This is a genomic window from Hymenobacter swuensis DY53 (genome assembly GCF_000576555.1).
Lineage (GTDB): Bacteria > Bacteroidota > Bacteroidia > Cytophagales > Hymenobacteraceae > Hymenobacter > Hymenobacter swuensis.
In genome coordinates, this window is the sequence record NZ_CP007145.1 from 1950641 (window position 1) to 2181326 (window position 230686).

Annotated in this window: 179 protein-coding genes, 2 tRNA genes and 1 pseudogene (1 of these 182 only partly in view); 73 read left to right on the top strand and 109 right to left on the bottom strand. The window is 60.9% G+C overall.

Annotated elements, in window-relative coordinates; all coding sequences use genetic code 11:
- Positions 1–183: 183 nt before the first annotated feature.
- From HSW_RS09715 to HSW_RS09725, 3 genes are read left to right on the top strand one after another with little or no spacing between them, the layout of a single operon-like run.
- Positions 184–717: a (2Fe-2S)-binding protein gene (locus tag HSW_RS09715; RefSeq protein WP_044001775.1), complete on the top strand. Its 534-nt coding sequence runs from the start codon at positions 184–186 to the stop codon at positions 715–717.
- Positions 717–1739: an FAD binding domain-containing protein gene (locus HSW_RS09720; RefSeq protein ID WP_044001776.1), complete on the top strand. Its 1023-nt coding sequence runs from the start codon at positions 717–719 to the stop codon at positions 1737–1739. Before HSW_RS09715 ends, HSW_RS09720 begins: the two co-directional genes overlap by 1 nt.
- Positions 1736–3970, top strand: a complete 2235-nt coding sequence (locus tag HSW_RS09725; protein WP_044001777.1) for a xanthine dehydrogenase family protein molybdopterin-binding subunit — start codon at positions 1736–1738, stop codon at positions 3968–3970. Before HSW_RS09720 ends, HSW_RS09725 begins: the two co-directional genes overlap by 4 nt.
- Before the next feature lie 74 nt (positions 3971–4044).
- Here the strand turns inward: HSW_RS09725 and HSW_RS23475 are convergent, their stop codons facing one another.
- Both HSW_RS23475 and HSW_RS09730 read right to left on the bottom strand, forming a co-directional pair.
- The gene (locus tag HSW_RS23475) at positions 4045–5214 is read right to left on the bottom strand and encodes a DUF3800 domain-containing protein (RefSeq protein ID WP_071883090.1); all 1170 of its coding nucleotides are present in this window, start codon (positions 5212–5214) and stop codon (positions 4045–4047) included.
- 62 nt (positions 5215–5276) lie between these two features.
- Positions 5277–6458 carry an MFS transporter gene (locus HSW_RS09730; protein ID WP_044001778.1) on the bottom strand — a complete coding sequence of 394 codons (1182 nt, stop codon included), beginning with the start codon at positions 6456–6458 and terminating at the stop codon, positions 5277–5279.
- A gap of 135 nt (positions 6459–6593) precedes the next feature.
- On the opposite strand from HSW_RS09730, the gene HSW_RS09735 reads away from it, so the two are divergent.
- Positions 6594–6893 carry a putative quinol monooxygenase gene (locus HSW_RS09735; protein WP_044001779.1) on the top strand — a complete coding sequence of 100 codons (300 nt, stop codon included), beginning with the start codon at positions 6594–6596 and terminating at the stop codon, positions 6891–6893.
- 310 nt (positions 6894–7203) lie between these two features.
- Here the strand turns inward: HSW_RS09735 and HSW_RS09740 are convergent, their stop codons facing one another.
- The 7 genes from HSW_RS09740 to HSW_RS09770 form a co-directional block, all read right to left on the bottom strand.
- On the bottom strand, positions 7204–8133 hold the full coding sequence (locus tag HSW_RS09740) for a carbohydrate kinase family protein (RefSeq protein WP_052346304.1): 930 nt from the start codon (positions 8131–8133) through the stop codon (positions 7204–7206).
- Positions 8134–8397: 264 nt separating this feature from the next.
- Positions 8398–9597: a glycoside hydrolase 100 family protein gene (locus HSW_RS09745; protein WP_052346305.1), complete on the bottom strand. Its 1200-nt coding sequence runs from the start codon at positions 9595–9597 to the stop codon at positions 8398–8400.
- A gap of 164 nt (positions 9598–9761) precedes the next feature.
- Complete coding sequence (locus HSW_RS09750) at positions 9762–11141, bottom strand: MFS transporter (RefSeq protein ID WP_052346306.1); 1380 nt, start codon at positions 11139–11141, stop codon at positions 9762–9764.
- A gap of 230 nt (positions 11142–11371) precedes the next feature.
- Positions 11372–13414 carry a glycoside hydrolase family 65 protein gene (locus HSW_RS09755; protein ID WP_044001780.1) on the bottom strand — a complete coding sequence of 681 codons (2043 nt, stop codon included), beginning with the start codon at positions 13412–13414 and terminating at the stop codon, positions 11372–11374.
- Positions 13415–13474: 60 nt separating this feature from the next.
- Positions 13475–15229, bottom strand: a complete 1755-nt coding sequence (locus HSW_RS09760; protein WP_044001781.1) for a glycoside hydrolase family 13 protein — start codon at positions 15227–15229, stop codon at positions 13475–13477.
- Between the two features lie 103 nt (positions 15230–15332).
- The gene (locus HSW_RS09765) at positions 15333–16892 is read right to left on the bottom strand and encodes a RagB/SusD family nutrient uptake outer membrane protein (RefSeq protein ID WP_044001782.1); all 1560 of its coding nucleotides are present in this window, start codon (positions 16890–16892) and stop codon (positions 15333–15335) included.
- Positions 16893–16909: 17 nt separating this feature from the next.
- On the bottom strand, positions 16910–19897 hold the full coding sequence (locus tag HSW_RS09770) for a SusC/RagA family TonB-linked outer membrane protein (RefSeq protein WP_081768348.1): 2988 nt from the start codon (positions 19895–19897) through the stop codon (positions 16910–16912).
- Positions 19898–20175: 278 nt separating this feature from the next.
- On the opposite strand from HSW_RS09770, the gene HSW_RS09775 reads away from it, so the two are divergent.
- The 3 genes from HSW_RS09775 to HSW_RS09785 all read left to right on the top strand — a co-directional run bounded on the left by HSW_RS09775 (position 20176) and on the right by HSW_RS09785 (position 24807).
- Entirely contained in the window at positions 20176–21210 is a 1035-nt protein-coding gene (locus tag HSW_RS09775) for a LacI family DNA-binding transcriptional regulator (protein WP_044001783.1), read from the top strand.
- A 115-nt stretch (positions 21211–21325) separates the two neighbouring features.
- On the top strand, positions 21326–22159 hold the full coding sequence (gene ygiD, locus HSW_RS09780; protein ID WP_044001784.1) for a 4,5-DOPA-extradiol-dioxygenase: 834 nt from the start codon (positions 21326–21328) through the stop codon (positions 22157–22159).
- Between the two features lie 176 nt (positions 22160–22335).
- A complete protein-coding gene (locus HSW_RS09785) occupies positions 22336–24807 on the top strand; it encodes a M1 family metallopeptidase (protein ID WP_071883092.1) in 2472 nt (823 codons plus the stop codon).
- Between the two features lie 13 nt (positions 24808–24820).
- On the opposite strand, the gene HSW_RS09790 is transcribed toward HSW_RS09785, so the two are convergent.
- On the bottom strand, positions 24821–25285 hold the full coding sequence (locus tag HSW_RS09790) for a hypothetical protein (RefSeq protein WP_044001785.1): 465 nt from the start codon (positions 25283–25285) through the stop codon (positions 24821–24823).
- A complete protein-coding gene (locus HSW_RS09795; protein ID WP_155832906.1) occupies positions 25285–25992 on the bottom strand; it encodes a hypothetical protein in 708 nt (235 codons plus the stop codon). The genes HSW_RS09790 and HSW_RS09795 overlap by 1 nt, the downstream gene beginning before the upstream one ends.
- Before the next feature lie 201 nt (positions 25993–26193).
- Between HSW_RS09795 and HSW_RS09800 the strand changes: the two genes are divergently transcribed.
- Positions 26194–28884: an MGH1-like glycoside hydrolase domain-containing protein gene (locus tag HSW_RS09800; RefSeq protein ID WP_044001787.1), complete on the top strand. Its 2691-nt coding sequence runs from the start codon at positions 26194–26196 to the stop codon at positions 28882–28884.
- Here the strand turns inward: HSW_RS09800 and HSW_RS24225 are convergent.
- The 14 genes from HSW_RS24225 to HSW_RS09865 all read right to left on the bottom strand — a co-directional run bounded on the left by HSW_RS24225 (position 28850) and on the right by HSW_RS09865 (position 41858).
- Positions 28850–29089, bottom strand: coding sequence for a hypothetical protein (locus HSW_RS24225; RefSeq protein ID WP_155832907.1), 240 nt, complete (start codon positions 29087–29089; stop codon positions 28850–28852). The genes HSW_RS09800 and HSW_RS24225 overlap by 35 nt on opposite strands.
- Positions 29090–29398: 309 nt before the next feature.
- Positions 29399–29851 carry an ankyrin repeat domain-containing protein gene (locus HSW_RS09805; protein ID WP_052346307.1) on the bottom strand — a complete coding sequence of 151 codons (453 nt, stop codon included), beginning with the start codon at positions 29849–29851 and terminating at the stop codon, positions 29399–29401.
- A gap of 65 nt (positions 29852–29916) precedes the next feature.
- Positions 29917–30993 carry a bile acid:sodium symporter family protein gene (locus tag HSW_RS09810; RefSeq protein WP_052346308.1) on the bottom strand — a complete coding sequence of 359 codons (1077 nt, stop codon included), beginning with the start codon at positions 30991–30993 and terminating at the stop codon, positions 29917–29919.
- 93 nt (positions 30994–31086) lie between these two features.
- On the bottom strand, positions 31087–32379 hold the full coding sequence (locus HSW_RS09815) for a PepSY-associated TM helix domain-containing protein (RefSeq protein WP_052346309.1): 1293 nt from the start codon (positions 32377–32379) through the stop codon (positions 31087–31089).
- A 123-nt stretch (positions 32380–32502) separates the two neighbouring features.
- Positions 32503–34938: a TonB-dependent receptor gene (locus HSW_RS09820; RefSeq protein ID WP_231501383.1), complete on the bottom strand. Its 2436-nt coding sequence runs from the start codon at positions 34936–34938 to the stop codon at positions 32503–32505.
- Positions 34939–35211: 273 nt separating this feature from the next.
- Positions 35212–36273: an LLM class flavin-dependent oxidoreductase gene (locus tag HSW_RS09825; RefSeq protein WP_044001789.1), complete on the bottom strand. Its 1062-nt coding sequence runs from the start codon at positions 36271–36273 to the stop codon at positions 35212–35214.
- A 138-nt stretch (positions 36274–36411) separates the two neighbouring features.
- Positions 36412–37053, bottom strand: coding sequence for a CatB-related O-acetyltransferase (locus HSW_RS09830; RefSeq protein WP_044001790.1), 642 nt, complete (start codon positions 37051–37053; stop codon positions 36412–36414).
- A 48-nt stretch (positions 37054–37101) separates the two neighbouring features.
- Positions 37102–37512 (bottom strand): DUF6691 family protein, encoded by a 411-nt coding sequence (locus HSW_RS09835; protein WP_044001791.1) that lies wholly within the window; start codon positions 37510–37512, stop codon positions 37102–37104.
- 15 nt (positions 37513–37527) lie between these two features.
- Entirely contained in the window at positions 37528–38088 is a 561-nt protein-coding gene (locus tag HSW_RS09840; RefSeq protein WP_044001792.1) for a YeeE/YedE family protein, read from the bottom strand.
- A gap of 30 nt (positions 38089–38118) precedes the next feature.
- On the bottom strand, positions 38119–38757 hold the full coding sequence (locus HSW_RS09845) for a class I SAM-dependent methyltransferase (RefSeq protein WP_044001793.1): 639 nt from the start codon (positions 38755–38757) through the stop codon (positions 38119–38121).
- A gap of 147 nt (positions 38758–38904) precedes the next feature.
- Positions 38905–39243, bottom strand: a complete 339-nt coding sequence (locus tag HSW_RS09850; protein ID WP_044001794.1) for a rhodanese-like domain-containing protein — start codon at positions 39241–39243, stop codon at positions 38905–38907.
- Between the two features lie 24 nt (positions 39244–39267).
- Positions 39268–40605 (bottom strand): MBL fold metallo-hydrolase, encoded by a 1338-nt coding sequence (locus HSW_RS09855; RefSeq protein ID WP_044001795.1) that lies wholly within the window; start codon positions 40603–40605, stop codon positions 39268–39270.
- 65 nt (positions 40606–40670) lie between these two features.
- Positions 40671–41474: a sulfite exporter TauE/SafE family protein gene (locus HSW_RS09860; protein ID WP_044001796.1), complete on the bottom strand. Its 804-nt coding sequence runs from the start codon at positions 41472–41474 to the stop codon at positions 40671–40673.
- A 66-nt stretch (positions 41475–41540) separates the two neighbouring features.
- Positions 41541–41858, bottom strand: coding sequence for an ArsR/SmtB family transcription factor (locus HSW_RS09865; RefSeq protein WP_231501384.1), 318 nt, complete (start codon positions 41856–41858; stop codon positions 41541–41543).
- 191 nt (positions 41859–42049) lie between these two features.
- Here HSW_RS09865 and HSW_RS09870 point away from each other — a divergent pair, with 191 nt between their 5' ends.
- Together HSW_RS09870 and HSW_RS09875 are read left to right on the top strand one after the other, a co-directional pair.
- On the top strand, positions 42050–43336 hold the full coding sequence (locus tag HSW_RS09870) for a cation:proton antiporter domain-containing protein (RefSeq protein WP_044001798.1): 1287 nt from the start codon (positions 42050–42052) through the stop codon (positions 43334–43336).
- Between the two features lie 92 nt (positions 43337–43428).
- On the top strand, positions 43429–44199 hold the full coding sequence (locus tag HSW_RS09875) for a sulfite exporter TauE/SafE family protein (RefSeq protein WP_044001799.1): 771 nt from the start codon (positions 43429–43431) through the stop codon (positions 44197–44199).
- 229 nt (positions 44200–44428) lie between these two features.
- Here HSW_RS09875 and HSW_RS09880 read toward each other — a convergent pair whose 3' ends face one another.
- A complete protein-coding gene (locus tag HSW_RS09880; protein ID WP_052346310.1) occupies positions 44429–44899 on the bottom strand; it encodes a hypothetical protein in 471 nt (156 codons plus the stop codon).
- A gap of 221 nt (positions 44900–45120) precedes the next feature.
- On the opposite strand from HSW_RS09880, the gene HSW_RS09885 reads away from it, so the two are divergent.
- The 6 genes from HSW_RS09885 to HSW_RS09905 all read left to right on the top strand — a co-directional run bounded on the left by HSW_RS09885 (position 45121) and on the right by HSW_RS09905 (position 49709).
- Positions 45121–46146, top strand: coding sequence for an SDR family NAD(P)-dependent oxidoreductase (locus tag HSW_RS09885; protein ID WP_044001800.1), 1026 nt, complete (start codon positions 45121–45123; stop codon positions 46144–46146).
- Positions 46147–46390: 244 nt separating this feature from the next.
- A complete protein-coding gene (locus HSW_RS09890) occupies positions 46391–47164 on the top strand; it encodes a prolipoprotein diacylglyceryl transferase family protein (RefSeq protein WP_044001801.1) in 774 nt (257 codons plus the stop codon).
- Between the two features lie 8 nt (positions 47165–47172).
- Positions 47173–47700, top strand: coding sequence for a hypothetical protein (locus HSW_RS24230; RefSeq protein ID WP_155832909.1), 528 nt, complete (start codon positions 47173–47175; stop codon positions 47698–47700).
- Between the two features lie 29 nt (positions 47701–47729).
- A complete protein-coding gene (locus HSW_RS09895) occupies positions 47730–49130 on the top strand; it encodes a radical SAM protein (protein ID WP_044001802.1) in 1401 nt (466 codons plus the stop codon).
- Entirely contained in the window at positions 49131–49415 is a 285-nt protein-coding gene (locus HSW_RS09900; protein ID WP_044001803.1) for a hypothetical protein, read from the top strand. It begins immediately after the preceding gene.
- A gap of 12 nt (positions 49416–49427) precedes the next feature.
- Positions 49428–49709: a hypothetical protein gene (locus tag HSW_RS09905; protein WP_044001804.1), complete on the top strand. Its 282-nt coding sequence runs from the start codon at positions 49428–49430 to the stop codon at positions 49707–49709.
- A 259-nt stretch (positions 49710–49968) separates the two neighbouring features.
- Here HSW_RS09905 and HSW_RS09910 read toward each other — a convergent pair whose 3' ends face one another.
- The 6 genes from HSW_RS09910 to HSW_RS09935 all read right to left on the bottom strand — a co-directional run bounded on the left by HSW_RS09910 (position 49969) and on the right by HSW_RS09935 (position 56936).
- Positions 49969–51006, bottom strand: coding sequence for a hemin-degrading factor (locus HSW_RS09910; protein WP_044001805.1), 1038 nt, complete (start codon positions 51004–51006; stop codon positions 49969–49971).
- Between the two features lie 42 nt (positions 51007–51048).
- Entirely contained in the window at positions 51049–51888 is an 840-nt protein-coding gene (locus HSW_RS09915) for a heme ABC transporter ATP-binding protein (protein ID WP_449404339.1), read from the bottom strand.
- Between the two features lie 41 nt (positions 51889–51929).
- Positions 51930–53075: a FecCD family ABC transporter permease gene (locus HSW_RS09920; protein WP_231501385.1), complete on the bottom strand. Its 1146-nt coding sequence runs from the start codon at positions 53073–53075 to the stop codon at positions 51930–51932.
- A 12-nt stretch (positions 53076–53087) separates the two neighbouring features.
- The gene (locus HSW_RS09925; protein WP_044001808.1) at positions 53088–53921 is read right to left on the bottom strand and encodes a heme/hemin ABC transporter substrate-binding protein; all 834 of its coding nucleotides are present in this window, start codon (positions 53919–53921) and stop codon (positions 53088–53090) included.
- Positions 53922–54101: 180 nt separating this feature from the next.
- A complete protein-coding gene (locus HSW_RS09930; RefSeq protein ID WP_081768349.1) occupies positions 54102–54743 on the bottom strand; it encodes an HmuY family protein in 642 nt (213 codons plus the stop codon).
- A gap of 60 nt (positions 54744–54803) precedes the next feature.
- Positions 54804–56936 (bottom strand): TonB-dependent receptor plug domain-containing protein, encoded by a 2133-nt coding sequence (locus HSW_RS09935; RefSeq protein ID WP_081768350.1) that lies wholly within the window; start codon positions 56934–56936, stop codon positions 54804–54806.
- Between the two features lie 246 nt (positions 56937–57182).
- On the opposite strand from HSW_RS09935, the gene HSW_RS09940 reads away from it, so the two are divergent.
- Entirely contained in the window at positions 57183–57722 is a 540-nt protein-coding gene (locus HSW_RS09940; protein ID WP_052346311.1) for a hypothetical protein, read from the top strand.
- A 73-nt stretch (positions 57723–57795) separates the two neighbouring features.
- Here the strand turns inward: HSW_RS09940 and HSW_RS09945 are convergent, their stop codons facing one another.
- The 4 genes from HSW_RS09945 to HSW_RS09960 form a co-directional block, all read right to left on the bottom strand.
- Positions 57796–58296: a DUF5004 domain-containing protein gene (locus HSW_RS09945; protein ID WP_044001809.1), complete on the bottom strand. Its 501-nt coding sequence runs from the start codon at positions 58294–58296 to the stop codon at positions 57796–57798.
- Positions 58297–58612: 316 nt separating this feature from the next.
- Entirely contained in the window at positions 58613–59431 is an 819-nt protein-coding gene (gene mutM, locus HSW_RS09950; RefSeq protein WP_044001810.1) for a DNA-formamidopyrimidine glycosylase, read from the bottom strand.
- A gap of 70 nt (positions 59432–59501) precedes the next feature.
- Entirely contained in the window at positions 59502–60404 is a 903-nt protein-coding gene (locus HSW_RS09955; protein ID WP_044001811.1) for a PhzF family phenazine biosynthesis protein, read from the bottom strand.
- A 163-nt stretch (positions 60405–60567) separates the two neighbouring features.
- Positions 60568–61458 carry a M48 family metalloprotease gene (locus HSW_RS09960; protein WP_052346312.1) on the bottom strand — a complete coding sequence of 297 codons (891 nt, stop codon included), beginning with the start codon at positions 61456–61458 and terminating at the stop codon, positions 60568–60570.
- Positions 61459–61761: 303 nt separating this feature from the next.
- Here HSW_RS09960 and HSW_RS09965 point away from each other — a divergent pair, with 303 nt between their 5' ends.
- Positions 61762–63720, top strand: a complete 1959-nt coding sequence (locus HSW_RS09965) for a T9SS type A sorting domain-containing protein (RefSeq protein WP_044001812.1) — start codon at positions 61762–61764, stop codon at positions 63718–63720.
- Between the two features lie 119 nt (positions 63721–63839).
- Here the strand turns inward: HSW_RS09965 and HSW_RS09970 are convergent, their stop codons facing one another.
- Positions 63840–65630 carry an ABC transporter ATP-binding protein gene (locus HSW_RS09970; RefSeq protein ID WP_044001813.1) on the bottom strand — a complete coding sequence of 597 codons (1791 nt, stop codon included), beginning with the start codon at positions 65628–65630 and terminating at the stop codon, positions 63840–63842.
- Between the two features lie 348 nt (positions 65631–65978).
- Between HSW_RS09970 and HSW_RS09975 the strand changes: the two genes are divergently transcribed.
- From HSW_RS09975 to HSW_RS09995, 5 genes are all read left to right on the top strand, one after another.
- Complete coding sequence (locus HSW_RS09975) at positions 65979–66338, top strand: hypothetical protein (RefSeq protein WP_052346313.1); 360 nt, start codon at positions 65979–65981, stop codon at positions 66336–66338.
- Positions 66339–66634: 296 nt separating this feature from the next.
- Positions 66635–69064, top strand: coding sequence for a TonB-dependent receptor (locus HSW_RS09980; protein WP_044001814.1), 2430 nt, complete (start codon positions 66635–66637; stop codon positions 69062–69064).
- Positions 69065–69225: 161 nt separating this feature from the next.
- A complete protein-coding gene (locus HSW_RS09985; RefSeq protein ID WP_044001815.1) occupies positions 69226–69933 on the top strand; it encodes an ABC transporter ATP-binding protein in 708 nt (235 codons plus the stop codon).
- Positions 69934–69937: 4 nt separating this feature from the next.
- Positions 69938–71356 carry an ABC transporter permease gene (locus tag HSW_RS09990; RefSeq protein ID WP_044001816.1) on the top strand — a complete coding sequence of 473 codons (1419 nt, stop codon included), beginning with the start codon at positions 69938–69940 and terminating at the stop codon, positions 71354–71356.
- Positions 71357–71360: 4 nt separating this feature from the next.
- A complete protein-coding gene (locus HSW_RS09995) occupies positions 71361–72743 on the top strand; it encodes an ABC transporter permease (RefSeq protein WP_052346314.1) in 1383 nt (460 codons plus the stop codon).
- A 263-nt stretch (positions 72744–73006) separates the two neighbouring features.
- On the opposite strand, the gene HSW_RS10000 is transcribed toward HSW_RS09995, so the two are convergent.
- From HSW_RS10000 to HSW_RS10030, 7 genes are all read right to left on the bottom strand, one after another.
- Positions 73007–74704, bottom strand: a complete 1698-nt coding sequence (locus HSW_RS10000) for an MFS transporter (protein WP_071883093.1) — start codon at positions 74702–74704, stop codon at positions 73007–73009.
- A gap of 269 nt (positions 74705–74973) precedes the next feature.
- On the bottom strand, positions 74974–77133 hold the full coding sequence (locus HSW_RS10005) for a hypothetical protein (protein WP_155832911.1): 2160 nt from the start codon (positions 77131–77133) through the stop codon (positions 74974–74976).
- Positions 77134–77390: 257 nt separating this feature from the next.
- Positions 77391–78434, bottom strand: coding sequence for a 2-hydroxyacid dehydrogenase (locus HSW_RS10010; protein ID WP_052346316.1), 1044 nt, complete (start codon positions 78432–78434; stop codon positions 77391–77393).
- Positions 78435–79098: 664 nt separating this feature from the next.
- The gene (locus tag HSW_RS23480) at positions 79099–79320 is read right to left on the bottom strand and encodes a BON domain-containing protein (protein ID WP_081768353.1); all 222 of its coding nucleotides are present in this window, start codon (positions 79318–79320) and stop codon (positions 79099–79101) included.
- Positions 79227–80528: a BON domain-containing protein gene (locus HSW_RS10020; RefSeq protein WP_155832912.1), complete on the bottom strand. Its 1302-nt coding sequence runs from the start codon at positions 80526–80528 to the stop codon at positions 79227–79229. The genes HSW_RS23480 and HSW_RS10020 overlap by 94 nt, the downstream gene beginning before the upstream one ends.
- A gap of 321 nt (positions 80529–80849) precedes the next feature.
- Positions 80850–80921, bottom strand: a tRNA-Glu gene (locus HSW_RS10025).
- Positions 80922–81045: 124 nt separating this feature from the next.
- The gene (locus HSW_RS10030; protein WP_044001819.1) at positions 81046–81762 is read right to left on the bottom strand and encodes a TVP38/TMEM64 family protein; all 717 of its coding nucleotides are present in this window, start codon (positions 81760–81762) and stop codon (positions 81046–81048) included.
- Positions 81763–81939: 177 nt separating this feature from the next.
- On the opposite strand from HSW_RS10030, the gene HSW_RS10035 reads away from it, so the two are divergent.
- Positions 81940–83727: a glycoside hydrolase family 15 protein gene (locus HSW_RS10035; RefSeq protein ID WP_044001820.1), complete on the top strand. Its 1788-nt coding sequence runs from the start codon at positions 81940–81942 to the stop codon at positions 83725–83727.
- Positions 83728–83929: 202 nt separating this feature from the next.
- Here HSW_RS10035 and HSW_RS10040 read toward each other — a convergent pair whose 3' ends face one another.
- The 5 genes from HSW_RS10040 to HSW_RS10060 all read right to left on the bottom strand — a co-directional run bounded on the left by HSW_RS10040 (position 83930) and on the right by HSW_RS10060 (position 90462).
- Entirely contained in the window at positions 83930–86104 is a 2175-nt protein-coding gene (locus HSW_RS10040) for a bifunctional alpha,alpha-trehalose-phosphate synthase (UDP-forming)/trehalose-phosphatase (protein WP_044001821.1), read from the bottom strand.
- Positions 86105–86243: 139 nt separating this feature from the next.
- Entirely contained in the window at positions 86244–86609 is a 366-nt protein-coding gene (locus HSW_RS10045) for a DUF4260 domain-containing protein (RefSeq protein WP_044001822.1), read from the bottom strand.
- A gap of 109 nt (positions 86610–86718) precedes the next feature.
- On the bottom strand, positions 86719–87321 hold the full coding sequence (locus tag HSW_RS10050) for a Crp/Fnr family transcriptional regulator (protein WP_044001823.1): 603 nt from the start codon (positions 87319–87321) through the stop codon (positions 86719–86721).
- A 224-nt stretch (positions 87322–87545) separates the two neighbouring features.
- Positions 87546–90188: an alpha-L-rhamnosidase-related protein gene (locus HSW_RS10055; protein ID WP_231501386.1), complete on the bottom strand. Its 2643-nt coding sequence runs from the start codon at positions 90186–90188 to the stop codon at positions 87546–87548.
- A gap of 202 nt (positions 90189–90390) precedes the next feature.
- Positions 90391–90462, bottom strand: a tRNA-Glu gene (locus HSW_RS10060).
- Positions 90463–90762: 300 nt separating this feature from the next.
- On the opposite strand from HSW_RS10060, the gene gap reads away from it, so the two are divergent.
- The 3 genes from gap (at position 90763) to HSW_RS10075 (ending at position 93361) form a co-directional block, all read left to right on the top strand.
- On the top strand, positions 90763–91770 hold the full coding sequence (gene gap, locus HSW_RS10065) for a type I glyceraldehyde-3-phosphate dehydrogenase (RefSeq protein ID WP_044001825.1): 1008 nt from the start codon (positions 90763–90765) through the stop codon (positions 91768–91770).
- A gap of 233 nt (positions 91771–92003) precedes the next feature.
- Positions 92004–92912 (top strand): diacylglycerol/lipid kinase family protein, encoded by a 909-nt coding sequence (locus tag HSW_RS10070; protein ID WP_231501387.1) that lies wholly within the window; start codon positions 92004–92006, stop codon positions 92910–92912.
- Positions 92913–93016: 104 nt separating this feature from the next.
- Positions 93017–93361: a translation initiation factor gene (locus HSW_RS10075; RefSeq protein ID WP_044001826.1), complete on the top strand. Its 345-nt coding sequence runs from the start codon at positions 93017–93019 to the stop codon at positions 93359–93361.
- A 172-nt stretch (positions 93362–93533) separates the two neighbouring features.
- Here the strand turns inward: HSW_RS10075 and HSW_RS10080 are convergent, their stop codons facing one another.
- The 5 genes and pseudogenes from HSW_RS10080 to HSW_RS10100 form a co-directional block, all read right to left on the bottom strand.
- Positions 93534–94970 (bottom strand): TolC family protein, encoded by a 1437-nt coding sequence (locus HSW_RS10080; RefSeq protein ID WP_044001827.1) that lies wholly within the window; start codon positions 94968–94970, stop codon positions 93534–93536.
- A complete protein-coding gene (locus HSW_RS10085) occupies positions 94963–98160 on the bottom strand; it encodes an efflux RND transporter permease subunit (RefSeq protein ID WP_044001828.1) in 3198 nt (1065 codons plus the stop codon). Before HSW_RS10085 ends, HSW_RS10080 begins: the two co-directional genes overlap by 8 nt.
- Positions 98161–98394: 234 nt before the next feature.
- A complete protein-coding gene (locus tag HSW_RS10090; RefSeq protein ID WP_044001829.1) occupies positions 98395–99483 on the bottom strand; it encodes an efflux RND transporter periplasmic adaptor subunit in 1089 nt (362 codons plus the stop codon).
- An 88-nt stretch (positions 99484–99571) separates the two neighbouring features.
- Positions 99572–100463, bottom strand: a pseudogene (locus HSW_RS10095) (ADP-ribosylglycohydrolase family protein).
- 55 nt (positions 100464–100518) lie between these two features.
- Positions 100519–100947: a putative quinol monooxygenase gene (locus HSW_RS10100; RefSeq protein WP_231501388.1), complete on the bottom strand. Its 429-nt coding sequence runs from the start codon at positions 100945–100947 to the stop codon at positions 100519–100521.
- A gap of 242 nt (positions 100948–101189) precedes the next feature.
- Between HSW_RS10100 and HSW_RS10105 the strand changes: the two genes are divergently transcribed.
- On the top strand, positions 101190–103325 hold the full coding sequence (locus HSW_RS10105; RefSeq protein WP_052346317.1) for a glycoside hydrolase family 97 protein: 2136 nt from the start codon (positions 101190–101192) through the stop codon (positions 103323–103325).
- Positions 103326–103679: 354 nt separating this feature from the next.
- Here HSW_RS10105 and kdsB read toward each other — a convergent pair whose 3' ends face one another.
- Positions 103680–104429, bottom strand: coding sequence for a 3-deoxy-manno-octulosonate cytidylyltransferase (gene kdsB, locus HSW_RS10110; protein ID WP_044001831.1), 750 nt, complete (start codon positions 104427–104429; stop codon positions 103680–103682).
- 214 nt (positions 104430–104643) lie between these two features.
- Here kdsB and HSW_RS22755 point away from each other — a divergent pair, with 214 nt between their 5' ends.
- From HSW_RS22755 to HSW_RS22760, 6 genes are all read left to right on the top strand, one after another.
- On the top strand, positions 104644–105666 hold the full coding sequence (locus tag HSW_RS22755; RefSeq protein ID WP_081768356.1) for a LysM peptidoglycan-binding domain-containing protein: 1023 nt from the start codon (positions 104644–104646) through the stop codon (positions 105664–105666).
- A gap of 107 nt (positions 105667–105773) precedes the next feature.
- Complete coding sequence (locus tag HSW_RS10120) at positions 105774–106532, top strand: TIGR02757 family protein (RefSeq protein ID WP_044001832.1); 759 nt, start codon at positions 105774–105776, stop codon at positions 106530–106532.
- Positions 106533–106740: 208 nt separating this feature from the next.
- Positions 106741–109158: an endonuclease MutS2 gene (locus HSW_RS10125; protein WP_044001833.1), complete on the top strand. Its 2418-nt coding sequence runs from the start codon at positions 106741–106743 to the stop codon at positions 109156–109158.
- Positions 109159–109286: 128 nt separating this feature from the next.
- Positions 109287–109931, top strand: coding sequence for a Pr6Pr family membrane protein (locus HSW_RS10130; RefSeq protein ID WP_044001834.1), 645 nt, complete (start codon positions 109287–109289; stop codon positions 109929–109931).
- A gap of 31 nt (positions 109932–109962) precedes the next feature.
- Positions 109963–110886 carry a 23S rRNA (adenine(1618)-N(6))-methyltransferase RlmF gene (gene rlmF / locus HSW_RS10135; protein WP_044001835.1) on the top strand — a complete coding sequence of 308 codons (924 nt, stop codon included), beginning with the start codon at positions 109963–109965 and terminating at the stop codon, positions 110884–110886.
- 19 nt (positions 110887–110905) lie between these two features.
- Complete coding sequence (locus HSW_RS22760) at positions 110906–111361, top strand: thioredoxin family protein (protein WP_052346319.1); 456 nt, start codon at positions 110906–110908, stop codon at positions 111359–111361.
- 91 nt (positions 111362–111452) lie between these two features.
- Here the strand turns inward: HSW_RS22760 and HSW_RS10145 are convergent, their stop codons facing one another.
- From HSW_RS10145 to HSW_RS24545, 6 genes are all read right to left on the bottom strand, one after another.
- Entirely contained in the window at positions 111453–113753 is a 2301-nt protein-coding gene (locus HSW_RS10145; protein WP_044001836.1) for a phospholipase D-like domain-containing protein, read from the bottom strand.
- A gap of 273 nt (positions 113754–114026) precedes the next feature.
- Positions 114027–115040: a hypothetical protein gene (locus HSW_RS10150; RefSeq protein ID WP_155832913.1), complete on the bottom strand. Its 1014-nt coding sequence runs from the start codon at positions 115038–115040 to the stop codon at positions 114027–114029.
- Between the two features lie 201 nt (positions 115041–115241).
- Positions 115242–116270: a UDP-N-acetylmuramate dehydrogenase gene (gene murB, locus HSW_RS10155; protein ID WP_044001838.1), complete on the bottom strand. Its 1029-nt coding sequence runs from the start codon at positions 116268–116270 to the stop codon at positions 115242–115244.
- A 146-nt stretch (positions 116271–116416) separates the two neighbouring features.
- Complete coding sequence (locus HSW_RS10160; RefSeq protein WP_044001839.1) at positions 116417–117820, bottom strand: sugar MFS transporter; 1404 nt, start codon at positions 117818–117820, stop codon at positions 116417–116419.
- Between the two features lie 96 nt (positions 117821–117916).
- Positions 117917–118471 carry a hypothetical protein gene (locus HSW_RS24540; protein WP_052346320.1) on the bottom strand — a complete coding sequence of 185 codons (555 nt, stop codon included), beginning with the start codon at positions 118469–118471 and terminating at the stop codon, positions 117917–117919.
- Between the two features lie 73 nt (positions 118472–118544).
- The gene (locus HSW_RS24545) at positions 118545–119591 is read right to left on the bottom strand and encodes a hypothetical protein (RefSeq protein WP_044001840.1); all 1047 of its coding nucleotides are present in this window, start codon (positions 119589–119591) and stop codon (positions 118545–118547) included.
- Positions 119592–119724: 133 nt separating this feature from the next.
- Between HSW_RS24545 and HSW_RS10175 the strand changes: the two genes are divergently transcribed.
- A complete protein-coding gene (locus tag HSW_RS10175) occupies positions 119725–120912 on the top strand; it encodes a THUMP domain-containing class I SAM-dependent RNA methyltransferase (RefSeq protein WP_044001841.1) in 1188 nt (395 codons plus the stop codon).
- Positions 120913–121076: 164 nt separating this feature from the next.
- The gene (locus HSW_RS10180) at positions 121077–122960 is read left to right on the top strand and encodes a glycoside hydrolase family 13 protein (protein WP_044001842.1); all 1884 of its coding nucleotides are present in this window, start codon (positions 121077–121079) and stop codon (positions 122958–122960) included.
- A 304-nt stretch (positions 122961–123264) separates the two neighbouring features.
- Here HSW_RS10180 and HSW_RS10185 read toward each other — a convergent pair whose 3' ends face one another.
- Positions 123265–123609, bottom strand: coding sequence for a four-helix bundle copper-binding protein (locus HSW_RS10185; protein WP_044001843.1), 345 nt, complete (start codon positions 123607–123609; stop codon positions 123265–123267).
- A gap of 157 nt (positions 123610–123766) precedes the next feature.
- Here HSW_RS10185 and recQ point away from each other — a divergent pair, with 157 nt between their 5' ends.
- From recQ to HSW_RS10220, 7 genes are all read left to right on the top strand, one after another.
- Entirely contained in the window at positions 123767–126016 is a 2250-nt protein-coding gene (gene recQ, locus HSW_RS10190) for a DNA helicase RecQ (protein WP_044001844.1), read from the top strand.
- A gap of 132 nt (positions 126017–126148) precedes the next feature.
- Complete coding sequence (locus HSW_RS10195) at positions 126149–126859, top strand: DUF2306 domain-containing protein (protein WP_071883094.1); 711 nt, start codon at positions 126149–126151, stop codon at positions 126857–126859.
- Between the two features lie 52 nt (positions 126860–126911).
- Entirely contained in the window at positions 126912–127817 is a 906-nt protein-coding gene (locus tag HSW_RS10200; RefSeq protein WP_044001845.1) for a hypothetical protein, read from the top strand.
- 4 nt (positions 127818–127821) lie between these two features.
- Entirely contained in the window at positions 127822–128718 is an 897-nt protein-coding gene (locus HSW_RS10205; protein WP_044001846.1) for a hypothetical protein, read from the top strand.
- Positions 128719–128862: 144 nt separating this feature from the next.
- Positions 128863–129678, top strand: a complete 816-nt coding sequence (locus HSW_RS10210) for a LexA family transcriptional regulator (protein ID WP_044001847.1) — start codon at positions 128863–128865, stop codon at positions 129676–129678.
- Positions 129679–129823: 145 nt separating this feature from the next.
- Positions 129824–130543, top strand: a complete 720-nt coding sequence (locus HSW_RS10215; protein WP_044001848.1) for a pirin family protein — start codon at positions 129824–129826, stop codon at positions 130541–130543.
- A gap of 9 nt (positions 130544–130552) precedes the next feature.
- Positions 130553–131272, top strand: coding sequence for a GAF domain-containing protein (locus tag HSW_RS10220; RefSeq protein ID WP_044001849.1), 720 nt, complete (start codon positions 130553–130555; stop codon positions 131270–131272).
- 12 nt (positions 131273–131284) lie between these two features.
- Here the strand turns inward: HSW_RS10220 and HSW_RS10225 are convergent, their stop codons facing one another.
- The 3 genes from HSW_RS10225 to HSW_RS10230 form a co-directional block, all read right to left on the bottom strand.
- Entirely contained in the window at positions 131285–132073 is a 789-nt protein-coding gene (locus HSW_RS10225; RefSeq protein ID WP_231501389.1) for an alpha/beta hydrolase, read from the bottom strand.
- 67 nt (positions 132074–132140) lie between these two features.
- Complete coding sequence (locus tag HSW_RS24235; RefSeq protein WP_155832914.1) at positions 132141–132446, bottom strand: hypothetical protein; 306 nt, start codon at positions 132444–132446, stop codon at positions 132141–132143.
- Complete coding sequence (locus HSW_RS10230) at positions 132446–134302, bottom strand: M2 family metallopeptidase (RefSeq protein ID WP_044001851.1); 1857 nt, start codon at positions 134300–134302, stop codon at positions 132446–132448. The genes HSW_RS24235 and HSW_RS10230 overlap by 1 nt, the downstream gene beginning before the upstream one ends.
- A gap of 273 nt (positions 134303–134575) precedes the next feature.
- Between HSW_RS10230 and lgt the strand changes: the two genes are divergently transcribed.
- The 3 genes from lgt (at position 134576) to HSW_RS10245 (ending at position 136496) form a co-directional block, all read left to right on the top strand.
- Positions 134576–135589 (top strand): prolipoprotein diacylglyceryl transferase, encoded by a 1014-nt coding sequence (gene lgt, locus HSW_RS22765; RefSeq protein ID WP_052346321.1) that lies wholly within the window; start codon positions 134576–134578, stop codon positions 135587–135589.
- Positions 135590–135671: 82 nt separating this feature from the next.
- Positions 135672–136247, top strand: a complete 576-nt coding sequence (locus HSW_RS10240) for an RNA polymerase sigma factor (RefSeq protein WP_044001852.1) — start codon at positions 135672–135674, stop codon at positions 136245–136247.
- Positions 136248–136253: 6 nt separating this feature from the next.
- Positions 136254–136496 carry a hypothetical protein gene (locus tag HSW_RS10245; RefSeq protein ID WP_044004478.1) on the top strand — a complete coding sequence of 81 codons (243 nt, stop codon included), beginning with the start codon at positions 136254–136256 and terminating at the stop codon, positions 136494–136496.
- A gap of 40 nt (positions 136497–136536) precedes the next feature.
- On the opposite strand, the gene HSW_RS10250 is transcribed toward HSW_RS10245, so the two are convergent.
- Both HSW_RS10250 and HSW_RS10255 read right to left on the bottom strand, forming a co-directional pair.
- A complete protein-coding gene (locus tag HSW_RS10250; RefSeq protein ID WP_044001853.1) occupies positions 136537–137481 on the bottom strand; it encodes a M90 family metallopeptidase in 945 nt (314 codons plus the stop codon).
- 43 nt (positions 137482–137524) lie between these two features.
- Positions 137525–137872 carry a low molecular weight protein tyrosine phosphatase family protein gene (locus HSW_RS10255; RefSeq protein ID WP_044004479.1) on the bottom strand — a complete coding sequence of 116 codons (348 nt, stop codon included), beginning with the start codon at positions 137870–137872 and terminating at the stop codon, positions 137525–137527.
- A gap of 136 nt (positions 137873–138008) precedes the next feature.
- Between HSW_RS10255 and HSW_RS10260 the strand changes: the two genes are divergently transcribed.
- The 6 genes from HSW_RS10260 to bglX all read left to right on the top strand — a co-directional run bounded on the left by HSW_RS10260 (position 138009) and on the right by bglX (position 149422).
- Positions 138009–138623 carry an RNA polymerase sigma factor gene (locus HSW_RS10260; RefSeq protein WP_052346322.1) on the top strand — a complete coding sequence of 205 codons (615 nt, stop codon included), beginning with the start codon at positions 138009–138011 and terminating at the stop codon, positions 138621–138623.
- 289 nt (positions 138624–138912) lie between these two features.
- Positions 138913–139938, top strand: a complete 1026-nt coding sequence (locus HSW_RS22770) for a FecR family protein (protein ID WP_197031985.1) — start codon at positions 138913–138915, stop codon at positions 139936–139938.
- A 205-nt stretch (positions 139939–140143) separates the two neighbouring features.
- On the top strand, positions 140144–143434 hold the full coding sequence (locus HSW_RS10270; protein WP_052346324.1) for a SusC/RagA family TonB-linked outer membrane protein: 3291 nt from the start codon (positions 140144–140146) through the stop codon (positions 143432–143434).
- A 12-nt stretch (positions 143435–143446) separates the two neighbouring features.
- Complete coding sequence (locus tag HSW_RS10275) at positions 143447–145003, top strand: RagB/SusD family nutrient uptake outer membrane protein (protein ID WP_052346325.1); 1557 nt, start codon at positions 143447–143449, stop codon at positions 145001–145003.
- Positions 145004–145171: 168 nt separating this feature from the next.
- A complete protein-coding gene (locus tag HSW_RS10280; protein WP_044001854.1) occupies positions 145172–146548 on the top strand; it encodes a glucoamylase family protein in 1377 nt (458 codons plus the stop codon).
- Positions 146549–147100: 552 nt separating this feature from the next.
- Positions 147101–149422, top strand: coding sequence for a beta-glucosidase BglX (bglX, locus tag HSW_RS10285; protein ID WP_044001855.1), 2322 nt, complete (start codon positions 147101–147103; stop codon positions 149420–149422).
- A gap of 229 nt (positions 149423–149651) precedes the next feature.
- On the opposite strand, the gene HSW_RS10290 is transcribed toward bglX, so the two are convergent.
- From HSW_RS10290 to HSW_RS10355, 14 genes are all read right to left on the bottom strand, one after another.
- The gene (locus HSW_RS10290) at positions 149652–150704 is read right to left on the bottom strand and encodes an alpha/beta hydrolase (protein ID WP_044001856.1); all 1053 of its coding nucleotides are present in this window, start codon (positions 150702–150704) and stop codon (positions 149652–149654) included.
- A 156-nt stretch (positions 150705–150860) separates the two neighbouring features.
- Positions 150861–152324, bottom strand: a complete 1464-nt coding sequence (locus HSW_RS10295) for a glycoside hydrolase family 30 protein (RefSeq protein WP_044001857.1) — start codon at positions 152322–152324, stop codon at positions 150861–150863.
- Positions 152325–152538: 214 nt separating this feature from the next.
- Complete coding sequence (locus HSW_RS10300) at positions 152539–153990, bottom strand: glycoside hydrolase family 30 protein (protein ID WP_044001858.1); 1452 nt, start codon at positions 153988–153990, stop codon at positions 152539–152541.
- 46 nt (positions 153991–154036) lie between these two features.
- Positions 154037–155998 (bottom strand): sialate O-acetylesterase, encoded by a 1962-nt coding sequence (locus HSW_RS10305; protein ID WP_044001859.1) that lies wholly within the window; start codon positions 155996–155998, stop codon positions 154037–154039.
- A 311-nt stretch (positions 155999–156309) separates the two neighbouring features.
- The gene (locus tag HSW_RS22775) at positions 156310–158430 is read right to left on the bottom strand and encodes an RICIN domain-containing protein (protein ID WP_052346327.1); all 2121 of its coding nucleotides are present in this window, start codon (positions 158428–158430) and stop codon (positions 156310–156312) included.
- Positions 158431–158629: 199 nt separating this feature from the next.
- The gene (locus HSW_RS10315; RefSeq protein ID WP_052346328.1) at positions 158630–160285 is read right to left on the bottom strand and encodes a glycoside hydrolase family 5 protein; all 1656 of its coding nucleotides are present in this window, start codon (positions 160283–160285) and stop codon (positions 158630–158632) included.
- A gap of 98 nt (positions 160286–160383) precedes the next feature.
- Positions 160384–161811, bottom strand: a complete 1428-nt coding sequence (locus HSW_RS10320; RefSeq protein ID WP_052346329.1) for a glycoside hydrolase family 30 protein — start codon at positions 161809–161811, stop codon at positions 160384–160386.
- 108 nt (positions 161812–161919) lie between these two features.
- Positions 161920–163185: a sugar MFS transporter gene (locus HSW_RS10325; RefSeq protein ID WP_044001860.1), complete on the bottom strand. Its 1266-nt coding sequence runs from the start codon at positions 163183–163185 to the stop codon at positions 161920–161922.
- A 570-nt stretch (positions 163186–163755) separates the two neighbouring features.
- On the bottom strand, positions 163756–165270 hold the full coding sequence (locus HSW_RS10330; RefSeq protein WP_044001861.1) for a RagB/SusD family nutrient uptake outer membrane protein: 1515 nt from the start codon (positions 165268–165270) through the stop codon (positions 163756–163758).
- A gap of 20 nt (positions 165271–165290) precedes the next feature.
- On the bottom strand, positions 165291–168713 hold the full coding sequence (locus HSW_RS10335) for a SusC/RagA family TonB-linked outer membrane protein (protein WP_052346330.1): 3423 nt from the start codon (positions 168711–168713) through the stop codon (positions 165291–165293).
- Positions 168714–168778: 65 nt separating this feature from the next.
- On the bottom strand, positions 168779–169801 hold the full coding sequence (locus HSW_RS10340; protein ID WP_044001862.1) for a FecR family protein: 1023 nt from the start codon (positions 169799–169801) through the stop codon (positions 168779–168781).
- Positions 169802–170004: 203 nt separating this feature from the next.
- Positions 170005–170589, bottom strand: a complete 585-nt coding sequence (locus HSW_RS10345; RefSeq protein ID WP_197031986.1) for an RNA polymerase sigma-70 factor — start codon at positions 170587–170589, stop codon at positions 170005–170007.
- 194 nt (positions 170590–170783) lie between these two features.
- Positions 170784–172178, bottom strand: a complete 1395-nt coding sequence (locus tag HSW_RS10350) for a DEAD/DEAH box helicase (protein WP_044001863.1) — start codon at positions 172176–172178, stop codon at positions 170784–170786.
- 235 nt (positions 172179–172413) lie between these two features.
- A complete protein-coding gene (locus HSW_RS10355; RefSeq protein ID WP_052346332.1) occupies positions 172414–173349 on the bottom strand; it encodes a YihY/virulence factor BrkB family protein in 936 nt (311 codons plus the stop codon).
- Positions 173350–173455: 106 nt separating this feature from the next.
- Between HSW_RS10355 and HSW_RS10360 the strand changes: the two genes are divergently transcribed.
- Positions 173456–173992 (top strand): DUF2062 domain-containing protein, encoded by a 537-nt coding sequence (locus HSW_RS10360; protein WP_081768360.1) that lies wholly within the window; start codon positions 173456–173458, stop codon positions 173990–173992.
- 76 nt (positions 173993–174068) lie between these two features.
- Here the strand turns inward: HSW_RS10360 and HSW_RS10365 are convergent, their stop codons facing one another.
- From HSW_RS10365 to HSW_RS10400, 8 genes are all read right to left on the bottom strand, one after another.
- On the bottom strand, positions 174069–175085 hold the full coding sequence (locus HSW_RS10365; RefSeq protein WP_155832915.1) for an enhanced serine sensitivity protein SseB: 1017 nt from the start codon (positions 175083–175085) through the stop codon (positions 174069–174071).
- A 119-nt stretch (positions 175086–175204) separates the two neighbouring features.
- Positions 175205–175639 carry a c-type cytochrome gene (locus tag HSW_RS10370; RefSeq protein ID WP_052346334.1) on the bottom strand — a complete coding sequence of 145 codons (435 nt, stop codon included), beginning with the start codon at positions 175637–175639 and terminating at the stop codon, positions 175205–175207.
- Positions 175636–176337 carry an SCO family protein gene (locus HSW_RS10375; protein ID WP_044001865.1) on the bottom strand — a complete coding sequence of 234 codons (702 nt, stop codon included), beginning with the start codon at positions 176335–176337 and terminating at the stop codon, positions 175636–175638. The genes HSW_RS10370 and HSW_RS10375 overlap by 4 nt, the downstream gene beginning before the upstream one ends.
- Complete coding sequence (locus HSW_RS10380; RefSeq protein WP_155832916.1) at positions 176337–176753, bottom strand: hypothetical protein; 417 nt, start codon at positions 176751–176753, stop codon at positions 176337–176339. Before HSW_RS10380 ends, HSW_RS10375 begins: the two co-directional genes overlap by 1 nt.
- Positions 176754–177090: 337 nt before the next feature.
- Positions 177091–177579 carry a DUF4112 domain-containing protein gene (locus HSW_RS10385; protein WP_044001867.1) on the bottom strand — a complete coding sequence of 163 codons (489 nt, stop codon included), beginning with the start codon at positions 177577–177579 and terminating at the stop codon, positions 177091–177093.
- A gap of 24 nt (positions 177580–177603) precedes the next feature.
- The gene (locus HSW_RS10390) at positions 177604–180009 is read right to left on the bottom strand and encodes a hypothetical protein (RefSeq protein ID WP_052346335.1); all 2406 of its coding nucleotides are present in this window, start codon (positions 180007–180009) and stop codon (positions 177604–177606) included.
- A 129-nt stretch (positions 180010–180138) separates the two neighbouring features.
- Positions 180139–182916 carry a TonB-dependent receptor gene (locus HSW_RS10395; protein ID WP_044001868.1) on the bottom strand — a complete coding sequence of 926 codons (2778 nt, stop codon included), beginning with the start codon at positions 182914–182916 and terminating at the stop codon, positions 180139–180141.
- Between the two features lie 25 nt (positions 182917–182941).
- Positions 182942–183682 (bottom strand): hypothetical protein, encoded by a 741-nt coding sequence (locus tag HSW_RS10400; RefSeq protein ID WP_155832917.1) that lies wholly within the window; start codon positions 183680–183682, stop codon positions 182942–182944.
- Between the two features lie 311 nt (positions 183683–183993).
- Between HSW_RS10400 and HSW_RS10405 the strand changes: the two genes are divergently transcribed.
- Complete coding sequence (locus tag HSW_RS10405; RefSeq protein ID WP_044001870.1) at positions 183994–184983, top strand: aldo/keto reductase; 990 nt, start codon at positions 183994–183996, stop codon at positions 184981–184983.
- A 101-nt stretch (positions 184984–185084) separates the two neighbouring features.
- Here the strand turns inward: HSW_RS10405 and HSW_RS10410 are convergent, their stop codons facing one another.
- Positions 185085–186536: a diadenylate cyclase gene (locus HSW_RS10410; RefSeq protein WP_044001871.1), complete on the bottom strand. Its 1452-nt coding sequence runs from the start codon at positions 186534–186536 to the stop codon at positions 185085–185087.
- A gap of 210 nt (positions 186537–186746) precedes the next feature.
- On the opposite strand from HSW_RS10410, the gene HSW_RS10415 reads away from it, so the two are divergent.
- Complete coding sequence (locus tag HSW_RS10415; protein ID WP_044001872.1) at positions 186747–187010, top strand: hypothetical protein; 264 nt, start codon at positions 186747–186749, stop codon at positions 187008–187010.
- Positions 187011–187207: 197 nt separating this feature from the next.
- Here HSW_RS10415 and HSW_RS10420 read toward each other — a convergent pair whose 3' ends face one another.
- Positions 187208–188437 carry a BaiN/RdsA family NAD(P)/FAD-dependent oxidoreductase gene (locus HSW_RS10420; protein ID WP_044001873.1) on the bottom strand — a complete coding sequence of 410 codons (1230 nt, stop codon included), beginning with the start codon at positions 188435–188437 and terminating at the stop codon, positions 187208–187210.
- A gap of 130 nt (positions 188438–188567) precedes the next feature.
- Between HSW_RS10420 and HSW_RS10425 the strand changes: the two genes are divergently transcribed.
- Positions 188568–189755 (top strand): cation:proton antiporter, encoded by a 1188-nt coding sequence (locus HSW_RS10425; RefSeq protein WP_044001874.1) that lies wholly within the window; start codon positions 188568–188570, stop codon positions 189753–189755.
- 71 nt (positions 189756–189826) lie between these two features.
- Here HSW_RS10425 and HSW_RS10430 read toward each other — a convergent pair whose 3' ends face one another.
- From HSW_RS10430 to aroQ, 3 genes are all read right to left on the bottom strand, one after another.
- Entirely contained in the window at positions 189827–190387 is a 561-nt protein-coding gene (locus HSW_RS10430; RefSeq protein WP_044001875.1) for a MarC family protein, read from the bottom strand.
- 97 nt (positions 190388–190484) lie between these two features.
- Complete coding sequence (locus HSW_RS10435; protein WP_044001876.1) at positions 190485–191552, bottom strand: aminotransferase class V-fold PLP-dependent enzyme; 1068 nt, start codon at positions 191550–191552, stop codon at positions 190485–190487.
- 130 nt (positions 191553–191682) lie between these two features.
- The gene (gene aroQ / locus HSW_RS10440) at positions 191683–192129 is read right to left on the bottom strand and encodes a type II 3-dehydroquinate dehydratase (protein WP_044001877.1); all 447 of its coding nucleotides are present in this window, start codon (positions 192127–192129) and stop codon (positions 191683–191685) included.
- Between the two features lie 195 nt (positions 192130–192324).
- Between aroQ and xerD the strand changes: the two genes are divergently transcribed.
- A complete protein-coding gene (gene xerD / locus HSW_RS10445; RefSeq protein WP_044001878.1) occupies positions 192325–193227 on the top strand; it encodes a site-specific tyrosine recombinase XerD in 903 nt (300 codons plus the stop codon).
- A 19-nt stretch (positions 193228–193246) separates the two neighbouring features.
- On the opposite strand, the gene HSW_RS10450 is transcribed toward xerD, so the two are convergent.
- The gene (locus tag HSW_RS10450; RefSeq protein WP_044001879.1) at positions 193247–193669 is read right to left on the bottom strand and encodes a hypothetical protein; all 423 of its coding nucleotides are present in this window, start codon (positions 193667–193669) and stop codon (positions 193247–193249) included.
- A gap of 111 nt (positions 193670–193780) precedes the next feature.
- On the opposite strand from HSW_RS10450, the gene HSW_RS10455 reads away from it, so the two are divergent.
- The 3 genes from HSW_RS10455 (at position 193781) to HSW_RS10465 (ending at position 199481) form a co-directional block, all read left to right on the top strand.
- Positions 193781–195514: a DUF6044 family protein gene (locus tag HSW_RS10455; RefSeq protein ID WP_044001880.1), complete on the top strand. Its 1734-nt coding sequence runs from the start codon at positions 193781–193783 to the stop codon at positions 195512–195514.
- A gap of 205 nt (positions 195515–195719) precedes the next feature.
- Positions 195720–198707, top strand: coding sequence for an FtsK/SpoIIIE family DNA translocase (locus HSW_RS23800; protein WP_081768361.1), 2988 nt, complete (start codon positions 195720–195722; stop codon positions 198705–198707).
- Between the two features lie 129 nt (positions 198708–198836).
- Positions 198837–199481 carry a LolA family protein gene (locus tag HSW_RS10465; RefSeq protein ID WP_044001881.1) on the top strand — a complete coding sequence of 215 codons (645 nt, stop codon included), beginning with the start codon at positions 198837–198839 and terminating at the stop codon, positions 199479–199481.
- An 84-nt stretch (positions 199482–199565) separates the two neighbouring features.
- Here the strand turns inward: HSW_RS10465 and HSW_RS10470 are convergent, their stop codons facing one another.
- On the bottom strand, positions 199566–200402 hold the full coding sequence (locus HSW_RS10470; RefSeq protein WP_155832918.1) for a tetratricopeptide repeat protein: 837 nt from the start codon (positions 200400–200402) through the stop codon (positions 199566–199568).
- Between the two features lie 95 nt (positions 200403–200497).
- Here HSW_RS10470 and HSW_RS10475 point away from each other — a divergent pair, with 95 nt between their 5' ends.
- The 5 genes from HSW_RS10475 (at position 200498) to HSW_RS10495 (ending at position 205935) form a co-directional block, all read left to right on the top strand.
- Positions 200498–201796 (top strand): DUF2851 family protein, encoded by a 1299-nt coding sequence (locus HSW_RS10475; RefSeq protein WP_155832919.1) that lies wholly within the window; start codon positions 200498–200500, stop codon positions 201794–201796.
- A gap of 55 nt (positions 201797–201851) precedes the next feature.
- A complete protein-coding gene (locus tag HSW_RS10480; RefSeq protein WP_155832920.1) occupies positions 201852–203123 on the top strand; it encodes a hypothetical protein in 1272 nt (423 codons plus the stop codon).
- A 112-nt stretch (positions 203124–203235) separates the two neighbouring features.
- Positions 203236–203868, top strand: a complete 633-nt coding sequence (locus HSW_RS10485) for a NeuD/PglB/VioB family sugar acetyltransferase (protein ID WP_044001885.1) — start codon at positions 203236–203238, stop codon at positions 203866–203868.
- A 92-nt stretch (positions 203869–203960) separates the two neighbouring features.
- Entirely contained in the window at positions 203961–204923 is a 963-nt protein-coding gene (gene trhO / locus HSW_RS10490; RefSeq protein ID WP_044001886.1) for an oxygen-dependent tRNA uridine(34) hydroxylase TrhO, read from the top strand.
- A 139-nt stretch (positions 204924–205062) separates the two neighbouring features.
- Entirely contained in the window at positions 205063–205935 is an 873-nt protein-coding gene (locus tag HSW_RS10495; protein ID WP_044001887.1) for a nucleoside phosphorylase, read from the top strand.
- Positions 205936–206073: 138 nt separating this feature from the next.
- Here the strand turns inward: HSW_RS10495 and HSW_RS10500 are convergent, their stop codons facing one another.
- Positions 206074–206385 (bottom strand): hypothetical protein, encoded by a 312-nt coding sequence (locus tag HSW_RS10500; protein ID WP_044001888.1) that lies wholly within the window; start codon positions 206383–206385, stop codon positions 206074–206076.
- 248 nt (positions 206386–206633) lie between these two features.
- Positions 206634–207659: an acyl-CoA reductase gene (locus HSW_RS10505; protein WP_044001889.1), complete on the bottom strand. Its 1026-nt coding sequence runs from the start codon at positions 207657–207659 to the stop codon at positions 206634–206636.
- 168 nt (positions 207660–207827) lie between these two features.
- On the opposite strand from HSW_RS10505, the gene HSW_RS10510 reads away from it, so the two are divergent.
- Positions 207828–208178, top strand: a complete 351-nt coding sequence (locus HSW_RS10510) for a 4Fe-4S dicluster domain-containing protein (RefSeq protein ID WP_044001890.1) — start codon at positions 207828–207830, stop codon at positions 208176–208178.
- Positions 208179–208321: 143 nt separating this feature from the next.
- On the opposite strand, the gene aat is transcribed toward HSW_RS10510, so the two are convergent.
- The 3 genes from aat to HSW_RS10525 all read right to left on the bottom strand — a co-directional run bounded on the left by aat (position 208322) and on the right by HSW_RS10525 (position 211180).
- The gene (gene aat / locus HSW_RS10515; protein WP_044001891.1) at positions 208322–208993 is read right to left on the bottom strand and encodes a leucyl/phenylalanyl-tRNA--protein transferase; all 672 of its coding nucleotides are present in this window, start codon (positions 208991–208993) and stop codon (positions 208322–208324) included.
- Positions 208993–210156 (bottom strand): N-acetyl sugar amidotransferase, encoded by a 1164-nt coding sequence (locus tag HSW_RS10520; protein WP_044001892.1) that lies wholly within the window; start codon positions 210154–210156, stop codon positions 208993–208995. Before HSW_RS10520 ends, aat begins: the two co-directional genes overlap by 1 nt.
- An 88-nt stretch (positions 210157–210244) precedes the next feature.
- Complete coding sequence (locus HSW_RS10525) at positions 210245–211180, bottom strand: carbon-nitrogen hydrolase family protein (RefSeq protein ID WP_081768362.1); 936 nt, start codon at positions 211178–211180, stop codon at positions 210245–210247.
- A gap of 387 nt (positions 211181–211567) precedes the next feature.
- On the opposite strand from HSW_RS10525, the gene HSW_RS10530 reads away from it, so the two are divergent.
- From HSW_RS10530 to HSW_RS10550, 5 genes are all read left to right on the top strand, one after another.
- Positions 211568–214198 (top strand): valine--tRNA ligase, encoded by a 2631-nt coding sequence (locus HSW_RS10530; RefSeq protein ID WP_044001893.1) that lies wholly within the window; start codon positions 211568–211570, stop codon positions 214196–214198.
- A 311-nt stretch (positions 214199–214509) separates the two neighbouring features.
- Positions 214510–216555 (top strand): S9 family peptidase, encoded by a 2046-nt coding sequence (locus HSW_RS10535; protein ID WP_044004513.1) that lies wholly within the window; start codon positions 214510–214512, stop codon positions 216553–216555.
- Between the two features lie 325 nt (positions 216556–216880).
- Positions 216881–219454, top strand: a complete 2574-nt coding sequence (locus HSW_RS10540; protein WP_052346811.1) for a TonB-dependent receptor domain-containing protein — start codon at positions 216881–216883, stop codon at positions 219452–219454.
- A gap of 102 nt (positions 219455–219556) precedes the next feature.
- The gene (locus HSW_RS10545; RefSeq protein ID WP_052346337.1) at positions 219557–220165 is read left to right on the top strand and encodes a nitroreductase family protein; all 609 of its coding nucleotides are present in this window, start codon (positions 219557–219559) and stop codon (positions 220163–220165) included.
- 132 nt (positions 220166–220297) lie between these two features.
- Positions 220298–220708: a DoxX family protein gene (locus tag HSW_RS10550; protein ID WP_044001894.1), complete on the top strand. Its 411-nt coding sequence runs from the start codon at positions 220298–220300 to the stop codon at positions 220706–220708.
- A gap of 87 nt (positions 220709–220795) precedes the next feature.
- Here the strand turns inward: HSW_RS10550 and HSW_RS10555 are convergent, their stop codons facing one another.
- The 3 genes from HSW_RS10555 to HSW_RS10565 form a co-directional block, all read right to left on the bottom strand.
- Positions 220796–221008 carry a hypothetical protein gene (locus HSW_RS10555; RefSeq protein ID WP_044001895.1) on the bottom strand — a complete coding sequence of 71 codons (213 nt, stop codon included), beginning with the start codon at positions 221006–221008 and terminating at the stop codon, positions 220796–220798.
- 210 nt (positions 221009–221218) lie between these two features.
- A complete protein-coding gene (locus HSW_RS10560; RefSeq protein WP_044001896.1) occupies positions 221219–222625 on the bottom strand; it encodes a dihydrolipoamide acetyltransferase family protein in 1407 nt (468 codons plus the stop codon).
- Between the two features lie 327 nt (positions 222626–222952).
- Positions 222953–224206, bottom strand: a complete 1254-nt coding sequence (locus HSW_RS10565) for a competence/damage-inducible protein A (protein WP_044001897.1) — start codon at positions 224204–224206, stop codon at positions 222953–222955.
- Between the two features lie 98 nt (positions 224207–224304).
- On the opposite strand from HSW_RS10565, the gene HSW_RS10570 reads away from it, so the two are divergent.
- Complete coding sequence (locus tag HSW_RS10570; protein WP_052346338.1) at positions 224305–225120, top strand: DUF4197 domain-containing protein; 816 nt, start codon at positions 224305–224307, stop codon at positions 225118–225120.
- A gap of 154 nt (positions 225121–225274) precedes the next feature.
- Positions 225275–226039, top strand: coding sequence for a DUF4197 domain-containing protein (locus HSW_RS10575; RefSeq protein ID WP_044001898.1), 765 nt, complete (start codon positions 225275–225277; stop codon positions 226037–226039).
- A gap of 180 nt (positions 226040–226219) precedes the next feature.
- Here the strand turns inward: HSW_RS10575 and HSW_RS10580 are convergent, their stop codons facing one another.
- From HSW_RS10580 to lpxD, 5 genes are all read right to left on the bottom strand, one after another.
- Positions 226220–226579: a hypothetical protein gene (locus HSW_RS10580; protein ID WP_044001899.1), complete on the bottom strand. Its 360-nt coding sequence runs from the start codon at positions 226577–226579 to the stop codon at positions 226220–226222.
- Positions 226580–226791: 212 nt separating this feature from the next.
- Positions 226792–227424: an ABC transporter ATP-binding protein gene (locus HSW_RS10585; protein WP_044001900.1), complete on the bottom strand. Its 633-nt coding sequence runs from the start codon at positions 227422–227424 to the stop codon at positions 226792–226794.
- 105 nt (positions 227425–227529) lie between these two features.
- Complete coding sequence (lpxA, locus tag HSW_RS10590) at positions 227530–228330, bottom strand: acyl-ACP--UDP-N-acetylglucosamine O-acyltransferase (RefSeq protein WP_044001901.1); 801 nt, start codon at positions 228328–228330, stop codon at positions 227530–227532.
- A gap of 126 nt (positions 228331–228456) precedes the next feature.
- Positions 228457–229851, bottom strand: a complete 1395-nt coding sequence (locus tag HSW_RS10595; protein ID WP_044001902.1) for a bifunctional UDP-3-O-[3-hydroxymyristoyl] N-acetylglucosamine deacetylase/3-hydroxyacyl-ACP dehydratase — start codon at positions 229849–229851, stop codon at positions 228457–228459.
- Between the two features lie 110 nt (positions 229852–229961).
- A protein-coding gene (gene lpxD / locus HSW_RS10600) for a UDP-3-O-(3-hydroxymyristoyl)glucosamine N-acyltransferase (RefSeq protein WP_044001903.1) crosses the window boundary here: on the bottom strand, positions 229962–230686 show its 3' portion. Its footprint extends 316 nt past the window's final position; the window shows 725 of its 1041 coding nt (coding positions 317–1041); its start codon lies off the right edge, out of view; the stop codon is at positions 229962–229964.

Below are 230686 nucleotides of genomic sequence, written 5' to 3' on the forward strand. Positions count from 1 at the left end.
TTGATAAATAAGGGGCCGGCAGGTGAGAAGCGTAAGGATAGGATTTTGTACAGGAGAAATACGGCGGAAAGCATAACGCTAACCCGGCAGCTAGCGTAAGTCATTCAAGCTCTATCAGGGCTCAGGGCCTAAGCCTGAGTTAGAGCCTCTGCGTATCTACTCCATCACCCCAACCTTCTTTCTATGACCCAGCAACCGACCAACTCCGCAGCTCCCGCTGACGGGGTGGCCGCGCCGCCGCCTACCGGCCCGGTTCGCCTCACCATCAACGGTCAGCAGCACACCCTCCAGATTGCCCCCTGGACCACCCTGCTTGACGCCCTGCGCGAGTACCTTAACTTGACCGGCACCAAAAAAGGCTGCGACCATGGCCAGTGCGGGGCCTGCACGGTGCTGGTCGATGGCAAGCGCATCAACAGCTGCCTTTCCCTGGCCGTGATGCACGAGGGTGACGAAATCACCACCATCGAAGGGCTGGGCACGCAGGAAAACCTGCACCCGCTGCAGCAGGCCTTCGTCGACCACGACGCTTTCCAGTGCGGCTACTGCACGCCCGGCCAGATCTGCTCTGCCCAGGGCCTCATCAATGAGGGGCGTGCCCACACCGAGGATGAAATCCGGGAGCATATGAGCGGCAATGTGTGCCGTTGCGGTGCCTACGTAGGCATTCTGAATGCTGTGAAGGAAGTAGTAGACGCTCAACCCGCCAAGCACTAATGAACAGTTTTACCTACCACCGCGCTACGGCCGTCGAGGACGCCGTGCGCGACAAAGCGGGGCACACCGACTCAGCCTACATTGGGGGCGGCACCAACCTCATCGATTTGATGAAGGAAAACGTGGAGCGCCCCGCCCACCTGGTAAGCGTGGGCAAGCTGCCCCTCGCCGACATTGAAAACCTGCCCGACGGCGGCCTGCGCCTCGGTGCTACCGCCACCAACGCCGACACGGCTTGGCACGACGACGTGAAAAGCCGCTACCCGCTGCTCAACCAGGCTATTCTGGCCGGAGCCTCGCCGCAGCTGCGCAACATGGCCACCAACGGCGGCAACCTCATGCAGCGCACCCGCTGCTACTATTTCTACGACCTGGCCACGCCCTGCAACAAGCGGGAACCGGGCTCGGGCTGCTCGGCCATTGGCGGCTACAACCGCGTGTGCGGCATTCTGGGCACCAGTGAGTCGTGCATTGCCACGCACCCGAGTGATATGTGCGTGGCGCTGGCGGCGCTGGCCCCCACGGTGCGCGTGAGCGGGCCCAATGGGGAGCGGAGCATTGCCTTTGACGACTTCCACCGCCTGCCCGGCAACCAGCCCGAAAAAGACAACACCTTGGAGCCCGGCGAGCTGATTGTCAGCCTCGATTTGCCGGCCAAGGGCTTCGAGAAGAACTTTAGCTACCTGAAGCTGCGCGACCGGAGTAGCTACGCCTTCGCCCTGATTTCGGTGGCGGCGGGTCTGGAGCTCGACGGCAACACCATCACGGATGCGCGCCTGGCCCTCGGCGGCGTGGCCCACAAGCCCTGGCGCGACCAGGAGGCCGAAAACCTGCTTAAAGGGCAGCCGGCCACCGTGGAAACCTTTGCCCGCGTAGCGGCCAAAGTAGTGGAAAACGCTCAGGGCTATGGCTCCAACGACTTCAAGATTGAGCTGGCCAAGCGCGCCATTGTGCGGGCCCTCAAGCAGGCCGCCGAAGGCTCGCAAACCGCATCCGACGTCTTTCTAAACTCGAATCCATGAGCACGACCAACCATATAGGCAAGCCCACCAGTCGCGTTGATGGTCCGGCGAAAGTAACCGGCGCGGCCAAGTACTCGGCTGAGTTCAACGTGCCCGACCTAACCTACGGCTGGGTGATCAGCAGCCCTATTGCCAAGGGCAAAATCACCAAAATTCACGCCGATGAGGTGCTGGCGCTGCCCGGCGTGCTCAAGATATTCTCGCACGAGAACGTACCGTCACTGGCCTGGTTTGACCGCAGCTACAAAGACCAGGTAGCCCCCGGCGGCTCACCTTTCCGGCCCCTGCACGACAACGAAATCAAGTTCAGCCAGCAGCCGGTGGCGCTGATTATAGCCGAGAACTTCGAGGTGGCCCGCTACGCGGCATCGTTGCTGCGCATCGAATACCAGGAAGAAAAGCACGAAACCAGCCTCGAAACCAAGCGCGAAGAGGGGTACGAGCCCGGCTCGGGTAAAACCGGCTACATGCCGCCGCCGCCCCCCCGCGGCAACCCCGACAAAGCCTGGGAAGAGGCCCCACACCGCATGGAGGCTGAGTACGTGCACGGGGCCCAGCACCACAACCCCATGGAGCTGTTCTCCACTACGGCGCAGTTCCACTCCGATGGCAAAATCACAGCCTACGACAAAACCCAGGGTGTATACAACGTGCAGGCCTACCTTACAAAAATCTTCGGGTTGAAGAAGGACGACTGCCGCGTGGTAAACGAGTACATGGGTGGTGGTTTTGGGGCCGGTTTGCGGCCGCAGTACCAGGTGTTTCTGGCCGTAATGGCGGCGCTGGAGTTGAAACGCTCGGTGCGCGTGACGCTTACGCGCCAGCAGATGTTCTCGTTCGGCCACCGGCCGCACACGCTGCAGTACCTCAAGCTGGCTACCAACGCCGATGGCACCTTGGCCGCCGTGCAGCACCACGCCCTCCACGAAACCTCCCAGTTTGAGGACTACACCGAAAACGTGGTGAACTGGAGCGGCATGCTCTACCAGTGCGACAACGTGAAGCTGGGCTACCAGTTAGCCAAGCTCGACGTGTATACGCCCCTGGACATGCGTGCCCCCGGGGCCGCTACCGGCTCCATCGGGCTGGAAATTGCCATGGACGAAATGGCCTACGAGGCCGGCCTCGACCCGCTGGAGTTCCGCCTGCGCAACTACGCGGAGATGGACCAGAACATGAAAAAGCCCTTCTCCAGCAAGAAGCTGCGCGACTGCTACCACCAGGGCGCGGCCAAGTTCGGTTGGGAGAAGAGGACCCAGGCCCCGGGCTCCATGCGCGACAAAGATGGCAAGCTGATTGGCTGGGGCATTGGCGGCGGCGTGTGGGATGCTTCCCAGATGAAGTCGGCTGCCAAGGCCAGCATCACCGCCGACGGGCACCTGACGGTATCCAGCGCGGCCGGCGAAAACGGCACCGGCACCTACACCATCATGACGCAGATTGCGGCCGAAACGCTGGGTCTGCCCATCGAGGCCGTCACCTTCAAGCTCGGCGACACCGACCTGCCCGAGGCCCCGCTGCAGGGCGGCTCCTGGACGGCCGCTTCGGTGGGCACGGCCGTGAAGAACACCTGCGAGGCCCTGGGTGAAAAGCTGCTCAAGCTGGCCCAGAAGATGGACGACTCGCCCCTGAAAGGCGCCAAGCTGGAAGACGTGGAGTTCGTGAGCGGCCAGATCCGGCTGCGCACCGATGCCAGCCAGTCGGTGGTGTTGCGCGACGTGCTGCAGGCCAGCGGCGAAACCAAGGTAGAAGCCGACAGCTCGGCCATGCCCAACATGCTCAAGCAGCAGCCCTACTCCATGCACTCCCACAACATCGTGTTTGCGGAGGTGAAGGTGGACGAGGAACTGGGCACCGTGCACGTTACGCGCGTGGTGAATGCCGTGGCCGCCGGCCGCATCCTCAACCTCAAAACCGCCCGCTCCCAGGTGCTGGGCTCGGTGGTGTGGGGCATCAGCATGGCGCTGATGGAGGAAACGGTGATGGACCACAAATTCGGCCGCTACATGAACCACAACTTCTCGGAGTACCACGTGCCCGTCAACGCCGACATCCACGACATCGACGTGCTGTTTGTGGAGGAGGAAGACGACATCGTGAACCCGCTGGGCGTGAAAGGCATCGGCGAGGTAGGCATGCTGGGCGTGGCCGCCGCCATCACCAACGCCGTGTTCCACGCCACCGGCAAGCGCGTCCGCGACTTACCCGTGATGATTGACAAGCTGCTGTAACCGCCGCCGCTTGCCGTAACGCAAACCGCCCCGTAACCGTGAGGTTGCGGGGCGGTTTTGTGTGTGGTAATTTCTTATGGCAAAGCCATTAGTAGCTCTCGTAGCCTCTTTAATGTTTCATCCTTTTCGATAGGATTTATCTTGTTAAATGAATAGGATGAAAGAGAGTCATTGATGATTTTAACTTTGTTAAGCATAGGCACGACGTATTTTAAAAAGTGATTAAAATGTTCTCTAATATCATTGTATGAATTTGCTAGCTTGTATCCGGGTTTTCCAGAATGGCTTATTATGAATATGCCTTCAAATCTTAAATCTCTTATTAACGTCCTAAGCTTTTCTACTGAAAAACCTGAAACGAATTGTTCGATATAGTTTGATAGCTCATGTGTAGGGGTTAATCTGCTTGGATTTATTTCATTTTGTAATCTGAGATAATTTAGTAGTAAGTGTTTCTCTCTGCTTGTGTTTTTTGAATTGAGGTGCTCGGATATAGATTGTAAATTTATTTTTCTGATTTCACTATCAATAGTTTGGTTATGATCGAGGGAGTATATTATTGGAGTTGAGTCAAAGGGGAAATATTCAACAGATGTTCTTGGCTGGATTACTTGAAATAGTTCTCTGGCTTTTTCGTGTGCATGGCTTGCGCAGAATATTTTGCCGACACAGCCTGAGATAAAATCTGCAACTTGTACTAACTTCTCTCCAGAAATATCGTCTGTCAATTCAAAAAATCTATCTGGGTAAAACAGGTCTCTTTGAATGGCGTTAGTTTGGATGTAATTATTCAGTTCACTTCTAAAATCTGTTCCTATAGAATCAGACCATATGTGATATCTAGTGAACTTTTGATTGTATTTTGCGACAAATAGGCTTTCGAAGTATTTATAAAATACTTTTTTGTTCTTCAATCCTTCACTCGTTATTGCAGATTTGTCTACAATAAGCGAATTTATAGTAAAATCTAAATTTTCTACTAGATACTTGAGTATGTTGACTCTTTTGTCAAATTGCTTTTCTTTAATATTAGATGATTTGATATTGGGTCCTAATCTGAATACATGACAAATATCCTCTCTGATCTTTTTTGCTTTATCATAGTCCTTGCTATCGATGACTACAGCTGTGTATATAAAATGAGAGAATGTTCCATTCTTGGAGAGGTCTGTGTGTGAATTGCCAAACTCATCAATAAATATATTGGCAAATCTATCATCGTTGTTGCTGTCGAAACTTGTCATTGAGGTTATACTAGAACGTTGGCTATTCTGCTACTGCAAGATATGAACATGATCTTGTTGATCTAATGTGTTTTAACTGCTTCTACCCGCTTTCCCCGCCACAACGCCCACAGCCCCAGCGCCGGGCCGAGGGCCAGGGGCAGCAGCAGCAGCTGAGGCGGCAGGCGCGGGGCCAGCCAGCCGGTGAGCTGCACGCTGCCGATGGTGAGGGCAAACCCCAGGCAGTTGACGATGGTCAGGGCCGCACCGCGCGATTCGGCGGGGGCGTGCCGGGCCACCAAGGTGGAAAACATGGGCGAGTCGGCCACCACCACCAGCCCCCAGAACGCCAGAAACGCCACCAGCCCCACCGCCGAGCCGCCGCCCAGCACCAGCCCCGAAACCAAACAGCACCCGCCCGATAGCGCCAGCGCCGTGGTGGCTACCCGGGTCGGGCCAAGTCGGCGGGCCAGCAGCCCCGCGCCCACGCAGGCCAAACTGCCCCCGCCAAGTATGCCGAACGAGAGCAGCGGCACCGGCAGCGCCGCCGCCGGGTGCCGCGCCTGAAAGGCAGCCAGCACCATCGGCACAAACGCCCAGAACGCGTACAATTCCCACATGTGCCCGAAGTAGCCCAGCGCCGCCGCCCGAAACTGCGGCTGCCGCAACCCCGCCAGAAACGCCATGAGGCGGGGCCGCTGGCCGGGGCGGCGGTGCGGGCCGTCGGGCACCAGCAGCAGCATGGCTACCCCGCCCAGCACCGTTAGCGCGGAGGTAGCCCCCGTGACATAGTACCACGGCAGGGCCGCCGTGAGGCTGCGCAGCAGGTGCGGAAACGCCGTGCCCAGCACCAGCGCCCCCACCAGCCACCCCAACGAGCGGCCCAGGCCTTCCTGGTAGTAGTCGGCCGCTATTTTCATGCCCACCGGATAGATGCCGGCCAGGAAAAAGCCCGTCAGGAAGCGGCAGGCCAGCAGCCCCTCAGCCCCGAGGCCACTCAGGTGCACGCCCAGGTTGGCGGTGGCCGCCGCCAGCGCACTCACAAAAAACACCCGCGAGGGCGAAAATCGGTCGGCGAGGGCCAGCAGCGCAAACAGCAGCGTGCCACTGATGAAGCCCAGCTGCACGGCGCTGGTGAGGGAGGCCACGGAGCCGGGCGGCAGCCGGAACCGCGCCGCCAGCTCGGGGGCAACGGCATTGCCGGCAAACCACAGCGAGGTGCAGCAAAACTGCGCCCCCACAATGGTGGGAAGAATACGAGACACGAGAGCGGGTGGGAGAGAGAGGGCAGGCGAGAGAGAGGCGCGAAACTACCCAAATTCGTCGGTAAAGGCCCCACCGCAAACAATAGGATGGTGGGGCGGTAGTTAGGGCGTTCCAATCATTAACCCCCTTCCATCATGGCAAAAGTAGGATTGTTCGTGCGTCTCGAAGCGAAGCCCGGCAAAGAGCAGGCCGTGGCCGATTTCCTGCGCGGCGGTCTGGCCCTGGTAGAGCAGGAGCCCGAAACCACCACCTGGTACGGCATTCAGCTGGGCCCATCCACGTTCGGCATTTTCGACACCTTCCCCGACGAGGCTGGCCGCAAGGCCCATCTGGGCGGCAAAGTAGCCGAAGCCCTGTTCGCCCACGCCCCCGACCTGCTGGCCGCCGAGCCCACCATCGAAATGGTAGACGTGCTGGCCTCGAAAGGCGCATAATTCCGCCCCAACACCACCACAGGGCCGCCCCGAAACACCGGTTTCGGGGCGGCCCTGTGCGTAACAAGCAGCAAGGCGTGCAACCATGAGACGCCAACGGCTGCCTGCTTTATGCTGACGGTTGTATGCTGAGCTGTGTCTGAAAACTCCCGAACGGTCATGCTGAGCTTGCCGAAGCATCTCTCCCGCTTCGCCTGAGTACTACTGCAACGAAGCGGGAGAGATGCTTCGGCAAGCTCAGCATGACGGTTCAGGTAGTTTCAAATGACTTTGGCAAACAGAATCGTTAGCAGAGGGGCTTTGAGTTGCGCTACGCCAATTGCCCCTGCAGCCGCCGCGCCGCCGTGCTGATGCCCGCCTGCACGCATTCGGCCACGGTAGCCTGCCGCATCCAGCTTGTCAGGAAGCCGGCCCAGAAGGCGTCGCCAGCCCCGGTAGCGTCCAACACCTGTACGGGGGGCGCGGCCTGGTGCTGCCAGTCGCCGCCCCGGCTGCGGTACCACACCCCATCGGAGCCGCAGGTGAGGCAGAGCACCCGGGCGGGCGTATCGCGCAGAAATTCCCGGGCGGCTTCGGCCGTGGCCGGCACCTTGCCGAAGCGGGCCACATCGTCGAGGCTGACTTTGAGCAGGGGCTCGTAGGCCAAAAGGCGCTGCCACACGTCGGGAGCATTGTCGGCGCGTCGCCAGATGGGGGCGGCGTAGTTCCAGTCTACCGATACCGAGCGGCCCTGGTCGTAGGCGGTAGCCAGGGCCTCCAGAATGTGGTCCTGGGCCGGCTGGCGACTGAGGGCAAAAGCGGTGGTGTGCACCAGTGTAGCCTCTGCAATCAGGGTCGGGTCGATGGGGGGCAAGTACCGGTCGGCGCTGCGGTAGGGGATGAAGGCCGGCGTATCGCGGCTGCGGCCCACTACGATGATGCTGGTGGCGCGGTCGGGCAACTGGTGGACGTGCCGGGTACTGAGGCCGGCGGCCGTCAGGTTGCGCAGCAGAATCTCACCCAGCCCATCCTGCCCCACGGCCGCTACCAGGCAAGCCGTACCGCCGCATCGCTGCACAAACCGACACAGATTGGCCGGACTACCGCCCGCCACCGCCTGTAGAGTCGTTACCTGGGACAAGTCGCCCACAAAATCAGTGGTCAGAATATCCACCAGCGCCTCGCCAATGGCAAGCAGGCGGCCACTGACGGGCTCCGGAGCAGTGACCGGAGCAGCAACGGAAGCAGGAGAAGGGCGCATCGGCAGAAGAAATGAGGTGCGGGTTGGGATTTTGCTAAAATCAGGTTTGAAATGCCAGGCGGAGCGGTTGAGCATCCTGCGGAACGCTTGGACATCCTGCGGGGTGTGTACACGTCACGCGGAGCGTGTGACCGTCATGCTGAGCGGAGCCGAAGCATCTCTACCGCTTCGCCTGCACTGCTTCAACGAAGCGGGAGAGATGCTTCGACAAGCTCAGCATGACGTTCGGTTAAACGCCCAGACTCGTGACTTGACAGTGCGGGCTCATGAGGAAGGAAAAAACAGCCGGCCGCCCCCGGCGTAGGCTTCGGCCAGCAGCTGCCCGGCGGCGCTCCAGGTGCAGTAGGGCACCCCAATGGGGGCGTGGGTGAGGCCGTGGAAGTTTTCGTAGAAGCCCCAGGCCGGACCGGCGGGATTTTGCTGGTTGGCGGTGTGCAGCAACCCGGTGAGCTGATCGGCCAGCGCCGGCTGGCCATGCTGGTGCAGCGCCGCCGCCAGCCACCCGTTCCAGACGGGCCAAAGGCCACCGTTGTGGAACTCGTGCGGGCGGTTGCGGAACTCATAGGCGTAGTTGTCGGTCAGCTCGGCCATGAGGCCGTCCTCGGGCGTGAGGGCCGGGGCGAAGGCCGGCAGCAGAAACTGCCGCTGCTGTAGCTGCTCGTGCAGGTAGGCTAGGAGGGTGGCCTGCTGCGGGGCCGGGCCCAGGTTGAGCAGTAGGGCCAGGGCATTGGCGGCCAGATCAAACTGCCCATACACGCGGGCCGGGTTGAAGCCCATTAGCCAGAACGTGCGCGGCGCGGCTTGGCGTTGGTGCACGAGGTTGGGCGCGTAGAGCGGCTCGGCATCGGGGGCGGCGTCCTCGTTCCAGTAGTTGCGCTCCAGCACCTGCCGGATGGTGGCGGCCTTGGTTAGCCACTCGGGGCGCTGGTAGTGGTGGCCGGCCAGCTCCAGGGTCCACACCCGCAGCAGCTGGTCGTAGAGCACGTAGCCGTGCTGCACGTATTCATCAGCCCAGTCGCCGCTCTGGGGCACGTACACCAGGTGCTTGCCGTTGAACTCCCAGGCCTCCAGCACAGTCAGCCCCCGCTCCACCTGGGGCTGGTAGGTGTCGGCCAGGGTTGTGCTGCCCGTGAGGTGGGCGTGCTGCAGCAGCCCGATGATGGCCCAGCTCACGTTATCGACGCGGCCGCAGTTGCCGCCGTAGCTGGCCTGGCCGGTGCGCGGGTCCACGTTCGAGGCAAAAAAGCCCACCGGGTGCTGGGCCCCAAAAATGGTGCGCAGCGTGGCTTCGGTGGCGGCCAGCAGGTGGTCGTCGCCGGAAAGCAGGGCAGCCAGGCCGGTAATCACGCCGTCGCGCGTCCAGATGCGCTGGTAGTTGCTCACGTCCTGCACGCTGGCCACAAAACCGTACGGCGTGGCGGCGCGGCGCAGAAGCTCAAGGGCGGGTTCGGACTGAAAGGTCATGAAGGAGAAAGTGAGAGTGGGGCCGCGCGAGGGCAAAAGGGGACAGTGGCCTGTAGAGACGCGTACTCGCGTCTCTCGCCAGAACGACCGAAACCGCGCACCGGTAAACACCATCAGCAGGCCCCGAGATGCAAATCCGCGTCTCTACGGGCCGCTGGTTCGGCTCAGGTAGCAGCCGGCTTCTCAAACTGTAGGTTCGGATTGGTACGCGGAATGAACAGCACACAGACCGCCCCAGCCAGCAGCAGAGCTCCGGCCAAGTGAATCACGTTTTCGGGGCGGGAGCCGAGCAGGTGGCGGTACACCCAGGAAAACGACACCGTCTGGAGCAGCATGGGCAGCACAATGAACATGTTGAAGATGCCCATATACACGCCGGTGCGTTCCTTCGGAATGGCCCCGGCCAGCATCACGTAGGTGGTGCCCATCATGCTGGCCCACCCGATGCCCAGCCCAATCATGGGGGCCAGCAGCAGGTTGGGGTCGGCAATCAGGGGCAGGGCCAGCAGCCCCAGCCCGGCCAGACTCAGGCTCAGCATGTGCACCGCCCGCGGCCCCCACTGCCGGGCCAGCCACGCCAGCCCGAACGCCGCGCAGAACGTGACGATGTTGTAGGTGCCGTTCACGCGCCCGGTCAGCAGCTGCGCCTTGGCAAACTCCGGGGCGGCCGAGCTGCTGACCCCATACACGGTGCTGGCCAGACTCAGGGTGATGTACTGCCAGTAGCAGAACATAGCGTACCAAGTGCACAGCATCATAGGGCCCATGCGGCGCATGGTCGGGGGCATGTCGCGGATGGCGCTGCCGATTTCGGCCAGGGTGTGGCCCAGGCCTTTGGGCTGGGCCCGGATGGCGGCCACTTCCGCGTCGCTGAGCGGGTGCTCCTTGGTGGTGAATACCGAGTACAGAATGGCCCCGATGCTCACGGCCGCCCCAATCAGGAAGGCCGCGTAGGTGGTGTGCGGGATGTTGTTCTGGCTGCGGGCCGTGGCGCTGACCAGTCCCAAATACACCAGCACCGAGGGCGTGAAGTTGGCCAGCGTGATGCCCAGGCCCGTGAAGAAGCTCTGCGTGAGGAAGCCCACGCTGTGCTGCGGGGGCGGCAGCTTGTCGCTCACGAAGGCCCGGTACGGCTCCATGGTGATGTTGTTGGCCGCATCCAGAATCCAGAGCAGGCTGGCGGCCATCCATACGGCCCGGCTGAAGGGCATGGCCAGCAGGCACAGGCTGCACAGCACCGCGCCCAGCAGGAAATACGGTGTGCGCCGGCCCCAGCGGCTCAGGGTTTTGTCGCTCAGCGCCCCGATGATGGGCTGCACCAGCAGGCCCGTCATGGGCCCGGCCAGCCACAGAAACGGCAGCTTCTCGGGGTCGGCCCCGAGGTAGCTGTAAATGGGGCTCATGTTGGTCTGCTGCAAGCCGAAGCTGTACTGAATCCCGAAAAAGCCCACGTTCATGTTCAGAATCTGCCAGAAAGCCAGCCGCGGCTTGGGTACCGACGCCACCGCCGAGGCCGCGCGTGAAACAGTAGAGCTGAGCGCCATATGAGAGTGGTATAGTAGGGTGGGAGGGTGTGGGGTAGAACATAGAGGATGGGGGAAGTGCCGCCCGCCTTGCGGCGGGCGGCGGGCAAGGGGCCCTTCCCACAAGGCCTCCTGCCACTCCCCATCCCGGCAGCGCCGCACGGCCGGTTGCAGCCAGCTCGGGCGTTGCGGAGGTGTTTTCGTCATGTCGCCACGCCTTCTGCCTGATTCGCGGAAGGGCGCAACAACCGTCAGCGCGTGACGGAGTAGGTTTTGCGTTGCGGCCCGACGCCCGTAATGCGCACCGACTGCCAGCCCGTGGGCAAAGTGGTTTTGCGTTGCGAAATGCCGGCCGGCGTGATGTCGAGGCCGCCGAATCCCATCAGCACGGCCTGCAGCACGCCGCCCGCGCCGGTGGCGAAGTAGGGGTTGGTGCCGCCCTTGGTTTCGGCCACCACCCGGAAGGGCGGCAGCAGGTTGGGCACGTAGGCATCCTGAAAGAAGTGGGCCGCCTTGTCGGCGTTGCCGAGGCGAGCGTACAGCAGCGCGAAGATGGCCTGCGTCATGGCGGGCGTGCCTTCGGTGGGGACGCGCGTTTCGTAGTAGGCCAAATCCTTCCGGATTTGCGCGGGGTCAGTGATGACGCCCAGCGGGTAGGCCAGCAGGTTCACGTCGCCCTGCTTGATGCCTTCCCCTTTGTACGTAGCGTGTTCCTGGGTCACGCCGTCGGCCATCTTCAAAATCGGAATGTTCTGGGCCACGTGCGCCCAGTCGGGGTTGGCTTTGAGGCCCAGCAGCCGGGCGGCGGCCGTGGCGTTGCGCAGGTTTACCTGGGCGGCGGCGTTGGTGAAGGCGTTGTTGTCCACGTTTTCGGCCCACTCATCGGCTGCCACCACGTTCTTGATGTCGTAGTGGCCGGGGCCGTTGCGCTCCACCCGGCTGGCCCAGAAATCAGCCGTAGCCGACAGGATGGGGTAGCCTTTCTCGCGCAGCCAGTCCTTGTCCTGGGTCACGCAGTAGTACTGCCACGCTGCCAGGGCCACACAGGCCGAAATGTGGTGCTCGAACGGCCCGCTCAGGGCCCACACCGGGGTTTCCTCCACGCCCGTATCGGCGCTTTCCCAGGGGTACTGCGCGCCCTGGTAGCCGTGGCCGAAGGCGTTCCGCCGGGCCGCTTCCAGCCGCCGGAAGCGGTATTCAATCATGGATTTGGCCATGTCCGGGTGCAGCACCAGCAGGGCCGGGAACATCCACACGTCGGTGTCCCAGAACACGTGGCCGTTGTAGCCCAGCCCCGAGAGGCCCATGGGCGAGGGCGAGAAGTCGGTGCCGGCGCGGGTGAAGCTGTAGAGGTGGTAGAGCATGCTGTGCACGTCCTGCTGGGCCTGGGCGTCGCCGGTAATCTGAATGTCGCTCTGCCACAGCTCCTGCCAGGCTTTGGCGTGGTAGGCCAGCAGGCGGTCCTTACCTTCGAGGCGGGCGAAGATGGTCAGGCGCTCGGCCTCGTTGAGCGGATCGGGGTGGTGGCTGGAGGTGATGCTGGAGCCCGCCACGGCGTAGGAGTAGGTCTGCCCGGCCTTCAGGGCCTTCCCGAACTTCATCAGGTGCATGTTGTTATCCCACATTTCATGAATCACCTTGGGCTCCTGGCCGTGGCCTTCCCCAAACAAAAACGTGTTGGAAGCGCACAGCTGCATCTTGCCGGTGGGGCTGCGGGCCGACGACGTGAGCAGGCTCAGCGTCACGTGCGGCCGGTCGATTTCGTTGTAGTAGTTCTGGGCGTCGCGCAGGGCATCGGGAGTTTCCATCACGCTGGCGGCCCCCAGCTGCAGGTCCTTTTTGGCCGTGATGCTCACATCCAGGAGCACCGTGAAGGGCAGGTGGCGCAGGGCGTAGTAGGTGTAGCGGATGGTGGCCTTGTCAGCATACTCGAAGGAGGTGGTGAGGCTGGCGCGCTGCATGTCCAGCTCCTGGCGGAAGTTGCTGGCGTCCTTGCCTGAAAGCCGGCGGCCGTCCACTTCCAGGTACATGTTCAGCAGGTTGAAGCTGTTGAGGAAGTTGCTCACCCGGCCCCGGCCGTACTGGTCGTAGGCCCCGGCCAGCACCACGCTCTTCACCTGAAACGGCTCCGGCGACGACACAATGCCCAGCATCCCGTTGGCCACCGTCACGCCGTGATAGTTTTTGGGGTCGATGGCGGCAGCCGTCAGGCGCCACGGGTCGGGTGCACCGGGTTGGGCCACGGCCGAAGTAGCCAGCAGCAGCAGCAAGAGAAAACGGAAGTAGGTGGACATATGGGGTGGGTGGGAGTGGAGCGCGGAAGAAAGGAATTTGCCGGACCGGGCGGGGCTGGGTTAGCGCAGCGGTACCACCACGGCCTGCCAGGGCTGCAGCGCCAGCGTCGGGCCCGCCGTGAAGCTAGGGTAGTTGTTGAGCCAGGGCTGCCCGCTGGGTGTCAGGCCGGTAGGCAGCGGCCAGCGGCGCTGCTCGGAAGTGAAGTTGAGGACTACTAGTACCTTCTCCGAGCCCAGCGTGCGGGTGTAGGCGTACACGTGCGGATTGGCCGCGTCGAGCAGCTGATACTGTCCGTACACCAGCACTTTGTGTTGTTTGCGGGTGGCGGTAGCCCGGCGGAAGTAGTTGAGTACGGAGTTCGGGTTCTGGTCTTGGGCAGCCTGGTTGAGGATAGAGTAATTGGGGTTGACTTTCAGCCAGGGCGTGCCGGTGGTGAAGCCCGCATTGGCCGTGGCATCCCACTGAAACGGGGTGCGGCAGTTGTCGCGGGCCTGGCGCTTGGCGGTGGTCAGAAACGCCTGCAGGTTGCCGCCCTGGTTTTTCACCTGCTGGTAGCCGTTGAGCGTGGCCACGTCGCGGTAGTCCTCAATCCGCTCGAAGCGGATGTTGGTCATGCCCAGCTCGTCGCCGTTGAAGTAGTAGGGCGTACCGCGCATGGTCAGGATAAACGTCGTCAGCAGCTTGGAGGAAGCATCCCGGAACGCGGGCCGGTCGTCCCCGAACTTGCTCACCATGCGCGGTACGTCGTGGTTGGCCAGGAAGATGGCCAGCCAGCCGCGCTGCGCAAAGGCGCTGTCCCAGCGGGAGTACACCCGCTTAAAATCGGTGAGTGTATAGTCGTTGGGGCCGGTGCCCAGGTCCACGCCCTCGAAGTGGTAGGCCATGTCCAGCTCCCGGCGGGCGGGGTCCACGAACAGCATAGCGTCGGTGGGCCCGGTGCCGGCGCCTTCGGCCACGGTCATGATGGGGTAGTTGCGGAGCACTTCCCGGTTCATTTCCTGCAGGTACTCGTGCAGGTGCGGGCCGCCGCCGTAGTATCGGATGATGTCCTTCTCGTAGCCGGCCGGCAGCACCGGGAAGCGGGTATCCTTCGAGACGTACTGGAAGGCATCCATGCGCAGGCCATCCACGCCCTTATCCAGCCAGAAGCGCATCATACTGTACACCTCCTGGCGCAGCTTGGGGTTTTCCCAATTTAGGTCGGGCTGCTTGCGCGAGAAGTAGTGCAGGTAGTAGCTGTTGGTGAGCGAGTCGTACTTCCAGGCGTCACTGTTTACATCGAAAAAGCTGTAGCGCGGGGCCGGCTTGCCCTTTTCGGCGGGCCACCAGTGGTAATAGTTGCGGTAGGGAGAGGTGCGGGAACTGCGGGCCTGCTGAAACCAGGGGTGCTCGTCGCTGCTGTGGTTCACCACCATGTCCATCACCAGCCGGATGCCGCGCTGGTGCAGCCCCCGCAGCAGGGCGTCGAAGTCCTGCATGGTGCCAAACTCCGGCTGAATCCGGCGGTAGTCGGATATGTCGTAGCCGTTGTCGTCGTTGGGCGAGGCGTAGATGGGATTCAGCCACACGGCCCCCACGCCCAGGCTTTTCAGGTAGTCGAGCCGGCTGATGATGCCCTGCAAATCCCCCACGCCGTCGCCGTTGCTGTCCTGGAAGCTGCGCGGGTAAATCTGGTACACCACGGTTTCCTTCCACCAGGTTTCGGCCTGATTGGTATTTGTAGGCTTCGTTGCGGTCGTTGGTTGCGCCCAAACTCTACCCGGCAGGCCCGCCAGCAGCAGGGTCGCTAGTAGTAGTTTCGTAAGGATTCTCATGCCGGAAAATAGAAGGATAGACCCGACGCAAACAGGCCGTTGACCACTGCCGGGCAGCAGCAGCCAACGGCCTGCCTATGCGCCACTTCGTACGGTGTAAAAGCTAGTAGCCGGGGTTTTGGGTAATGTTGCGGTTCACGTCTACCTGGGTTTGGGGAATGGGGTAGATGAGACGGAAGGCGGGCGTAACCGGCTTATCCTTGCGGGCCTGCAGAAACTTGCCGAACCGGATCATATCCTGCCGCCGCCACGACTCACCGTACAGCTCCCGGCCCCGCTCGTCCAGCAGTGCATCCAGCGTGAGGGTGCTGAAGGCGCTGGCCCCGCGGTCGGTGCGGATGGTATTCACGATGGCCAGGGCCGTACCGCCGTAGGAGCCGGCGCTGGTGGGTGTAGCCCCGCGCAGAATGGCCTCGGCCTTCATCAGCAGCACGTCGGCTAGCCGGAAGGTCACGTGGTCATTTTCGCAGCCGTTACCACCTTTAGCCTCACTAGGGTAATCCACCGGGTACTTAATGGGCCGGATACCTTTGGCCTCCAGGTCGGCTCCCGTTTCCAGGAGGCTGACATCCTGGGTGAAAATCAGCGGGGCCCCGCCCCGGGTAGTCAGCGGGGCATCGGTCGTAAAGTTGTATTGCTGGCCCACCAGGAAGCCCACGTTAATGCGCTTACCGGGGTTAGCCGGGCCGCCAGCCGTTACGTAGGCCGTACCCCGGCGTATGTCGCCGGGCTCAAACAGGGCGTAAAACGCACCGGTTGTAGCTGGCCCGTTGTAGCCGTCCACGGGCCGCATGTTGTAGTGCGACACGAACTTCCAGAAGTCACGTGTAGGGCCGGCGTTGCCGAAGGTGTTTTCCTGGGTAAAGATGTTCTCCCGGCCGATGGCCGTGTTGTTCGGCGCGAAGTTGTCGAACACGTTGGGGGCGAAGGAGTATTTACCGCTGTTGATTACCTCGTCGGCCAGCTTCACCACTTGGTTCATGTCGGCCGCGTCGAACGTGGGGGCTGCCCGGTTGGCGTACACGCCCTTATTGAGGTAGCACTTCATCAGCAGCACCCGGGCCGCATCCTTGTTGGCCCGGCCGGCGGGCCCGTCGGGCAGGTCCTTCTGCACGGCATTAATTTCGCTCACGATGTAGTTGAGCGCCTCCGTGCCCTTGCGCAGGCGGGCCGGGTCCGACACGTTTTCGCCCGGGTCGCGGTACAGCACCTGGTCGTAGAGGTCGAGCACCAGATACGAGGCCCAGGCCCGCAGGAACCGGGACTCGGCCTGCTGCTGCACCGTGGGGTCGAAGCGCAGCAGGTCGGTGGTGGCGAAAATGATGCCGTTGAGCTGGGTGAACGTGTCGCGCACCCGCTCGTTGTTGGGCGTCCAGGTGTGGTTGAATAGCTCCCGCCATTTGCCGTTATCGTCCCAGTCCGGCCCGCGGGTAGGCATGATGCGTGCGTCGGTGGAGGCTTCCTGCAAGGCAAATACGCTCACGCAGCCCTGAATCGGGTCGCGCTGCGAGTTGTAGGCCCCGCGCAGCAGGGCGGCGGGGTCGCCGCGGGGAATCTGTTCTTCGGTAAGCTGCCCTTCCAGCCTTTCCTGTATGTCGCAGCCGCTGGTAACCTGCAGCAGGGCCAGCACGGTGGCCGTGCCAATAATTTTTGCGTGGTTCATGGTGGGGTGGGTAGAGGTTACAGAGAGAAGTTGACGCCGAACGTGAAGGTGCGGGCGCTGGGGTAGGGCAGGTAGTCGATGCCCACCGAGGGTACCTGGTTCGCGCCCTTCTTCACCGTGTTGACTTCCGGATCGAAGCCGTCGTATTTGGTAATCACGAACAGGTTCTGGCCCGTAGCGTACACGCGCAGACCTTTGAATGCCTGGCCTAGGTCGCCGACGGTGTAGGAAAGCGTGACGTTGGACATTTTCAGGAAGTTACCCTTCTCCAGGTAGCGGGTAGAAGCTGCCGAGGCGTTGCCCAACGACTCTTTGACGGGATTCTCGAAGGTGGACAGCGCAATGTTTTTGCCCGCCCCGATCTGGCCCACGTTCCCGAAGGCGTTAACGGTGTTGTTGTAGATGTACTGCCCGAAAGCCCCGGTCATGTTGGCCACCAGCGAGAGTTTGCCGAAGCGGGCATTGGCGCCCAGGCCCAGCAGCGTGCGGGGGTTAGGGCTGCCGCTATACACGGGCGTAGTGCCGATGTCGGCCAGTCCATTGTCAAGGATGCCGTTGTACTGGTTCAGGAAAAAGGCGTTGATCGGGTAGCCGTTGGTGATGAGCTGCGAAGTAGCCCCCGACAGGCCCTGGCCGTTGATGGCCCCAGTAATGATGGCCGCTCCCACCAGATCCTTCACCTCGTTGCGGATGAACGTGGCGTTGGCATTGAAGCCCACATCCACCTTCTCATTGGCTACGATAACCGTGGCCAGCGCCATTTCCACGCCCTTGTTGATAATCTGTCCGTCCAGGTTTCGCCACCGGATGGGGGCGTTGGAAGGCCGGGGCTCAATGGGCACCGAGGGGAACAGAATGTCGGTGGTTTTCTTGTAGAAGTAGTCGGCCGTCAGGGTCAGGCGGTTGTTGAGCACGCCCACGTCGATGCCGGCGTTGTACTGGGCATCGGCCTGCCACTTCAGGTCATCGTTGCGGGCGTTGAGTGGCGACTGGTCGCCATTGTTGTCGAGCGAGTAGCGGGGCTGGGCCGAGCCGGCCGGAAACTCCTGGTTGCCGGTGCGGCCAAAGCCGGCGCGCAGCTTCAGCTGGCTGAGCTTTTCGGCGGGAAAGAAAGCCTCCCGGCTCAGGTCCCAGGCCACGGCGAAGGACGGGAAATAGCCCACGCTCTTGTTGGGCCCGAACTTGCTGCTCTCGTCGCGCCGCAGCGTGCCGGTAAAGACGTACTTGTCTTTGAAGTTCAGAATGGCCCGCCCGAAATACGACTGCAGCTCCGATGATGGGTCGATAAAGGACGACACGTTGCGGTTACCCGAGCCCGAGGTCTGGATGTAGTTGGTGTAATCGAGGCCGTACACCCCGAAGCCGCCCCGGTCAGGGTTGCCGTAGGCGTTGATATTGGAACCCTGGTTGGCAAACTCAGTGTACTCGTAGCCTATCACGGCGTTGAGGTTCAGGTCGCTGGCCACCTGCTTGTTGAAGCTCAGCGTGTGGGCCATCTGTTGAGTGGTCAGCTCGTTATTGCTGATGCTGGCGTAGCCCTGGTTTTCGATGCCGGGGTAGTTGATCAGGCGCTGGTCGATGGAGGTGCGCCGCTCCCCGATATTGTAGTTCACGCTGATCAGGGCCCGGTACTGAAGCCAATCGGTAAACTTATAGTAGGGTGAGGCGCTGGCCAGAATGGTGGTCACGCGGGCGTTGTCGTTGAAGTACTCCTGGGCCGCCAGCGGGTTCACCACGCTGCCCTGCTCAATAAAGAGCGAGCCATCGGGGTTGCGCAGGGGCTGGGTGGGGTTCCACTGCAGGGCCTGCCCAATGAGCGAGCCCCGGAAGCCGGCGTCGGTGGTGATGTTGGCCAACTCCTCGCGGAACTGGCTGGCGGCAATGTTCACGTCGAAACCCAGCTTCTTGCTTTCCAGAAACTGTAGGTTGGTATTGAGGTTAGCGCTGTACTTCTTGAAGCCGGTTTTTCTCACAATGCCTTCCTGGTCGAGGTAGCCCAGTGAGAGGCGGTAGCGGCCGGTTTCGCTGCCCCCGCTGATGCCTACGTTGTAGTTCTGCAGGTAGCCCGTGCGCAGAATTTCCTTGAGTGCGTCCACGTCGCCGCCCTTGTCGTTGGCGGCTGGGGCGCCGTAGTAGGTTAGGGCCTGTCGGTACTGGCCGGCGTCGAGGAAGCCGGGCCGGCGCAACAGGCTCGAGAAGCCGTTGGAGATGCCCACGTTCAGTTGCGGCGCGCCGGAAACCCCTTTCTTGGTGGTAATGAGCACTACGCCATAAGCGGCCCGGGAGCCGTAGATGGCCGTGGCCGAGGCGTCCTTAAGCACCGTCACCGACTCCACGTCGTCGGGATTGAGGAAGTTGAGCGGGTTACTGTCGGCCCCGGCGCCCACGTCAACGGAGCCCACCAGCCCCGGGCGGGCCGTGCGGCCGTCGAGCGGTACGCCATCCACCACGTACAGCGGCTGGCCCGAGCCCGTCACGGCCGAGTTGCCGCGGATGCGGATGGTGGAGGGCCCGCCCGGCTGGCCGCTGTTGTTGCTCACCTGCACCCCCGATACGCGGCCCTGAATGAGCTGGTCGGGGGAGGTGAAGGTACCCTTGTTGAACTCCTTGGGCGTGAGCGTGGTGACGGCCCCGGTCAGGTCACTTTTCTTGGCCGTACCGTAGCCCACTACCACCACTTCGCTCAGGGCCTGGGCATCCTCGGAGATGGTGATGTTGAGGGCCACGGGCTCCGCTCCAACCGTAACAGCCCGAGTCTGGGACTTGTAGCCCACCGAGGAAACCAGCAGCTCGTAGCTGCCCGGGGCAATGCGCAACTCGTACCTGCCGGTTGCATCGGTAGGGGCGGCCACGGTGGTGCCTTTCACAAGCACCGTGGCCCCGATAACGGGGGAGCCGTTGGGCTCCGCCACAGTACCTCGGATGATACCTTGCCCCATGGCAGCACCAGTTAGCGCCACGAAGCCAGTTATCAGTCCGGCTCGAATCTGTAAGAATGCCGACATAAGCAGTGGGATTTTGAAGTGGGAATGCGGCTAAAGGTGCAGTATTAACTGCAACAAAATCAAGCAGTAACACAATAGAAAATACGAATTTTCTTCCGAAATCGGTAACGTAATCGATTTCGGAAGACTATTCTTTTTTTGTGATTTTGGCTATGTCCCGGCTTTTTTGTCGATTGTAGCCAAATCGGTGTGTGTTTGCTTACTTACTGGGTGCCGCTGGACGGTATCTGTGCCGGCTTTTTCCTCTCCTCTGTTCTGCTTTCTTACCTCCTCCTCACATGAAAAGAGCTACGTTGCGCGACATTGCCCAGGCCTTAGGGGTTACCGTGGCTACCGTGTCGCGGGCCTTGAAAAATTATCCCGACATCAGTACTGCCACCAAGCAAACTGTGCTGGCTGCCGCCGAACGGCTCCATTACGCCCCGCACCCGATGGCCGTGAAGCTGCGTCAGCAAGCCTATAAAGTGGTGGGGGTAGTAGTGCCCGATATTGTGCATCCGTTTTTTTCGGATGTTATCAGCGGCATCGTAGACGTGATGGAAGCCCTGGGCTACCACATCATTCTCAGTCAAAGCAACGAGAGTTACGAGAAGGAAATCCGGGTGACGCAGATGCTGCAGGCTACCGGGGTCGATGGGCTGCTGGTGTGCCTTTCCAATGAAACGGTAAGCATCGACCACCTGCGCGCTTTGCAGGAATATGACCTGCCAGTGGTGCTGTTCGACAAAATAAGCCCGTTGCTGGATGCCAGCAGCGTGGTAACCAACGATTTTCAGGGGGCTTACGATGCTGTGGCGCACCTGCTCGACCAGGGATACACCCGCGTGGCCCACCTCAAAGGGCCGCCGCACCCCGAAAATACCCGGCAACGCTTCCTGGGCTACCAGGCGGCGCTGGCGGCGTATGGGCTGCCTTTCCGGCCCGAGTATGTGGCGGAATGCCACACCGTCACGCACGACGAGGGGGCGACTTTTGCGCGCCGTTTCATGGCCCTGCCCGAGCCGCCCCAGGCCCTGTTTGCCGTTTCCGATTCAGTGGCTATCGGGGCCATTACGGCCCTGAAGGAAGCTGGCTGGCGGGTGCCCCAGGACATGGCCGTTATCGGCTTCAGCGACTGGTCGGTGTGCCGGATGCTGGAGCCAAGCGTCAGCTCCGTTTCCCAGCCCGGTTACGATATCGGCCGGCGCGCCAGTGAACTGCTGTTACGCGAGATTCAGCAGTTGCGCGAGGAGCTGCTGCCGGAGCACAGCCGCGTGGTGCTCGATGCCACGGTGCAGGTGCGGCAGTCGTCGCAACGGCCAGTTGGCGGTTGATTTCTTATCCCAGATCAAGGCCTTAGCTGTATCGTAACGGTACCTTTGCCCCTGTTGCTGTCCGGATGTAAGCTAGTGCCTGCCGCCGGCTGCTCAGCATTTTACCGCTTCCGTTATGAACTCCCTGCAAGACCTCCACAAAACCGCCCGCAGCTTCCAGACGACCGCCAAAATGCCGGTGCTTTTCGTCGGGCACGGCTCGCCGATGAACGCGCTGGCCGATAACGCCTTCACCCGTACGCTGCACCAACTGGGCCTCGACATCCGCAACCGGCAGCCGCCGCGGGCGGTGCTGGTGGTGTCGGCGCACTGGCTCACACGCGGCACCTTCGTGGCCGTGAACGAGCGGCCCGAAACCATCCACGATTTTGGCGGCTTTCCGCAGGAGCTGTTTGCCATGCAGTACCCCGCGCCCGGCGCGCCCGACGTGGCCCAGGAGGTACTGAAGGCTCTGCCCGACGCCCACCCCACCGACGAGTGGGGCCTCGACCACGGGACATGGACGGTGCTACACCACGTTTTCCCTGAGGCCGATATTCCGGTGTTCCAGCTCAGCATCGACTATCACCAGCCGATGACCTACCACGCCGAGCTGGCCCGGCAGCTGCAGTTTCTGCGCCGCCGGGGCGTGCTGATTCTGGGCAGCGGCAACATCGTGCACAACCTGCGCCAGAGCATGCCCAAGCTTATGGCCGATGATGCCACGCCCTATGCCTGGGCTTCGGAGTTCGACGAGTGGGCCAAGCGCAAAATCGACCAGCGCGACCTGCTGGCGCTGGCCCATTACCAGCAGGCCGGCGCCAGCGGCCCCCTCGCCGTGCCCACCCCCGACCACTACATCCCGCTGCTCTATAGCCTAGCCTTGGCTGAACCCGACGACGACATCCGCCACGCCTACGAAGCTGTGGAATACGGCGGCTTGAGCATGCGCACGTTTGTGGTGGGATAGGAAGAGAGGTCAGTATGTGACATAGGACGTCATGCTGAGCATGTGGCGCATCAAGCCAGGGTCCGGAGGCGAAGTCGAAGCATGACGTGCTTTCGTTGACGTTCTATAGGCCCCAGGCAACGCCTGCGCCACGGGCGGCATCTGGCGAAGCACAGGTTTTCTACCTTGTGCCCTCTATGCGCCAACTCCTCCCGCTGCTGCTCAGCGCCGCCACGGCCACCTCGACGGTAGCCCAGTCACCCGCCACTACCTACCGCGCTACCGAGCGTAAAGTCAACGACTTGGTGCACACCAAGCTGGACCTGCGCTTCGACTACGCCAAGCGCTACGCCTACGGGCAGGAATGGGTCACGCTGAAACCCCACGGTTACGCCACCGACTCGCTTCGGCTGGATGCCAAAGGCATGGATATCAAAGCCGTGAGTCTGGTGCGGAACGACGTGCCTACGCCACTCAAGTACACCTACAACCAGCGGAAGCTGCTGATTGGATTGGGGCGCATGGTGCCAGCAGGGGAGGCCTACACCATCTACATTGAATACACGGCCAAGCCCGACGAACTGGATATAAAAGGCAGCGAGGCCATCGGTGGGGCCAAGGGCCTGTACTTCATCAACCCCGATAGCGCCGTGGCGGGCAAGCCGGTACAGATCTGGACCCAGGGCGAAACGGAGTCTAACTCGGCTTGGTTTCCCACCATCGACAAGCCCAACCAGAAATCCACTTCCGAAATCAGCCTGACGGTGCCCAGCAAGTACGTCACGCTCAGCAACGGCGCCCTCGTCAGCCAGACGCCCGCTGGCCTTGGCCTGCGCCGCGACACCTGGAAGATGGACCAGCCGCACGCGCCCTACCTGTTCATGCTGGCCGTCGGTGACTTCCGCAAAACTACCGACACCTGGCGCGGCAAGGAAGTCAGCTACTACCTGGAGCCGCAGTACGCCGGGCAGGCCCGCGCTGTTTTCGGCAAGACGCCGCGCATGCTAGAGTTCTTTTCGGAGCGGCTCGGGGTGGCGTACCCGTGGAAAAAGTACGCCCAGGTGGTGGTACGCGACTACGTGGCCGGGGCCATGGAAAACACGTCTGCCTCCCTGTTCGGGCCCCACGCCCAGGGCTCGGCCCGCGAAGTGGCCGACTGGGACTACACGCTGGTGGAGCGGGAAATTGCGCACGAACTGTTTCACCACTGGTTCGGCGACTACGTGACGGCCGAAAGCTGGAGCAACCTGACCGTAAACGAGAGCTTCTCCAATTTCTCGGAGGTGCTCTGGGCCGAGCATGAGTATGGCCCCGATGCTGGCGCGGCCCAAGCCTACCGCAGTCGGCAAAACTACCTCGGTAACCCCGCCAACCACTCCCGGCTGCTGGCCCGCTACCAGTATGCCGACAAGGAGGACCTGTTCGATGCCGTAAGCTACCAGAAGGGTGGCAGCATCCTGAACATGCTGCGCACCTACCTGGGCGAGGCGGTTTTCTTCAGTGGCCTGAAAACTTACCTGACGCAGAATGCCTTCGGGACCGGCGAGCCGCACCAACTGCGGCTGACCCTGGAGCAGGCTTCGGGCCAGGATCTGAACTGGTTTTTCAACCAGTGGTACTACCGCCCCGGCCACCCCGTGGTCAGCATAGACTACGCCTATGACGCCGCCCGACGGGAGCAAACCGTAACCATCAAGCAAACCCAACCCGGCCCCATCTACCAATTGCCAATGGCGGTGGATGTGTACCTGAACGGCCGGCCCCAGCGCCACCAGATTACCGTGCGCCAAGTCACCGAAACCTTCCACTTCCCGGCTGCCAGCCGGCCCGAGTTGGTGAACGTGGACGCCGATAAGGTGCTGCTCTGGCAGAAAACCGATAACAAGTCCCTCACCGAATACGCCGCCCAGCTCCGCCTCGCCTCGCGTTACCTCGACCGGCGCGAAGCCCTGGCCGCTGCCCAGACCCAACTCAAAGCCCAGCCCGCCGACGCGCTGGCCCGCCAGCTGCTGACGGCTGGCCTCACCGATAAGTCGCCGGTACTGCGCCAGTTCGCCATCGAAGCCTTCGACCTGCAGATTGTCGCCCAGCGCAAAGCCGCCGCGCCGGCCCTGGCCCGGCTGGCCGCCACCGACGCCTCGGTACAGGTGCGGGCTGCCGCCCTCACGGCTTTGGGCTCCCTAAAGGACAAGCAGTATCTGCCACTATTCACAAATGCCCTGGCCAATCCCTCGTACCGGGTGCAGGGCGCGGCGCTGCTGGGGCTGCTGGGGTTGCGGCCGGAGCAGGCGTTGGCCCGCGCCGCCACCTTCGAGGCCGACAACAAAGGCTCCCTCACCGTGGCGTTGGTGCAGGTATACGGCCAGGCCGGCAGCCCTGCTCAATGGCCCCTGATGCGCACCAAATACGACGCTGCTGACCCACCCACCCGCTTCAGTCTGCTAGGCAGCGTCGGCAGCATGATGGGCCGCACCGACGATGCCATGGCCCTCACCGAAGGCATCACCCGTATTAAGGACCTGACCGTGCGCTACAAGCCCTACCTCGATGCCTCCCGCCTCATTGGCCTGCTCCGCCAGATTGAGCAGCAGCAAGCCACCCGCCCCAATGCCGCCCTGGTAGCTCAGATGGTCACGGCCGCCGTAGCCGAAATTGAAGCCGCCAAATAGCCCGCATGGGCATTCAGGGTCTTGAACGCATCAAAAGGCCATTCTCCGGATGCACGTAAAACTCGGTTGATTCTTCAGTTATGGATTGTCTCAGCCGTTCCGAACTGATGCACCGCTGCGTGCGCTTATTCCAGATTTTTCCGTCGAGAAATTCTACCTGATCGGCCACGTACCAGTGAATCATTTCCCGGTAGCGCAACAGACGCGTGGGAATCCGAGCGAGAATTTCTGATTGGACTACGTTCCAGTGCTGGCCTACCTGTCCGCGCAGAAAGCGTCGGAGTAAGTCGTAGTTGATTTTGCCATTGTAGAATTGGGATGGGCGCTGGAACGGCTCTTTTTGGGGTAGCTCCTCGAAAGAAAAAGGTCGTTTCTCGTGACGGTGGTTGGAGTAGTCGCCACTAACTACGTAGCGCCGTTTGCTGCCGGACGTCTTCATTCGGCTGATGAGCCAGCGTTTTGGGGCTTTTTTCATCATTAGGCCTGAGTTCTGTCAGTTTGAGGCGTGGTGTGCAATGACAGGCTAATCAGGCCCCCTACCACCAGAATAGCACCTGCCACGAACGGAAAACCGGCTCCAATCAGATCAGCCGCGTTGGCGGACCAGAGAAAGGGCAGGCAGAATAGCATGGCAGCCACGCCCACAAGCATAAGGCTGTAACTGCCCAAGTAGCTGATGCGGCGGTGAAGACTAGTTGGTTTCATGGTGGGCGTAATTTCGGTGTAGCGGCTGGAAAGACGGACTCGGAACTCGGTTAATGGTTCCCCTTGGCAGTGGGAAATTTCCAGGGTGGCAAGGGAAACGCAGTGCCGGCCCGACCGAAAATCCTGCCGAAACGTGCGCCAGTGACAAGGCAACAGTAGTAAACCGAATAAGAAGATGATAAGGCTGGGCAGCGTCCAGTTGCCATTACCCAGCATAAAGGCCTGTAGTCGGATTTCCCCTAGCGGCTCCAATTCATAATTCAGCACTACGTGCTTTAAATCGTGGCTTTCGAAGCCCGGAATCAGCGTAAGCTGCCGGGCCAGCAGGCAATCGGCTAGTTCCTTGCCCACGGTTCCGGCGGGTAGTTGGCCTAGTGCCGCCACCTTGCGGTGATAAGGCGCCATATCGTGGAATCGTTCTATGCCCCAGACTGATAAAAAGAAAGCTTGCCGGATAATCTGCTCTGCGAAAGAATACATAGGGCTATATAAAGGTAGCCGCTGCCCAGCGAAAAGTCGCCGGATACAAGGGATGATTCGCGAAAGTAGCAGGTTCGTATGGTTGGGATTTGACTGGTTTTCGAGTGAAATACGCTGCATGCAGGCAAACCCACAACCGGCCGACCCAACTCTGCGCGCCGAAGCGCGTACCTTTGCGCTGGGAGTATTACCCCCAATGGTATGACGCAGGAACAGGCACGCTTAGCCCAACACCAGAATGGTGCGGCTCTCTGGAAGAAATTTGGCCCCTACCTCACCGAACGGCAGTGGGGCACGGTGCGCGAGGATTACAGCCCCGACGGCAATGCCTGGAACTACCTCACCCACGACATGGCCCGCAGCGTGGCCTACCGCTGGGGCGAGGAGGGCTTGGGCGGCCTCTCCGACGATCAGCAGCACCTGTGCTTGGCCGTGGGCCTCTGGAACGGGCAAGATGAGTTGCTGAAGGAGCGGCTGTTTGGCCTCACCAACGGCGAGGGCAACCACGGCGAGGACGTAAAGGAGCAGTATTACTACCTCGATAGCACCCCGTCGCACTCCTATATGAAGATGCTGTATAAGTATCCGCAGCGGGAGTTTCCGTACGAGGAGTTGCGTCAGGAGAATGCCCGGCGCACCCGTCAGGACCCCGAGTTTGAACTGCTGGATACCGGTATCTTCGCCGAGAACCGCTACTTCGACGTGTTCATTGAGTACGCCAAAGCAGGCTCCGAGGACATTCTGCTCCAGATAACGGTGCATAACCGGGGCCCCGAGGCGGCCCCGCTGCACGTGCTTCCCCAGCTTTGGTTCCGCAATACCTGGGCCTGGGGCTACGAGAACAAGTCGGCGGTGCCGTTGCTGCGGGCTACCGGCCCGGCTACCGCGCAGGCCGAGCACCCGGCTCTGGGCCGCTACCACGTCTACTCGGATCAGCCAGCCGCGCTGCTGTTCTGCGACAACGACACCAATTTCCACCGCACCGGTGGCCCGTCGGGCACAGCCAAAAACGGCCGCTATTTCAAGGATGGCATCAACGATTATCTGGTAGGAGGCGACTACACAGCCGTGAACCCTAACCGCCAAGGCACCAAGATGGCCGCCCATCACAGCCTAGAAATCGGGCCGGGAGAGGCGCGGGTGGTACGGTTCCGGCTGAGCCCTCAGGAACTGGCCGCGCCGTTTGCCGATTTCGATACGATTGTGGCCGAGCGGCTGCGCGAGGCCGACGACTTCTATAGCTGCATGCAGCAGGAGGTAGCCGATAATGCCGATGCCCGCAATATTCAGCGGCAGGCCTTCGCCGGCATGCTCTGGAGCAAGCAGTTCTATTATTACGATGTCACGCAGTGGCTGGATGGCGACCCGGCCCTGCCTCGCCTGCCTGCCCGCCGCCGCAAAGGCCGCAACAGCAACTGGCGGCACCTGCACAACCAGGACATCATCTCAATGCCGGACAAGTGGGAGTACCCGTGGTATGCGGCCTGGGACCTGGCGTTTCACTGTATCCCGCTGGCCATGGTGGACGCCGACTTTGCCAAGAACCAGCTTCGGCTGCTGTGCCGCGACTGGTACCTGCACCCGAGCGGGCAACTGCCGGCGTACGAGTGGAACCTGAACGACGTGAACCCGCCGGTGCATGCCTGGGCTACGTGGCGGGTGTATCAGATGGACAAAAAGCTCCATGATGGTGAAGGCGACACAGCCTTTCTGGAAGCGGTTTTTCATAAGCTGACGCTGAACTTCACCTGGTGGGTGAATCGGAAAGACAAAAGCGAGCGGAACATCTTCGAGGGTGGCTTTCTGGGGCTGGATAACATCGGCGTGTTTGATAGGAGCGCGCCGCTGCCCACCGGCGGTTACATCGAGCAGAGCGACGGCACAAGCTGGATGGCTATGTTCGCTCTGAACATGATGCGCATGGCCATGGAGCTGGCCCGCACCAACCCCGTATATCAGGAAATTGCCGGCAAATTCTTCGAGCACTTCCTTTACATTGCCGACGCCATGACGCGCGGCGGCGACGGGCAGTTCAACCTCTGGGACGAGGAAGACCAGTTCTACTACGATGTGCTGCACACCCCCGACGACGCCCGCACCAAGCTGCGCGTGCGCTCCATCGTGGGCCTGATCCCGCTGTTTGCCGTGGAAGTCATCGACGACGAGCTGCTCAGCTCCCTGCCCGAATTTACGGAGCGGGCCCGCTGGCTGATTGAGAACCGACCGCACCTGGCCCAGCTGGTAGCGCGTTGGCACGAGCAGGGCAAAGGGGCCCGCCACCTGCTGAGTCTGCTGCGCCGCAGCCGCCTGCGCAACCTGCTCCGGCGCATGCTCGATGAACAGGAGTTTCTATCCGATTTCGGCATCCGGGCCATGTCGCGCTACCACCTGGAAACCCCTTACGTGTACAGTACCCCGGAAACCGACTTCACGGTGCAGTACGTGCCGGGCGAGGCCGAAAGCAGTATGTTCGGGGGCAACAGCAACTGGCGCGGCCCCATCTGGTTTCCCATCAACTACCTTATCATCGAGTCGCTGCAACGCTTCCACGCTTACTACGGTGATGCATTCCAAGTGGAATATCCCACGGGCTCGGGCCGGCAGCACACGCTTCAGGAAATTGCCGATGCGTTGTCGGGCCGCCTCACCAAGCTGTTTCTCCAAGATGAAAACGGCCGCCGCCCCGCCTTCGCCGACGATGAACTGATGCAGACGGACCCGCACTTCAAGGACTACTTGCTCTTCCACGAATACTTCCACGGCGACAATGGCCGGGGCCTGGGTGCCAGCCACCAAACCGGCTGGACGGGCCTGATTGTGCGCCTGCTGCGCCACCGCGAGCCTGAGACCGTGACGGCTAGTTGGGTTGCGGGCTCAGCCACGGAAGAGTAAGCGCCTGCTCCACCGGCCCCCGAAACACTAGCCGTCCCGTCCGTAGCGGGCCGGCGTACACTTCCACTTCGGCGGCTCCGGCCGGTACAAATACCCGCACCACCTCAGCCGCTCGGGGCCGCACGTAAGTAGTGCCAGTCTGATGCGGCTCCACAGAGCCGGATATTTCGAAGAAGCCTGCAGTAGTAAGGTGTAAATCAAGCATGTAGTGGGTAAAGGTTGTTTTCCGCCACAAAGCCTGATAGACCTATATATAGTTCCAGTTTTTCTAAATTTTTGGCAATTATATATAGGTTTAATTCTGTTAAGGTTGAGCTTGTGGTACAGTTGCCCTAGTTACCCAGCAGCTAACCGAGGCACAATCCGGTCACTTTTAGCGGAGGTTGTTATGATTGTCAAGTAAACTGTCGCCGCCGGGCTAGAATCAGTTTGTGGAGTGACTACTGATAAAATGCAAAACGCCAACGGCCGGGCAACATGCCCGGCCGTTGGCGTTTTGTGAGTAGAGGAGGACCTATTTTAGCTTACTCTGGATGTATTTTACTACCTCGGCACTGCCACCTTCTTTGGCCGTTGCCAGCACGTCCTTGCCTTCCTTATCCTTGGCTTTGGGGTTGGCCCCGCTGCTGAGCAGAAACTGCGTCACCTCTAGACTACCTTGAGCAGCAGCGGCCATAAGTGGCGTCACACCGAAGGAATCTGGTTTATCTACCTGGGCTTTGTTTTTGAGGAGAGCTTGCACCACTTCCAGATGTCCGTTGCCGGCCGCAATGACCAGAAACGTGGTGGGGAAACCCGGCATCATTTCCACGGGGGCATTGGCATCAGCCCCGGCGGCCAGTAGCTTCTCCACGTCGGCCGGCTGGTTTTTCATCACGGCTGCATACACTCTTTGCGTGGCCGTCTGGGCCAGCAGGCAGGTAGAGGCAGCCAGAAATAGCGCAAAAACGAGAAGAAGTTTTTTCATGGCGGGAAATGTGGCCGGTGGGTAGGAACCAAAGTCAAATATAGCCTCCCCTTACCGGAATATCCCTATTTCAGCCGGGTGGTCGAAACGAAATTTGCAACGTCTTGGGCCTGGGGCTGGCGGCCCAGGTGCTGGGCCATCATACTGGCCAGAATGATCTGTAGGGCATGATAGAGCATGAGCGGTAGCAGCAGCAGCCCCGTACCGGCCATACCCGGGAACAGCAGACTGGCCATCACGCTACCATGTACTAACGACTTCTTGGAGCCGCAGAACAAAGCTGTAATCCGGTCTTCGCGGGAGAAGCCCAGTAGTCGGCTCAGGCCCCACACCACCCCGAAAATAGCCAAGTACAGGCCCACCATCCCCAGACCCAACAGGGCTACATCGGCGGGGGCATAGCTGCGGAAAATGCCCTCGGCAAACGACTCACAGAAGGCGGTAAACACAATCAGCAGAATCACTATTTGGTCGGAGATGCGCAGGCGGCCCTTGTGGCGCTCGGCAAACGCCCCGAAGCGCTGGTTGAGTAGTACGCCCGCCACCACCGGCAGAATTACTTGCCAGGTCAGGCTCAGGGCTAAGCCCCAGAGGTGGCCGCCATCGGCGGAAGTGTGTAGGAACAGGCTAGTCCAGAGCGGAGTAAGCAGGATACCCAGCAGGCTGCTGATGCTGGCGTTGAAGATGGCCGCCGGCAGGTTGCCCCGGGCAATGCTCACCATCACCACCGACGTGGAGACCGTGCTGGGCAGCGTACACAGAAAGAAGATACTCTGCCAGAGCTGCACACCTTTCTGTCCCTCAAACAACGGCCGGAACAGTAAAGCCAGCACCGGAAACGCCACGAACGTAATCAACTGCACCACTACGTGCAGCCGCCAATTGCGCAGACCGGCCTGCAATTTATCGAGGCTCAAGCGCAGGCCGTAAAAGAAAAAAATCAGGGCCACGCCGGCCGTGGTAATGGCTTTCCAGGGAATCGGGCTGCTTTTGCTGCCGAAATCCGGAATCAGGTACGCCAAAGCTACTGCCCCCACCAGACCCAGCAGAAACCAATCAAGCAGGCCGGCGCGGCGCAACAGGGCCAGTAAACGGTTTTCGGTGGGGGGCAGGGGAGCGGGAGGAGAAGCAGGCTGGATCATATCGGGACAAAATAAAAGCGTCGGGCTAACAAGTAGCCCGACGCCCGAGAAACGTACGGCAGCGGCAGCCGGAAGGTTAAACACCGCACGGGGTTAGGCCACCGCCACGCGCCGTTTCTGTTTGCGGCCCTTTTTGAGCCGGTTTAGCCACATGATGATGCCAGTAATGGGAAAGGTAAAGCCCAGCAGACACACCACCAAGCTGATAATTTTGGACGGCCAGCCGAAAATGGCCCCGGTATGTACCGGCTTGAACAGGCCCCGCACGCGCTGGCCTAGGTTGCGCTGCTCGTAGGTTTGAGTGCGCAATACCTGGCCGCTGTACTGGTCGAGGTACACTTCGTCGGTGGCATTTTCGTAGGTGGCATTGGGGCGCAGGGTAGCTACCCGAATGCTGGCAGTAGGCTCTTTGGGAAGCTGTAGGGCGTAGTACACGGCCGTGGGGGCCAACTGCCGGGCGCGAGTCAGGGCCGCATCGGCGGTCAGGCCCTGGGGCGCGCCCGGAGCGGCAGCAACCTCCGGAGCCGCGGCAACCGGGGCGGCCGAAACTGGCGGCTCGGGGCGCTCCATAGGCGAGTTAGTCAGGGTGAAGATGCCCTTATTGAACCACTCAAACGACCACGCCAGCCCCGTGAAGGCAAACACGAACAGGAACAGGGCTGAGTAAAACCCCAGCACGATGTGCAAATCGTGGTTGAGGCGCTTCCAGCCACCGCTCCATTTCACTTGCAGCCGCTGCTTCACGGCTTTGCGCGTGGCCGGCCACCATAGCACAATACCCGTCCCAATGATGAACAGAAACATGACGGTGCTCACGCCCACGATAAGTTTACCGATGGCACCACCCACCATGCCCCGGTGCAACGCCATCATAGTGAAAAACACGGTTTCACGATAGTTCAGCTCTCCGATGACGGCGGCCGTGTAGGGGTTCACGAAAACAGTTGGGCCGCGGCCTCCTTCGCCGCCACCCTTACCGCCTTTCTCGCCCTTACCACCTTTACCTTCGGGGCCTTTTTCGCCCCGGTTCTCGCTGCGCGGGCCTTCGGGGCGCGTCTCTGTGCGGGCCTCGCCGGGCTTGCCTCCTTTCTCGCTGCCAGGGCCACCGGGCGCGCCGGCCAAGCTGAACTCCACGGTGCGGGCCGGGTCGGCATACACTTTCACGCCCGTGATTTTGGCGTCGGCTTTGTAGGCTGTTACGGCTTGCTGCAGGCGAGCTAGGGGCAATGCGGCCGTGGTGGGCTGCACGAAGTACCGCTCGGGGTGCCAGGCCTGCTCCAGCTCTTTCTCAAAAACCAGCACGCCCCCAGTCAGGCACACCACGGCAATAATCAGCCCCGAAACCAGGCTGAGGTATAGGTGAATATTGCGGAAAAAGACTTTCATAACTCAGAAAAACACAGGTCGAAAAATTGGTTGGAAACCCCGGGAACAACTGGTTGCAGCCAGCAGCTTCCGGGGTTTCTTGCTCACCAATGTACTATCTCACTCACTTACTCACTCTCTCCCTTACAGCCGGTAGCCCACGGTGGCCGCGAACAGGCGGGGGGCAATGGGGTTCACGCTGTTGTCATCGTGCACGTTGTAGCTGAGCTTGTTGAGCACGTTCGAGAGCTTCAGGCGCAGGCTCAGCCGGTCGTAGGTGTAGCCCACGGAGGCATCGAGCTGGGTGTAGGAAGGCAGCGGAATCAGGCGAAAGTTGTCGCCCTGCACGTTGCCTCGGGTGCTGCGGCCGGCCTGCCGTTCCCCGATGTACAACGTAGTCAGGCCCAGGTTCAGACCCTGAAGCAAACCGTTCTCGAAGGTGTAGAACACGCTGGCGTTGGCCGTGTGGTTGGGGTTGTAGCGCAGCAGGCTACCGATGGTGTAGATGTTGCTCTCGGTGTAGGCGGTGCGGTTGTAGCTGTACCCGCCAATCACCGACCAGCCCTGCACGGGCTTGCTCTGCACGTCCAGTTCCACGCCCTTGCTGGTTACCTCCCCGGCCAACTCCTGAGCCGTGGGGATGTTGATGTTGTAGTTGGGCGTACCCACCAGAATTGTCTGGGCCAGGTTGCTGTTCACAATGCGGTAGGCCGTCACGTTAGCCGACAGCAACCCGTTGAATAACTCGTTCTTCACGCCCACTTCGTACTGGTCGATGATGGACGGCGGCAGGGCCGCGCCGGTGTTATCCATGCCGCCGTTGGTGTTGAAGGAGTTGGCGTAGGAAGCAAAAACCGACAGGGTTTTCAGCGGCTGATACACCAGGCCCAGCCGGGGCGAGAAGGCGTCATCGTAACGTTTGGGGCGCTCATCTGTCTTACTATCCTTGTAAGTGTGCACGATACTGCCGGTTTCCTGGTAGCTGTACCGCACGCCGGCCAGCAGCTTCAGCTTCTCGGTAATTTCGATGAGGTCCTGCACGTAGGCCCCCACGCGCCGGATGGGCGAATAGGTGCGGGTGTTGCGCGTGAAGTTGGGTACGGCGCTGTTCTCAGCGTAACGCTCCGCGTTAAAGACGTTGATGGAGTCGTAACGGCCGATGGCGTTGTAGGCAATGGCCAGCGTGTTGTACTTGTCGGCGTCCATACCTACCAGCACGGTGTGTTTTAGGAAGCCGGTGCGCACCTTGCCCGTCACGTCCAGTTGGCCCAGGAAATAGTCCTCGTCGGTATTGCTGGCCTGTAGGCTGCGCACCTGGTTGCCGTAGAGTGCCGGGCTGCCGGTCAGGATTTTGATGGGTTTACCGTTCTTATCCACGCCGCTGAACACGTCCACCGAGTCACGCACGTTGCTGGGGCGGGAGGCCGAGCGTAGGTTGTTACTGAAGCCCTGGTAAGCTGCCACGCCGCGCACCTGCCAGGTGTCGTTGAGGTGGTGGGTGAGGGTGGCAGTGGCCGATTTCTGCTCCGTGCCGATGTTGGCCCAGCTGGTGTTCAGAAAGCGGCTGCGCGGCACATCCGGAATGCGGTAATTAATGGCCCCGATGCCGAAATCGGGCGTGCGGTTGTCCTTCAGGTAGTCGCCTTCCAGCAGGAAATCGGTCTTGCTGCCGATTTTAAAGAGCAAAGATGGGTTCACGTAAAACCGCTCGCCCTTTACCTCGCTGCGGAAGCTGCGGCTGTTTTCGTAGGTGGTGTTCACCCGGAAGGCCACATGCTCACTGCCGTTCACGGCCCCGTACAAGTCCAGCGTAGGCTTGTAGAAATCATAGCTGCCCACGCGCAGCCCCACCGAACCGCCCTGCTCGAAGCGGGGCTTTTTGGTCACTAGGTTCAGGACGCCGCCAGCCGCCACGTTGCCGTAGAGGATGGCATTGCTGCCCTTTAGCACCTCAAACCGCTCTAATGAGCTGGTTTCGGGCAGAATGCTGTTGTTGTAACGCACCCCGTTCTTGAAGGTGTTGCTGCTTCCGAACGCAAAGCCCCGGCCCGAAATTTCTTCCTGATAGCCGCCCGTATTGCCGCTCACGTACACGCCGCTCACGTTGGCCAGCACGTCGCTCACGCGCAGTACCTGCTGCTGCTCCAGCGTCTGGCGCTCCACGGTGAAGGTGCTCTGAGGCAGATCCAGCGGGGCAATGGGCAGCTTGCCGATGGCCACCGGCCGCTCGTTGAGGCTGCGGTTGCCGGTTACGGTTACTTCATTGAGCTGCTGCTGGCTCCGAATAACCGCAAAGGCCGGCACCGTGATAGTTTCGCCCGCCACAACGGTAGCGGTTACTTCCTGCGTAGCAAAACCCAGGCTGCTCACTACCAGTTGATACGAACCGGCCGGAGCCGAGAGGCGAAACTGCCCATCGGAACCCGTGGTAGTGCCGAACGAAGTGCCTTTCAGTGCCACCATCACTCCTTCCACCGGCTCCCCTTTTTCATCCAGTACCCGGCCAGTTAGCCGGCCCCGCTGTGCGGTATCATCGTCGCCGTTGTGGCGGTCGGATGCAGGGGCTGCAGTTGTAGCCACAACAGGAGCAGCAGCAGTCAGGGAAAGGAGCAGAAGGAGGGGTAGTGAACGGGACATCAGAGCGGAGCCTTGTTTAGACTGATTTAAAACAATGCAAAGCTCAGGTCTATTTAGATAGATTCAAAACAGTTCCTTAGAAAAAATCTATATATGAACTCATTTAGTTGAATAATAGAAGATTGTGAAAGTTATTTTGAGGAAATACCCTGCTGTATAACGACTCAAGCCCGACACTATGCCGGGCTTGAGTGGATTTTCTACGATAGAAGTAGGTTAAATAGCCAGCGCCGGCTGCAATGCTGGGCGGGTTTGCAAGGCAAAGGTATCGGCCAGCAATTCATAGGAACGGAGCCGGTCGTCGTAGTCATGGGTGATGGTGACGGCTACCACTTCCTCCACGCCGTAGGACGCGGCCAGGGCTTCCAGTTCGGCTTTTACCTTATCCGGAGTGCCGCTCACGATGCGGGTGTGGTGGTAGGCCAGGCGGGCCTGCAAATCGGCGGAGAGGTGGCGCACGTTCACTGTTTCCACGGCTTCAATGGGGGTAAACTGGCCGGTTTCCAGCTTCAGCATCTGCAACGCCAAGTTATCTGCCAAAGCCTGGGCGTGGCCGGCCGTGTCGGCGCAGGCTACGAAGGTGGCCACGTTGGCCTGCGGGGCCGCCAACTCGGGCGAGGGCCGGAACCGCTCCCGGTAGGTCTGCACCATACGGGGGCCGCCGTTGGGGTTGATGAAGTGTGCGAAGCTGAAGGCCGCCCCCACGTGGGCCGCAAACAGCCCGCTTTGCCCGCTGGAGCTGAGCAGCCATAGTTCCGGCACGGTGTCCACGAAGGGCGCCGCCTTCACGCGGGCATGAATGGTATCCTCCACCACCTCATCCCGTAGAAACGCCCGCAGGTCCATCAGCTGCTCGGCAAAGTCTTCGTCGCGGAACTGGTTGTGGGGGTTGAGAGCGTGGGCCGTAATCCGGTCGGTGCCCGGGGCGCGCCCGATGCCCAAATCAATGCGGCCGGGGTAGAGGGCTTCGAGCAGGCGGAAGTTCTCGGCCACCTTCAGCGGAGCGTAGTGGGGCAGCATCACGCCGCCCGAACCCAGCCGGATGCGCTGGGTTTCGGCACCGAGGCGGGCCAGCAGCACCTCCGGCGAGGAACCGGCCAACGTGCGTGTATTGTGGTGTTCCGAAACCCAGAAGCGGGTGAAGCCCAGCCGGTCGGAGAGGCGGGCCAGCTCTACGGTGTGCTGCAAAGCCTCGCGCGGAGTGCGCCCCAGCGGCACCGGCGACTGGTCGAGCACGCTGAGTTGTATAGCCGGGGAAGTATGGTCAGTGGAATTCATAGAGGGCGTAACAGCCGGTTAAGCCGATAAGTTTACTGTGTCGGCTTCAGACCGAGGCTGGAAACTCTGGCGCGTCATGCTTCCGTGAAGCGTACGCTCTTGGATAACGCTTAACCGGCTGACATTTCCGAGCTGCACTTATTCGGCTTGTTCCAGCGCCGCTACATCGGCGGCCATGAGCAGGCCCAGATGGTGCGTGATTTTCTCGGCGGACCAGTGCCACCAGGCCAGCTTTTCCAGGCGGGCAATGGTGTCCTCATCAAAGCGGAAACGCACTAGCCGGGCCGGATTACCAGCCACAATGGCGTAGGCCGGCACGTTTCTCGTTACCACGGCCTTGGTCGCCACCACGGCCCCATTACCAATATGTACGCCGGGCATGATGGTGGCTTCATGGCCGATCCAGACGTCATTGCCCACTACCGTGTCGCCTTTCGAAGGGTATTTCTCCGTCACTGACTGTCCCTGCATAGCCGCTTCCCAGCCACCGCCGAAAATAGCAAACGGATACGTGGAAACGGGCGTGGTTTCATGGTTGCCGCCGTTCATAATGAACTTCACACCGGAAGCCAGGGCGCAGAAGTTACCGATGATGAGCCGGTCCCCGATGAAGTCGAAGTGATACAGCACGTTTCGCTCGAAATTGGCGGGGTCATCCAAGTCGTCGTAGTAGGTGTAGTCGCCCACGAGAATAGTGGGGCGGGTGACCAGGTTTTTCAGGAACACCAGTTTGCGGTGGTGCGGTAACGGGTGCAGTACAGTAGGATCGGGGCCGAGCATGGCAGACGGGAAAAAGAGGGGCAAAATACGCGGCAGCAACCACCTAGACTACATCGGCAGCTTGTCGCGCAGGGCGCTGTAGGTCCAGGTGCCGGCCAGGGCCGCCAGAATCATGACGGCGGCGGCGGGTGCGCCGCTGCCCAGCTGCGCAAACAAAGGGCCCGGGCAGGCGCCCGTAATGGCCCAGCCCAGCCCGAAAATCAGGCCGCCCAGCCAAGTGCCGTGGCTGTATTGCTTGTCGGCCAGCCGGATTTCCTCACCGCTGATGGTGCGCAGGCGGTTGCGCTTGATGAGTTGAATGGACAGGATGCCGACGATAATGGCCGAGCCGATAACGCCGTACATGTGGAAGCTCTGAAACCGGAACATTTCCTGAATCCGAAACCAGCTCACCACTTCACTTTTGGTCAGGATAACGCCGAAGAGCGTGCCCATCACCAGGTATTTGAGGTTTTTCATGGAAATCAGGCCGGATTAAAACAACAGCGGATACACGACCCAGGTCATGAGCAGGCCGCCCGCGAAAAAGCCGATGACGGCCACCAACGACACCCATTGCAGGTTGGACAGGCCTGAAATGGCGTGGCCCGAGGTGCAGCCGCCGGCGTAGCGCGTGCCGAAGCCCACCAGAAAGCCGCCCAGCACCATAAATACCCAGCCGCGCCAGCTGCTCAGGTTTTCCAGGGCGAACAGCTCCCGGGGCAGCAAGCCGGAAAAATCGGTGAGGTGCAGCTCGGCCCGCAGGTCGCGCACGGTGGCGGCCGAAATGGCAATGACCTCGGGGTGGCCCAGCACCCGGTAACCCAGCAGGCCGCCCAACGCAATGCCCAGCACAAACCACAGGTTCCAGGCTTCCTTGCGCCAGTTGTAGGTGAGAAACGGCAGCCCGGCGGGCACGCAGGCGGCGCAGATGTGGCGCAGCGAGCTACTGATGCCCAGGGCCTTGTTGCCGAGCAACAGTAAAACCGGCACCGTCAGGCCGATAAGCGGCCCGGCCACGTACCAGGGCCAGGGCTGGCGAAGAAAATCAAGCATAATCAACAGGGAAACAAAGCAAACAGAAGATCAGGCCGCCGGAGCAGTCTGGCGCTGGAAGGAGCAGAACAGGAAGTTCTGGGTGGTCTGGAAGGGCGTCTGGTGGTCCTCGGTGAGGCAGCGCAGCTTCCGGAACCCGGTGTGCAGCTCGGCCGTGAGGCTGGCCTCGCTGTACTGGCGGATGGGCAGGCCGCTACACTTAGTCGGGCCGGCCGGCGAGAACGTGCCCAGCGTCAGGTAGCCCCCGGGGTCCACGGCCGTGCGGGCCAGGTGCAGATAGTGGGCTATTTCGGGGGCGGTGGTGAGGAAGTGAAACGCGGCCCGGTCGTGCCAGAGGGCATAGCGGGTGGGCGGCACAAAGGCGCGCACATCGGCCTCCACCCACTGCACATGCCGGGCCGCTGCGCCCAGCCGCTGCCGCGCCCGGGCCAAAGCCACCCCGGAAATATCCAGCACCGTGAGGTTACGGTAGCCGGCCGCCAGCAGATGATCAACTAGCCGACTGTCGCCACCGCCCACGTCAATAATCGGGGCTTCCCGGGGCAGGTTGAAGGCTTCGATAAACAGCAAGGAGGTGGCCGGCACCGGCTGCGTCCAGCTCAGCTCCTGGGGCTGTTTGTGGGCGTATATCTTTTCCCAGTGCGCCTTATCGGCCGCGGAAGAATCCATCTTGGAAAGGAAATTGGAGGAGAAAAATCGGCCTGAACAATGTAGAGACGCGACACTTCGCGTCTACCCGTTGAACGACTCGGAACCGCACTCAGTAAACAACATCAGCACGCGCCGAGACGCGAAGGGTCGCGTCGCTACTCCGGTCTACCGCACCAGCGGTCCGGGCCAGTCGAGGACACCGCCGACCAGATGGGCCACGGCTGGGAAGCCGGCCCCGCTGAGCTGCCGGGCGGCCGAAGCTGAGCGCGCCCCGCTGCGGCAGTACACGTACACCGGCCGGCTGTGGTCGAGGGCCGCCACGCGTTGGGCGAAATCGGGGGCGGTAACCTCCACGTTGAGGGCGCCGGGCAGGTGGCCGCTGGCAAACTCCTCGGGCCGCCGCACATCCAGCAGCAGTGCTTCGGGCTGGCGCAAGGCCACCGCAAACTGCTCAGGACTCAGGTTCTGGTACGCGGCGGGCTTGGGCTTCAGAAAATCAAACATCAGGCAAGGAAAAACGAGGGCTTATTAGAAAAACGACTTCACCGCTTCGCCCAGATCGAAAACGGTGGCCTCGGGCAAGGCAGCGGCCACAATGCTGCTGCCCGCCGCCGAGCGGTAGCCGCCGGCGCAATGCATCACTACGGGCTTACCAGCCGGAATTTCCGGGGCCCGCTCGCGCAATTCGGGCAGCGGAATGTTGAGCGAACCGGCAAATAGCGGCTCGTCGCGGTGCTCGGTGGCCGAGCGGATATCCACGATGGTGTACTGCGCCGGGTGCTGGCGGAACTGTGTCACCTCCAGCAGCGGCAGCGTGGCCGTCGTATCCGGCGTGCCCACCAGCGCCCCCAGCGCCAGGGCTTCGTACCCGATTTTGGCGGTTTTGCGGATCAGGTCTTCCCGCGTGGCCTCGTCGGGGGCTATCAGGTAAAACTGCTCCTCGGGCCCCACAATCGAGCCCAGCCAGGTTTCGAATTTGCCGCCCTGCTGAATGTTGAGCGCCCCTGCGGCGTGGCCTTGTTTGAACTCCGCTTCGGGCCGGGCATCTACCAGCACCGCGCCGGGCTGCAAATCGGCTCCGGCTGCCAGACGCTGCACCTGCTGCACGCCGGGGGCGTAGGCCGGGGCACCGGCTTTGTTCAGGGCCACGTCGTAGCCGAAATACTTCGGGATAAACGGCTGGTCCTGGAGCAACTCCCGCACGAAGTCTGCCTCGCTCATGTCCCGCAGCATGGGGTTGCCGAATTTCTCGTCGCCGATGCTGCTGCTGCTGGCCCCGCTCAGGGCCTTGCCGCAGAGGCTGCCCGCGCCGTGGGCCGGGTACACCAGCACGGCATCGGCCAGGGGCAGGAGCTTGTCGCGCAGGGAGTGGTACATCTGCCGGGCCAGCTCCTCGCGCTGGGCCATGAGGTTGCCGGCCTTCTCGCGCAGGTCGGGCCGGCCCACGTCGCCGATAAACAGCGTGTCGCCGGTGAAAACGGCCACGTCCTGTCCCGCGCGGCTGAGCACGATGCTGATGGAATCGGGCGAGTGGCCGGGCGTGTTCAGGGCCCGGAAAGTGAGCTTGCCGCTGGTGAAGGAGTCGCCCTCATCAAAGCTTTGGTGCGGATAATCGGCCCCCAGCAGCCGGCTGACGCGGATAACGGCCCCCGTAGTCTGGGCAATTTCCAGGTGGCTGCTCACGAAGTCGGCATGCGGGTGCGTCTCGATAACGGTCACGATGCGGGCCTCGTGGGCCCGGGCAAAATCGTAGTACGGCTGCGGGTCGCGGGCCGGGTCGATGAGCACGATTTCGCGGGCGCACTCGCTCAGGATGGCGTAGGAAAAGTGGGCCAGGCCCTTGTCTTCAAACTGCTCGATTTTCATGGCAAAAAGCAACTAGAGAAAGAAATGAATGCATAACTGGCCCGTTGGAGCCGGCTCGTAGAACGTTAGAAAACCAGCTCCCGCAGCAGGATAAATGTGCCCATGGCCAGCGTAAACCACCCGAAAGCCGGCCGGAGCCTCTCGCCGGGGATGAAGCGGGCCAGGTAGGTGCCCGCCACGATGCCCGCCAGCGCAAATGCCAGAAACCCCAGCAGAAACGGCCAGGCAATGGGCGTGCCCGCGCTCAGGTCGCCACTGAACCCAATCAGTGAGTTCAGGGCAATGATGACCAGGGACGTGCCCACGGCCAGCTTCATGGGCAGACGCGCGCCCAGCACCAGGGCCGGGATAATCAGGAAGCCGCCGCCTGCTCCCACAAAGCCCGTGAGCGTGCCCACCACCAGCCCGATGCCCAGCACCAGCGGGTAGTTGAACGGCGGTTGCCCACCAGTTGCCAGCGGCGCTTCCGGCCCCCGGCTCCGGATCATGGACGCGGCGGCCACCACCATCAGCCCGGCAAAGGCCACCAGCACCAGCAAATCTTTGGTAACCACTAGCCCGCCCACCGCAAACAGCTCCGCCGGAATGGCCGGCATTACCAGCCGCCGCACCGCAAACACCGCCGCCAACGACGGTCCCAGAAACACCAGTGCCGTTTTCAGCGACACCAGCCCCTTGCGGAAGTAGCCCGAAGCGCCCACCACCGAAGTCGAGCCCACCACAAACAGCGAGTAGGCCGTGCTCAGGACCGGACTCACGCCCATCAGATACACCAGCACGGGCACCGTGAGGATGGAGCCGCCCCCGCCCATAATGCCCAGCGAAAGCCCGATAAAAATGGCAGCAACGTATCCGGCGGCGTGTAACATGAAAAGCTGAACGTATGTATTTATGAATGATTGTTCATATATTGCGGTAAAAAAAAGCCGCGTCCGCTACAGGAATGTACACGCGGCAATGCACTGGATAACATCCACCACTTCGCGCATTTTCAGGGAGTAGAACACGTTTTTGCCGTCGCGGGAGCTGCTCAGGATGCCCTTCAGCTTCATGCCCGAGAGGTGGTGGGAGGCCAGGCTCTGCTCAATGTTCAGCCGCTCGCTGATGTCGTTTACCGACAGGCTTTCCTGGGCCGCCAGCAGCTGCACAATGGCAATGCGGGTGGGGTGGGCCGTGGTTTTAAGAATGAAGGCCACCTTTTCCATCTTTTCGATGGACAGGTTCATTTCGACGGGAGCGGAGGTTGGTGCCATACGGTATGCAAATGTATGATCATTTGTTCATGTATACAAGTCGGCCAGGTATTCTGGTTCCACTGTCCGGATAATTTGTTGCCGATGGGGCCGGCCTGGCCGCTATATTGGGCCGCCGCCGGGTTGGGCGGCGGGTTTTGCCGTACAGGGCAAACCCGCGCCACTGCACCTGCCACCGGTTTTTTGCTCGCATGACGACTCCCTTACTGATCATTCTTATTGGCTTTCTGATTTTTCTGGGGCATTACCTGGCCCAGCTGTTCCAGCGCACCAAAGTGCCCGATGTGGTGGGCCTGCTGCTGGTGGGGATGCTGCTGGGGCCGGTATTTCACCTGATTGACCCCGCCGCTTTCGGGCGGGCGGGGCGGGTATTTACCAACCTGGTGCTGGTGTTTATCCTGTTTGAAAGCGGGCTGGAGGTGCGCTTCAACCAGTTGCGCTCGGCCCTGCGCGGCACGGTGGCGCTTACCACCCTCAACTTTATCGTGACGGCGCTGGTGGTGTCGGCGCTGGCCCAGTGGCTAACCAACCTGGACTTTCTCAGCTCCCTGATTCTGGGCACCATTCTGGGCGGCACCTCGTCGGCGGTAGTTACCACACTGGCCCGGGAGGTACACATTCTACCCCAAACTTCTACCACGCTGGTCATGGAATCGGCCTTCAGCGACGTGTACACGCTGGGCATTCCCATTGCGCTCATCAGCTTTTCCACGGGCGCTACCCTGAACGTGGCCGGTTTGTTTAGTCAGCTGCTGGTGGCGCTGGTGGGGGCATTGCTGGCCGGGGCCGGTGGCGGCTACGTGTGGCTGATGCTGCTGAGCAAGGTGCCCACGCTACTGAAAACCCGGTTTTCGACGCCGGCCTTCGCCTTTATTCTGTACGGGGTGGTGGAACTGCTGCAGTTCAGTGGCCCCATTGCGGTACTGTTTTTCAGCATCACGCTGGGCAACCTGCCGCTGCTGCGCCGGGGCTGGCTACGCCCGGTACTGCCCAACCAAACGGTGGAGCTGACCACCGTGGAGAAGGATTTCTTCGCCGAAATCGTGTTTCTGCTGCGCACGTTTTTCTTCGTGTACGTGGGCCTGTCCATCGTGCTCGATGATCCGGGGCTGATTGCGCTGGGCATAGGTATGGCCCTGGTGCTGTTTGTGGTGCGCATCCCGGTGGTGCTGGCCGCCGCCGACAAAACCACCCCGCAGTTCGATATGGCCCTGATGAGCATCATGATTCCGAAGGGCCTGGGGGCCGCAGTGCTGGCCACACTGCCGGCCCAGCGCGGAATGCCCGGCGGAGCCACCATCCAGACCATCACCTTTGCCGTGATTGTGGCCACCACGGTGCTGTGTACGGGGCTGTTCTTCCTGCTGGAGAAGCGCCGGATTCTGGGGTTTTACCAGCTGTTTTTCGGTCCGCCCCGGCCCCTGGAAGCTCCCGGCGTTCCGGTAGCCGACCGTTCCGGGGCCGTCCCGGGCAAGTAAGCACGAGGCGGGCCGCAGGACGTACCCGGTAGAGAAAGAAAAGCCCCGGAACTGCCGGGCCGGGTGCGTCACGGCGCTATCTTCGCGGCCGTATGATTTCGACTTTGACGCTGGGTTTGTTGTGTGGGGCGGCTTTTCTGGCCGGTTTAATTGATGCCATTGTGGGCGGCGGCGGCCTGATTCAGCTGCCCGCCATGCTGCTACTGCTGAAAGGCACGCCCACACCTACCATTCTGGGTACTGGCAAAGTATCCTCGCTGCTGGGAACGGCGGCGGCCTTCCGGCGCTACGCCGGGCAAGTGCCCATTCAGTGGCGGGCGGTGGGGCCGGCGGCGGTAGTGGCGGGCGTATTCTCGTTTCTGGGGGCGCGGGTGGTAAGCCAGCTGCCCCAGGAGCTGCTGCCGAAACTGGTGCTGGGTCTGCTGGTGATAATTGCCGTGTACACCTTCTGGCGCAAGGATTTTGGCTCGTTGCACGCCCCCAAGCTACCACCGCGGCGGGAGCCGCTGTACGGCGCACTGGTGGGCATGGTTATCGGGTTCTACGACGGGTTTTTCGGGCCGGGCACGGGCTCGTTTCTGTTGTTTGCCTTTGTGGGGCTGTTTGGCTTCGACTTCATCACGTCCTCGGCCTCGGCCAAGCTGGTGAACATTGCCACCAACCTAGCGGCCCTGGCTTACTTCGCCTACACCGGTCAGATTCTGTGGGCCGTGGCCCTGCCGATGGCCGTCAGCAACATTGCGGGCTCCACGCTGGGCGCGCACCTGGCCCTGCGCCACGGCACCGGCTTCGTGCGGGGCTTGTTTCTGGTAGTCGTCACAGCCTTTATTCTGAAGCTGGGCTGGCAGATGGTGAGCGAGTGAGGTTGTCATTGCGAGGAGGTACGACATTCCGCGAATAGAGCGGCGTCAATCCGTCCTTTACGCAGGCAAAAGCCCTAGCAAACAAAAAGCCCCTGACATACGCAATGCCAGGGGCTTTCTGCTTTTAGAAGCTTGGAATACAGACAAGGACGGATTGCTTCGGACACTGGCTTGATGCGTCACATGCCTCGCACTGACACTACATTCCTTCGTCCTCGCAATGAATACTTTACTCGCCGCCCGGCAGGCCGGGCACGGGGTTGCCTTGTACACCTTGCGAACTGGGGACGCCCATCTTCTCCTCGCGCTTACGCTGATACTTATCAAACTGGGCGGGGGAGAGGGTTTCCTTGAGCATGGCGAGGCGCGCCTGGCCGATGTCGTCGACCACGCCGGCCATTTTGCGCACGTTGCGGGCGTATTTCTGGCGGGCCGATTCCACTCCTCGTACGCTGATCAGGTTGATCTGACGCACTTTTTCCACTTGCTGTGGTGTCAGGCCCAGGGCCTTTTGCATGTTGTCGGTAAGGGCGTTGGCGCGGGCTTCTACCTGCTGCTCGTTGAGAACTGGGGCAGGACGGGCAGCGGCCGTAGTCGTAACAGGTTTAGCCTGGGGTTTGGAGCGGGCCGGCGTGGTCTGGGCCAACAGGGCCGGGGCCGTGGTGAGGGTCAGCAGAGCGGCCAGCAAATGAGTTTTCATGTAATCCGAAAGTAGGTAGTAGCGAAGCCGACGGGAAGTGCCGCTTCGGAATTGAGGCAGTAAAGATGATGCCAGTTTTGCAAACCGGACTGCCAGAACGCCGCAACGGACCGGGGTATTCCATTTCGGGCGGAAAAATATTCGGGCACCTGCATGCACGGCGCAACCTTTCCCTTTCGATTCGCTTACAACGGCTGTCCACCTCCCCAACCCTCCCGCCTATGAAACCTGATACCCGCAACTCTTTGCTGGTGGCCGCTGCCAGCGCCATCGGTCTGTTCGCTGCCACGCTCTACGCCAACCGCCGGGGCGACTACGACCTGCGCGGCCGGGTGGTGCTCATCACGGGCGGCTCGCGCGGACTGGGCCTGATTCTGGCCCGGCAGGCGGTAGCCGAGGGTGCCCGCGTCGCCATCTGCGCCCGCGACGCCGACGAGCTGGAGCGGGCCCGCCAGGAACTGGCCGCCGGTGGGGCCGACGTACTGGCCCTGGCCCGCGACCTGTCGGAACCCACCGAGGTGCGCACATTGGTGGCCGAAGTAGAGCAGCGTTTCGGGCCGGTGGAGGTGCTCATCAACAACGCCGGCCTCATCAGCGTCGGGGCGCTCGACCACATGGAGGTGCGGGATTACGAGGATTCGCTGAAAGTGCATTTCTGGGCTCCGCTGCATGCCATGCAGGCCGTGCTGCCAGCCATGCGCCGCCGGGGCGAGGGCCGCATTGTGAATATTGCCTCCGTGGGCGGCAAGGTGGCAGTACCGCACTTAGTGCCGTACAGCGCCGGCAAGTTCGCGCTGGTGGGCCTCTCGGAAGGCTTCCGGGCCGAGCTGCTGCAATACGGCATTGAGGTAACCACCGTGTGCCCCGGCCTGATGCGCACCGGCAGCCCCCGCAACGCCACGCTCAAGGGCCAGCACGAGAAGGAGTACGCCTGGTTCAGTATTGCCGATTCGCTGCCGGCCATTTCGATGGATGCGGAGCGGGCCGGCCGCGAAATCTGGAACGCCTGCCGCCGCGGCGACGCCGAGGTGATTCTGGGGTTGCCGGCCAAGCTGCTTTCCCTCTTTCACGGCCTGCTGCCCGGCACCACCGCCAACCTGCTCAGCTGGGCCAACCGCAGCCTGCCCGGCCCCGCCGACGTGGTCGGCAACGAGCGGCGCTTCGGCTACGAGGCCGAATCGGAGGTAACCAAATCCTGGCTCACTACCCTCACCCGCAAGGCCGAAGCGGAGAATAACGAGCGGTGATTTGGTTGTGCGATAAAAATAGCCAGTACAACAAGGAATGTCATGCGGAGCGTAGTTGAAGCATCTCGCGTGCTGATGTTGCAATAGTATTCCTACTGTCAGCACGCGAGATGCTTCGACTACGGCTCCGCCTGCGCTCAGCATAACGTTCCGGGTTCGGAATGACATTCTAAGTCTGGAACATCGTTCTACTGGGATGGAATAGGGTTCTTCGTATAATTGCTGCCAACAACCGGCAACCGACTTGACCTATCCCGTTCACCTTTCCTTGGGGCCGCTGGTGCTGCCGGTGCATCTGCTGCTGGAGGTGCTGGCGTATTCCGGCGGCTACCGGCTCTACCAGCACCTGCGCCGCCGCACCCTCGACCCGATTTCAGAGGAAAACCGCCTCTGGATATTCGTGGGCTGCGCGGCCGGGGCGCTGTTGGGCTCCCGGCTGCTGGGTCTGCTGGAGCACCCGGGCCTACTGGCGAATCCGCCCGGGGGCTGGCTGTACTACTTCACCAACAAAACCATCGTGGGTGGCCTGTTGGGCGGTTTGGTAGGGGTGGAGCTGACCAAAAAGCGCCTCGGCGTCACCACGTCCAGCGGTGATTTAATGGTGTACCCAGTTATCCTGGGCATGGGCATCGGGCGGCTAGGCTGCCACTTCTCGGGTCTCGAAGATGGCACCTTCGGCACGGCTACTATGCTGCCCTGGGCCATCAACTTCGGCGACGGCGTGCCGCGCCACCCCACCAACCTCTACGAAATCCTGTGGCTGCTGCTGCTGGGGGCGTTGCTCTGGCTGCGGGAGCGGCGCGGGCCGCTGCCGGATGGCTGGCGGTTCCGGTTTTTTATGGTAGGTTACCTGCTGTTCCGGCTGCTGGTGGAGTTCCTCAAACCCACGCCCGCCCCGGCCGGCTGGGGCCTCACCGCCATCCAATGGGCCTGCGTGGCGGGGTTGGGATATTATGCGTGGTTGTTTGGACGGGAAGAAGTTAAATACCAGTCAAGCGTCAATACGGTGAATCAGTAACTTGCATTATGCATTACTTTCTAATTTCAGCAGTAGTTCTTATTATGCTTTATTTTTTGAATAAAGCCAGTGGGAAAAGAGTAGAGCCTTATGAGCAGGGAAGGTATTCTCTTTACATGAGTAGAATATATCAATGTATCGGTCTTCTGGGTATTGGAATGAGTATAGTTGTTTTGTTTATGCCAGTATTAGCGGAAGAATACACAGCTGAAATATTTGTAGCAACTGGTGTTCTTTTCCTGTTAACGATGGGTTTGTCACTGCCATGTTTTCTTTGGTACAAGAACCACCGTTTGCAATTTGACTCATCAGAAGTAATATCCAGGAATTTCAAGGGCAAAGAGCAGATAATCAAATGGGAAGACGTTGCACAGGTTCGTTTCAGTGCTTTGTCAGGTTTATTAACTCTAATTGATAAGCGAGGAAATACTGCAAAAGCTCATCAGCATCTGGTGGGATTTTCCACTTTTGTTCATGAACTGAAAAGTCAGAAGAATAAGTGCAATTTCAGTAGCGAGTTACCTCCTGGAATCTGATAAGTTGATAGAAAAATCACAACCTCACCATGCCCGAACGGCCCTATACCTACTACGACTTCACCCTGAGCCTGTGCCCGCATTGCCTGCGGCGGGTGGAAGCCAAGATTGTGTTTGAAGATGGCGGCGTGTACATGCTCAAGCGCTGTCCCGAGCACGGCCGGCAGCGCGTGCTCATTGCCACCGACATTGAGTACTACAAGAGCATCCGCAACTACGTGAAGCCCAGCGAAACGCCCCGCCGCTTCAACACCGCCACTCACTACGGCTGCCCTTACGACTGTGGCCTCTGCACCGACCACGAGCAGCACAGCTGCCTCACCGTCATCGAAATAACGGACCGCTGCAACCTCACCTGCCCCACCTGCTACGCCGAAAGCAGCCCCCTGCACGGCCGGCACCGCACCCTGGCCGAGGTGGAGGCGATGGTAGACGTGCTGGTGGAAAACGAAGGGGAGCCCGACGTGGTGCAGATTTCCGGCGGGGAGCCTACGTTGCACCCGCAGTTCTGGGAAATTCTGGATATGTGCAAGCGCAAGCCCATCAAGCACCTGATGGTGAACACCAACGGCGTGCGCCTGGCCAAGGACGAGGAATTTGTGGCCCGGCTGGCTACCTACGCCGGGGCCTTCGAGGTGTACCTGCAGTTCGACTCGTTCCGGAAGGAGGTGCTGGAGAGTCTGCGCGGGCGGGATTTGCGCGAGGTGCGGATGCAGGCCTTGGAGCACCTCAACAAGTACAACCTCAGCACCACACTGGTCGTCACGCTGCAGAAGGGCCTCAACGACGACGAAATGGGCGAAATCATCGATTTCGCCCTGAAGCAGAAGTGCGTGCGCGGCGTCACGTTCCAGCCCACCCAGGCCGCCGGGCGCCTAGAGCATTTCGACCCCGCCACCGACCGGCTCAGCCTCACCGAGGTGCGCCAGGGCATCATCGACCAGAGCCCGGTATTCACGGCCGAGGACCTGCTGCCGGTACCCTGCAACCCCGACGCGCTGGCCATGGCCTACGCCCTCAAGCTCGATGGCGAAGTATTCCCGCTGACCCGCTACATCGACCCCGCCGACCTGTTGCAGAGCGGCGGCAACACCATCGTGTACGAGCGGGACCCGCGCCTGCGCCAACACCTACTCAAGCTGTTCAGCACCGCCAATACCGTGGACACCGTGCTGCCCGAAATGAACCAGCTGCTGTGCTGCCTCCCGCAGGTGCAGGCCCCCAACCTGGGCTACGACAATCTGTTCCGTATCATCATTCTGCAGTTTATGGATGCCTGGAATTTCGACGTGCGCGCCATCAAGAAGTCCTGCGTGCACATCGTAAGCAAGGACCTCAAGATTATCCCCTTCGAAACCATGAATATGCTCTACCGCGACGAGGAGAAACTGGCCCGCCTGCAGGTACTGCGCGATATTCCAGTACTGTAGATGGAACCGACTCCCGCACCCAAACACCATATCGGCCGGATTCTGCTCATCAACCTGGGCGTGGTATTGGTATTGCACATCGGGCGGCAGCTGCTCACCGGCGGCGGCGAAGGGATTTTCGTGCTGCTCTTCGCCATGGCTTTCGTGAACGGTATACTATTCCTGGGCTGTCTGGTCAGCGGCCGGGGCAAAACCAGTATCGGGTTTCTGCTGGCGGCGTTGCTGGTGTTTATGATTGGCTTCGGCGACTGTGCCACGCATTTGAAACTGGGAAACATGCACTAACTACTGCCTGCCATGTCGGAGCCAACACCTGCCTCTCGTATTCTGCGCAACAATCTGTTGGCCGTGCTGGGCGCAGCCGTACTGCTGGGCCTGCTGGCCAAACCCACCGATGGTACTACCGTGGTGCTGTTTGTAGTGGTGTATCTGGGGCTGGCGCTGGTGAATATAGTGCTGGGCATCGTGCATTTTCGGCGCGGCCCGGCAGCATATTTCCTGAGTGCGCTGCTGGTATTTCTGATTGGGTTCGGCTCCTGCGCGGCCATGTTTATGCTGGGCGGGCTAGGAAAACTGTAACGGCCACAATTACCCAGTCGCTAAAATCAACAACCCCGTTCTGCTGGTGCCAGCGGAACGGGGTTGTTGGTAAACGGTGGTTGGGAAGCAGGGAGGCGTTTAGCGCGAGAATACGGAGGCATAAGTAGTGGTACCCTACTCACCTTTTTGCGTGAGTTTCACGCGCAGGGTGGTCGTGTTCAGTTTCTCCACAAAAAAAGTGACAGTTGACATTGGGCAGGATAACCGGCTTTTGGCATGCAACCGTGGCAGGGTACAGCTACAACGCCGCCACCAACTCGCGCCAGGAATCCTGCTCCGGAATGCCAGGCTTGCGCTTCCCGAACAGCAGCAGCAGATTGTGGCCGGCCGCATCAAACAGCTCTATTGAGGTAACGATGCCGTCGGCGGTGGGCTTTTGCACGGCCCAGGCCTGCGCCACGTCGCCGAGCTTGAGGTGGAGGTTAAAATCGGGGTCGAGGACGTTAAGCCAGGGGCCGGTGGGTACAATGCGCTCCGTGAGGCCGGTATGAATCTGGATGCAGCCCCGGCTGGCCACGAACAGCATAACCGGCAACTGCTGCTCAGAAGCGGCGCGCAATGCTCGGTCAATGGCCGCTGCATCGAGCTGGCGCAGCAGCTCCGGCGGACCCAGCCGCAGGGCCTGGGTGCGACTCACCCCAAACGTACGCAGCAGCCCAAAAAACTCGTGGGTATCCTGCAAGCTGCGCCAGGCAGTCCGGAAGCCTGCCACGTCGATGGCCGCATCGTCGGCCTCCAGATCGGGAGCGGGGGCCGGCTGTGTGGTCAGGCTACTGGGCTGCTCGCCGGCGCGGAATTGCGCCACCAGCACCTCGTAGGCCGCCGCGTCGCTTTCTTCGAGTAGGTAGATTTTGTGGACGGCCTCGCCATCGGCCGCGAAAAACTGTAGGCTGCGGCGGCCGTTTTCATCCACGGCAAACCCAAACTGCCAGTGGCTGATAAATAGGCGCAGGTCAATGTCCTCGCCCAGCACCAGCCCCACGTGCCCGTTGAAGGAGACGTTTTCGTACCGGCCCTTACGCTCGTGTACCACGCTGTCGTTGCGGGTGAGGGCCATTACGCGGCCCAGCGTGGGCACCTGTTTGAGCAACTCCCGAAAGTCGCCGCGCAGAAACGTGACGGGAGAATCAGCCTGGCCGGTGCAGCGCGTGGCCAACAAGGCGGCCTCACTAGTGCCCAAGGTCCGGGCAGCGTCGCGGATGCGGCTTTGCGGGTTTTCCTGTTGGTACGTGAGCCAGCGTGTGGCCAGCGAAGGAGAATCGGTGAGAATTTCCATGAGGGAAAAAGAAGATGAACTACGTGGAAAGAAAAGATGAGCCTAGTGTCTTACGCGCGGGCAGGGCACAATGAGCGGACAGCTGAGGCTAGGGTGCGGCAGCAACTGTACCTCCAGCTGAAACGCGTGGTGAATGTTCTCACAGGTCAATACCTGATCCGGAGCCCCGTAGGCCACGGGCCGGCTCTGGTGTAGTAGCAGCAGGCGGTCGGCGTACTGGGCGGCTAGGTTCAGGTCGTGGAGCACGGCTACCACCCCGAATCCCCGTGCCACTAGGCCACGGGCAATATCGAGGGTGTGGTGCTGATGGTGGAGGTCGAGGCCGGTGAGGGGCTCATCGAGCAGTAAAAAGCCGTTGGTTGCCTCCCATACCTGGGCCAGCACTCGCGCCAGCTGGGCCCGCTGCTGCTCCCCGCCCGAAAGCGTGGGGTAGCAGCGGGCCGCCAGCTCCGAGAGGCCCACCGTACTCAGGGCCGCCTCCACAATCCAGTGGTCGAGGGCGGAAGGTGACCCCTGGAAGTGCGGGTAGCGGCCCATCATCACCAGCTCGGCCACCGGGAAGGCCAAGGCCAGCGTGTGCTGCTGGGTAAGGATGGCTCGCTGCCGGGCCAGGGCGGCGGGGGAGTGCTGGGCCAGTGCCTGCCCTTCAAACCGGACGTGGCCGTCGGTCGGGAGCAGGTCGCCGCTGAGCAGGCGTAGCAGCGTGGACTTACCTGCCCCGTTGGCGCCTACCACGGCCAGCAGCTCGCCCGGCCGGGCCCGGAAGGAAACCTCTTGCAGCAGGGTTTTTCGTCCGGTCTGGTACGTCAGATCTTCAACGTCGAACATATAAGGAAAGGAATAGGGCAAAGAATGTTCAGCCTCAGCCTGGAAGCGTGACAAGCGGACGGGAGCAGGAGAAAAAGGAGCAAAGCCGGACGCTGTCAGCCCGGCCGGAGCTGTCGTTGGCGCAGCAGAATCCAGAGGAAGACCGGGGCCCCGAGCAGGGCGGTGAGGATGCCGATGGGTAGCTCGGCCGGAGCCACCACGGTGCGAGCCAACGTATCGGCCAACACCAGCACCGAGGCCCCACCCAACGCCGAGCCGGGCAGCACCCGGCGGTTATCGGGGCCGGCCACCAGGCGGATCAGGTGGGGCACCAGCAGCCCGATAAAGCCGATGATTCCTACCACGGCCACGCTCGCGCCCACAGCCAGAGTCGCCAGCCCAATCAACTGGCGCTTGAGGCGGGCCACGGGCAGGCCGAGGTGGCTGGCCTGCTCTTCGCCCAGGGCCAGCAGATTCAGCGGTTTACCCAGGCGCGGCAGCCACAGCAGCGGCAGCCCCAGAAACGGCAGCAGCCGCAACACCGTGGGCCAGGAAGCCCCGCCCAGGCTACCCAGTTCCCAGAACGTAATGCTCCGCAGCTGTTCATCGGTAGCCACGTAGGTAAGCAGGCCCGTTAAGGCCCCAGTGAGGGCATTGATGGCCATGCCAACCAGCAGCATCGTGGCTATTACCGTGCGCCCGGTCTCCCGCGAAATGCGGTACACCAGCAGCGTAGTGCCGCAGGCCCCGGCAAAGGCTACTGTGGGCAGCAGGTAGAACCCCAGGGCCTCGCGCACCACCGCCAGACCCGCAAACAAAGCCACTAGCTTCACTTCCAGAACAATCGTGCCCACGGCCGCCAGGGAAGCTCCCGACGAAATGCCAATCAGGCCGGCATCGGCCAGGGGGTTGCGGAACAGGCCCTGCATGCTGGCACCGGCCAGGCCCAGGGCCGCGCCCACCAGCACCCCCAGGCACACCCGGGGCAGCCGGATGGCCCAGAGCACGGCCTCCTGCTGGGGCTCGAATGCAAAGCCGGTACTCAGGCCTAGCTTGTGCAGCAGAATACCCAGTAGGGCCGACACTGGAATCGGTACGGCGCCGGCTTCCGTACCCGCTACCACCGCCACCAGCAGCAGCACCAGCAGCGCGGGCAGCAGCAGGCGTTGCCGCCGGGGCATGGGAGTAGTGTGCCGCGCCGGTTGGGGAGGTAGTGTAGTTGGCGCGGCGGCAATGGGCAGAGGTTGGGTTAGGGTTGTCATGCGAAAGGAAAGCTAGTGCAGCTTGCGGGCCAGCTCGGCCGTGGCCTGGCCCAGGCGCGGCCCGAAACCGGTGAGCAGCTGCCCGTCCATTTCCACCACGCGGCCGGTGCGGCCCGCCGTGGTCTGGGCTACGCCCGGAATCTGGAGCAGGCCTGTTTTGCCGCCCAGGCTGGCCAGGCCGCTGTCGAAAAGCAGCAGCACATCGGGGTTGGCGGCCACCAGAGCTTCAGCGGTCAGGGGCTTGAAGTCGGAGAAGCCCACGGCGGCATTGCGGGCTCCGGCCAGCTGCATGATTTTCTCCACCGAAGTGCCCTGGCCCGCCACCATCAGCGTGCCCGCACCCCGGGCATAGATGAACAGCACTTTGGGAGCCGCCGCCGGTTTCTGCACCTTCGCCAGCTCAGCATCCAGCCGGGCCGTGACGGCGGGCACCCGAGCTGACGCCCCGAACGTGGCGGCTACGTCCTGAATCAGCTGCCGGGTACCGGCGGCGGAACAGTCTTGCCGGAACAGATGCACCGGTACGCCGGCTGCCCTAAGCTGGGCGGCCACTTCCGGCTTCAGCGACTCAGTAGTGCCCACTACCAGCGTGGGGCTCAGGGCCAGTACGCCCTCGGCGGAAATGTTGCGGGTGTGGCCCACCTTCGGCAGTTTGGCCAAAGCCTCCGGGTATGTACTGGTAACATCCACGCCCACCAGCTGCGGCTGACGGCCCAACGCACAGATAATTTCGCTGATGGTGCCGTTGAGCGACACGATGCGGGGTGTGGTAGCCCCTACGGCCCGGCTACTCACCAGGAGGGACAGCAGCAGGCCAGAAAGCAGGAAAGAACGAAAGTAGTACATGTGTCAGGAAGGATGAGTTGCCGTTTTTGCGTTGCAGTAAGTTGATTTTGAGCGCGCCTGAAACGGCTGGCTGCTTAATCTGCAACCGGTGACCCGTAACGGCTAAGTTGTGCCGACAGCAAACGGCCCGACGGGCAACCATGCTCCGTTGCCGCGTGGCGCGGGCCGTTTGCGCCGGACTTATTTCAGGTTTGTGGAGCCGTCGGGCTGGTACACGTAGCGGAAGGTGTAGTAGCCGCTGGGCTCGGTGCCGACGGGCGTGGCGGGGGCATCCTTGTAGTAGCTCACGATTTCCAGCCGGGCGTATTTGCCGGTGGCCGTGCGCAGCAGCAGCACCCGGCCGGCAATGGGCGCCACAACGTGGGTGGTGGAGTTGTAGGAATACCAGCCGTTGCCGGAGCCGGTTTTGATGGCTTTTTCCGTGGCCGTATCTACCCGATAGCCAGTGGTTGGGGCCGTGGTTTGCTCCGCGAATAGGCCTTCCTTCACAATGGCCCCGCCCTGGCCCGGGCCGCTGCTGCCGCCGTTCACGAGGATGGTAGTGCCGCGCACGGCAATATCCCATTTGGTGGTGGCGGAATCGGTGTAGGCAACCTCACTTTTGGTGGCCAGGCTGTAGAAGGCATAGTGGCGGGGTGTGCCGGGCTGACCAGTGGTGGGGTTGACCGCGCCGGCAGCCGGAGTCAGATTCTTCGCGGTTTCAATTGATAGGTCGGCGGCGGGCTGCACGGCGGTGTCGTTGTCATCTTTCGAGCAGGCGCCGAGGCTGAGAGCGGCTCCGATCAGGGTTAGGAGTGGAAGGCGGGAGAACAGGTTAATCATGATGAAAAAGGGAAAAGAGGTAAATGAAGAAGGCGTAGGGAGGGGAGTAGCGAATATGTCCTACTGCCGGCCCAGGGCCACGCTGAGGCTGGTGTAGTAGAGGCGGCCGGGCACAGTGCTGAGATTGGCCGGATCGGTGTAATTCAGCACGTTATCGAGGCCGGCCTGCAGGATGTAGCGCTGACGCAGGGTTTTGGCGGCCGCCACGTTCCAGAGCCAGTAGCCCCGCACGTACTCGTTGGCGGCGTCCAGAATCTGGTTGCCGTTGCGGTCCTGCAGGCCGTAGCGGCCCCGGTACACGCCCCGCACGCTCCCCGACCAGCCCCGGGCCGTATTGTCATAGAAGAGCTTCAGGTTGGCCGTGTGGCGGGAGCGGTTGAAAAGCCCCCCGTAATCGGCCCGGCTGAGGCGCACCGTTTCCAGCGTTTCCGGGTCGCGGCGGTAGAGGGAGCCGGCCGCCAGCCGGGCCAGCACGTCCCGGTCCTTCGCCAGCAGGTACTGGTAGCCACCGCTGAGCGTGAGGCCGGGCCGCAGCCGGTAGCGGGCTTCGGCCTCCATACCCTGGGTGTAAGCCCGGCTCACGTTGCGGTAAGAGTACACCGCCTGCCCGTTGGTTTTCTGCGCCACGGCGGCCGTTTCAATCAGGTCGCGCAGGTCGTTGTGGAAGAAGTTGACCGTCAGACGCAGCTTCTCGTTGGGGTCAGCCTGCAGCCCTATGTTGTAGGCCCGGGAGCTTTCGGCAGTCAGTTGGCTGGCCTGCTCCAACAGGGCCTCATTCACGAGCGGCTGCCCGGTAGCCGGGTCCAGGGCCAATTGGCCCTGGGCCGCCAGCTGGGCCACTTTCTCCCGCACCTGGTGGGTGCCGAACACGCTGTAGCCCACGGCCGGGTTCGAGAAATTGAGGTAGAGCTGGCGGAAATCCGGGGCCCGGAAACCTCGGCCTGCCGTGGCCCGCACCGCCAGCCACGGCCGCACCTGGTAGCGCCCCGAGAGCTTGGGACTGAGCTGGCTCTGGTACTGGCTGTGTCCATCGAACCGGGCCCCGGCCACCAGGTTCAGGCCCGGCAGCGGCGTCCAGTCGTCCTGCACGTAGCCGTAGCCGGAACGCATCTGCTGGCGCTGGTCGTAGCGGGTAGCTTCCACGGCTTCCAGCAGGTAGCCGCCGCCCACCGTGAGGGTATGATTGGGGTGTAGCCGCCAGTCGAGCTGGGCTTCGGGCCGCGTGAAGGTCTGGTGGAAGTAGCTCGCGTCGTAGGGCGCACCGTCGGCCGCGTAGGTGTAATTTTCCCGAGTACGGTAGCTGGCATGGTAGAAGCGCAGCGTGCCCAACAGCTTATCCGAAAAACTGCGCGTGAGTGAAGGGTTCAGACTGAAATCCTGCTGCCGGGCCGCCAGCCGGACTTGCGCCTTCTGGCCATTTCCCCCACTGATAGTAAGGGTATTGGTCTGTTTTTCAACAAAATGCCGTCCCGATGTACTCAGCGTCGTTTTGTCATCCAGGCGGTACGTCACCCGGCTCTGACCGGTGTAGCTGGCGAAGGGCGGCACGGTGGCCTCGCCGGTGGCCGGCTGTAGCGAGTAGCCTGCCGAGCTGTACCGATTGCCGAAGAACGTCAGGCCTAGCCGGTTGTGCTGGTAGTTGAAAGTGCCGCCCGCATCGGTGGTGCGGTTAGTGCCGTAGCGCAGGCGTACCTCACCCCGGGTGCCAGCCTGGGGCTTCTGGGTGATGATGTTGACCACGCCCGCTAGCGCCTCCGAGCCCCACAGCGCCGAGGCCGGTCCCTTCACCACTTCTACCCGCTCAATGTTGCCTACTGCCACCCGCGAGAGTTCCAGCGTGCCTGCCGTGCGGCCAATCAGCGGCTCCCCGTCCACCAGAATCAGGGTGTATTCGGGGTTGAGGCCCTGTAGCTGCACGCCGCGCCCGTGGTCGGCTACGATGGTGAGGCCAGTTTGCTCGCCCAGCACATCGGTCAGGCGCACGGCTCCCATCGTCCGGATCTGCGCCTTGCTCACCACCGTCACCGGAATGGGCACCTCCGTCAGCGCCTTCTCGGTGCGGGTAGCCGTCACGACTACTTCTCGCAGCTGGAGCCGGTAGGCACTGGTATCGGCCGCAGCTTGCTGAGCCTGGCCCGGCAGGGCCGCATACAGCAGCGTAATTCCGAAAGTGGTGAACAGAAGCAGACGCATTTGCCAGTGGAATGCTGCCCAGTGCTGATAGTCAGCGACCCTGAGCAGATGATTTATTGTTTAGATATATTCTAAACAGTGGCAAATGTATCGACCCAACTTGATGACGCAACCTTTATTTAGAATAATTTTAAATAAACTTGCTTTTACTGGATTATGTCTTCTACTTTCACCAATAATAGACCGGATCAGGTCCGCTTCGTGATTCGCAAATCGTGAAGGAATGCTTCTAAACCGTGTTTTTGTATGCGTAAGCACAACGGCATGCGCCCCCAGGATATCGTAGTGCTCCTCCGAATTCTGACGCTCCCTTCTGCTCCCTGGCAGGGTAAAGACTTGGCTGCCGCGCTGCTGATAAGCCCCGCCGAAATTTCCGATGCGCTGCGCCGCTGCCAGTATGCCCGCTTGCTCCAGCCCGATGGCCGTACGGTACAGCGGCAGGCGGTGCTGCGCTTTTTACGCTATGGCTTGCCCTACGTATTTCCGGCGCACCCGGCGGGTTTCGTGCAGGGCCTGCCCACGGCCTGGAGCCAACTGCCGCAATTGCCGCCGCCGCCCGGGAGCCCGCCGCCCACCTACGTGTGGCCCGATGCGGCCGGTACCACCTGGGGCCTGGCTGTGAGCCCGCTTTACGCCACCCTGCCCGAATCTGCCCGCCAGAATGCTGCCTGGCACCAGCTGCTGGCCTCAGTGGACGTGCTTCGGCTGGGGACAGGCCCGCAACGCCAAGCGGCGCATCAGTTCCTCTGCGAAGAACTACGCCGCGTAAGTGAGTTGCAGGTATAACCCGATTAACAACAAAACGCCCAACCGGTGCCGGTTGGGCGTTTTGTTTGAACAGTGGGAACGTCGGGGCGGATTATCGCGAGAAAACCGACGTGTAGGTAGTGGTGCCCTGGGCACCGGCCTGGGTAAGTTTCACCCGCAGCGTAGTGGTGTTAAGCTCTTCCACGAAGAAATGACGCGTTACGTTGGGCTGGCTCACGGTAAGGGAGTCACCGTTCAGCTTCCAGGAACCGGTGAGCTGCTGGGGAGCTTCGGCGTAGGCTTTCTCGGCGGCTTCGTCCAGCACGTAGCTGCCATCGGCCTTGAAGGTGTGCTGATTGTCGCGCTGGGCGGCTTTCATACGGGGTAATATATCGACGGCCGGAGCGGCGGCGGTGCCGGGAGTAGCACTGGCCAGCGTGAGGCTGGTCAGGTGCCAAGGGCCGGCGGCCAGCAACTCAGGTTTCGATTGGGCATTTGCAGCGGCAGCTGCCACTTCCTGGGCGGGGTCCTTTATCTCCTCAATCTCTTTCTCGCAGGAGGCAAACACAAGGGTGCTAGCCAACAGGCTCAGGAATACGGGCAGTTTCTTCATGAAAACGGTTTTTGGTGAATGTGCAACAACACGCTTTTCGGCGTAGTACTTCTGCGGCATGTGCCTCACAGTTAAACGTCCAACTTCTCTACTACTCAGGCTGCCTGATGACTGCCGTTGTGCAAATCTAACTAATTATAAATCGTACTGGTTCAGGTGGTTGCAAAATTTGGTCGTTTCTTCCAACGATGTATCTGAGAAGTACTATAAATGATGTATTTTCTTGATTATTTGACAGTTAAATCCTTTTAAAACAAAATACCCCGACTATTTACCAAGTCGGGGCAGTAGTTTAGCTAATAGGACTATTCTTCTGTCAAACTTCAGGCTGGCACCTCGGGCAGGTGTAGGTGGCCCGACCGCCAACGTAGGTTTTTGCTATTAGCGTACGGGGGTGGCGGGGACAGTGCAGATGGGCATCGGTGCCGGGAGTAGCGGAATCATCCCATTCGCGGGCGTGAATAAGGAAGCTGGCCGGAAACCGGCGGTAGTTGGCTTCGTGCGCAATAGCCGTACGTAACACCAATAGAATAGACGCATGCAGCCGCCTGAATTCGGCCTCAGATAATGTATTGGCAATACGCTCCGGATGTATTTTGGCCTGAAACAGTACTTCATCTACAATCCAGTTACCCAATCCGGCCGTGAGGCTTTGGTCGAGTAGTAGAGGCTTGAGGATGGTTTTGCGCCGGCTGAGCTTAGTTTGCAGTTCCTCAACCGTAATATCCAAAGCATCTGGCCCCAGCTTTTTGGTCTGCCGGTAGGCGTCCACGCTGTCGGCCAGCCGGATGCGGCCGAATTTGCGGGCATCCACGAAGGCCACACGCAGCCCGGAATCAAGGTGAAGAGCTACGCGGGTGAAGCGCGGGGCGTCGGCTTCGTCGCGGTAGGCGCCCACGTCGCCGGTCATGCCGAAATGTAGCACCAGCACCCGGCCGTCGTCCAGCAGCAGGAAGCAGTTTTTGCCCAGGCGACTGGTACCCGTGACGGTACGGCCTACTACGGCGCGGCGCAGGGTGTCTTCATCGACTCCCAGTACGTGGGTGTCTTTGACTTCGAAAGCAGTAATGGTCTGGTGCGTGACCAGCTCATCGAGAAAGCGGCGGTAGGTTTCGACTTCGGGTAGTTCGGGCATGGAAATAGGGCAGGGGATAGGGTACCCGCTAGTAACTGCCGACCTCCGGTTTCGGTTGCGCCAAGGGCTGCTACAACGTCAGGAGGCCCTGCACTACCACCACGGCCGTGCCGCTGATGCGCACAGCCTCAATGGCGTGGGGCGGCCCCAACACCTGCACCTGCACGGTGCCTGCCCGGCCCAGCCAATGGCCCTGCTCAGCCACAAACGTAGGGGAAGTCAGCAGTCCGTAATGCCACAGGTAAGCGGCCATGCCGCCCGTCGCCGAGCCCGTTACGGGGTCTTCCAGCACGTCGGGTGGGGTGCAGATATGGCGGGCAAAAGTCTGGCCGGCCGGCGTAGCGCCCTGCAGACAGAACAGGTGGGAGCTAAAGAAACCACTGGCTTGTCGGTAGGCTTCCAGGGCCGCCGGCTGGGGCAGGCCGGCGCGCCGCAACGCGTCCATGTCGCGCAGAGGCACCATCAGCTGCGGCGTGCCGGTACTCACGGTCTGAATGACGGCTCCCGGCAGCAGGTCGCCGGGGGTGAGGCCGAACATCGGCAGCACCTCGGCGGCATCATGCACGGGGCCGAAAACGGGGCGGCGCTGCGTCATATGAATCCGGCAGGGCTGCCCGGGCTCAGCCGCTTCCACGGCCACGGCAATGGGGCCGTGGAGGAGTTCCAGCGTGAGAGCCAGTTCGGTGGGGCCGGTAGGGCGGGCCAGGCGGCCGGTGTGCAGCAAAGCCGTGAGGGTGGCAATGGTAGGGTGCCCGGCCAGCGGAATCTCCTCGGCCGGGGTGAAGTACCGCACGGCGAAATCAGCAGAAGCAGAACGTCGCACAAAGGCCGTTTCGGGCTGGTTGAACTCGCGGGCCAGTTGCTGCATCCGCTCAGGCGGGAGGTCGTCGGCATCGAGCACCACAGCGCAGGAATTGCCGCCTAGCGCGGTTTCGGTAAATGCGTCAACCAATAAAAACGGATATGCAGCCATTGGCTTCAGGCAACTCAAAAGGTGAAAAGTGCCCCAAATGTAACGGCCGGCCTCCCAATTTCCGGGAAGCCGGCCGCGTACGGTGCCGGTGCTGTTTCAGCGGTACATAAGAACGTCATGCTTCGCCATATGCTCTGCATGGCGCTCTATGCATGTTTTCGAACTACGACGGGTCTGAGAGCAGGGCTACCTGCCGGCCGCTGGTATCCACGATGCTGCCCGAGCGACTGATGTACAGTCGGCGCTGCTGCTCATCCACCAGCACGTACGGGTAGTTCACGCTTTCGGAACGGGTTAGGCGGCCTACTACCTGCGCCGTGCGTTCATCCCGGTCGAGGCGGACAACGCTCAGGCGGTTGGTGATGTAATAATCCTGTTCTGGATTGTTGCGGAAGACGATTTTCCCCAGCACGCTTACCGGCGAGGCGGTGTTGGCTGCCACCGTGCGTACCGGTGCGGTGTTGCGGTTAGCCAGTACTGCCGGTGCCGCCGAAGGAGCCGCCACGCGGTTGCTGGCTATAATCTGCTGACTGGCCCGTTGCCAGCCTTCCCCAATGGAAGCCAAGCGGGAACCCCGGCCGGGGTGCGTGGGCGAAGCTTCCTCATCAGAAACCACAGCCATGCCGGCCTGGGCCTGGGCCAGACTGGCTCCCATTTTCCGCAGTACGAAGCCCGAAAACTCGTCGGCCTCCAGCTCGTCGGCGGGGTTGGAGCCACCGGGGCGGAGTGTGTGCCCATTGAGGTGGTGGCCCATTTCGTGAGCCAGAATGCTAATGCCGGCCCAGTCGGTGCGGCCGGCGCGGTTCACGGCGGCCACAAACTGCGGGTTATACAGTAAGTAGCGTTGGCCGCCGTATACCACGGCGGCGGCGTTCTGTACTTCTGTGGTAGCCCGCAGCTGGAACCGGGGTTTCAGGCCCACCACATCAGTGATTTCGCGCAGTACGTCGCGCTGGCCGGTAGTGGCCGATTGGGCTTCGGCTGAGCCGGTTATAACAAGCCACCCGGCAAGTACCAGACCTGCGAAGCGGCGGAAAAAGCGTGGGTGGTTCATGGAAAAGTGCTTTTTGTGTGAAAATGTAGTTGGCAATTACCTTGCCGGAAAAGTTGAGCAAGGCTTTGTGGAATTTTACCGATTGACGGCACGTTGTGCAATTTCCTTGTATATTCGCCGCTGCAGATATATGCTGCAATGATGGGCGAGAAGATACAGGCGGGAGCGAGAAAATTTCTGAGCTACATGAAAAAAACACAATTACCACGGAAAGGGTTCCTGCGTGCAGGGCTTGGTGTATGCGGTTTGGTACTGGCACTGGCGGGCCCCGCGCGGGCCCAGGAAGCGTGTCTATTGCAGCCCTTGTCGTGGGCGCAGCGGCTACAGGAGGCCCCGCTGGTCGTGGAGGCGCGGGTGCAGGCCGTGCGCAGCCAGGACACCGGCCCGCACATTCTCACCTTCAACGAGCTGGAGGTATTTAAAGTATTCCGGGGTGCGTTGCCGGCCGGAAAACTGACGCTGGTAACCGAAGGTGGCACTGTGGGCATGCGCCGTGAGGAAGTGTCTAACGCGCCCACACTGGCAACGGGGGAGCAGGCCATTTTCCTGCTCCAACCCGACCCCACCCAGTCCGGTAGCTACCGGCTGGCGGCCGGCCCTCAGGGCCTAATCCGCCTGGACTTAACCACGGCTACCGCCGCCGACCCGTTCCGGCGCTATACATCCATTACCGAGGAGCTTTATCCTACGTTGCAGGCCCAAACCGGACAGGCCTACCGCGAAATCCAACCGAACGAAGCTCTGCTGGCCCGTCTGAGCCGGGTTGCGCGCCCGGCCGCTGCACCGGTTATTGCCGATTTCAGCCCCACAACCGTCACGGCCGGCACCCGAACGGTACTGACCATCACCGGCTCGGGGTTTGGGGCCACGCGCGGTATCGGGACGGTGGGATTCAGCAACGCCAACAATGGCGGGACTTCGTTTGTGTCGCCGCTAGCGGGGGAATATTTGAGCTGGTCAGACACTGAGATACAGGTGCGGGTGCCTTCCGTGACGGTGGGCGGGGCAGGCCCGGCCGGTACGGGCCGGCTGCTGATTACCAACGGCACTTCAGAAAGCAGTCTGAGCGGCACCAATCTGACGGTAGATTACTCCCTGACCAACATTGAATCAAACGAGGCACCGGCGCCGGTGGCGCTGGTGAGCCGCGACGGCACTGGCGGCTACACGCTCACGTACAACCAGAATTTTGCGGCCAATACCGCTGCTACGGCTTCCTTCGAGCGGGCCCTTACCACCTGGCGTAACGGGGTGGGAGCCAACCGCAAAATAGCGGCCGGCACGACTACCATCAACTCCAACGTAGCCAACGACAACGTGAACGTGGTGAGCTTTGATGATGCCACCGAACTGCCGGCCGGCGTGCTGGGGGTGACGTATTCTTACTTCTCCGGCTGCTCCAATGGCGCGGGCGGCTTCAACTGGGTGCTGGCGGGTACCGACTATATTTTTGACGGGGAGCGGAACTGGCAGTATGGCCCGGCGGCGCCCACCGGCGGGCAGACAGACTTTGAAACCGTGTCGTTGCACGAGCAGGGCCACGGGATTCAGCTGGGCCACATCATTAAACCCGGCGCGGTGATGCACTACGCCATTGCGGCCAACACCCAGAACCGGGTGCTCAACCCCACCAACGATGTGGCTGGCGGCAACGCCGAAATCAACTTCAGCCTGAGTGCCCTGCGCTGCGGCAACCCCAGCTACGTGCGCCTGACGTCCACGCTGCCCGTGACGCTGGTCAGCTTCGGGGCCGAGCCGGTGAGTGGGGGAGTGCGGCTGCGCTGGCAGACAGCGGCGGAAGTAAACAGTGCCTTCTTTGCAGTAGAAACCACCCAGAACCCGGCCGGCGAGTGGCAGGAACTACAGCGTCAACCCGCCGCCGGCAACTCCACCACGGCGCGCAACTACGAGTACCTCGATACCCGGGCCGTGGCCGGACCGCGCTACTACCGCCTGCGCCAGCAGGATGAGGATGGCACCGTGTACTATTCTTCTGTGGTAATGGTGACTGTAGCCGGATCCGGCGAGCTGGTAGCGTATCCGAACCCCTTCAGCGCGGAGCTGCGGGTAGCGTTGCCCGCCGCCGAAGCCGCTACCCTGCGCCTCTACGACTTGGCGGGTCATCTGGTGCGGGAGCAGCTAGTGCCGGCCGGGCAAACGGCCGTAGAGGTACCGGATACGGCCCTGCGTCCGGGCCTGTATATCCTGGAATGGCGTACTGTCGGCGGCCAACTAGCGCGTACCCGGGTGGTGAAGCAGTAAGCTTCACTTTCGTCTCTATGTAAAAAGCCGCCGGTCCGAAATGCTTCGGGCCGGCGGCTTTTTTGCTGCTGTTTAAGGAAAGCGGACAATAGCGCGAACTGCAAAGTTCGCGCTACTGCTTAAGCGGGCTGAGGCTGGGGGCGAATAGAGGCCTGGGGCCGCTCGCCAATCTGCTGGCGCCACATGGCGTAGTAGAGGCCGCGCTGGGCCAGCAGTTCCTCGTGGCGGCCGGCTTCGGCCACATGGCCGCGCTCCAGCACGAAGATGCGGTCGGCGTGCAAAATGGTGCTCAGGCGGTGGGCAATGAGGATGGTGATGTGCTGGCGCGAACCCGACAACTCGCGCACGGTCTGGCTGATTTCCTCTTCCGTGAGCGAGTCGAGAGCCGACGTGGCTTCGTCGAAGACCAGCAGGGTGGGATGGCGCAACAGGGCCCGGGCAATGCTGAGGCGCTGCTTTTCGCCGCCCGATACTTTCACGCCGCCTTCGCCGATTACCGTATCCAGGCCCAGAGGGGCGCGGGCCAGCAGGGTATCGGCGGCGGCCTGGTGCAGGGCGTGCAGGCACTGCTCGTCGGTGGCGTGGGGAGCCACGAAACGTAGATTCTCGCGGATGGTGCCCGCAAACAGTTGGGTATCCTGGGTCACGAAGCCGATTTGCTCGCGCAGGGTGTCGAGGTCCAGTTCGGGGCCGGGGATGCCGTTGTAGAGAATCCGGCCCTGGGCTGGTGGGTAGAGGCCCACCAGCAGCTTCACCAGGGTAGTTTTGCCGGAGCCTGAGGGTCCCACGAAGGCAATGGTTTCGCCTAGCTTGGTCTGAAAGCTGATGCCGTCGAGGGCAGGGGCGCTGGCCGTTAGGTGCTGGAAATGCACGTCGTCGAAGGCCAGGGTTTCGATCTGCTCAATGGTTTTGGGGTGGGCCGGCTTGACTTCCTTAGGCGTGTCGAGAATCTGCTGGTAGTTGGCCAGGGACGCCTCGGTTTCGCGGTAGATGTTGATGAGGGTGCCCATTTCCTGCAGCGGCCCGAAAATGGCGAAGGAGTAGAAGAAGAACGTGATGAACTTGCCCGGCTGAATCACGCCCTGTACCACCAGAAACACCAGCATCAGCAGAATCACGTTGCGCATCAGGTTCACGAACGTGCCCTGCACAAAGGACAGGGAGCGGAGGTAGCGCACCTTTTTCAGCTCCAGCTTCAGGATTTTTTCGGTGGTGGCGTTCAGGCGCTGGGTTTCCTGCTGGGCCAGCCCCAGGCTCTTGATCAGCTCAATGTTGCGCAAACTCTCGGTGGTGGAGCCGGCCAGGGCCGTGGTTTCGGCCACAATGGTTTTCTGAATCACCTTGATGCGCTTGCTCAGAAAAAAGCTCAGCGTCGCCAGCAGCGGAATGGTGAGAAAATACACCAGCGCAATGGGCCAGTACACGCTGAGGGCGTACCACGTCACGAAAATGATGCCCACCAGGGAGATGAACAGGATGTTGATGAAGCTCTGGATGAGCTTTTCCACGTCGGTGCGCACCTTCTGGAGCTTGCCCAGCGTCTCGCCCGAACGTTGGTCCTCGAACACCTGGTAGGGCAGCTCCAGGGAGTGGCGCAGGCCGTCGGAGTACAGCTCGGCCCCCAGTCGCTGGGTGATGACGTTGGTGTAGTAGTCCTGGAAATTCTTGGCGATGCGCGACACCATGGCCACGCCCAGCGCCTTGAGCACGAGCAGGCCGGCCCCACCCGTGACGAATACCCAGAACGTAGGTTTCTGGAAGATTTTCAGGGCCGGCGACACGTACCGGTCAATAATCTGCCCCAGAATGTAAGGGTCGAGTAAAGAGAAGACCTGGTTGATAGCAGCCAGCAGCAAAGCCAGCGCCAGCAGACCCTTATAGTGGCGCAGGTAGCGGTAGAGGAGTTTCATGCAGATTGAAAGAGGGGAGAAAGGCTACAAGCCCCGGGCCGGGTGAAATGTTCCGCCCCGGCAAAGGTCGCACGGATTTGCGCAGGTTCCTCGAGGCCGAAGACCAGGGCGGGACAGTGGACGATTGAAGCGGGACAGCGAAAACGTGAGGCGAGGCAGCGGATGACTGGGGCGGGACGGCGGAGAGTCGAGGCGGGACAGCGGATGACTGAGGCGAGGCAGCGGACTGTTGGGGCGGGGCAGCGGATGACTGGGGCAGGGCAATGGACTTTTTTGGTGGCCGGCTGCTGTTAGTCCGGGCAGCCAACTATACCTTTGCCCGAGATGGTCGGGAAATCCGGAGTACGTATGCGTTGCAAATGGGCCGCCTGGGGGCTGCTGCTGCTGTTCATGCGCGTGCTCACGCCCGATGCGGCCGTGCTGCGTCTGCACCTGCACCAGCACACCGACCACTCCCAGACCGATGCGGCCGTACGACTGGCCGGCCTGAAAGGACCGGTGGCCAAACACGTATTTTCGGACAAGCACCAGCACTGCTCCGTGGAGCACCTGTTCGATGCCCCGTTCCAGCCGGCCCTGCCGCTGACCCTGGCCGCGCCCTTCCGGCTGCCGGTTTACCCCGCGTACCGCCCGCAGGCGCCCGTTTGCCGGGCCTTGCACCTGCTGGACGGGGCCTGCCTGCGCGGCCCCCCGGCGGCCCGCGCCTAACGCGGGCCTGCGCCGCTGCCTAACGACGCCGATTCGCGTCGGGAGCGGCGGGCTACTTCCTTTTTTTGGTTGATTTAACCGGAGCGTTTGAGCGCCCCGGCTCTGCCGTGGCCGGTCCGCGCGCGGAGAAATCAGCCGTAGGCCGGCCGCGTGAGGTGATTTTACTGCCGGGCGCAACGCAGCCGTTGCCCCGGGTTCTGGCAGTGCCTGCTTGGCAGCGCACGCCTATTCTTCTTTTCTGACTTCAACCCACCCGGCGGCTTTGCGGCCCTGGGCCTGGGTATGCGCCTTCTTTCATGTCACGACTTTTCCTGTTTTTACTGGTGCTGGGGCCGTTCCTGGCGCTGGGCCAATCCTCCACGGGCCACATTGATGGCCACGTAAATGGTCCGAACGGCCACGGTCTGGAAGGTATTTCCGTCCTGGAAACTTCCGGCCGCTTTTCCGCCCTGAGCGGGGCCGACGGGCACTTTTCTCTGACCCTGCCGCTGGGCGAATACACGCTCATCACCCGTAGTCTGGGCTACCAGGAACAGCGTCGCACGGTGGTCCTCAGCCCCGAAACGACCACGCTCACGGTGGATTTTACGTTGCAGCCCGCCGCCACGGCTTTGCAGGAAGTGGAGGTGCTGGGCCGCCAGGAAACCACCTACAAGAGCGACTACAGCCTGGTGGGCACTAAAACCGCCACCCGCCCCATCGACGTGCCGCAGTCCATTTCCACCGTGACCAAGGAGCTGATGGCCGACCGCCAAGCCCTGCGCCTGACCGACGTGGTGAAGAACGTGGCCGGCGTCACGCAGTATTCGCACTACGACGACCTCACCATCCGGGGCTTCCGCAACGGCTACGAGAGCGGCTTTCGGCTGCTGAACGGGCTGCGCTCGGGCTTCAGCTACGGCAACTCGTTTACCCAGGCCCCGCTGACGGTGAACCTGGAGCGGGTGGAAATCCTGAAAGGCCCCGGCGCGGCGCTCTACGGCGACATCAATCCCGGCGGCACGGTGAACATGGTCACCAAAAAGCCGCTCGATGTGGCCCGGCAGGCCGTCACCTTTTCCACCGGCAGCTTCAATACCATGCGGGCCACGGCCGACCTGACGGGGCCGCTGAACGAGCAGAAAAACGTGCTCTACCGCTTCAACGCGGGCTTTGAGAAGTCGAACACGTTTCGCAGTGTGAACGATACCCGCTCGTTGATGATGGCGCCCACCGTCACGTTCCGGCCCACCGACAACACCACGCTCAACGCCGAGCTGGTGTACACTCACATCGACGGCTACCTCGACCGGGGCATCACCATCCGGGGCGGGGATTTGTACGCGCTGCCCCGCTCGTTCACGCTCAGCCAGCCCAGCGACTATTTCCGCACCAGCACCTACTACCTCAACGCCTCGCTCAGCCACCGCTTCACCGACTGGCTGTCGTTCAACGCCTCCTACCTCGATTTCACTTACAACGAGAATCTGAGCGAGCACCGCACCCTGAACTCCTACGCCGACGCGCCCGCCAATACGGTGATGAACCTGCGCTACTTCGACCGGCGGGCCGAGGAGTACACCAAGAACCTGGCTTCTTACTTCGTGCTGAACGTGGCCACCGGCCCGGTGCAGCACAAAGTGGTAACGGGCGCCGACTACATCCGCTTCACCACCGACCCGCAAAGCACCATGTTTGAGGCCCGGCAGAAGCTGGTCAACGGGGTAGCCACGCCGCTGACCCTGGATCTGAAGAAGCCACTCTACGAAATCCAGGACCCCACTAAGTACGTGCGCCGGCCGCTGCCGCAGTTCTTCGTCGATTATATCAACTCGGTCTACCACACCACCGGCCTCTACGTGCAGGACCAGCTGGCCGTGACGCCCCGCCTGAACGTGCTGCTGGGAGCACGCTACGAGCTGTTCAATGATGAGCGGGACTACGGCAACGGCGAGGAAACCATTCCGCAGCGCCGTCTGCTGCCCCGCGCCGGCCTCACCTACGCGCTGCGCGACAACCTGAACTACTTTGCCAGCTACAGCGCCGGCTTCCGGCCGCTGAAGCCGGAGTTTCTGCGGTTTCCGGAGCGCTACGGCCGCCGCACGCCCTTCGATACCGAGACCAGCTACCAGCTGGAAACCGGTCTCAAGGGTGAATTCTTCAACAAGGGCCTGCTGGCCACGGTGGCGGCCTACCAGATTGAGAAGCGCAACCAGCTGGTGCCCACCAACGACCTGATGCCCGACGGCACCACCGTGTACCGGCAGAACGATTTGGTCCGCTCCCGCGGGGCCGAGCTGGAGCTGACCGGCAACTTGCTGCCCAACCTCAACCTGAACGCCACCTACGCCTTCAACCACTCCGAGGTGCTGGATGCGGCCCTGGCGGTGGAGGAAGGCCAACCCCTGGCGAATTCGCCCCGCCACTCCGCCGGCCTCTGGACCAAGTACACCTTCGTGACGCCCGCGCTGCGCGGACTGGGCGTGGCCGTGGGCGGTAACGCCGTGGGCCGCCGCCGCACCGAAAACCAAGTGCAGAACACCCGCACCGGCGAGCTGTACTGGGCCTACTGGCCCGGCTACACCACGCTGGATGCGGCCCTGTTCTACACCACCGGCAAGTTCAACTTCCACCTGAACGTGAACAACCTGCTCGACACCTACTACTTCGTGGGCGGCTACGACTTCTTCCGGGCCAGCCCCGGCGCGCCCCGCAACTTCATGGCCACGCTGGGCTACACGTTCTAGGCCGGCAGAACAGCGGCCGTACCGAGCCAACCAGCCCGTCATGCTGAGCTTGCCGAAGCATCTCTACCGCTTCGTTGGGTAGAGCTGACGAAGCGGTAGAGATGCTTCGGCAAGCTCAGCATGACGGGCTTTTATCAGGACACAATACTCTTCCCTAACCCATGACTTACCTTCTCGAAGCCCGGGCGCTGCGCAAGCAGTACGCCGATAAGCTGGCCCTGCGCGGGCTGAACCTGCAGATTGCGCCGGGCGAAATCTTCTGTTTACTGGGCCAGAACGGCGCGGGCAAATCCACCACCATCAACCTGTTTCTGGGCTTCATTCAGCCCACCGCGGGCGCGGCCTTCGTGAACGGGCTGGAAGTGGCGGCCCATCCGCTCGAAATCAAGCGGCACCTGGCCTACATCCCGGAAAACGTGATGCTGTATCCGCACCTGACGGGGCTGGAAAACCTAGCCTTGTTCAGCAGCCTAGCCGGCTTCAAGTATTCGGAAAGTGAGCTGCTGGCCTACCTCACCGATGCCGGGCTGCCGGCCGAGGCCGTGCGCCGCCGGGTGGGGGCTTACTCCAAGGGCATGCGCCAGAAAGTGGGCATTGCCATTGCCGTGGCCAAACACGCCAAGATGCTGCTGCTCGATGAGCCCACCTCCGGCCTCGACCCCAAGGCCAGCAACGAGTTTTCCGAGCTGCTGCGGCGGCTTAGCGGCGAGGGCACGGCCGTGCTCATGGCCACCCACGACATCTTCCGGGCCAAGGAAGTGGGCACCCGCGTGGGCATCATGCGCGAGGGCGAGCTGGTGGACGTGCGCCCCACCGCCGCCCTCAACGCCCAGGAGCTGGAGCAGCTCTACCTCACCTACATGCACTAAACTGATGATCCGAAGCATTGCCCAAAAAGAATTCGTCAGCACCCTGCGCGACCGGCGTTTTGCGGTGCTGAGTGCCCTGGTGCTGGTGCTGCTGCTGGCCGCCACGCTGGTGGGCCGCGCCAGTTTCCGCACGTTGCAGCGGGAGCGGCAGACGGCCCAGGGCACCGTGAACGAGCAGTTCCGCAACCAGCCGGCCCGGCATCCGCACCGGGTGGCGCACTACGGCTCGTTTGCCTTCCGGCCGAAGTCGGGGCTGAGCTTGCTGGATGGCGGGGTGGACTCGTTTACCGGCAGCGCCGTGTATCTGGAGGCCCACCAGCAGAACAGCGTCAATTTCAGCCAGGCCCAGCAGTCGGGTTCCCTCATTCGGTTTGGGGAGATGACCGTGGCCTTTGTGCTGCAGCTGCTGGTGCCGCTGCTCATTATTTTCCTGTGCTTCGGGGCCTTTACCCAGGAGCGCGAAACCGGCACGCTCAAGCTACTGCTTAGTCAGGGCGTGAGTATGCGGCAGGTGGCCTGGGGCAAGATTGCGGGCTACGGCCAGGCCGTGGCGCTGGTGGTCACGCCGGCGTTGGTGCTGGCGGCGGCCCTGCTGTTTACGGGCGAGGAGTTTGCCTCGAATACTGACCTGGTAGCGCGGCTGGCCCTGTTCGGGCTCGGCTACGCGGTGTATTTTTTTCTAATTGTGGTGGGCTCCGTGGTGGTTTCGGCGCGGCAAAGCAGCTCCCGCACGGCCCTGGTGCTGCTGCTGGGCCTCTGGATTCTGGGCGGCATCATCCTGCCCAAGGCCACCGCCAACCTGGGCGCGACGCTCTATCCCACCATCACCAAGGCCCAGCTGGATGCCGACGTGCACGAGGCAGCCCAGCACGGCATCGACGGCCACGACCCACACGATAAACGGGCCGAGGCCCTGAAAGCCAACCTGCTCAAGAAGTACGGCGTCGATTCGGAGGAGAAGCTGCCCGTGAGTCTGGCCGGGGTGCAGATGGCGGCCGGCGAGGAATATTCGGCCAAAGTTTATCAGCAGCATTTTGCCGAGCTGAACGCCACCTACGAGCGTCAGAACCGCCTTTCCGACTGGGCCGGGCTGCTGAACCCGTACCAGGCCATCCGGCCGCTGTCGATGGGGCTGGCCGGTTCTGATTTTGCCCATTACGTGCACTTCCAGCAGGCCGCCGAAGCCTACCGCTACGCGCTGGTGCAGCGCCTCAACGGCCTGCAGGCCGGTATGGGCTACGGCGACAAGGAGCGCCGCCTCGATGCCGCTACCTGGCGCGAGCTGCCGGTTTTTGCCTACCAGGCGCCCGCCGTGGGGTGGGCGTTGCCGCGCCTGCTGCTGCCGGTGGCCGCGCTGCTGCTGTGGGCCGCGGGCCTGAGTTGGCTGGGGCTGCGCCTGATTTCCAAATCTTCTGTTGAGTAAGCTGATGCACCTGTTCCGAATCCTGTTTTTCTACGAGTGGCGGCATTTTCGCGCCGCCCGGGGCCTCGTGCTACTGTGCGGGCTGCTGCTGGCCACCGGCCTCTACGGTATCTACTATGGCACCACCGAAATAGCCCGGCAACGCACCCAGCTGGCCGCCCTGCCCGAGCTGACGCGCCGCAACGTGGCCGAGCTGCAAGTGAAGTTTCCCGGCCCCGCCGACGCCGGCGACATCGGCTACTACCACAGCACCTTCGCCGTGCACCACCCCGACCCCTGGGCCGCCCTCTCCCTGGGCTTGCGCGACGTGAACCCCAGCTATGTGAAGCTGCGCCTGCTGGGGCTGCACAACCAGCTCTACGCCACCGACAACGCCAATCCCATGAAGCTGCTCAGCGGCAACTTCGACCTGGCCTTTGTGCTGGTGTATCTGCTGCCGCTGCTCATCATTGCCCTGGGCTTCAATCTGCTGTCGGCGGAGCGGGAAGAAGGCATCCTGACGCTGCTACTGGCCCAGCCGGTGCGCCCGCTGACGGTGGTAGCGGCCAAGCTGGCGTTCCGGCTGGCGCTGGTGCTGGGGCTGGCGGGGCTGCTGTCGGTGGTGGGGATGCTCTGGGCCGGCGTGCCGCTGGATGGGCGCGTGGCGAGCTGGCTGGCCCTGACGGTGCTGTACTGCCTGTTCTGGTTTGGGGTGGTGCTGGTGGTTACGGCCTGGCAACGGCCCTCGGCCGTGAATGCCGTGGCCTTGCTGGGCGTGTGGCTGGTGCTGGTGGTGCTGGTGCCCAGCCTGCTGAACCTATCCGTGGCAGCCGCCCGCCCCGTGCCCCAAGGTCTGGAGCTGACCATCCGGCAGCGCGAGGAAATCCACGCAGGCTGGGACAAGCCCAAGACCGAAACCATGAACCGCTTTTTCGCCCTCTACCCGCAGTGGCGCGACACGGCCACCATCCGGGAGCGGTTTGTGTGGCGCTGGTACTACGCCTTCCAGCACCTCGGCGACCAGGCCGTGGCTTCGCAGGCCGCCGCCTACGCCCGTGGCCTGCAGGCCCGCTACAACCTAGTGGAACAGCTCAACCTGCTTTCACCCGCCATCAACGCCCAGAGCAGCTTCAACGCCCTGGCCGGCTCCGATTTACCCACCCACCTGGCCTTCCAGCGCAGCGCCACCCGCTACCACGATGCGCTGCGGGCGTTCTACTACCCGTTCCTGTTCCGCAAAACCGAGTTCACCCACGCCGACTACGCCCGCGAGCCAACACATAGCTTCACGAGCCCGCCCGAACTGACCACCGCGCAACACGGGCTGCTGAAGCTGCTGTTAAGCGTGGCCGCTGTGTGTGGGTTGGGGCTGCTACTGTTGCGTCTGCGCCCGATTACGCCGCGCTAACGCGGAACCCGGCCCGACGGCTGCCAGCAGTCGGGCCGGGTAGTGGCCGGGTGGAAAGCAGCCGTTTTGAACTGTGGCACTTTCACGAAGGGGCGCGTCTTTACATTGTTAGGTTTATCGAATGCCACTTTATCGTAGGTTGAAGAGTAGTAGCGCGAAGCCTTTGCTTCGCGTTTTGGGTGGCTCGATGACGGCGGCCTTGACGCGAAGCAAAGGCTTCGCGCTACGGTTTTTGACGAGCAAATCGGCGTAATGCAATCCGGTTATGTCGCCTCGCCGGCGGTGCTGGCTACCAAGCGGGTGCTGCCGGGCACCATGGGCACGGTGTCAGCGGTGGAGCGGTAGTGCTGGGCCAGCAGGTGCGCTACGCGGGGCGGCTCCGGGCCTTCGTGCAGGGGCCAGATCTGATTTTTCAGCTCCGCCTCGTCGCGGCTCACGCCCCGCTCGTGCTGCTGGGCATGCTCCTCCCACGATTCCGTCATGAAGTACTCCACCATCCGCCCGGGGTCGGCCATATCGGCGTAGAGGCCCCAGCCGATGGCACCCTCGCGGCGGCGGATGCGGGCCAGCTGCTCCATGAGGTAAGTGAAGGTCGGGCGGTTTTCGGGCCGCACGCGGTAGGTGGTGGTGATGATGACCGGACCTTCGGTGGGCACCGGCTGCTCGGCCAGCACCGGCTCGGGGCGGGACCGGGCGGGGGTGTGGTCGAGGGCTTCGGGGGAATTGCGCAGGGAGAATTTCAGCACCAGCAGGGTGGTCAGGCCCAGCCAGCCGGCCGCCCCGGTAAGGGCTACCGTGACGCCCAGCCGCTCGGCCACCGTGCCCCACACCACCGAGCCCAGCGCCATACCGCCCTGAATGGTGAGCAGGTACAGGCTGATGGTGCGCGCCTGCACCCAGCGCGGTACCACCGTCTGCACCCCCACGCTAAACGAGTTGAGCACCAGCATCCAGGCCATGCCTACCAGCGTGAGCAGCCCGTACAGCAGCCAGCGGTTATCGGCGTAGCCGAGGCCCAGCAGCCCCAGGGAAAAAGCCACCGTGGCCAGCGTCACGCGCCAGTCGATGGTGAGGCGGCGGTTGAGGCGGGGCAATGTGACGGCGGCCACTACAGCCCCTAGCCCCATGCACGAGAGCAGCAGGGAGTAAAACGACGTAGGCAGCTGCAACCGCCGGGCCACCACGGCCGGCATCAGGGCAAACAGCGCGCTGGCCCCGAACGTGAAGCTTACCCCGCGCACCAGAATGTGCTGCACGGCCGGGGCAAACCGGGCATAACGCACCCCGCCCCGGATGGCGGCCACCACCCGCTCGGCCGCCAGGGTGGAGGTGGCCTGCGGCTCCCGCTGCCAGCGGTACACCATGTAAATAGTAGCCAGAAACGACAGGCCGTTCAGCAGAAACGCCGCCCCCGCCGAGAAATACCCAATTACCAGCCCGCCCAAGGCCGGCCCGAAGGCCCGGGCCAGGTTAAAGCTCACGCTGTTGAGGGCAATGGCCTGAGGCAGCTCCTGGCGCGGCACCAGCTCGGGCGTCACCGTCTGCCACACCGGGTTATTCAGCGCCCCGCCCAGTCCCAGTAGAAACGTGAGCGTGAGCAGCAGCCAGGGGTTATTCAGGCCCAGCAGCGTGACGGCGGCCAGCAGCAAGGCCACGGCGGCCATCCAAGTCTGGGTGGCCAGCAGCATGCGGCGGCGGTCCACTAGGTCGGCCAGGGCGCCAGCGGGCAGGCTCAGCAGAAACACGGGCAGGGCCGAGGCCGTCTGCAGCAGGGCCACCAGTACCGGCGAAGCCGTCAGCTCGGTCATCAGCCCCACGGCCCCCACGTTCTGCATCCAGGTGCCAATGTTCGACACGAAGGAAGCCACCCACAGCATCCGGAAAAACGGAATCTTCAGCGGCGTAAAAGGCGAAGAGGAGGAAGCCGGCGGCGGCGCGGGGGCAGTAATCGGAGCAGACATGTTGCTCCCTTACGTAAAGGTGAAATGGTGAGGTGGTGAATTGGTGAGTTTCCGGCCCGGCGGCTTTACGCCATCGGACTGGTGGAGCCGAAATGGCTGTCATGGCAAGCAGCGCGAAGCAATCCGTCCTTCACCAGGTACTAAGCCCTGAAAACCGCAAAGCCCCTGGCGTCAGCTCGGACGTCAGGGGCTTTGGTGTAGGTTTATGTTTGGCGCGTTGTGAAGGACGGATTGCTTCGGCTGTGCCTCGCAATGACAGTTTTTCTCCGCTACAACCGAATGCCGATGCCGGGGCCGAAGAGGAAGAACAGGGACTTCTTGTTCATCAGGTAGCCGCCGCCCAGGTAAAGCGGGAAGGTGAGCTTGGCATCGGAGCGGGTGGGGTACACGGAGCCCAGCACCACGATACCCAGGTCGCGGTTCACGTTGGAATCCTGGCTGAGGTTGAACGCGTTCAGGGCCACGAAGCCCGCACCCACCTTGTAGGGCCGCAGCTTGTTGATTTTGGTAGGGTGATAAAAGCTGAACTGCGCCAGCGTGGCCAAGGAAATACCGCCGAACGAAGTAAAACTCGACTCGCCCTTGTACTTCGTGAGCAGGCCGCCCGGGAAACTGATGTCGATATCAAACTTCACCCGGCGCTGTAATACCAACTCTAGCTTCTGGGTGAAGCCCGGCTCCTGGTACTGGCTCTGGTTGTGGCGGATGGTGATGATGATGGTGCTCCAGTCGTCGAGGTCGTAGGTTTTGCGGGAGTTGAGCAGGTTGTTGAGGCTCAGGTTGCCCACCTGGCACTGCTTGTCCTGGTAGAAGGCGGCCCGCACGGAACTGCCATCGGGGCATACCACCACGTTGTCGATGGTGCGCATCTCAATCAGCTCGCCCTTGGCGTTCTGGGTCCGGATATCGAAGCTGAGGTACTGCTTGCCATAGAGCTGCTGGTCGGTATCAATGCCCCCGGAGTTGAAGCTGAACACCACGTCGCGGATGGTGCGGTCATACAGCACCGGGCCGTTAAGGCGGGTGACGGGCCGGGGCGCTTCCCCGAAGGTCACGCCCACGAAATCGAGAGGGTGAGGGCGCTGAAACTCCCGCACCGTGAGGCCCGCGCCGGTAGGCTGGCCGGCGTTGAAGATGGTAATGCGCTTTTTGTCGATGGTCAGCGGGACCTGAATGCGGTACACCACGGCCGCATCGGAGCGGATGCTGGAGTCGGAGGGAATCACCTGCACGTCCTCGAAGTGAAACCGGGCCCGCGTCAGCGACTCGCCCTCCAGACGCACGTCCACCGTTTCGCCAGGGTTCACGGTGGCGCTGTTGGTCCAGTCGCCGCCCCGGTGCCGCACGCTCACCGCACTGATGGTGGTTTTGGGCGAGATGTTGAAGTTAGTGATGTACTTGGCCAGGTCGTTTTCCTTGATGTAGAGGTAGCTCTCCGTCTGGCGGTGGGTGTTGTACACGCGCAGCCAGCACAGCACCCGGTCGTTGGTCAGGTACTGGCGCGTAAACAGCTCGGCAATGAGCGAGCCGCCGGCTTCCTCCTGGTCCTCGATGCGGTAGGTGCGCTTCAGATCAAAGGTGCGGCCGTTGTCGAGAATCAGCTCCACGCCCTTGCGGCGCGAGTTTTCATCCAGGGTAATTTCCTTTTTATCGACGCTCAGAAACCGCAGGCGGGAGGCTTTCACGGTGAATTCCTGGCGGATGGGCGGCAGCGCGTAGGTCACGCGCCGGTTATTATCGGTGAGGAAGGGCCGCTCGGTCTGGGGCCGGATGGTGAGCTGGCGGGTGCCCAAAGCGTTGGGCAGCACGTGCAGGCGCAGCACGCCTTTCTCCTGCTCCAGGCGGTAGTCGATGTCCTGACCGCGCGTCCACTCGGGGCTCACCCGGATGTTCTTGGCGTTGTTGCTGCTGAGCTCAAACACCTTTTCCTCGCCCACGAACAGCTCCGTATCGGCGGGCCGGAATTCCAGGGTAGTGCGCGTGACGGGTAGCAGCTTCACCGTCTGGGTCTGGGGGGCAAACCCCACCGAATCCGACGGCTGCCGGAAGGTGAGGCTCAGGAATTTGTTGCTGCTCAGGTCTTTGAACCGAACTTTGGCCCGGTAGTACTGGCCGCCATCTACCGCCGTCAGCGAATCGAGCAGGGTAAAATCGGCAGAGCGTTGCAGGCGCAGACCCTGGCGACCGGGCGTTTCGGGGTACACCAGCAGCTCGGCCAACTCGTCGTCCTGTCGGTAGTAGAAGTAAAGCTGGGCCTCGCCCTGCACCAGGGCCGTATTGCGGCTCAGGGTGTAGCGCACGGTATCGGTGCGCAGACTCAGGTCGCGCAGAATCGGGGCGCGCTGGGCGCGGGTGGTCAGGGCACAGAACAGCAGCAGGCAGGTGACGAAAGCGCCCGCCAGCCTGCGAATCCCGGAAAGGTGTAACACGGCAAACAAAGGAAAAAAGGCCCCCGACCCACCGGAGGCCCTGCAAAGGTAGGCGGCCCCACCGGGCAGTTGCACAGCGGACCGGGGTTTTTGCAATAAAACTTGCCGGATGTAACGCTGACGGGAGACGCAGAAAGGCCTTCCACCGAAAGTGAAAGGCCCATTGCAGTTGTAGTAGAGTAGATAAGGTAGGCGTCAGATAGAACGTCACGCTGAGCGAGGCCGAAGCATGACGTTCTATCTGACTTTTCTTTTAATCAGGCCTCGACCGCTGCCAATTTTCCCACGGTTTCGGGGGTGGCTTGGGGGGGCGGGAGCAGTTCGTTGGGAGTGGCGCGTCCGGCCAGCCAGCAGTCGAGCGACTCGATGCTGGTGGCGGCAATGCTGGTGAGAGCCTCGCGGGTGAGGAAGCCCTGGTGGCCGGTTACCAGCACGTTGGGGCGGGCCAGCAGCCGCTGCAACAGGGCATCGGGGTAGGGCTGGTGGGGGTGGTTGTTGAAGAACAGGCCCTTTTCGAACTCGTACACATCCAGCCCCAGGTAGCCCAACTGCCCCGATTCCAGGGCCGCCAACGCCGCGTGCGTATCCAGCAGTGCACCCCGGCCGGTGTTGATGAGCATGGCCCCGGGCTTAAGCAAAGCCAGTTGCGGAGCCCCTATCAGGTGGCGGGTGGAGGGCGTGAGCGGGGCGTGCAGGGAAAGTACATCGGCCTGAGCGCACAGCTCCTCCAGCGGCATATACTGCAGGCCGTAACGCTCGGTCAGCTGCGGATCGGGTTGTACATCGGTGCCCAGCAGACGGCAGCCAAAACCGTGCAGCAGCCCGGCCAGCGTGCCGCCAATGGTGCCGCAGCCCACAATGCCCACGGTTTTGCGGTGCATATCGAAGCCCACCAGATTATCCAGCCGGAAGTCGGCGCGGCGCACCTGGGCATCAGCCGGGCGCAGGTGGCGGTTGAGGGCCAGCATCAGAGCCAGCGCGTGCTCGGCAATGGCATGGGGCGAATAGTGGGGTACCGTGGCTACGCGCAGCCCCAGGCGGTGAGCGGTGGGCAAATCCACCTGGTCGTGGCCGGCGGCGCGCACCAGCAGGTAGCGCACACCCCGCGCCCACAGCCGCTCCAGTACCGGGGCAGAGGCATCGTCGTTCACGAAAATGGCCACGGCCTCGCTGCCGGCCATCTGGTCGGCGGTTTCCAGCGTGAGGGCAGCAGGCACGAAGTGCAGTGTGTGCGGCGGGTGCGCGGCGGCCCGCAGGTAGGGCTGCTCGAAATCATACGCACTGAAAACGGTGATTTGCATGGCATGAACTGTGGTGAAAGTCAAGTGATGAGCACGAATTTTTTGGCGAAGTCAGGTCGGTGAGCCACGCTAGATTTGACAACAGCAAAGGCCTGTTTGAGCAGCTTGGTACAAACGGTAATCAGGGCCAACTTTTTGTGTTTGCCCTTGGCCATCAGCTGCTCGTAAAGGTCCTTGCAGGCGGTGTTAGCCCGTCAGGTCAACTAGCCGCACAGGTAGAGCTTACTGCGGAGCGGGTTGCCGCTGGCCTTGGTAATGGGCGTTTGGCCGCGCACACTCGTGCCGGAGGGGTATTCGTGCGGGCAAGTGGTACACGGCCAACGTGGCTTTACTCACGTCGATGCCCACCACGGCCGAGGTTGTTTACATGGGAAACAGGATTAGAAGGGAAACCGGGCGACGTCTTTCACAGCAGCATTTTCGATCCTATTACAGGCTCACGTGGCTTAAGGGAATTGTCCAAGGTGGCCGTAGAACGGACGGGGGATGCTCATATTTGCCGGACTTTGTTGGTCCCAGGCTCTAATCCATCTTACTCCCGTCCGTTGCGTCGTGGGCCAAGTTTAAGCAACCACTCAAACATAGAACGCTATAAGAATTTCGCAGTATATCCAATGGCACAGAAGCCGCCTGAACGGTCTATGGTGGTCCTTAGTCTAGGCTGCTACTGGGCCGTTGCAGCAGGTAGCGCCATGTGTAGTAAGTGCAGGTGGTTATTGACTTCCCGGGCCCCGGCTTCGTGGGCCTCCTGGGCTGCCTGCTGCCGGTCCAGCCAGGAATCTACGGTGCCAGTCAGTGTGGCCCGACGGTTGTGGACCTGCACATCGATTTCCTGATCGTGCAGGGCTGCCGACCAGAGGAAGCGGGTGCGGATGCGCTCGGCCAGGGCGTGGTCGGAATCGGGGGGGCGGTGGTTTCCGGGGTCGTCAGGTCGGTTTGGATGCGGTTGTTCACGTCCAGCACCCCGCTTACGCCGGCGGCCAGGTCGCCGGCCCGTTCCTGCTCCAGCACGCCGGGGGCTTGGCCGCTGAGTAACACTTGGCCCTCGTGCACCTGCACCCCAAACGGCAGCTGGCCCACGTACGGGTCGCGGGCCAGAGCGGCCGTAATGGTCTGGCGAATGTCCTCATCGGGCACCAGCCGGGCCGGTCGTACCTTCAGCAGATTGTGTACCTGCTGCACGCCCACCACGTGGCGGGCATCCTGCTCCGCTTCCAAACGTACCCGCAGATTGCTAACGGTGCCGGCCAGCGTTACCACGCCCTCGTGCACCTGCACCAGGGTTTCGGTGTCGCGCACGCGTGGGTTGCAGCGCAGCGTATCGCGCACGGCACTGGCAATGGCCTCGTCGGTTCTGAGCGTAAATTTCTCGCGGCGGATGGCTTTCCCCAGGGCCCAATAGGCCACGAACAGGTCGCGGGCGTCCACGCGGGTGGCGCCGGTCTGGTTGGCAATGGCGACCAGCCGGTCTTTCTCCGCCGCCGTGCCCACCGTGCCCGACAGATGCACCACATGGTCGTTGGTGCGCACGTCTACCAGCGCGCCGTTCACCCGGATGTCCCAGTCGAGTAGCTCCCGGATCTGAGTGGTAATTTCCTCGTCGGAATGAAGGATGGGACCATTTTTAATGGTCAGCTGATCGGCTAAGCAGGCGCGCACGCCCCGCACACCCTGCACCACGCGCAGCACTAACTGTTTCTCGGCCCAGGATTGCACCTGGCCGGTCAGTGTCACTACGCCGCCGCTCACGGTGGGGGATACGTGGTAGTGGGCAGTGGCCGGATCATCGGCCAAAGTGGCGGCCACGTCCCGCTGTAGCTCGGCCTCGGCCACAACTACCGGCCGGACGGCCAGGGTGCTGTGCAGGCCCCGCACCCCGCGCACAGCCTGCACAATGTCCTCGGCCCGCTGTCGGGCTAGGAGGTTGTCAGTGGAGCCGGAAAGCTGCACGATGCCCTGCCGGGTTGCTACCGTAATCAAGTCTGGAACGAGGCCCTTTTTGGTGCTGAGCAGCTGCTCGATGGCGGCCGTGATGTCGGCATCCGCCAAAGAATCAGCGGGAACCGGCGGGGAAAGCAGATGAGCGTTTGGCATGATCAGGACGAGCTGGATGGATGAAATGAAAGCGCCCCACGTACCCCGCCGCACAAAGCCAGCCGTAGCCGCCAAATTGGCAAGAGGTATCGGGAAGTGCTGTAAATGTCCGCTTCAGCAGGTGCCCAACCCATGATAAGAATTGCTATAATAGGTGACATTCATCAGGTTATAGCGAATGGGGAACTGGCTCGGCGGCCCAATGGCGGCTCGTAGCGCAGGCCTGGGGGAATGCCTTGCCAGCGCCAAGTCGGCTGGCGCAGGGCTGGTGGAAAATAAAAAAGGCCTTCACGGTATCGTGAAGGCCTTCCTAAGAAAATGTAGTCCGTAGGGGAATCGAACCCCTGTTGGTAGAATGAAAATCTACTGTCCTAACCCCTAGACGAACGGACCGGATATCCAATGGCGGAGCGTTTTCCGTTTTGGTGATGCAAAAGTAGAACGTTTCCGGTTCAATGCAAATGCCAGCCGCTAAAAAAACTAGTAGAACCGGCTAAATGCCGCAGAATCAAGTGGATTATTTTTGCTTCGTCTGGTTTCGGTCCCACCATACGTAGGCCCCGAACAGCAGTACGCTGACACCCGTCACCCAGAGCAGACCGGTTTTCAGCCGGCCACTGTCTTCGCCCAGGTAGGCCAGCAGGGCAATGAGGGGCACCACGCCGGCCACGGTAGCGGCCATAAATTTCCAGTAACCCATGCGCGCCAGTCCTGCCACGAAACTGATGGCGTCGTCGGAGAGGGCAGGGGAGAGGCGAGCAATGATAACGGCCCACACGCCGTAGCGGTCCACCACGTCCAGCACTTTCTGCTCGGTTTTGCGGCCCAGCAGCTTCTGCACGAACGAGTCGCCCAGAGCCCGGCCCAGCGCGTAACCCACCGACGAGGCCGCTACCACGCCCGCCAGTGCCAGCAACGAGCCCCACCACGGCCCATAGGCCAGAATGGCGACCAGAATCAGCAGCACCACGTTCACCACGAATAGGAACATCTGCACCACCATGGCCAGTACCAGCACCACCGGCCCCCAGTAGCCGAACTGCTGCATCCAGGCGGCTATGCGCGGCTGCTCCCCCGATTTGAGTACCGCCCAGGCCTCCCGAATGGTTTCCTGGAAGGCGGGCCAGCCGAACCAGCAGGCCGCCAGCGCTGCCAGCAACGTTAGGGTGATATAGAGCGGGACGCGGCTGCTGCGTTTTTTGGCGGGTGGCGAGACGGAAACAGTGGTAGGCAAAATCAGAAGAACTAGGGAGGCGAATACAGAACAAAGCCAGCCTGGAGCGGCGGCAATTTCTGGGCATACGCACCCGGCGAATACGCGGTTAACACAACCCCAACGGCGCGGGCGGGGTACTACCACCTGTACTACTGCGTCCGTAGCCTCAGGGCCGCTGGGCAAATTCCTTGCTTCATGACAAAACATACTTATGATTTCGGCCTGATCGGTAACTGCGCTTTCCTGGGCCTGATTGGTACCGATACGGCCGTGCGCTGGCTCTGCTGGCCTAGGTTCGACAGCAGCTTCGTGTTTGGCTCGCTGCTGGATGCGGATAAAGGTGGCGAGTACAGCATCCGGCCCGCCGACCCGTCCCTGGAGTTCACCTCCCACCAGACCTACCTGGCCAACACCAACGTGCTGCAAACCGATATTTCCACGGCTGAGGGCAGCTACCGTGTCACCGATTTTGCGCCCCGCTTCCCGCAGTACGACCGGTACTATAAGCCGCTGATGTTCGTGCGCAAGGTGGAGCCGTTGCAGGGTACACCCCGCATCCGGGTGGCGTGCCGGCCGGTGGGCCAGTACGGCGAGCTAGCCCTCACGCGCCGCCGCAGTTCCAACCACATTGCGTTTCTGGGCCTGGAAGAGGAAATCCGCCTGACTACCAACATCCCGCTCACCTACGTGCTGGAAGAGGAGGATTTCGTGCTCAACGAGCCCAAGTACCTAGTGATGACCTATGGCGCGCCCCTGGAAGCCCCGCTGGAAAGCACTGCCGAGCGGTTTCTACGCTCTACGGTGGACTATTGGCGCACCTGGGTGAAAAGCACCAGCATCGGCAGCTTCCAGCAGAGCCAGGTGCTACGCTCGGCGCTGGCCCTGAAGATGCACCAGTACGAGGATACCGGGGCCATCATTGCGGCTACTACCACCAGCCTGCCTGAGTCCCCCGGCAGCACCCGCAACTGGGACTACCGCTACTGCTGGATGCGCGACACGTATTACATCCTCACGGCCTTCAACAACATCGGGCATTTTGAGGAGATGGAGCGGTATTTCCACTACATCGTGAATATTTCCACCAAGGTGCAGGACCGGTACCAGCCGCTGTACGGCATCAGCGGGCAGTCGAAGCTGGTGGAGCGGGAGCTGCCGCTGGCTGGCTACCAGGGCAACCAGCCGGTGCGCATTGGCAACGACGCCTATACCCACATTCAGAACGACGTGTACGGGCAGGTGCTGGTGGCGCTGCTGCCGCTCTACGTGGATTGCCGCTTCCTCGACCCAGAGCGGCTGGCCCCGGAAAAGCTGGTGTACGATACGCTGGCCCTCATCGAGCAGACCATGGACCAGCCCGACGCCGGGCTCTGGGAGTTCCGCAACCTGGCCCAGAAGCACTGCTACACCTACCTGTTCCACTGGGCTGGCAGCCACGCCGCCCGCAAGGTAGCCCGGGCCGTGGGTAACACCGAAATGGAGGCCCGCGCCGAGCGGCTGATGCGCGCCGCCGCTGACCACATTGAGCAGTGCTACAACCCTGAGCTGGAAGCCTACACCAACGCCATCGGCTCGCCTCACCTCGATGCCAGTGGCATGCAGCTGATCCTGATGGGCTACCTCGACCCGGCCTCGGAGCGGGCCCGCAAGCACCTGGAGGCGCTGGAAAAGGCCCTAAAGACGCCCGAAGGCCTGTTCTATCGCTACCGCCACGCCGACGACTTCGGCACGCCGGAAACTACCTTCCTGATCTGCTCCTTCTGGTACGTGGAGGCCCTGGCCAGCGTGGGCCGGGTGGAGGAAGCCATCCGGGAGTTTGAAAAGCTGACCACCTACACCAACCACTTAGGCCTGCTCTCGGAAGACGTGGATGCCAAAACCGGCTCGCAGTGGGGCAATTTCCCGCAGGCTTACAGCCACGTCGGCCTCGTCAACGCCGCCTACCGCATCGCCCAGAAGCTGGCGAAACCCAATTTCGTGTAGGATGTCATGGTAAGGAGAAACTGGTCATAGCGGGGCGGAGCCGAAGCAATGACCAGTCTCCATGTTCCAACTAGTAACCTAAACAAAAGCCCCTGACGTCCGTGCTGGCGTCAGGGGCTTTTGAATGGAATAGCATTGGAGCAGGGAAAAGGAAGGATTGCTTTGCTCGCAATGACAGGTGCCTCCTTGCAATGATAGCCGGTTATAGCAGGCTCCGCAGCAGCTTCCGTACGTCGGTGGTGGAGGCTACGTGGTAGCGGGCCAGGGAGCGGGCGGCGGTACCTACTTTGATGGTGTAGGCCTCGGGTGGCATGGCCCGGAACGTGTCCTCGTCAGTGCGGTCATCGCCGAGGGCCAGGGTGAAGGCGGGCTGGTAGGTGGCCAGCCAGCGAGCCGCGGCGGTGCCCTTGTGGATGCCCGCCGTCTTGATTTCAATTACCTTGTTGCCTTCCATTACCTGCAGCTCCGTGTTGGCGGTCATGAAGGTGAGGTGGTTGAGTAGGTCGCGGGCCCGCACGGCCCCCAGCTCGGCATCGGCGCGGCGGTAGTGCCACACCAGGGAGTATTCCTTGGTTTCGATGAACGAGCCGGCGGTACGGGCCACGTACAACTCCAGAATCGGCCGGATGTCGCGTTGCCACTCGTTGCTGAGTGTCTGGAACAGCTGCCACTCCTCGCCGGCCGCCCGTAGCCACACGCCGTGCTCGGCAATAAAATCGACGGGTAAGTGGCCCAGCCAGGCTTGCAGCGTGGTCCGGTCGCGGCCACTGATGATGACCACGCGGTTCTGCGGATTATCGGTGAGGGCGCGTAGCAGCAGCAGCAGCTCCTGGTCGGGCTGGGCGCGCTGGGGGTTGGGGTGGAAGGGGGCCAGCGTACCGTCGTAGTCGAGTAGCAGCAGGCGGGAAGGGGCGGCCTGGTAGTCGGCCAGCAGCTGGTCTACCACCACCGGCTTCAGGGTTTCGGTGTCCAGCGTGTGCTGCTTCATCTTGCTGTATGCCAGTCGATCCATGAACAGCTTGGTCCAGGCAAACACGTTATACTGCCGCACCAAGGCCTGCATAGCGCTCATGCGCAGCTGCTGCTCGTCCTCGGGCATTACCAAGGCATCGTGCATGGCCTCGGCCAGCTGACCGGTGTCGGTGGGGTTGATAATGAGAGCATCCGACAGCTCCCGGGCCGCACCGGCCCGCTCGCTCAGGATAAGCACGCCCTTCTGATCCGCCTTGCTGGCCACGAATTCTTTGGCTACCAGGTTCATGCCGTCGCGCATGGGTGTCACCAGGGCTACCTCAGCTAAACGGTACAAGGAGGACAGCTCTTCCAGCGGGAAGGAGCGGTAGAAGTAATGAATGGGCGTCCAGCCGATGGTACGATATTGCGCGTTAATGCGGCCCACCAGCTCGTCGATTTCCTCCTTGAGACTGGCATACTGGGCTACCTGGTCGCGGGAGGGCACCACCACCATAAGCAGGCTTACCTGCTCGCGCCACTCGGGGTAGCGCTGAATCAGCAGCTCAAACGCCCGCAGCCGCTGAGCAATGCCCTTGGAGTAATCGAGCCGGTCGATGCTCAGAATCACGCGGGTGTCACGCAGGGCTTCGCGGTACACGGCCTCGTGGCGTTGCGCCGCTTCCGAAGCAGCCGCCTGCACGTACCGCTCATAGTCAATGCCCATTGGGAAGGCATCGACCAGCACGGTGCGGGAGCCGGTTTCAATCTGCCCGTTCTGGGCTGAGAGGCCCAGCAGTTGGGCTACCGCGCTCAGGAAGTGGCGCATGTAGCCGAAGGTGTGGAAGCCCAGCAGATCGGCTCCCAGCATACCTTCCAGCAGCTCGGTGCGCCACGGCAGCACCCGAATCAGTTCGTAGGACGGGAACGGGATGTGCAGGAAGAAGCCGATGGTGGCCTCGGGGCGGGCTTTGCGCAGCAGGGCCGGCAGCAGCAGCAGCTGGTAATCGTGTACCCAGATAGTGTCCTCGGGCCCGGCCAGCTCCAGCACGGCCCGGCAGAATTTCTCGTTTACGGCCACGTAGGCCTCCCAGTGGGCCTGCTCGTAGGTGGCATACTGAGTAAAGTAATGGAAGGTAGGCCAGAGCGTGGAGTTGCTGAACCCTTCGTAGAAGTCCCGGATTTCGGCTTCGGTGAGGAACACCGGCACCATACTATCTTGGCGCAGCTGCTCGCACACGTACTCCTCTTCGGCCGCATCTTCCACAAAGAGCCCCGGCCAGCCTACCCACACGTTGCCCTCCTGCTGGTAAATAGAGCCCAGGCCGGTAGCCAGCCCGCCTTCGCTGGGCTGAAACGTAAGGCTGTTATCGGAGCGAAGGATTTTAGTAGGGAGACGGTTTGAGACAATAATGGTGCGGGACATAGGCCGTTTCAGGTTGGTGAACCTGTAGGTTTACGGGATAAAACAGGCAGTGGCCATTAGGTTGTTTCCCGGTTTCTGTTACCGCGCCCATTCCGTAAGTGGCTAAACGCAACCGTGGAAACCAGTTGCACCATCGGTATCAGGCCCCCACCGACGGCTGACCAACGTAGCCGAGGTGGGTATGCTGAAAGCCGGTGCTGTGCTTAAGCCCGTAGCCCAGCAGCCGGTCGAAGGCCGAGTGAAACAGCAGTACGGAACCGGCTAGCAGTAGTGGCGGCTGCCCCAGTAGCCAGCCGGCCAGCCCTACCAGCAGGGCCAGGGCTTTGTGGTGCAGCAGGTTGTAGCTGAACGCCCCCGCCCGGGGGCCGGCCAGGTAGCCCAGCATACTCAGGTCGGGCACCAGGAACAGGGCCGGCAGCCACCACCACGCGTAGGGCAAGTGCGCGAAAATCAGCGTTGCGGCCAGCACTTCGGCCAGTTCTTCGAGCTTGAGCAGGGTTTTCATGGGGTTTCGGGATGAAGTAAAACAACGTCCCAAAGGTCGGGCCCCGGCCACCCGAAATTCGTTAACAAACGCTAAGAAACAGCGCCTCTACACCGGTTTGGGCAGCTACTCAGATGCCTTTCGGGGAGGCTCCATCGTCGGCCTGCAGGCGTGCTCGGATGCGGCTGAGCGAAACGGGCGTTACGCCCAGGTAAGAGGCCACGTACTGTTGCGGCACGCGTTCCAGAATCTTGGTTTTGTGGCTGCGCAGCAAGGCTTGGTAGCGTTGCTCAGGGCTCAGCAGCAGCAATTCAGCCAGGCGGGCATCGGTTCCCAGCAGATGGTACTCGGCCAGCAGCCGCCCAAACCGCTCGTACACCGGATACGCATCAAACAGCCGGCGTAGCAGGGCATACGGAAACGTAACCAGCTCGGTAGGGGCCAGGGCCTGAATGCTGAACTGGCTGGGCTGGCCCGTAAGGCAGCTTTGGTAGCTGCCCATCAGGTGGTTCTCGAAGAAGAAGTAGGTGGTGCGGTCCTCCCCATCGGCTCCCGTGTAAAACAGCCGACATGCCCCCGAAAGTACCAGCGCCAGCTCCGGCGCGGCCTGCCCCTGCGTTACAAACTCCTGCTTCCGCCGCAATTGGCGGAGGCTAAGCCCGGCCGCCAGCGGAGCCCACTCTGTATCGGTGAGCGGCACAAACCGGTGAATGTAAGCGCGGAGCGGGTGCATACGTGCAAGGTAGCAGCAAAACCCGCAACCCGGTTGAGGGAAGGGGCGGGGGTGAAGGGGATAAAAGCCCGTCATTCCGAGCGGAGCGAGGAATCTCGCGTGCTGACATTGCTAAATTTATCTAATAGACTCCGTTCCGTATACCAGAAGTAAGATGAGGCAGTGATGCAACGTCAGCACGCGAGATTCCTCGCTCCGCTTGGAATGACGGGCTTTTAGGTCCGCTACTGCACCCGCGTCACGCGCAGGTAGTCGAGCATGGCTTGGTTCACTTCGCCGTGCATGTTCTCGTTGGCGGGCTCGAAGCTAAGCGTCAGCGCATGCGTGCCTTTCGGGAGCTGCACCAGCACGGGGTTGGTAAAGCCCCAGCTAGACCATTCATCCACGCCGCGCTGGGGCAGCACCACAGTAGCCAGCCGGCGCTGGCCCAGGCGCAGCGTCCGCAGGGCGCACTTGTTATCAGTGTTGAGGGGACCGTTGCCGTTGGCGTAGCGGAAATCCAGGGCATAGAGGCCGGTTTCGGGCACGGTTACGGAAATGGTGAGGCGGGTATTCACCGTCTTGCTGATTTCTACGAAGCCCGTTCCGCTGAACCCTTTGTACGGCTTGCCCGATTTGGCGGCGCTGGTTTCCAACTGTACCAGCTGGGCCGGCTTCGCGGCTACCACCAACGGCTCACTGGCAAACGACTCCAGGCCCTGCGCGTCCACGGCCACCACCTGGTACTCGGCGTAGGCGGCGGGCGTTACGGCCGCGCTGGTTTCAGTGGTTCGGGCCGCGAATTGACCGTTGCGCAGCACCTGGTAGGCACTGGCACCGGCTACCGGGGGCCAGCTGAGGCGGCCGGCGGCGTAGCGCACGGTGGGCGTTTCGGGGGAAAAGGCATTTTCAGCGTGGGTAATAATATAGTTTGGCTCCGGAGTGCTGTTCACCAGAGCAATACGTACCTGATGGTGACCAGTGAGCGTAGCCGGTATGGCATTGTCTGGGAGGGGGCGGCCATCAAGCGTCATGCTGTCAATCCGGTTACCATAACCTGTTAGCTCAATATCCAGCACTGCGCCCCGGTACTGGAAGCCGGTGAGCTCCCGGCGTCCTTGCAGCGCCTGGGGTACAAAGGGCCGGAACACCAGTCGGGTAGTTTCAAAATTCATCCCAAACAGCCCTTTATAGACCAGCCCCAGACTGCCCGAAAGGCTCCAGAGCATATTGCTGCTGTTAATCTGAGTGCCAGCAAAATCACCGTTCTGCGCTACAAAGTTTTCCTTGTTGGTCAGAAACAGCGCCGCCGGCCGGTACACCGCTGCCATGCTTTCCAGAAAGGCTTTTTCATTACCTGCTTTGGCGGCTGCCAGCCCCCAGAAACTCTGTACAAACGGCCACACCGCGTTATTGTGGTAAGGCGGAATGCCTGGAATCTGTGGGTAAATACACGGAATGCCAAAGGCAGTAGTGGGTGTATGCGCTATTACCGATGTGGCTCGTGCGGATCTGGCTACGTCGTACAACACGCTCAACGCCTCCCCTAATGCCTCTGCTTTAGGCGAGAGGCTGAGGAAATTGCGGCCGTACAGGAATTGCCCGTAGTATCCTTTTTCCTGCTGCCAGAGGTGCGTGTTTATCCCGGTGCGGATGGTTTTAGCTAGTCGCCAGTGCTGCCCGGCAGTAGTAGTGTCGCCTAGTTGCTCAGCCATTTCCGACAGTACTTTATTAGCCTGAAAATGCACGGCGTTGGTGCCTAGGTTCTCACTCTGGTAAATATCCACCGGCTGCATCCAGCGCGGATAGGTCTGTTCCCGCCAGTCCAGAAACGACGATTCGCCGCGCACGAGGCCGGTTTGCGCATCGTAGGCGTTCTGCCGGTCGTCTTCGAGGGAGCTTTTGATGATGGGGTACACTTTACGCAGCCAGGCTTCGTCACCGGTTACCAGGTAAATTTCCCAGGCGGCTACGGCCCAGATCATCCGGTCGGTGGAGCAGGGGTAAGCCCCGCCCGTGCCGGTATCCTGAATGATGCGGCCCTGCTTCGACACCTTGCGCAGCAGACTGTGCATGGCCACCTGGGGCTGCAGCGTGGCTTGAGCCAGGATAATGCTGTAGCTGATGTCGCGCGTCCAGACGCCAGCCCACTCTTTCCCGGTGCGGAAGGTGCTGTCGGGCTCCACGGCGCGGCGGGCTTCTTCCAGCGCCAAGTTATAGAGGGCGTCGGTGAGCGGGAAGTCAGAGCGGTACTGCGGAAAATCGGCCGTGTCAATGCTTCGTTTCCAGCTCGCAGCCGTGGTTTTAGCCGCTGCCGGGGTATTGAGTACCAGCGTAACTTCGTAGATACCGTTGCCATCCGGGTCTTGCAACTGCAGCTCCTTTTTGCCAGCCAGGTTGGCGAAGTCCCAGGTCAGCGGAGCCGTGTTGCCGGCCACAAACACGCCCTTGAAATCCTGTTGGTAAAGTTTCTCTCCGGTGTAGGTAGTAAAATATCCCTGTTTTTTGAACGCCGCCAGCACCGGCCGCAGATCCAGCCGGATTTTCAGGCGCGTGTTCGGAGCCAGGAAGGTGTTGGCAGGAATTAGTGCCTTATCCACAAAGCGCTGCCCAAAGGTGAGTAAGGGCGTTTCTGTCTCCAAGCGGCCGGCTTGCGGCAGCGCCACGATGCTATGGTCTTGGCCCGGCGCCATTTCGTTGTCCTGACCATTGAGGCTGAACTTGAAGATGATGCGCGGGTCTTGGTAGGCGTTGGCCGGGCTCTGGTAGTTGGAAGTCAGCTCCGTAGCCGACAGCGCCCGGGCCACGTACTGGCCCTGCACGATACTGTCACGGTACCAGGCAAAAGCCGCCGACTGCCACACCAGTGGCGAGGAAGGTGCTTGCATAGAAGTAGAAATAGGGGCGGGGCCAGCCGTGGGCTTTGGTGCCTGGCAGGCACCAAGCAGGGTCTGCATCGCCAGCAGACCCATGGCTACGGGAGCGTTTCTCATTAGGGAAGGGGACGCAGAAAACAGCCCGTAAGTTGCCACGCATTGTCGGGGCGTAACGCAAAAAGGCTTTCTGCGGGGAGCAGAAAGCCTTTTTTTGTAGTCCGTAGGGGAATCGAACCCCTGTTGGTAGAATGAAAATCTACTGTCCTAACCCCTAGACGAACGGACCAGATACCCAGCGGAGCGTTTTCCGTTTTGGTGATGCAAAGATAGTAGCCCGATCTTTCGGCGCAATACCTGGTTTCGAAAAAAAAGTAGCCTTTTGGGTAAATTGGCTGATTTTCAGGTGGAAATTTTTCCATTGCAACCCGTCCGAAACTCCGTTGAGCCGTAAATGGGGGTAGCGCAAGCAATGGGCGTAGCAGGATATTGGGTTTGATTTGGCGAAGTACCCCCAGCCCGTTACCTTCGCTCCGCGTTTTCACCCGGCCCCTCGGGACCGATAAACCTCCCATTTCCCCATAATCCTATGGCTAAAATCAAAGTCGCCATTAACGGCTTCGGCCGCATTGGCCGCCTGACGTTCAAAGCGCTGCTCCAGCGCGAGAACGTGGAAGTCGTGGCAATCAACGACCTCACCGACAATAAAACGCTGGCTCACCTGCTCAAATTCGACTCCGTACACGGTCGTTTTGATGGTACCGTGGCCTACGATGACAACAGCCTGACGGTAAACGGCCAGCGTATTGCTGCTTTGGCCGAGCGTGACCCCAAACTGCTCCCCTGGGGCGACATGGGCGTAGACGTAGTGCTGGAAAGCACGGGCCGCTTCGTGGACGAGGCCGGTGCTGGTCAGCACCTCACGGCTGGTGCCAAGAAGGTGGTTATTTCGGCACCTGCTACCGGCAACATCCCGACGGTAGTACTGGGCGTGAACGAAGACATTCTGACGGGCGAGGAAACTATCCTCTCCAATGCCTCCTGCACCACCAACTGCCTGGCCCCGATGGCTAAGGTCTTGGACGATGCTTTCGGCATTGAGAAAGGCTACATCACTACGGTGCACGCCTACACCTCCGACCAGAACCTGCAGGACGCACCCCACAAGGACCTGCGTCGGGCCCGGGCTGCTGCCTACAGCATCATCCCGACCAGCACCGGTGCTGCCAAGGCCGTGGGTCTGGTGCTGCCCCAGCTGAAGGGTAAACTGGATGGTATTGCCATGCGCGTGCCTATTCCAGACGGTTCGACCACGGACCTGACTGTGATTCTGAAGCGTGAGGTAACCAAAGAGGAAATCAACGCGGCCGTGAAGGCTGCCGCTGAGGGCCCCCTGAAAGGTATCCTAGAGTACAGCACCGATCCGCTGGTGAGCATCGACATCGTGGGCAACCCGCATTCGTGCATCTTCGACTCGGAGCTGACTTCGGCCAACGGCTCGTTGGTGAAAGTGGTAGGCTGGTACGACAACGAAACCGGCTACTCTACCCGCACCGCCGACCTCATCCAGAAGCTGGGCGAGAAAATGAACGGCTAAGCGTTCCAGTAAGCCAAAAGAAAAAAGGGCACCGGAAACGGTGCCCTTTTTTCTTTTGGCTTACTGGAACGGAGTAACTGGGTAGCGGAGTAACTGAGTAAAGAAAAAATGTTGCCAGCTCATCACCCGATATTTATGTTGCATGATGGGACGGCAACCGCACGCAACGAAGCAAATATGTTCCGGCGGCGGGCAACAGCTGCTTACCTTTGCATACCCGATACCCGAGTGATTTGCTCAGTTACTCTGCTACTCAGTTACTCTTCCTGGCCGTGCGCATCTGTTTTATCCTTAACCCGACTTCCGGCACGAACCGCACGCAGGACGTTCCGACGTTACTGACGCGCTACGCCACGGCTGCCGGGGCCGAGTTTGAAATTCAGCTGACTCAGCGCGCCGGCCACGCCACCGAGCTGGCCCGTGAAGCAGCGGCGCGCGGCTGCCGGGTAGTAGTTGCTGTGGGAGGAGATGGTACCGTGAACGAAGTGGCCCGGGGGCTGCTGGGCACCCCGGCAGCGCTAGGCATCGTGCCCCGGGGCTCGGGCAATGGGCTGGCCCGACACTTGCGCATTCCGCTGGATTTGCCGGGTGCCGTGCGCCGCGCTTGCCAGCCCACCTTCCAGCACATTGATGCGGGCCGTATTAATGGCCACTGGTTTTTCTGTACGGCCGGGCTGGGGTTTGATGCGCACGTGAGCAAGATGTTTGCCCAAGCCGGTACCCGGGGGCTGAGTACCTATGTGAAAGTAGCCCTGCGCGAGTACCGCCGCTACCGTCCCGTGCCGGTGCAGGTGCAGCTGGAAAATGCGCTGCTACTCGATACCCACTGCTATGTGCTAGCCTTCGCCAATGCCGCCCAATACGGCAATAATGCCTACATCGCGCCCCGCGCCGATATTCAGGATGGCCTACTGGATGTCTGCCTTATTGACCAGCTGCCGATGCTGCGTGCGGTGCGGGTAGGCGTGGGACTGGCCCTGGGCACGCTGGCTACTTCTGGCGGCGCGGCCTACCATACCAGTCGCCGCATTCAGGTAGAGGCAGCGCACCCTATCGGTTTTCATGTGGATGGTGACTACGTAGCCGACGCTACACGCTTTGTAGTAGAGCTGGAACCTCTGGCTCTGGAAGTAGCAGTGTAAAGAGGAATTGAGTAGCGAAGTAACTAAGTAAATTTGCCCGCAGTTGGTGTGGCCAGTTTAAGCCGTGCATCGCTCAGTTACCCCACTACTTCGTTACCCACCGCATGAAAGCCGATAAGAACCGCCGGGAAGGCGTGGTATACTCCACGAACCCCGATTTCGAATACCAGGATACTAACGAGCCGGCTGCCGTCACGCTGCCCCCGCAGCAGCAGAACCTGCGCGTACAGCTCGATAAGAAGTCACGCGGCGGTAAGCAGGTTACGCTAGTAACCGGTTTCGTGGGCCAAGACGCCGACCTACAGACGTTGGGCAAGCTGCTAAAAACCAAGTGTGCCGTAGGTGGCAATGCCAAAGACGGCGAAATCATCATTCAAGGCGACTTACGCGACAAGGTGATGGCCGTGCTGCTGGAAAAAGGCTACAAAGCCAAGAAGGCGGGCGGGTAAAATACGGGCTGGCGCGGCATTCTGCGGTTAGCAGAATGCCCATAAAGAACGTCATGCTGAGCTTGCCGAAGCATCTCTACCGCAGTGCTAATCAAAAAAGTTAGCCAGAGGTAGAGATGCTTCGACAAGCTCAGCATGACGTTCTGTTTTATAGGCTACTTGACCTCTCTGCTTACTTCCACCCGCCACCCAAAGCGCGGTACACGTTTACGGAGGCGTTGAGCTGCTGCATCCGGGTTTCGATGAGGTCGAACTTCGATTCCAGGGCGTCTCGCTGGGTGAAGAGGACTTCCGTGTAGTCGGCGCGGGCCGAGCGGAACAGGCTGTTGGAAATGCTGGTGGACTGGTTGAGGGCCAGCACGGCCTTGGCCTTTTCGTTGTAGCTCTGCTGCAGGTTGTTGATGCTGGCCAGCTGGTTGGCTACTTCCACGTAGGCGTTCAGGATGGTGCGCTCGTAGTTGTAAGCGGCCTGAATCTGCACGGCGTTGGCGTTGCCGTACAGGGCCTTGATGCCGTTGCGGTTCACCAGCGGAGCCACTAGGTCACCGGCCAGGGAGTAGAGCATCGACTCGGGCGTGGTGAATAGCAGCCCGGGCTTGAAGGCCCCGAAACCGGCCCCGCCGGTGATGCGCAGCGCCGGGTAGAAGTTGGCGCGCGCAATCTGGATGTCCAGTTTGGCGGCGGCCAGTTGCTGCTCGGCCTGCCGGATATCGGGGCGGTTCTGCAGCAGCTGGGCGGGCATGCCGGCCTGCACCGGCGTGGGCAGCAGCTCATTGAACGCGGCCGAGTTGCGGGCAATGGGCTGGGGGTAGCGGCCGGCCAGGAAGTTGAGGCGGTTCTCGGTTTCCGTAATGCGCTGCTGAATGCCGTACTGCAGGCTGCGGGTGTTGTGCAGCTGGGCCTCGAAGCGCTGCACGGCCAGCTCGGTGGTGCGGGCTGATTCCTTCTGCAGCTTCACCAGCTCCAGGGCGTTGGTCTGCAGCTCGATGTTCTGGCGCACGATGGCCAGCTGGTTGTCCAGGGCCAGCAGCTCGTAGTAGGAGGTGGCAATTTCGCCAATCAGGTTCGTGACCGTGAAGTTGCGGCCTTCCACCGTGGCCAGGTAGCGCAGCGCGGCCGACTTGCGGGCGTTGCGCAGCTTGTGCCAGATGTCCACTTCCCAGCTGGCAAACGCGCCGATCTGGTAGTTGGGCAGCGGGTTGGGGTTGCGGTGCTCGGGCCGGATGTTGATGGCTTCCTCAGTGGCTCCCTGCAGGGTGTTTTTGCTGGCCCGCGCCGTTTCGGCCTTCACCCCCAGGCCCACGAAGGGCAGGTACTCGCCCTTGCGGATCTGCACCTCGTTGCGGGCAATCTGGATTTCCTGGAGCGAGATATTCAGCTCCTGGTTGCGCTGCAGGGCCGTATCGATGAGGCCCACCAGGTTGGGGTCGGTGAAGAACTGCCGCCACTGGTTGCGGGCCGAGTTGGTGCTGTCTGTGGTGGTGGTGGCGTAGGTGGCGGGTACCGGCCGGCCGGCGGCCTTAGTGGCCAGCTCGGGCATTTTGCACGCGCCCACCGAAAGGGCCAGTAAAGCGGCGCTCAGGCCTTGAAAGAGGCGTTTGTTACGCATGACTGTGGCTCGGAATTTCTTCATCAACTAAAACGTGCGGCTCGAACTCCGACAGCGGGTTTTCATTCTCATCCTGGATCAGCTTGCGGCCGGCGGACAGCGTACCAAAAATGTAGTACAGGCCGGGCACGAGAATCACCCCGAACACGGTGCCGAACAGCATGCCGCCCAGCGCCGCCGTACCAATGGTGCGGTTGCCGATGGCGCCCGCGCCGTGGGCAATAACCAGCGGAATCAGGCCGGCAATGAAGGCGAAGGAGGTCATCAGAATAGGGCGGAAACGCACTTTCGCGCCTTCAATGGCGGCTTCGCGCACCGTCATGCCTTCTTCGTGCTTCTGCACCGCAAACTCCACAATCAGCACGGCGTTTTTGCCCAATAGGCCCACCAGCATCACGAGGCCCACCTGGGCGTAGATGTTGTTGGCCAGGCCCATGGTTTTGATGAGCAGGAAGGAGCCGAAAATCCCGGCCGGCAAGCTCAGAATCACGGACAGCGGCAGCAGGAAGCTCTCGTACTGCGCGGCCAGCACCAGGTACACGAACACAATCACGACCAGGAAGATGTAGATGGCCTCGTTGCCGCGGCCCACTTCGTCTTTTGACAGCCCGCCCCAGTCGATATCATAGCCGCGGGGCAGGGTTTTGGCGGCCACTTCCTGCACGGCCTTGATGGCCTCGCCGGAGCTGTAGCCCTGGGCCGCATCGCCGCGGATGGAGGCCGTGGGGTACATGTTGTAGCGGTTGATTTCGTTGGCGCCTTGGCCCTTCACAATCTTCATGAAGGCCGACATCGGCACCATTTCGCCCTTGTCGTTCTTCACCCACATGTCCAGAATATCCTTGGGCAGGCGGCGGTACTCGGGCGAGGCCTGCACAAATACCTTGAAGAAGCGCTGGTACTTAATGAAGCCCAGCTCGTACGTCGAGCCCACCATAATGCTGAGCGTGTTCATGGCGTTGCCGATGCTCACGCCCTTCTGCATGGCCAGCTGGTTGTCAATCTGCAGCTCGTACTGCGGATAGTTGGCCGAGAAGAAGGTGAACAGGCCGCTCAGCTCCTTGCGCTTCTTGAGCTCGGTCATGAACTCCTCGTTCACTTTTTCCAGGGCTTTGTAGTCGCCGGTGGCGGTTTTATCGAGCAGTTGCAGCTGGAAGCCGCCTGCTGCGCCGTAGCCGGGTACTGCCGGTGGCTCGAAGAACTCGATGGTCGCGCCGGGAATTTCCTTGGCCTTTTCTTCTAAGGACATGATAACGTCGTGCACCGATTCCTTGCGCTCGTTCCAGGGCTTGAGGCTGATGATGCAGGTACCGGCGTTGGAGCCGCGGCCTTCGGTCAGAATCTCGTAGCCGGCCAGCGTGGAAATGCTCTCGATGCCGGGTACTTTCTCGGCCAGCTTTTGGAGGCGCTGCGAGAGGTCGTTGGTGCGCTCCAGGGTGGAGCCGGGCGGCGTCTGGAGCACGGCGTAAATCATGCCCTGGTCTTCAGCAGGAATAAAGCCCGAGGGCAGGGTAGTGGAGATGCCGAAGATGCCCAGCCCGAAGGCAATCAGCACCGCGAAGGTGAGCACGCGGCGGTCTACCACCTTTTCCAGCAGGTTGGTGTAGCGGCCGGTCAGGCGCTCGAAGCCGCGGTTAAACCAGTCGATAAACCGGTTGATGGGCGTTTTCTTGCGGGGCTGGTCGTGGTTGTTCTTCAGAATCATGGCGCAGAGCACCGGCGTCAGCGTCAGGGCCACAATGCCCGAAATGACGATGCTGGCGGCCATGGTAATCGAGAACTGGCGGTAGAAAATGCCCACCGGTCCGCTCATGAAGGCCACCGGCACAAACACCGCCGTCATCAGGATGGTAATGGCAATAATGGCCCCGCTGATTTCGCCGATAACCTCGCGCACCGCGCCATAGGGCGAGAGGTGCTTTTCCTCCATCTTGGCGTGCACGGCTTCCACCACCACAATGGCGTCATCCACCACAATACCGATGGCCAGTACCAGCGCAAACAGCGTTATCATGTTGATGGTGAGCCCAAACGCCTGCATGGCCATGAACGCGCCCACCAACGACACCGGCACCGCAATAATCGGAATCAGCGTGGAGCGCCAGTCGCCCAGGAACAGGAACACCACCAGGGCCACCAGAATAAAGGCGTCGCGCAGGGTGTGAATCACGTTTTCGGTGGAGGCGTCGAGGAAGTTCGACACGTCGTAGCTGATCTTGTAGTCCATGCCGGGGGGCATGGTTTTCTTCAGTTCCTCCAGCTTGGTTTTCACGCTCTTAATCACGTCCAGAGCGTTGGAGCCGTAGGTCTGCTTGAGCATGATGGCCGCCGAGGGGTAGCCGTCAAGGTTGGAGTAGATGTCGTAGAATTCCGAGCCCAGCTCCACGTTGGCCACGTCCTTGAGGCGCAGGGTTTCGCCGTTGGCGTTGGCCTTGATGATGACGTTCTTGTACTCCTCCACGTCGTTGAAGCGGCCCTTGTAGGTGAGCACGTACTCCAGCGCCGAGGCCTCCTTGCCGTCGGAGCGGCCGATGCGGCCCGGCGAGCCAATCACGCTCTGGTCGTTGAGGGCTTCCATCACGTCGTCCACCGACAGGTTATAGGCCCTCATACGGTCCGGCTTCAGCCACACGCGCATGGCGTACTGGCGGCTGCCCAGAATGCTGGCCCGGCCCACGCCATCAATGCGCTGGATTTCGGGCAGCATGTTCACCCCGGCAAAGTTGAAGAGGTACCGCATGTCGGTATTCTTGTCTTTGCTGTAGAGGTTGACGTACATGAGCATGTTGGGCACCACGCGGTTCACCACCACACCCTCGCGCTGCACCAGCACCGGCAGGCGGTTGAGCACCTGCGCAATGCGGGTGTTCACGTTCACCACGGCCTGCTCGGGGTCGGTGCCCAGGTTGAAGACAATCTGGATGTTGGCCTCGCCGGCCGATACGGCGTCGGAGGTCATGTACTTCATGCCGGGCACGCCGTTGATGGCCTGCTCCAGCGGAATCAGCACCGATTCGGTGAGCACCTTGGCGCTAGCGCCGGGGTAGGCCGTGCTCACCATCACCATCGGCGGCGAAATCTCGGGGAACTGGGACGTCGGCAACGTATTAATTGCCAGAATGCCCAGAAACATGATGACCACCGAAATAACGATGGCAAACACGGGTCGGCGAATGAATTTACTGAACATGAAATAGGGAGCTGTTCGTGACTATTGGGGCGTCATGCTTGATCTGGCGTCCGCTTGTCGAAACATCTCTACCGCTTCGTGGCACGGTTCACTAGCCCAGGGTTTGAACCCTGGGCTATGGAGCGGAAATCGTGCAATAAAGAGGGGCTAGTTTGGCGGTAGAGATGCTTCGACTTCGGCTGCACCTTGGCGGACGCCAGATGAAGCATGATGGTCTGCCTGTGAAGTAGAATCCTACTCGCTGTATACTTTCAGGTGCGAAATCACCGACTTCGGCTCCGCGTAGGTGAAGCGGATTTTGTCGCCTTCCTTCACCTTGCGGATGCCTTCGAGCATGATTTTGTCGGTGGCTTTCAGACCGGCCGAGATGATGTAGAGGTCGGGCATTTCGGAGGCCACGGTTACCTCGGTCTGGTGCACTTTCTTCTTCTCGTCCACCACGTACACGAACTTCTTTTCGAGCACCTCGAAGGTGGCTTTCTGCGGGATGATGAGGGCGTTTTTCAGCGGCACGGTCATCAGGACCGAGCCGGTTTCACCGTTGCGCAGCAGGCCGTCGGGGTTGGGGAAAGTGGCCCGGAAGGCGATGTTGCCGGTTTCGTTGTTGAAGTCGGCCTCGATGGTCTGCACCACGCCGGGGTACTTGAACTCCTCGTTGTCGGCCATGCGCAGCTTCACCTTGGTTTCAGCTTCGGTGCGGGCGTGGGCCTTGTAGGCCAAGTACTCGGCCTCGGGCACGTTGAAGTACACCCACATCTTGCTGTTGTCGGAGAGGGTGGTCAGCAGGTCGCCCTCATCTACCAGGCTGCCCAGCCGGGCCTGGAAATGGTCCATCATGCCGCTGAACGGGGCCTTGATGGTGGTGAAATCGAGGTGGGTTTTGGCCAGCCCAACTTCGGCGTTGGCCTTGTCGAGCTTGGCCTGGGCTAGCGCCAGCTCACTGCCCGATACGATGTTCTTGTCGGCCAGCTTCTTGGTGTTTTGGTACTCCAGGCTCACGTAGTTGGCCTCGGCCTTCGACTTCTGCAGCTCGGCCTTATATACCATCGGCATGATCTGGAACATGAGCTGTCCCTGCTGCACGCGCTGGCCTTCGTCCACGTAAATCTTCTGGAGGTAGCCCTTTTCCAGCGCCCGCACCTCAATGTGTTGGTACGCATGAATCTGCGACACGTACTCCTTGGTGATGGTCGTGTCTTTCTGGAGCGGGCTGGTGACGAGGAACTTGATTTTCTCCTCTTTCTCCTTGTGTTCCTTGGAGCAGCTGGTGCCGCCGTACAGTACGCCCACACCCATGAGCGTCAGCAAAAACCTTGTTTTCATATGCGTATTGCGTGCCATCCTGACTTGAATGACACAAAGCAACCGCCGCCTTCATGAAGGCCGAATGAAGCGTGAAAACTATATTGTGCTACAAAACAGTACGCTTGGTGCGCGCTATAATTTCCTTGATCCACGGATATTCCGGCAGCTGCGCCAGTCGCTGCAGCAGCTCCGCCGGCCCCACCAACGCTCCGGCCACTTGACCCGCCAATGAGGCGTTGGTATCGGTGTCGCCGCCGGTGGCAATGAGTTGTTGCAGCAGCCGCGTTAGGCCCAGGCTCCGGATTTTGGTGGCGCAGAACAGGGCAAACGGCACCGAGTTGACGACGTGCCCATTGTTGCCAAGCCGGGCGGCCTCAGTAATAGTGGCGTCGGGCGGATAGGCGCTTAGCTCTCGTAGCCGGTCCGTCAGATTGGTATCCGGCAGGTCCGGCAGTAGCAAGGCCAGCAGGTCGTTATGGCCATTCCATGTGTAGTGCAATGCGGCCCGAATGGCCATATATACAGCTAATGCGCCGGCATAAGCATCCTCGTTCTGGTGGGTGAGGTAGCAGGTGTCGTGAATGGTTTGCCGGGTGGTGGCGGGATAAAAGGCGAAGGGCGCGATGCGCATGGCCGCCCCGTTGCCCGCCGCATACTGCCCCCGGCGGCCGGTCTGCGTCCAGGGCATCCCCGCCTCCGCATTGCGGATGGCTTGCAGCGTGCTGGCCCCAAGGCCGGTGAGCCGCCCCTGTTGGTAGTAGGCCACAAACTGCTGCCCCAGCCGGGTGGGGTCGAAGGGGCCGGCTGCCAGTACTTCGCAAGTGGCCTAGCGTCAGCTGGGTATCATCGGTAATGGCCCAGCGCCGCACCGGTGCCGGCTTGCCGCCGAAGTAAAAGGTAGTGGTATCGTCGGCGCGCTTCTCGTTTTCAAAGCTACTTCCCCAGGCGTCCCCAATTGCTCCGGCCAATAGGCAGGCTTCAAATTTCTCGCTTAGCATAGAATGGTTGTAGGAGGTCCGCTAACGAACTGATGAACCGAGCCGGCGGACGTACTTACCGTTGCAGTTTCCTGAACAGCGCAGGCATGGTAGCCGGGTCGATGGCCTGCATGTCAATCAGTCGCAACGCCTTCACCATGGGCAGGGTAGAAGTTTTGTATTTCTGAAAATGGGGCGTTTTTAGGTGCGCCTGATACGCCTCCTGGCTGGCGTATATCTCCAGAATCCGGATCTGCTGCGGGGCCGCCTGCTGCTGCATCGGGTAAATGGAAATGACGCCCGGTTCCAGCCGCACCGACGACGCCGACTCCTCCCGCAGAATAGCCGTGTACTCGGCTAGGTAGCGCGGCTCAATCTCAATTTCCGACAACCGGATCATCATGTTCTGGGGCGCCGCGGCCGGCGCTTTGCCCGCAGGCCGGCTGCACGAATACGCCAGCAGCGCGCCGGCAAGTAGGAGGGGGAAGGCGGTTGCTGGTTTCATATTCCCGAATGGTTGATAGCAGTCAGGAAAGTACGGGAATTGAGGATGACGCGCAGCAAAATGTCCGCGGCGTCCTCCCCAACCGAGCCATTGCTGGGCCGGAACACGCCGCAAAAATCAACACCGCAGGTAAACCGGGCAACAGGACGGTAGTAAAAGCCCCGGCCGCAACGCAACTTGCAGTCCTCATCTCCGACCCTTGGCCCGGTGGGCCGAACCATCTTCATTTCCACCTTCTCCGCATGAACCTACCCCGTATTCCCTTTCTGCCCGCCGCTCGCCGGGGCTTGCTGCTGGCGCTGCTGGCGTGGGGCGCCACGGCCCAGGCCGAAGACATCCAGTCGCCGAACAAGCAGCTGACACTGAGCGTGAACGTGCAGGCCAACGGCGTGCCCACCTACAGCCTGAGCTACAAGGGCCGGCCAGTGCTCAACACCAGCAAGCTGGGTTTGGAGTTGCAAAACGCGGTAGCCCTCACCAGCGGCTTCACCCAAACCGCCGCCACCCGCCGCACCGTGGATGAAAGCTGGAACCCAGTGTGGGGCGAGGTGAAGACCATCCGCAACCACTACAACGAGCTGGCCGTGACGCTCAGCCAGCCTGCCACCAAGCGCGAAATGCGCGTGCGGTTCCGGCTGTTCGATGATGGCCTGGGCTTCCGCTACGAGTTTCCGCGCCAGCCCGAACTGGGCTACTTCGTGGTGAAGGAAGAGAAAACCCAATTTGCCCTCAACGGCGACCACAAAGCCTTCTGGTTGCCTGGCGACTACGACACGCAGGAGTACAGCACCGTCACCTCGAACCTCTCGCAGGTGCGCGGGCTGATGAAGGCCTCCACCACGCCTAATGCCTCCCAAACGCCATTTTCGGCCACCGGCCTGCAGACGCCGCTCATGCTCAAGCGCCCCGACGGCCTGTACGTTAACATCCACGAAGCCAGCCTGATCGACTACTCGGCCATGCACCTGGAGCTGGACGATAAGACGTTTGTGCTGGAGTCGCACCTGACGCCTGATGCGGTGGGCAACAAGGGCTACTTGCAGACGCCCTGCCAGTCGCCGTGGCGCACGGTGCTCGTGAGCGACAAAGCGGCTGACATCCTGCAGTCCAAGCTGGTGCTCAACCTCAACGAGCCCACCCAGTTCAAGGACGTGTCCTGGATCAAGCCCGTGAAGTACGTGGGCGTGTGGTGGGAGATGATTACGGGCAAAAGCACGTGGTCGTACACCAACCAGGACAACATCAAGCTCGACTCCATCGACTACAAAACCGTGAAGCCCAACGGTACCCACGGCGCCAACACCGCCCACGTGAAGGAGTACATCGACTTCGCCGCCAAGCACGGGTTTGATGCGGTGCTGGTGGAAGGTTGGAACACCGGCTGGGAAGACTGGTTCGGCAAGCACAAAGATTACGTGTTCGACTTCGTGACGCCGTACCCCGACTTTGACGTGCAGGAGCTGCACCGCTACGCCGAAAGCAAGGGCGTGAAGATGATGATGCACCACGAAACCTCGGGTTCGGTGCGCAACTACGAGCGCCACCTGGAAAAGGCGCTCCAGTTCATGAACGACAACGGCTACAACGCCGTGAAAACCGGCTACGTGGGCGACGTGCTGCCCCTGGGCGAGCATCACTACAGCCAGTGGCTGATCAACCACTACCAGTACGTGCTGGAGCAAGCCGCCAAGCACAAAATCATGGTGAACGGCCACGAGGCCGTGCGTCCCACCGGCCTGAGCCGCACCTTCCCCAACCTGATCGGCAACGAGGCCGCCCGCGGCACCGAGTACGAGTCGTTCGGGGGCAACAACGCCGACCACACCACCATTCTGCCCTTCACCCGCCTCATCGGCGGCCCGATGGACTACACGCCGGGCATCTTCGAGACGAAGGTCAGCAAGCTCAACCCCAGCAACACGTCGTTTGTGCACAGCACCCTGGCCCGCCAACTGGCCCTGTACGTGACCATGTACAGCCCGCTGCAAATGGCCGCCGACCTGCCCGAGCACTACAACCAGCACCTCGACGCCTTCCAGTTCATCAAGGACGTAGCCGTGGACTGGGACGACACCAAAGTGCTGGAAGCCGAGCCCGGTGACTACATCACCTACGCCCGCAAGGCCAAGGGCAAAAGCAACTGGTTTATCGGCAGCACCTGCGACGAGCAGGGTCGCACCTCCAAAATCGACCTTAGCTTCCTGGATTCCGGTAAGAAATACGTGGCCACCATCTACGCCGACGCCAAGGACGCCCACTATGAGAAAAACCCCAAAGCCTACACCATCCGCAAGCTCAACGTGACGCGCAAATCCAAGCTCACGCAGTACTGCGCCCCCGGCGGCGGCTACGCCATCAGCGTGGTGGCTGTCAATTAGAAATTAAGAATTGAGAAGTAAAGATGGGTCGTTCGACAATCCTTTTGGGTTGTTGAACGGCCCATTTTGGGTTCCGGCGGAGCGCCTCGTCCCCTGGCTGCCTCTCCGAGAAAGAGAGGGGGTGTCACGGTGGATTGGGTGTAGCGCGAACTTTGCAGTTCGCGCCTCCGCGCCGTTCGAGTCGTTGAAACGGCGCGGGGATGCGAACTGCAAAGCTCGCGCTACTGTCAGGCTGCGCTAACCAGAACGATACCCAACAGCAGCCCCAGCCCGCTCCGGAATAGGCTCCCCTGCTCCCTCTGGAGAGGGGGCGCAGGGCGGGAAGCACCTTGCAGAACAACCAATTTTTAGTTCTTAATTCATCATTTTTAATTGAATCAACGCCCGCTCCACATCCTCCGGGGTGTCGATGCCGATGGTTTCCAGGGTGGTTTCGGCGGTTTGGATGCGGTAGCCGGCTTCCAGCCAGCGCAGCTGCTCCAAGCTCTCGGCCAGCTCCAGCGGCGAGGGCGGCAGCTGCGTGATTTCGCGGAGCACGTCGGGGCGGTAGGCGTAGAGGCCGATGTGGCGCAGGTAGCGGTGGTGCCCCAGCCACTGCTCGGGCGTGTGCTGGCGCTGGTAGGGCAGGGGGTGGCGGCTGAAATACAGCGCCTCGCCCCGGGCATTGAGCACCACTTTGGGCAGGTGCGGGCTGAATAACTCCTCTTCACTCACCACGGGCTTCACCAGCGTCGCCAGTTGCGGTGGCTCGGGCACGGCAAACAGCTGCACCAGCGCGTCAATCTGGCTGGGATGAATAAATGGCTCGTCGCCCTGAATGTTGACGATGCAGTCGGCCTGCACGCCTAGCTGCTCGTATGCATCGCGCACCCGGTCGGTGCCGCTGGGGTGGTCGGCCGCCGTGAGCACGGCCTCGCCGCCAAAGCCGCGTACATGCTCCAGAATGCGCTGGTTGTCGGTGGCCACCACCACCCGGCTCAGGTTGGATTGTTGAGCCCGGCGCACCACCCGCTCAATCATGGTCTGGCCGGCTAAGTCGACGAGGGGCTTACCGGGCAGGCGGGTGGCGGCAAAGCGGGCGGGAATGATACCAATGGCGAGCATAACGAGGCAGGAACAGAAAGTGAGCGGCGCAAAAAACGCGAAAAACCCGCAGAACCGGCTTGTCAGTGACTCATCCGAAAATTCGTCGAGTAAAAATTGCCCCCGTGATAAACTCCCGTGCTTTCGGCTGAATCCGTAACTTTCGGCAAACTTTATGCAATGAGGCCATGCCCATCGTGGGTTGCCCATTGCCGCTTTTTGCCTGCCGAATTGTATGTCCCGATTTCCGTTGCTGTCTGCCGCGTTTGTATTTGCTGGTTTCTCCGCCCTGGCGGCCCCGCGGCCAGTGGCCCCACCTGATTCGATTGGGGTAGAATATCGGGGTAATAAAATGCTTATCAGGCACCGGGTAGCCCCCGGCGAAACGCTGTATGGTCTGGCGCGCCGCTACAAAGTGGCAGTGGAGGATATAGTGGAAGCCAATTCGGGCCAGAAGGGTGCCTTGGTAACCGGCCAGGTGGTGCTGGTGCCACGCAACCGGGTGGTGCTCAGTCAGCCCGCCGCGCCCCGTGCTACGGCATCGGTGCCCGCCGCTACCCGCGCGCTGCCCACCGATGCCCGGGGCAACAAGTTCTACAAAGTGGAAGCCGGCATGACGCTCTTTGCCATTGCCCGCCGCTTCCAGACCACACCCGCCGAGCTTTCGCGCCTGAACGGGTTTGCGGCTAATTACAACGTACGCGTGGGCGAAACGGTAATTGTAGCCGCCAGCGGGGCTGCACCGGCTGCCGCACGGCCGGTGGCGGCCACTCCGGCTCCGGCCCGGTCCACTGCGCCGACAACCCGCCCTGAGCGGGATGAAGAAGCTGAAAAGAGCGCCCGGGAAGCGCGTGAAAAAGAGGCCCGGGAACGTGCTGCCCGGGAACGGGCCCGCGACTCGGCCACGGCCCCGGCCGTAACGCCCGAAACGCCAGCTACCACTCCGGCCCCTGAAAAGGACCGGGGGCCATCAAGAGCCAGCGAGATTGTGCGGCGGGTGTCGGAAAGCGGTCTGGCCACAACCATCCAGACCGATGCCTCGGACAAGTACCTGGCCCTGCACAAAACCGCGCCGGTGGGCACCATTATGCAAGTGCGCAACATCATGAACGGGCAGTCGGTGTACGTGCGGGTGATTGGCCAACTGCCCGATACCGGCGAAAATACCAACATCCTCGTGCGCCTCTCCAAGAAAGCCGTACAGCGCCTCGCTACCCCCGACCAGCGCTTCCGCGTAGAAACCAACTACGTACCGTAGGTCGGTAGAGAGTAGTTGGTAGTGAGTAGTGAGACTCGGCTGTGCTAATACTGACGACTGCAAAGCTTAAATCTCACTACTCACTACCAACTACTCTCTACTAAAATATGAATCACGCGCAGGTTCGGGCTTTGCTCGACGAGAAATACCGCCACTACAACCAGCCCGGCTTTATCACGCTCGACCCCATCAGTATCCCGCACCAGTTCACGCAGCGGGCCGATGTGGAAATCAGCGGGTTGTTTGCGGCGCTGCTGGCCTGGGGACGGCGGCCTACCATCATCAGCAAGTGTCGGGAGCTGCTGCAGCGCATGGATAACGCGCCCCACCAGTTTATCCTGCAGCACCACGACGACGACTTGAAGCGCCTGCTGGGCTTTTGCCACCGCACTTTCTGCGACACCGACCTGCTGTATTTCGTGCACTGGCTGCGCTGGTATTACTCCAGCCACGATACGCTGGAAGATGCATTTTTGCACGGCAACACGCAGAAAGAACGGCTCGAAAACTTCCACACCCTGTTCTTCAGCCTCGACGACGCGCCCCAGCGCACCCGCAAGCACGTGGCCACCCCGGCCCGGGGCTCGGCCTGCAAGCGCGTGAACATGTACCTGCGCTGGATGGTGCGCCCTGACGCCTACGGCGTGGACTTCGGCCTCTGGACGCGCCTCTCGCCCGCCGACCTCATCTGCCCCTGCGACGTGCACGTGGAGCGCGTGGCCCGCCACCTGGGCCTGCTGGAGCGCAAGCAGGTAGACTGGCTGGCCGCCGAGGACCTCACCGCCCACCTGCGCACCTTCGACCCCCAGGACCCCGTGAAGTACGATTTCGCCCTGTTTGGGCTGGGCGTGGAAGGGGAGATGTAAAAAATGTGTTAGAATGTGGGTAATGTGCTGAATATGATAGCAAGAGCTTACTTGCACAGCCCTAAGGCAAACTACACGTAGCGGCATTTCTATTTCATTTTCACATTTCGCACAGTATCCATATTTCACACATTAGATAAAGTGAATCTTTCCGGCCCTATCTACTGTTTATCTTCGCATTCCATTCTGATTTCCAAGACTCCCCGATTTGATTTTACCCCAGAATTTCGAGCAGAAAATTGGCTTCACGCAGCTGCGTGAGATGCTGGACGGCTTGTGCCTGAGCGCGCTGGGCCGGCAGTTCGTAGCCAAAATGAGCTTCCAGACCAAGCACGACCAGCTGGAAAAGCTGCTGCTGCAAACCGACGAGTTCCGCCAGTTACTTAACGGCGGGGCCGAATTTCCCAGCTCCCACTACCACGATGTAAACCCGCACTTGGTGCGCGCCAGTCTGCCCGGCTCGTACTTGGAAGTGGCGGCCTTCTATGCCGTAAAGATGAGCCTGCGCACCATCCGCGAGGCCCTGCTGTTTTTTACCCGCGCCGAGGAAGACCTGTATCCCACGCTGCGGTTGCTGGGTATCGGCGTGCAGGTCGACCGCAACCTGCTGGCTAATCTGGATAAGATGGTGGACGACGAAGGCCTCGTGCGCGACGACGCCTCGCCGCTGCTGCGCCAGATCCGGCAGGAGCTGATTGCCCGCCAGGGCCAGCTGCGTAAGCAGATTGCCGGTATCCTGCGCCACGCCAAAAGTGAAGGCTGGGTGCCCGAGGGCTCCGAGCCCACCATCCGGGGCGGGCGGCTGGTGCTGCCGGTTATTGCCGAGCACAAGCGCCGGGTGAAAGGCCTGATTCACGACGAATCAGCCACGGGCCAGACGGTGTACATCGAGCCGGAAGCCGTATTCGAGCTCAACAACGACATCAAAGACCTCGACAACGCCTACCACCGCGAGTTGGTACGCATCCTTATTCAGCTCACGGCCCAGTTGCGGCCCCACATTCCGGATCTGCGCAAGGCGTATCAGTACCTGGGCCTGCTCGACTTCATCCGGGCCAAGGCCCAGTTGGCGCGGCAGCTTGAAGCCACGCTGCCGGTGTTGCACCCGCGCCCTATGCTGCGCTGGCAGCAGGTGCGGCATCCACTGCTTTACCTCACTTTTCTGGGCCACGCCAAGGACGACCCGCGCGAGGTGGTACCGCTGGATATCGAGCTGACGCCCGAGCAGCGTATCCTGCTGATTTCGGGGCCTAACGCGGGCGGTAAGTCGGTGAGCATGAAAACGGTGGGCCTGGTGCAGTACATGCTGCAGTGCGGCCTGCTGATTCCGGCCGGCGAAACCTCCGAGGCCGGTATGTTCGATGATATATTCTTGGACATCGGCGACGAGCAGAGCCTGGAAAACGACCTGAGCACGTACTCCTCGCACTTGTTCAGCATGAAGCAGTTCGTGACCCTGGCCAACAAACGCAGCCTGGTGCTGATTGACGAGTTCGGGACCGGGACCGAGCCCAGCTTGGGCGGAGCCATTGCCGAGGCCGTGCTGGAGCAGCTGAATAGGGCCCGCTCATTCGGCGTCATCACCACCCACTACACCAACCTCAAGAACTACGCCGAGCGCACGCCCGGCATCGTGAACGGGGCCATGCGCTACGACCCCGACCAGCTGCAGCCACTCTACCGCCTCGAAATCGGGAAGCCGGGCTCGTCGTTTGCCATCGAAATTGCCCGTAAAATCGGGTTGCCGAAGCAAATCGTGGAGCGCGCCACCCAGCTCGTGGGCAAGGACAAAATCCGCTACGACCGGCTGCTGGAAGGCCTCGAAAAGGAGAAGACCGAGCTGGAACAGCGCACCGCCGAAGCCGCCAAGGCCGAGCGGCGGCTGAAAAAGGCGGCCCAGGAGTACCAGGACCTCAAGAAGTATCTCGACGATACGACCCTGGAGGTGCTGCGCGACGCCAAAGCCAAGGCCAAGCTCATCCTCAAGGACACCAACCAGCAGATTGAGGCCACCATTCAGGAAATTCGACTGGCCCAGGCCGAGAAGGAGCGCACCAAGGATGCCCGCCAGAAGCTCGACACCTTCGTGCGTGAAAAGCTCCAGATTGAGCCGCCCAAGCCCCGCGCCACCCGCGAAATGGCCGACCCCAACACCCTCAAAAACGGCGATAAAGTGGCGCTGTTGGGCCAGGAGGGACACGGCGAAATCATGAGTGTAAAGGGCAAGACGGCGGAAGTTTCCTTTGGGGGCATGAAGACGATTGTCAAGGTCAGCCAGCTCGAAAAGCTCACCCGTTCCGAGATTCGGGAGCGGGAAAAGCAGGCCGCCCGCAAGGCCCCGGCTCAGCATGCCACCCTCGACATCACGGGCCGCATGGCCGGCTTCAACACCACCCTCGACCTGCGCGGCGAGCGGGCCGAAGATGCACTCAACCGCATCATGGCCTACGTGGATGATGCCGTGATGCTAGGCGTGCCGGAAATCAAGATCCTGCACGGCCGCGGCAACGGTGTCCTCCGCCAGATTGCCCGCGACTACCTGCACCGCACCCGCGCTGTGGCCAGCATAGCCGATGAACACGCCGACCGCGGCGGTGACGGCGTGACTATTGCCGTGCTGAAGTAGGATTCCCTGTTCAAAACGCCCGCCTCGCGCTGCCCGAATGGGGGTGCGGGGCGGGCGTTTTGTATAGAGTAACCAGTATATTGCCCCGGGCGGCCGCGCTGGTGGTCCTTTCTAATCAGGGGTTTGCCATGAACGATGCGCGAAGCCGCCGCTGGGCGGTAATCGGGGCGGTGCTGGGGCTGACGGGCCTGGGGCTGCAGTTCTACCTCACGTTCACCAACCGGCAACTGCCGCCGCTGGAAACGGTCATTCGCTTCTTCAGCTACTTCACCATCCTGACCAATGCGCTGATTACGGCGTATTTTCTGGTGCGCGCACTGGCTCCGGCCGGGTGGCTGGGGCGCTGGGTGTGGCAGCCGGAAGTGGGTACGGCCCTCACGGTGTACATTCTGGTAGTGGGCGTGGTGTACCAGACGGTGCTGCGCGGGCTGGTGCCCGTAGCTGGCTGGGGCCGCGTGGCCGACGACATCATTCACGGCCTCGTACCTTTGTTCATGCTGGGCTACTGGCTCGGGTTCGTTTCCGGTGGGCCGGTGCGGCTGCGCACGGTGCCGTATTGGCTGCTGTACCCGGCGGCGTACCTGGTCTACACACTGCTGCGCGGCCCTAGTGCTGGGTTTTATCCGTACCCATTCGTGGATGCGGCGGCTCTGGGCTACCCGCGCGTGCTGCTCAATAGCGCCGTGGTGCTCCTGGTATTGCTGGCGTTTTCGCTGCTGCTGGGTAGCGTAGCCAACTGGCGGCACCGCCGTAGCCCGATATCAGACCGCTGAAGCGGTTTTTCATCTTTTCTTCCTCTCGATTTTGCATCCTCGCAACCCCCACAACGCCCGTTACGATTTCCCGCAGTTGATTGCGCAAAGCCCCGCGCTGGCGGCCTTCGTGGTGCCCAATCCGACCGGCGACCAAAGCATTGACTTCGCCAACCCGGCCGCCGTGAAGGCCCTGAACCGGGCGCTGCTGCAGCAGTTCTACGGCGTAAGTCAGTGGGATGTGCCCGCTGGTTACCTCTGCCCGCCCATTCCCGGCCGGGCCGACTACCTGCACTACGCCGCCGACCTACTGGCCGAAGACCACGCCGGCGTCATTCCGCGCGATAAGGCGGTACATGTGCTGGACGTGGGCGTGGGGGCCAACTGCGTGTATCCCATCATCGGCTCGCAGGCCTACGGCTGGCGGTTCGTAGGCTCGGAGGTTGACGCATTGGCTCTAAAATCGGCGCGCACGATGGTGGCTGCCAACCCCGTGCTTACCGGTCGCATCGACCTGCGCCAGCAAACCCACGCCGCCTACGTGTTCGATGGCATCGTAAAGCCGCGCGAGGAGTTCGACTTGGTGATGTGCAACCCGCCGTTCCACTCCTCAGCAGCGCAGGCTGCCGAGGGTAGCCGCCGTAAGGGCCGCAACTTGGGCTACCCCAAAACCCCGGAGCCGGTCCTGAATTTTGGGGGGCAGAACTCGGAGCTGTGGTGTGAGGGTGGCGAGGAAGGCTTCCTCAAGCGCATGGTGGCCCAAAGCATTCCGCTCGGTCAGCAGGTGTTGTGGTTCAGTACGCTCATCTCCAAAAAGGAAACCCTGCCCAGCATCTACCACTTCCTGAAGCTGGCCGGTTCGCCCGAAACCCGTACCATCAGCATGAGCCAGGGCCAGAAGGTCAGCCGCCTCGTGGCTTGGACCTTCCAGACGCCCGAGCAGCGCCAGGCCTGGGCCGCCCGGCGCTGGAAATAACGTACTACGCTATCTGCAAATGAAAAACTACCTGGCCATCGGCTTGCTGGTGCTAACGGGCTGCCAAACCCCGGATGCCGGCGTCAATACCATTGATATAGTGGAGTATTCGGCGGGAAAAGTCGATTTACCCCAGTTGGTAAGTCAAAAGATCAGGAGTGGTAAAACGCCAATTCTGTATTTCTATGCCGATTGGTGCGGGCCTTGCCGCCGGTACCGGGAGTTACTCCAGGGTCCGGCATTGCAGTCGGCCCTATCGAAGGCCACACTGGTAAAAATCAACATCGATACCGATACGGTGTACTCGGCCCTTTACGGCATTGATGCGGTACCTACTTTCGTGAAGATAGACAGCACCGGGGATGTGCTTGCCCTAATTACTTCCGACCGTTGGGAGGAAGATGAACCAGAAGCCATTGCGCCGGTGATGCGGAATCTGGTAGAAAAGCAGACCTATAATATCAAAGCCCAGTAAAAGAAAGAGGCGGCTTCCGATATCGGGAGCCACCTCTTTCTTTTACTGGGTGAGAAATCTAACTTCTCACTTCGCGTATCTCACATTCTGATTACTCCACCACTACGCGGCTAACCTGCGTGGATTCGGCAGTTTCGATGTGTACCAGGTACAGGCCGGCGCGGAGGCCAGAGGCGTCCACGCTCACGTCCTGGCCGGTGAGGGCCGTGGTCTGGTCGAGCACTACGCGGCCGGTGGCGTCGCGTAGCACCACGCGGGCCGTGCGGGCGGCACCCGACTGCACCCGCAGTTGGAACTTGCCGCTGGTGGGGTTGGGGTACACCTGCACGCTGCTGCGCTGCACGGTAGCGGTTTTGCTGCTCAGCACGAGGTTACACACCTGAATGCCTTTGTTCTGGTCGGCAATGCGCTGGGCAAACTCTTGGTAGTACTGGTTGGTCACGCGGGCATCGTGCACGATGAGCGTGTTCTCGTCATTCTCGGTGTTGGCCGAGAGGCTCCAGTTGTGCGAGCCCACGAATACCTGCGGGTCCGACTGGGCCGCGCCGGCGTCGATGATGGCGGTTTTGTGGTGCATCTGGCCCGAGACGTTGTCTACCATGATGCGGTTGCCGAGCACGCCCTGAATGTTGTCGAAGATGCTTTGGGCGGCCGTGTTGGCGGTAATCTCGTCCAGCAGTACTTCCGAGCAGCCGGCCATGTTCTTGGCCTGAATCTGGTCGCGGATAGCGCGGCCGATGTCGCTCTGGGTGATGAGCATGGTGGCAATGTGCAGGTCGTTGTCGGCGGTTTGCACGGCCTGAATCAGGCGGCCGTTCACGTTATCGGTAGGCGAGAACCACGATTCCACCAGCTTGCCGCCGATGTTGAGGTAGTGCGGGGTGTTATCGGTTTTCAAGGAGCCGAATTTGGCCGTGGCCAACGTGCCCGAACCCCACATTTCGTTGAATTCCACCGTGTACACCTTGGCCAATGACTGGTCCTGAATGGCAATGGAGTTATTCTGGTCGGTGCTGAGCTGGGCAGGCGTCCAGTTGGTGGAGCCGGTCCACACCCACGGTTGGTTGGGGCTGGTGCTGTTGGCGTCAATCACCACAAACTTGTTGTGCATGATGTTCTGCTGGGTCTGGCGGCCCAGGCTAGGAATGCCGGCAGCCAGGCCTGCAATGCTGGCGTTGGTGTTGTCGTTTTCATACAGCACCCGAATAGCTACGCCCCGGGTCTTAGCGGCGTTAACGGCCGTGAGAATAGCCGGGCTGTTCCAGTTGTAGATGGCAATATCCAGCGTCTGTTGGGCGCGGCCAATGTAGCGGGCAATGGTATCGGCTACGGCCCCGCCGGGTAGGTAGGTGGCGTTATTGCCGGGGCTGGCCAGGGCCGTATTCACCGGGCGGGTGAAGTAGGTGCGCATCTTGCCCGTCGACTGCGAAGCCGTAATCATGGGAATCACCCGCGACTCGGAAAGGCCAGTGGCGTTGGTGCTGCTGGCCTTCACATAGTAGATAGTAGCCGGCTGCAACCCTGTAATGGTGAGGCTGTGGCTGGTGGTGCTGGTAGCATTGGTAATAGCCGTGAACGGGCCGGCCGCCGAGGCAGCGTACTCCAACTTGGTGTTACCGGCGTTCTGGGTGGTGAAATTCACCGTGAAGCCTGTGGTGCTGATGCCGGTCGGGTAGGGGGCGCTTACCAGGTTGGGCGTGTTGCCCTGCTGGAAATCGGCGTAGAGGCGGGGCAGCAGCTGGTAGCCGGTGCCCGCGCCCGTGGGAGCCGTGTTGGTAAACTGGCTCATGATGCCTACTACGTCAAACACGCCCGTGGGGGAGGGTTTGCCAATCAGGCCATCGGGACCGGTAGAGGCCGCGTTAACGTACATAACCGTGGTAGCATTGCCGCTGATACGGTACGTGGTGCTGGAAAATGCCGTAACGGCCGCCCCGGCCGTGGTAGTAACCGTGGTGGCGTTGGCCAGTTTCACCAGCTGGCCCTCATACTGCTCGGCGTAGGCGGCAGCAGCATTGGCCGAAGGAAACGAAACCGGTACGGGCAGCGGCCGGTTGCCTGCTACCACCGTCAGCGACGCCACCGGATCCAGTTCCAGCAGACCCCGATAATCCTTCAGTGTACCGGTTACAATGATGGAGTCGCCGGGGCGCACGTTGGGCGTGAGCGTGGTGGAGTATACGCCAATACCAGCCGTGCCGTCCTGCATGTAGCGGATAACGCCTAGCTCCGGGCCGTTGGTAACCACCCCGCGCACCGTAACGGTAGCCCCCGAGGCATTGAAAGCCGGAGCCTGCGCCCGTGCCTGGGCAATGGTAATGGCGGTCTGGGCCTGGGCCGGCAACCACGAGGCCACACCGAGAAGCGAGGCCAGCAAGAGTAATTTTTTCATCAAATGAGAAAAAGATTGGGGGGAAGGTGTGCAACTGAAAAACGGAAACAAATATCCTGATTTTCAGCCTGAAAATTGAGCTGCGCAGTGTGAAGAATTGATGATGGCCGACCACTTAGCTCCTCCCGCCGGATAAATGCAGTAAACCAGGATGCCGGGGCCGCAGTCCAGGAGCCGGGCGTTGCACCAATGGGTACAATGTGGGCTTCCGGGCTGCGACCCCGGCATGCGGTTTCACCAGCGGTGGAGAGAGTAGGCAGCCGGGGATACTGCTTAGCGGCCGGCTGGTTTTTTCTTGTTATCGGTGAGCATGGGCACGGCCGCCGAAGTAGACGTGCCGGCCGCGTTGGTGGATGAAACGCGCACGTAATATGACGTGCTGGGTTCCAGATTGGGAATATCTACGCTGTGGCTGGTGGTAGGAGCCGGCAGGTTGATAACCGTACCCAGGGCCGAGGTTTTGCCGTACTCCACTTTGGTGGTGCCGGGGTTGGCCGTCTGGAACAGCACCGTGAACCCGTTGCGGTAAATATTGGTCGGGATAGGCTCACCCTGAATAGCGGGCAAGCCCCCAGCTACCACAAAATCGGCGTAGAGGCGGGGCAGTAACTGGTAACCGCCGGTGCCATTCTGGGTAAACTGGCTCACGGTGCCAATCAGGTCAAACGTGCTGGTGGGCGGGGTTTTCTCCAGCAGCCCTTTCTCGCCCATGGAGGCTACATTGATGCGGACGGGCGTGGCCCGCTGCCCATTGAGCAAGTAATTGGTGTTGCCTTTCAGAGCCTCGATGGGCGTGCCTGTGGCGGTAGTCAGGCTGGTCAGGCCTTTAATGCGGATCAGACGGCCCTCGTACTCGTCGGTAAACACGGTGGCCAGGTCGGCGGCTCCCACCTCAATGGGCACCACTTTGCGGCCGGCAGCTAGCTTGGTGACACTGGCCACCGGGTCCATTTCCAGCAGGCCGTTGTAGTTCTTGAGCGTACCGGTAATCTGCACACTGTCGCCGGGAATAAGGGCGTGCAGGTCGGTATTGGTGGTGGAGAAAATGGCTAGGCCGGCTTCCGCATCCTGCACGAAGCGCAACTGGCCCAGCTCCGGCCCATTCGTTACCACACCCCGCACCGTAACGGTAGCACCGGGGCCGGCCGTCCGCGCTGCCTTAACCGTCGGCGGAACCGACGCCGGGGTGACTGGTTGCGCTGCCGCTTTGGGGCGTGCCGCCTGACGTTGGGCCTGAGCCCCCAGTACCGTGGAAAGAAGCAAAGCTGAAAATAGTACTCGTTTCATGCGCGGGGTTGTGGTAGTATGCGGGAGGAGAGAGGAAGCAGAAAAAAAAGAGGAGATAAGCAGAACCGTAAGCCCCATCGGAAGAGGTAAAAATACAGCTTTCGATTTCGAAAAATCTGCAATTATTTCCAGCTCTGGGAAAAAAAGCCGGCAGCAAAACGGGCCGGCCACTTGGTTAGCAGCCGGCCCGTTGGCAAGTAGTTACAGAATGTTGACTTCGGGATGCAGCTCAATGCCGAACTTCTCCCGCACCGAGGAAATGATGTCGTGGGCCAGCTCCTGGATATCGTGGCCCTGGGCCCCGCCGTGGTTTACCAGCACCAGGGCCTGCTTATCGTGCACGCCGTGCGCCCCGCGTCGCAGGCCCTTCCAGCCGCACTGCTCAATGAGCCAGCCAGCGGGCACCTTCACGCCTCCCGGTACGGGGTAACCCGGCAGGTCGGGGTACTGTGCTTTCAGTTCATCAAACTTGCCCTGCGACACCTCGGGGTTCTTGAAGAACGAGCCGGCATTCCCAATCTGGGTGGGGTCGGGGAGCTTGCTGCGACGGATGTGCATCACGGCCTCACTTACCTGGCGCGGCGTGGGTTCCCCGCCAATGCCCATATCCTCCAGGGTGGTCTGGATGGCCCCATAGCTGACGTTGAGCTGGGCACGGCGGTGCAGGCGCAGCACCACACCAGTTACCACGTATTGGTTTTTGAGCTGGCCTTTGAATATGCTTTCCCGGTACCCGAAACCGCATTCCTGCGCCGAAAACGTACGCAGCTGACCGGTGGTTATTTCCACGGCCTCCAGGTGGTCGAAGGTGTCTTTCAACTCCGCGCCGTAGGCCCCGATATTCTGGAGTGGCGCCGCCCCCACGGTACCCGGAATCAGCGACAGGTTTTCGATGCCATTCAGATCCTGGCTGAGCGTATACTGTACCAGCTCATGCCACGACTCGCCGGCCCCGGCCCTCACCAGCGCCGAATCCTCGTCCTGTCCTACGATTTCCAGTCCGTGAATCTCGTTTTTCAGCACCACCCCGTCGAAATCCTGGGTAAACAGCAGGTTAGAGCCGCCACCCAATACCAGTTTTTCAGCTTGCTGCACTTCCGGCAGGGCCAGCAACAGGCGGAGCTCATCCACCGAAGTAAAACGGGCAAACAAACGGGCCTTTACCTCAAGCCCAAACGTGTTGAATGGGCGCAGAGAAACGTGGTGTTCAAGTACGGGAGCCGAAGCCATAGCAATGCAGAGCGAATGATGTGCGGCAAAGGTAGCCGTTTGGCTGCCTTACACCTTCGGTCTGCTGCCGGTACCTGAACAGGCTGCCATTGAAAAAGCCCGGACAAGCCGGGCTTTCTGGTTTTTGTAGTTGTTCAGCCTTTGGCTCACCGCACCCGGTAGCCGCTCAGCGAGTAGTACAGCAGATACGCATAGCACAAGGCCGGGAGCACAAACGCCACCCGTAGGCCCCCGCCATTCGTTGCCAGCCACCCCATCAGGGGCGGGATGATGGCCCCGCCCACAATAGCCATAATCAGATAGGACGAGCCCTGTTTGGTGAAGCGGCCCAGGCCCGTAATGGCCAGCGGAAACACCACCGGCCAGATAATGGAGTTGCACAGCCCGCACAGCACCACCAGCCACAAAGCCGTTTCGCCGTGGTTCAGGATGGACAGCAGCACCAGCAGCGTACCGGCCGCGCACACGCCCACCAGCAGCTTGCGGGCGTTGAAGCGGCTGAGCAGGGGAATACCAATGATGCGCCCCACCATCAGCCCAAACCAGTAGGAAGCCACCAGCACCGCGCCCACAGCCTTGGTGAAGCCGGCGGTAGTGTCGATGGGCTCGGGCGTGTTGCCAAACAGCGTGGCGGCCCAGTTGGTGGCCAGGCTCAGGCCGCGCACCAACTCCTGCGTGAACCCGCTGAGCTGGCTGATGCCCTGGGCCTCGCCATAGCGGATCAGAAAAGAACCCAGGCCGACTTCCACGCCCACGTAGGTGAAGATGGCCACGATGCCGAGCACCAGGTGGCGGTAGTCGAGGGCGGAGCGACGGCCGGCTTCGGCGGGAGCGGTCGGGGCAGCAGCATCGGCTTCGGCCGGAATGCTCTCGATTTCGGGCAGGCGCACCAAAAAGAACAGCACCGCCAGCACGGCCAAGAACCCGGCCAGGCCTAAGTACAGCGGCTTCACCAGCGTGGCTTCCTGGGTGAGGCGCTGCTCCAGCGGCAAAGCCGCCAGCCGGGCCTTCAGCACGGCCGAGCCCCCGAACAGAATCAGCCCGCCAATGAGGGGCGAGATGGTGCCGCCCAGCCCGTTGGCCACACCCACAATGCTTACCCGGCTGGCCGCCGTGCGGGCCGGCCCCAGCACCGATACGTAGGGGTTGGCCGCCACCTGCAACAGCGTAACGCCTGCCCCCAGCAGCCCCAGGGCCAGCAGAAACAGCCCAAACGTGCGCGAGTTGGCCGCCGGCACAAACACCAGCGCCCCCACGGCCATAATCAGCAGGCCCGCCACAATGCCGCGCTTGAAGCCCAGCTTCTCCAGCAGCCGCCCCGCCGGCAACGACATCAGAAAATACGCCCCAAAGAAGGCCGACTGCACCGCCGACGACTGCAAATCAGTCAGCTGGCACACGTCCTTGAGGTAGGGCATGAGCACGTCGTTGAAATTGGTAACGGCCCCGAACAGGAAGAACAGGGTCGTCATCAGCACCATGGGGCCCGCGTAGGAGCGGGCCGTATCGGGCGCGAGGGTGGGAGAGGAGGAAGTAACCGGAGCGGCCATAGCAGGCAGGGTGAGAGAAATAAAAAGCCGGCCCGTGAGGCCGGCTTAGCAATGCTACGGAGTTTTTTGGAATAAAAAGCCCGGCTGAACCAAGCTCTATTCTAAAGCCCAGCCCTGGTCGCGCAGCCGGGCAACGCACCGGGGGCAGAAGCTGGTTTCGGCATCGGTGGGGTTGCCGCCCTCGGCGTCGCGCATGAAGCAGGTCGGTTCCGGGCAGTGCGGCAGGCCCTGCGTATGGCCGATTTCGTGGAGCACCACCTTATAAAACTGGGTGGAAACGCTACGGGGCCGCAGCCGGAAGCTGGACACCACGGCCGCCCGGCCCGGTTGGTAGCCCAGGCCCAGTACGCCCCAGTCGAGGTGGCCGTTTTTGGTGGTGCTGATGTCGTGCCGGGTCAGGCCGATAACTACGGTGTCGGCCCGGAACTGCCGGGTTAGAAACCGCAGCAGCGAATCGGCGCGGTACCGGTGGCGGGGCCGATAGTAGGCGGCTCGGGGCAAAGGGCGCGGGCGGGCCAGTACCACCGGTACGCGCTGATGCCGCAGCTGCTTGTACACCGACTGTGCTAGTGGCGCGGGAAAGCCTTGCAGCGGCTGGAGCACCAGTACCGGCGGCGCAGGCGCTTGGCAGCCGGCTCCAGCCAGTAACATCCCCAAAAGCCCTGTTATCAGACGGCAGATAGGAGTGCGAAAACCACAGGAAAACGGCATACCGGGCTGGGGTCTATAGCGGAAACTGCCGGCGCAGCTGTTGGTAGCCGGGGTGGTCGTCGAGGCTGGTGAGGCTCTCGAACATGCTGATGAAGGTGCGCACCAGCTCGGGGTCGGTGGTTTGCAGGGCCCGGGCTTCGGCCACCTTATCAAGGTTGTACTGGCCCAGAAACACCACCAGCGCCCGGAAGGGCTCCTTGGCCTCGGCATCGAAGCGCAGCAACAGCTGCAAAGGCAGCACCGGCACCAGCTGGTGCACGCCCAGGCCGGCGGCCCGCTGCTCGGGGTGCTCCGAGAGGGTCTGGAAGGCGTCGTCGAGCTGGCGCAGGGTGGCTTGGTGCTGAGCGCGGTGCTCCTCCCAATGCTCCGGGGCAATGGCATCAGCATCGGGGTGGAACTGCTGCCACACGCCCTGCACGAAGTGGTGCAGGCGGCCGTGCTGGTCGGGGGTGGGAGGTAGGGTTTCGGGGGCTTCGTCGGCGGCCAGAGTGGCCAGGTAGAACTCGCGCGAATCCCGGGCTCGGTCCAGTAGCAAGTCGTGAATCCGGTCGGTGAGGGCGCGCATCTCGCGCTGGTTCAGCTCGGGGCGGTGGTGGCGGGCGTAAAAAGTGCCAATGGCGGCCGAGTCGGTGAGCAACGCTAGGTACTCGCTGCCGGCCGCGTCTTCCAGAAACTCGGCCATGCGCTGCATAATCGGCTGGAAGCCCTTGTACAGTTCCCGCGTGGCGTCGCTGATGGTCACCACGGCGCTTTGAATCTGCTCTTCCACGGCGTTGGAGCGCTCTACCAGCTGCCGGGTTTCCTGGGCCAGCTGGCGGGTTTCGCTCGTGAGCCGGTGCATCTGCTGCATGGCCTCATCGGAGTTGCGGGAGGCCTCATCAGCCGCCTTCCAGCTCTGAAATGCTACAAACAACCCCAGAAACGAGGCCACGCTCCCGATAATGGAGTAGTGGCCGTTCAGCGCGTCGTAGGCCGTGAGGCCCAGCACGGCCAGGGCCAGAAACAGCACCAGGTAAAACAGAGAGTTCTTGTTGGGGTTGAAGAGGAAGGAAGCGCGCATGGCGCAAAGATGCAGATTGCCGCGGGTTGTGCCGGGTGGCCACAAAGCCCGCCGCCCGCCGCCGGGCAGCTAGGTTGCCCCGGCCGTATTCCCGACCTTTGCGGCTTCACTTTTGCCACCGTTCCCGCATCTTATGGCCGATAACCGCCGCTCCGCCCCGTTTTACATGACCGCCACCACCCAATTCGGGCTGGAAGAAGTACTGGCCCAGGAGTTGCGCCAGCTCGGGGCCACCATCGAAAAGGTGGGCCAGCGCGCCATTGAGTTTACCGGCAATATCCAGCTGCTCTACGAGGCCTGCCTGTGGTGCCGCACCGCCATGCGCATCCTCAAGCCCTTCGCCAGCTTCTACGCCGCCGACGAGAAAGCCCTGTACCGCGAAGTCGGTCGGGTTGACTGGAGCAAGTACATCCGCCAGGACCAGACGTTTGCCATTACGGCCGTGGTCAACAAATCCACCTTCGACCACTCCCTGTTCGTGGCCCAGCTCACCAAGGATGCCATTGTGGACCAGTTCCGCAACCGCACCGGCGAGCGACCCAGCGTGGACGTGAAGAACCCCGATATCCGCCTGCACCTGCACATGATTGAGAACGAGGTGGTGCTCAGCCTCGACGCCTCCGGCGAATCCCTGCACAAGCGCGGTTACCGGCAGCAAACCAACGTGGCCCCGCTCAACGAGGCCCTGGCCGCCGGCCTGCTGCTGCTGGCGGGCTGGGACGGTAAAAAAACGCTCATCGACCCCATGTGCGGCTCCGGCACGCTGCTCACCGAGGCTGCCCTCATTGCCCAGCGCATTGCCCCCGGCCTGTACCATCAGGGCAAGTTCGGGTTCGAAAACTGGGCCGACTTCGATGCGGCCCTCTGGGATTCTGTGCAGCTGGATGCCCGCCAGATGCGCCTGGAAGAGCCCCAGGCCTATCTGGCTGGCTCCGATTTGTCACGGGAGTTCATCGAGCTGGCCCGCGAAAACGTGGCGGCCGCCGACCTGGAAGACTTTATCCGGCTGGGCGTGCGCGACGTGAAGGAAGCCAAAGCCCCCGCCAAGGAAGCGCCTGGCATCGTCATCATGAACCCGCCCTACGGGGAGCGAATCGGGGACGAGCTGGAAATGGATGCCCTCTACAAAACCATCGGCGACACGCTCAAATCGGGCTTCCAGGGCTACGACGCCTACATCTTCACCGGCAACCTGGAGGCCGCCAAGCGCATCGGCCTGAAAGCCAGCCGCCGCACGCCCCTCTACAACGGCCCCATCGACTGCCGCCTGCTGAAATACGAGCTGTACCAGGGTACCCGGAAAGTGAGTAAGCCGGAGTAGGTAGAACGATTTTATAAGAACGTCATTCCGAGCTTGCCGAGGAATCTCGCGTACTGATGTTGTGGTAGTAATCCTGACGTCAGCACGCGAGATTCCTCGGCAAGCTCGGAATGACGTTCTTTAGTATACTGCCCCGTATCTTCCGCTCCCCAATTCCCACTGTCATGAAAAAAACGCTCTATACGCTGCTGTTGGCGGCTTCTTTGTTGCCGCTGGGTGCCGCGGCCCAGTCCATCACCCGCCTGAACCCTACCAACTGGTGGGTGGGCATGAAGCACAACACCGTACAGGTGCTGGTGTACGGCCCCCAGGCCGGTACGCTCGCCTACACCGTGAACTACCCTGGCGTGAAGCTGGTGAAAACCAACATCGTCGAAAACCCCAACTACGCCTTCCTTGACCTGATTATTGCGCCCACCGCCAAGCCCGGGCAGGTGGCGCTGGTGGGCAAGAAGGGCGCGAAAACCGTGACCCAGAACTGGGAGCTGAAGGCCCGCGACAACGCGGTGAAAGCCCAGGGCGTCACGCAGGCCGACTTCATCTACTTGGCCATGCCCGACCGGTTTGCCAACGGTGACCCCAGCAACGACAAGTTCGCCGACATGGCCGACCCCAGCTCCGACCGTGCCCAGCCCTTCCTGCGCCACGGCGGTGACTTGCAGGGAGCCAGCCAGCATCTGGATTACCTCAAGGAGTTGGGCGTGACGGCCGTGTGGTTTACGCCCGTCATCGAAAACAACCAGGGCCTCACCGACGAGGGCGGGGCCAAACGCTCGGCCTACCACGGCTACGGCTTCACCGACCACTACACCGTGGACAAGCGCTTGGGCGGCAACGCCGCCTACAAGGCCTTCGTGCAGAAAGCCCACGGCATGGGCCTGAAAGTGGTGCAGGACGCCGTGTACAACCACATCGGCAACAACCACTGGTTTATTCAGGACTTGCCCATGAAAAGCTGGCTGCACCAGTGGCCCGCCTACACCAACACCAGCTACCGCCAGCAGCCCATAACCGACCCCCACGCCGCCCAGATCGACAAGCGCGTGACCCTCGACGGCTGGTTTGTGCCCTTCCTGCCCGACCTCAACCAGCAGAACCCCTACGTGGCCAACTTCCTGATCCAGCACGCCCTCTGGACAGTGGAGAACTTCGGGGTGGATGCCTGGCGCATCGACACCTACATGTACAACGACCAGCCCTTCATGAACCGCTGCAACGCGGCCCTGCTGCAGGAGTACCCGAAGATTCACATTTTCGGGGAGTCGTCGGTGACCAGCATTGTGGATCAGGCCTACTACGTGCGCAACAAGATTGACTTTCCGTTCAAGTCCAACCAGCCCGGCGGCCTCGATTTCGTGCTGGAAAACGCCATGCTGGCCGGCCTGAAGGAAGTGGGCACGCCCGGTGCCACCGGCTGGGACAACGGCGCTCAGCGCGTGTACCAGGCCCTGGCCCAGGACGCCGTGTACCAGGACCCCACCAAGCTCGTCACCTTCATCGACAACCACGACCACAACCGTTTCCTGTCGGAAGTAGGCGAGGACGTGGCCAAGTACAAGATGGGCCTGACCTGGCTGCTGACCACCCGCGGCATCCCGAGCATGTACTACGGCACGGAAATCCTGATGAAGAACTTCAAGGACCCTTCCGACGCCGAAGTCCGCCGCGACTTCCCTGGCGGCTTTCCTGGCGACCAGCAGAACAAGTTCACGGCCGCCGGCCGCACCGAGGCCGAAAACGACGCCTTCCGCTTCGTGAGCACCCTGGCCAACTACCGCCGCACCCACCCGGTGCTCAGCTCCGGCCAGCTGATGCAGTACCTACCCGAAAACGGCCAGTACGTGTACTTCCGCTACGCCGACGCCGGCACCGTGATGGTGGCCTCCAACACCACCGATAAAGCCGCCAGCCTGCCCACCGCCCGCTTCTCCGAGCGCCTGACAGGCTTCACCAAAGCCCGCAACGTGCTAACCGGCGAAACGCTGAGCGACCTGAAAACGCTGCAAATTCCCGCCAAAACGGCCGTGGTGCTGGAGCTGATGAAGTAGGAAAACGTCATTGCGAGCGAAGCGAAGTAATCCTTCCTAATACAGAGTGCAAAACCCCAACCTATTCAAAAGCCCCTGACGTGTACACGTCAAGGGCTTTTGTATGTAGAGACGCGACACTTCGCGTCTCTATATTGAACTTCGCGTCTCTATATTGAACAGTAATGCACATTGTTCTGACGGGAGACGCGAAGTGTCGCGTCTCTACGGTCGTTCTGGTATTAGAAAGGTTTTTTTAGGTCATAGATGGGAGCACGGAAAAGGACGGATTGCTTCGTCGTGCCTCCTCGCAATGACACTTGGTTTACCCCGCATACTCCCGGCAGGCCTCAGCGCAGGCGCGGCAGGCGGCGGCGCACTGCTGGCAGTGGGGGTGGTTGTGCTTGGCGCACTCGTTGGCGCATTTCGTGCATACTTCAATGCACTCTTTGATGAGGTGTTTGGCGTGCTCGGAGCCGCGAGCGATGAGGCGGGCGACTAAAGCGCAGATGTCGGCGCAGTCCCGGTCGAGGCGGATGCAGTCGGTCATGTGGCGCACGTGCTCTTCGCCCAGGCAGGCGGTGGCGCAGTGCTCACAGGCAGCTACGCAGCGGTTGAGCGCGTCGAGCAGGGCTTGGTTCTGGGTGGCGGAGGCGGGGGAGTTGGTCATGGCGGAAAGGAACTAGAGAAAAGGATGGTGCGTGGTTGTACGCAGCCGGCCGGGGCGGCGGGCGTGTACGATTCGGGCCGGTGGGGTGCACCATTTTCGCCCGGGCCGGGTTAACTTCCTACTTTCACCCCGCCCGGTTTAGCCTTATCTTTACCCCATGTTATTTGCCGCCGAACCACTCGCTCCCACGCTCGAATCAGCCCGTAAAGTCCTCAAGCAGTACTACGGCTACGATTCCTTCCGGCCCATGCAGGAAGACATCATCAGCAATGTGCTAAGCGGGCAGGATACGGTGGTGCTCATGCCCACGGGCGGGGGCAAATCGGTGTGCTTTCAGGTGCCGGCGGTGGTGCAGGAGGGCGTGTGCGTGGTGGTGTCGCCCCTCATTGCGTTGATGAAGGATCAGGTGGAAGCGCTGAAAGCCAACGGCATTTCGGCCGCCTACATCAACAGCAGCGTGGGCCAGAGCGAGCAGAACAACATTGCCGCCGACTGCCTCAACGGCTACCTCAAGCTGCTCTACGTGAGCCCCGAGAAGCTGCTGTCGGAGGGCTTTCTCACCTTTCTCAAGCGCATGCGCGTCAGCATGTTCGCCATTGACGAGGCCCACTGTATTTCCAGCTGGGGCCACGATTTCCGACCCGAGTACACCCAGTTGCGGGTGCTGCGCGAGCAGTTTCCGCAGGTGCCCATCATTGCCCTCACCGCCACCGCCGACCGCCTCACCCAGCGCGACATCCAGACGCAGCTGCGCCTGAACGAGCCCCGGGTGTTCCTCTCGTCGTTCGACCGGCCCAACCTGAACCTGATTGTGCGGCCGGGGCAGGACCGCGTGGGCGGGATTCTGGAGTTTCTGGAGCGCCACCAGGGCGAGTCGGGCATTATTTACTGCCTCTCGCGCAAGCAGTGCGAAACCCTGACCGGGAAAATTCAGGCCAAGGGCATCAAGGCCGGCTTCTACCACGCCGGCATGACGCCCAACCAGCGCGCCGCCGTGCAGGAAGGGTTTCTGAAAGATGATCTGCAGGTGATTGTGGCTACCATCGCCTTCGGCATGGGCATCGACAAGAGCAACGTGCGCTGGGTGATTCACTACAACCTGCCCAAGAACATCGAGGGCTACTACCAGGAAATCGGGCGGGCCGGCCGCGACGGGGCCCCGGGCACGGCCGTGCTGTTCTACAGCTTCGCCGACGTGATGAGCCTGCGCGACATGCTCTCCAAGGACGACCCCAACCTCACCCAGCTCAACCTCACCAAGCTGGAGCGCATGCAGCAGTTTGCCGAGGCCGCCGGCTGCCGCCGCAAAATCCTGCTCAACTACTTCGGCGAAACCCTGCCCCAGGACTGCGGCAACTGCGACATCTGCCGCAACCCGCCCACCACCTTCGACGGTACCGAGCTGGCCCAGAAGGCCTTGTCGGCCGTGATGCGGGGCCGGGAGCGGATGAGCATCAGCCTGCTCATTGACGTGCTGCGGGGCATGCGCAACCAGGCCGTGCTCAGCGGTGGCTTCGACCAGATTAAAACCTATGGCGCGGGCCGCGACCTGCCCTACCTAGACTGGTACAGCTACGTGCACCAGATGCTCAACGACGGCCTGCTCTACATTGCTTACGAGGAAGGCTATTCGCTAAAAATTACAGCCCTGGGCAAAGAAGTGCTGCAGGGCCAGCGCAACGTGCTGATGAAGAAATTCCAGCCCGCCGAGAAAGCCGAAAAAACGCCCCGGGGCCGCAAAGCCGCCGCGGCCAAACCCGTGGCCGCCTCGCCCGAAGCGGCACTGTTCGAGGCCCTGCGCACCCTGCGCAAGCGCATCGCCGACGAGCAGGGCGTGCCGCCGTACGTCATCTTCACCGACTCCACGCTGCAGGAAATGGCGGCCGAGCGGCCGGTGAGCCGGGTGGCTATGCTCGGTATTTCCGGGGTGGGCATGAAGAAGTTTGAGAACTACGGCGAGGCCTTCATCCGGGAGGTGCTGGCCCACGGCGGCAACCCCGCCGCCCTCGCCGACCTGGACGAGGATACCCTGTCCATCAACCTCGACCCCGACGACCCAGGCGCACCCCGGGCCCCGCGCAAAAAGGAGGTGAGCACCGACGCCGGCAGCACCGTGGAAGCCACCTACCAGCTGCACCGCATGGGTCTGAGCCCCGAGGCCATTGCCGAGCGGCGCAACCTGGCCCTGAGCACGGTGCACACCCACCTGAGCACGCTCTACGCCAAGGGCTTCGACCTGCGCATTGAGGACTTCCTCTCGCCCCAGGACCTGGCCACCATCCAGACGGCCCAGGCCCAGCTGGGCGGGGAGCCCATGCTCCGCGACCTGTTCGACCACCTGCGCGAACAGTACGACTACTTCCGCCTGCGCCTGGCCCTGATGTACTTCAAGCGGCTGAAAGGGTAGGCCAGTAGCGCGAACTTTGTAGCTCGCGCCCCCGCGCCGTTCAAAGCCATTCCAACGGCGCGGAGACGCGAACTACAAAGTTCGCGCTACTGCACGCCGGCACAAATTCACCACTTTACAAATTCACCTCTGTTGACTCCGGTTCTGAAACGCTTCGGGCAGTTGCTGGTTTTGCTGGCGGTAGCAGCTTTCAGCCTCCGGATGCTCACGATGGTGCTGCCCTACCTGGGGTTTGAGAAAGGCATCCTATTCCTGACTACCAAGCCGGCTGCCGTGAACGACAACCCGTGGTTTCGGGTGGGATTTTACGTGCACATCACCAGTAGCTGGTGGGTGCTGGTGCTCGGGCTGGTACAGCTGGTGCCGACCTTATACCGCCGCTGGCCGCGCCTGCACCGACGACTGGGGCAGGTGTACGTGTCGAGCATTCTGGCCCTGGCGGCTCCGTCGGGGCTGATTCTGGCCCTGTACGCCAACGGCGGTCTGCCGGCCAAAGTGGGCTTCACGCTGCAGTGCGTGGTGTGGTGGCTGGTAACGTGGCAGGCGTACCGGGAGGCCCGGCAGCGGCGCTGGCTGCCCCACGCCGAGTGGATGCTGCGCGCCTACGCCGTTACGCTGGCTGCCATGAGCCTGCGCCTGGAAAGCTACGGCCTCTATTACTTCTTCCAGACCAAGCCCATTGAAACCTACCTGACCGTGGTGTGGCTTTCCTGGACCGGTAACCTGCTGCTGACGGAGCTGCTGGTGCAGGCAGGGCTGGGGCGGTGGTACCTGCGGGCGTTTGGGCTGCGGGTGGCGTCGGCGGCAGTGCCGTCGCCGACGGTGGCTGGAGGTATCGGATAAGTTGTATATTTTCCGGTAGAAGTGTTGTCCGACTTAGTTATTTGTGTTCCCGATGCGTCCTGTTTATCTGGCTGCCACCTGCGCCGCCCTGCTGACCGGTTGTCAGCAAAAACCCGCTGCTACGGCTGTCAGCACGACCACCGCTACCATCAAAGCGGTGGCCGCGCAACCAGCCCCGGCGGCTGCTCCAGCCGTTACTGTATCGGCCCTGTCGGCGCAGGAACTGCAGTTTTTTAGGGAGTATAGTCTGGCCGCCATTATTGCCAAAGAGCCTGATGACCACGAGGTAATGAACGGTTTTTACGGCCCCGACCACTACCGCATTGAGTTTGCTATGCTGGAGGTGCGGCAGGATCCGGCCAATCCGGCCCATTACTTTGTCAAGGGCAAAAATCGTTTTAAAAAGGCCATTACACCCTTTGAAGGGGATATTCTGCTGACCCAGCTTGCCAACCAGCCCCCGGCCGAAGTGCCCCAGCAGGCAATAGATAAAGCCACGAAGGAATACTATAAGGAACTGAACCAGCGCAACGCCTACTCCGCGCTGGGTACTTTCACGCTGCGCGAAGATGCTGGCTACAAAGGTGCCGGCGTGTTCAGGGGTGAGGTGCTGATTGATTTCTCAGTGCCCGATGAAGGTATCGTGGAACTGTTTACCCGCAACCCAAAAAAGAACGCGCGGGGTGGCGGGATACTGTTCGAGGGCACTTGGGAGAATCCCGAAACTCAGCAGCAAAAGCCTGTGCTGTGGGTGCAAAACATCTTTTATTACCAGCAGGATATCTTCCGCGACTTTATGATTGGTGAGCGGGACCCGGATTTCAACCCCAAGTACGCCAGGCTGGGTTGGGACACGTACTGGCAGAACGAAGAATGGTGGGCCGAACCCGGCCAGGTAACGGCCCAGGAGCCGGAGGCCGCCCCCGACACGGCTACTACCATCAGCACCTCTTTATAAGGCTATGCGTCCGGTTCTGCTCGTAACCTGTGTGGTGGGGCTGTTTGCCACCTGCCAGCCCAAAAAGGCCACCACTACGCAGCGGGCCGCCTCGGTTTTGCCGCCGCCCCCACTGCCGCCTTCCCGGCTGCTGCCTATTCCGCCCCCCGTTCCCGCGCCGCTGCCCGACCAGGAACTGACCCGGTTTCTGCAGCAGTACGCGGTGGCTCCGCTGCTGCAGTCGGTCCGAAACACCCAGGAGGTCGTGCCCTACAACGGTTTCTTCGGCTCCGACCGTCACCGCATTGAGGTGGTGCTGCTGCGCGTGCGGCCCGATGCCACCCAGCCACGCCGCTTGCTTGTCACGGCCAAAAGCCGGTTTAAAGGGAAAATACAGGACTTGCAGGGCGTCATTGAATTGACTGCTTTGCAACGGCAGCCCGCGCTGAACAAAGCCGAGCAAGCCTACGAAAAGCAGCAGGAAGCTATGCGCATGATGACCGTTATCCGCTTGCCCAATGCCGAGAAGGCGGTAGGCTACTACACGCTGACCGGAAACTTCGACTGGCGGGAGGTGGCCGGGGCCGGGCGTTTCGCGGGCCGAGCCGTGCTGGATGTAGCCGTTACCGACCAGCAAGGGTTGTGGTCGGCATCCCTGCGCAAGACTGCCGGTGCGCGCGGGGCTGATCTGTTGTTTGACGGGCAGTGGACCAGCGGCCAGATGGGGCTGGTAAAACCGTTTATTCTGGTAGAAAACGTGACGGGCTTTGCCGAGCACGTTTTGCAGGATTTCGAGGTGGGTGAGCGGGACATCGTCATCAACCCCAAATACGCCAGGCTGGGCTGGGACAGCTACTGGGAAAACGAGGAATGGTGGGCTGAGCCGACGAAAGCAGCGGCCCATGCTACTGCCATTCAGTAAAGTCTACGTGGACAACGCGAAGCTTCCTGAAATTCTTAGTAAAAATTTCAGCTAATTGAATTAGTATTCGCGTAAACGGGTTCGTATCTTCGTGAGCCGGTACTTGCTTGCCGTCGCAGCCCTATTCCCCGGCTCCCCTGCGTTATGATTAACACCAACCTCAAATTCTGGCGGCGCGAGCTGAGCCTCACGCAGGCTCAGATGGCCGAAAAGCTCGGTATCAAACGCTCCCTCGTGGGCGCTTACGAAGAAGGCCGGGCCGAACCCAAGCTCACCACCTTGGTGAACATGGCCCGCTTATTCGGTATTACGCTGGACGCGCTGGTAACCACGGACTTTACTAAGCGGAAGAACGCAAAAGCCGCTGCCCAGCTGCAGGCCCAGGCCACCCAAATGGCAGCTACTGAGACTACCGCTAACCGGACCGGCAATAATCTGCGGATTCTGGCCCTTACGGTCGACCGTGACCAGAATGAGAATATTGAGCTGGTGCCCCAGAAGGCGGCGGCCGGCTACCTCAACGGCTACGCTGACCCTGAGTACCTGGAGGAACTGCCTAAGTTCCGGCTGCCCATGCTGGGCAATACCGGCACCTACCGCGCCTTCGAAATTGCCGGCGACTCCATGCTGCCCATTGCCAGCGGTACCGTTATCGTGGGCCGCTACGTGGATGACTGGATGAGCCTCAAGGATGGTACGCCCTGCATTGTGGTATCGGGTAAGGAGGGCATCGTGTTCAAGCGCGTGTTCAACCGCCTCAAGGATGCCGCCATGCTGGCCCTGCACTCCGATAACCCGCTGTACTCGCCCTACCAGATTGACGTGGAGGACGTGGTGGAAATCTGGGAAGCCAAGGCTTACATCAGCAGCACCTTCCCCATTGCTGACCTCTCGCTCAACCGGCTGGCCAGCATCGTGCTCGATCTGCAGCAGCAGGTCAGCATCATGAAAAAAGTATAAGCCCTGATAATGGGTTGCCCCTGCAAGCCCGACTGCCGGTTCCGGTGGTCGGGCTTTTTGGTGGGGCAAGGAGCAGAAAGCGGCCGGGGCTTAACTTATCGGCGGGCGTCTGCGTAAGCGGGGCACCACTTATCCCGATTCTGCGATGCTCAAGCTCATTCCTGCCACCGACCGTTTTCACGCCGCCCCCGTAGCCTGGCTCAATAGCTACTTCCTGTTCAGCTTTGCCGACTACTACGACCCCGAAAACGTGCATTTTGGCCCGCTGCGGGTGTTCAACGACGACACCATCCAGGGCAACTCGGGCTTTCCCCAGCACCCGCACTCCGAAATGGAGATTGTGACCCTGGTGCTGGATGGGGAACTGCAGCACGAGGATACCATGGGCAACAAGGCCACCATCAAAAAAGGCGAGGTGCAGCGCATGACGGCCGGCACCGGCCTGGCCCACTCCGAACAAAACGCCACCGATAAGGCGGCTCACATCTACCAGCTCTGGTTTCTGCCCAATCAGAAGGGCTTAGCCCCCAGCTATGAGCAGAAGGATGTGGACTTCCTCGATACCAAAAACGAGCTGGTGCCGCTGGTTTCGGGCCAGAAGGTGCTGGAAGATGTGGTGTACATGAACTCCAACAGCACGGTGTACTGGTGCAATCTGCGCAAGGGCAAATCGGTGATGTTCAAAACGTTTCCCATTCGCAATACCTTCCTGTACGTGAAGGAGGGCAATGTTTTCGTGAATGGGGTGGATCTGGGTCCTAACGACCAAATCCGCTCTACCGACGAGCACGTACTGGAAATACAGGCCACGCACGATGCGCAGTTCATTCTCATTGATCTGCCGGCCCGCGAAATCAATTATTAACCGTCCTGCATGAGTATTACTTATCCTGAGCATCTGCTGCCGGCCGACGAGGCCATCCGCCTCCGGGCGTTGCACCTGTATCAGATTGCCGGGACTGCACCCGAACCCATTTTCAACGAGTACGTAGCCTGGGCCGCCCAGCTGTTCAGCACGCCCATCTCGCTGATTTCGTTGGTGGATGACGAGTACGTACACTTCAAGGCCGTCACCGGGGCCGAAGGGGTGCCCGGCCTGCCGCGCACCGAAAGCATGTGCTCGGCCGCCATTCTGGTGGATACGCCCATCATCACTTCCGATTACAAAGCTGAGAGCTGCCAGCTCATCAAGCCCGATGTGGCTCAGGCGCTGGGCCTGAACTTTTATGCCGGCTCGGCGTTGCGCATGCCCGGTGGGGCCCGCATCGGTATGCTGGCCGTCATTGGCCGCGAGTACCGCACGCTTTCCAGCACGGAGGAGGACGTACTCACGCGTCTGGCCGATCTGGTGAGCCGCACCATTGAGCTCCGCTTCCAGTACCTTGATGCCGACCAGGCCGACCACTGGGACGCGGCCCAACAGGAACTCTCCGGTACCATCGACGACAATGCCGCACTGACCCGTTACCTAGTCACCCGTAACCACGGCATCAACCTTGATGACCCTGAAATCCAAGACCTGGTGCTGCGGCGTCTGGCGGGTATTGCCAAGGTGCTGGACCGCCGCCTACGGGAAGTGTTGGCGGTTGGATAAGCACAACATGTCCTATTTGCCCGGCACCGCAGCGGCAGGCCGAAGCAGTTGTCGAAATGCCCGGAGCGCCGCCGGGTGGTAGATAGTGCCGTGCGTTTCCTGAGGCATGGGCTCGTAAAACCACCGAACGGCGGGGTTGCCGGCCGTTTGCAGGGCCTTTACAAACTCGCCCGCGTCGGTTACAATTTCAGGCTCGTTGCTGGTGGCAATAAACAGGGCTTTAGACGCGCCTTTGTAGGTGGCCAGGAATTTGGGAGCCTGCTGTACCAGGTTGCGGCTGTTCCACCACAGGCTGGGGTCGAAGGCCAGGTAGGTGGTGAAGAGGTCGGGCTCCAGCAGCAGGGTTTCTACCACAAACAGGCCGGCCAGCGATTCGCCCACCACGGCCGTTTCCTCGGTGGTGCGGTAGCGGCGCTTGATTTCGGGCATCAGCTCGGTGCGGACAAACCGGCGAAACGCGGCCGAGCCACCTACGCGCGGCGCTATTTTCTTGTCCTTCTCGTTGGTGGTGGGGCCGGTCATGTCGCGGCGGCGCTCCGTGTTTTCGATGCCCACCAACAGGAAGGGCCGCATGGTTTCGTTGCCCACCGACACCTGCACCAACCCCGCCACGTGCAGGAAATCCTCGGCCATTCCGCCATCCGGCATGTACAGCACCGGCACGCGCATGCTCGCCGATTCCGCGTAGCCGGCCGGCAGATACACGTTGATGCGCCGCGTTTCGCCCAATACTTTAGAGGCAATGGTAAACGTCTGGCCAATGCTGAGCGGCGCAGCCTGCGTTTGAGCTTCAGCTGACAAGGCACAAGCTACCAGAAGAAATACAAGTAGACAGCAGAGTTTACAGGTAGTTTTCATGCTTCACTTACTAGAGTTCTGTCACTAAAATCTTTTCATTGGTAGTAAGCATGAACTCACACAAAGCTTTAAAGATTAGTGCTGAATCTGCATCAGGAAGAAGATTGTCGCAGAAGTAAAATCCATCATTTTCTACTGTCACAAATGCTGGAGGCCAAGCTATAGTCTCATTCAATGAAACAGAATCAGGCTGCTTGGCAAAAAGGTCAAGCCTCTCCGACGTATTGTGACGGGCTACATAGAAGCGGCGCTGCACAAATTGCAGCGCCGCTTCCGGGTTGAAATTCTGGCCGCTAAGCCGAAGTTCCTTGCCCATTACATCGTGTACTTGCGGCCTTTGTTCTGTTGTTTCAGGTAGGCCATCAGCGGCTGGAAGTACTCCACCATGGCGCGGGCCGAGAGGTCTTCGCCGGTTTTTTCCTTCAGCACGGTACGCCAGTCCTTGCTGGCCCCGGGCCGCATGATGTCGGCCAGGAACGCGCCCACTTCCTTGTTGCCGTAGTAGTTGGTGGCGTGCGGGTCCTGCTTCAGGATCTGCTTGCTGATGTGGTCGTGCAGCTGGAACAGGATGACGTACGAGAGGGCATAGTCGTAGTACTGCGCGGGGTCGTCGTTGATGTGGGTTTTGGTGGCCGGGTCGAGGTACTGCTCGCCGCGGGTGGTAGGGGGCACAATGCCCTGATACTGCTTGGCCAGCGCCCACCAGCGGGCGTTGAGCTGGTCGGCAGGCAGCTTATCGGCGTAGAAGCTGTTCTCCCACTCGCTCATTACCCCCGAGGCAAACGGGATGAATACGGCATAGTTCAGGGCTTCCTTCAGCAGCGTCTGGGTCTGGTCGGTTTTGGCTTTGGCGTCCACCAGGCCCAGGCCCGCCAGGAAGGGTTTCTGGGTGGCAGCTAGGCCCATGAGGGAGCCCATGGCCTCGTGGTAGGCGCGGTTGGCCCCGCCGCGCAGCAGGGGTGGCACTTCGGGGTTGGTGTAGGTGAGGTAGTAGTAGATGTGGCCCAGCTCGTGGTGGGTGGTTTCGTACCACTCGGTGTTGCCTTCCACGCTCATCAGGCTGCGCACGTCCTGGTTCAGGTCCATGTGCCAGGCCGAGGCGTGGTTGTTCTTCTTATAGGTCGCGCCCTTGGGCAGCGGGTACAGGCTCGATTTCTCGTAGAACGAGCCGGGCAACGCCGGGAAGCCCAGGCTCTGGTAGAACCGCTCGGCCTGCTGCACCTGCCACTCGGGGCCTTTTTTGGCCAGCACGGGGTCAATGTTGAGGCCTTTCACGTCCACCATGGCGCTCCAGTCCTGGCCCCAGCGGTTGGGCAGCCAGGAGGCGGGCAGGTAGTCGGGCACCTGCTTCACGCCGTACTTTTTGGCCAGCTCGTAGCGGGCGTAGGTGTGCAGCTCCCGGTACAGGGGGCGCAGTTCCTCGTTGATTTTGCGCACCAGCGTCATCATCTCCTCCCGGCTCAGGCCGTAATCGGAGGCCTGGTAGCTGAAGTAGTCGGGGTAGCCCAGGGCCTGCACCGTCTGGTTGCGCAGGTCGCGCAGGTTCAGCAGCCCGTCCTTGAGGGTGGGGCCGATAGCCTTGCTGGCTTCCCAGATCTGCTGGCGCTTCAGCGGGTTGTTCTCCTTGCGCAGCAGCTCGTCCAGGTCGTTGGTGGTGACCGATTTGCCCTGGTACTTGTAGTCGAAGCCGTAGAGCTTCTCGGTCTGCTGGGTTTCGGCCTTGATGCGCTGCTTCACCACCTCAGCAATGGTCTGGGGCGAATTGGCGGCGTTGTAAAGGGCCGTCTGCAGCTGCTTTACCTGAATTTCGGATAATTGGTCTTTGTGCTCCAGCAGCTCGCGCAGGCGTTGAATATTCTGGGTGGAGCCGGTGAAGGCCGCCATCCGCTCGTTGGCCCGGGCCGTAGCGCCGGCGTTGGCCGTGTCGCCGGCCACAATGCGGGTGTTAGAGCGCCACTCGGCTTCCGACGACTGCGTGTACAGCCGCACGTACTCGGCCGAATACTCTTTCAGGAACGCCTCGGCCTGCTCCGGCCACGACGGGGCGGCGGGCTGGGTAGCGGGTTCCGGCTGGGTAGCGGCGGGTGGGGCCGAGGTGACGGGCGCTTTGGCCGTGGGGGCGCAGGAGGCCAGCACGGCGGCCGTGAGGGTAGGCAGGAGGTAGCGTTTCATAGGGCAGGAAAAATAACTGGAACGTCTGTAAAGGTACACCGCCCGGCGCTGACCGAAAGGAGAGGAGAAACGCCAGCCGACAACTAGCCAAAATCAAGTTTTTTTCGGTCAGCAGACCATCGAGCTGCGGGAAGTGCAAGGGTACCGGACGCGCTGGAAAATAAAAGTTGGGGAACACCGCAAGTTTTTGCCGCATCCGGGTCCTAAGGCAGTGCAGCGCCCTTGCTGCCTTAACTGCTCCGGCCCGGAGCTACCCTTTTCCCGTTGCCGCCTATGACTTCTCTGCTTGCTTACCTGGTCTGGAGTCCGGACCCCGTCATTGCCCAGCTTGGCCCGGTCGCGCTGCGTTGGTACGGACTGTTGTTCATGGCGGGTTTTGTGGTGGGCACGCCCGTGTTCCGGCATATTTTCCGCACCGAGCGAGTCTCGCCGCATTGGGTGGATGTGCTGACCCTTTACGTGCTGGTGGGCACCGTGGTGGGCGCGCGCCTGGGGCACGTGTTGTTTTACGAGCCCGATATGCTGCTGCACAATCCGCTGGAAGTGTTGAAAGTGTGGCACGGGGGGCTGGCTTCGCACGGGGCTACGCTGGGTATTCCGCTGGCCTGCTGGCTGTTTGCCCGCAATAACCGGTTTGATGTGCTGTGGGTGCTCGACCGGATTGTGCTGGTAGTGGCCATTGGCGGGGCGCTCATCCGCCTGGGCAATTTTATGAACTCCGAAATTGGCGGCTACCCCACTACCGTGCCCTGGGCCGTGGTATTTCCGCGCGACACCGGGCACCTGCTGCCTGCCACCCGCCCGCTGCCCCCCGGAGCCGTGCTGGTAGCCCGCCCCGAACTGCTGCCCACCGGCGAGGTCCGCCACCAGGAACTGCCCGCCAACTCGCCCATCGGTCCCGACTCCCTAATGGCCGTGCCGCGTCACCCTACCCAGCTCTACGAAGCCCTGTATTGCGTGCTGCTGGTGGGGGTGCTTTATTACCGCTGGAACCGCACCAAAGAGCGCACCCCGCGCGGGCTGCTGCTCGGTCTGTTTCTGGTGCTGCTGTTCACGCAGCGCTTCCTGGGCGAATTTCTGAAGGAAGCCCAGGTGGCATTTGAGCAGGACAACCTGCTCAACCAGGGCCAGCTGCTCAGCCTGCCGCCCATTCTGGTGGGCCTGTGGCTGCTATGGCGCGCCGGCAAGGACCAGCAAAATCCGTACGGCTACGCCCCGCGAGATGTAGACGAGCCTTTGCCAACCGGTCGGATAGTCGGTTCTTTACCAGCCGCCAACCACAGGTAGGGCGCGCTATGAATATGCTTTACCTCAAAACTCTGCCTGCGCTTCATTCCCGCTCTTTCATGGCCCTTCAGCTGCTGCCCGCGTGAGTAGTTTCCTTACCGATGCGGAGCTGGTAGCCCAGCTGCAGGCGGGGCAGGCGGCGGCCTTCCGCACGCTGGTCGAGCGGTACCAGGGGCCTGTGTACCGCACGGCCCTGAGCCTGCTCCGCTCACCCGAAGAGGCTGAGGACGTGGCCCAGGAGGTATTCGTGGAAGTCTATCAGACCATTGGCCGGTTTCGGGGCGAGGCGGCCCTCAGCACCTGGCTCTACCGCCTGGCTACTTCCCAGGCGCTGAAACAGCGGCGAAAGGCCCGGGCCAAAAAGCGCTTTGCCTTCCTGACTTCCCTGCTGGGGGCCAACCAGGAAGCACTGCACGAGCGGCCCGACAACCAGCACCCGCTGGCGCTGCTGGAAGGCCGGCAGCAACAGCAGCAACTCCTCGACGCCATAACCCGCCTGCCGGACAGCCAGCAGGTAGCCTTCACCCTGCGCCACGAGCAGGAGCTGAGCTACGAGGAAATAGCCGCCGTGCTAGATATCAGCCAGTCCGCCGTCGAGTCCCTGCTGTTTCGCGCCCGGCAAAGCCTGCGCAAATTCCTCCATCCCCATCTAGCCTGACCTTCCATGTCTACTTCCCCGAACCTGCCCGAAGACGACGAAGCCTGGACCGCGCTGCTGCGCTCATGGTCAGAGGGGCCACCGGAGCCGCGGCCTTATTTCTTTACCCGGCTTCAGGACCGTCTGGCGGCTCAGCAGCCCCAGCCTCTCGCCTTGCCCACGTGGCTGCGTCGCTCGGTGTACGCCTTTTCCGCGGTGGCTCTGGTGCTGGTGCTGAATGCGGACACAACTTTATCAGCCGTGCGCTAAACGCCTGCATCCGGACGAGTAGGCTAGCTGCAATGCCCGGCTACGCGGCGGCGGATTCCTGCAGTTGGTGACACTCTTTGTACTTCTTGCCGCTGCCGCAGGGGCAGGGCGAGTTACGGCCGAACTTGCGGCGGCTGCGCAGGCTGCGGAGCCACTCGCGCGGGTCGGTGGCGCGGCGCAGGAAGCGGCTTTTGGGGTTCTGGCGGAAGGCCAGCAGCAGCAGCCCGTACAGCTCGGGGTGATGCTCCTGCAGCTTCTCGGGCTTCTCGAAAAAATACTCCGTGACTACCGCAAAGAACTCGGCCTCGTTGGTGCCGGCGTAGTCGTTGATTTCGGAGTTGCCGGCCCGGATGGCGGCAATTTCGCGCTGCATCACGGCTTCCCACTCGGGGCGCAGGGCGGCGGGCAGGGCCAGGCCGGGCACGCCGTCGATGACGCCGTCGGCCTCGTCCAGCAGGTGGGCAAATTCGTGGATGCCCACGTTCTGGCGGTCCAGCGCGTCGCGGAAGCCCTGTTCCAGCGAGGATTTCGACAGGCGCATGTACTGCGAGGTCTGGAAGCCCTGCACCGAGCCCAGCAGAGTACCTTCCAGGCCCACAAATTCCTTAGTCGGGTCGCGCTGCTGGGCCCAGGCGTCGGGCACAATTAGTACTTCGCTCAGGCTGGCGTACTCCCAATCAGGAAACCCAAACACCGGAATAATGGCCGAAGCCGCCACCAGCAGGCGGGTGGTGTCGTCTACCTCGGTTTGCACGCCGGTGATGCGCGTGCGGGCCAGGAACACCTGCACGCGCTGCTCGAACCGGGTGCGGGCCTCGGGGGGCAGGGCCAGGTAAAAGGCCACCCGCTCGGCCAGAATCTGCTGCCAGGCGGCGGGGAATTCGGCGGCCAAAGCAGCCTGTTTCAGGCGGGACTCGCGGGTGAGGTAGCGGTAGAAAGCGTAGCCGACAACGGCTACCAGGGCGGCAAACAACAGGTACTGCATGGTGCAGGCTCAACGCAGGGCCGGCCTGCGGGGTTGCCGGCCGCTACCAGTCCAGGCCCAGGTGCTCGGTTAGCCGCTCCCGCAGCAGGTCCTGCAGAATGTGGTCCATGAACTGGAATTTATCGGGGATGCGGAGGGTAATGAGGCGCTTGCCGGCCAGGGCATCGGGGAATTTCTGGCGGAGGTAGTCGGCGTGCTTGCGCTCCATTACCACCACTGTATCGGCCCAGCCCAGGTGGCCGGCCGTCACGCGCACCCGCGCCCCGGGCTCGGTGCCGGCCGAGCGGGCGGCAATGGTCGGGTGGTGGTCGAACAGGCGTTCGGCCGTGAGGCTGCGCCAGCGGTTCTGGCTGCAGATGAACAGGAGTTTGGCGGGGGAGAGGTCAGGCACGGACACGGCAGCAATTCAGGGCCCGGCAGCCGGACCATCGGCAAAAGTAAAAAGGCCGGCCGGGATGGCGGCCCGTAAGTGGAATTAGCGGAATTTTGTAGGTTCCTGCTCCCAACCCCGGCCTGCGGCCCCGCTTATGTCTGCTCCCTTTCCTTTATCCGCTACGCGTCACCAGCTGTACGCGGCCCGCTCCGAGGCGGCGCTGGTGCAGGGCCTGCGGGAAGACGACGGCCAGGCCTTTGCCGAAATCTACGAGCGGTACTGGCAGCGGCTGCTGACGGCGGCTCATCGGCGGCTGGGCTCCCGCGAGGCCGCCGAGGAAGTGGTGCAGGACGTGTTTGTGGGGCTGTGGCACAAGCGGCACGAGCAGACCATCGAGCACCTGGCCAGCTACCTGCTCACGGCCGTGAAGTACCGCGTGATTGATGCCCTGCGGCAACGCCTCACCCGGGCCGACTACCTGGAACGCGCCCGCCCGCACCTGAGCACCACCGACCACAGCACCGAGGAAGCCGTGGCCGCCGCCGACCTGAGCTTTGCGCTGCTGGACAGCCTGCTGCACCTGCCGGAGCATACCCGGGAGGTGTTCCGGCTGAGCCGGCTGGAGCATCAGTCGGTGCCGGAAATTGCCGAGCACCTACACCTGTCGCGCAAAACCGTGGAATATCACCTCACCCGCGCCCTGAAAGCCCTGCGCGTGAGCCTGCGCGACTTTCTGCTGCTGCTGGCGGTATGGCAGTGGTGGGAGTGAGGTTGCGAAAGGCCGTCATGCTGAGCGCAGCGGAGCGAAGTCGAAGCATCTCTGCCGCTTCGTTGTCCTGGTGTTGATTGACTAACCCCGTGGCGGATAAGACGGCAGTGCGCAGCGGCTCCGGCTCGGTGGCTGAAAAGTGCCGCCAGAACAGTCGATTTTCATTGCTGGAGGCCGATTCCCAGTCGGAAGACAAACTTTTTTATAAAAAAATGCGGGGCTGGCTAGGGTTCCACGCCAGTCAATCGACTGTATCAATAGCCGGCCCCTTCACTTCATGCTGAATGCTATGAATCCAACCGATATTCATTCTTTGCTGCAGCGGTATCAGCGGGGGGAATGCACGCCCGAAGAAATCCGTGTGGTTGACCAGTGGTACGACCTGCTGAACCACGAGCAGGTACCGCCGGAGCTGACTCCGGCCGAGCAGGCCGAAGTACGGGCGGCCATGTGGCAGCGCATTGAGGGCCAGACGCTGCAGGCCGAGGACCTGAGCCCACCGGTCCGGCCGCTGCGGCCCTGGTACGGGCGGGTGGGCCGCTGGGCCGCCGCGGCGGCTCTGGCGGCGGCCGTGGGCGTAGGGGCCCAGCAGCTCCTGACGCGGCCGGCAGCCCCGGCACCCGTTGCCACGGCCCAGGCCAGCCGCTGGCAGCTATATACCAACGCCACCACGCAGCCCCATACCATCCGCCTCGCCGATGGTACCACCGTGCGGGTAGCGCCGGGCGGGCAACTGAAGTATCCGGGACGGTTTGCCGCGCAGCACCGCACGGTGTACCTGCAGGGCGAGGCGTTTTTTGAAGTCGCCCACGACAAAGCCCATCCGTTCCGGGTGTACACCCGCCAGGTGGTAACGACCGTGCTGGGCACCAGCTTCCGGGTGCAGGCCCCGCTGAGCGAAGCACCCGTGGTGGTGCAGGTGCGCACCGGGCGCGTGCGGGTACAGCCGCTGCCGGGCGGGTCGGCTGCGCCGGTACCGGCGGGGCTGGTGCTGCTACCCAACCAGCAGGCCGTGTACTCGCCGCAGCGCCACGCGCTGGCCCGCGAGCTGGTGGCCGAGCCGCAGCAAGTAGCCGCGCAGTCGTTTGTGTTCGACGACCGGCCCGTGACGGAAGTGCTGGCCGCGCTGGAAAAAGCCTACGGCGTGACCATCGAGTACGACGCGGCGGCGCTGGCCGGCTGCACCGTGACGCTTCACTTGCCAGACGCCTCCCTCTACGACAAGCTGGACGTGCTCTGCAAAACCCTGGGAGCCAGCTACCAGCAAGCCGACGCCCGCATCCTGTTCCGCAGCCCCGGCTGCGCCGCCCGCTAACTCCGTTTTGACTTTGCCTCTTCGTTCTGCCTTGCCTGCTACCTGCCTATGATGCACTGACTTCTGCCGTACGCGTTGCTTTTCGCGGCCCCACAACTCCCTCCTGGTCGGCTTCCCACGCCCGGCTTGTGGTAGTGCCGCCTCTTTCCGGTTTCCGGCGCCGCTGCCGTCTGGCGGGGCGCGTTTCACCAATTCCCACCTTTCCATGAACCACCCCCTACACGCCTTTTCGCCCTTTTCCTGGAAAAGGGCGGCACTGCTGCAGCCGCTGTGTATCACGCTGCTGAGCAGTGGCCTCGCCACCGCCGCCACGCTGCCCACCGCGGCGCAGGAGTTTCTGGAGAAGCCCATTACCCTGCAGGCGCAGAACGAGACGGTTCACACCGTGCTGAGCAAAATCGAAACTCAGGCCGATATCCGCTTCCAGTACAGCCGCCAGCTGATTGGGGCCAGCCGCCGGGTTACCATTCAGGCCACCGGCCAGCCGCTGGCCGAAGTGCTGCACGCCCTGCTCGACCCGTTGCGCATTGCCTATGAGCCCATTACCAGCGGCATTATTCTGAAGCCCGCCGCCGTGGCCGCTGCTACGGCCGATGTGACCGTAACCGGCCGCGTGGTGGACGAGAAAGGGGCCGCCCTGCCCGGCGTGAACGTGGTGGTAAAAGGCACCAGCACCGGCACCCAGACCGACGGTGACGGCCGCTACACCCTGCAGGCTCCCGAGGGTGCCACGCTGGTGTTTTCCTTCGTGGGCTACACCATTCAGGAGGTGCCGCTCAACGGCCGCACCACGCTGGATGTCAACCTTGCCCCCGACTCGCAGGCCCTGAATGAGGTAGTGGTGGTGGGCTACGGCACCCAGCGCAAAACCGACGTGACCGGGGCCGTGGCCCGCATTGAGGCCGCCGAAATAGTGAACCAGCCGGTGCAGACGCCCACCCAGGCGCTCCAGGGCAAAACCGCCGGCGTACAGATTACCACCGACGGCACCCCCAACGCCCAACCCACGGTGCGCATCCGGGGCACGGGCACGCTGCTGGCCGGGGCCAACCCGCTCTACGTGGTAGACGGCGTGCAAACCACCGACATCCGCAACCTGAGCAACTCCGATATCGAGACGATTGACGTGCTCAAGGATGCCTCGGCGGCGGCTATTTACGGGGTGCGCGGGGCCAACGGCGTGATTATCGTGACTACCAAAAAGGGCAAGCAGGGCAAGCCGGTGCTCAGCTACAACACCACGGTGGGCTTCAAGCAGGCCGCTCACCTGGTGAAAATGGCCGATGCCCGGCAGTATACTGATTACCTGCGCAGCACTTCGCCCAACATCACGCTGCCCACCAGCTCCGCCGATACTGACTGGTACGACCAGCTGCTGCGGCGGGCCATGTACCAAAACCACAACCTGGCCGTGTCGGGGGCGAATGAGAGCGTGCGGTACTACTTCAGCGGCAACCTGCTGCAGGACGACGGGCTGGCCATCCAGAACAAGTTCTCCCGCCTCACGGTGCGCTCCAACACCGATTTCACCATCTCGCCTAAGTTCAGCATCAACTCACAGGCCTCGTTCAGCCGGGCCAACACCCGCGACGTGAACTTTGGGGCGGCCTTCCAGAACGCCTACCGGGCCTCCCCGCTGATTACGGCCAAAGAAGGCGGCCGCTACGGCAACACCTCGGCCTTCGGCAACGTGGGCAACCCGCTGCTCGACATCGAGAAGAACAACAACCGCTCCTACGAAAACCGCCTGCAGGGCAACGTGGGCCTGAATTTCCTGCCCGTGGAGGGGCTCACGCTGCGCTCGGCCATCAACGTGGACGTGATCTTCAACAACCGTCGCAACTACAACTACCAGTACCTCAACGACGAGGCCACGTTCCTGACGGCCGGCGGCAACCAGCGCAACCCCCAGAGCAGCCTGGAAGTAACCCAGATCAACGGCTCCCGCTACCTCTGGGAAAACACGGCCACCTACCAGCGCATCCTCGCCGAAAAGCACAACCTGACGCTGCTGGCCGGCACGGTGATGGAGGAGGGCAACACCACCTCCCTCTCGGGCCTGCGCCGCAACGTGCCCGAGGACCCCAACCAGTGGTACCTGGGCACCGGCGACCCGAACACCAGCGTGAACGGCTCCCCAGCCCTGGGCAAGGACCGCCGCCTCTCGTTCCTGGGCCGCATCAACTACGCCTTCGCCGACAAGTACCTGCTCACTACCAACGTGCGCTATGATGGTACTTCCAAATTCAACTCCAGCCAGCGCTGGGGCCTGTTTCCGTCCCTGGGGCTGGGCTGGATTCTGACCGAGGAAGGCTTCCTCAAGGATCAGAACGTGCTGAACTTCCTGAAGCTGCGCGCCAGCTACGGCCAGCTCGGCAACGACCAGATTGACCCCAACTCCTACATCACCACGGCCGAAACCAACATTCCGTACGTGTTCAACGGGCAGCCGGTGCTGGGCGCGGTAATCAGCCAGATCAAGGACCGGGACGTGCGCTGGGAGGTAACCACCGAGTACGACGCGGCCGTGGAGTTTGCCACGCTGGACAACCACCTCTCGGGTGAGGTGACTTACTACCGCAAGAAAACCACCGATGCGCTGATTCCGGTGAACATTCCGGCCCTGTTCGGTGACCCCGATAACCAGTACATCACCAACGCCGCCGACATCAGCAACCGGGGCGTGGAAGCGGCCCTGACCTGGCGCAACACGGTGGGGGAGAACTTCAGCTACAACTTTGGGGTGAATGCCACCTTCAACAAAAACCGCATCGAGAACCTGAACGGCGGGCAGGCCCTGTTCGGCGGGGCCAACAACGTCACGCGCTCCGATAACGGGGTGGCCGCCGGCGCGTTCTACGTGCTGAAGGCAGACGGCGTGTTCCAGAACCAGGCCGAAATTGACGCCTACCCGCGTTACACCTTCTTCACGCCCCAGCCCGGCGACCTGAAGTACGCCGACACCAACAACGACGGCACCATTGACCTGCGCGACCGGGTGTACGCTGGTTCCTACCAGCCGCCCATGTACTTCGGCATCAACGGCGGGCTGAATTACCGGGGGCTGGATTTCTCCTTCGTGTTCAGCGGCAACGTGAACAACGACGTGTACAACCGCAAAAAGCAGGCAACCGGGGCCGTTACCGACAACGTGGAGGCCGACTTCGCCCGCAACCGCTGGACCACGTCGAACCCCTCCCAGACCGACCCGTTCGCCATCCGAAACAACACGCCCAACTCCACCTACTTCATCGAGTCGGGCAGCTACATCCGGCTCAATAACCTGGTGCTGGGCTACACCATTCCCACCGACATCACCAAGCGGGCCCGCATTTCCTCGCTGCGGGTGTACGCCACGGCCCAGAACCTGTTCACGCTCACCAACTACTCGGGCTTTACGCCGGAGCTGCCGGGCGGCCCCCTGGATTCGGGTATTGAAGCCACCACGTACCCCACCAGCCGCACCCTCGCGCTGGGCCTCAACGTCAATTTCTAGCCTGCCCCACCCATGAACGTGCTATCTACTCCCGTTGCCCGCCGCTTCCGGCTGGCGGCCCTTGGTCTGGCCCTCACGGCCGGGGCCGTGGGCTGCAAAGATTTCCTCGACGTTGCGCCCCAGGGCCAGCTCACCGAAGACCAGATTAAAACCGACCCCGCCGCCGCCCAGAAGCTGGTAGATGGCGTGTACAACGTGCTCTACCTGGGCGGCTTCGGGGCCGATACCCATGGCCTGCAGTACGTGGTGCTGACCGACGTGGCCTCCGACGACTCCGACAAAGGCAGTACGCCCCAGGACTACGGCCCGGCCCTGGAGGTGGACAACTTCACCCTGAACTCCACCAACGCCATCGTCAATAACACCTGGCAGGGCTACTTCCAGGGCGTGAACCGCGCCAACCAGGCCCTGGATAAGATTCCGCTGAGTCCGGCCCCCGATGCCACCAAGAACCGCCTGCTGGGCGAGGTACGCTTCCTGCGCGGCTACTTCTACTTCAACCTGGTGCGCTTCTTCGGGGGCGTACCCAAGCTGGACCGCGTGCCCGCCGCCTCTGAAATCAACGACCCTGCGTTGCAGCGGCGCGCCACGGCCCAGGAAATCTACCAGCTCGTTATCAGCGACCTACGGTTTGCGGTGGATAACCTGCCGCTGAAGGGGGCCACCGAAACCGGCCGCGCTACCAAGGCCGCCGCCCAGGCCATGCTGGCCAAGGTGTACCTCTACCAGAAGGATTACCAGAAGGCCTACGACCTGACCAGCGAGATTGTGCAGGGCCGCTCGGGCAACTATGGCCTGCTTCCCAGCTATGAGAATATCTGGCGGGAAGTGGGGGCCAACAGCGAGGAATCGGTGTTTGAGATTCAGACCGGCATCAATGCTTCTTGCAACAACTCGGCCGTGAACCTGTACACCGTGAGCCAGGGCCCACGGGCCGGCGGCCGGGGCGGCTGGGCCGACCTGGGCTTCGGCTTCAACACGCCCACCCAGCAGCTGGCCGATGCCTACGAGCCCGGCGACAAGCGCCGGGCCGGCACCATCATCTTCATCAACCCCACGGCCCCGGCCGGCCAACGCTCCGTGGGCACCGTGCTCTGGGACGGGTTCCGGATTCCGACCAAGGACTCGGTGGAGAACTTCCGCTACAGCTACAAGGCCTACCACAGCCGCACCAAGGAGCGCAACTGCGGCAACAACGACTATCTGCCCAAGAACATCCGGGTGCTGCGCTACGCCGAGGTGCTGCTGATTCAGGCCGAAGCCGCCGCCCAGCTGGGCAACACCGCCGCCGCTCAAACCGCCCTGAACCTGGTGCGCGCCCGCGCCGGTCTGGCGGCCCGGCCGGCCACGGTGGCCAACATCTGGCTGGAGCGCCGGGTGGAGCTGGCCCTGGAGCACGACCGGTTCTTTGATCTGGTGCGCCAGGAAAGCGTGCAGCCCGGCCGCATTGTGCCGCTGTTTGCGGCCCAGGGCAAAACCTTCACTAAAGGCAAAAACGAGCTGTTTCCCATTCCGCAGCAGCAGATTGACTTGAGCGGCGGCCAACTGGGCCAGAATCCGGGGTATTAGCGTTGCACGGCCCGGTCCGGCGGCTGGAAGCCGTCGGGCCGGTTGCCGTGAGCTGACTTTGTTACGTCGTCGTGCTATGAATCAGATGACAACCGGCCCGACGGCTTACAGCCGCCGTACCGGCGCAGGTGCCGTTTCCGTTCCCCATTTCCTTTCCACCCAACCCGTATGAAAGCACTTCTGCTGCTGGCTCTGGGCCTTTTGCTGCCCGGCCTGACGGATGCCCAGCAAAAAGCTCCGGCCAAAAAAACACCGCCCGTAACCGCCCAGCTCACGCCCGCCGCCAGTGGCCCCAAGCGCCCCCGCAACCTCTCCGATGAGCAGCTGCTGGACCTGGTGCAGCGCCAGACGTTCCGCTACTTCTGGGACTTCGGCCACCCCGTGTCGGGCATGGCCCGGGAGCGGAGCAACCGCTCCTTCGATTACGGCGACGAGGTGGTTACCACCGGCGGCACCGGCTTCGGGCTGATGGCTATTATCGTGGCGGCGGAGCGCAAGTGGATTACCCGCGAGCAGGCTGCCAAGCGGACTCTCAAAATCGTGAACTTCCTCTGGAAGGCCGATATGTACCACGGCGTGTTTCCGCACTGGCTGAACGGGGCCACCGGCAAAACCATCCGCTTCAGCCCCAAAGACGACGGCGGCGACCTGGTGGAAACGGCCTTCCTGTACGAGGGCCTTATCTGCGCCCGCCAGTACTTCACCGGCAACACGCCCGCCGAAAGCCAGCTACGCAACAAGATTCTGTGGATGTGGGAAGGGGTGGAGTGGACCTGGCACCAGCAGAATGACCAGAACGTGCTGTACTGGCACTGGAGCCCCAACAACGGCTGGAGCATGAACCACCAGATTCACGGCTGGAACGAGTGCCTGATAACCTACGTGCTGGCCGCCTCCTCACCCAAATACGCCATTGATAAGAAGGTATACGACCAGGGCTGGGCTACCGGCAACTACTTCAAAAATGGCAAGCAGTTCTATAACACCACGCTGCCGCTGGGCTTCGATTTCGGCGGGCCGCTGTTTTTCTCGCACTACTCGTTCCTGGGCCTCGACCCGCGTGGCCTCAAGGACCAGCATGCCGACTACTGGCAGCAAAATCAGGCCCACACCCGCATCAACTACGCCTACTGTGTGGATAACCCCAAGAAGTTCAAGGGCTACGGCCCCGACTGCTGGGGCCTCACCGCCTCCGACAGCTACCAGGGCTACGCCGCCCACTCGCCCACCGAGGACCTGAGCGTGATTTCGCCCACTGCCGCGCTGTCGGCCATGCCCTACGCGCCCAAGGAGTCGATGGCGGCGCTGCGGCACTTCTACAACGACCTGGGCGACAACCTCTGGACCGAGTACGGCTTCGTGGACGGCTTCAGCGAGCAGCAGAACTGGTACGCCAAGTCGCACCTGGCCATTGACCAGGGCCCGATTGTGGGCATGATTGAAAACCACCGCACCGGCCTGCTCTGGAAGCTGTTCATGAGCAGCCCCGACGTACAGCGCGGCCTCACCCGCCTCGGTTTCGAGAGTCCGCAGCTGAAGAGATAAGCCGGGCTCCGAAAAAATCTGCCGGTCAGCCCTTAAAAATCCGTGCCCGATGCCGGGCAGTGGGACCGTGCTACTTACGTAACACGCAAAACCCCTGGGATTCAGGGTGGAAATCGGCTGGCAAAATCCTGTTTCACTGTGATTTACTGTTGGGCTGACTCATTGCCGCACTTGGAGCCGCCGGGGGGGCGTTACACCTACATAACAAGCCGCCGGGCTACTGCTTAGGCGGTAGATATCGGTAGCGCAACCGGGTGGGTATGGGCCTCGTTTGACCTCAGACAAAGCTTTTGTAGTATTGCAGAGCGCCGCCCCAAATAGGCCCTGACACGCTGCCAGATGCTTTTCCCGTCTCGGCTGCCTGGGTAAGCCCGACCACTGAGTCGTCCACCGGCCGCCCTGCCTCGCTTCGGCTTGCCTCCGCTTTCCAGTGCTTGTTTTCCGTCTCTGCCGAGGCTGTGCGCCGCGTAAGCGTTCCGGCGGCGGCTGGGTTCATACCGGGCTCCACCGCGCCCCCGCACTTCTGATTTTCCCCTACACTTCCCACTTCCCATGAATCGAGTTTTCCGCACTGCCCTGCTTATGTCGCTGGGGCTGCTCACGCCCCAGCTCCAGGCCCAGCAACCCGCTACGGCCGCCACGGCCCGCGCCGCCGCCCCCGACCCCAAGATGACCAAGTTCATCGATGAGCTGCTGCAGAAAATGACGCTGGAGGAGAAAATCGGCCAGCTGAACATGATAACCGTGGGCTTCGACGTGACCGGCCCCGTGGTGAGCAAGGACGTGGACGCCAGCATCAAGCGCGGCTCGGTGGGCTCGGTGCTCAACACCTTCACGCCCCAGGCCGCCCGCAAGCTCCAGGAAATGGCCGTGAAGCAGACCCGCCTGCACATCCCGCTCATCTTCGGCTACGACGTGATTCATGGCCACCGCACCATTTTCCCCATTGCCCTGGGCCTGGCCAGCAGCTGGGATTTGCCGGCCATGGAGCGCAGCGCCCGCATTGCCGCCGAGGAAGCCTCCGCCGACGGCATCAACTGGGTGTACTCGCCGATGGTGGACATTGCCCGCGACCCGCGCTGGGGCCGCATCTCGGAAGGCTCGGGCGAGGACCCCTACCTGGGCTCCCAGATTGCCCGCGTGATGGTGCGCGGCTACCAGGGCGACGACCTGAAGAAGAACAACACGGTGATGGCCTGCGTGAAGCACTTCGCCCTCTACGGGGCCGCCGAAGCCGGCCGCGACTACAACACCACCGATATGAGCCTGGTGCGCATGTACAACGAGTACCTGCCACCTTACAAAGCCGCCGTGGAAGCCGGCGCGGGCTCCATGATGTCCTCGTTCAACGACATCAACGGGGTGCCCGCCACCGGCAACAAGTGGCTGATGACCGAGCTGCTGCGCAATCAGTGGGGGTTTGACGGCTTCGTGGCCACCGACTACACCGCCATCAACGAAATGACCGCCCACGGTATGGGCGACGACGCCCAGGTGTCGGCCCTTGCCCTGAACGCCGGCATCGACCAGGACATGGTGGGCGAGGTTTTCCTCAAGAACCTGGCCCAGAACCTCAAGGACGGTACCGTGCAGCAGGCCCAGATTGATCTGGCCTGCCGCCGCATTCTGGAAGCCAAATGGAAGCTGGGCCTGTTCGAGGACCCCTACCGCTACACCAACGAGAAGCGGGCCAAGGCTACCATGATGAAGAAGGAGTTTGTGGCCGATGCCCGCGACATTGCCCGCAAAAGCCTGGTGCTGCTCAAGAACAGCAACAACACTCTGCCCCTGAAAAAGCAGGGCACCATCGCCCTCATCGGCCCGCTGGCCACCCGCCAGCGCGACATGATTGGGAGCTGGAGCGGAGCCGGCGACTGGAAACAGGCCGTGTCTTTGGAGCAAGGCATTAAGAACGCCGTGGGCAGCGGCGTGAAAGTCGTGACGGCCCAGGGGGCCAACTTCACCGACGACGAGCAGATGATTGCCCGCCTGAACCAGCACGGCGGCGAGCTGAACGTGGACCAGCGCACCTCGGAGGAGATGATCCGGGAAGCGGTGCAGGTAGCCCAGCAGGCCGACGTGATTGTGGCCGCCGTGGGCGAAAGCCAGGGCATGACCGGCGAGGCCGCCAGCCGCGCCGATATCGGGCTGCCCGGCCAGCAGCTGGAGCTGCTGAAGGCGCTCAAGAAAACCGGCAAGCCGCTGGTGCTGGTGCTCATGAACGGCCGCCCGCTCACGCTGCCTTGGGAAGATAAAAACGCCGATGCCATCCTGGAAACCTGGTTTGCGGGCTCCCAGGCCGGCAATGCCATTGCCGATGTGCTGTTCGGCGGCTACAACCCCGCGGGCAAGCTCACGGCCACCTTTCCCCAGCACGTGGGCCAGGTGCCGCTGTACTACAACCACAAAATGACCGGCCGCCCGTACCAGGGTGTGGCGCTGGACAAGTACAAGTCGCGGTACATGGACGTGAGCAACGACCCGCTGTACCCGTTCGGTTTCGGGCTGAGCTACACCACCTTCGAGTACAGCAAGCCCGAACTGAGCACCACCACCCTGGCCATGAACGGCACGCTGGAGGTGAAGGTAACCGTGAAAAACACCGGCAACTACGACGGCGAGGAAGTAGTGCAGCTCTACACCCGGGATATGGTGGGCTCCATCTCGCGGCCGGTGCAGGAGCTGAAGGGCTTCCAGAAAATCATGCTCAAGAAGGGTGAAAGCCGCATCGTGAGCTTCCGCCTCACCCCCGAGGACCTGAAGTTCTACAACACTGACCTGAAGTTTGCAGCTGAACCCGGCGACTTCCAGGTGATGGTGGGCGGTAACTCCCGCGACGTGCAAATGGCCGCCTTCAAGCTGGCCGCCCAGTAAACTACCGCCAACCTGCGCCTTGTGTGGGACAAGCGCGCGGGGGCTCCCGGAAACCGGAATGCTAGTTAGGGGAGCGGACTGATTTTCCGGGAGCCGAACAACAAAAAGGGCGAAGCCACCGTGGCTTCGCCCTTTTTGTTGTTCGTTCCGAACGAAGCGAGGAATCTGAGTCAATTGTTCAGCGAGTAATTCAGACTCCCCGCTTTGCTCAGAATGGCAGCCGTATGCCCTACTCAAACTGCAGACGCTGGTTGAAAAACGGCAGCAGTTTCTGATACACCCGGCCGTCGTGGCCCATGATGCGGTTGCCATGGTTGCCTTCGTAGCTCTCGGTGGTATGCGGAATGCCATATGCCGAGAGCTGGGTATCCAGCGTGCGGCCTGCCTCAGGAATATGCCGGAACTGGTCCTGCTCGCCCCAATCAAAAGCCAGGCCGCGCAGCTGACGCAGGCTGGTAAGGTGCGCCGGCAGCAGGCTGAGGGGCGAAGCTGCGCCCCACTGAGCCAGCACGGCGTCGCGGTGGCGGAGGCTATCGGCCCCGAGGGAGTAGGGCAGGGCCGCCCCGAACGTGCCCCGGCCGGGCGTGGGCGAAAAGGCCCGGGCGCAGGCCACCAGCCGCACGGCGTTGAAATCCTGCAGCAGCCTGGCCCGTGAGGTGGCGCGGCTGGCCAGTGCCTGACTGGGGCGGGCGGCCATCCACTCGGGGTGGGGGGCAGCAAATGCAGGGCTAAGGGCATATGCGGCGGCGTAGGTATCGGGGTACAGTAGGGCCAGCCGCAGGGTACCGTTGCCGCCCATGCTATGGCCCGCCAGGCCCCGGCTTGCGGGCCGGGCCAGCGTGCGGTAATTTTTATCAATGAAGCTCACCAGTTCCCGGGCGGTAAAATCGCCCCAGGGGCCGTTGGTGGCCGAGTTGGCGTAGAAGCTGCCCTGAAACTGCGTCTGCTCGTTGGGCACCACCATTAGTAGCGGCCTGATTTGTCCGGCAGCAATGGCCTCATCCAGTAGCGTGGCCATACCGTCAGCGTGAAAAATCAGGCTGTCGTTCCAGGTGAAGCCGTGCAGGTAGTAGAGCACCGGGTAGCGCCGGGCCGCACTGGCTTCGTAGCCGGCCGGCAGGTACACGCTCACCCGCCGCCGCGGGTTCTCGCCGCCGGGGTTGCCCTTCAGCAGCTTTGAATCGAGGTACGTGACGACTACGCGGCCCTTGGCGGGCGTTTGAGCCGGGGCCGGCAGCCGCCACAACAGCGCCAGCAGGAACAGGAAATAGGGCAGACGCATCAAAAAAGCGGATATGCAATCAAAAAAGAACGTCATGCTGAGCAGAGCCGAAGCATCTCTACCGCTTCGTTTGAGGCAAGAGGGGGGACCCTCAGTAGAGATGCTTCGGTTCCGCTCAGCATGACGCGCGGTTAATAGTCAGCTGAAAGCGGCTGGTTAGTTCACTACCAGCGTCATGATGGAATGGGGGGCGCTGGTGGTTTGGGCGGCCTGGCCTTTCAGCCAGAGCTGGAAAGGCTGTTCCTTGTCGGTGCTGTTCATGACTACCACCGCCACTTTGCCATCGGTATTCAGGAAAGCGGTGGTTTGCAGTACGTCGCGGCTGCTGGCGGTGGCAATGCGCCGGGCCCCAGGCCGGATGAACTTGCTGAAGTGCCCGATGTAGTAGTAGGCGTTGGTGTAGAGCAACTGGCCGCTGCGCGTGTCGCCGATGATGGGGGCGTAGCAGAAGTTGCCGACGTGGTTGGGGCCGCCGGTTTCGTCGAGCAGCACGTTCCAGTCGGTCCAGGCCACGGTGCCGGCGTTGAAGTCGTTGATCATCGAGTTGCCATACCGCTCGCCCAGCTTCCAGTCGTTTATGCCCTCAAACTTGAAATTCTCCACGCAGCCTTCGGTGAACACCAGGTTTTTATCGGGGTAGGTTTCGTGCACGCGGCGCAGATTCTCGAACTGCATGCTGCTGCCGGTCCAGGTTTCATACCAGTGAAAACCAATGCCCCAGTAGTATTTGCTGGCCTCCGGGTCGTCGAAGAGCGTAGCGGCGCGCTGGAACATCAGGTCGCGGTTATGGTCCCAGCCGATGAGCTTTTTGTCGCTCATGCCGGCCTTTTTAAGCGTAGGTCCGAGGTAGCCTTTCACAAAATCCCGCTCGTCCTCGGCCGTAAACAGGCAGGATTCCCACTTCTGCTTGGCCATTGGCTCGTTCTGCACCGTGAGGCCCCAGATGGGGATGCCCAGCTTCTCGTAGGTTTGGATGAACTTCACGTAGTAGTCGGCCCAGCTCTGGCGGAACTCGGGCAGCAGCTTGCCGCCTTGCAGCATGCTTTTATTGTCCTTCATCCAGGCCGGGGGGCTCCAGGGGCTCACGTACATGGTGAGCTTGCCACCGGCCGCCGCCTGTGCCTGCTTGATGAACGGAATGCGGTACTGCTCATCGTGCTTCACACTGAAGCTTTTGAGCGTTTTGTCGCCGTCGGCCACGTAGGTGTAGCTGCCGCTGGAAAAGTCGGTGCTGTGGATGCTGGTGCGGGCCAGCGTGTAACCGATGCCGCTGGTGGGGCTGTAATACGCCTGCAGAAACTCCTGCTGTTGGGCTTTAGGCAACTTGGCAAACGTTTCGGCGGCGGCATCCGTCAGGGCCCCGCCAATACCCAGCATCGTCTGAAAGGTGTGCGTGGGGTCCACGAACACCGTGGGCTGGGTTTCCAGCGGCTGGGCCTGGGCCTGGAACGTGAGCTTGCCAGCATCGGCCAGCCGCTGTGGGGTGCCGCTGACGGTGGCGTACACCTGCACCTGCCGGCCCGCCGCCGAGTACGTTTTGGCGGGAGTAGCAGGTTTCTGAGCCAACGCGGCGGCGCTAACGCCAGTAGCCAGCAGCGCAGTTAAAAGGGTTTTCTGCATGAGATATGATGGGTGGAAAGTTGCTTGTTGGTGAGGGTGGTGAGGTGAAGAGGCGGTGAGGTGAAAGGCAGACCGTCATTCCGAGCGGAGCCGAGGAATCTCGCGTGCTGATGTTGCCAGCGTAATCAGATTACGAACGAGCGAGATTCCTCGGCTCCGCTCCGCTGTACTCGGAATGACGTTTCGCTTCTGTTGCTTTACGCTACTCCCAGAATCACCACACGTAGGTACCCGCCGCGCCAGCCGCCAGGGAGGTGGTCAGGGTTTTATTGCGGTACTGGATGTCGAAGGTTTGGGAGGTGCTGCCGCCATTCAGCACAATGAGCACTTTCTTCCCGTCGGGGTTTTTGAAGGCCACGTTCTGAAGGTTGCCGGGCTCGTTGGTGCCGATGCGCACGGAGCCGGGCCGCACGAACTTGGCCGCGTGAGCCACCGTGTAGTAAGCCGGGTTGCGCGTCACGGCGTTGCCGTTGATGGTTACGGCACCCAGGCAATTGGTGCAGCCGCCGGCCGTGTGCGGACCATAGTTCTGGTCGGCGGCCAGGTTCCACTCCAGCACGTTGCGGCTCCAGTTGCGCGTGGCCCCAATGATGAGGTTCTGCATGTGCCAGCTGAAGTCGGCGTTGAAGTTGCCGGGGCCGCCTACCCACTGCTCCGTGAAGTACACGTTTTTGGCAGGAAACGCATCGTGCACCGTGCTCATGGCGGAGATGTTGCCGGCGTACAGATGGAAGGCCGAGCCATCGACGTACTGACTGGCCTGCGCGTCCTGCAGGATGGTCAGGGGGTAATCAGGCCGGTCGAGGTTGTGGTCGTAGGCAATGATTTTGGTGCTCAGCCCCGCTGCCCGCAGTGCCGGCCCCACGTTGGCCCGGATGAAGGCGGCCTGCTCCGTAGCCGTCATCACCATGCTGGGGTTGTTGCCGTCGTGCAAAGGCTCGTTTTGCAGCGTAACGGCGTCAATGGTTACGCCCTCGGCCTTCATCCCCTGGATATACTTCACGAAGTACTGGGCGTAGGCCGCGTAGTATTCCGGTTTCAGCGAACCACCCACGAAGCTGCCGTTGGTTTTCATCCAGGTCGGGGCCGTCCAAGGCGAGCCCAGGATTTTGATGTTGGGGTTGATGGCCAGGATTTCCTTGAGCACCGGCAGCAGATGCTGGCGGTCGGGAGCAAGGCTGAACTGCGCCAGCGTGGGGTCGGGCTGGGGCGTATCGTTGTAGGTGAAGGGGGCGGCATCCAGGTCGGAGGCCCCGATGCTCAGGCGCAGGTAGCTGGTCCCGATGCTGGTGCCATCGGTGGCAAACAGCTCTTTGAGTAGGGCAGCGCGGTCAGCGGGTCCCATCTGGTGCAGCAATTGGGCGCTACCACCCGTCAGCGTGTACCCGAAGCCGTCGATGGTCTGGTACGTCTGGGTGGTATCGACGGCAATAGCCAGGTTCTGGCTGGTAGCCGTGGCAAAATTCAAAGGCAGTGTGCTCTTGTAAAACCGCGTCGATTGGTCGGTAGTCGTTAGCCAGAGGGCTACCTGCGACGGACCCGCCGGCCCCGGAGGCAATGGCGGCTCCGGCGTCGGGTCCGATTTGCCGTCGGAGCCGCAGCTGGCGGCCAATCCCAGCAGCAGAGCGCAGGATAGGCCCAGGGGAAGATGGAAGGGTAATTTCATACGGTGGGAAAAAGCACGAAGTGGAAAGGCAAAGCAGAAAGGCCGCTTAACGGGGCCAGTTATCGGAGCGGAAAGGGGAGGCGGGCAGCCCGGCTTTGTTGGAGAGGGTAGCCGGCCGGTCGTTGCCCCAGGCGTAGCGCACGGCCACGGGGTTGGCCACGCCCTCAGCCCGGAGGACTACTGTGCTGCCCTGCACTTCGGCCCGGGCCCAGACAAAGCGTTTGTCAGGCCCGGCAATGGCGAAGGAGGTCTGGCCATCGGCTGCTTGTTGCAGGACCAGGCCGCCGCCTATGTTGCCAAAAGTGAGGCGAAGCTGGTTTTTCTCCTGGGTCAGCTTCTCAAACGTAGGCCCGGAAGATACCAGGGCGGTTTCGCCGTAGGCCACGCGCCGGGCCGCCAGGGCCAGGCGGTGGCCCACGTCCAGCTTGTTGCGGGGGTGAATGTCATCGGCATTGCCCAGGTCCAGGGCCACGGCCTGCGCGGTTTTGGGCACGGTGAGCGTAGTCAGGCGCTGCGCCTCACGGAGGCGGGCCCAGTCGGTATCAGTGGGCTCGGCGGGGTCATGCATGTAGCCGGCCAGCTGCACAAACAGGAAGGGCAGAGCCGACTGTTGCCAGCGGGTGCGCCAATCCTGAATCAGAGCCGGAAACAGGGTTTCGTACTGCTCGGCGCGGCCGGCGTTGCTTTCACCCTGATACCAGATGACGCCTTTCAGGGCGAAGGGGTGCAGCGGGGCAATCATGCCATTATAGAGGGCCGTAGCAAAGTTCTGGGTGCCGCCGGGGAAAGGGGAGCGGGGCCGGGAAGCAGGGTCGTAGGCTGCGCGGTACAGCCACTCGCCGGCCAGCGGTACGGTAGTGGTGCCCACGGTAGCCATCATGTCGGCGGGTTTGCCCCACACGCCGCCACCGCTGCCGTTATCGGTGACGCGCACGGTTACCACGTTGCGGCCGTCGCGTACCAGGCTGGCCGGTACGGTGTAGCGCCGCAGGGTAGCGTAGCCCCGCGTTCCGCCAATGGCTACGCCGTTGAAGAAGGTACTGTCCTCATCATCTACTTGCGCCAGGCTCAGCGTAAGCGGCTGGTTGGCCGCCGTGGCTGGTAGCGTCAGGTCCCGCCGTAGCCACACAACGCCGTCGAAGTCGCGGAGTTCGGGCGTCTGGCCCTCCCAAACGCCGGGCAGCTGCATGGTTTTCCAGTCGGTGGTGACCAAAGCCGGGTCAGCCCAGGTGGGCTGGCCCGGCAGCAGGCCGTGGTCCTGACCCTCGGGGCTGCGCTGCCAGTTGGCGAGGCGGGTGGCGTAGGCGGCTTCCTGCTCGGCAAAGGAGCAGGTCTGTTGGGCCAGTGAGGCCAGGGCCGGCTGAAAATCGGGGAGCTTACGTAGGGCTTCGGTGCTGGTCCAGGCTTCGGCCACGGTGCCGCCCCACTCGGCCGCAATCAGTCCCACGGGCACCTTGTACTGCTGCTGCAGCTCGTGCCCGAAAAAGTAGGCTACGGCCGAAAATCCGGCGGCCGACTGCGGCGTGCAGGCCTGCCACTCGCCCCCGGCCAGCTCGGCCAGCGGCCGTATTTCGGCGCGGTTGGGTACGTTGAACAGGCGGATCTGCGGGTGGTTGGCGGCGGTGGTGGCTTCGGCTCCGCCGGCCGCGTCGCGCAGCGCCCATTCCATATTCGACTGCCCCGAGGCCAGCCAGACGTCGCCGACCAGCACATCCGTCAGGCGTAGGGTGTTGGTGCCCTGCACAGTCAGCTCAAACGGGCCGCCGGCCAGCTGGGCAGGCAGCCTGAGCGTCCAGCGCCCATCAGCCCCGGCCTTGGTCTGCACTTTTGCGCCCCGGAACGATACGCTGACGGCTTCTCCCGGCGCGGCCCAGCCCCAGAGCGGGAGCGGCTGGTTGCGCTGCAAAACCATGTGCGATCCTACCAGCCGAGGCAGGCGCACGGTGGCGCGGGCCGCCGGAGCAGCCAGCAGGAAAACGGCAAATAAGGGGAGACGGGAGAGTTTCATAGGCAATAGAACAGCTGAAAACGGCCTCGGAGAGTTTCATCGGGACGGCAGAAGGAACCGTTTCGAACCCAAAGGATGCATCATTGGCCGCTGCTGCGGAAGCGGTGGTTGCCACGCGGCAACGGCCGGCAGCAGGTCAGGCCACGCGAACAGTAAGGAGTTCTGCTACAGAATTCAGGAACGCTGGGCTCCGTCTGCTATGCTGGGTTCCTTCCTGTCCATCCGGCTTAGTAGAGTGTAGAAGTGCAATCAATAGGCAACAGGCGAAAAACCGGCCCCGAACGAGTTTCGGGGCCGGTGATGAAGACGATTTATTCGTGGGCCACTACTACGCGCCGCACCAATTGGCCGGCGGGCGTATCAACCTGCAGCAGATAAATGCCGGCCCGCAACGCGGCTACCGGCAGCGTCAGGTGGTTTTCGCCGCTGGTCACGGCCTGATCGGCCTGGTTGATGATGAGGCGGCCGGTGAGGTCGAGCAGGCGCAGGTTCAGGCGCTGGGTACCCGGCGCGTTGTAGTGCAGGCTCAGCTCGGCATCAGCCGTGGTGGGGTACACCTGCAGGCGCAGGTCGGCGGCCGAGCCGGCAGCGGCTAACGCCACGCGGGCCGCGCCCTGGTCCGAGAACCACCAGCGCTGATTGTCGCCGCCGCCATAGGTCCATTGGTGTACGGCCGCACCGTCGGCGGTGGAGTTGTTTTCCACATCAAGGGCCTTGCCGCTGAACTTGTTGAGGATGCGGTACGTGCCGTCGCCGTTGCTCAGAATCTGCCAGTACTGGCTATCCTGGGTCAGCCAGTCCCATTGGTGGGTGAGGGCGCCGTCGGCGGTGCTGGGGCCGGCAATGTCCAGGCTCTTGTTGCTGTTCAGGTTCACGATGCGCACGTAGCCGCCGCCGGCATCCACCAGCTTCCATTTCTGGCTGGCCGCGCTGGCCCAGGTCCACTGCTGCACCCGCCCGCCGTTGGCAGTTGAGTTAGCCGACACCTCCAGGGCTTTGCCGCCGTTCTTGGAGCTGATTTCGTAGATGCGGCCGATGGCCGGGCCGCTGCTGGTGGCGGTGCCGTTGTAGTTGCCGCCACCGGGGTAGTTTACAATCCCGTTTTGGTTGGGCGATACGGCCGCTACCGTGGTATTCGGCACGCAGTTGGCAAAACGGATGTTGGTGAGCACCTGATTCAGGCCGGCGGGCCCGTCTACCACGTAGGGCGGGTTGATGTGCATGAAGGCCGGGTTGCTGCGGTCCTCGAAGCGCTTGTAGGTCCAGTGGCACCAGCCGATGCCTACCGAGTTGAGGTTGCGGGCCGCGTCGCGCATCCAGGTGTCGGTGTTTTCGCCGGTTTCCCCAATCCAGATGGGCACGTTGTGGGTGGTGCGGAAGTTGCGCAGGTTCCCGATGAAGCGCAGGTCGTTGGCCCCGCCGCCGGTGGAGTTCACGCCGTTGTCCATCTCGTAGCCCGTACCGCTGTAGCGGTGCGAGTTGTATACCAGGTTGCTGCGGTTGGGGAAGGTAAACGGCTCCATGTAGTTGTAGTCGTTGCCCCAGCCGTTGCCCTCCACCAGAATCAGGTGGTTGTCGCCCTGGTTACGAACAGTAGTAATCAGGCGCTGCAATACGTCGTGGATTTTCTGGTTATTGGGGTAGTTGTTCGGCTCGTTGATGAGGTCGTACATAGCTACCCGCGAGTCGTTCTTGTAGCGGGTCGAAATAAACGACCAAAGCCGATTGAGCACATCCTGGTTGATCTGGCGGTTCCAGAGGTCATTGGCCACAATCTGGTCGGCAATGTTGGCATCGGTGCCCTGGGAGCCGGGCACGGCGTGCATATCCAGCACCACGTACATGTTGTTGGCCTGGGCCCAGGCCAGGGTATTGTCAATCATGGCCAGGGCCGCCATGTTATTGGGGTCGGTGAAGAGCTGATTGTTGTTGTACCAACCCGTCAGCTGGCTCACGTAGGAGTCGTAGCTCACGGTGCCGCGCATCACGCTGTTGCGCACCGCCCGCTGGCTGGGCGTCAGAAATAGTTCGTAGTGCAGCGGCAGCCGGATGCAGTTGAAGCCCTTGCTGGCAATGTAGTCGATGTCGGGCTTGGTAATGAAGTTGGCGCGGTAGTTCTGGTAGAAGGTTTCCACCGCCGCGTCGCTCATGCCGGCGTTGTACAGTGTCTTCTTAACCTTGCCCTGGGTCTGCTTGCCGTCGAGGCCGGGCCAGCCCACCTTCATCATGTAGCCCTCCTGCACGGCCCAGTTGCCCAGGTTCATGCCGTTGAGAATAACTTCTTGGTTGCTGGCATTTACGATACGCTGCCCATCGGCCCGCAGAAAACTCTGCGCCTCGGCTGTTTGCCCGAGGCCTAAACCGGCGAATAAAAGCGGCACGTACCGCAACGCCCGGGCCATGCGGCCCCCTGAAAAAGTACTGGTGTTCATGTTGGTGGGAATTGGTTGTGAAAAAGGAAAAGAAACAAACAGGCCCTGGGGAGGCCGGAAAGGTCAGTTTTGCCGGGGAGCCGGCGTAAGTCGCTAGGTCACTACCATTTCCCACGCGGCATGAGGGGGCGGGGTACTCTGGGGAAATCAAAGGGTGTGCAGCTTCACTCAGCCCACTTGGGTGGGCTGTAATCAGGTGTTACTCATGGGCTACCACCACGCGGCGGGCCAGGCGGCCGGCCGGCGTATCCAGCTGCAGCATGTACATGCCGGCCGGCAGAGCCGCTACGGGCAGCTGGAGCCGGTTGTCGCCGGCAGAGGCGGGGTAGTTAGGCTGGCTGCTTACCACACGGCCCGCCAGGTCCAGCAGCCGCAGCTGCAGGCGTTGTGGGGCAGCGGCGTTGTAACGCAGGTTCAGGGTTGCGTCTGCTACCGTCGGGTACACCTGCAGGCGTTCATCGGGCCGGCCCGGCGCTGCGGTGGTTACCAAGGTGCCATCGTAGTTGCCGCCGCCGGGGTAATTCACGATGCCGTTGCGGTTGGGGGCAATGGCCGCCTCGGTGGTGTTGGGCACGCAGCTGGCAAACAGCATGTTGTTGAGTGCAATGTTCAGCGTGCCGGGGCCATCCACGATGTAAGGCGGATTGATGTGCAGCAGGGCCGCGTTGTTCCAGTTCTCAAACCGCTTGAGCGTCCAGTGGCACCAGCCAATACCCACCGAGTTGAGGCTTTTGGCGGCGTCCTGCATCCAGCCGTCGTTATTTTCCCCGGTTTCTCCCACCCAGATGGGCACGTCGTTATCGGTGCGGAAGCGGGTGAGGTTGCCTATCGTGCGCAGGTTATTGGCGTTGTTGGGGTCGGCGGAAGTAACGTTGTTATCGAGCAGATACCCGGTGCCGCTGTAGCGGTGCGAGTTGTACACCAGGTTGGCCGTGTTAGTGAAGGTGCGCTTCTCCATGTAGTTGAAGTCGTTGCCGTAGCCGTTGCCCTCCAGCAGCAACAGATGGTTGTCGCCCTGCGCCCGCACGGTGGTAATCAGGCGCTGCAGCACGTCGTGGATCTGCTGGTTGCTGGGTACGTTGTTGGGCTCGTTGATCAGGTCGTACATGGCCACGCGCGCGTCGTTTTTGTAGCGCGCGGCAATGGCAGCCCACAAGCGGGCGGTGATGTCCTGATACGTGCTGTTGTTCCAGAAATCCAGCGGCACCAGGGAGTCGGCAATGTTGGCATCCGTACCCTGCGAGCCGGGCGCGGCGTGCAGGTCCAGTATCACGTACAGCTTGTTGGCCCGGGCCCAGGCCAGGGTATTGTCAATCATGCGCCAAGCCTCCATGTTGGCCGGATCGGTGAACAACTCGTTGGCGTTGTACCAGCCGGTAAGCGCCCTGACGTAGTCGGGGTACGTGGTGGTGCCGCGCAGCACACCGTTGCGCACGGCCCGCTGGGCGGGCGTCAGAAATAGATCATAATGCAACGGCAGCCGCACGCAGTTGAAGCCCAGAGAGGCCACGTAATCCAGATCCGGCTTCTGAATGAAGTTGTTGCGGTATTCCTGGTAAAACGTTTCCACGGCCGCGTCGCTCAGGCCAAATCCATACAGCGTTTTCTTGACGGCACCCTGCGTAGCCTTGCCGCCCACGCCCGGCCAGCCCGGCTTGATGATATAGCCTTCCTGCAAAGCCCACCCGCCCAGGTTTACCCCATTAAGCACCACCTCCTGGTTGCTGGCATTCACAATCCGGCCACCGTCGGCGTGCAGAAAGCTTTGTGCGACTGTCTGTTGCCCCAGCCCAATACCGGCCAGCAACAGCAGGCTGCGTACGGCCCGGGACAAGCTGCGTGTAATAGTGCTCATAAGGGTGGGAATGAAGGACGGACGGAAAATAAGCCTTGGGGAGGCCGGCAAAGGTTGGAGGGCGGTCACGAGGATTTCCTCCGGGTTTTACTGAATGGCTACCACACGTAGGTGCCGGCGGCTCCTGCCTGCAGCGTAGAGGTGAGGGTTTTTCCTTGGTAGCGGAGGCTGAAGGGCTGTGTTTGCTTGCTATTGTTCTGCACCACTACCACCTTCTGGCCATTGGGCGCTTTGAAGGCTACGTTGGGCAGGGTTTCAGAAGTGGTGGAGGCAATGCGTACTGAGCCGGGCCGGGCAAACTTGCTGGCATGGGCAATGATGTAGTAGGCATCCTCGCGGGTTACGGTGCTGCCATCAATGGTGAGGGCGCCCCGGCACTCGGTGCAGCCGCCGGGCGTGTGCGGGTTCTGCTGCGGGTCGGCGGCCAGGTTCCACTCCAGCACCGTGCGGGCCCAGTTACGGGTAGCCCCGATAATGAGCGTCCGAACGTGCCAGGGCAGGTTTTCAGCAAAGGCACTTTTCGAGCCCACCCACTGCTCCGTGAAGTACACATTCCTGTCGGGGTGGGCGTCGTGCACCTTGCTCAAGGCCTCAATGGGGCCGGCGTAGAGGTGAAAGGCCGAGCCATCTACGTATTTCCTGGCCTCGGGGTCGTTGAGGATGGTCAGGGGGTAGTCGGGGCGGTCGGCGTTGTGGTCGTACACGATAATTTTCGTGTCGATTTTGGCGGCCGCAAAGGCCGGTCCCAGGTGCTTTTTTACAAATTCGGCCTGCTGCTCGGCCAGCATGAGCAGGCTGGGGTTGTTGCCCGGGTGCAGCGGCTCGTTCTGCACCGTTATGGCGTCGATGCGTACGCCCTGGGCCTGCATGGCCTGCACGTACTTCACGAAATACTGCGCGTAGGCCGGGTAAAACTCCGGTTTCAGGGAGCCGCCCTTGGAGTTGCCGTTGGTCTTCATCCACGGTGGCGGCGACCAGGGCGAACCAAGCAGCTTGATATTGGGGTTGATGGCCAGAATTTCCTTGAGCACTGGCAACAGGTGCGCCTTATCAGGAGCGAGGCTGAATTTCGCCAGGGTCGGGTCTGTCTGGCCTTCGGGCAGGTCATCGTAACTGAACACGGTACCATCCAGGTCGGAGGCCCCAATGCTCAGGCGCAGGTAGCTCACGCCGATGTTGGTGCCATCGGTGGCGAACAGTTCCCGCAGAATGGCTTTGCGGGCCTCCGGCGTCATGCGGTTTAGTAACTCGGCGCTGCCGCCGGTGAGGCAATAGCCAAACCCGTCAATAGTCTGGAAAGTCTGCTTATCGTCGACCTCAATCACCGGGGTGCCGGCGGCGGGGGCAATAGCCGTCCAGGCCGGCGCGGGCTGCAACTGAAACAAGGCCGACTTATCGGGGTTCGTCAGCCAGAACCCAACGGCACCTTTCGCGGGGCCCGACTGCGGCATGCGCTGGCAGCCGGAGTTCAGGCCCAGCGTCAGGAGCAGGGCGGCGGGGAAAAAGGAGCGGGAAAGGAAGGACATAGGGCGGAAGAAAAAGACAAGGCGGTAGCCGGCAACCCAAAAAATCGGGTTGAAAACAGGCTGGAAATCAGAAGTGGAAAGAAAAGGGCCGGCCGAAGCCGGCCCGGGTTACGCGGCGGTTGGTTTGTGACCTTTCAGGCCGTACCACATAATGTAAGCGTAGCAGAGAACGGGCAGAATGAACGCCCAGCGCAGCGTGCTGGCATCGGCTACCAGCCCGAACAGCAGCGGAATTACCGCGCCGCCCACAATGCCTACGTTCAGCAGGCCGGAAGCTTCTTCCGTGTTGCGGCCCAGACCGGCCACAGCCAGCGTAAAAATGGTAGCAAACATGATGGAGTTCATCAGGCCCACGGCCAGCAGGCTCCACATGGCAATTTCGCCGGTGGTGCTCACTGAAATCAGTACCAGAATTACCGCGCCCAGTGAATTGAGGGCCAGCAGGCGGCCGGGGTTGAACTTATTAAGCAGGTAAGCACCCAGAAAGCGGCCGACCATAGCCCCACCCCAATAGTAAGCCACTTTATCACCCGCAATTTTGGGCGTAAGGCTCATAACATCGGGCAGGTTCAGGTAGGATACAATGTGCGAGCCAATGGCCACCTCGCCGCCTACGTAAGCGAAAATGCCAATAACCCCAAACACCAGATGACGGTAGTGGTAAGCGCGGCGGTTCGGGTCTTCTTCAGTGTGGGCCAGTGTAATAATGGGTAGCTTCAGCATGCCCAGCAGTACGCTAATAATAATTAGTACCGCGCCGATGCACAGGTACGGAATCTGCACGGCTTTCACATCAATAGCAGCGGCAGAAGCGGCCGTGTCCAGGTCGGGCAGGTTGGAGAGAATCAGGGCCGAGCCCAGCAGCGGAGCCACCGTGGTGCCGAGCGAGTTGAATGCCTGCGTAAGCGTGAGGCGGGCCGGGGCCGATTTGGCAGGTCCCAGGATGGATACGTACGGGTTGCCGGCTACCTGCAGCAGTACTACACCAGTAGCCAATACAAACAGTGCCCCCAGAAATAGACCGTAGCTCCGGCTGTCGGCGGCGGGGTAGAACAGGAACGCTCCCAATGCCGCAATCAGGAAGCCGGCCAGCATGCCGCCTTTATAGCCGATGCGCTGCACCAGTTTACCGGCCGGAATGCCCATCACGAAATAGGCTCCGAAAAAGCAGAGGTTAATCAGATTGGCCTGGGTGTAGCTGAGCTGGAAAATGGCTTTCAGATACGGAATCAGAATATCATTCAGACAGGTAATGAACCCCATCATAAAGAACAGGACCGTGAGCGAAGCCAGAGCCGGGGTGTAATTGGGAGTTTCGACACCGGGGGGCGTGTCGGTCGTGCGGAGCGGGGATGCGGAAATGGGAGCAGCCATGATGGGAATGAAGGAGGAAAGAATGTCTGGATGAAAAGAAGAACCCGCAAAATCGGTTCTTTTCCGCAAAGTAACCGATAGGTGTCGGTAGGTTGCCGCTTCTCACCCGGAAGGGCCGGCCCCGCTCCCCTTTAGCAAAGCCGGCCCCAAATACCCCGGTCCGGCTAGCGAATCCGGCCCGGGGCGGGGGAGCCCCGTAGCCGCGCGGGCGGAACGGGGTAAGTTTCAGAAGCTGGTAAGAACGAACGTGACCCACTGGCAGCCGAAGCGTGCCGGAATCAGATGAGAATACCGCGCACTGCGGGTAAGTACGGCACAACCGAATCAAATATATCGGCCGAGGACAGGAGAAAACAAACCTCCAGACGACTCGATCTGCTCGGAGTGCCGATGCGTTATACGCCTACCTCACACGCGAAAAACCCGGTATTCAGGGCGGAAAAAGCCCGTTGTGACGTGCCTGGCGCAACGGGCGGCAGATAAGAAACAACGAAAAAATGCGCTGCTTCGCAGGAAAGTGGCGAAGCGTAGCCGGCCCGGCAGGTAGTAGCTGCCGGGCCGATACGTTCCTTAGTAACCGGGATTCTGTTGCAGCTGGGCGTTGTTGTTAATCTCGGCCTGAGGCACCGGGAATAACAGCAGGTTCACGTCGCGGCGGTTGAGCTTCTGCTCAATGATATCCAGGGCCGTAACAGCGTGGGCACCAGCTTCCGCCTGGTTGTGACGGGCGTAGCGCAGCAGATCAAACCACCGTTCCCCTTCGAAAGCCATTTCCAGCCGACGCTGCCGGTCAATTTCATCCCGCAGGGTCTTTTTGCTGGCGTATTGGGGGGAAGCGGCCGTGAGGGCCGGCAAACCGGCGCGGGTGCGCACCATGTTCAGCTTGGCCAACGCATCAGCCGAGGGGCCGTTCTGCTCGTTCAGAGCTTCGGCGTACATCAGCAATACATCGGCGTAGCGCAGGATGTAGGTATTATCGGGGCTGTTGAAGCCGTTGGGGGCACCGGGCCACTTGTATACGAAGGGGCCCAGGTCGTTGGCGCTGGCTTTGGAGTCGCGGCTGGAGCCAAGTACGAAGCTGGCGTAGTCGCGCTGCACGTACACCACGCCGCCGGCCGTTACGGTGCGGGTGGCGCGGCGGCTCCAGCGCTGGTCGTTCAGCGTGTCCACCACAAACGTCAGGTCAGTGGGTTTGGCCGTGGCCGTGCTCCGGTACAGGGTTGGAATGTTGAACTTAGGAAAGGAATACGTAGCCGGGGGCGAAGGCAACAGCAAGTCGGGCAGGATGTTGTTGCCGTCGGGCGTGCCCTGGTTCTGGACTTCCAGAATGGTTTCCGGCCGCACGTTTTCCGCCGGGTACAGGCTCTTGAAGTTTGCGGCCAGCGCATAGCCGCCTTCGGTAATTACCTTGTTGGCCGCCGCCGCCGCCGGGGCCCACTGGCGTTGCGTGAGCAGCACCTTGGCCAGCAGCGCATTTACGGCACCTTTTGTAATCCGATTGGGGTTGGCGGCCGGAACCAGACCGTCAGCCGTGTTCAGGTCGGTGGCAATCTGGGCGTAAACTGTTTCGGCGGAAGTGCGGGGTAGGGATACCACCGTCTGCTCGCCACTTTCCGTGGGCTCCAGCCGCAACGGAACCGCCCCGTATAGCTTTACCAGATTGTAGTAGTGCAGGGCCCGCAGGAAGTAGGCCTCGCCCAGAATCTGGTTTTTGCGGGCGACCGTCATATCAATGGCCGGCACGTATTTCAGCACCGCGTTGGCGCGGTTGATACCGAGGTAGGAGTCGCGCCAGATGTTGTAAATCTGGCCGGTAGTGGGCGTCCAGGTCAGGCGGCCCAGGGCTGCTACGTCACCGTTGGTGCTGAAACAGTTGTCAGACGGCATTTCACCGGCCACAACTAAATCCTGGCTGTAGAGGCCGGTGCCCTGCAGGGCGTCGTAGGCGGCGGTCAGGCCGGCTTCGGCGTCGTCGGCGTTCTGGAAGAAGTTCTCCGGTGCAATGCTGGGCAGCGGCTGCTTATCAAGTACGTCGCAGCTGCCCAGCACTACCAGGGCAAAAACAGGAATGAATATCTTTTTCATGGGAAGGGGCGGGAGTCAGCTTAGAAAGAGGCGTTCAGGCCAACGGTGTAGGTGCGTGCCTGTGGGTACACGCCAAAGTCGCGGCCGCTGCTGGTAGCGGAGAACGGGTCGGCGCTTACTTCCGGGTCGTAACCCGAATAATCGGTCCACGTCAGCAGGTTCTGACCGCTCACGTACACGCGCAGGCCGCTGAAGCGAGCTTTGTTGATAAGGCTGGCAGGCAGAGTGTAGCCCAACGTGAGGTTTTTGAGGCGGACGTAGCTGCCATCCTCAATCCAGCGTGAGGAGAAGCGGCCGTTGTTGTTGGGGTCGCCAAACACGGCGCGCGGAATGCTGGTGTCGGTGTTGGTGGGCGTCCAACGGTCCAGCACGGTAGTCAGCTGGTTTACGGGGCCGCTCAACGACTCCAGGGCCTGGCGGTTGGCGTTGTAGATGTCGTTGCCGAAGCTGCCCTGAAAGAACACGCTCAGGTCGAGACCCTTGAACGAGAAGGTATTCGTGACACCCCCGATAACCTTGGGATTCGGGTTACCAATGATGGTACGGTCCGCGTCGTTGATGACTTTGTCGCCGTTCACGTCCGCGAAGCGGATATCCCCGGGTTGGGGGTTGCCCTGCTGGGTGGCGGCGTTGGCAATTTCATCGGCCGACTGAAAAATCCCCTGCACCTGATAGCCATAGAACGAACCCAGCGGGCTGCCCTTCTGCGAAATGCTGTTGGCATACGTGATGTTACGATCAACCAACTGGTTCTGGGTGTTATACAGCGTGCCCAGGTCCAGGATTTTGTTGCGGTTGAGCGAGGCGTTCAAGTTGGTAGTCCAGCTGAAGCCGCCGTTCTGGCCCTGCACGTTGGTGGTGTTGAGGGCAAACTCCAGGCCCTTGTTCTCCACCGCGCCTACGTTCTGAATAATGTCGAGCACCTGCGCTCCGGTGCTTGGAGCCAGCGGCACGCTCAGCAGCAGGTCTTCGGCCCGCTTGCGGTAGGCATCCACGGTCAGCATGAGCCGGTCGTTAAACATGCCCAGGTCGAGGCCGATGTTGTACTGGTAAGAGGTTTCCCACTTCAATGCGCGGTTACCAATTCGGTCGGGCCGGATGCCGCCCTGCACCGAGGTGCCGTTGCCCACATAGTTGGCGCCCACCACGTAGGAGCTGAAACGCTGGTAGGTGTAGCCCAACTCCTGGTTGCCGTTGCCGCCGAAGCTGCCGCGCAGCTTCAGATCCGACACCGGCGTACCCTGCGGGAAGAAACCTTCCTTGGAAATGCGCCAGCCCAAAGCCACAGCCGGGAAGTAACCGTGCGCATCGTCAAAGCGGCTGGTGCCGTCGCGGCGCAGACTGAGAGTAGCCAGGTACTTGTCCTCAAAGCTATAGATGGCGCGGGCGAACAGGCTGGTCAGGCCCCATTCTTCCTCGTAGCTGCTGGTCCCCAGGCGCTCGGTACCGGCCGAGAGGTAAGGCACGGCGTTGGAGGCATAGCCCCGCACGGACGCATTGGAAGCAAAGCGGTTCGACTCCTGAATCGACTGGCCAGCCAGCAGCTGCAGGCTATGCTTCTCGCCGAGGTTGGGTGAATAGGTAGCCGTGTTTTCCCACAGCCAGATGTTCTGGAGCGTGGTGCCCGTCCGGCCGCTGCCCCGGGTGGAGGCATCGGCGCGGGAGGTGCCGGGGTAGTCGCGGGTGATGAACTCGTTTTCCAGCTGGCTGCGGAAGTCAATACCCAGCGACGAGCGTACGGTCAGGTTTTTCAGGATGTTGTACTCCCCGAATACGTTGCCAATAACCTGGTAAGTGAGGGCCCGGTTGTTGGTCTCGAGCAGGTTGCCCACCGGGTTGTCCGACAGTGAGAAGGGGTTGGTGCCATACAGGCCGTTGGCATCCCGCACTGGTACCGTCGGAATCTGAGCCAGGGTACCCAGAACGGTGCCCGAGTTGCCCAGGCCCAGCTCGCTACGCACGCTGCCGTTGGTGTTGGTGCGGCTCAGGTTCAGGTTGGTGCCTACCTTGAACTTCTCGCCGGCCTTCTGATCGAAGTTTAGCTTGAAATTGAACCGGTCGAAGCCGGAGTTCAGGATAATGCCGTCCTGCTTGAAGTAGCCGCCGCCCACGTAATAGTGGGTACGGTCGGTGCCGCCGCTTACGTTCAGCTGGTAGTTCTGGATAGCCGCCGTGCGGTATACTTCGTCCTGCCAGTCGGTATCAACGGGCAGGTTGTTGAGGTCGGGGAAGCCCGGGGCCGCCCCGCCGTTAATCTGCGACTCATTGAAATACTCTGCAAACTGCCGGGCGTTCAGCACATCCAGCTTCTTGCGCAGGCTCTGCACACCGTAGTAGGCATTGAAGCCCACCTGCGGCTTGCCCGATTTGCCGCGTTTGGTAGTAATTACCACTACCCCGTTGGAAGCGCGCACACCGTAAATGGCGGCGGCGGCCCCATCCTTCAGCACGTCAATCGACTCAATATCGGCGGGGTTGATGGAGTTGAGTGGGTTTGGCTTCTGGTTACCTACACTCAGCTCCCGGTCGTAGGTCGGCAGCACGGGTACGCCGTCAATCACATACAGCGGCGAGTTGCTGCCGTTGAGGGAGCTATTGCCCCGAATCTGCACGTTGATGCCCGCGCCGGGTGCCCCGGTTGGGGCCGTCACTTGCACCCCGGGCGCCTGGCCCTGTAGGGCCTGATCGAAGCCGGCCACTTTCTGCCGTTCAATCTGCTGGGCACCTACCGAGGCAACGGAGGTGGTGAGTTCCTGCCGGGCCTGGGTACCGTAGCCCACGACCACCACTTCGCTCAGGGCCTGAGAATCAGCATCCAGATTAATGGCTAGGCTGCTGGTGGCTGCGGTTACCGGTACTTCACGGCTTTTGAAGCCAATGGAGCTGAATACGAGGGTGCTGCCTTCCGGTACGCTGAGCGAGAAAGACCCATCGGCGCCGGTAGAGGTACCAATGGAAGTCCCTTTTACCACTACCGTCACGCCCGGCAGGCCTTCACCGTTGGCCTGGGTTACGCGGCCGGAAACCGGCACATCGGCCGCCGTCGCTTTCGATAGGCCGGAGTTCAGGAGCGGGCCGTTGGCAGGTGCTACCAGGATATAGTAGTCAGCGCGAAGCTTTTTGAAGCTGAGGTCGGCCTGGGGCAATACCTCGGTAAGTTTGTCTTCCAGCGGGGCCACGGCCTCAGGCCGGGCCACTACCCGCTTGTTGCTGACAAGATTGGCGTCGTAAAAGATGGTAACCCCATACTGGGTTTCCCACTGGCCCAAAAGGTCTTTGAGCAGAACCGTTTCAACCGGCACTACCGTGCGCTGGGTGGGAATGTGGTTGGACGCTAGGAGTTGCGCGGAGGCCGTAGCCCCCGGAGCAGGTAGCAGCAGCGCACAGGCCGAGAGGGCCGTGGACGCCAGGCCGCCACCCAGGCGGGTAGGGGTTGGGTTCATTGTGGGAATGGTGGGAAAAAGAAAAAATGAAACCATTACAGCAGCCAGGCGTAGGGGAAGGCTGCTTAGCGGGTAGTTGAGTCAGAGAGAATCAGGTTGTTGCCACGGCGGTCAGCTTTCAACTGGAAAGTTTCCTCCAGCGCGCGCAGCAGCAGATCAAGGTCCCGTACGGGCACCGTACCGGTCATGCGCCGCTCGTTCAGGCTGGGTGTGGCAATGGTTACGTCGAGGCCGTAGGTATCGTGCAGGCGGGTAGCAAGGTCCGTAATAGAGGTGTTGTCGAGGACGAGCTTGGCGTCTTTCCAGGCGGCGTACGTGTCGGTCTGCACGGGTTTGTATACTACCACGTTGGCCTTCGGACCTTGGGTTTCTACCAGCTCACCGGGCTTCATCACCACGTCGGGGTGGGTGGTGTCCGTGAAATCTACCCGCACTTTGCCTGAAAGCAGTACCACCCGGGATTCTTCCCGACGACGGAACACGGTAAACTTCGTGCCCAGTACTTCCACATTGAAACCGCCGTTGGTATGCACCACAAACCGCTGGTGATTAGGTAGGTGACGGACCGAGAAATAGGCCTCACCGTTCAGCCACACCTCCCGAGGCTGACCATCGGGCACGTTCACGGCATAGCGGATGCTGGAGTTGCCGTTCAGCGTCACCTGCGAGCCATCAGGCAGGTGCAGCCGGCGCATTTCGCCGTAGGCGGTAGCATAGTTCTGGGAGCTGACCGGCTGCTGGTTTTGCCACCAAAGGCCGCCCGCCGTGAGTAAGCCAGCCGTGGCAGCTGCCGCAGCCCAGTAGCGCCAGCGGTGCGGTTGCGGTAGGTCTTCTTCCAGCTCAGTGGCAGCGGGCTCCGAAAAGCCTAGCCGTTGGTGAAGGCTGCCAAGTAGCTGCTCATAGTCGGGTTCCGGCAGGGGCAACGCAACGGTAGTATCCAGCGTGTTCCAGTGTTCCTCCATCCACACGCGGGCGAGGAGCTGGTTGGTGGGCTCGCTCAGCCAGTTCCGCACGCTTGCGGCTTCCAGTGGAGAGGAAGTGCCGTTAACGTAACGAAGGAAGGCATTCTGATCGGGCGAAGCAGCCATGAGCAACAGGTAGGAGGTAGGTTCTGCTGAGTAATACACCCACCGGCCCGGCTACCCTGACTCACCGCGTAAATTTTTTTCAAAAAAGTGTAACCTTTCTCGGTTAATGTTGAAAGACTGCTGCTTACGCTTTCCTTAAGTAGCAAAGAAAATTAATGCCCAGCCGAAAGGCCTCATCTCAGTAAGACAGCCACAAAGAAGAGCTAGGCCAGTAACAGCAGGAGTGGCAGCAGACTGAGGGCCGTGCCGTGCGCCTGAAAGTAGAGGCGCAGAAAATGCAGGGCCTGGGCCATCTGCGTTTCCACTGTTTTCACCGAAATACCCAGCTCCTGCGCAATTTCAGCGTAGGAGAGGCCCTGTTGCCGGCTCAGGGTAAAAATGCGGCGGCGCTTTGGGGGGAGTTTTTCCAGCGCGGCCAGATACAGGGTTTCCAGCTCTGCAAAGGCCACATCGGTGTCAGTGGTGGCGGCGGTAGCGGTGCCGGTAAACAGGGCGTAATCTTGGTAGGCCTGGTGGTGGCGGGTGTGGCGCAGCTGGTTGAGAATGGTATGGTGGGCCACCGTAAAGAGGTAGCCTTTCAGCGGCACATCATCCCGCAACTCGTGGCGTCGTTCCCAGATTTTGAGGAAGCACTCCTGCACAATCTCCTCGGCCGCCGCCCCCGATTTCAGGTAGCCGTAGGCAAACCGGTATACCCGCGCGCTGTACTGCCGGAACAGGGCATCAAAGGCTCGTTGGTCGTCGTTGCGCAGCCTGCTCAACCAAACCAATTCCGTATCTGGGCGCACTACTTCCAACGCGGGAGAATCTTTGAAATGTAGCTCAAGATACTTGATTTTTCCAGCCAACTACAAATCAACACTGCAGAGCGCGCGGTACGTTCACCCAGGTTGGTAACAAAAAAAGCCCTTCGTGCGCGGGACCGGGCAAGCAGGTCCCACGCATGAAGGGCTAACGAAGCAGGTCGAGTGCCAGGTGCTGGTTACGCCACGATGGATACCCGCACTTTCTTGCCTTTTACTTTGGCTCCGGCCAGCCGTTCGGCTACTTCCTGCGCCTGTTGGCGCGGCACGGCCACGTAGCTGTAGTAATCAAACACCTCAATGTGTCCGACCTCATCCCGAGCCACGCCGCCCACGTTCACGAAGGCTCCGACTAAGTCGTGGGCACTCACTTTGTCTTTTTTACCGGCCGTAACGTGTAACGTGATGTTCTCGGGGCGGGGGGCTTTGGGCGCGGCAGGCGGCAGTTTGGGGGCGTGCATGGGCTTCCACTGAATGGTAGCCGAAACCGGCCACTTCTTCACATGGGCCTGCTCTTTCTCAGTGGCCAGAATGTGGGCCGTCCCCTCGGCGCCGGCGCGGGCCGTGCGGCCGGCCCGGTGCTGGAAGCCGTCGGCCTTATCAGGCGCATCGTACTGCACTACGGTATCCAGCTGGGTCACATCAATGCCGCGGGCGGCTACGTCGGTGGCTACCAGCACTTGGCTGGAGCCGTTGCGCAGCTTCAGCAGGGCTTTGTCTCGTTCGGGCTGGGGCATTTTGCCGTGCAGTACCTCAGCCGCCACGCCCCGGCCCACCAAAAAGCGGGTCAGCTCCATGCACCGGTCACGGGTGTTGCAGAAGATGAGGGCGCGGCCGGTTTCAGGCTTATTGAGCAGGTGCAGTAAGGCAGCAGGCTTCTGCTCCACGGTGCCTACATGGCCCAGCAGCGTCAGGTTTTCGGGCAGTTCATCGGTGTCCTCGCCGGCGTTTACCACGCGGGGCCGGGTCAGGTTTTTGCGAATCAGCTCCACCACTTTGTCCGACATGGTAGCCGAGAACAGCAGGGTCTGACGGCGGCGGGGTAGGCGCTTCACAATCTCCACCAGCTCGTCCTGGAAGCCCAGTTCCAGCAGCTTATCGGCTTCGTCGAGAATGAGGGTTTTGAGCTGATTCGGAATGATGGTGCGCCGCTCAAAGTGGTCGAGCAAGCGGCCGGGGGTGGCCACCACAATGTGCGGGGCCTGGGTGAGGGAGGCGGTTTCCTCACGGAAAGCGTGGCCCCCGTAAAAGGCCGCTACGCGCAGGTTGGGCAGGAATTTGCCGAGTTTCTTGAGGGCGTCGCGCACCTGCAGGGCCAGTTCGCGGGCGGGCACCAGCACAATTACCTGCACGGCATCGGTCTTCAGGTCCAGCAATTGCAGCACCGAAAGGCCGTAGGCGGCGGTTTTACCCGAGCCGGTGGGGGCCTGGCCCACTAGGTCCTGACCGGCCAGGGCCATGGGTACCACCTGCTCCTGCACGGGCGTAGGGGTCAGGAATTGCAGCTCTTCCAGGGCTTGCAGCAGTTCGGGGGCCAACCCCAGGTCGGCAAAGGAAGCAGTAGTCGAAGTCATAAGCGGTTTTTCTACCCGCAAAGGTACGCTTTATGAATGGGTGGATGGTTGGAGTGTTGAATAGGTGCACTGTTGAACGGATGGATGGGCATACTGTCATCCTGAGTGGAGCGAAGGACCTTATCACGTATGCACGATTCGCTCCTGCGTGATGAGGTCCTTCGCTCCACTCAGGATGATTGAAGATCAATTCACCCATTTACCCGTTTAAACATCCATCGGTTCAACTATCCATTCAATCCTCCACATCCACCAACTTGTAGCGCACGGCGGATTTTTTGGGGCGGATATCAAGGCCGGTGTAGTGGGCGTAGGCTTTGGTAAAGCAGGCTCCGAAGTAGAAAATCATGGCCGAGTAGAACACGAACAGCAGCACCAGTACCACGCTGGAAGCTGCCCCGTAGATGGGCCCCAGGTTGCGCGGCACCAGCAGAAAGCCCAGCACGTTTTCGCCCAGATCAATGAGCACGGCCGTGAGCAGGGCCCCGCGCCACACGGCTTTGGGTGGTACTTTGGCGCTGCTCAGGTTCCGGAACGTAACCCCGCACCAAGCGGTGAGAATCAACAGAGAGAATATTTGGTTGCCGATGCGGAAGAAGATGGAGCTGAAGGCGGCCCCGAAATCGTGGGCGTAATGGGCCAGGAAGGCCAGGGCCGCATCGGAGAGGAAGGCCAGCAGGGAGAGTAGTCCGGTGGCCAGCAGCAGGCCTAGGGAGCGGCTGCGCTCCTTCAGCACCTTACGGAACTGGCCGGTGCTACGTCGTACCCGCACCTGCCAGAGCTGGTTGAGCGAGTTCTGGATAACGCCGAACAGGGTGGTGGCAATGAACACCAGAAACCCGAAGCCCAGCCACGTCACCAGCCGGCTGCGCTCAATATTGGTCACGTTCTGCAAAATCTGCTCTACCAGGCCCGCCGCCGAGGAGCCCAGCAGGTGGGAGAGTTTGGTAAGCAGCAGCACCCGCACCTGGGTGCGGGAATACAAAGAGCCCAGCAGTTGAATCAGGATTATGACGATGGGCGGCAGGGCAAACGTGGTGAAGAAGGCCGTGGCCGCGCCCAGCCGCAGCGGGTCGTTGGCCCCGAACTCCCGGGCCGCCCGGCGTAACAGAATCACAAAATCGGTGAGGGGGTGGCGGCGGGCAGAGCCGGGCTCGTGTACTTTTGTCATAGGAGGCGCGTACTAGCCGTGGGCGCGCAGCCGGGCACGGGTCGAGTTACGAAGGTAGCTTCCGGCTGCTGCATCACCACCCATTTTCCGCTAATCCCAATTCTTCGTGTCAGAGCCCCGGGTTCCGCTGTCAGTATCTTCTTCCGCTGCCCCGCCGGTCAGCTGGTGGCGTCGTCGTTTGTTGCAGCCGGTACTCAACCTGCTGCGGCAGGGCCTTACACCGCAGCAACTGGCCCTGACGGTAGCATTGGGTACGGCGGCGGGCATGGTGCCGATGCTGGGCATTACCACGTTGCTAGCTACCACGGCGGCCGTGCGTCTGCGCCTGAATGTGGCGGCTACGTTACTGGTAGCACACCTCTGGAGCCCGGTGCAGCTGCTGCTCATCATTCCGTTTATGAGCCAGGGGGCTAGATTATGGGGTTCTCACAGCCCACCGCTGACGCTGGAAAAACTACAATACCTGTTTCGCCACGATTGGGTGGCAGCTCTGGGCCTGCTTTGGCATGCCATTCTGGGCGGGCTGGCTCTGTGGGCCGGGGCCTTCCTGGTGCTGGGGCCCATTCTGTACTTCACGCTCCGGCCCGTACTGGCGCATCTGATGGGCAAACGAAACGCCTCCGAGGCAGTGGCACCGGAATAATAACGCTCAACCGTCGGAACATAAAAAAGCCTCCACAACAACCGTTGCGGAGGCTTTTCTGTACTTAGACTGAGCACTAAGCGCGCTGGTAGACCGGCGTGGTGGTCAGCAGATACTGAATAAGGGGCTCTTCGGACGCAGTGTCAATCAGCATAAGATCCACGAATTGGGCTTCCCCGATTTTGCCCTGGATAACCGGGCCCAGGTCCTGCAGGAAGGCCGGGTCTTGGTTTTCGGTATCGAAAGCTACCAGCAGACGTGACTGCTCGGGGTTATTTTGCATGCGCATTTCGGCTAGGTATACCGTGCGGATATGGTCCTGAGTGGCGCTGTATTCCCGCAGGCCTTCCAGTAGCTCGGTTGGTTCGGGTTCGGGCTGGTGCAGCGAAACCTGCACGTCGGCGGGGGCGGGCATCTCAAACAGCTGTCCCGCGAGCAGGGCCTCAATTTCGGCCGCTTCGAGCAGCTTGCCTACCGCTGAGAAAGGATTCAAGGCACAGTCGGCTCCTTTCACCATCGTGAAGAAGTCATGGCCCCGCAACCGCAGGTAGGCTACGCTGCCCTCCGGTACGGCACCGTTATCAAAAATGCGCTCTATGGCCGTGAAGACGGCAATTTTACCGTCGTGCAAAGCCTGGAGCTGAATTTCCATGCCTTCAGTAGGTGTTACTTCTCCGGGTTCCTGCCCTTCTTGGCCGGCCATTACTACCACTACTTCCTCGCCCAGCAAGGCTTGGTAGAAGGGGCTGCGGAACTGGGGCTCTACGGCGGCCTGCATCAGCAGTTGCTCCAGAATATTCAGGGGCTGGAAATCAGGCAGCTGGGGAGCTTCCTGGCCCAGGCTGCCCGGAAGTGGAATAGGTGGAGCCGGCGGAATAAACGGTACGGGAGCCGGGGCGGGAGCGGCCGGCATCTGGTAATTGGAGCCCTTGTAGCGCGGACCGGCAGGCGAAGCGGGTACGGCAGGAGTTTCGGGGGCGGCGGTAGTGCCGGCAGCCGGGGTGGGGGTAGGAGCGGGGGCCGGGATGCCCTCGTCTTTCTTTTTCAGGAAGTCAAACAGACCCATAATCAGAACAAACAGATGAAGCTGCAAGCTAAGCAGGTTTGGGGTAAGATGCACCTCCAGTGAGACGGTGAGATAGTGAGTTTGCGGTTCGGCCGGCACAAGTAGCGCAAACCGAACTGCAAACTCACCATCGCACTATTTCACCGCTATTGCCCATCTGAGCCGTTGCAACGGCCCAGCAGCTCCGAGGCTTCCCGGATGGTATAGGGCTGGTTCTGGTTGCCCCAATTGGTTTGCAGGAAGTTAAGCAGGTTCGTAATCTGCGAATCAGTCAGGTCCTCATGGCCGGGCATCACCTGGTTGTACTCAACGCCGTTGACCACTAGTGGCCCTTTCAGGCCTTTCCGGATGAGGCAGGGCAGTTCGGCGCGGTGTTGGGCAATGTAATCGGTGCCAGCCACGGGCGGAATCAGGCGCTGCAGGCCTTGGCCCTGGTCGCCGTGGCAGCTGGCGCAGTGAGTGGCATACAGCTTTGCACCTTCATTCTGCCGCTCGGTAAAGCAGCTGCTCAGACTCAGCACCCCTACCGTGCCCGCTGCCAGCGCGTAGCATAGCCCGGCTGTACGTGCCCGGAGCCTCATTTGGCGGCCGTGGTGGCTTCTTCCTGTTCCTCCTTCAGCAAAATGGGTAGGTCGTGAATTAGCTGGTCTACCTGGCTTTTTTCCATCCCGTCATACACGCCCCGGATGCGCCGTTTGGAATCGACGAGCGCAAAAGCACCGCTGTGGGCAAAGCCGCCCTGCACGGTTTTATCCACCTGCGCGGCCGTCATGTAGGCCTTAGCCAAGGCAAAAATGGTGTCGTGGGAGGCCGTGGCGAAGTGCCAGCGCGCGGCATTCTTAATACCCAGCCGCTCGGCGTAGTCGCGTAGCACCGGAATGGAATCGTGAGCCGGGTCGATGGTATGGCTCAGGAACAGCACGTTGGGGTTGCTCTCAAACTGCTTATAGACCCGCAGCAGCTCGCTCTGCATTTTGGGGCAGATGCTGGGGCAGGTGGCAAAGAAGAAATCCGTGACGTACACCTTACCCGCGAAGGTGGCGTTGGTGATTTCCCGGCCCTCCTGGTTGGTAAGCCGGAAAGCCGGTACCGGGTCGGGTAGCGTATCGGAGGGTGAAGTAGGCTCCGAATGGCGCAGGCCCTGAATAGGCAGGCGCTCAGCTTGAGCGACGGCCGTGGTAGCCGAATCGGTGGAGCAGGCGGCCAGCAGACTGCCGACGGCCAACAGACCCGCTAGTACGGAACGGCTGCTGGTAAGGTGCAAGTTCAGAAAGGACATTATTGGGCAGAAGAAGTAGGGGCAGAACCATCGGCCACTACTAACCGGGCCGAGTCCTGACTGGTTTGAAACAGGCGGCCCACCGAATCGATGCGCTGCTGTTGGGCGGCGAAGTAGCTGAGGCGGTGCGTTACGGTTACCGTATCGGCGGGCTTGCGGTAGTGGTGCATCCAGAACAGCATGCCGTTTTCGGCCCCGAGCAGCGCCCGGCGGTGGCGGCTGGCAGCCACGGTATCGGCCAGCGGAGTTTTCTGGAGCTGCTGGCGTAGCTCATAGAGCTTATCCATCTGGGCCATCAACTCATCATGGCGGGCCAGGACGGCTTTTTCGGCGGCTTCAGCTTTCTGCTCGTCACTCTGCAGTGAGAGGCAGGCGGGAAGCAGCACCAGCAAGGGGGCAAATCGGAGGATTTTCACGGCCGCAAAGGTAAGGCGGGATTCAGTGAAAAGTTGCTGATGTTCCTGGAAAGCCCGTTTCATTGGCCACACCGTCCAGACGGTTTTTCGTTTAAGTAATAAGGCGCCACCAAGCGTTTTATACCCCATTCAGACGGATCTTCTACTGGCGCAAATAGTTTCTTAGCTATAAGCAGACGGCGAAGTGCCGCCGCCTACTTTTCATGCAGGTTCCAGTTGTATTCCAGAAAGCCAACATTAGCATTGGCGTCGAGCTTGGTTTTGGAATATTTGTTCACCCACTTCACCACTGACTGCCCGTTTTCGTTCCAACGGTGTTTTTAGGCGTGACGTATCCTCAGCCGGCCCACTCGGCGCGGGCCCAATGCCACAGGGCCCAACCTCCCCACACCAACGCCCCGCCCATTACCAGCAGCAATAGTACAATAAGCAGCACCAGTCCTTTGCCACTGCCCTGGTATCTGCCCTCGGCGTAGTGGGCGCGTAGCAGGCGCACGTTCCGGTCGTTGGCTTTATAGGCGAAGTCGAAGATGTTGCCAATCACCGGAATAGCGCCAATCACAGTATCCAGCAGCACATTTACTAGCATCCGCACTACTAGGTTGCCGCTGGCACCGTGGCGCATCATTGTCAGAATCAGGACGCCGGAAATAGCCAGGGAAGGCAAACCGCCCACTACCGGAATAAGGCCCATTATCGGGTCGATGCCGAAGCGCCAAGTGGTACCCGGCACCCGAAACTGGCTGTCGAGCAGGTGCGAAATACGCTCCACCCACCGCAGGCGGTCATCTTGATCGAAGGAGACAGGAGAAACAGACGTAGGCATAGCGGGGAGAAAGGTAGTTTGCCGTTACAGGGCCGGCTTCACATCAAAGAAAATGCGTTTGCTGCCACTGCGGCCGGAAGCCGACAGGCCCTGAACTTCCACTACGTATTTACCGGCCTGGTCAGAGGTAAAAAACTCTACGGTTTCACTGCCGCCAGTAGTGGTAACCAGTTCCGGCTTCCAGTACAGCAGGTTGCGCAGGTCGGCCAGGCGGCTCTGCTTCTCCTCAGGCGTAGCGTAGCGCGGCGCATAGAACTCCCGATTCTGCTGCAGCCCCTGGTATTCCTGCAGTAATACGTGCGGATTAAACTGGAAATCCGCCAGATTGCCCTGATAAGTAATGTAGCTGACAATACCGTTGTAGCGCATGGTGCCCTGGAAATACGGAGCCGTTATGACATCCAGCGCCTGAATTTTCAAGGGGTCCATCTTCATCAGCCGGTTCAGGTCCACAACCGGAACCCCATCCAGCAGTACCAGCGGCTCATCCTGAAAGATGACGTGGTTGAGGTTGTCCAGCACCATAAAATGGAACCTGTCCTTCCGCATTCTGACCTGAACGCCCGGCACGTACTCGCGCATCACTTCCTCCAGTACCTTGAAACGCGTGTAATCGTCGAGGCGGTAATGCTCGTTGGCTTTCCCGTAAAACGGCACGCTATCAACTGGTAGGGGCGTGAAGCGCGTCAGCAACTTCCCGAAGTAGGCCCGTTGCGTTTGCGTGGCCAGACTCCGCTCCAGCAAAGCCTGTTGATCAGCCGCCGAAAGTGGTGTTGGTATCCGTGAGGCAGTAGTGCGGAAGGTGGTAGAAAACGGGTTCAGGATTTCGAACTGATAGGTCGAATCCTTGAGGGCACTGGTCTGAAGGGTAACCGTCTTGTCGCCGTACAAATCATGCGTTTCAAAGCGCAGCAGGCCGGAATTGTCGCTGATGGCGTTGAAGGTGCGAACCAGGCGGCTGGGGGAAGCCAGAAATGCCGAGATGCCGGGAGCCGGCTGGCCGTTGCCCTGCTGCCGCACAAGTGCCTGCACCAGGTGGCCGTTTATTTCCGGTAGATACGGCAGGTTTGGGCGGCCTTTGACTACCTCCGACCAGGTAAAACGGCTCCAGCCCTGGGTAAGCATGAGGTCATCGGCGGCTGTTTCGGCCTCTGGTCCGGTATGGGTGAGGTAATAGTCGGGTTGCTCAACTGTACCCCGCAAATCGGAAGCCAGCCAATAGTACCCGCCAATGGCAGGCTGAGCCGTCGCCGAGACGGAGTCCAGCCGATAAACGGTCATCGACATGTTGGCGGCCTGGGCCGCACCGGCTTCGGTGGTCGTACTCACCTGCAGCGTTACCTTCTCCCGGCCGGCGTACTGGCTCTTGTCAGGCTTCACCGCAATGCTCAGGCTGCGGCGCGGCTGCGTGAAGTACAGCCGCTCAGCCAATGGCTGCTTCCGGGCGTTGAAAATGGTAAAATGGGTAACGCCATCGGGCAGGGCTTTTTTGTCGAGCGTGTACTGGCCGGTGCCATTCGCCAGCCGGATAATGCCACTGGCCGCTACACGTTGCCCGGCGTGCCCCAGCAACAGAATGTCTTCCGTCGGCCGGCCCTGGTCGTTAGTGGTAACAGTGAGGGTCAGCTGTTCCGAGCCCGAGGACTGCAGGCTCAGAACGTAGCCCTGCGCGAGGGGCGTAGGCAGGGTGCGGGATACTACCCGTTTGTTGGGGAGCTGCACCAGGGCCGTGTAGGAGGAGCCGGGCGCGGGGGTAAGCATAAAATGCCCCATGCCAAACCTATGCGTGGTAAACTCGCCCACGAGATTGCCTTTCTCGTTAACCACCGTGCCCGTAGCGGGCACGCTGTGTCCCAGCCGGTTGGTAACCTTGAAAGCTACCTTACTGGCCAGGCCCTGTACCAGCGAACCACCCTCGGGGAAAAACTGCACATCATACGCCGCCGAGTCCCTGGCCAGCTTCAGCCCCAGTGAAGTGCCCGGGTTAACCACCCGAACCGTGGTATGGTAGTAAAAGTCCGGGCCGAAGTTCTTCATCCAGCTGGTGTAGGCCCGTACTGTGTACGCTCCTGAAGGCAGAGACGAAGGCAGGGTGAATGAGCCGTGCCCGGCGGCTTTTGCCAGCGCAATTTTCGTCTGCAGCACCGGCCGCTGGTTTTTGTCGAGTACTTCCACGTACGCTACCCGGCTCATGGCGAGGGGCTTGTGAAAAGTGCCATCCACGGCGTACACCTTAAACCACAATAGCTCCCCGCTCATGTACAGCGGGCGGTCAACGTGCAGGTACAGTTTTTCTGGCAGCGTTTGCTGCGTGTAGTGTAAAAACTGCTGAGTCAGGTGCGTCAGCGAATCGGTTTGGGCCTGCACAGGGCTGGCGGCCAGAATGGTGGCCGTGGCTGCACTGGCAAACAGGCGGGTAAGAAACTGCATTGCGTTACGGCGAGTAGAGGTAATAGTACGGTAAAGGGTTTTCCGGAAAAGGAGCGAAAAACCGACTAAAGGCAACGCGTTCCGGCGACGCGGAAAGCTACTGCACCATAGTAGCCAGGCCCGTAAGAATTAAAATCTGAAATTATACGTGAGGGTAGGAATGGGCTGTCCAAAGATGGACAGCTTGTAGCCCCTGAGCTCACCATTAACAGATTTGAAATAGATGGAATACGGATTACGACGTCCCGTAAGGTTATAAACCGAAAAAGTAAAGGAGCTGTGAGCTAGTTTTTTTACTTTATGGTTGCCTTCAAAATTCAGGGCAAAATCTACGCGGTAAAAATCGGGCACCCGATACGCATTCCGCTCCGAATAATACACCCGGGTGGAATTACCAAGTGTGTACTGCGCCAGCGGAAGGGTAATAGGCCTGCCCGTATTGTACGTGAAATTCAGCGACGAGCTAAACCGCCGGCTGAACCGATAATTACCAATCATGGCAAAATCGTGGGGTTTATCAAAATTGCTCGGATAGTATTTGCCGTTATTAACAATATCCGAGGTTGTCTGATTATTTACCTGTACCAGGGAACGGGAATACGTGTAGCTTACCCAGCCATTTATTTTGCCGGTTAGCTTTTTTACCATTACTTCCACCCCGTACGATTTTCCCACGGCGTTTACCACGTCCGTTTCAATATGGTGATTAAGCAGCAGGGTGGCTCCACTCTTGTAATCGACAAAGTCGCGGGTGTTTTTGTAGTAGGTTTCTACCGAAGTTTCAATCGTGTTATTCTTAAAATTCCGGTAGTAACCAATGGCTGTCTGGTCGCCTACCTGCGGACGAATATTGGCGTCGCTGAGCTTCCAGACATCGGTAGGCGACATGGAGGTGGTGTTCGACAGCAGGTGAATGTACTGGCGGGTGCGGTTGAAGCTCATTTTCACCGAGGAAACATCGGATAGGGCGTAGCGGGCGGAAAGCCGGTATTCCGGCCCGTGGTACGTAGCCAGCACATCTCCCGCTTTGTAGGTGAGCGTATCGGTAATTGTATTCTCTGAGCGTGACACGCCAGGCAGGTACCGATAGGTAGTGCGGGGGCCCAGGGCATTGAACAGAGAGTAGCGTAACCCCACCGAGACCGATAACCGCGGCGAAATATCAAACCGGTCCGACAGATACAGGGCGCTTTCTAGGCCCTTCTCACGCTGCAGCACATCCGGCAGAATCAGGGATTTTTCGCCCTGGGGCTGCAGGCTGCCCGGCAATACGTCGTACAGGACGGAACTGACCCCAAAATCCAGCGTGTGCTTCTGGTTAAGGAAATAGGTGAAGTCCATCTGGGCATTCGTTTGGCCTAGATCAAACTTCAGCTCCGAGGCATTCACCGGATTTTCCTCGCTGACGATGTTGTAGTTGTACTTGCTGACGGCCCCGGTCAGTACCCCAAACAGCTTGTTGCTGAAGTTGTGCCGCCACTTAATGCTCCCGTTGAAATTCTTGTACTGATAGGTAGTATCGCTGGCCAGCCTGAACTTGTCTTGGCTACTGTAGGCTGTAATGTACAGCGCGTTTTTGTCGTTGAATTCGTGGCTGATGTGCGCGTTCAGATCATAGAACGAGGCAGCGCTTTCCCGCAGGCGGCTGTTCGGGATTTTGTGTAGCAGCCAGTTGGAGTAGCTGGTACGCCCGCTCACGATAAAGGAACTCTTATCCTTGAGAATCGGGCCTTCCAGCGTGAGGCGGCTGGTGAGCAGACCAATGCCACCGGAGCCAGCAAACTTTTTCTTGTTCCCGTCGCGGGTCGTAATATCCAGTACCGATGAAAGCCGTCCGCCGTATTTGGCCGGAATAGCACTCTTGTACAGCTCAACCGACTTCAGAATGTCAGGGTTGAAAGCCGAGAAAAAGCCGAACAAGTGCGAGGGGTTGTATACCGTCGCATCGTTGAACAGAATCAGGTTCTGGTCGGCCGCCCCGCCGCGCACATTGAGGCCGGTGCTGCCTTCTCCTACCGATTTTACCCCCGGCAGCATCATCACCACCCGCAGAATATCCGCCTCGCCGAAAGCCGTGGGCACCTGCCGGATGGTTTTGATATCCAGCTTTTCCAGGCCCATCTGCATTCCGGCCACGTTTTTATCTTTCTCCGCCTCAATTACTACTTCCCTGAGTGGGGTAATATCTTCCTCTACCTCAATTTCCAGCTTACCATCCCCACGCACTACCAGCTGACGCTTGGTATTGTTGATACCGATGCCCCGGATGCGCAGCTCGTGCCGGCCCAAGGGCAGCGTAATGGAATAGGCCCCAAACTGGTCGGTGGTTGTGCCGATACTGGGAGACTCAATAAAAACGGAAGCCCCGATAATCGGCTCCCCGGACTTGATATCCCGAACGTGCCCGGCCAGGGTAGCCATGCCCTTGTTCTTCTCGTTGGGTACAATACCTACCTCGTAGAGCTTCACTGCGCTGCGGGCCCGCTGCTGGGCAGCCTCTTCTTCATCGGCAGCATTCGTCAGGGTTTCTTCCACAGCAATGCCCCCCGGCGACTCCGGCAGGAAAAAATACTCCGGTAAAGCCGTCTGAATAGCCGCTCCCGTGGTCAGGTACACCCGGTTGTTCTGGTCAATGGCAAAACGAAGAGGCGTACCCTGCAAAATCTGCTGTAAGGTGGCGGCCAAAGGATGGTTACCGGCTTTGGTAGTTACCTTGATGTTGTCAATAACTCCCGGCGCAAAGAAGAAACGGTAAGGGGTCTGGGCTTCTATTTCCTTAATAAACGCATCTAGCGTGGCGTTAGAAAGTTCTCTGGTGCTTACGGTTGGTGGCGTAACCTGTGCCCTGAGCTGGGTGTTATAAAACAGCAAAGAGAAACCTAACAATAAAAAGTATTTCTTATTCATGAGGGGTGTTGATAGGCGCGTGGAACTACTTGCTCAGGGCGTTGTAATAAGAAACAAGCTGGATCATGTCTTTCTCCCGGCTGTTTTTCTTAAAGCGTAATCTGTTGGATTTGACAAATTTTTGCAGTTCCTTCTTCTGGTCGGGAAACAGCCTGGTAATATCGGCGGCACTGGAAACCAGGGAGGGTTTTTCATTATAGCGGATATAATATTTGTCGCGCTCAATAAATGAATATTCTATCTGGCCGCCCTGAATGGATTTCTCTGTTTCTTTAACCCGCCGGGCTATTACACTGGCTTCGCCTGAGACTAGTAGCTCATAAAAGCCCGCCGTAAAGTTGGCTTCCTTGTCTTCTGATAGATAAATAAACGAATGGTTATTAACAGAAAAACTGCCAACACTGGGCGTGATAAGCTGAATTTTTAGTAGACTTACTGGGTAAAAAGTTATTAGCTGATCCAGCTTAATATCGTACAACAAAGGCACGTCGGAAAAGGAAGCACCGTTGTATAGTACGCTGCCTTTTTGGGGCTGATCCGTTTCGAAAAATGGATGGCCCTTGGTCTTTTGCAGAGCTTTGTTATAAAATACATATTCCGGCCCATTGAAAAGCTCGGAGTTATTTGAAATAGCTGCCGTGTAATGCGAGGAAGCACTCTTTACAGATGCTACTAGTAGGGTAGAATCGGTGGCAGAGGATTGGCCAAAACCCGTTAGTGGAGCCACGAAAAAGGCAAGGCCGCCAAGAAGTAACATGTGTTTCATAGAAAAATGTCAATAGGTAGAATAATACGTAGCTTATTCTCAGGTTGGAAAGGTGCGCGCCGATGAAAAAAACAGTGGTAGACAGCAAGGGGAAATTCACCCTGTTCTCATTGTTGCCGTGCAATACGGTTGAGTTTCTGGTATACAGCTAAGTGTATGCAAGCCAGTAAGATAGAAAAAGTAATAGAACAATGTGTAAAAAACACAAGTATTACTCAGTGGCCTCCTCAAAACTCAGAAGTGGGAGCGGGCAACACAGGCAGGAGCCTGCGCTGAAAAATGATTCTGAGCCACAAGTAACGCTACGTTCCATGAAAAACCGCACGTTAGGCCAATCCGGCCTGAAAGTTTCTGCTCTCGGTCTAGGCTGCATGGGCATGTCTGATTTTTACGGGGCGCGCAACGACGAGGAAAGCATCCGGACCATTCACCGGGCGCTGGAGCTGGGCGTCACCTTCTTCGATACGGCCGATATGTATGGCCCCTTCACCAACGAAGAACTGCTGGGCCGGGCCCTTAAAGGCCGCCGGGCCGAGGTGGTCATAGCCACCAAATTCGGCATCCAGCGTGACCCGAACAACCCGGAAAAGCGCGGCATCAACGGCCGGCCGGAGTACGTGCGTCAGGCCTGCGAAGCCAGTCTGCGCCGTTTGGGCACCGACTACATTGACCTGTATTATCAGCACCGCGTAGACCCCGGCACGCCCATTGAGGAAACCGTGGGCGCCATGAGCCGGCTCGTGGAAGAAGGCAAAGTGCGTTACCTGGGCCTCTCTGAAGCGGCCCCGGATACGTTACGCCGGGCTAGTAAGGCCCATCCCATTGCCGCGCTGCAAACTGAATATTCTCTCTGGAGCCGCGACCCGGAAGAAGAGATTCTGCCCACCTGCCGGGAGCTGGGTATCGGTTTTGTGCCGTACTCGCCGCTGGGCCGGGGGTTCCTGACCGGGCAGATTCAACGCTTTGAGGACCTAGCCCCCGATGATTACCGCCGCCACACGCCCCGCTTCCAAGGCGAAAACTTCCAAAAGAACCTTGATCTGGTGAGCCGCATCAAGGAAATGGCCGTTGAAAAAGACTGTACGCCCGGCCAACTGGCCCTGGCCTGGGTACTGGCCCAGGGCGAAGATATTGTGCCTATTCCTGGTACAAAGCGGGTGCCGTATCTGGAGGAAAACGTAGGTGCTGCCAACCTGATCCTGTCCCTGGAAGACTTGGCCCGCATCAATCAGATTGCTCCCCAACACGCTGCCGCCGGCCAACGCTACCCCGAGGCCATGATGGCCAGCGTCAATCGGTGAAGTGGTAAAATTGTGAACGTGTGAGGTTGATGTTCTACTGGTGTTGCTCGCAAGAGAACATCAATCTCACACGTTCACTACTTCACAGTTTCACCTTTGATTCACCGTCGCACGGGGGGAAGCAGGTCGATCCAGCCGTCTTCGCTCACGACGATGGCCAGCACGGGGTAGCGGCTGCTTTCCACGTAGCGTAGGGCCGAGTTGTAGCGGGAACCCCGGCTGGAGTCGCCTTTTTCAGTGGCGAGGCCATCTAGGATGACGCCAATGGCGAAACAGGTACCGGCCGGGTCGATGAGCACGGCTCCATCGATATTGGTAACGAGGCGCAGTACGGAGGGCGTCATCAGGCGTGGGGCCACCCGGAAGCACTGGCGGGTGAGGCGGGCCGCTTCTTGGGCCGCGCCCTCCGAAATCAGGAGAATAGTGCCGTTTGATTGGGTGGTAGCCTTGAGGGTCAGCTCCCACAGATACGCCCCACCGGCCGCGTCTACGGCCGGGAAAACCCGCCGGATGGCCTCTGTAAAGTTGTTCTCATCTACCGTGCCCTGCGGAAGGCGCGGTGTATTGGAAACCACCTTCATCATCAGCTGCCCGTCGTGGCTAAGCTCCCAACTGTAGTGCTTGGTAAAATGCACCGTGAACAGTGGCTCGTACTGCGGGTCGGAAGTTTCTACGAGGTAGCCCAGCCCGAAAACATCCGTAGCATCCGTAATCAACGAGTTCCGGTCTTCGCTCAACTCCAGCAGTTTCCGGATGCGACGATAGTCCCGCAAGGGAATCGGGGATTCCAGGGTGAGAACAGGGACAACTGCCTGGTGGTTGCGGCGCGAAATCAGCACGGTACCTACCCCTTCGTCGCCCTCATGGCGCAGGGCCGCCACCCCGTTGCAGGCGTCATAGAGGCCGTGTGAGCCGGCGGCGGCGCGCAGCATGAAGCGTCGGCCCGCCGCGCGTAGTACCTCGTTGTAGTCTCGGTCAAGTACTGGCCGATCATCGTCCGTATCCGATTCGCGCAAAGCCCGGGCCGCATCCTGCAACACTTCCTGCACCGTGGCGGCCAGCAGGGAGGCCGGGCGGGTAGGGCCGGCAGGTCCGGGCAGGGAATAATAGCCCTGGTACGTCTCCGCGTTGAGCTGTAGCACGATGATAACCAGATATCCGCCCACGGTTACGGGTAATGAACAAAAGCTCACCCGTTTCTCCTCCCGATTAACTACCAGGTCGTTAATCGTGTGTTCCGTGGCCCGGCGCAGCAAGTCATACCACCGCTGCTTCTCGTACCGGTCATGGTCGAGGGGGTGGAGGTGATATACCACTTCCCGGGGGCCATCGGGCTCCAGCGAAGCGGCGCGGGCTTTAAGTACGGCAAAATCATGAGGCCGGTAGCGGTGCGTTTGGGGCTCAACTACTACGGCTTCAGGCTCGTCGGTTTCACGGGCCGAAGCCAGCCCCAGCAGAAAGACTTCCGGCTTCAGCGTCCGGTCAAGCAGATTAAAAACGCCATCAGCAAATAACTGGGCCGAGACGCGAAACAGACTTTGATTTTCCCACATAAGGGACGGCGGGTGGGCGTGAGGAGCGCAAAGGGGCAAATACGCAAAAAAACTGCCGACGGGTGGACTCAACCCACAAATGACCTGAACTTTTATTAACCTTCCTGCGGCCACGCAGTTATAAGTGGGGCCGCACCGGAGCGGCCGGGCTTTGTTGCGGGCTCGATTGGATGTATCTTCCGGAAGTTTCCTGCGCCAGCCGCCCGTGCCATGTTCGTAGACCTACTCGTAGCCGGCATTATTGCCATATCTATCCTGCCGCTTACCACGGGATACTGTGCCTATAGCTACGGTCGCTCATTCTGGCTGTGGTTTGCTTTGGGGTTTCTGCTTCCGATTGTCTCGTACTTTATTCTCTTCGCCCTGATCCTGCGTCAGCAACTCGACCACGGCCAGCGGCTGCTGTTCGAAGCCAAATCTATTCTTGCCGAAGCCGAAGAAGCTGAGCGCGCTGAACGACAGCGGCATGAATAGGCACTTGTTAAAGTAGCACCCCGTTTGTAGAACGTCATTCCGAGCATGTGGCGCATCAAGCCAGGGTGCGGAGCCGGAGCATCTCGCGTGCTGACGTTGCACCGGTCATCCAACGACGGCACGCAAAAGGTTCCACTCTGCATGACAGTCTGCAACGACGTTCTGATAGAGTTTGACTTGCTGTCTGAGCAACCGCCTCAACCCAGAAACCGCCGGATACCCTGCGCGGCCCAGGCCCCGGTGCTGAAGCAGCCCTGCAGCAGGTAACCACCGGTGGGGGCTTCCCAGTTCAGCATCTCGCCAGCCACGAAGGTGCTAGGCCGTTGTCGCAGCATCAGGTTTTCATCTAAGGCCTCCCAGGCCACTCCGCCGGCCGTGCTGATGGCTTCATCCAGTGGGCGTAGGCCGGTTACCGGAATGGGCAGGGCTGTGAGTAAGTCGGCTAAGGCGGCCGGCTCAGTGGGAAAAACGGCGGGCCCCAACTCCCGCAGCAGCGTGGGCACCGGCGGCCTGAGCTTCAGTGTCTCACTCAGAAACGACGCCCACGACTTGCCGGCCCGCCGGGTTTGCAGCCGCGCCAATAGTTGGGCTGCTGACAGATCGGGCTTGAGGTTGAGGTGCAGATGGGCCGGCTGCCCGGTGGCCAAAGCAGCGCGCAGCTGAGGCGTAAGCGCATATACCGGGGTGCCTTCCAGACCGTAATCCGTGAGCATGATTTCGCCGCGCACGGTATGCGAACCGCAGCTTACCGCCACGTTCTTGAGCGGCTGCCGACCTACCTTCTCCCGAAAAAAATCTGACCAGTTTACTTCCGCTCCGCAGTTGCTCGGTGCGAAGGGCACCACCGGTACGCCCAATCCCTCTAACACTAGCAGCCAACGGCCATCGGAGCCAGTTTTGGCCCAGCTGGCACCGCCCAGGGCCAGTAGGGTGGCAGTTGGGTGCGTTTCGAACTCGGTGCCGGTGGCTTCGTTGCGCAGGCGCAGGCCGGTTTCGCCCGCAAAGCCCAGCCAGCGGTGGCGCGTCTGGATTTCCACGCCCAAAGTGCGCAGGTGCTCCAGCCACGCCCGCAGCAGCTGGGCCGGTTTGTAGTCGGTGGTAGGGAAAACCCGGCCGCTGGTGCCCACGAAGGTTTCAATGCCCAAATGAGCAGCCCAGGTGCGCAGATCAGTGGGGGAGAAGTGACGTAGGTAACGGGCAAAGGCCGGGGCGTGGGCGGCGTAGCGGGCGGCAAAAGGCGTGGCTTCCTCGGCGTTGGTGAGGTTGAAGCCGCCGTGCCCAGCCACCAGAAACTTGCGTCCCACCGTCGCCTGGGCTTCATAAAGCCGCACCCGCACGCCTGCTTCGGCTAGGTGCTGGGCCGCCAGCAGGCCCGCCGGTCCACCCCCGATAATTGCTACCTCAGCCGAAGAAACGCCCGTTTGCATCTGGCAAAGGTAGCAAGTCCGGGCCGGCACTTGCTTGCTGGAAAGGGCCTGTTTCGGACCAATGGTGCGTTTTGTGCGTATAGCCAGGGCCGTTGAGCTTGATTGTACTTGCGGGCTAACACATTACTGCATGGGTTCGTACTCTATTCTGATTGGGCTGAGTCTGGCCGTCATCCTGTCGTATCTGTTTGATGTAGTGGCGCGGGCCACCAAAGTGCCCTCGGTGCTGATGCTGCTGCTCTCGGGCATTGCGCTGCGCCAGGCCGCCGACTACTTCGATTTCACGCTGGGCATCCCGAAGGTGGTGCTGGAAATCTTCGGCATCATCGGGCTGATTATGATTGTGCTGGAAGGGGCGCTGGATTTGAAGATCAGTCGGGATAAGGCTCCGCTGATTCGCCGCTCGTTTCTGGCGGCGGCCCTCATTCTGGTAGTGCAGGCCGTGGTTATTGCCCTGATTCTGCATTTCTGGCTGCACGTCAATTTCCAGAGCTGCCTGGTAAACGCTATTCCGCTGGCCGTTATCAGCTCGGCCATTGCCATTCCCAGCGTGGCCAATCTGCGGGGCGAGAAGCAGGAGTTCATCGTGTACGAAAGCACGTTTTCTGACATCCTGGGCATCATGTTCTTCAACTTCGCCCTGCAGGATAACTTCGCCCACGGCGCCTCAGTCTTCACCTTCGGGCGTGATGTGGTGGCGGTGCTGGTGGTGGCGGTGCTGAGCACGGCGGCTTTGGCGTTTCTGCTCGACCGAATCCGCCTGCACGTCAAGTTCTTTCTGATTCTGGCCTTCCTGATTCTGCTCTACAGCGTGGCCAAGAAGCTGCATCTGTCGTCATTGGTACTGGTGCTGGCTTTTGGGCTGGCCGTAAACAACGCTGACCAGTTCCTGACGGGGCGACTGGGCCGCTGGTTCCGGCCCGAGCGGCTGGCCGAGGAGGTGCACCAATTGCGCAGCATCACGGCCGAATCGGCGTTTCTGATCCGCACGTTCTTCTTCCTGCTGTTCGGATTCAGTATCACGCTTAGCGGTTTGCTCAGTGCGCAGCTGTTGTTGCAGGGCGTACTGATTGTAGCCGCCCTCACCGCCATCCGCTACGTGTACCTGCGCTACATTGCCCGCACCGACCTGATTCCGGAACTGTTCATCGCCCCCAAAGGCCTTATCACGGTGTTGCTGTTCTACAGCATTCCCCAAAAGCACCTCATCGGCGAAGTCAGCGAGAATATCCTGTTCATCGTCATTCTGCTCACCGGCGTCCTGATGATGGCCGGCCTGCTCCTAAGCAAGGAACAGCCAGAAATAGGGGAGTATTGAAGTGAAAGGAAAAAAATAGAAGCCTCTGCTTGAAATAGCAGAGGCTTCTATTTTTTTCCTTTCACTTCAATTTAGAAGTTCGCTTTGAACAGCTTGATGGCAATAGCCAGCAGAATCACGCCGAACACGCGGCGCAGAATATCCTCGCCGGCTTTGCCAAGCTTGCGCTCAATCCAGGCGGAGCTTTTAAGCACCAGGTACACGAAGATGAGGTTCACTAGGATGCCAGCCAGCACGTTGGGCAGTTGGTAAGCAGCGCGCAGGGACAGCAGCGTCGTCATGGTGCCGGCTCCCACGATGAGCGGAAACGCTAGCGGTACAATGGAGCCCGTGGCCGCTAGCGGGTTGTGCTTGAAAAGCTCCACGCCCAGAATCATCTCCATGCCAATTAAGAAGATGATAACGGCCCCGGCCAAGGCAAACGACTGAAAGTCAACCCCAAATAAACTCAGAATGCTCTGGCCCAGGAACAGAAAGGCCACCATCAGCAGGCCCGCTACCAGCGTGGCTACCTCGGCATTGATACCGCCTTCCCGCTGCCGGATTTGGATGATAATTGGGATGGAGCCCAGAATATCAATGATGGCAAACAGCGTGAGCGTAACGGAGGCTATTTCCTTGAGGGAGAACATGCGGTGGAATTAGGAGTGTTGAATGATGAGAGTTGAATTCGGTCGTTCAGAAGCGACTTATCTAATTCATAATTCACCTCTCATCATTCATAACTAATCAGGCGAATTCCCGGGCGAAGAACTGCACGAGCTGCTCGAAGGCGGCGTCGGGAATGGCGGGGAAGTTGGCGATGCGCAGGCTCGTAGGCTTCCAGGTGCCGTAGCCGCTGCCTAGCTGCAGATCCTGGCTCAGAGCCCGGCGTTTTACCTCGTCGATGAGGGCAGGCGGCCCCTGCAAACCGATAACCGTGGTGGAGCGGGTTTCAGGGTTGGTAATGAGCGGGGTAAGTTGCGTGGCTTGGTCGAAATAGTCGTAGAGCTTAGTGGCGCGGTCCTGCAGGTGCTGGTGTACCTGTTTGATGGGGGCGCGGTCGGCCAGGGAACGGCTCAGCAGGTAGATGCCCAGCACGTTGGGCGTGTGGGTCGTCTGGAAGTTGAGCATCTTCTCGTACTGGGCCGTGAGCGAGTTGTAGTGGCTCCGCTCGTTGACCTTGCGCAAGCGCTCCACCGCTTTCGGCGACAACAGCATGATGGAAAGGCCCGCCGGTAGCCCGAAGCACTTCTGCACCGAAGCGTACCAGATATCGGCCTTGATGTACTTGAGTTGGATCCCGGCCATGGAGGACGTGGCATCCACGGCCAGCAGCGTGTTGGTGGAGAGGCGGTTGTAGAGGTTCAGAATCACGCCGTCGCGCAACTGGGTGGCGTTGCTGGTTTCGTTCTGGGTGAGGCACACCAAGTCGGTTTTCTCGTCGAGGCCGGGCAGGTTATACACGTCGGGTACCTCATCAATCCCGAAGGGAATACCGATGCTTTCCGGCCGCAGGGCCTTGGCGTACTCGTACCACTTCTCCCCGAACGCGCCGCTGTATAGGTGGTAGCTCTTGGTAGGCGTGAGGCTCTGGGTCAGGACTTCCCAGCACTCAGTGGCCGAGCTCATGAAGAACACAGTGTAGTCCTGGGGCACGTTAAGCTTGTTTTTTAGCTCCTGAATGGTCTGGCGCATGAGCTGCACAAACCGCTCCCCGCGGTGCGGGGCCGAGAGCCAGCCCTCATCAAACGCATCTTGCAGGTAGCGGCGCACCTGCGGGTACACCTGAGAAGGGCCGGGATTGAATGTATACATAGGTGTGGAAGGCTAAAGGAAGAAATGCAAAGGTAGCGGAAGGCGAAGTTGTGAAAGGTGAAGTTGCGAAAGGTGACTAGTGAAAAATCATCTTTCACAATTTCATCACTTCACAAATTCACTGTTGTCATCACACCTTAAACCCGACGCGCTTGGGGCGCTGGCCATCGAAATAGTGCAGGGCCAGCTTGTAGCTGTCGAGCTTGAAGCCGCTGATGCTGCCGACGCAGTTGCGGCCAAGGAGGCTTTTCTGACGGAAATCCTCGCGGGCGTGCAGGTTGCTCAGGTGCACCTCCACCACGGGCGCACCGATGGCGGCCACGGCATCGGCCAGGGCCACGCTGGTGTGGGTATAGCCGCCGGCATTCAGCACGATGCCGTGGTAGCTGAAGCCTACTTCGTGCAATTTGTCAATCAACTCCCCCTCGTGGTTGCTCTGGAAATATTCCAGCTCGAAGTTTGGGAAGCCTTCGCGTAGCTCGGGCAGGTATTCTTCGAAGGAGCGGGTGCCGTAGATGCCGGGCTCACGCCGGCCCAGCAGGTTCAGGTTGGGGCCGTTAAGAAGGAGGATTTTCATGGTAGGGCTTCGTTGGTAGTGCCTGGCGCCTGGGAAGTAGTAAGCAGAGCCGAAGACAGAGTTTGTAGCTTGCGGAGGCAGCTGTTGCCGCAAGCTACGGCTGCAACGCAAGTAAAGCGAAGTTTTAACCTGCGTTGCAGTGGCCGATGCCCAAATGCTACGCATCAGGCACTACCAACCAAGCACTATCTCAACATGTCCACCTGGTCCGTTACCATCAAGCAGTTTGCCGGTTATCTGCAGCTGGAAAAGTCCCTGTCTTTAAACTCGGTGCAGGCATACGTGCGCGACGTGGAGAAGCTGCGGCAGTATCTGGAGCTGGAGAAGCTGCCGGCCTCGCCCCAGCAGGTGACCACCCGCCTGTTGCGCGACTTTCTTACCAGCCTGGGCGGGCTGGGGCTGGAAGCTACCTCGCAGGCCCGCATTCTGTCGGGCATCAAGGCTTTCTACCGCTTCCTGATCATGGAAGATATGCTGGCCATTGACCCCACCGACACGCTGGAAGCTCCCAAAACCGGCCGTAAGCTGCCCGATACGCTCAGCTACCCCGAGATTGAGCAGCTGCTCAGTGGCATTGACCTGAGTACGCCTGAGGGCACCCGCAACCGGGCCATGCTGGAAGTGCTCTACAGCTCGGGCCTGCGGGTAAGCGAGCTGACGGGCCTGCGCCTCTCCAATATCTACGCCGACCAAGGCTTCGTGCGCGTGACGGGCAAAGGCAATAAGGAGCGGCTGGTACCCATCGGGCGTGATGCGCTGAAGCACTTGGGCTTCTATCTGCAGGGCATCCGGGCCCATCTCGATATCAAGCCCGGACACGAGGATATCGTGTTTCTAAACAACCGGGGCAGCGGTATTTCGCGGGTGTCGGTGTTTACCATCATCAAAGCCGCCGCCGAGAAGGCTGGAATTCGCAAGAGCATCAGCCCGCACACGTTCCGGCACAGCTTCGCCACCCACCTCATTGAGGGCGGGGCCGATTTGCGGGCCGTGCAGGAAATGCTGGGCCACGAGAGCATCACCACCACCGAAATCTATACCCACTTGGACCGGGACTACCTGCGCCAGGTCATCACCGAGTTTCACCCCCGCAGTTAGGAGCCGGATATCAGTGGATTTATTGCTCCTGGGCCTGGCAGGTACTGAGCCACTCCACCGCTTCGGCAGATTCGTCAAAAATCTGGATTTCGAACTGCTTGAAGATCTGGTGTGCCGGAGTGGGCGTGTAGGCTGTAACCAGCGTTTGGGCCTGGGCCACATGCGCCACAAAGCGCAACCCGGCTTGGGCGGCGGCTGGCCCCCATTCGTGGGAAAGCCAGAACAAGGAGTCGAACCACGGGCCTTCGAGGCGGCTGTTGTCGTTTAGCAGGTACGCGCAGTGCAGCTGTTGCAACATCTGTAAACCGGCCAGGGCTCCTTCCCGGGCTTGCTCCGGCCCCACAAAGCCCTGCCAGGTGACGCGTAGCCATTGCCGGTCGGTGTCGTATAGTAGCTGGCAGTAGTTGGGGCTGCCGGGGGCGGAGAGGTAATGAGGTTGCATAGGTATCGGGCTACAATAGGCGTAGTGTATTGAACGGATAAATGTTTCGGGAGGATGCCTGAGCCGGGCGGAAACCTATTTTTGCGTTTTCGCCGCCTTGCTTTGCTCCGCATGTCCCAGGTTTCTGCTCTGTCTGCCCCCCGCCGTTTGTTTGTTGCTCCGGTGTGGTGGGCGGTGCTGGCGCTGCTGCTGCTGAGCCTGATGTACGTGGCCCCGGCCGGCCGCACCTACATTCTCATCGACGATAACCTGGACACTGAGTTGGCCGTGCCCTATGCCCTTATGCAGGAAGGCAAAGCCCTTGATTACCATCCTGCCACAGTAGTAAACCGGCTGATGAACGGTCTGCCCCGCAACGCGCTGCGGCCGGGCCTGCAGCCGCTGGTGGGCCTGCTGGCCGTGCTGCCGCCGCTGCCAGCCTACCTGCTGCACGAGCTGCTGGTGCGACTGGCAGGCCTGCTGGGGCTGTACGTGCTGCTGCGCCGGTACGGGTTGCCTGCGGCTCACCATGCTCAACTGTGCGCCGTGCTGGCCTTGGCTTGGGCCGTTCTACCGGGCTACACGGCCTACGGAGTATCGGTGCTGGGGCAGCCCTGGGTGCTGTGGGCACTGCTGAATCTGCGGGCGGGCCGCTCCCGGGTGAGCAGCTATCTGGTGTTGATGGGGTTTGCCTGTTGGTCGAGTCTGGTGCTGGCGGGCGTGTTTGTGCTGGCGGCGGCAGGAATATGGCTGACCTGGGACGCGTACCGCAACCGGCGCGTGGCGTGGCGGCCGTTGGTGGGCCTGGGCGTACTGGCTGGCAGCTATTTGGCAGTGGAATATCCGCTAGTGTCCTCTTTGCTGAACAAGCAGTTTGTGCCGCACCGATTGGAGTTTGATTATGCCCGACTGTCCTCCGGTGGGGTAGGAGCGGGGTTGGTATCAGCGGCCCGGTACTTTCTGCTGGGCCAGTACCACGCCAGTAGCTTCCTGCGGGCGGCACCGTTGCTGGCCGCTGGCGCAGCGGTCTGGCTGCTGCCCGCTGGTCCGGGCCGACAGCGGCTGTGGCGAAAGTTGAGCGTATTACTCGGGTTGCTGGCCGGGTTGGCGCTGTTCTGTGGATTCTACCCGCAAGTGGTGGGCGCGGTGCAACACGCGCTGCCGCCATTGCGCACGTTCAACCTGTCGCGCTTCCATTTCCTGACGCCGCTGGCGTGGTTTGGCGTGCTGGTCCTGAGTCTGCGCCAGTTGCCGGACCGCCGGGCCACCTGGACGCTGGTAATACTGCAACTGCTTATTGGCTTGGGCATGAACACCGAGTGGACGCTGAACCTGCGGCGGCAGCTGGGCCGTCTGCCAGCCTCCGAGCCTACGTATGCGGCCTTCGTGGCCCCGGAGCTGTTCCGGCAGGTCCGGCAGGAGATTGAGCAGCGCACTGGCCAGCCTCCAGCCACATACCGCGTCGCCTGCCTGGGCCTGCCGCCCGCCGTGGCCACTCTCAACGACTTCTACGCCCTCGACGCCTACCAGAACAACTATCCGCTGCCCTACAAGCACCGGTTCCGGCAACTTATAGCCGGGGAACTGGCCCGCAGCCCGGACTTGCGTACGTATTTTGATGCCTGGGGTAATCGATGTTACCTGTTTTCAGCGGAGCTGGGCAAGAATTTTCGGGTGGCAGCGTTGCCGGAGCGTAAGGTGCAGCACTGGCGCTTCAACACGCCGGCCTTCCGCCGGATGGGTGGCCGCTACGTGTTGTCGGCGGTCCGGCTGGCCCGGCCGGAGCAAACCGGTCTGCGCCTGTTCGGCCAGTACGTTGCTCCCGGGGCCTACTGGCATTTATGGGTGTATGAGGTGAAGGGTTGAGCGGTGGTCCTAAGCAGAGCGAAAGGCCTTGCACCAGTTGAACGGAAGGCATAACCACGACCCGTTCCAGCGTAACAAGGTCTTTCGCTCTGCTCAGGATAACTAGTCAACCATCCACCCATTCAGCACTTCACCAATCTGACACTTCACCCATTCACCAATCCACCCATTTTATCCCTAGATTTGGTCTTTGGCGTGTATTCTGATGGCTAAAAATACCTACAAGCAACAACCCAGCGCGGCCCCAAGCCGCACCAACGAGCCGCGCCCGGCCACCGAGCCCCGCGCGACTCGCAACCAGCCGCGCTCGGCGGCCACGGAGCCCGTCCGCGAAACCCGTCGGAACGAGCCCCGCAACGCCAGTACCCCCAAAGTGCCTCGCAAACCGCTGAAACTGCCCGTCGTGAACTTCAACGGCTTATTCAGCTTTGTGCGTGACCGACGGTTTCAGCTGTTTCTGGGGTTTTTCTTCCTCATTGGCTCCATTTACCTCACCATTGCCTTCATTTCCTTCCTGTTCACGGGCCACGCCGACCAAAGCGTGACCGAGAGCGTGGACCGTACTCCGCTTAAGGATGCGGGGCAGGAAACCGGTAACTGGCTGGGCCTGATTGGCGCGATGCTGGCACAGCTGCTCATTCAGAAAGGTTTTGGTGTGGCGGCCTTCGCGGCCATTCCCATTGTTTTCTTCCTGGGCTACAAAATCGTCTTCCGTCGCGCCGGGGTTTCGTTCACCTATATCCTGGCTCTTTGTCTGTTTACCATGTTGTGGCTGAGCGTGTTGCTAGGCTATGTGGTACTTAGCATCCAGAGCCCGGACGCCGACCCCAGCCTGGCGCATAGCCTTGATTTTCTGTGCGGGGGAGTAGGGTACGAAACGGCCTTCTGGCTTGATAGCCTAATTGGCTGGGGTACGGTGCTGCTGCTGGCCTTCCTGCTGATTTCCTTTGTGGTGTTCTTTTTCAACGTTACCAGCCTCAACCTTAACCTGCGCCGCAGTGCTGGGGAGGAAGAAGACGAGCTGGATAGCACGTTGGCTACTCCGGCCGGCTATGGCAACACCGTGCGGGCCAAAGCGGAACAGGCTCCCTGGCAGGACGATGACAACGATGAGCTGGAGGCGCCGGAGCCGGACGACTCCCTGGGTATTACCCTGAAACGGGTCGGCCCGCTGGCTGCCCAGCAGGAACCTGTGGAGGAGCCTGCCTATGCAGAAGCCGTGCCGCCGCGCACAGGCCCCGTCGTTTCACCAGCATTCAGCGTGGCTGCCGAAACAGCGGCTACGGTGGCGTCCGGCGGGTTGGCTGCCGCCGTGCCTATGAGCGTGGTCCCGACCGTAGCCGCTGTGGCTGCTGCCGCCACGGCAGCCGCGCCAGCAGTACCGGTCGCTACCGGTCCCAGCTTCTCGTTTGAAATGCCCGCCGCTGAGCCGCCCCGCCCGGCCGCTCCGGCCGCCACGGCCAGCGTACCTACGCCGTTATCGTTGGCCGACTTGGTGGATGACGGCACGCCGCTGCCCGCCCCGGCGGTAGTTGTGCCGGTTGCTTCTCCGGTAGTGGCCGGGCTGTCATTTGAGGTAGAGGATTCTACGACTACTCCCGAGCTGGACCCCTCAGCTGGAGCCGATATGGCCGTTATTGCCGAGGAGGCGGAGGATGAGGAAGCCATGCCCACCGGCGAGTACGACCCTACGCTGGATTTGCCTCGCTACCAGTACCCAACCTTGGAACTGCTCAACGACTACGGGGTGGCCAAAGCCCAGGTATCCAAGGAGGAACTGGAGGCCAACAAGGACCGCATTGTGGAGACGCTGGGGCACTACGGCATCAACATTGCCAGCATCAAAGCCACTATCGGGCCCACCGTTACGCTCTACGAAATCGTGCCCGACGCCGGGGTGCGCATCAGCAAAATCAAGAGCCTAGAAGACGATATTGCCCTGAGTCTGGCGGCTCTCGGCATCCGCATTATCGCGCCTATTCCGGGCAAGGGTACCATTGGTATTGAGGTGCCGAACACCAAAAAGGAAATGGTGAGCATCCGTTCGGTGTTCAATACTGAGAAGTTCATCAGCACCGAAATGGACTTGCCCATTGCGTTCGGGCGCACCATCACCAACGAGGTGTTTGTGGTAGATCTGGCCAAGATGCCCCACCTGCTGATGGCCGGGGCCACCGGCCAGGGTAAATCGGTGGGCCTGAACGTGATTCTGGCGTCGCTCATTTATAAGCGTCACCCTAGCCAGCTCAAATTCGTACTCGTCGACCCCAAGAAGGTGGAACTGAGTATCTTCAACAAGATTGAGCGCCATTTCCTGGCCAAGCTGCCCGATACCGAGGAGCCCATCATCACCGACACTAAGAAGGTGGTGAACACGCTCAACTCGCTGTGCATGGAGATGGACCGGCGTTATGATTTGCTGAAGGACGCTGGCTGCCGCAACCTGAAGGAGTACAACCGCAAGTTTGTGGAGCGCCGCCTCAATCCCAAGAAGGGCCACCGCTATATGCCCTTCATTGTGCTGGTGATTGACGAGTTGGCCGACCTGATGATGACGGCCGGCAAGGAGGTGGAAACGCCTATTGCCCGCCTCGCTCAGTTGGCCCGCGCCATCGGCATCCACCTGATTGTAGCCACCCAGCGCCCCTCGGTAAACGTTATTACGGGTATCATCAAGGCTAACTTCCCCTGCCGGATTTCCTTCAAGGTGACCAGCAAAATCGACTCCCGCACCATTCTGGATGCCGGTGGCGCCGACCAGCTCATCGGGCAGGGCGACATGCTCATTTCTCAGGGTTCCGACATCATCCGGGTGCAGTGCGCTTTCATTGATACGCCCGAGGTAGACCGCCTCTGCGACTTCGTAGGCGAGCAGCAGGGCTACCCCGATGCCTACCACCTGCCCGAAGTGGTAGGGGAAAGCGGCAGCGGCAACGGCGACTTGGAAGACATGGACCCTTCCCAGCGCGACGCCATGTTTGAGGAAGCCGCCCGCGTTATCGTCACGCACCAGCAGGGCAGCACCTCCCTGCTCCAGCGCCGCCTGAAGCTGGGTTACAACCGCGCCGGCCGCCTCATTGACCAGTTAGAACACGCCGGCATCGTTGGGCCGTTCGAGGGCAGTAAGGCCCGGGAAGTTTTAATTCCCGACGAATACAGTTTGGAACAGTTGTTGAATAGCCTACCGAAATAACGTTGGGAAATAGAACTTGACCTGTAGAATTTGTTCTACTGTTTTCCGTTCAGGGTTAAACTTTATTCGAGTTCCACGTTCATAGTGCCAATCTTCCCGTACGTTCTCCAAACACCACCACTTTTTGCAATGAAGAAATACCTCGCCCTGCTCGCCCTTTCCGTGTCGCTGACCTCCGTCGCCACGGCCCAGCAGGACCCCAAGGCCGGCAAGATTCTGGACCAGATGAGTGCCAAATATCAGGCTATGAAGGCCTTTAAGGCGACCTTTACCCAGACCCTCGAAAACGACGCGGCCAAGGTAAAGGAGAACATAAGCGGTGATATCACGGTAAGTGGCCAGAGGTTTCGGTTGAAAATCAGTGGTCAGGAAGTCATCAACAACGGCCAGACCATGTGGACCTACATGAAGGCCGAAAATGAAGTAAACATCTCTGACTACGAGCCCGAAGACCAGGAAATTTCGCCTTCCCAGATTTATACCCTCTACAAAAAGGGTTATAAGTACGCCTACGTGCAGGAAGCCAAGGAAGGTGGTGAGATGGTGGACGTGATTGAACTCTCGCCGGAAGACCGCAACAACCCTGTGTATAAGGTTCGTTTGAAGGTGGGCAAGACAGATAAAGCGGTGAAAAGCTGGCAGATGTTCAAGAAGAACGGTAACCGCTACACCTACAAAATCAGCAAGTTCCAGCCCAACGTGCCGGTAGACGCCACTACCTTCAACTTCGACAAGACCAAGTACAAAGGCGTAAAGGTGATTGATCTGCGTTAAGCAACGCCTCTGCCAAGTTGGCTGGCCCGCTTCTACCTGATGGTGGAGGCGGGCCGGCTTGTTTTGGGGAGTAGGCTGGGTCAGTCAGCATGTGTCACCTTCAAAAGATGCGAGCCGCCAGGCAGCTCTTTCATGGCCCCGGTTGGCCGCCTCCCGAAACCAGAAACGGGCGTCGGCCGGGTTGGGCACTGTATCCCAGCCTTCCTCGGCCCACCGGCCCAGCAGATACATGGCATTGGCTTCATCATGCTCCGCTGCCTGCTCTAAGTAGTGGCGGGCTTGAGGGAAATCCTCTTCAATGGCATATTCTACGCCCAGTCCGGTAGCGGCTTTATAATCACCGACGGCTAACGCCCGACGGAACCAGCGCATAGCCAAGGCACTATTACGTCCGCCATTTATGCTGCGTTGGTAAAGACGCCCTAATTCCCGCATGGCGGTTGCGTTGCCAAGTCGGGCACTACGGCGAAACCACTTCCTAGCCTTCGCATAATCTGGCTCAACGCCATGCCCCCAGTAATAGTAAGTGCCTACCGCGTACATAGCTTCAGGGCAGCCCGCCCTGGCGGCTACGCTGTAGTACCGACGAGCCGTGTTTGGGTTCTTGGTCACGCCTATGCCATTGTCGTACAGAACGGCCAAGTTGAAACAGGCCAGTGGATGCTGCTCCGCTGCCGCCCGATGCAACCAGTGCGCAGCTACTTCCGCATCCGGCGGTACTCCCCATCCTTCATAGTACACCATGCCCAGCATACTGGCAGCACTGATGTTTCCCGCTTCGGCGGCAGTCAGTAACAATTCAGCGGCGCGGCTGGCGTAGCAGGTGCGGCGGTTATTAGCAAAACGAGCCCGGTAAAAATACATGATGGCCCGCTGGGCAATGGCGGGTAAAAAACGGTTATCGAAAGGAGTGCGGGGCAATAAAAAGCAGATTGAGCGTTGCGAAATCTATAGCAAGGTATAGGAGAAAAAGTATCTTTAACCGTCTGATTACCAAACTTACCTCGTGACCTGATTTGATTTTATCTACCGCTATGCAGGAAGATTTCCTTCACTATGTCTGGCAGCACCAGTATTTCGATAAAGCGGAACTACAAACGGAGGACGGACAGCCCATTACTGTGCTACGCCCCGGGCACCGCAACTCCGATGCCGGCCCCGACTTCCTGAACGCCCGCCTGCGCCTGGGCGAGGTGGAATGGAACGGGGCCGTGGAAATTCATCTGCGGGCCTCTGACTGGCACCGCCACCAACACCAGACCGACCCCAAGTACGACCAGGTAATTCTGCACGTGGTGTATACGGCCGATGCGTCGGTGCAGCGCACCAATGGCTCCATGATTCCGGCGCTGACCCTGGCTCCACGGTTGCCGGCCAGACTGTTGGCCGCCTACGAGCAGCTGCAGAACCAGCCGGTGGAACGATTGCTGCCTTGTGCCCCCCTACTACCCCAAGTATCGGAGCTGACGCGGACCATGATGCTGGGCCGGGTGCTGCTGGAGCGGGTGGACCAAAAGGCTGACCGCCTCACCGAGCTGCACACTCAACTTGCCCACGACTGGGAGGCCACGACCTGGCACGCGCTGGCCGCCGCCTTCGGCTTCCAGAAAAACACCGAGCCGATGAGCCGCTTGGCCAAAGCAGTTCCCTTGTCGCTGCTCCGCCGTCACCGCCACGATGCCCACCAGCTGACTGCCCTAGTGCTGGGGCAGGCTGGCTTTCTGGACGATGCGCTGCCGGACGACTACAGCCGGCAACTCCGCACCGAATACGAGTTCCTGCGCCATAAGTACAACCTGCATGGCACGGCGCTGGCTGCGCATGAGTGGAACTTCCTGCGGCTGCGGCCTGCCAACTTCCCCACGGTGCGCCTGATACAGCTACTGGCCCTGCTGCATGTCCGCCCCATGCTGTTTGATGCCCTACTCACGGCGCAAAGCGTGCGGGCTCTGGAACAGTTCTTCGGCGCGCCGCTACCTGATTACTGGCAGACCCACACCCGCCCCGGCAAACCGGGCAAAACGGCCCCGCTGGGCCGTAGTAGCGTACACCTGCTCATCACCAATCTGGTAGTGCCGTTGCGGGTGGCGTATGCCCGTTCCTTGGGGAATATGGAGCAGGTGGAAGCGGCCGTGAGCCTGCTCGACCAGCTGCCGCCCGAGCACAATCACTACACGGAAGAGTACGAAACAGCCGGCTTCCGCAACACCTCCGCCGCCGATTCGCAAGCCTTACTAGCTCTGCAGCGGGGCTATTGCGCGTCGCGCCACTGCGTGCACTGCGGTATCGGGAGTGCGCTGTTACAGCGCAAGTAAGCCCGGGAGTTGGATGCGGCGGTTACCTTTGAGGCGAGTTTAACCAATTCGCCTTGTGCTGCCGAAAGTTCTTCTTGCGCTGAGCCTCAATGCCGGGCTGTTGTGGCTGTTGCTGCGCTGGCTGCCGCGTGTGCGGCAGTTGCCGGTAGTAGGCCGCTGGGTGCTCCCGACGCTGGGCCTCAAGCTGGTAGCCACCGGGTTGTCGGTACTACTACTGAGTGAGGACGCCAAGTACTTTCTGCTGTGGGCGGCCCGCCTGAATCAGCAGCTCTGGCTGGCTCCGGGGCAGTGGCTACACATGCTTTTTACCGATGCCTTCGTGTGGGACAGTTGGAAGCTGGTATTTCATGGCTTTTCCAACACGCTGTTCATCATCAAACTGCTTTCCGTCCTGAACCTGGCCAGTTTGGGCAATGCGCTGCTGAATGGCTGTTATCTGTCGTTATTCAGCTTTATGGGTAGCTGGGAGCTGATACGACAGTTGCGGCTGCGTTGGCCGGCCGCCGCGCCGGGGCCCGGGGTAGTTGCCTTTCTGCTTTGGCCCACGGTGGTATACTGGACTTCCGGCCTTACCAAGGAAAGCTTGTTGGTGGGTAGTGGGGCATTGGTGCTGGCCTTGGTCATTCAGTTGGGCTACGGCAAGTCCGGTGCCACAGGCCGGGCCGTGGTGGCATTGTTTGTTGTCAGCCTGCTGCATTTCAAGATGCGCTATTTCTTCGCGGTAGTGCTTTTCGGGACGCTGGCGGGGCTGGCCCTGATTCTGGTGGTGCAGCGTTTGGAAGGCGCACGAAGCCGTTTGGCGCAAACGGTACTTATGCTGCTACTGCTGACGGGTGGCGGGTGGGCGGCCAGTGAAGTCAGCCCCGTGTTCCGGGCCAACAAATTCACCTCCCAACTCCAGCGCAACTACTCCGATTTGCTGAAGTCGTCCCGGTACCGGCCCCATCTGGAGTACCCTGCCTTGCAGCCTACTACTGCCAGTGTCATCCGGCACGCGCCGTTGGCCGTGGCCAGCACGTTGGCGCGGCCCTGGCCGTGGGAAGGAGGTACCCTGCTCTACGTAATAGCCGGGCTGGAAAACCTGGGGCTGCTGCTGGTGCTACTGCTAGCGGTGGTGGCTGTAGTGCGGCAGCGGCCCGGGCGGCTGCCGTTTGCGCTGGTGCTGGCTCTGTTGGTATACTGCTTGGTACTAGCGTCCCTGTTGGGGCTCACCACGCCCAATCTGGGCACGCTGAATCGATACCGCGTCACGTTTCTGCCGTTTCTGCTGCTGCTGGCGCTGCAGAACGAATATGCTGCCCGTCTGCTCCGGCGCTTCGGGCTGTAAGCAGCTGTTGGGCCGGAATCGGTAGAATGCCCGCAACCACCCGGCAACCCGTATCTTTGCGGCTGATTTTCTGAAAACTCACCGGCCACCTGCTGGTCGCTTCTCAATACCAATGGAAAACCCCGTAATCATCTTGGGCGCGCAGGCTGTTGGCACCGCTGCCCTCGATGCCTTTCAAAGCAACGACGTAGTAGTGTACTGCCTGCTCGATGACAAAGCCGAACTGCAGAACACCGAATTGAACGACGTGCCCGTGATGGGCAACACCGACGACAAAGAGCTGCTCAAGCTGTTGGGCAAGAAGTGCGAAGTATTTGTGGCCACCGAGGATACGGCCAGTCGCCGCAGCCTCACCAACATGCTGCGCGAGGAATACACCGTAGCCCCCGTAAATGCTATTCACCAGCGCGCCAGCGTTTCGGCGCACGCCTGGCTGGGCCACGGTAACCTTATCGGGGCCAACGCCGTGGTAGCCGGCACCGCCAAACTCGGTGACGGTTGCATTGTGGGGCCGAACGCCGTGCTGGACGTGAAAGTGGAGGTGGGCGACTACGCGCAGCTCGGGGCCGGGGTCATCCTTAATGCCGATGTGCAGGTAGGCGAGCTGGCCTTCATCGGGGCTGGGGCCGTAGTAGTGGCCGGGGTGAAAATCGGGGCCAAAGCCCGCGTCGGGGCCGGCTCCGTTGTTGTAGCTGACGTTCCTGCCAACCAGACCGTATTCGGCAACCCGGCGCAGAAAGTATAGAGCCAAGAACTCAGACGATAGGAGTGACAATTAAGCTCATACTGATGAAGTATCAGTTCTCACTTCTAACCTCTCATTTCTATAAATTAAGCATGGACTACCTCGTTCTACTGTACTACTGTTACACGCCCATCGAGAATCCGGAGCAGTTCCGGGAGGAGCACCATCGGTTGTGCTTGGGGCTGAACCTGCTGGGCCGCATCATTGTGGCTGCCGAGGGGTTGAACGGCACCGTATCGGGCCGCCGGGAGGATTGCGAAGAATACATGCGTCTGGTGAAGGCCGACCCGCGCTTTGCTACCCTGGAGTTCAAGGTGGAAGAGGCACCGGCCCACACCTTCCAGAAGCTGCACGTGCGCGTGAAAGCGGAAATCGTGCATGTGGGTTTGCCGCACATCAAGCCCTATGAGCGTACCGGCATTCATCTCTCGCCCACCGAATTCCGCGACCTGAAAAACCAGGACGACGTGGTGGTGCTCGACGTGCGCTCCGACTACGAGCACAGCCTCGGCCGCTTCAAAAACGCCGTGACGCTGGACATTGAGAACTTCCGGGAGTTTCCGGAGAAGGTGCAGGAGCTGGAGCAGTACCGGGGCAAGAAAATCCTGACCTACTGCACCGGCGGCATCAAGTGCGAAAAAGCCTCGGCCTTTCTGCTGGAACAAGGTTTCGAAGACGTGTACCAGCTGCACGGCGGTATCATTAAGTACGGACTGGAAGCCGGCGGCGAGGATTTCGACGGTAAATGCTACGTGTTCGACGGCCGCGTGGCGGTGGAGGTGAACAGTATCAACCCCACCGTCATCAGCCAGTGCCACCACTGCCACACGCCCTCCGACCGGATGGTAAACTGTGCCAACCCGCATTGTAACGCCCACGTACCGCTCTGCGAAGCCTGCGGCCAACAATTGCAAGGTGCCTGCTCCACCACCTGCCAGACGCACCCCGACAAGCGAGCCTACGACGGTACCGGCAACTACCCCAAGGTCAGCAACCACTACAGCCCCGAGCAGGGGTTGATATCCTACCGTGCCCCTTCGGGAATTAAGTATTAAGAATGAAGAATTGAAAATGCCTGCTTTTAAAGCGTACGAGCACAATAACAGCCAGTGCGTTTTGAGAGCATTCACGTTTGATTCCTGCCACTTTTAATTTTTAATTCTCAATTTTTAATTCCCTAAAATCCCCCCACCCATGCCCATTGCCGAATCGGAGCTGATCCTGAATAAGGACGGCAGCATTTACCACCTGAACCTGCAACCCGACCATATTTCTGACACCATCATCACCGTGGGCGACCCGGAGCGGGTGCCTTCCGTGAGCCAGCACTTCGATTCCATCGAAACCCAGATCCACAAGCGCGAATTTGTGACGCACGTAGGCTACTACAAGGGCAAGCGCATCACCGTTATTAGCACCGGCATGGGTACTGATAACATTGATATTCTGATGAATGAGCTGGATGCGCTGGTAAATGTGGACCTCGTGACGCGCGAGCCCCGGCCGCTGGAGGAACGCATCAATCTGCGCATCATCCGGGTGGGTACCAGCGGCTCGCTGCAGGCCGATATTCCGGTGGGCTCCCTGCTGGCCTCGGAGCACGCCGTGGGCCTCGACTCGCTGATGCAGTTTTATCCGCTGGTGGAAACCGGGCTGGAAGTGGAAGTGGCTACCGGAATTCAGAAGGCGCTACAGCTCGATTATCGCCCGTACTGCGTGCGCGGCTCCGATTTGCTGCGCGAGCAGATCGGGTTTGATATGGTGATGGGCAACACGCTCACCTGCCCGGGCTTCTACGGCCCCCAGGGCCGCGTGCTGCGCCTCGATCTGCGCCTGCCCACCCTGATTCAGCAGTTCCAGCAGTTCCGCCACCAGAGTGCCGAGGGCGAATTCCGTCTAACTAACTTCGAGATGGAAACGGCCGGCTACTATGCTCTGGGCCGTATGCTGGGCCACGAGGTACTCTCCCTGAACGCCATTGTGGCCAACCGTGCCACCGGCGAATTCGCCACCAATTCCGACGAAGTCGTAAATAGCCTCATCCAGAAAACCCTGGACCGTCTCTAATCACGAATTTTCACTACGTGCATAAAGCAAAACAGCTTGCCGAAAGGCAAGCTGTTTTGCTTTAACTGGATGACAGAAACGAGAACGGTGTCGTCCACAAAATCCGATCAATCCACTGTAATTCGAGGAAATCTGTGGTTAGTAGAAGTCGAAACTTACTACGGAGCGCAACGGCAACGCAATACCTGATTTAAGGGTTAGGTTTTCCTCATGGGTAGCCCAGACGGTGGTATATACACGCTTGGTACTGCCATCGGCCGTTTGAAAATAGATGTCGAGCTTGCCGTGATAGGCATTGCCCAGCGTAGCAGCCCGCTCCGCATCGAAACGGCGGCGTTTCACTTCCAGCGGGTCAGTCAGCACGTCTTCAGTCGGAAAATGTAAAGTCGGAATCAATTCCTTATCGATGGTTTCAATAGAGGCATCCGTCGGTTTGAGTTCGGGTATCATGGTCTTGTCGGGAAAAGGTGGCGGTGGCAGTTGCAACCAACCGCAACATGTGAACTACCAGATGGGGAAACGATGAAGTGCCGGCAGTTACCATTTATGATATCTGCGGCAGATATTCCTACAGGTTTACGCAAGTATCCCAGCAAAAGTCTACCCATAACCGTGCCCGGTTCGCCGTTTTAATGCTCTCAGGCCGGCAGCACACAGATACTGTGGAAGTTAAAGCCCAGCCAAACCGTCCTATTAATTTACAGGATTTCGGCCAGAAACGCCATGGTATCCACCCCGTCGGCGTAATCGGTTACGCTGGGCTGCTGGGCTCGGCCGAACGGAAAGCTGCCCGGATATAGTCCGCCGCCCGACACCAGGCATTGCGTCTGGGCCGCCACATCAGTTAGCTGGTCGAGCAGGTCTATTTCGTTGGTGTAGGCGGCATGGTGCAGCACCGAAATGGGGGAGACGAGCTGGGCGCTGGGCGTCAGCAGCAGAAAGCCCGAATCAAGGTGCGGCACGCGGTTGACCAGCAGGATGCTCTTGTTGTAGTCGTAGTTGTTTTGGTAGCGGTTGTGCTCCAGCACGTGGTGCCAGGGCTGCAGGGCATCGAGCAGCGGCGTGAAATCGTACCCTTCAGGCACGTATAGCTTGCTCACGTTGCGGCAGCCCAGCCCGTAATACCGGAAAATGTCCTCACCCAGCAAACCCAGGTCGTGGTCGGTTTCGCGGCCGGTGAGCACGGCCAGGCTGGTGCGGTTGCGACGGATGATGTTGGGCTTCTTGCCGAAGTAGTACTCAAAGTAGCGGGCCGTGTTGTCGGAGCCGGTGGCAATGAAGGCATCGGCCGCATTGAGTCGCTCGGCCAGTTGAATCCGGTCGGTGAAGCGGGGCTCCAGGCGCGTCAACTCGTCCAGCACCCAGCGCATGAGTACCGTATCATCTTTGCTGAGTTTGGCCAGCAGTTGGTGGCCCGATAGCAGCACGCACAGCGCATCATGAAAGCCTACCAGCGGAATGTTGCCAGCCATGACTACCCCAATCAGGCGCGGGGTGGTAGGTTCCGGGGGGTAGCGGCCGGCCCAGGTGCGCAGCGCATCTTCCTGTAATAGGTGAGCAATGCCGTGCAACGCTACCAGCACGTTGGGGCGGTCGAACCAGTTGTTCTGGTTGCGGGCGCGGGCGGCCAGTTCGGTCAGCTCTTCGGCGTGGTCAACGGAAACCAGGGCCGTGAGGCGCTGGCCCAGGGCTACGAAAGCGGCAAGGCGGTCGGCGTAAAGCATAGGAGCGGGGGCGGGATAAAAGCCGGAAAGCAGAAAAACAAAATCAGCGCCGCGAAATTACTCAACTGTGTACGGCTTATTCCTAATTTTGCCCGACCGCATCCTGCCTTCGGCGGCTTGCGTACTCTCCCTGATTCGATTTTCTACTTTTTAACGACGACCAAGGCTATGGCCATCATGATAACCGACGAGTGCATCAATTGTGGTGCCTGCGAACCGGAGTGCCCGAATACGGCCATTTACGAAGGTGGGGCTGCCTGGCGCTGGGCCGATGGCACCAGCTTGAAGGATGTGCAGCAGGACGGAGGCAAAGTGGTGTCGGGCGTGGCGCCACAAACGCCTGTTTCCGACGAGTACTACTACATCGTTTCGGATAAATGCACCGAGTGTGTGGGTTTTCACGAGGAGCCCCAGTGCGCCGCCGTCTGCCCCGTAGACTGCTGCGTAGACGACCCCGACTACCGCGAGTCGCAGGACAAGCTGCTCAGCAAAAAGCAGTGGCTGCACCAAGAAGCCTAAATCACGGATTTAGATGGATTTTCCGGATTGCACGCATTTTTGCATTCGGGCTGTTCAACAAAAAAGCCTCCTGAACAGGAGGCTTTTTTGTTGGGTATGGATTGGCGGGCCGCCGACACTTATTAACTTAATCTGCGGTCGGGCTAAGCGCCGAAGTGGAGGGTGCGGCCGGCGGCCTGTTCGTGGGCCAGCAAAGCCAGAAACTCGTGGCGACTGACTTCCTCAGCCCCCAACGCGGCAAGGTGGGGTGTCAGCTGCTGAATATCGAGCAGACCCACGCCTTGTCGGCGCAGGGCATCGGTCAGAGCCAACAGGGCCAGTTTGGAGGCGTTGGGACGATAGTGAAACATACTCTCACCGGCAAATACGCCCTGCACGGCCACGCCGTAGAGGCCGCCCACCAGCGTGGGGCCTTCCCACACCTCCACGCTGTGCGCGTAGCCGGCCTGGTGCAGGGCCGTGTAGCCGCGCAGCAGCTGGGGCGTAATCCAGGTGCCGTCTTGGCCGGGGCGGGGCTGCTGCCGGCAGGCGCGCATCACTTGTTCAAATGCCTCGTTGAAGCTGATGCGCCAGGTTGACTGCCGTTGTACCCGCGCCAAGGAACGTCCTACGTGCAGCCGCTCCAGCCGCAGAATGCCGCGCCGGGGAGGGCAGAACCAGGGTAGCACCGGCCATTCTGGTACCGGCCACGGAAATATACCGAGGCTGTAGGCCGCCACCAGGTTTTCGACAGTGGCCGCTCCGCCCGCCAGCACCAAGCCCTCCAGCGAGTCGTCGGCGGCCGCATCGGGGTCGGCGGGGAAGGGCAGGAGCATCAGGTGCCGCAGTTGAAATATTTGTCGTAGGCCGACTCGGGGATGAGGCGGAACTGGCTCAGGAGCTTGATGGGCCACTTCAGCAGTCGGATCAGCTCGTAGTTGTTGGGGTAAGAGCGGAAGGTAGTGGGCGGCGTGGCCACAATCTGGTCGAACTCCTCACGGGTAAGACCCAGGCGCTTGATGCATAGGTCGATGACCTTCTGATCCTCAATCTTATTGACGTGGGTGACGCGCTCCAGGGCCACTGCCCGAGGCATCTGCCCCGAACGCACCAAGGCTGAGTAGTTGAACAGGCGTCGGTCGATGTTGAACTTGGTGCGGTTGAGGTAGTAGATGACGCTCTGGTACAAATCATCGAAATAATGGGCCCCGGGGTTCACCCAGTCCAGCTCCCGCTCCAGCAGCTGGTCCACGTCGGCGCGCACGTAATCGACGTGGTAGAGCAGCGTCACAGTTTTGATGCGGCGGATAAAGGCGTAGTAGAACATTTCCTTAATATCCAAGTGAAAACCCGGGTCGGCGGGTTTCCAGGGTCGTAGCGGCACTGTACCAAACTGCTTGTGCACGGCCTTTAGGTACTTGCCATCGAGGTAGTTCCAGCTCAGCGGGGCAATGCCCTCGGTGCGGAACGACTGCCCGATAACGATTCGCTGAATGCCTTCTTTGGCGGCTACGCCGTACAGGGCCGTGGCAATGCCCACGTCGGTGCCTTCCTCCATATCGGGCACGGAGGCCTTCAGGAAGGCAATTTTCAGGTCCTTGGATTCGCGCCAGTCGGAGGTGATAGTGCGCATTTCCACGCCCAGCTTGCGGCAGGCCTTGGTCATGTTCTCGCCTGCCACGGGGTTGCCGAAGCCGTCGTTGAAGTGTACTGCCAGCGGCCGCAGCCCCAGCTTCACTACGCAGTACCAGAGTGTAAACGAGGAATCCCGGCCTCCGCTGACGCCCAGCACGCAGTCGTACTTTTTACCCTGACCCAGCTGCTTGATGTCGGCCACCATTTCTCGCACGTGGCGCGCCCCGGCTTCCCCCAGCGGAAAAGCCCGGTCCATTTTATTGTGTAAAGCGCAAAAATTGCATTCGCCCGCCGCATCGAACTGAATACCAGGGACGGTCGTGTCCATGATGCAGCGGGTACATTGTTGGTAGGTGTTGGTCATATGGTCAGGAACAGGGGCAGTCTGGCGCAGGCACCGGAAAAACGGCGCGGGTTGTGACGCACCAGAGAAATACGAAACAAGAGGTACGCTACGCGGATAGCTTATCGAAGGCAAAGCCCTTGCGCTGCAGCATCTGGCCGATCTGAGTGCCCTGCTCGGCGCGTATCGGGCGGGGTAGGTCGGCCACTACCAGGTCGCCGGCAAACTCGTTGAACTTGCCCTGGGCCCGGATGCCGCTGGCATCTACGGCCAGCGAGCAGCCCACGCTCTTCTTGCCCTCGTAGGGGCCGCCCACAATGTACCCGACGGAGGTAGTGCCTACCACCGATACGTTATAGAGTTGAGCCAGAATAGAATACGGCTTCACCCATTTCTCGCGGTAGGGGTCGTGCTCCTCGGTGATAGAATAATCCACCGTCCAAGACGAGGGCGAGAGGATGAACTCGGCCCCCATGCGGGCTAGCGTGTGGCCGATGGGTAGGCCGTCGAGGAAGTTATCGGCGCAGATGTTTACCCCAATTTTACCCAGCGGCGTATCCACCACGTTCAGCGTCTGGCCCACGGCGTAGAAAGGCAGCTCTACTTCCAGTAGGTTAATCTTGTGGTATTTGCAGATGATTTCGCCCTGCGGGTTGATGAGGATGGCGGCGTTGTAGTTGCGGCCATCAGGGGCGCGCTCGGTGAGGCCGGCGCAGAGGTAGAGGTTGTGGCGCAGCGCGGCCTGGCAGAGCCGGTCGGAGTAGGGGCCGGGAATGGGTTGGGCCTCGGTGAGGGCGCTGGGATGCGTCCAGGCAAAATCGAGGGTTTCGGGCAGCAGCACTACGTCGCACTGGTGCGTTGCGGCCTCGGCAATCATGCGCTCGGCCCGCTCCAGGTTGCGTTCCGGCTCGCCGCCTTCTACCAGCAGCTGGCCCATGCCCACCCGGATGGAGCCGGCGAAAGTAGCCGCCGCGGGAGCCGGAGCAGCCAATGCCGCCGTGGCCGCCCGGGCCGCCGAAGTTTTACGAAAAGGAAAGAGAGCCATACGCACGCATCAACAAAGGGTAAGAAAACAAGAAAAGTTAACTCAACTGAACTGGTGGGGCGGGGGTGGGACAGAGGGCGCAGGACAAGCATGATCTGAACCGGGCGCTGCCGGGCGAATTTCCCAAGGCGGACGGCTCAACGCAACGACATAAAGGCAGTCGGATGAGATGCTGAAAATAAAGTTCCCGGACCGAATAAACCTTTAAGCTCGTCATTAGTCGGCCGCAATTTACGGGGAATATGCGGGCTGTTGAATAAAATCTGGAATCTTGTTCCGACCACAGAACCGGTAGTTCGTGGCAACCTGGTGGCTGCGCCGCGCGGCAGCCAGCGCGAAATGCCTACTTTTGCCGGTATTCTGCACTGATCTTATTCTTTCTTGACGATGTCCATCGCCAAAACCTATACCCCCGCCGACGTTGAAGCCAAGTGGTACCAGCGCTGGCAGGAGCAGGGCTTCTTCAAAGCCAAAGCCAACCCCCGCAAGCAGCCCTACACCGTGGTGATTCCGCCGCCCAACGTAACGGGCGTGCTGCACATGGGCCACATGCTCAACAATACTATCCAGGACGTGCTGGTGCGCCGCGCCCGCATGCAGGGCAAAGAAGCCTGCTGGGTGCCCGGCACCGACCATGCCTCCATTGCCACCGAGGCCAAGGTGGTGGCGCTGCTGAAGGAGCAGGGCATCGAGAAGAAGGACTTGACCCGGGAGCAGTTTCTGGAGCACGCCTTTGCGTGGAAGGAAAAGTACGGTGGTATCATCCTGGAGCAGCTCAAGCAGCTGGGCGCCAGCTGCGACTGGGACCGGACGCGCTTCACCATGGAGCCCGAACTGACCGAGGCTGTACTGCGTGTGTTCGTGGACCTGCACCAGAAGGGCCTCGTGTACCGTGGCATCCGGATGGTAAACTGGGACCCGCTGGGCCAGACGGCGCTGTCTGATGAGGAAGTGATTCCCAAGGACGTCATGGCCAAGATGTACCACCTGCGGTATGAAGTGGTGGGGCAGGAGGGCCAGTTCCTGACCGTAGCTACGTCGCGCCCCGAAACCATTATGGCCGACGTGGCGGTGGCGGTGAACCCCAATGACCCGCGCTATACGCACCTGCACGGCGCGAAAGTGCGGATTCCGCTGCTGGGCCGCGAAATTCCGGTGATTCTGGACGAGTACGTAAGCATCGACTTCGGCACGGGCGCGCTGAAGGTGACGCCGGCCCACGATTTGAACGACTACGAGCTGGGCGTGAAGCACAACCTGCCCGTTATCGACATTCTGAACAATGACGGCTCGCTCAACGAAAAAGCGGTGCTGTACGTGGGCCAGGACCGTTTCGCGGCCCGCCGCAACATCGTGAAGGACCTGGAGGAAGCCGGCCACTTGGTGAAGGTGGAGGAGTACGCCAGCATCGTGCAGACCTCGGAGCGCACCAAGGCCGTCATTGAGCCGCGCCTGAGTTTGCAGTGGTTCCTGAAAATGGAGCACCTGGCCAAGCCGGCCCTGGAAGTGGTAGAAAACGACACCGTGAAGCTGCACCCCGCCAAGTTCAAGAACACCTACCGGGTGTGGATGGAGAACGTGCGCGACTGGTGCATTTCGCGGCAGCTGTGGTGGGGCCAGCAGATTCCGGCCTACTACCTGCCCGACGGCACCTACGTGGTGGCCCTCACCGCCGAGGAAGCCCTGATCCAGGCCCGCGAGCAGAGCGGCAACAAGGACCTGCAACTCTCGGATCTGCGCCAGGACGAGGACGTGCTGGATACCTGGTTTTCGTCGTGGCTGTGGCCGATTTCGGTGTTCGACGGGTTCAAGGACCCCGACAACGCCGACGTCAACTATTTCTACCCCACCAACGACCTGGTGACGGGGCCGGACATCCTGTTCTTCTGGGTGGCCCGCATGATTATGGCCGGCCTGGAATTCCGCAAGGAAGTGCCCTTCCGCAACGTGTACCTCACCGGCATCGTGCGCGACGCCCAGGGCCGCAAGATGAGCAAGCAGCTCGGCAACTCGCCCGACCCGCTGGACCTCATCAAGCAGTTTGGGGCCGACGGGGTGCGGACCGGGATGCTGTTCTCGGCCCCGGCTGGCAACGACTTGCTCTACGACGAAAAGCTGGTGGAGCAGGGCCGCAACTTCAGCAACAAGCTCTGGAACGCCTTCCGCCTCACGCAGGGCTGGGAGGTAGACGCTGCCCTGCCCTTCCCCAACGAGAAGGCTGTGGAGTGGTTCTCGGCCAAGCTCAACGCCACCATTGCCGAGCTGGACGAGCACTTCGAGAAGTTCCGGATGTCGGACGCGCTGATGACGGTGTACAAGCTGGTGTGGGACGACTTCTGCTCAGAGTACCTGGAGATGATCAAACCCGCCTACCAGGCCCCCATCGACCCCGAAACGCTGCGCCTGACCACCGGTTTCCTCGAAACCCTGCTCAAGCTGCTGCACCCGTTCATGCCCTTCATCACCGAGGAAATCTGGCACGAGCTGAAGGAGCGCGGCCCCAAGGAGTACGTGTGCGTGGCTGCCTGGCCCAAGGCCCAGCCCGTAGCGGGTGCCGCCGAGGTGCTGGCCCGCATGGAAAAGGCTCTGGCCATTGTGGGCGGCGTGCGCACCATCCGCAACCAGAAGGGCCTGGGCCCCAACAAGCCCCTGACCCTGGCCGCTAAAACCGACGACACCCAACTGCTCCAGGACTACGACCCCATCATCCGCAAACTGGCTTCCCTCACCGAGGTTTCGGTGGTGACGGAAGCGCCGGCGGCTTCGGTGGGATTCGTGGCGGGCGGTGCGGAGTTCTTCGTGCCGCTGGAAGGCCAGATTGACCTCGGGGCCGAGAAGGAGCGCCTGACCAAGGAGTTGGAATACGCCCAGGGCTTCCGCGACTCGGTGCTGAAGAAGCTGGCCAACGAGAAGTTCGTGGCCAACGCCAAGCCCGACCTGGTGGAGCGCGAGCGGCAGAAGCTGGCCGACGCCGAAGCCAAAATCACGGCCCTGGAGCAGAGCCTGGCGGCGCTGTAAGCCAGATCTAGTGTAGAGACGCGACACTTCGCGTCTCCCGTCAGAACGACCCGTTTTATCCGGTACCGTTCAACGAGGAGACGCGAAGTGTCGCGTCTCTACATTCCGGCTGGTGCGGTTGCTATGATAAACCCGGGTGGCCCTCTGCCATTTTTACGGCCTCCGCCGCCGCCCTTCGCAAATTCCCCGTTTCTTTAGCGCATACTTTTCACTTGCTGACTTGTTGCGCTATGAATTTCCTTTCCACCTGGCTCACGGGCGCGGGGGTGCTGCTGAGCGGCGCGCTTTTCGCCCAAAGCACTACTGCTACCATGCCCAAACCTCCCGTTGCGGCTCTCCAGCCCAAAGAACTCAAGTCACCCTTCGGCACCCGCCTCGACAACTACTACTGGCTCAATGAGCGCGAAAACCCGGCCGTCATCAGCTACCTGAATGCCGAAAACGCCTATTTCGAGCAGCAGATGGCCCCGGTGAAGGGGCTGGAGGAAAAGCTGTTCCAGGAAATCAAGGGCCGCATCAAGGAGCAGGACGAGTCGGTGCCGTACCGGGATAATGGGTACTACTACTACACCCGCTTCGAAGCCGGGGCCGAGTACCCAATTTACTGCCGCAAAAAAGGCAGCCTGAGCGCCAAGGAGGAAATTCTGCTGAATGCCAACGAGCTGGGCAAGGGTAAGGCCTACTACCAGATTGGCGGCTTCGAGGTGAGCGACGACAACCAGGTGCTGGCCTACTCTGAGGACGTGGTGAGCCGCCGCCTGTACACGCTGCGCTTCCGCAACCTGCAAACCAGCCAACTCTACCCCGAGCAGATTCCGAACACCAGCGGCAACGCCGTGTGGGCCGCCGACAACAAAACCGTCTTCTACACCCGCAAGGACCCCAGCACGCTGCTGGACTACCAGCTCTACCGCCACACCCTGGGCACCGACCCCGGCAAGGACCAATTGGTATACGAGGAGAAGGACAACACCTTCCGCATCGGGGTGCACCGCTCCAAGTCGCGGCAATACGTATTCCTGACGATTGGCAGCACCATGTCGTCGGAGGTGCGGTACGTGGAGGCCGGCAAGCCCACGGCGGCGCTGCAGGTGTTTCTGCCCCGCGAGGCCGACCATCTGTACGAAGTGGAGCACTTCGGCAACGACTTCTATGTGCTGTCCAACGCCGGCGCGCCCAACTTCCGGCTGCTGAAAACGCCGGTGAAGAACACCGTCAAAACGGCCTGGCAGGAGGTTATTGCCCACCGCCCCGACGTGTTCCTGGAAAACATGGAGTTGTTCAAGGATTACCTGGTGCTGGGCGAGCGGAAGGAAGGCCTGCTGCAGCTGCGCGTGATTCGGTGGAAAGACAAGCAGGAGCACTACCTCAACTTCGGGGAGCCCACCTACACGGCCGCCATCAGCATCAACCCCGAGTTTGATACGCCCGTGCTGCGCTACGGCTACTCCTCGCTCACCACGCCCAATTCCACCTTCGACTACGACATGAACGCCCGCAGCAAGAAGCTGCTGAAGGAGCAAACCGTGCTCGGGAGCTTCAAAAAGGAGGATTACGTGACCGAGCGGGTGTACGCCACCGCCACCGACGGCACCAAAATCCCGATGTCCATCGTCTACAAGAAGGGCTTCAAGAAGGACGGTTCGGCCCCGCTGCTGCAGTACGCCTACGGCTCCTACGGCTACTCCATGGATGCCACCTTCAGTGCCGCCCGCCTGAGTTTGTTGGATCGGGGCTTTGCCTACGTCATCTGTCACATCCGGGGTGGGCAGGAGATGGGCCGGCAGTGGTACGAGAACGGCAAGAAGCTCAAGAAGAAAAACACCTTCACTGACTTCACCGACTGCTCTAAATTCCTCATCGACCAGAAGTTCACCTCCGCCGACAAGCTGTTTGCCATGGGCGGCTCGGCCGGCGGCCTGCTGATGGGCGCGGTGGTGAACAACCACCCCGAGTACTACAAAGGCGTAGTGGCGGCCGTGCCCTTCGTGGACGTGGTGACCACCATGCTCGACGAAAGCATTCCGCTGACCACCGGCGAGTACGACGAGTGGGGCAACCCCAACCAGAAGGAGTTCTACGAGTACATGCTCTCGTACTCGCCCTACGACCAGGTGAAAGCCCAGGCTTACCCCAACATGCTCGTGACCACCGGCCTGCACGACTCGCAGGTGCAGTACTTCGAGCCGGCCAAGTGGGTAGCCAAGCTGCGCACCGTGAAAATCGACAACAACCTGCTGCTGCTCCACACCGACATGGCCGCCGGCCACGGTGGGGCCTCGGGCCGCTTCAAATCCATCCACGACACGGCCCGGCAGTTTGCCTTTATGCTGCTGCTACTCGGTGTGAAGGCATAAGCACCGGTCCGATGGCTTTCAACCGCCAGACCGGTGGGAAACGCCCGCTACGTCACGCCGCCCCGGTAACCGGGGCGGCGTTTTGCTTGTTGTCTGCCACAAACCCGACAAATATTCAGATGCTGGTGCCACCCTGGGGCCGAAGCTGTGTCTGTGGCTCGGTTGCCTGGTCTTCGGGCGGTCTTTCTCGGGTTTCTAGCGCAGAAAACGGCCCTTTGGTCGGGTTCGTAGCGGGAGCGGGGATGGGGCCGCTAGGTTTGCACCGGCGCCTAACTCCGGTTGGCGTTGGGTGCCCCGGTCGGCGGCCAATATTCCCCTCGTGCTCATGAAAAAGATTCTACTTCCTCTTCTTTTCCTCAGTGGTTCCCAGGCAGTGCTGGCCCAGATGCCTGCAGGTGGTCCGCCCGCCGGGGCTGGTCGGCCCGCCGGAACCATGCCGGCTGCTCCCCAGGAGGGTACTGGCCGCGTGACCGGCACCGTCACGGATGCCGCCACCAAGCAGCCCGTGCCCTATGCCACCATCGTACTGCTGAACCCCGCTACCGGCAAGCCCGTGGACGGTACCGCTGCCGACGACAACGGCAAATTCACGATTCCGCGCATTGCGGCCGGTACGTACACCGTGCAAATCAGCTTTATTGGCTACACGCTGGTAGAAAAGCCCGGCGTGGTGATTACCGAAGCCGGCAACACCGTGGCCTTGGGTGCGGTGCCGCTGGCGTCCTCGGCCCAGGCGTTGGGCGAAGTGCGGGTGGAAGGCCAGCGCAGCTTGGTGGAAGAAAAGGTGGACCGCACGGTGTACAACGCCGAGAAGGACGAAACCACCCGCGGCGGCGACGCTACCGACGTGCTCAAGCGCGTGCCCAACCTCTCGGTGGACCTGGATGGTAACGTGAGCCTGCGGGGCTCCCAGAATATCCGGGTGCTCATCAACAACCGGCCCAGCACCATCTCGGCCAACAGCATTGCCGACGCCCTCAAGCAGATTCCGGCCGATCAGATCAAGACCGTGGAGGTGATTACCTCGCCCTCGGCCAAGTACGACGCCGAAGGCTCGGGCGGTATCATCAACATCGTGACCAAGCAGAATAACCTGCAAGGCTTCACGCTGGATTTGCGCACCAGTGCCGGTCTGCGCAGTTCCGACCTGGGCCTGAACGCCTCGTACCGGGTGGGTAAGATGGGCTTCTCGCTGGGCGGGGGCGGCCGGGGCCAGTACAACGTGCCCGGCTCGTTCCGCAACGAGCAAACCACCTACGATATTCAGGGCACCGACATTGCCAACCGTCAGCTGCTGAGCCGCACGGTGCAGTCGGCCGATACGCGCCAGCAGAACGTATTCGGACGCTACTCGCTGGGCTGGGATTACGACATCAACAAGTACAATTTCCTCTCGGCCTCGGTGCAGTTGGGCCTGCGCAACGGCACCAACTACCAGGACGACCTGGCCTCGCAGACCACGTTTTTCCGGCCGGTGCTGGGTGATTCGCTCACCAACCGCCTCAGCGACGTGAAGGTGCTCGATAACTCGAACACCCTGGACGCCACCCTGAACTACACCCGCACCTTCGAAACGCCCCAGCGCGAGTTTAGCTTGCTGGCCCAGTACAGCCGCAACACCCGCACCAACAACTTCACCAACACCACCCTGAGCGGGGAAAACGAAGGCGACTACCGCCGCAACCTCAACGACAGTTACAACCAGGAAATTACGTTGCAGGCCGATTACCAGACGCCCCTGAGCAAAACCCAGCTGCTGGAGTTCGGGGCCAAGGACATTATGCGCCGTGTGAACAGCGACTACGCCACCTTCCTGAACGGGCAGCGGCAGACTGGCACCACGCTGTCCAACGTGTTCGACTACAACCAGAACATTGCGGCGGCCTACGCCTCCTACACTCTGGGCTTCCTCAAGAGCTACACCCTGAAAGCCGGAGCCCGCTACGAGTACACCACCATCAACGCCGACTTCCGCACCGGTAGCGAAACCTCTATTCCATCGTACGGAGTGCTGGTGCCCAGCGTGAACATCTCGCGCAAGCTGGCCAACGGCAACGTGTTGAAAGCCGCCTACAACTACCGGATTCAGCGCCCTTCCCTGCAATTTCTCAACCCCAACCGGCAGACGGGCAACCTGCTGCAATACACGGAGGGTAACCCCGAGCTGAAGCCCGAGTACACCAACAACATGGAGTTGGGATACAGCACCTTTATCAAGCAGACTTCGCTGAACTTCTCGGTATTTGCCCGCAACACTGACGGCTCCATTCAGTCGGTGCGTACCCCTGATGGTGCTCTTATCAAGACAACCTACGACAACATTGGCACCGAAAATGCCTACGGCGGCAGCGTAAATGCCAACGTGAACATCCAGAACAAGCTCACGCTGGGCGGTGGTTTCGATGTGTACTACGCCACCCTCGATAATAACGTGAGCAACCCGCTGTTTGCGGCCAGCAACCAGGGCTGGGTAGCCAGCGGCCGCCTCATGGGAGGCTACACTTTCGCCAAGGGTTGGGGAATTCAGGCCTTTAGCTTCTACCGGGGGCGGCAGGTGCAGCTTCAGGGCTACCAGGGTGGCTTTGGGGTGTACAGCATGGGCCTGAAGAAGGATTTTGCTGATAAGAAAGGCAGCATTGGCTTCGGGGCCGACAACTTCTTCACGCCTACCAACAAAATCCGCAGCTCCATCAGTACGCCGGTGCTCGACCAGTACAGCGTGAACGTGCTGCGCCGCTCGGGCTTCCGCGTAAACCTGAGCTACCGCATTGGTAAGATGAGCATGGCTCAGCCCAAGCGCAAACGCTCCATCAACAACGACGACCTGAAAGACGGCGGCGACGGGGGCAACGGGGCCGGCGCTACGCCCGCCCAAGGCGCCAGCGGCGGCCGGCCGTAGTGCACGGTTATTCTGGCTGATTTAGATAAAGACCTTCTGCCTAGCGGAAGGTCTTTGTATTTTGGGGGTAAACATCCGCCGGGTATTCCGGCTTACTTTTCCATGACGCATTCAGCAGAAACAACGCCGGCCGTAGATGCCGGGCAGATTACCCAACTGATCCGCGCGCGCCGCAGCATGCAGCCGGTGCAGTTTGAGCCTGGCCGCGTGGTACCAGAAGCATTGCTGCGAGAGCTGCTCGAAAATGCCATTTGGGCACCCACCCACAAACGCACCGAGCCTTGGCACTTCACGATTTTCGGGGGCGAGGGGCGGCGGCGGCTGGCCGATTTTCAGGCGGAGCTGTACCGGGCCACGGCCGGGGAGAAATTTCAGGAAGCCAAGCTGGAGAAGATGCGCAATAACCCGCTGCTCAGTTCCCACATCATTGCCATTGGCCTCCGGCGCAACCCCGAAGTGCCCGAAGTAGAGGAAGTGGCGGCCGTGGCCTGCGCCGTGCAAAACCTGCACCTCTCGGCCGTGGCGCACGGGCTGGCGGGTTTCTGGAGCAGCGGGGGCGTTACGTACCTGCCAGAAGCCAACCCTTTTTTTGGGCTGGGGCCGGATGACCGGCTGTTGGGCTTCTTCTACCTGGGTTACCCCAAACCCGGCGCTACCGCCCGTAGTACCCGCAAGCCGCTGGCCGAAAAGGTAACCTGGGTGCTAGAATAACGCTCAGCCAAAGACCCATATATGCGGCTAGGCGCGGAGTGGGCTTGGCAAGCATCCGTTTGCGAGTGAGCATGTATCCCGGAGCCAGCTTTCTGCGTTGGGAACTATGTACTCACATTCTTTCCTGCTGATATGGCAACATCTACCTTTTTCCTGTCGCCCTGGGCGGCCCGTTTGCTGAGCGTCCTGCGCATGGTGGCGGGGCTGCTGATGGTGTTTCACGGCACCCAGAAACTGTTCGGCTGGCCTCCATCTGACCATGCGGGCGACGCTTCGGGGCTGATGCTGGTAGCTGGTATTCTGGAGTTTGGTGGCGGCTTGCTGCTGCTTATCGGACTGTTTACCCGGCCAGTGGCTTTTGTTTTGTCGGGCCTGATGGCCGTAGCGTACTTCATGGCCCATGCCCCGCAGCACGTGCTGCCCATCGTCAACCAAGGCGAGTTGGCTGTACTTTATTGCTTTGTATTCTTGTACCTGGCTGCGGCCGGCCCCGGTCCCTGGAGTCTTGATGCGGCCCGTTCTCATACTAGTCCGGTAGTGTAGCGCGGTATTCAAACAGGCTTGTAAACAAATTGGTCCCGGGGCAGCAACTAGCTGCTGCCCCGGGACCAATTTGTTTACAAGCCTATACTACTCGCCACTTACCACGCGCAGGCTATCCGGTACGGGGCCTCTGGTGGCTTGCGTGAGTTGGTTCTGCAGCTGAAAGTTGACCTGCTCACAGTCCGCAAAGCGGCGGTTGGCAATTTCCAGCGAGGCTTCAGCGGTCCGCAGGCGTTGGTAGAGAAACAGGATCAGGCCGAGGGCAATGATGAGGGCGGCCAAAGGCAACGCTTTGTTCATGGAAGTAGTGGTTATAGTCTTCTTGTGTCCGGTCTTATGGGTTTCTCGTCGGGTAAGCAACAGCAGAAAGCAGGAAGGGAAAGACCGGCCCCGAAAAACCAGTTCATTCAAAGGTTAATGGCCCCAAAAGTCAGTCAAAAGTACGGCTTGTCACTCACAAAAAGGCCCCGCCACGTAACCACGGCGGGGCCTTTTTATACATTCTAAGTACTAAATGCTGGTATTGGGGTCGAACTGCTCGAGGTAGTCGGCTACGCGGCGCACGAACATGCCGCCGAGCGAGCCATCTACCACGCGGTGGTCGTAGCTGTGGCTCAGGAACATGAAGTGGCGCACGCCAATCAAGTCACCCTGCGGTGTTTCGATGACGGCGGGCTTCTTCTTAATGGCACCCACGGCCATAATGGCCACTTGCGGCTGCATGATAATAGGCGTGCCCATCACGTTGCCAAACGAGCCGACGTTGGACACGGTGTAGGTGCCGCCTTCCAGGTCTTCGGGCTTGAGCTTGTTGGCGCGGGCCCGGTTAGCCAGGTCGTTTACCTTCTTGCTCAGACCGTTCAGGTTCAGCTGGTCGGCGTTATGAATCACGGGCACAATGAGGTTGCCCGAGGGCAGGGCCACGGCCACGCCTACGTTGATGTCGCGCTTCTTGATGATGTAGTCGCCCTCAATGGACACGTTGATCATCGGGAAGTCCTGAATGGCGCGGGCAATGGCCTGAATGAAGATAGGCGTGAAGGTGAGGTTTTCGCCCTCGCGCTTCTTGTAGGCATCCTTGTGCTTGTTGCGCCAGTTTACGATGTCGGTCACGTCGGCCTCCACGAAGGAGGTAACGTGGGGCGAAATCCGCTTACTGTCCACCATGCGCTGGGCAATCATTTTGCGCATGCGGTCCATTTCCAGCAGCTCCTGGTTGCCGCTGATAGACGGCACCGCTTTGGCCGTTTGCGAAGTGCTGGCGGTAGGCTGCGGAGTAGCAGCAGCCGGAGCCGGAGTGGCCGGAGCAACTGCCGGAGCCGGGGCAGCGGGGGCGGCTACTGGCGCAGCAGCCGGAGCAGCCGCCTGGGCCAGCGGCTTCTTGCCGGCGGCTACGTAATCGAGGATGTCTTTTTTAGTAACGCGGCCTTCGCTACCGGTGCCGGGCAGGTATTCCAGGTCGCCCATTGAAATGCCTTCTTCGCGGGCAATGCTGAGTACCAAGGGCGAATAGAAACGGCCGGCCTGAGGCTGGGCGGTAGCTACGGCCTGGGCCGGGTTGGCCTGCGGGTCGTGGGCTTCGGGCAGGTAGGGGACGGCGGGCTTCTCGGCTCCGTTGAGGGAAGGAGCGGGAGCCTCGGCAGCGGCAACCGGGGCGGTGGTGCCGGCGCTGGCCGCATCGGTTTCAATGACGGCAATGGGGGCCCCCACGGCTACTACCTGGCCTTCCTGCACCAAGATTTCCTGGAGCACGCCGGCGTGCAGGGCTGGCACCTCAGTATCCACCTTATCGGTGGCTACTTCCAGCACCGACTCGTCCTGGTCGATGGTGTCGCCTACTTGTTTGAGCCATTTCAGGACGGTGCCTTCCATGATGGATTCGCCCATCTTGGGCATCGTCATTTCCACTCGTGCCATGCGGTTGGGGTAGTTTAGGGAAAAGGGTGGGGGTGGGTTTCGGAGCCCAAAGGTAAGTGAAGTGTTGGACTGTTGGATTGCTGGATTGTTGAATGGGTGGATTGCTGGATGGTTGAATGGGTAGGAGGGTTGGTGGAATACGTCTGCCATCCTGAGCGTGGCGGAGGTCCTTCTCACTTCCGGTTTATTATCGAACGACTTGTTTATCCGTGGTAAGGCCCTTCATCCTCGCTTGATGCACGACATGCTCAGCATGACAGCTTACCACCATTCCACTACCTAACCATCCCCCCATTCAACCATCTGACCATCCACCAATTCAACAACCTAACCCTTCTCCACTTCCAGCCGCAACAGATTCAGGGCAGCGGTAGTGGTATACTCCAGGTTGAGCTGGCGGCCGCGGTTGAAGCTGATCTGGCGGGTGACGGTGTGGCGGGCGTCGGCGTAGGCAATGCAGATGGTGCCCACGGGCTTGGCATCGGTGCCGCCGTCGGGGCCGGCAATGCCACTGGTGGCCAGGGCTACATCCACACCTAGGCGGCGACGTAGGCCCTCAGCCATTTCAGCTACAGCGGCCTCGCTCACAGCCCCGTGGGCGGCCAGGGTTTCGGGCTTCACGCCCAGTTCCTGCATTTTTATCTCGTTGGAATAGGCAATGATGCTGCCCTGGTAGTAGCGCGAACTGCCCGGCACGCTGGTGAGGCGGTGGGCCAGCAGGCCGCCGGTGCAGCTTTCGGCGGTGCCCACCGTGAGGCCCCGCTCGGCCAGCAGGGTGCCCACGGCCGTTTCCAGGTTGATTTCGCCCACTGCAAAAATATGGTCGCCGAGCAAGGTGCGCAGCTCGGGTAGCAGGGCCTCCATGCGGCCGCGCAGGTTGGGCTGGCCGTCGTCGTGTCCGGTCAGGCGCAGGCGCACCCCGCCCAAAGAGGGCAGGTACGCCAGTTTGATGTTGGTGGGCAGGGCCGTTTCCCAGTCCTCGATGCGCTGGGCCAGGAACGACTCACCCAGGCCCACTGTCTGCACTACCACGTGCTCAATGGCGGGCGTCTGGAAATGCTGGCGCAAGCGGGGCAGCACTTCGTCGGCCATCAGCCCTTTCATCTCAAACGGCACGCCGGGCATGCTCACGAACACGGTTCCCCGGTCCTCGAACCACATGCCGGGGGCCGTGCCCAGGGCGTTGTGCAGCACGATACAGTTGGCCGGTACCAGGGCCTGCTGGCGGTTTACTTCCAGCATGGGCCGGTTGAAGCGGGCAAAGATGCCTTCCACGTGGCGCAGAGTGGGCTCATGCAGCACCAGTTCCGCGCCGAAGTAGCGTGCCAGCACATGTTTGGTAAGGTCGTCTTTGGTGGGGCCCAGGCCACCGGTCATCAGCACCACCTGGGCCCGCTGCCGGGCTTGGTCGAGGGCGGCCACAATTTCGTCGGCCCTATCGGATACGCTGGTAATCTGGCGCACGCGCAGGCCCAGCTTGCCCAGCTCCTGGCCCATAAAGGCAGAATTGGTGTCGATGACCTGCCCATAGAGCAGCTCGTCGCCAATAGTCATGATTTCAACGTCGGGAATGAGGGGCATGGGGAGAAGGTTAGGAGGAGTGGCGGATTTGGCGCAATATTGGCAACTCGCCCGCTAACAACGCTACATCGGCGTCTGGGTTTATCCGATTTTCCTGTATGACTCCCCTCCGTACCCTCGCCTTGGGCCTTACGCTCACGCTGGCCACCACGCAGCTGGCCACCGCCCAAACTAAAACCACTACGAAAAAGACCACGACCACCACCAAAAAAACTACCCCGGTCAAGAAAACGACGCCCGTTAAAAAGACCACGACTACCACCAAAGTTGCCGCCACCAAAGTAGTAGCGCCCGTGGTAGTGCCCCTCACGGCCGACGAAGCCACCGGCGGCCTGCGCGAGGCACTTACCCAGGCTGTGACCAAAGCGGTGGCCCAGGGCAGCGAAACTGACGGCTTCAACGCCAACGCCGATATCCGGATTCCGTTTCCGCCCGAGGCGGAACTGGTAGCCGCCACGTTGCGCAAGCTGCGGGCCGGCGCGCTGGTCGATAACTTTGAGGTGGCCCTGAACCGCGCCGCCGAAACGGCCGCTGGCCAGGCCAAACCCATCTTTCTGAACGCGGTGCAGAATCTGAGCCTACAGGACGCCCTCACGCTGGCCACCAGCAAGGAAACGGACGCAGCCACTACGCTGCTCTACGAGAAAACGGCCGCCGACCTGCGCACGGCTTTCCAGCCCACCATGCAACAGTCGTTGGAGCAAACCGGGGCTATCAAGCTCTACGCCGAAATGGTGGCCCGCTATAACAAGATTCCGCTGGTGACGCCCCTCAACCCGCAGTTGGTGCCCTATGCCACCGAGAAAACGGTGGACGGCCTGTTCGCCCTCATGGCCGCCGAGGAAGGCCGCATCCGCGCCAACCCTGCTGCCCAAGGCAGCGCCCTACTCAAGCGCGTATTCGGCGGGAAGTAGGGAGTTGAGCTATGAGTGATGAATTGACGTTACCGCTCTTTCTGGGTGGTGGCTTTAACTTATCACTCATCATTCATAACTCAGTACTCTCAGGAAACCTGGTCCGGTTTCTGCAAAAGTGCCGACAGTATCTTTGCTGCTCACTTTCTTCGCTATGAACTACCGCCGTCTTCTTGTATTACACGCTTTGCTGCTGGGGCTGCAGCTTTCCGCTTCGGCTCAAATCAAGCTCTCAAAACTGGGAGATATCCTCAAAACCACGCTGCCTAAAACCACTACTACCAGCCCAAGCGGCAGCACGGGTACCGGCAGTCTTACGCAGCAGGAAGCGGCCCAGGGCCTGCGCGAAGCCCTTTCTCAGGGCATTAGCAAGGGTACCGATCAGGCCTCGAAACAGGATGGTTTCTACCTGAACCGGCTGATCCGGATTCCGTTCCCCGCCGATGCTCAGCGCGTGGCCAATACGTTGCGCTCCATTGGCTTGGGTAGTCAGGTGGATCGGTTTGAGCTAACGCTGAACCGGGGCGCGGAGGATGCGGCCAAAAGCGCCAAGCCCATCTTTCTGGCGGCCATCAAAAGCCTCACGTTTAAGGATGTGTGGGGCATCCTGACCGGGGAGAAGGACGCCGCTACCAACTACCTCAAGCGCACCACCACTGAGCAGCTCACCACGGCCTTCCGGCCCATCATTCAGCAAAGCTTGGATAAAGTAGGGGCCACCAAATACTACACCGACCTGACCACCCGCTACAACCGCATCCCGCTGGTAACGCCCGTGCAGACCGACCTTAACCAATACGCCACCGGCAAAGCCATCGACGGCCTGTTCACGCTGGTGGCCCAGGAGGAAGCCAACATTCGGGAAAACCCCGTTGCCCGCACCACCGACCTGCTCAAGCGCGTCTTCGGTCGCAAATAGGGTGTCTAAGGTAGAGAGACTGTGTAGAATGTGGATGAAATGTGCGAGATGATTTTCCCGGCTACACTTCATAAAAAGGCCCGCTTTCCTTGTCAGGAAGCGGGCCTTTTTATTGGGCAGTGTGGAAGGGAGGAAAATGGAGTATTTCGCACGTTCCAACCACATGCACCATGTTAAAGATTAATAGTCGTCGTAGTCGGAGTTGCGGCGACTGTTGCGGGAACTGCCGCTACTGCCGTACTCGTCGGTGTCGTCGTCAGAGAACTCATCATCATCTAGGTCGTCGATAGAACTGAAGCCGGTGCTGCCATCGGGGTCTTCGGTGGCTTCGGCGGTAGCATACTCGTCTTCCGTCATGCTGGCTAGGTCCAGGGCCTCATCGTGCGAGGAACCGGTGTCGCGCCACATCAGGTAGTCGGCGTATTTGGCCGAGAGCTGGTCTTCGGAGTTACCACGGGTAGCGTCGCCGCCGGTGGCGGCAAAGTTATCTAGCTCATCGTCATCGAAGAGGTCGTCGTCGAAGTCGTCGTGTTGTCTCATGGCCTTGCTAGGGGCGGTAAGGGGTGAAAAATTCGGAGTGAAAGTGGGGCAGCGTTTCGGCTGCGAAGATACGTGCGGAAGGCTGCCGAAGGTTGCAGTACCCAGTGAAGAAGGGCCGACCGGTCAAGCATTCTGCACCATTGTGCTGATTGTCAATGGTCGTTTTCAGGCCAGACCGAAACTAAAAATACGTAGTTCGTCGCAAAATACGGCTACTGGGCAGCTCGGGCCCCGAAGTCGGTAATGTTGACCTGCTCCGTGCAGAAGTTGTATTCTTCAGGCACATTGCTAGACACCAGTACGGTGCGGCCGGCCAGCGTCGCCCGGACGTGTTCCAGATACCAAGCCACACCCGTCCGGTCGAGGTTGGTGGTGGGCTCGTCGAGCAGCAGCAGAGGCGTATCGGCGTAGAGGGCCAGGGCCAGCTTCAGGCGCTGCTTCATACCACTGGAGAAGTCGCGCACCAGCTTATGGCGGGATTTCTCCAGGTACATCAGCGTAATCAGCTCCTCAGCGGAAAGGCCGGGCTGCAAAGGCTTGAAACGGGTGTGAAACCGGATCAACTCGGTCAGGGTCAACTCCTCAATCAGCTCCAGGTAGGGCGCGGCGTACGCCAGACGGACGGGCACGTCTTCCACGGCCACCCTCTGCCCTTGAAATTCATACAAAATAGTGCCGGCCGTGGGCAGAATCTGGCCCGACAGGGTATTCAGCAGGGTACTTTTTCCGGCTCCGTTAGGCCCCAGAATAGCCGTGGCCGTGCCCGTCCGAAACGTGTGCGTAAGGTCCCGGAAAATCCATTCCCGGGCAAACCGCTTACTCAGGCCCGTGGCGGTAATCTGCATGTGATAGAGCTTAGAAAGAAGAGCTTAGAGCTTAGCACATGTCCTGACGCTACTGGTGCAGAACATGTGCTAAGCTCTAAGCTCTGGATGTCTTACTTCTAAAAGTTACTCCCCGCTGCCATTGTTGCTGCGTGAGTAACCCTTGATGACGCCACGGCCGGAGTTGCGGATGAAGTTCACTACCTCGTCGCGCTCCGGGGATGGTGCCAGTTCCAACTCAATCTGGTCAAGGGCGGCGGCATTGTTAAGGCCACTCAGGAACAGTAGGCGGTAGAGCTGCTGGATTTCGGCAATCTTCTGATCCGAAAACCCCCGGCGGCGCAGCCCGATGCTGTTGATGCCCACGTAAGTCAGCGGCTCGCGGCCCGCCTTCACGAAGGGCGGCACATCCTTCCGAATCAGTGAGCCACCCGAAATCATGGCGTGCTGCCCGATGTGCACGAACTGATGAATAGCCGACGACCCACCCACAATGGCGTAGTCGCCAATTTCCACGTGGCCCGCCACCTGCACCGTATTGGCCAGGATACAATTGTTGCCAATCACGCAGTCGTGGGCTACGTGCACGTAGGCCATCAGCAGGCAGTTGCTGCCCACCACGGTCTTGAGCTTGTCCACGGTACCGCGATTCACCGTCACGCACTCCCGAATCACGGTATTGTCGCCGATGTGCACGGTGGTTTTCTCGCCGGCAAACTTCAGGTCCTGGGGCTGGGCCGCAATAACGGCCCCCGGGAAAATCTTACAGTTCTTGCCGATGCGCGCCCCCGCCATGATGGTGACGTTGGGCCCAATCCAGGTGCCTTCCCCGATTTCCACATCCTTGTCAATGGTGGTGAAGGGTTCCACTACCACGTTCTGGGCAATCTTGGCTTCGGGGTGAATATAGGCGAGCGGCTGGTTCATTCGATGTTGAGTTATGAATTATGAGTTATGGATTATGAGTTACTGAACGACAAAGGAATAAGTCAGATTTGACCGGCTCCGAAAGTCAATGCATACCTCATGATTCAACTCTCATAACTAAAAAAACTAGGCAGTTTTGCGGACGATGCTGGCCGACATTTCGGCTTCCATGACCACTTTGCCGTTCACATAAGCTTTGCCGCTCATTTTGGCAATGCCTCGCTTGATGGGAGCCGTCAGCTCGCATTTGAACAGAATCGTGTCGCCGGGTTTAACCATCCGACGGAAGCGGCAGTTTTCGATTCCCAGAAAATAGGTCCAGTAATTTTCCGGATCGGGCACGGTGCTCAGCACCAGAATACCGCCGGTCTGGGCCATGGCCTCAATCTGCAGCACACCGGGCATGACAGGGTTGCCGGGGAAATGGCCGGGAAAAAACGGCTCATTGAACGTCACATTCTTTACGCCCGTCACGGTGGTGGCGTCGAGGTGAATGATTTTATCGATGAGCAGGAAGGGGTAGCGGTGGGGCAGGGTGGCAGCAATCTTGTTGATGTCCATCACCGGCTCCCGGGCCGGGTCGTAGGCCGGCACCGGGCTGGTGTGGGCCTCCATCATCTTTTTCTTGATGCGCTTGGCAAACGCCACGTTGGCCGCGTGGCCGGGCCGGGCGGCCAGAATCTGACCTTTCAGCGGGCGGCCTACTAAGGCCAGGTCGCCCACCAAGTCGAGGAGCTTGTGGCGAGCGGGTTCGTTCTTGTAGCGCAGGTCTACGTTGTTGAGGATGCCTTCCTTCTTCACGGCCACTTTGGGTTTACCCAGCATGGTGGCCAGCTCGTCCAGCTCCTCGTCGCTTACTACACGGTCTACCACCACAATAGCGTTGCTCAAATCACCACCTTTGATCAGGTTCGACTTGTAGAGAGCCTCCAGCTCGTGCAGAAAGCAAAACGTACGGGACGAGGCAATTTCGGTGGTGAACTGGTCGATGTGAGTGAGCGAGGCGTGTTGGGAACCCAATACCGGCGAGTTGTAATCCACCATCACCGTGAGGCGGTAGCTGTTCAGCGGCAGGCCGGCAATTTCCACGGCCCGGGCGTTGTCCACGTAGCGGATTTCGTCGGGTATCTCGAAGTAGTTGCGCAGGGCGTTCTGCTCTTCCAGCCCTACTTCCATCAGCGGCTTGATGAACTCGTAGCTGCTGCCATCCATAATGGGCGGCTCGGGGCCGTCCAGCTGAATCATGACATTGTCAATCTGCAACCCTACCAGAGCCGCCAACGTGTGCTCCACCGTATTCACGCGGGCACCGTTTTGCTCAATGGTAGTACCGCGGGAAAGGTCCACTACGTTATCCACGTCGGCATCCACAATGGGCTGGCCGGGCAAGTCGATGCGCTGAAATTTGTAGCCGTGGTTAATGGGCGCGGGACAGAACGTCATGGTGGCCTGTACGCCCGTGTGCAGGCCAATGCCGCTCACGGTGACGGGGCCCTTAATGGTGTGTTGCTTGTCGTTCATTTTCTGAGTTGTCAGTTGCCAGTTGCCAATTGTCAGTTGTCAGGCCATCGAAAACAGAATGGGCCCAACAACTGACAACTGGCAACTGGCAACTCAAATAGGCTGCAAAGCTAGGGCTTTTCCGTTGCGCTTTGGTTGCGTTCTAGTTGGGTGAGGCGGCGTTCTACCTCGGGCAGGTGGCGGAAGATGGCATTGGCCCGCAGACTATCCCGCAACATGAAGGCGGGAGAGCCCTGCAACAGAATGCCTTCTTCCTTAATGGATTTGCCCACGCCCGATTGCGCCGTGACGGTAGTGCGGTTGGCCAGGCTGAGGTGCCCGGCAATACCCGTCTGGCCGGCGAGGACGCAGAAGTCCCCGATTTTGGTGGAGCCTGAAATGCCCGTCTGGGCCGCTACCACCGTGTGGCGGCCTATTTCCACGTTGTGGGCAATTTGGACGAGGTTGTCCACCTTGGCGCCTTCCCGAATGAGGGTGGAGCCCATAGTGGCGCAGTCGATGGTGGCGTTGGCGCCCACGCTCACGTTGTCTTCCAGCACCACGTTGCCAATCTGCGGGATGGTGCGGTAGGAGCCGTCGGGCTGGGGTGCAAACCCAAACCCATCGGATCCGATGACGGCCCCGGCGTGAATGGTGCAGCGGCTGCCGATGACGGTTTCGGCGTACACTTTTGCGCCAGCGTACAAAATTGTGCCGTCCCCGATTTTTACCCGGTCGCCGATGAACACGTGGGGGAAAATCACCACGTCCTGCCCGATTTCGCAGTTTTCGCCGATGTAGGAAAAGGCCCCGCGGTAGTGGTTCTCGCCGATGCGGGAGCTGGCGGCCATGTAGG

Bases quoted from the DNA above. Each gene is read 5' to 3' on its own strand.
- HSW_RS09770 (WP_081768348.1), bottom strand. From the start codon at position 19,897: ATGTCGGCATTCTTACAGATTCGAGCCGGACTGATAACTGGCTTCGTG.
- HSW_RS09895 (WP_044001802.1), top strand. From the start codon at position 47,730: ATGCCCGAACGGCCCTATACCTACTACGACTTCACCCTGAGCCTGTGC.
- HSW_RS10040 (WP_044001821.1), bottom strand. From the start codon at position 86,104: ATGTCCCGCACCATTATTGTCTCAAACCGTCTCCCTACTAAAATCCTT.
- HSW_RS10405 (WP_044001870.1), top strand. From the start codon at position 183,994: ATGAAAAACCGCACGTTAGGCCAATCCGGCCTGAAAGTTTCTGCTCTC.
- HSW_RS10495 (WP_044001887.1), top strand. From the start codon at position 205,063: ATGCCCATTGCCGAATCGGAGCTGATCCTGAATAAGGACGGCAGCATT.
- HSW_RS10245 (WP_044004478.1), top strand. From the start codon at position 136,254: ATGTCTACTTCCCCGAACCTGCCCGAAGACGACGAAGCCTGGACCGCG.
- aat (WP_044001891.1), bottom strand. From the start codon at position 208,993: ATGCTCCTGCCCTTCCCCGCCGACCCCGATGCGGCCGCCGACGACTCG.
- HSW_RS10580 (WP_044001899.1), bottom strand. From the start codon at position 226,579: ATGAGACAACACGACGACTTCGACGACGACCTCTTCGATGACGATGAG.
- HSW_RS09945 (WP_044001809.1), bottom strand. From the start codon at position 58,296: ATGAAGAAACTGCCCGTATTCCTGAGCCTGTTGGCTAGCACCCTTGTG.
- HSW_RS10315 (WP_052346328.1), bottom strand. From the start codon at position 160,285: ATGAGCACTATTACACGCAGCTTGTCCCGGGCCGTACGCAGCCTGCTG.
- HSW_RS10530 (WP_044001893.1), top strand. From the start codon at position 211,568: ATGTCCATCGCCAAAACCTATACCCCCGCCGACGTTGAAGCCAAGTGG.
- HSW_RS10525 (WP_081768362.1), bottom strand. From the start codon at position 211,180: ATGGCTCTCTTTCCTTTTCGTAAAACTTCGGCGGCCCGGGCGGCCACG.
- HSW_RS10465 (WP_044001881.1), top strand. From the start codon at position 198,837: ATGAAGAAATACCTCGCCCTGCTCGCCCTTTCCGTGTCGCTGACCTCC.
- HSW_RS10485 (WP_044001885.1), top strand. From the start codon at position 203,236: ATGGAAAACCCCGTAATCATCTTGGGCGCGCAGGCTGTTGGCACCGCT.
- HSW_RS10520 (WP_044001892.1), bottom strand. From the start codon at position 210,156: ATGACCAACACCTACCAACAATGTACCCGCTGCATCATGGACACGACC.
- HSW_RS09830 (WP_044001790.1), bottom strand. From the start codon at position 37,053: ATGCTCGGCCCCGATCCTACTGTACTGCACCCGTTACCGCACCACCGC.
- HSW_RS10390 (WP_052346335.1), bottom strand. From the start codon at position 180,009: ATGCAGTTTCTTACCCGCCTGTTTGCCAGTGCAGCCACGGCCACCATT.
- HSW_RS10560 (WP_044001896.1), bottom strand. From the start codon at position 222,625: ATGGCACGAGTGGAAATGACGATGCCCAAGATGGGCGAATCCATCATG.
- HSW_RS10150 (WP_155832913.1), bottom strand. From the start codon at position 115,040: ATGAAACGAGTACTATTTTCAGCTTTGCTTCTTTCCACGGTACTGGGG.
- HSW_RS10090 (WP_044001829.1), bottom strand. From the start codon at position 99,483: ATGAAAACAAGGTTTTTGCTGACGCTCATGGGTGTGGGCGTACTGTAC.
- HSW_RS10050 (WP_044001823.1), bottom strand. From the start codon at position 87,321: ATGCACCCGCTCCGCGCTTACATTCACCGGTTTGTGCCGCTCACCGAT.
- HSW_RS09805 (WP_052346307.1), bottom strand. From the start codon at position 29,851: ATGAAAAAACTTCTTCTCGTTTTTGCGCTATTTCTGGCTGCCTCTACC.
- HSW_RS10505 (WP_044001889.1), bottom strand. From the start codon at position 207,659: ATGCTTTACGCCGACCGCCTTGCCGCTTTCGTAGCCCTGGGCCAGCGC.
- HSW_RS10175 (WP_044001841.1), top strand. From the start codon at position 119,725: ATGGCCGATAACCGCCGCTCCGCCCCGTTTTACATGACCGCCACCACC.
- HSW_RS09925 (WP_044001808.1), bottom strand. From the start codon at position 53,921: ATGTACTACTTTCGTTCTTTCCTGCTTTCTGGCCTGCTGCTGTCCCTC.
- HSW_RS10300 (WP_044001858.1), bottom strand. From the start codon at position 153,990: ATGAAATTACCCTTCCATCTTCCCCTGGGCCTATCCTGCGCTCTGCTG.
- HSW_RS09855 (WP_044001795.1), bottom strand. From the start codon at position 40,605: ATGAAAATCGAGCAGTTTGAAGACAAGGGCCTGGCCCACTTTTCCTAC.
- HSW_RS09980 (WP_044001814.1), top strand. From the start codon at position 66,635: ATGTCACGACTTTTCCTGTTTTTACTGGTGCTGGGGCCGTTCCTGGCG.
- HSW_RS10540 (WP_052346811.1), top strand. From the start codon at position 216,881: ATGAAAAAGATTCTACTTCCTCTTCTTTTCCTCAGTGGTTCCCAGGCA.
- HSW_RS09750 (WP_052346306.1), bottom strand. From the start codon at position 11,141: ATGGCGCTCAGCTCTACTGTTTCACGCGCGGCCTCGGCGGTGGCGTCG.
- HSW_RS10010 (WP_052346316.1), bottom strand. From the start codon at position 78,434: ATGCAAATCACCGTTTTCAGTGCGTATGATTTCGAGCAGCCCTACCTG.
- HSW_RS10570 (WP_052346338.1), top strand. From the start codon at position 224,305: ATGACTCCCCTCCGTACCCTCGCCTTGGGCCTTACGCTCACGCTGGCC.
- HSW_RS22770 (WP_197031985.1), top strand. From the start codon at position 138,913: ATGAATCCAACCGATATTCATTCTTTGCTGCAGCGGTATCAGCGGGGG.
- HSW_RS09850 (WP_044001794.1), bottom strand. From the start codon at position 39,243: ATGTTTGATTTTCTGAAGCCCAAGCCCGCCGCGTACCAGAACCTGAGT.
- HSW_RS10295 (WP_044001857.1), bottom strand. From the start codon at position 152,324: ATGCAGAAAACCCTTTTAACTGCGCTGCTGGCTACTGGCGTTAGCGCC.
- HSW_RS10435 (WP_044001876.1), bottom strand. From the start codon at position 191,552: ATGTATACATTCAATCCCGGCCCTTCTCAGGTGTACCCGCAGGTGCGC.
- gap (WP_044001825.1), top strand. From the start codon at position 90,763: ATGGCTAAAATCAAAGTCGCCATTAACGGCTTCGGCCGCATTGGCCGC.
- HSW_RS24545 (WP_044001840.1), bottom strand. From the start codon at position 119,591: ATGCGCGCTTCCTTCCTCTTCAACCCCAACAAGAACTCTCTGTTTTAC.
- HSW_RS10275 (WP_052346325.1), top strand. From the start codon at position 143,447: ATGAACGTGCTATCTACTCCCGTTGCCCGCCGCTTCCGGCTGGCGGCC.
- HSW_RS10555 (WP_044001895.1), bottom strand. From the start codon at position 221,008: ATGAACAAAGCGTTGCCTTTGGCCGCCCTCATCATTGCCCTCGGCCTG.
- HSW_RS10020 (WP_155832912.1), bottom strand. From the start codon at position 80,528: ATGCCAAACGCTCATCTGCTTTCCCCGCCGGTTCCCGCTGATTCTTTG.
- HSW_RS23475 (WP_071883090.1), bottom strand. From the start codon at position 5,214: ATGACAAGTTTCGACAGCAACAACGATGATAGATTTGCCAATATATTT.
- HSW_RS10325 (WP_044001860.1), bottom strand. From the start codon at position 163,185: ATGGCTGCTCCCATTTCCGCATCCCCGCTCCGCACGACCGACACGCCC.
- HSW_RS10420 (WP_044001873.1), bottom strand. From the start codon at position 188,437: ATGCAAACGGGCGTTTCTTCGGCTGAGGTAGCAATTATCGGGGGTGGA.
- HSW_RS09720 (WP_044001776.1), top strand. From the start codon at position 717: ATGAACAGTTTTACCTACCACCGCGCTACGGCCGTCGAGGACGCCGTG.
- HSW_RS10280 (WP_044001854.1), top strand. From the start codon at position 145,172: ATGAAAGCACTTCTGCTGCTGGCTCTGGGCCTTTTGCTGCCCGGCCTG.
- HSW_RS10250 (WP_044001853.1), bottom strand. From the start codon at position 137,481: ATGCAGTACCTGTTGTTTGCCGCCCTGGTAGCCGTTGTCGGCTACGCT.
- HSW_RS10305 (WP_044001859.1), bottom strand. From the start codon at position 155,998: ATGAAACTCTCCCGTCTCCCCTTATTTGCCGTTTTCCTGCTGGCTGCT.
- xerD (WP_044001878.1), top strand. From the start codon at position 192,325: ATGTCCACCTGGTCCGTTACCATCAAGCAGTTTGCCGGTTATCTGCAG.
- HSW_RS10055 (WP_231501386.1), bottom strand. From the start codon at position 90,188: ATGCAAGCACCTTCCTCGCCACTGGTGTGGCAGTCGGCGGCTTTTGCC.
- HSW_RS10210 (WP_044001847.1), top strand. From the start codon at position 128,863: ATGATTAACACCAACCTCAAATTCTGGCGGCGCGAGCTGAGCCTCACG.
- HSW_RS09875 (WP_044001799.1), top strand. From the start codon at position 43,429: ATGATTTCGACTTTGACGCTGGGTTTGTTGTGTGGGGCGGCTTTTCTG.
- HSW_RS10455 (WP_044001880.1), top strand. From the start codon at position 193,781: ATGTCCCAGGTTTCTGCTCTGTCTGCCCCCCGCCGTTTGTTTGTTGCT.
- HSW_RS10395 (WP_044001868.1), bottom strand. From the start codon at position 182,916: ATGAATAAGAAATACTTTTTATTGTTAGGTTTCTCTTTGCTGTTTTAT.
- HSW_RS09755 (WP_044001780.1), bottom strand. From the start codon at position 13,414: ATGTCCACCTACTTCCGTTTTCTCTTGCTGCTGCTGCTGGCTACTTCG.
- HSW_RS10425 (WP_044001874.1), top strand. From the start codon at position 188,568: ATGGGTTCGTACTCTATTCTGATTGGGCTGAGTCTGGCCGTCATCCTG.
- HSW_RS09940 (WP_052346311.1), top strand. From the start codon at position 57,183: ATGCGTAAGCACAACGGCATGCGCCCCCAGGATATCGTAGTGCTCCTC.
- murB (WP_044001838.1), bottom strand. From the start codon at position 116,270: ATGGCTTCGGCTCCCGTACTTGAACACCACGTTTCTCTGCGCCCATTC.
- HSW_RS10000 (WP_071883093.1), bottom strand. From the start codon at position 74,704: ATGTCTGCTCCGATTACTGCCCCCGCGCCGCCGCCGGCTTCCTCCTCT.
- HSW_RS10100 (WP_231501388.1), bottom strand. From the start codon at position 100,947: ATGAAACCAGCAACCGCCTTCCCCCTCCTACTTGCCGGCGCGCTGCTG.
- HSW_RS09840 (WP_044001792.1), bottom strand. From the start codon at position 38,088: ATGCTTGATTTTCTTCGCCAGCCCTGGCCCTGGTACGTGGCCGGGCCG.
- lpxA (WP_044001901.1), bottom strand. From the start codon at position 228,330: ATGAACCAGCCGCTCGCCTATATTCACCCCGAAGCCAAGATTGCCCAG.
- HSW_RS10370 (WP_052346334.1), bottom strand. From the start codon at position 175,639: ATGAGGCTCCGGGCACGTACAGCCGGGCTATGCTACGCGCTGGCAGCG.
- HSW_RS09835 (WP_044001791.1), bottom strand. From the start codon at position 37,512: ATGAAAAACCTCAAATACCTGGTGATGGGCACGCTCTTCGGCGTTATC.
- HSW_RS23800 (WP_081768361.1), top strand. From the start codon at position 195,720: ATGGCTAAAAATACCTACAAGCAACAACCCAGCGCGGCCCCAAGCCGC.
- HSW_RS10075 (WP_044001826.1), top strand. From the start codon at position 93,017: ATGAAAGCCGATAAGAACCGCCGGGAAGGCGTGGTATACTCCACGAAC.
- HSW_RS10120 (WP_044001832.1), top strand. From the start codon at position 105,774: ATGAATCACGCGCAGGTTCGGGCTTTGCTCGACGAGAAATACCGCCAC.
- HSW_RS09810 (WP_052346308.1), bottom strand. From the start codon at position 30,993: ATGATCCAGCCTGCTTCTCCTCCCGCTCCCCTGCCCCCCACCGAAAAC.
- HSW_RS10585 (WP_044001900.1), bottom strand. From the start codon at position 227,424: ATGCAGATTACCGCCACGGGCCTGAGTAAGCGGTTTGCCCGGGAATGG.
- HSW_RS09930 (WP_081768349.1), bottom strand. From the start codon at position 54,743: ATGATTAACCTGTTCTCCCGCCTTCCACTCCTAACCCTGATCGGAGCC.
- HSW_RS10535 (WP_044004513.1), top strand. From the start codon at position 214,510: ATGCCCAAACCTCCCGTTGCGGCTCTCCAGCCCAAAGAACTCAAGTCA.
- HSW_RS10290 (WP_044001856.1), bottom strand. From the start codon at position 150,704: ATGCGTCTGCCCTATTTCCTGTTCCTGCTGGCGCTGTTGTGGCGGCTG.
- HSW_RS10215 (WP_044001848.1), top strand. From the start codon at position 129,824: ATGCTCAAGCTCATTCCTGCCACCGACCGTTTTCACGCCGCCCCCGTA.
- HSW_RS09825 (WP_044001789.1), bottom strand. From the start codon at position 36,273: ATGAATTCCACTGACCATACTTCCCCGGCTATACAACTCAGCGTGCTC.
- HSW_RS09715 (WP_044001775.1), top strand. From the start codon at position 184: ATGACCCAGCAACCGACCAACTCCGCAGCTCCCGCTGACGGGGTGGCC.
- HSW_RS10230 (WP_044001851.1), bottom strand. From the start codon at position 134,302: ATGAAACGCTACCTCCTGCCTACCCTCACGGCCGCCGTGCTGGCCTCC.
- HSW_RS10575 (WP_044001898.1), top strand. From the start codon at position 225,275: ATGAACTACCGCCGTCTTCTTGTATTACACGCTTTGCTGCTGGGGCTG.
- ygiD (WP_044001784.1), top strand. From the start codon at position 21,326: ATGAACTCCCTGCAAGACCTCCACAAAACCGCCCGCAGCTTCCAGACG.
- HSW_RS09870 (WP_044001798.1), top strand. From the start codon at position 42,050: ATGACGACTCCCTTACTGATCATTCTTATTGGCTTTCTGATTTTTCTG.
- HSW_RS10160 (WP_044001839.1), bottom strand. From the start codon at position 117,820: ATGGCCGCTCCGGTTACTTCCTCCTCTCCCACCCTCGCGCCCGATACG.
- HSW_RS09900 (WP_044001803.1), top strand. From the start codon at position 49,131: ATGGAACCGACTCCCGCACCCAAACACCATATCGGCCGGATTCTGCTC.
- HSW_RS22775 (WP_052346327.1), bottom strand. From the start codon at position 158,430: ATGAACACCAGTACTTTTTCAGGGGGCCGCATGGCCCGGGCGTTGCGG.
- HSW_RS09815 (WP_052346309.1), bottom strand. From the start codon at position 32,379: ATGAAAGTCTTTTTCCGCAATATTCACCTATACCTCAGCCTGGTTTCG.
- HSW_RS09785 (WP_071883092.1), top strand. From the start codon at position 22,336: ATGCGCCAACTCCTCCCGCTGCTGCTCAGCGCCGCCACGGCCACCTCG.
- bglX (WP_044001855.1), top strand. From the start codon at position 147,101: ATGAATCGAGTTTTCCGCACTGCCCTGCTTATGTCGCTGGGGCTGCTC.
- HSW_RS10400 (WP_155832917.1), bottom strand. From the start codon at position 183,682: ATGAAACACATGTTACTTCTTGGCGGCCTTGCCTTTTTCGTGGCTCCA.
- HSW_RS09885 (WP_044001800.1), top strand. From the start codon at position 45,121: ATGAAACCTGATACCCGCAACTCTTTGCTGGTGGCCGCTGCCAGCGCC.
- HSW_RS24540 (WP_052346320.1), bottom strand. From the start codon at position 118,471: ATGTTACTGGCTGGAGCCGGCTGCCAAGCGCCTGCGCCGCCGGTACTG.
- kdsB (WP_044001831.1), bottom strand. From the start codon at position 104,429: ATGCTCGCCATTGGTATCATTCCCGCCCGCTTTGCCGCCACCCGCCTG.
- HSW_RS09725 (WP_044001777.1), top strand. From the start codon at position 1,736: ATGAGCACGACCAACCATATAGGCAAGCCCACCAGTCGCGTTGATGGT.
- HSW_RS10340 (WP_044001862.1), bottom strand. From the start codon at position 169,801: ATGGCTGCTTCGCCCGATCAGAATGCCTTCCTTCGTTACGTTAACGGC.
- HSW_RS10180 (WP_044001842.1), top strand. From the start codon at position 121,077: ATGAAAAAAACGCTCTATACGCTGCTGTTGGCGGCTTCTTTGTTGCCG.
- HSW_RS24230 (WP_155832909.1), top strand. From the start codon at position 47,173: ATGCATTACTTTCTAATTTCAGCAGTAGTTCTTATTATGCTTTATTTT.
- HSW_RS10320 (WP_052346329.1), bottom strand. From the start codon at position 161,811: ATGTCCTTCCTTTCCCGCTCCTTTTTCCCCGCCGCCCTGCTCCTGACG.
- HSW_RS10105 (WP_052346317.1), top strand. From the start codon at position 101,190: ATGAACCTACCCCGTATTCCCTTTCTGCCCGCCGCTCGCCGGGGCTTG.
- HSW_RS10130 (WP_044001834.1), top strand. From the start codon at position 109,287: ATGAACGATGCGCGAAGCCGCCGCTGGGCGGTAATCGGGGCGGTGCTG.
- HSW_RS10200 (WP_044001845.1), top strand. From the start codon at position 126,912: ATGCGTCCTGTTTATCTGGCTGCCACCTGCGCCGCCCTGCTGACCGGT.
- HSW_RS10430 (WP_044001875.1), bottom strand. From the start codon at position 190,387: ATGTTCTCCCTCAAGGAAATAGCCTCCGTTACGCTCACGCTGTTTGCC.
- HSW_RS10085 (WP_044001828.1), bottom strand. From the start codon at position 98,160: ATGTTCAGTAAATTCATTCGCCGACCCGTGTTTGCCATCGTTATTTCG.
- HSW_RS10565 (WP_044001897.1), bottom strand. From the start codon at position 224,206: ATGCCCCTCATTCCCGACGTTGAAATCATGACTATTGGCGACGAGCTG.
- HSW_RS10375 (WP_044001865.1), bottom strand. From the start codon at position 176,337: ATGTCCTTTCTGAACTTGCACCTTACCAGCAGCCGTTCCGTACTAGCG.
- HSW_RS10415 (WP_044001872.1), top strand. From the start codon at position 186,747: ATGTTCGTAGACCTACTCGTAGCCGGCATTATTGCCATATCTATCCTG.
- trhO (WP_044001886.1), top strand. From the start codon at position 203,961: ATGGACTACCTCGTTCTACTGTACTACTGTTACACGCCCATCGAGAAT.
- HSW_RS09955 (WP_044001811.1), bottom strand. From the start codon at position 60,404: ATGGCTGCATATCCGTTTTTATTGGTTGACGCATTTACCGAAACCGCG.
- HSW_RS09920 (WP_231501385.1), bottom strand. From the start codon at position 53,075: ATGACAACCCTAACCCAACCTCTGCCCATTGCCGCCGCGCCAACTACA.
- HSW_RS09760 (WP_044001781.1), bottom strand. From the start codon at position 15,229: ATGAGAATCCTTACGAAACTACTACTAGCGACCCTGCTGCTGGCGGGC.
- HSW_RS09800 (WP_044001787.1), top strand. From the start codon at position 26,194: ATGACGCAGGAACAGGCACGCTTAGCCCAACACCAGAATGGTGCGGCT.
- HSW_RS10550 (WP_044001894.1), top strand. From the start codon at position 220,298: ATGGCAACATCTACCTTTTTCCTGTCGCCCTGGGCGGCCCGTTTGCTG.
- HSW_RS09995 (WP_052346314.1), top strand. From the start codon at position 71,361: ATGCACCTGTTCCGAATCCTGTTTTTCTACGAGTGGCGGCATTTTCGC.
- HSW_RS09975 (WP_052346313.1), top strand. From the start codon at position 65,979: ATGCGTTGCAAATGGGCCGCCTGGGGGCTGCTGCTGCTGTTCATGCGC.
- HSW_RS09865 (WP_231501384.1), bottom strand. From the start codon at position 41,858: ATGGCACCAACCTCCGCTCCCGTCGAAATGAACCTGTCCATCGAAAAG.
- mutM (WP_044001810.1), bottom strand. From the start codon at position 59,431: ATGCCCGAACTACCCGAAGTCGAAACCTACCGCCGCTTTCTCGATGAG.
- HSW_RS10450 (WP_044001879.1), bottom strand. From the start codon at position 193,669: ATGCAACCTCATTACCTCTCCGCCCCCGGCAGCCCCAACTACTGCCAG.
- HSW_RS09775 (WP_044001783.1), top strand. From the start codon at position 20,176: ATGAAAAGAGCTACGTTGCGCGACATTGCCCAGGCCTTAGGGGTTACC.
- HSW_RS10335 (WP_052346330.1), bottom strand. From the start codon at position 168,713: ATGAACCCAACCCCTACCCGCCTGGGTGGCGGCCTGGCGTCCACGGCC.
- HSW_RS10330 (WP_044001861.1), bottom strand. From the start codon at position 165,270: ATGAAAAAGATATTCATTCCTGTTTTTGCCCTGGTAGTGCTGGGCAGC.
- HSW_RS09910 (WP_044001805.1), bottom strand. From the start codon at position 51,006: ATGGAAATTCTCACCGATTCTCCTTCGCTGGCCACACGCTGGCTCACG.
- HSW_RS09880 (WP_052346310.1), bottom strand. From the start codon at position 44,899: ATGAAAACTCATTTGCTGGCCGCTCTGCTGACCCTCACCACGGCCCCG.
- HSW_RS10080 (WP_044001827.1), bottom strand. From the start codon at position 94,970: ATGCGTAACAAACGCCTCTTTCAAGGCCTGAGCGCCGCTTTACTGGCC.
- HSW_RS22760 (WP_052346319.1), top strand. From the start codon at position 110,906: ATGAAAAACTACCTGGCCATCGGCTTGCTGGTGCTAACGGGCTGCCAA.
- recQ (WP_044001844.1), top strand. From the start codon at position 123,767: ATGTTATTTGCCGCCGAACCACTCGCTCCCACGCTCGAATCAGCCCGT.
- aroQ (WP_044001877.1), bottom strand. From the start codon at position 192,129: ATGAAAATCCTCCTTCTTAACGGCCCCAACCTGAACCTGCTGGGCCGG.
- HSW_RS09790 (WP_044001785.1), bottom strand. From the start codon at position 25,285: ATGATGAAAAAAGCCCCAAAACGCTGGCTCATCAGCCGAATGAAGACG.
- HSW_RS09960 (WP_052346312.1), bottom strand. From the start codon at position 61,458: ATGAACCACCCACGCTTTTTCCGCCGCTTCGCAGGTCTGGTACTTGCC.
- HSW_RS09740 (WP_052346304.1), bottom strand. From the start codon at position 8,133: ATGCGCCCTTCTCCTGCTTCCGTTGCTGCTCCGGTCACTGCTCCGGAG.
- HSW_RS10205 (WP_044001846.1), top strand. From the start codon at position 127,822: ATGCGTCCGGTTCTGCTCGTAACCTGTGTGGTGGGGCTGTTTGCCACC.
- HSW_RS10510 (WP_044001890.1), top strand. From the start codon at position 207,828: ATGGCCATCATGATAACCGACGAGTGCATCAATTGTGGTGCCTGCGAA.
- HSW_RS10035 (WP_044001820.1), top strand. From the start codon at position 81,940: ATGACAAAACATACTTATGATTTCGGCCTGATCGGTAACTGCGCTTTC.
- HSW_RS10145 (WP_044001836.1), bottom strand. From the start codon at position 113,753: ATGAAAAAATTACTCTTGCTGGCCTCGCTTCTCGGTGTGGCCTCGTGG.
- HSW_RS10355 (WP_052346332.1), bottom strand. From the start codon at position 173,349: ATGACAAAAGTACACGAGCCCGGCTCTGCCCGCCGCCACCCCCTCACC.
- HSW_RS09985 (WP_044001815.1), top strand. From the start codon at position 69,226: ATGACTTACCTTCTCGAAGCCCGGGCGCTGCGCAAGCAGTACGCCGAT.
- HSW_RS10045 (WP_044001822.1), bottom strand. From the start codon at position 86,609: ATGAAAACCCTGCTCAAGCTCGAAGAACTGGCCGAAGTGCTGGCCGCA.
- HSW_RS09765 (WP_044001782.1), bottom strand. From the start codon at position 16,892: ATGAACCACGCAAAAATTATTGGCACGGCCACCGTGCTGGCCCTGCTG.
- HSW_RS10410 (WP_044001871.1), bottom strand. From the start codon at position 186,536: ATGTGGGAAAATCAAAGTCTGTTTCGCGTCTCGGCCCAGTTATTTGCT.
- HSW_RS09905 (WP_044001804.1), top strand. From the start codon at position 49,428: ATGTCGGAGCCAACACCTGCCTCTCGTATTCTGCGCAACAATCTGTTG.
- HSW_RS09745 (WP_052346305.1), bottom strand. From the start codon at position 9,597: ATGACCTTTCAGTCCGAACCCGCCCTTGAGCTTCTGCGCCGCGCCGCC.
- HSW_RS10185 (WP_044001843.1), bottom strand. From the start codon at position 123,609: ATGACCAACTCCCCCGCCTCCGCCACCCAGAACCAAGCCCTGCTCGAC.
- HSW_RS10260 (WP_052346322.1), top strand. From the start codon at position 138,009: ATGTCTGCTCCCTTTCCTTTATCCGCTACGCGTCACCAGCTGTACGCG.
- HSW_RS09970 (WP_044001813.1), bottom strand. From the start codon at position 65,630: ATGAAACTCCTCTACCGCTACCTGCGCCACTATAAGGGTCTGCTGGCG.
- HSW_RS10545 (WP_052346337.1), top strand. From the start codon at position 219,557: ATGACGCATTCAGCAGAAACAACGCCGGCCGTAGATGCCGGGCAGATT.
- HSW_RS10500 (WP_044001888.1), bottom strand. From the start codon at position 206,385: ATGATACCCGAACTCAAACCGACGGATGCCTCTATTGAAACCATCGAT.
- HSW_RS24225 (WP_155832907.1), bottom strand. From the start codon at position 29,089: ATGCTTGATTTACACCTTACTACTGCAGGCTTCTTCGAAATATCCGGC.
- HSW_RS09735 (WP_044001779.1), top strand. From the start codon at position 6,594: ATGGCAAAAGTAGGATTGTTCGTGCGTCTCGAAGCGAAGCCCGGCAAA.
- HSW_RS24235 (WP_155832914.1), bottom strand. From the start codon at position 132,446: ATGGGCAAGGAACTTCGGCTTAGCGGCCAGAATTTCAACCCGGAAGCG.
- lgt (WP_052346321.1), top strand. From the start codon at position 134,576: ATGACTTCTCTGCTTGCTTACCTGGTCTGGAGTCCGGACCCCGTCATT.
- HSW_RS09860 (WP_044001796.1), bottom strand. From the start codon at position 41,474: ATGTTACACGCCGCCGGATACGTTGCTGCCATTTTTATCGGGCTTTCG.
- HSW_RS09935 (WP_081768350.1), bottom strand. From the start codon at position 56,936: ATGCGTCTGCTTCTGTTCACCACTTTCGGAATTACGCTGCTGTATGCG.
- HSW_RS10350 (WP_044001863.1), bottom strand. From the start codon at position 172,178: ATGACTTCGACTACTGCTTCCTTTGCCGACCTGGGGTTGGCCCCCGAA.
- HSW_RS10220 (WP_044001849.1), top strand. From the start codon at position 130,553: ATGAGTATTACTTATCCTGAGCATCTGCTGCCGGCCGACGAGGCCATC.
- HSW_RS10385 (WP_044001867.1), bottom strand. From the start codon at position 177,579: ATGCCTACGTCTGTTTCTCCTGTCTCCTTCGATCAAGATGACCGCCTG.
- HSW_RS10595 (WP_044001902.1), bottom strand. From the start codon at position 229,851: ATGAACGACAAGCAACACACCATTAAGGGCCCCGTCACCGTGAGCGGC.
- HSW_RS22755 (WP_081768356.1), top strand. From the start codon at position 104,644: ATGTCCCGATTTCCGTTGCTGTCTGCCGCGTTTGTATTTGCTGGTTTC.
- HSW_RS09845 (WP_044001793.1), bottom strand. From the start codon at position 38,757: ATGGATTCTTCCGCGGCCGATAAGGCGCACTGGGAAAAGATATACGCC.
- HSW_RS10270 (WP_052346324.1), top strand. From the start codon at position 140,144: ATGAACCACCCCCTACACGCCTTTTCGCCCTTTTCCTGGAAAAGGGCG.
- HSW_RS09795 (WP_155832906.1), bottom strand. From the start codon at position 25,992: ATGTATTCTTTCGCAGAGCAGATTATCCGGCAAGCTTTCTTTTTATCA.
- HSW_RS09990 (WP_044001816.1), top strand. From the start codon at position 69,938: ATGATCCGAAGCATTGCCCAAAAAGAATTCGTCAGCACCCTGCGCGAC.